218 protein-coding genes, 2 tRNA genes and 9 pseudogenes (1 of these 229 cut by a window edge) are annotated in these 229921 nt (G+C 61.0%); 128 read left to right on the top strand and 101 right to left on the bottom strand.

Annotation, left to right across the window (positions count from 1 at the left end; all coding sequences use genetic code 11):
• The first annotated feature begins 179 nt into the window (after positions 1–179).
• Together ACERI1_RS07625 and ACERI1_RS07630 are read left to right on the top strand one after the other, a co-directional pair.
• A complete protein-coding gene (locus tag ACERI1_RS07625; RefSeq protein WP_373617505.1) occupies positions 180–404 on the top strand; it encodes a hypothetical protein in 225 nt (74 codons plus the stop codon).
• Positions 401–589 (top strand): hypothetical protein, encoded by a 189-nt coding sequence (locus ACERI1_RS07630; RefSeq protein ID WP_373617506.1) that lies wholly within the window; start codon positions 401–403, stop codon positions 587–589. Before ACERI1_RS07625 ends, ACERI1_RS07630 begins: the two co-directional genes overlap by 4 nt.
• A gap of 86 nt (positions 590–675) precedes the next feature.
• On the opposite strand, the gene ACERI1_RS07635 is transcribed toward ACERI1_RS07630, so the two are convergent.
• The 3 genes from ACERI1_RS07635 to ACERI1_RS07645 all read right to left on the bottom strand — a co-directional run bounded on the left by ACERI1_RS07635 (position 676) and on the right by ACERI1_RS07645 (position 1710).
• Positions 676–1164 (bottom strand): GDP-mannose 4,6-dehydratase, encoded by a 489-nt coding sequence (locus ACERI1_RS07635; protein ID WP_373617507.1) that lies wholly within the window; start codon positions 1162–1164, stop codon positions 676–678.
• Between the two features lie 5 nt (positions 1165–1169).
• Complete coding sequence (locus tag ACERI1_RS07640; protein ID WP_373618147.1) at positions 1170–1316, bottom strand: GDP-mannose 4,6-dehydratase; 147 nt, start codon at positions 1314–1316, stop codon at positions 1170–1172.
• Between the two features lie 169 nt (positions 1317–1485).
• Positions 1486–1710, bottom strand: a complete 225-nt coding sequence (locus ACERI1_RS07645) for an NAD-dependent epimerase/dehydratase family protein (protein ID WP_373618148.1) — start codon at positions 1708–1710, stop codon at positions 1486–1488.
• Between the two features lie 150 nt (positions 1711–1860).
• Between ACERI1_RS07645 and ACERI1_RS07650 the strand changes: the two genes are divergently transcribed.
• Complete coding sequence (locus tag ACERI1_RS07650; protein WP_373617508.1) at positions 1861–3345, top strand: sugar transferase; 1485 nt, start codon at positions 1861–1863, stop codon at positions 3343–3345.
• 386 nt (positions 3346–3731) lie between these two features.
• On the opposite strand, the pseudogene ACERI1_RS07655 reads toward ACERI1_RS07650, so the two are convergent.
• Both ACERI1_RS07655 and ACERI1_RS07660 read right to left on the bottom strand, forming a co-directional pair.
• Positions 3732–4103: pseudogene (locus ACERI1_RS07655) on the bottom strand (ISH6 family transposase); the annotation flags it as partial.
• A gap of 343 nt (positions 4104–4446) precedes the next feature.
• Positions 4447–5931, bottom strand: coding sequence for an IS66 family transposase (locus ACERI1_RS07660; RefSeq protein WP_373617509.1), 1485 nt, complete (start codon positions 5929–5931; stop codon positions 4447–4449).
• A gap of 315 nt (positions 5932–6246) precedes the next feature.
• Between ACERI1_RS07660 and ACERI1_RS07665 the strand changes: the two genes are divergently transcribed.
• A complete protein-coding gene (locus tag ACERI1_RS07665; protein WP_373617510.1) occupies positions 6247–6759 on the top strand; it encodes an acyltransferase in 513 nt (170 codons plus the stop codon).
• 85 nt (positions 6760–6844) lie between these two features.
• On the opposite strand, the gene ACERI1_RS07670 is transcribed toward ACERI1_RS07665, so the two are convergent.
• Both ACERI1_RS07670 and ACERI1_RS07675 read right to left on the bottom strand, forming a co-directional pair.
• On the bottom strand, positions 6845–7831 hold the full coding sequence (locus ACERI1_RS07670) for a Gfo/Idh/MocA family protein (protein ID WP_373617511.1): 987 nt from the start codon (positions 7829–7831) through the stop codon (positions 6845–6847).
• On the bottom strand, positions 7828–8937 hold the full coding sequence (locus ACERI1_RS07675; protein WP_373617513.1) for a DegT/DnrJ/EryC1/StrS family aminotransferase: 1110 nt from the start codon (positions 8935–8937) through the stop codon (positions 7828–7830). The genes ACERI1_RS07670 and ACERI1_RS07675 overlap by 4 nt, the downstream gene beginning before the upstream one ends.
• A 221-nt stretch (positions 8938–9158) precedes the next feature.
• On the opposite strand from ACERI1_RS07675, the gene ACERI1_RS07680 reads away from it, so the two are divergent.
• Entirely contained in the window at positions 9159–10547 is a 1389-nt protein-coding gene (locus tag ACERI1_RS07680) for a sulfatase-like hydrolase/transferase (protein ID WP_373617514.1), read from the top strand.
• On the opposite strand, the gene ACERI1_RS07685 is transcribed toward ACERI1_RS07680, so the two are convergent.
• Positions 10522–11910 (bottom strand): hypothetical protein, encoded by a 1389-nt coding sequence (locus ACERI1_RS07685; protein ID WP_373617515.1) that lies wholly within the window; start codon positions 11908–11910, stop codon positions 10522–10524. The two genes, ACERI1_RS07680 and ACERI1_RS07685, sit on opposite strands and share 26 nt — an antisense overlap.
• A gap of 92 nt (positions 11911–12002) precedes the next feature.
• Between ACERI1_RS07685 and ACERI1_RS07690 the strand changes: the two genes are divergently transcribed.
• The 9 genes and pseudogenes from ACERI1_RS07690 to ACERI1_RS07730 all read left to right on the top strand — a co-directional run bounded on the left by ACERI1_RS07690 (position 12003) and on the right by ACERI1_RS07730 (position 19952).
• A complete protein-coding gene (locus ACERI1_RS07690; protein ID WP_373617516.1) occupies positions 12003–13124 on the top strand; it encodes a glycosyltransferase family 4 protein in 1122 nt (373 codons plus the stop codon).
• A 261-nt stretch (positions 13125–13385) separates the two neighbouring features.
• Positions 13386–13643, top strand: coding sequence for a hypothetical protein (locus ACERI1_RS07695; RefSeq protein ID WP_373617517.1), 258 nt, complete (start codon positions 13386–13388; stop codon positions 13641–13643).
• A gap of 15 nt (positions 13644–13658) precedes the next feature.
• A pseudogene (locus ACERI1_RS07700) lies at positions 13659–13787 on the top strand (winged helix-turn-helix domain-containing protein); the annotation flags it as partial.
• Between the two features lie 9 nt (positions 13788–13796).
• Positions 13797–13919: a hypothetical protein gene (locus tag ACERI1_RS07705; protein ID WP_373617518.1), complete on the top strand. Its 123-nt coding sequence runs from the start codon at positions 13797–13799 to the stop codon at positions 13917–13919.
• A gap of 55 nt (positions 13920–13974) precedes the next feature.
• Positions 13975–14148: a hypothetical protein gene (locus tag ACERI1_RS07710; protein WP_373618162.1), complete on the top strand. Its 174-nt coding sequence runs from the start codon at positions 13975–13977 to the stop codon at positions 14146–14148.
• Positions 14087–14416, top strand: a complete 330-nt coding sequence (locus ACERI1_RS07715; protein ID WP_373617519.1) for a transposase — start codon at positions 14087–14089, stop codon at positions 14414–14416. The genes ACERI1_RS07710 and ACERI1_RS07715 overlap by 62 nt, the downstream gene beginning before the upstream one ends.
• 764 nt (positions 14417–15180) lie before the next feature.
• Positions 15181–16713 carry a hypothetical protein gene (locus ACERI1_RS07720; RefSeq protein WP_373617520.1) on the top strand — a complete coding sequence of 511 codons (1533 nt, stop codon included), beginning with the start codon at positions 15181–15183 and terminating at the stop codon, positions 16711–16713.
• 435 nt (positions 16714–17148) lie between these two features.
• The gene (locus ACERI1_RS07725; RefSeq protein ID WP_373617521.1) at positions 17149–18471 is read left to right on the top strand and encodes a CapA family protein; all 1323 of its coding nucleotides are present in this window, start codon (positions 17149–17151) and stop codon (positions 18469–18471) included.
• Between the two features lie 11 nt (positions 18472–18482).
• On the top strand, positions 18483–19952 hold the full coding sequence (locus ACERI1_RS07730) for an oligosaccharide flippase family protein (protein ID WP_373617522.1): 1470 nt from the start codon (positions 18483–18485) through the stop codon (positions 19950–19952).
• Positions 19953–20216: 264 nt separating this feature from the next.
• On the opposite strand, the pseudogene ACERI1_RS07735 reads toward ACERI1_RS07730, so the two are convergent.
• Both ACERI1_RS07735 and ACERI1_RS07740 read right to left on the bottom strand, forming a co-directional pair.
• Positions 20217–20600: pseudogene (locus ACERI1_RS07735) on the bottom strand (ISH3 family transposase); the annotation flags it as partial.
• A 106-nt stretch (positions 20601–20706) separates the two neighbouring features.
• Positions 20707–22203 (bottom strand): sulfatase-like hydrolase/transferase, encoded by a 1497-nt coding sequence (locus ACERI1_RS07740; RefSeq protein WP_373617523.1) that lies wholly within the window; start codon positions 22201–22203, stop codon positions 20707–20709.
• Positions 22204–22348: 145 nt separating this feature from the next.
• On the opposite strand from ACERI1_RS07740, the gene ACERI1_RS07745 reads away from it, so the two are divergent.
• On the top strand, positions 22349–23029 hold the full coding sequence (locus tag ACERI1_RS07745; protein ID WP_373618149.1) for an IS6 family transposase: 681 nt from the start codon (positions 22349–22351) through the stop codon (positions 23027–23029).
• Between the two features lie 210 nt (positions 23030–23239).
• Here ACERI1_RS07745 and ACERI1_RS07750 read toward each other — a convergent pair whose 3' ends face one another.
• Entirely contained in the window at positions 23240–24247 is a 1008-nt protein-coding gene (locus tag ACERI1_RS07750; RefSeq protein WP_373617524.1) for an IS110 family transposase, read from the bottom strand.
• A gap of 437 nt (positions 24248–24684) precedes the next feature.
• On the opposite strand from ACERI1_RS07750, the gene ACERI1_RS07755 reads away from it, so the two are divergent.
• Complete coding sequence (locus tag ACERI1_RS07755) at positions 24685–25500, top strand: glycosyltransferase (protein WP_373617525.1); 816 nt, start codon at positions 24685–24687, stop codon at positions 25498–25500.
• A gap of 220 nt (positions 25501–25720) precedes the next feature.
• Here the strand turns inward: ACERI1_RS07755 and ACERI1_RS07760 are convergent, their stop codons facing one another.
• Positions 25721–28165, bottom strand: coding sequence for an MFS transporter (locus tag ACERI1_RS07760; protein ID WP_373617526.1), 2445 nt, complete (start codon positions 28163–28165; stop codon positions 25721–25723).
• Positions 28166–28364: 199 nt separating this feature from the next.
• A complete protein-coding gene (locus ACERI1_RS07765) occupies positions 28365–28580 on the bottom strand; it encodes a helix-turn-helix transcriptional regulator (RefSeq protein WP_373617527.1) in 216 nt (71 codons plus the stop codon).
• Positions 28581–28783: 203 nt separating this feature from the next.
• Here ACERI1_RS07765 and ACERI1_RS07770 point away from each other — a divergent pair, with 203 nt between their 5' ends.
• The 6 genes from ACERI1_RS07770 to ACERI1_RS07795 all read left to right on the top strand — a co-directional run bounded on the left by ACERI1_RS07770 (position 28784) and on the right by ACERI1_RS07795 (position 37374).
• The gene (locus ACERI1_RS07770; protein WP_373617528.1) at positions 28784–29158 is read left to right on the top strand and encodes a hypothetical protein; all 375 of its coding nucleotides are present in this window, start codon (positions 28784–28786) and stop codon (positions 29156–29158) included.
• Positions 29159–29264: 106 nt separating this feature from the next.
• A complete protein-coding gene (locus tag ACERI1_RS07775) occupies positions 29265–29507 on the top strand; it encodes a hypothetical protein (RefSeq protein WP_373617529.1) in 243 nt (80 codons plus the stop codon).
• Entirely contained in the window at positions 29500–30417 is a 918-nt protein-coding gene (locus tag ACERI1_RS07780; RefSeq protein ID WP_373617530.1) for a hypothetical protein, read from the top strand. The genes ACERI1_RS07775 and ACERI1_RS07780 overlap by 8 nt, the downstream gene beginning before the upstream one ends.
• A 953-nt stretch (positions 30418–31370) precedes the next feature.
• Positions 31371–34604: a tubulin-like doman-containing protein gene (locus ACERI1_RS07785; protein WP_373617531.1), complete on the top strand. Its 3234-nt coding sequence runs from the start codon at positions 31371–31373 to the stop codon at positions 34602–34604.
• Positions 34601–36055 (top strand): hypothetical protein, encoded by a 1455-nt coding sequence (locus ACERI1_RS07790; protein ID WP_373617532.1) that lies wholly within the window; start codon positions 34601–34603, stop codon positions 36053–36055. The genes ACERI1_RS07785 and ACERI1_RS07790 overlap by 4 nt, the downstream gene beginning before the upstream one ends.
• Positions 36056–36060: 5 nt before the next feature.
• Positions 36061–37374 carry a hypothetical protein gene (locus ACERI1_RS07795; protein WP_373617533.1) on the top strand — a complete coding sequence of 438 codons (1314 nt, stop codon included), beginning with the start codon at positions 36061–36063 and terminating at the stop codon, positions 37372–37374.
• 32 nt (positions 37375–37406) lie between these two features.
• On the opposite strand, the pseudogene ACERI1_RS07800 reads toward ACERI1_RS07795, so the two are convergent.
• Both ACERI1_RS07800 and ACERI1_RS07805 read right to left on the bottom strand, forming a co-directional pair.
• Positions 37407–37622, bottom strand: a pseudogene (locus ACERI1_RS07800) (PemK-like protein); the annotation flags it as partial.
• Positions 37619–37978 carry a MarR family transcriptional regulator gene (locus ACERI1_RS07805; protein WP_373617534.1) on the bottom strand — a complete coding sequence of 120 codons (360 nt, stop codon included), beginning with the start codon at positions 37976–37978 and terminating at the stop codon, positions 37619–37621. The gene ACERI1_RS07805 and the pseudogene ACERI1_RS07800, both read right to left, overlap by 4 nt.
• A 167-nt stretch (positions 37979–38145) precedes the next feature.
• Between ACERI1_RS07805 and ACERI1_RS07810 the strand changes: the two genes are divergently transcribed.
• The 3 genes from ACERI1_RS07810 to ACERI1_RS07820 all read left to right on the top strand — a co-directional run bounded on the left by ACERI1_RS07810 (position 38146) and on the right by ACERI1_RS07820 (position 41017).
• Entirely contained in the window at positions 38146–38358 is a 213-nt protein-coding gene (locus ACERI1_RS07810; RefSeq protein ID WP_373617535.1) for a hypothetical protein, read from the top strand.
• A gap of 1403 nt (positions 38359–39761) precedes the next feature.
• The gene (locus ACERI1_RS07815) at positions 39762–40196 is read left to right on the top strand and encodes a hypothetical protein (RefSeq protein WP_373617536.1); all 435 of its coding nucleotides are present in this window, start codon (positions 39762–39764) and stop codon (positions 40194–40196) included.
• Positions 40197–40237: 41 nt separating this feature from the next.
• On the top strand, positions 40238–41017 hold the full coding sequence (locus tag ACERI1_RS07820) for a hypothetical protein (protein WP_373617537.1): 780 nt from the start codon (positions 40238–40240) through the stop codon (positions 41015–41017).
• Positions 41018–41156: 139 nt separating this feature from the next.
• On the opposite strand, the gene ACERI1_RS07825 is transcribed toward ACERI1_RS07820, so the two are convergent.
• The 9 genes from ACERI1_RS07825 to ACERI1_RS07865 all read right to left on the bottom strand — a co-directional run bounded on the left by ACERI1_RS07825 (position 41157) and on the right by ACERI1_RS07865 (position 49695).
• On the bottom strand, positions 41157–41441 hold the full coding sequence (locus ACERI1_RS07825; RefSeq protein ID WP_373617538.1) for a hypothetical protein: 285 nt from the start codon (positions 41439–41441) through the stop codon (positions 41157–41159).
• A 137-nt stretch (positions 41442–41578) separates the two neighbouring features.
• Positions 41579–41761, bottom strand: a complete 183-nt coding sequence (locus ACERI1_RS07830) for an HVO_0649 family zinc finger protein (RefSeq protein WP_373617539.1) — start codon at positions 41759–41761, stop codon at positions 41579–41581.
• Positions 41762–41824: 63 nt separating this feature from the next.
• Positions 41825–42961, bottom strand: coding sequence for a hypothetical protein (locus tag ACERI1_RS07835; protein ID WP_373617540.1), 1137 nt, complete (start codon positions 42959–42961; stop codon positions 41825–41827).
• Between the two features lie 17 nt (positions 42962–42978).
• Complete coding sequence (locus ACERI1_RS07840) at positions 42979–45063, bottom strand: VirB4 family type IV secretion system protein (protein WP_373618150.1); 2085 nt, start codon at positions 45061–45063, stop codon at positions 42979–42981.
• A 29-nt stretch (positions 45064–45092) separates the two neighbouring features.
• Positions 45093–46148, bottom strand: a complete 1056-nt coding sequence (locus tag ACERI1_RS07845; protein WP_373617541.1) for a hypothetical protein — start codon at positions 46146–46148, stop codon at positions 45093–45095.
• 32 nt (positions 46149–46180) lie between these two features.
• Positions 46181–47323, bottom strand: coding sequence for a hypothetical protein (locus tag ACERI1_RS07850; RefSeq protein ID WP_373617542.1), 1143 nt, complete (start codon positions 47321–47323; stop codon positions 46181–46183).
• Entirely contained in the window at positions 47323–47541 is a 219-nt protein-coding gene (locus tag ACERI1_RS07855) for a hypothetical protein (RefSeq protein ID WP_373617543.1), read from the bottom strand. Before ACERI1_RS07855 ends, ACERI1_RS07850 begins: the two co-directional genes overlap by 1 nt.
• Positions 47538–49238: a hypothetical protein gene (locus ACERI1_RS07860; RefSeq protein ID WP_373617544.1), complete on the bottom strand. Its 1701-nt coding sequence runs from the start codon at positions 49236–49238 to the stop codon at positions 47538–47540. Before ACERI1_RS07860 ends, ACERI1_RS07855 begins: the two co-directional genes overlap by 4 nt.
• A gap of 37 nt (positions 49239–49275) precedes the next feature.
• Complete coding sequence (locus ACERI1_RS07865) at positions 49276–49695, bottom strand: hypothetical protein (RefSeq protein ID WP_373617545.1); 420 nt, start codon at positions 49693–49695, stop codon at positions 49276–49278.
• A gap of 202 nt (positions 49696–49897) precedes the next feature.
• Between ACERI1_RS07865 and ACERI1_RS07870 the strand changes: the two genes are divergently transcribed.
• The gene (locus tag ACERI1_RS07870; RefSeq protein WP_373617546.1) at positions 49898–50179 is read left to right on the top strand and encodes a class I SAM-dependent methyltransferase; all 282 of its coding nucleotides are present in this window, start codon (positions 49898–49900) and stop codon (positions 50177–50179) included.
• A 506-nt stretch (positions 50180–50685) separates the two neighbouring features.
• Here ACERI1_RS07870 and ACERI1_RS07875 read toward each other — a convergent pair.
• The gene (locus tag ACERI1_RS07875) at positions 50686–51306 is read right to left on the bottom strand and encodes a hypothetical protein (protein ID WP_373617547.1); all 621 of its coding nucleotides are present in this window, start codon (positions 51304–51306) and stop codon (positions 50686–50688) included.
• Between the two features lie 98 nt (positions 51307–51404).
• Between ACERI1_RS07875 and ACERI1_RS07880 the strand changes: the two genes are divergently transcribed.
• The 3 genes from ACERI1_RS07880 to ACERI1_RS07890 all read left to right on the top strand — a co-directional run bounded on the left by ACERI1_RS07880 (position 51405) and on the right by ACERI1_RS07890 (position 56806).
• On the top strand, positions 51405–51818 hold the full coding sequence (locus ACERI1_RS07880) for a winged helix-turn-helix domain-containing protein (protein WP_138781119.1): 414 nt from the start codon (positions 51405–51407) through the stop codon (positions 51816–51818).
• A gap of 206 nt (positions 51819–52024) precedes the next feature.
• Positions 52025–52705, top strand: coding sequence for an IS6 family transposase (locus tag ACERI1_RS07885; RefSeq protein WP_373617548.1), 681 nt, complete (start codon positions 52025–52027; stop codon positions 52703–52705).
• 1509 nt (positions 52706–54214) lie between these two features.
• Positions 54215–56806 (top strand): ATP-binding protein, encoded by a 2592-nt coding sequence (locus ACERI1_RS07890; protein WP_373617549.1) that lies wholly within the window; start codon positions 54215–54217, stop codon positions 56804–56806.
• Positions 56807–57518: 712 nt separating this feature from the next.
• Here ACERI1_RS07890 and ACERI1_RS07895 read toward each other — a convergent pair.
• The 3 genes from ACERI1_RS07895 to ACERI1_RS07905 form a co-directional block, all read right to left on the bottom strand.
• Positions 57519–58346, bottom strand: a complete 828-nt coding sequence (locus tag ACERI1_RS07895; RefSeq protein ID WP_373617550.1) for an undecaprenyl-diphosphate phosphatase — start codon at positions 58344–58346, stop codon at positions 57519–57521.
• An 82-nt stretch (positions 58347–58428) separates the two neighbouring features.
• Positions 58429–60231: a glutamine--fructose-6-phosphate transaminase (isomerizing) gene (gene glmS / locus ACERI1_RS07900; protein ID WP_373617551.1), complete on the bottom strand. Its 1803-nt coding sequence runs from the start codon at positions 60229–60231 to the stop codon at positions 58429–58431.
• A 2-nt stretch (positions 60232–60233) separates the two neighbouring features.
• Positions 60234–61409, bottom strand: a complete 1176-nt coding sequence (locus ACERI1_RS07905) for a sugar phosphate nucleotidyltransferase (RefSeq protein WP_373617552.1) — start codon at positions 61407–61409, stop codon at positions 60234–60236.
• 360 nt (positions 61410–61769) lie between these two features.
• Here ACERI1_RS07905 and ACERI1_RS07910 point away from each other — a divergent pair, with 360 nt between their 5' ends.
• Genes ACERI1_RS07910 through ACERI1_RS07940 form a run of 7 tightly spaced genes read left to right on the top strand, consistent with a single transcriptional unit; the run spans position 61770 to position 69554 of the window.
• On the top strand, positions 61770–62912 hold the full coding sequence (locus ACERI1_RS07910; protein ID WP_373617553.1) for a glycosyltransferase: 1143 nt from the start codon (positions 61770–61772) through the stop codon (positions 62910–62912).
• 46 nt (positions 62913–62958) lie between these two features.
• Positions 62959–64110, top strand: coding sequence for a glycosyltransferase (locus ACERI1_RS07915; RefSeq protein ID WP_373617554.1), 1152 nt, complete (start codon positions 62959–62961; stop codon positions 64108–64110).
• Complete coding sequence (locus tag ACERI1_RS07920) at positions 64107–65066, top strand: hypothetical protein (RefSeq protein WP_373617555.1); 960 nt, start codon at positions 64107–64109, stop codon at positions 65064–65066. Before ACERI1_RS07915 ends, ACERI1_RS07920 begins: the two co-directional genes overlap by 4 nt.
• A gap of 3 nt (positions 65067–65069) precedes the next feature.
• The gene (locus ACERI1_RS07925) at positions 65070–66029 is read left to right on the top strand and encodes a hypothetical protein (protein ID WP_373617556.1); all 960 of its coding nucleotides are present in this window, start codon (positions 65070–65072) and stop codon (positions 66027–66029) included.
• 1 nt (position 66030) lies between these two features.
• Positions 66031–66981 carry a hypothetical protein gene (locus ACERI1_RS07930; protein ID WP_373617557.1) on the top strand — a complete coding sequence of 317 codons (951 nt, stop codon included), beginning with the start codon at positions 66031–66033 and terminating at the stop codon, positions 66979–66981.
• A 5-nt stretch (positions 66982–66986) separates the two neighbouring features.
• Positions 66987–68105 carry a sulfatase-like hydrolase/transferase gene (locus tag ACERI1_RS07935; RefSeq protein ID WP_373617558.1) on the top strand — a complete coding sequence of 373 codons (1119 nt, stop codon included), beginning with the start codon at positions 66987–66989 and terminating at the stop codon, positions 68103–68105.
• Positions 68106–69554: a lipopolysaccharide biosynthesis protein gene (locus ACERI1_RS07940; protein ID WP_373617559.1), complete on the top strand. Its 1449-nt coding sequence runs from the start codon at positions 68106–68108 to the stop codon at positions 69552–69554.
• A 510-nt stretch (positions 69555–70064) separates the two neighbouring features.
• Here the strand turns inward: ACERI1_RS07940 and ACERI1_RS07945 are convergent.
• Positions 70065–70412: pseudogene (locus ACERI1_RS07945) on the bottom strand (ISH3 family transposase); the annotation flags it as partial.
• A gap of 266 nt (positions 70413–70678) precedes the next feature.
• Here ACERI1_RS07945 and ACERI1_RS07950 point away from each other — a divergent pair.
• A complete protein-coding gene (locus tag ACERI1_RS07950; protein ID WP_373617560.1) occupies positions 70679–73585 on the top strand; it encodes an oligosaccharyl transferase, archaeosortase A system-associated in 2907 nt (968 codons plus the stop codon).
• A gap of 592 nt (positions 73586–74177) precedes the next feature.
• Here ACERI1_RS07950 and ACERI1_RS07955 read toward each other — a convergent pair.
• From ACERI1_RS07955 to glpA, 5 genes are all read right to left on the bottom strand, one after another.
• Positions 74178–76259, bottom strand: a complete 2082-nt coding sequence (locus ACERI1_RS07955) for a hypothetical protein (protein WP_373617561.1) — start codon at positions 76257–76259, stop codon at positions 74178–74180.
• Positions 76260–76325: 66 nt separating this feature from the next.
• Complete coding sequence (locus ACERI1_RS07960; protein ID WP_373617562.1) at positions 76326–77516, bottom strand: Cdc6/Cdc18 family protein; 1191 nt, start codon at positions 77514–77516, stop codon at positions 76326–76328.
• Positions 77507–78850, bottom strand: coding sequence for an anaerobic glycerol-3-phosphate dehydrogenase subunit C (locus tag ACERI1_RS07965; protein WP_373617563.1), 1344 nt, complete (start codon positions 78848–78850; stop codon positions 77507–77509). Before ACERI1_RS07965 ends, ACERI1_RS07960 begins: the two co-directional genes overlap by 10 nt.
• Before the next feature lie 88 nt (positions 78851–78938).
• Positions 78939–80222 (bottom strand): glycerol-3-phosphate dehydrogenase subunit GlpB, encoded by a 1284-nt coding sequence (glpB, locus tag ACERI1_RS07970; RefSeq protein ID WP_373617564.1) that lies wholly within the window; start codon positions 80220–80222, stop codon positions 78939–78941.
• On the bottom strand, positions 80223–81932 hold the full coding sequence (glpA, locus tag ACERI1_RS07975) for an anaerobic glycerol-3-phosphate dehydrogenase subunit GlpA (protein ID WP_373617565.1): 1710 nt from the start codon (positions 81930–81932) through the stop codon (positions 80223–80225).
• Positions 81933–82229: 297 nt separating this feature from the next.
• Between glpA and glpK the strand changes: the two genes are divergently transcribed.
• The 4 genes from glpK to ACERI1_RS07995 all read left to right on the top strand — a co-directional run bounded on the left by glpK (position 82230) and on the right by ACERI1_RS07995 (position 86252).
• Entirely contained in the window at positions 82230–83771 is a 1542-nt protein-coding gene (gene glpK / locus ACERI1_RS07980) for a glycerol kinase GlpK (protein WP_373617566.1), read from the top strand.
• A 3-nt stretch (positions 83772–83774) separates the two neighbouring features.
• On the top strand, positions 83775–84848 hold the full coding sequence (locus tag ACERI1_RS07985) for a hypothetical protein (protein ID WP_373617567.1): 1074 nt from the start codon (positions 83775–83777) through the stop codon (positions 84846–84848).
• 177 nt (positions 84849–85025) lie between these two features.
• Positions 85026–85529: a cupin domain-containing protein gene (locus tag ACERI1_RS07990; RefSeq protein ID WP_373617568.1), complete on the top strand. Its 504-nt coding sequence runs from the start codon at positions 85026–85028 to the stop codon at positions 85527–85529.
• A 39-nt stretch (positions 85530–85568) separates the two neighbouring features.
• Entirely contained in the window at positions 85569–86252 is a 684-nt protein-coding gene (locus ACERI1_RS07995; protein WP_373617569.1) for an HAD-IIB family hydrolase, read from the top strand.
• Between the two features lie 320 nt (positions 86253–86572).
• Here the strand turns inward: ACERI1_RS07995 and ACERI1_RS08000 are convergent, their stop codons facing one another.
• Positions 86573–86767, bottom strand: coding sequence for a cold-shock protein (locus ACERI1_RS08000; protein ID WP_255167031.1), 195 nt, complete (start codon positions 86765–86767; stop codon positions 86573–86575).
• A gap of 223 nt (positions 86768–86990) precedes the next feature.
• Positions 86991–87344, bottom strand: a complete 354-nt coding sequence (locus tag ACERI1_RS08005) for a hypothetical protein (protein ID WP_373617570.1) — start codon at positions 87342–87344, stop codon at positions 86991–86993.
• Between the two features lie 238 nt (positions 87345–87582).
• On the opposite strand from ACERI1_RS08005, the gene ACERI1_RS08010 reads away from it, so the two are divergent.
• The 4 genes from ACERI1_RS08010 to ACERI1_RS08025 all read left to right on the top strand — a co-directional run bounded on the left by ACERI1_RS08010 (position 87583) and on the right by ACERI1_RS08025 (position 92452).
• The gene (locus tag ACERI1_RS08010; RefSeq protein ID WP_373617571.1) at positions 87583–88578 is read left to right on the top strand and encodes a PhoU domain-containing protein; all 996 of its coding nucleotides are present in this window, start codon (positions 87583–87585) and stop codon (positions 88576–88578) included.
• A gap of 80 nt (positions 88579–88658) precedes the next feature.
• The gene (locus ACERI1_RS08015; RefSeq protein ID WP_373617572.1) at positions 88659–89933 is read left to right on the top strand and encodes a Single-stranded DNA binding protein; all 1275 of its coding nucleotides are present in this window, start codon (positions 88659–88661) and stop codon (positions 89931–89933) included.
• On the top strand, positions 89930–91603 hold the full coding sequence (locus ACERI1_RS08020) for a hypothetical protein (protein WP_373617574.1): 1674 nt from the start codon (positions 89930–89932) through the stop codon (positions 91601–91603). The genes ACERI1_RS08015 and ACERI1_RS08020 overlap by 4 nt, the downstream gene beginning before the upstream one ends.
• Before the next feature lie 9 nt (positions 91604–91612).
• A complete protein-coding gene (locus ACERI1_RS08025) occupies positions 91613–92452 on the top strand; it encodes a metallophosphoesterase (RefSeq protein ID WP_373617575.1) in 840 nt (279 codons plus the stop codon).
• Between the two features lie 24 nt (positions 92453–92476).
• On the opposite strand, the gene ACERI1_RS08030 is transcribed toward ACERI1_RS08025, so the two are convergent.
• Complete coding sequence (locus ACERI1_RS08030) at positions 92477–92785, bottom strand: hypothetical protein (protein ID WP_373617576.1); 309 nt, start codon at positions 92783–92785, stop codon at positions 92477–92479.
• Between the two features lie 168 nt (positions 92786–92953).
• Here ACERI1_RS08030 and ACERI1_RS08035 point away from each other — a divergent pair, with 168 nt between their 5' ends.
• Positions 92954–93187: a helix-turn-helix domain-containing protein gene (locus tag ACERI1_RS08035; protein ID WP_373617577.1), complete on the top strand. Its 234-nt coding sequence runs from the start codon at positions 92954–92956 to the stop codon at positions 93185–93187.
• A gap of 103 nt (positions 93188–93290) precedes the next feature.
• Here ACERI1_RS08035 and glnA read toward each other — a convergent pair whose 3' ends face one another.
• Together glnA and ACERI1_RS08045 are read right to left on the bottom strand one after the other, a co-directional pair.
• Positions 93291–94646 carry a type I glutamate--ammonia ligase gene (glnA, locus tag ACERI1_RS08040; RefSeq protein WP_373617578.1) on the bottom strand — a complete coding sequence of 452 codons (1356 nt, stop codon included), beginning with the start codon at positions 94644–94646 and terminating at the stop codon, positions 93291–93293.
• A gap of 251 nt (positions 94647–94897) precedes the next feature.
• Positions 94898–95251, bottom strand: coding sequence for a hypothetical protein (locus tag ACERI1_RS08045; RefSeq protein WP_373617580.1), 354 nt, complete (start codon positions 95249–95251; stop codon positions 94898–94900).
• 204 nt (positions 95252–95455) lie between these two features.
• On the opposite strand from ACERI1_RS08045, the gene ACERI1_RS08050 reads away from it, so the two are divergent.
• Positions 95456–95806 (top strand): thioredoxin family protein, encoded by a 351-nt coding sequence (locus ACERI1_RS08050; RefSeq protein WP_373617582.1) that lies wholly within the window; start codon positions 95456–95458, stop codon positions 95804–95806.
• Between the two features lie 108 nt (positions 95807–95914).
• Here ACERI1_RS08050 and ACERI1_RS08055 read toward each other — a convergent pair whose 3' ends face one another.
• From ACERI1_RS08055 to ACERI1_RS08065, 3 genes are all read right to left on the bottom strand, one after another.
• On the bottom strand, positions 95915–96253 hold the full coding sequence (locus ACERI1_RS08055) for a hypothetical protein (RefSeq protein ID WP_373617584.1): 339 nt from the start codon (positions 96251–96253) through the stop codon (positions 95915–95917).
• A 440-nt stretch (positions 96254–96693) separates the two neighbouring features.
• A complete protein-coding gene (locus tag ACERI1_RS08060) occupies positions 96694–96921 on the bottom strand; it encodes a hypothetical protein (RefSeq protein WP_373617585.1) in 228 nt (75 codons plus the stop codon).
• 464 nt (positions 96922–97385) lie between these two features.
• Positions 97386–98300, bottom strand: a complete 915-nt coding sequence (locus ACERI1_RS08065) for a PGF-CTERM sorting domain-containing protein (RefSeq protein WP_373617587.1) — start codon at positions 98298–98300, stop codon at positions 97386–97388.
• A 324-nt stretch (positions 98301–98624) separates the two neighbouring features.
• Here ACERI1_RS08065 and ACERI1_RS08070 point away from each other — a divergent pair, with 324 nt between their 5' ends.
• The 11 genes from ACERI1_RS08070 to ACERI1_RS08120 all read left to right on the top strand — a co-directional run bounded on the left by ACERI1_RS08070 (position 98625) and on the right by ACERI1_RS08120 (position 106933).
• Positions 98625–99011 carry a hypothetical protein gene (locus ACERI1_RS08070; RefSeq protein WP_373617588.1) on the top strand — a complete coding sequence of 129 codons (387 nt, stop codon included), beginning with the start codon at positions 98625–98627 and terminating at the stop codon, positions 99009–99011.
• A 105-nt stretch (positions 99012–99116) separates the two neighbouring features.
• Positions 99117–99728: a translation initiation factor IF-2 subunit beta gene (locus ACERI1_RS08075; RefSeq protein WP_373617589.1), complete on the top strand. Its 612-nt coding sequence runs from the start codon at positions 99117–99119 to the stop codon at positions 99726–99728.
• Positions 99729–99811: 83 nt separating this feature from the next.
• On the top strand, positions 99812–100444 hold the full coding sequence (locus ACERI1_RS08080) for an HAD family hydrolase (RefSeq protein WP_373617591.1): 633 nt from the start codon (positions 99812–99814) through the stop codon (positions 100442–100444).
• A gap of 40 nt (positions 100445–100484) precedes the next feature.
• Complete coding sequence (cbiB, locus tag ACERI1_RS08085; RefSeq protein ID WP_373617592.1) at positions 100485–101465, top strand: adenosylcobinamide-phosphate synthase CbiB; 981 nt, start codon at positions 100485–100487, stop codon at positions 101463–101465.
• A complete protein-coding gene (cobS, locus tag ACERI1_RS08090; RefSeq protein WP_373617593.1) occupies positions 101456–102220 on the top strand; it encodes an adenosylcobinamide-GDP ribazoletransferase in 765 nt (254 codons plus the stop codon). Before cbiB ends, cobS begins: the two co-directional genes overlap by 10 nt.
• Positions 102220–102804, top strand: a complete 585-nt coding sequence (locus ACERI1_RS08095) for an NTP transferase domain-containing protein (RefSeq protein WP_373618151.1) — start codon at positions 102220–102222, stop codon at positions 102802–102804. The genes cobS and ACERI1_RS08095 overlap by 1 nt, the downstream gene beginning before the upstream one ends.
• Positions 102805–103827, top strand: coding sequence for a nicotinate mononucleotide-dependent phosphoribosyltransferase CobT (gene cobT / locus ACERI1_RS08100; RefSeq protein WP_373617594.1), 1023 nt, complete (start codon positions 102805–102807; stop codon positions 103825–103827).
• The gene (locus tag ACERI1_RS08105; protein ID WP_373617596.1) at positions 103817–104869 is read left to right on the top strand and encodes a histidinol-phosphate transaminase; all 1053 of its coding nucleotides are present in this window, start codon (positions 103817–103819) and stop codon (positions 104867–104869) included. Before cobT ends, ACERI1_RS08105 begins: the two co-directional genes overlap by 11 nt.
• 4 nt (positions 104870–104873) lie before the next feature.
• Positions 104874–105668, top strand: a complete 795-nt coding sequence (locus ACERI1_RS08110) for an adenosylcobinamide amidohydrolase (RefSeq protein WP_373617597.1) — start codon at positions 104874–104876, stop codon at positions 105666–105668.
• 26 nt (positions 105669–105694) lie between these two features.
• Entirely contained in the window at positions 105695–106114 is a 420-nt protein-coding gene (locus ACERI1_RS08115; protein WP_373617599.1) for a hypothetical protein, read from the top strand.
• Between the two features lie 57 nt (positions 106115–106171).
• Positions 106172–106933: a fumarylacetoacetate hydrolase family protein gene (locus ACERI1_RS08120; RefSeq protein WP_373617600.1), complete on the top strand. Its 762-nt coding sequence runs from the start codon at positions 106172–106174 to the stop codon at positions 106931–106933.
• A gap of 125 nt (positions 106934–107058) precedes the next feature.
• Here ACERI1_RS08120 and ACERI1_RS08125 read toward each other — a convergent pair whose 3' ends face one another.
• Both ACERI1_RS08125 and ACERI1_RS08130 read right to left on the bottom strand, forming a co-directional pair.
• Positions 107059–107907 (bottom strand): arsenite methyltransferase, encoded by an 849-nt coding sequence (locus ACERI1_RS08125; protein ID WP_373617602.1) that lies wholly within the window; start codon positions 107905–107907, stop codon positions 107059–107061.
• Entirely contained in the window at positions 107900–108274 is a 375-nt protein-coding gene (locus ACERI1_RS08130; protein WP_373617604.1) for an ArsR/SmtB family transcription factor, read from the bottom strand. The genes ACERI1_RS08125 and ACERI1_RS08130 overlap by 8 nt, the downstream gene beginning before the upstream one ends.
• A gap of 267 nt (positions 108275–108541) precedes the next feature.
• Between ACERI1_RS08130 and ACERI1_RS08135 the strand changes: the two genes are divergently transcribed.
• The 3 genes from ACERI1_RS08135 (at position 108542) to ACERI1_RS08145 (ending at position 111621) form a co-directional block, all read left to right on the top strand.
• Positions 108542–109054: a YkgJ family cysteine cluster protein gene (locus ACERI1_RS08135; RefSeq protein WP_373617606.1), complete on the top strand. Its 513-nt coding sequence runs from the start codon at positions 108542–108544 to the stop codon at positions 109052–109054.
• Positions 109055–109178: 124 nt separating this feature from the next.
• On the top strand, positions 109179–111266 hold the full coding sequence (locus ACERI1_RS08140; RefSeq protein ID WP_373617607.1) for a hypothetical protein: 2088 nt from the start codon (positions 109179–109181) through the stop codon (positions 111264–111266).
• Between the two features lie 70 nt (positions 111267–111336).
• Positions 111337–111621, top strand: coding sequence for a translation initiation factor eIF-1A (locus ACERI1_RS08145; protein ID WP_074854731.1), 285 nt, complete (start codon positions 111337–111339; stop codon positions 111619–111621).
• Positions 111622–112114: 493 nt separating this feature from the next.
• Here ACERI1_RS08145 and ACERI1_RS08150 read toward each other — a convergent pair whose 3' ends face one another.
• Positions 112115–112306 (bottom strand): hypothetical protein, encoded by a 192-nt coding sequence (locus tag ACERI1_RS08150; protein ID WP_130500489.1) that lies wholly within the window; start codon positions 112304–112306, stop codon positions 112115–112117.
• Positions 112307–112501: 195 nt separating this feature from the next.
• Here ACERI1_RS08150 and ACERI1_RS08155 point away from each other — a divergent pair, with 195 nt between their 5' ends.
• Positions 112502–113593, top strand: a complete 1092-nt coding sequence (locus ACERI1_RS08155; protein WP_373617609.1) for a TSUP family transporter — start codon at positions 112502–112504, stop codon at positions 113591–113593.
• 44 nt (positions 113594–113637) lie between these two features.
• On the opposite strand, the gene ACERI1_RS08160 is transcribed toward ACERI1_RS08155, so the two are convergent.
• Positions 113638–114336 carry an SDR family NAD(P)-dependent oxidoreductase gene (locus ACERI1_RS08160; protein WP_373617610.1) on the bottom strand — a complete coding sequence of 233 codons (699 nt, stop codon included), beginning with the start codon at positions 114334–114336 and terminating at the stop codon, positions 113638–113640.
• A gap of 246 nt (positions 114337–114582) precedes the next feature.
• Between ACERI1_RS08160 and ACERI1_RS08165 the strand changes: the two genes are divergently transcribed.
• The 4 genes from ACERI1_RS08165 (at position 114583) to ACERI1_RS08180 (ending at position 118186) form a co-directional block, all read left to right on the top strand.
• The gene (locus ACERI1_RS08165; RefSeq protein ID WP_373617612.1) at positions 114583–116079 is read left to right on the top strand and encodes a phytoene desaturase family protein; all 1497 of its coding nucleotides are present in this window, start codon (positions 114583–114585) and stop codon (positions 116077–116079) included.
• 82 nt (positions 116080–116161) lie between these two features.
• Positions 116162–117031, top strand: coding sequence for a prenyltransferase (locus tag ACERI1_RS08170; protein ID WP_373617614.1), 870 nt, complete (start codon positions 116162–116164; stop codon positions 117029–117031).
• The gene (gene cruF / locus ACERI1_RS08175; RefSeq protein ID WP_373617616.1) at positions 117024–117956 is read left to right on the top strand and encodes a bisanhydrobacterioruberin hydratase; all 933 of its coding nucleotides are present in this window, start codon (positions 117024–117026) and stop codon (positions 117954–117956) included. The genes ACERI1_RS08170 and cruF overlap by 8 nt, the downstream gene beginning before the upstream one ends.
• 71 nt (positions 117957–118027) lie before the next feature.
• Positions 118028–118186: a hypothetical protein gene (locus ACERI1_RS08180; protein WP_373617618.1), complete on the top strand. Its 159-nt coding sequence runs from the start codon at positions 118028–118030 to the stop codon at positions 118184–118186.
• Positions 118187–118204: 18 nt separating this feature from the next.
• Here ACERI1_RS08180 and ACERI1_RS08185 read toward each other — a convergent pair whose 3' ends face one another.
• The 3 genes from ACERI1_RS08185 to ACERI1_RS08195 form a co-directional block, all read right to left on the bottom strand.
• Positions 118205–118357: a hypothetical protein gene (locus tag ACERI1_RS08185; RefSeq protein WP_373617619.1), complete on the bottom strand. Its 153-nt coding sequence runs from the start codon at positions 118355–118357 to the stop codon at positions 118205–118207.
• A gap of 67 nt (positions 118358–118424) precedes the next feature.
• Entirely contained in the window at positions 118425–119375 is a 951-nt protein-coding gene (locus ACERI1_RS08190) for a phytoene/squalene synthase family protein (RefSeq protein WP_373617620.1), read from the bottom strand.
• A gap of 228 nt (positions 119376–119603) precedes the next feature.
• The gene (locus ACERI1_RS08195; protein WP_373617621.1) at positions 119604–121202 is read right to left on the bottom strand and encodes a bacterio-opsin activator domain-containing protein; all 1599 of its coding nucleotides are present in this window, start codon (positions 121200–121202) and stop codon (positions 119604–119606) included.
• Between the two features lie 846 nt (positions 121203–122048).
• Between ACERI1_RS08195 and msrB the strand changes: the two genes are divergently transcribed.
• The 5 genes from msrB to ACERI1_RS08220 all read left to right on the top strand — a co-directional run bounded on the left by msrB (position 122049) and on the right by ACERI1_RS08220 (position 126498).
• Positions 122049–122447 carry a peptide-methionine (R)-S-oxide reductase MsrB gene (msrB, locus tag ACERI1_RS08200; protein ID WP_373617622.1) on the top strand — a complete coding sequence of 133 codons (399 nt, stop codon included), beginning with the start codon at positions 122049–122051 and terminating at the stop codon, positions 122445–122447.
• A gap of 141 nt (positions 122448–122588) precedes the next feature.
• Complete coding sequence (locus ACERI1_RS08205; protein WP_373617623.1) at positions 122589–122810, top strand: DUF2196 domain-containing protein; 222 nt, start codon at positions 122589–122591, stop codon at positions 122808–122810.
• A 133-nt stretch (positions 122811–122943) separates the two neighbouring features.
• Entirely contained in the window at positions 122944–123117 is a 174-nt protein-coding gene (locus ACERI1_RS08210) for a hypothetical protein (RefSeq protein WP_373617624.1), read from the top strand.
• 162 nt (positions 123118–123279) lie between these two features.
• Entirely contained in the window at positions 123280–126240 is a 2961-nt protein-coding gene (locus tag ACERI1_RS08215) for a bacterio-opsin activator domain-containing protein (RefSeq protein WP_373617625.1), read from the top strand.
• Between the two features lie 117 nt (positions 126241–126357).
• The gene (locus tag ACERI1_RS08220) at positions 126358–126498 is read left to right on the top strand and encodes a rubrerythrin-like domain-containing protein (protein WP_373618152.1); all 141 of its coding nucleotides are present in this window, start codon (positions 126358–126360) and stop codon (positions 126496–126498) included.
• 23 nt (positions 126499–126521) lie between these two features.
• Here ACERI1_RS08220 and ACERI1_RS08225 read toward each other — a convergent pair whose 3' ends face one another.
• The 3 genes from ACERI1_RS08225 to ACERI1_RS08235 form a co-directional block, all read right to left on the bottom strand.
• Positions 126522–127151 carry a phosphoribosyltransferase gene (locus ACERI1_RS08225; RefSeq protein WP_373617626.1) on the bottom strand — a complete coding sequence of 210 codons (630 nt, stop codon included), beginning with the start codon at positions 127149–127151 and terminating at the stop codon, positions 126522–126524.
• A 68-nt stretch (positions 127152–127219) separates the two neighbouring features.
• Entirely contained in the window at positions 127220–127651 is a 432-nt protein-coding gene (locus tag ACERI1_RS08230; protein ID WP_373617627.1) for a universal stress protein, read from the bottom strand.
• A gap of 54 nt (positions 127652–127705) precedes the next feature.
• Positions 127706–128386 carry a class I SAM-dependent methyltransferase gene (locus ACERI1_RS08235; RefSeq protein WP_373617628.1) on the bottom strand — a complete coding sequence of 227 codons (681 nt, stop codon included), beginning with the start codon at positions 128384–128386 and terminating at the stop codon, positions 127706–127708.
• Positions 128387–128453: 67 nt separating this feature from the next.
• Here ACERI1_RS08235 and ACERI1_RS08240 point away from each other — a divergent pair.
• Positions 128454–128731, top strand: a pseudogene (locus ACERI1_RS08240) (zinc ribbon domain-containing protein); the annotation flags it as partial.
• Between the two features lie 69 nt (positions 128732–128800).
• On the opposite strand, the gene ACERI1_RS08245 reads toward ACERI1_RS08240, so the two are convergent.
• The 3 genes from ACERI1_RS08245 to ACERI1_RS08255 all read right to left on the bottom strand — a co-directional run bounded on the left by ACERI1_RS08245 (position 128801) and on the right by ACERI1_RS08255 (position 130787).
• Positions 128801–129052 (bottom strand): hypothetical protein, encoded by a 252-nt coding sequence (locus ACERI1_RS08245; RefSeq protein WP_373617629.1) that lies wholly within the window; start codon positions 129050–129052, stop codon positions 128801–128803.
• Positions 129053–129202: 150 nt separating this feature from the next.
• Positions 129203–129862: a helix-turn-helix domain-containing protein gene (locus tag ACERI1_RS08250; protein ID WP_373617630.1), complete on the bottom strand. Its 660-nt coding sequence runs from the start codon at positions 129860–129862 to the stop codon at positions 129203–129205.
• Positions 129863–130043: 181 nt separating this feature from the next.
• Positions 130044–130787, bottom strand: a complete 744-nt coding sequence (locus ACERI1_RS08255; RefSeq protein WP_373617631.1) for an SDR family NAD(P)-dependent oxidoreductase — start codon at positions 130785–130787, stop codon at positions 130044–130046.
• Between the two features lie 148 nt (positions 130788–130935).
• On the opposite strand from ACERI1_RS08255, the gene ACERI1_RS08260 reads away from it, so the two are divergent.
• The 3 genes from ACERI1_RS08260 to ACERI1_RS08270 all read left to right on the top strand — a co-directional run bounded on the left by ACERI1_RS08260 (position 130936) and on the right by ACERI1_RS08270 (position 135395).
• Positions 130936–132003 (top strand): alanine--glyoxylate aminotransferase family protein, encoded by a 1068-nt coding sequence (locus ACERI1_RS08260; protein ID WP_373617632.1) that lies wholly within the window; start codon positions 130936–130938, stop codon positions 132001–132003.
• Positions 132004–132210: 207 nt separating this feature from the next.
• Positions 132211–133338 carry a DUF1214 domain-containing protein gene (locus tag ACERI1_RS08265; protein ID WP_373617633.1) on the top strand — a complete coding sequence of 376 codons (1128 nt, stop codon included), beginning with the start codon at positions 132211–132213 and terminating at the stop codon, positions 133336–133338.
• A 218-nt stretch (positions 133339–133556) separates the two neighbouring features.
• Positions 133557–135395: a carbon starvation protein A gene (locus tag ACERI1_RS08270; RefSeq protein ID WP_373617634.1), complete on the top strand. Its 1839-nt coding sequence runs from the start codon at positions 133557–133559 to the stop codon at positions 135393–135395.
• An 83-nt stretch (positions 135396–135478) separates the two neighbouring features.
• On the opposite strand, the gene ACERI1_RS08275 is transcribed toward ACERI1_RS08270, so the two are convergent.
• A complete protein-coding gene (locus ACERI1_RS08275; RefSeq protein WP_373617635.1) occupies positions 135479–136087 on the bottom strand; it encodes a hypothetical protein in 609 nt (202 codons plus the stop codon).
• 383 nt (positions 136088–136470) lie between these two features.
• Here ACERI1_RS08275 and ACERI1_RS08280 point away from each other — a divergent pair, with 383 nt between their 5' ends.
• A complete protein-coding gene (locus tag ACERI1_RS08280) occupies positions 136471–136668 on the top strand; it encodes a hypothetical protein (RefSeq protein ID WP_373617636.1) in 198 nt (65 codons plus the stop codon).
• 91 nt (positions 136669–136759) lie between these two features.
• Here ACERI1_RS08280 and ACERI1_RS08285 read toward each other — a convergent pair whose 3' ends face one another.
• Positions 136760–136984 carry a hypothetical protein gene (locus tag ACERI1_RS08285; RefSeq protein ID WP_373617637.1) on the bottom strand — a complete coding sequence of 75 codons (225 nt, stop codon included), beginning with the start codon at positions 136982–136984 and terminating at the stop codon, positions 136760–136762.
• A 134-nt stretch (positions 136985–137118) separates the two neighbouring features.
• On the opposite strand from ACERI1_RS08285, the gene ACERI1_RS08290 reads away from it, so the two are divergent.
• Together ACERI1_RS08290 and ACERI1_RS08295 are read left to right on the top strand one after the other, a co-directional pair.
• Complete coding sequence (locus ACERI1_RS08290; protein WP_373617639.1) at positions 137119–137439, top strand: hypothetical protein; 321 nt, start codon at positions 137119–137121, stop codon at positions 137437–137439.
• A gap of 103 nt (positions 137440–137542) precedes the next feature.
• On the top strand, positions 137543–137746 hold the full coding sequence (locus ACERI1_RS08295) for a hypothetical protein (protein WP_373617640.1): 204 nt from the start codon (positions 137543–137545) through the stop codon (positions 137744–137746).
• Here ACERI1_RS08295 and ACERI1_RS08300 read toward each other — a convergent pair whose 3' ends face one another.
• Positions 137747–138979, bottom strand: coding sequence for a GTP-binding protein (locus ACERI1_RS08300; protein WP_373617641.1), 1233 nt, complete (start codon positions 138977–138979; stop codon positions 137747–137749).
• A 74-nt stretch (positions 138980–139053) separates the two neighbouring features.
• On the opposite strand from ACERI1_RS08300, the gene ACERI1_RS08305 reads away from it, so the two are divergent.
• From ACERI1_RS08305 to ACERI1_RS08320, 4 genes are all read left to right on the top strand, one after another.
• On the top strand, positions 139054–139350 hold the full coding sequence (locus ACERI1_RS08305; protein ID WP_006179832.1) for a hypothetical protein: 297 nt from the start codon (positions 139054–139056) through the stop codon (positions 139348–139350).
• Positions 139350–140324, top strand: a complete 975-nt coding sequence (locus ACERI1_RS08310) for an ArsA family ATPase (protein ID WP_373617642.1) — start codon at positions 139350–139352, stop codon at positions 140322–140324. The genes ACERI1_RS08305 and ACERI1_RS08310 overlap by 1 nt, the downstream gene beginning before the upstream one ends.
• Positions 140325–140414: 90 nt before the next feature.
• The gene (locus ACERI1_RS08315; protein WP_373617643.1) at positions 140415–141614 is read left to right on the top strand and encodes a redox-regulated ATPase YchF; all 1200 of its coding nucleotides are present in this window, start codon (positions 140415–140417) and stop codon (positions 141612–141614) included.
• 118 nt (positions 141615–141732) lie between these two features.
• On the top strand, positions 141733–143370 hold the full coding sequence (locus ACERI1_RS08320; RefSeq protein WP_373617644.1) for a spermidine synthase: 1638 nt from the start codon (positions 141733–141735) through the stop codon (positions 143368–143370).
• A 37-nt stretch (positions 143371–143407) separates the two neighbouring features.
• Here ACERI1_RS08320 and ACERI1_RS08325 read toward each other — a convergent pair whose 3' ends face one another.
• Positions 143408–144202 carry a helix-turn-helix transcriptional regulator gene (locus ACERI1_RS08325; RefSeq protein WP_373617645.1) on the bottom strand — a complete coding sequence of 265 codons (795 nt, stop codon included), beginning with the start codon at positions 144200–144202 and terminating at the stop codon, positions 143408–143410.
• A 237-nt stretch (positions 144203–144439) separates the two neighbouring features.
• On the opposite strand from ACERI1_RS08325, the gene ACERI1_RS08330 reads away from it, so the two are divergent.
• Positions 144440–145426: a DMT family transporter gene (locus ACERI1_RS08330; protein ID WP_373618153.1), complete on the top strand. Its 987-nt coding sequence runs from the start codon at positions 144440–144442 to the stop codon at positions 145424–145426.
• 48 nt (positions 145427–145474) lie between these two features.
• Here ACERI1_RS08330 and pth2 read toward each other — a convergent pair whose 3' ends face one another.
• Entirely contained in the window at positions 145475–145813 is a 339-nt protein-coding gene (pth2, locus tag ACERI1_RS08335) for a peptidyl-tRNA hydrolase Pth2 (protein ID WP_138781601.1), read from the bottom strand.
• A gap of 110 nt (positions 145814–145923) precedes the next feature.
• On the opposite strand from pth2, the gene ACERI1_RS08340 reads away from it, so the two are divergent.
• A complete protein-coding gene (locus ACERI1_RS08340) occupies positions 145924–147096 on the top strand; it encodes an MFS transporter (RefSeq protein WP_373617646.1) in 1173 nt (390 codons plus the stop codon).
• Positions 147097–147162: 66 nt separating this feature from the next.
• Here the strand turns inward: ACERI1_RS08340 and ACERI1_RS08345 are convergent, their stop codons facing one another.
• Positions 147163–147978, bottom strand: coding sequence for a hypothetical protein (locus ACERI1_RS08345; RefSeq protein ID WP_373617647.1), 816 nt, complete (start codon positions 147976–147978; stop codon positions 147163–147165).
• A gap of 165 nt (positions 147979–148143) precedes the next feature.
• Between ACERI1_RS08345 and dcd the strand changes: the two genes are divergently transcribed.
• The 4 genes and pseudogenes from dcd to ACERI1_RS08365 all read left to right on the top strand — a co-directional run bounded on the left by dcd (position 148144) and on the right by ACERI1_RS08365 (position 151570).
• Positions 148144–148746, top strand: a complete 603-nt coding sequence (gene dcd / locus ACERI1_RS08350; RefSeq protein WP_373617649.1) for a dCTP deaminase — start codon at positions 148144–148146, stop codon at positions 148744–148746.
• Between the two features lie 116 nt (positions 148747–148862).
• Positions 148863–149159: a hypothetical protein gene (locus ACERI1_RS08355; protein ID WP_373617650.1), complete on the top strand. Its 297-nt coding sequence runs from the start codon at positions 148863–148865 to the stop codon at positions 149157–149159.
• 391 nt (positions 149160–149550) lie between these two features.
• Positions 149551–150821: pseudogene (locus tag ACERI1_RS08360) on the top strand (RNA-guided endonuclease InsQ/TnpB family protein).
• A gap of 44 nt (positions 150822–150865) precedes the next feature.
• Positions 150866–151570: an alpha/beta fold hydrolase gene (locus ACERI1_RS08365; RefSeq protein ID WP_373617651.1), complete on the top strand. Its 705-nt coding sequence runs from the start codon at positions 150866–150868 to the stop codon at positions 151568–151570.
• Positions 151571–151660: 90 nt separating this feature from the next.
• Here ACERI1_RS08365 and ACERI1_RS08370 read toward each other — a convergent pair whose 3' ends face one another.
• Entirely contained in the window at positions 151661–152944 is a 1284-nt protein-coding gene (locus ACERI1_RS08370) for a YhjD/YihY/BrkB family envelope integrity protein (RefSeq protein ID WP_373618154.1), read from the bottom strand.
• Between the two features lie 217 nt (positions 152945–153161).
• Between ACERI1_RS08370 and ACERI1_RS08375 the strand changes: the two genes are divergently transcribed.
• Positions 153162–153362 carry a hypothetical protein gene (locus ACERI1_RS08375; protein ID WP_373617652.1) on the top strand — a complete coding sequence of 67 codons (201 nt, stop codon included), beginning with the start codon at positions 153162–153164 and terminating at the stop codon, positions 153360–153362.
• Position 153363: 1 nt separating this feature from the next.
• Here ACERI1_RS08375 and ACERI1_RS08380 read toward each other — a convergent pair whose 3' ends face one another.
• Positions 153364–154479 carry a tRNA (guanine(26)-N(2))-dimethyltransferase gene (locus tag ACERI1_RS08380; protein ID WP_373617653.1) on the bottom strand — a complete coding sequence of 372 codons (1116 nt, stop codon included), beginning with the start codon at positions 154477–154479 and terminating at the stop codon, positions 153364–153366.
• A gap of 101 nt (positions 154480–154580) precedes the next feature.
• On the opposite strand from ACERI1_RS08380, the gene ACERI1_RS08385 reads away from it, so the two are divergent.
• Complete coding sequence (locus tag ACERI1_RS08385) at positions 154581–154937, top strand: hypothetical protein (RefSeq protein WP_373617654.1); 357 nt, start codon at positions 154581–154583, stop codon at positions 154935–154937.
• Between the two features lie 115 nt (positions 154938–155052).
• Here the strand turns inward: ACERI1_RS08385 and hisH are convergent, their stop codons facing one another.
• On the bottom strand, positions 155053–155715 hold the full coding sequence (hisH, locus tag ACERI1_RS08390) for an imidazole glycerol phosphate synthase subunit HisH (RefSeq protein WP_373617655.1): 663 nt from the start codon (positions 155713–155715) through the stop codon (positions 155053–155055).
• A 421-nt stretch (positions 155716–156136) separates the two neighbouring features.
• Here hisH and ACERI1_RS08395 point away from each other — a divergent pair, with 421 nt between their 5' ends.
• The 5 genes from ACERI1_RS08395 (at position 156137) to ACERI1_RS08415 (ending at position 160373) form a co-directional block, all read left to right on the top strand.
• The gene (locus ACERI1_RS08395) at positions 156137–157387 is read left to right on the top strand and encodes an MFS transporter (protein ID WP_373617657.1); all 1251 of its coding nucleotides are present in this window, start codon (positions 156137–156139) and stop codon (positions 157385–157387) included.
• A 30-nt stretch (positions 157388–157417) separates the two neighbouring features.
• Positions 157418–157849, top strand: a complete 432-nt coding sequence (gene tsaA / locus ACERI1_RS08400; RefSeq protein WP_373617658.1) for a tRNA (N6-threonylcarbamoyladenosine(37)-N6)-methyltransferase TrmO — start codon at positions 157418–157420, stop codon at positions 157847–157849.
• Between the two features lie 396 nt (positions 157850–158245).
• A complete protein-coding gene (locus ACERI1_RS08405) occupies positions 158246–159241 on the top strand; it encodes an ABC transporter ATP-binding protein (protein ID WP_373618155.1) in 996 nt (331 codons plus the stop codon).
• Positions 159241–160050, top strand: coding sequence for an ABC transporter permease (locus ACERI1_RS08410; protein ID WP_373617659.1), 810 nt, complete (start codon positions 159241–159243; stop codon positions 160048–160050). The genes ACERI1_RS08405 and ACERI1_RS08410 overlap by 1 nt, the downstream gene beginning before the upstream one ends.
• Positions 160051–160127: 77 nt before the next feature.
• Entirely contained in the window at positions 160128–160373 is a 246-nt protein-coding gene (locus tag ACERI1_RS08415; RefSeq protein WP_373617660.1) for a hypothetical protein, read from the top strand.
• Positions 160374–160382: 9 nt separating this feature from the next.
• Here ACERI1_RS08415 and ACERI1_RS08420 read toward each other — a convergent pair whose 3' ends face one another.
• Positions 160383–161504 carry a C4-dicarboxylate transporter gene (locus tag ACERI1_RS08420; RefSeq protein WP_373617661.1) on the bottom strand — a complete coding sequence of 374 codons (1122 nt, stop codon included), beginning with the start codon at positions 161502–161504 and terminating at the stop codon, positions 160383–160385.
• Between the two features lie 178 nt (positions 161505–161682).
• Here ACERI1_RS08420 and ACERI1_RS08425 point away from each other — a divergent pair, with 178 nt between their 5' ends.
• Positions 161683–162075 (top strand): OsmC family protein, encoded by a 393-nt coding sequence (locus tag ACERI1_RS08425; RefSeq protein ID WP_373617662.1) that lies wholly within the window; start codon positions 161683–161685, stop codon positions 162073–162075.
• A gap of 49 nt (positions 162076–162124) precedes the next feature.
• Here ACERI1_RS08425 and ACERI1_RS08430 read toward each other — a convergent pair whose 3' ends face one another.
• The 3 genes from ACERI1_RS08430 to ACERI1_RS08440 all read right to left on the bottom strand — a co-directional run bounded on the left by ACERI1_RS08430 (position 162125) and on the right by ACERI1_RS08440 (position 163536).
• Positions 162125–162721 carry a uracil-DNA glycosylase family protein gene (locus ACERI1_RS08430; RefSeq protein WP_373617663.1) on the bottom strand — a complete coding sequence of 199 codons (597 nt, stop codon included), beginning with the start codon at positions 162719–162721 and terminating at the stop codon, positions 162125–162127.
• Between the two features lie 69 nt (positions 162722–162790).
• Entirely contained in the window at positions 162791–163357 is a 567-nt protein-coding gene (locus ACERI1_RS08435; RefSeq protein WP_373617664.1) for a DUF99 family protein, read from the bottom strand.
• The gene (locus ACERI1_RS08440) at positions 163357–163536 is read right to left on the bottom strand and encodes a DUF5786 family protein (RefSeq protein WP_373617665.1); all 180 of its coding nucleotides are present in this window, start codon (positions 163534–163536) and stop codon (positions 163357–163359) included. Before ACERI1_RS08440 ends, ACERI1_RS08435 begins: the two co-directional genes overlap by 1 nt.
• 219 nt (positions 163537–163755) lie before the next feature.
• Here ACERI1_RS08440 and ACERI1_RS08445 point away from each other — a divergent pair, with 219 nt between their 5' ends.
• A complete protein-coding gene (locus ACERI1_RS08445) occupies positions 163756–164367 on the top strand; it encodes an MBL fold metallo-hydrolase (RefSeq protein ID WP_373617666.1) in 612 nt (203 codons plus the stop codon).
• A 224-nt stretch (positions 164368–164591) separates the two neighbouring features.
• On the opposite strand, the gene ACERI1_RS08450 is transcribed toward ACERI1_RS08445, so the two are convergent.
• Positions 164592–164741 (bottom strand): 50S ribosomal protein L40e, encoded by a 150-nt coding sequence (locus ACERI1_RS08450; protein ID WP_138781559.1) that lies wholly within the window; start codon positions 164739–164741, stop codon positions 164592–164594.
• 115 nt (positions 164742–164856) lie between these two features.
• On the opposite strand from ACERI1_RS08450, the gene ACERI1_RS08455 reads away from it, so the two are divergent.
• Positions 164857–165762, top strand: coding sequence for a hypothetical protein (locus tag ACERI1_RS08455; RefSeq protein WP_373617667.1), 906 nt, complete (start codon positions 164857–164859; stop codon positions 165760–165762).
• Between the two features lie 46 nt (positions 165763–165808).
• On the opposite strand, the gene ACERI1_RS08460 is transcribed toward ACERI1_RS08455, so the two are convergent.
• Positions 165809–166312: a DUF367 family protein gene (locus tag ACERI1_RS08460; RefSeq protein WP_373617669.1), complete on the bottom strand. Its 504-nt coding sequence runs from the start codon at positions 166310–166312 to the stop codon at positions 165809–165811.
• A gap of 86 nt (positions 166313–166398) precedes the next feature.
• Here ACERI1_RS08460 and ACERI1_RS08465 point away from each other — a divergent pair, with 86 nt between their 5' ends.
• Positions 166399–166758, top strand: a complete 360-nt coding sequence (locus ACERI1_RS08465) for a nuclear transport factor 2 family protein (protein ID WP_373617671.1) — start codon at positions 166399–166401, stop codon at positions 166756–166758.
• 22 nt (positions 166759–166780) lie between these two features.
• Here the strand turns inward: ACERI1_RS08465 and ACERI1_RS08470 are convergent, their stop codons facing one another.
• On the bottom strand, positions 166781–167923 hold the full coding sequence (locus tag ACERI1_RS08470) for a rhodanese-like domain-containing protein (RefSeq protein WP_373617672.1): 1143 nt from the start codon (positions 167921–167923) through the stop codon (positions 166781–166783).
• Positions 167924–168039: 116 nt separating this feature from the next.
• On the opposite strand from ACERI1_RS08470, the gene ACERI1_RS08475 reads away from it, so the two are divergent.
• A complete protein-coding gene (locus tag ACERI1_RS08475) occupies positions 168040–169566 on the top strand; it encodes a stage II sporulation protein M (protein WP_373617675.1) in 1527 nt (508 codons plus the stop codon).
• 6 nt (positions 169567–169572) lie between these two features.
• Here the strand turns inward: ACERI1_RS08475 and ACERI1_RS08480 are convergent, their stop codons facing one another.
• Positions 169573–170949, bottom strand: coding sequence for an MFS transporter (locus ACERI1_RS08480; RefSeq protein ID WP_373617676.1), 1377 nt, complete (start codon positions 170947–170949; stop codon positions 169573–169575).
• Positions 170950–171070: 121 nt separating this feature from the next.
• Between ACERI1_RS08480 and ACERI1_RS08485 the strand changes: the two genes are divergently transcribed.
• Complete coding sequence (locus ACERI1_RS08485) at positions 171071–171760, top strand: DUF502 domain-containing protein (protein ID WP_373617678.1); 690 nt, start codon at positions 171071–171073, stop codon at positions 171758–171760.
• Positions 171761–172242: 482 nt separating this feature from the next.
• Here ACERI1_RS08485 and ACERI1_RS08490 read toward each other — a convergent pair whose 3' ends face one another.
• From ACERI1_RS08490 to ACERI1_RS08500, 3 genes are all read right to left on the bottom strand, one after another.
• Positions 172243–173181: a branched-chain amino acid transaminase gene (locus tag ACERI1_RS08490; protein ID WP_373617679.1), complete on the bottom strand. Its 939-nt coding sequence runs from the start codon at positions 173179–173181 to the stop codon at positions 172243–172245.
• Positions 173182–173288: 107 nt separating this feature from the next.
• Positions 173289–174017, bottom strand: a complete 729-nt coding sequence (ribB, locus tag ACERI1_RS08495; protein ID WP_373617680.1) for a 3,4-dihydroxy-2-butanone-4-phosphate synthase — start codon at positions 174015–174017, stop codon at positions 173289–173291.
• Positions 174014–174721, bottom strand: coding sequence for a DUF120 domain-containing protein (locus ACERI1_RS08500; RefSeq protein ID WP_373617681.1), 708 nt, complete (start codon positions 174719–174721; stop codon positions 174014–174016). Before ACERI1_RS08500 ends, ribB begins: the two co-directional genes overlap by 4 nt.
• A 238-nt stretch (positions 174722–174959) precedes the next feature.
• On the opposite strand from ACERI1_RS08500, the gene ACERI1_RS08505 reads away from it, so the two are divergent.
• Both ACERI1_RS08505 and ACERI1_RS08510 read left to right on the top strand, forming a co-directional pair.
• The gene (locus ACERI1_RS08505; protein WP_373617682.1) at positions 174960–176123 is read left to right on the top strand and encodes a glycosyltransferase; all 1164 of its coding nucleotides are present in this window, start codon (positions 174960–174962) and stop codon (positions 176121–176123) included.
• A pseudogene (locus ACERI1_RS08510) lies at positions 176120–176263 on the top strand (glycosyl transferase family 1); the annotation flags it as partial. The gene ACERI1_RS08505 and the pseudogene ACERI1_RS08510, both read left to right, overlap by 4 nt.
• A 144-nt stretch (positions 176264–176407) precedes the next feature.
• Here the strand turns inward: ACERI1_RS08510 and ACERI1_RS08515 are convergent.
• Positions 176408–177358: an alkaline phosphatase family protein gene (locus tag ACERI1_RS08515; protein ID WP_373617683.1), complete on the bottom strand. Its 951-nt coding sequence runs from the start codon at positions 177356–177358 to the stop codon at positions 176408–176410.
• Positions 177359–177663: 305 nt separating this feature from the next.
• Between ACERI1_RS08515 and ACERI1_RS08520 the strand changes: the two genes are divergently transcribed.
• Positions 177664–179118, top strand: coding sequence for a lipopolysaccharide biosynthesis protein (locus ACERI1_RS08520; protein ID WP_373617684.1), 1455 nt, complete (start codon positions 177664–177666; stop codon positions 179116–179118).
• Positions 179119–179249: 131 nt separating this feature from the next.
• On the opposite strand, the gene ACERI1_RS08525 is transcribed toward ACERI1_RS08520, so the two are convergent.
• The 3 genes from ACERI1_RS08525 to ACERI1_RS08535 all read right to left on the bottom strand — a co-directional run bounded on the left by ACERI1_RS08525 (position 179250) and on the right by ACERI1_RS08535 (position 181747).
• Complete coding sequence (locus ACERI1_RS08525) at positions 179250–180065, bottom strand: histidine kinase (protein WP_373617685.1); 816 nt, start codon at positions 180063–180065, stop codon at positions 179250–179252.
• 198 nt (positions 180066–180263) lie between these two features.
• Positions 180264–181268 (bottom strand): 4-demethylwyosine synthase TYW1, encoded by a 1005-nt coding sequence (gene twy1 / locus ACERI1_RS08530; protein ID WP_373617686.1) that lies wholly within the window; start codon positions 181266–181268, stop codon positions 180264–180266.
• Between the two features lie 143 nt (positions 181269–181411).
• Positions 181412–181747: a hypothetical protein gene (locus tag ACERI1_RS08535; protein ID WP_373617688.1), complete on the bottom strand. Its 336-nt coding sequence runs from the start codon at positions 181745–181747 to the stop codon at positions 181412–181414.
• A 277-nt stretch (positions 181748–182024) separates the two neighbouring features.
• Between ACERI1_RS08535 and ACERI1_RS08540 the strand changes: the two genes are divergently transcribed.
• The 12 genes and pseudogenes from ACERI1_RS08540 to phoU (ACERI1_RS08595) all read left to right on the top strand — a co-directional run bounded on the left by ACERI1_RS08540 (position 182025) and on the right by phoU (ACERI1_RS08595) (position 195545).
• Positions 182025–183089 carry a PstS family phosphate ABC transporter substrate-binding protein gene (locus ACERI1_RS08540; RefSeq protein ID WP_373617689.1) on the top strand — a complete coding sequence of 355 codons (1065 nt, stop codon included), beginning with the start codon at positions 182025–182027 and terminating at the stop codon, positions 183087–183089.
• A gap of 102 nt (positions 183090–183191) precedes the next feature.
• Positions 183192–184280 carry a phosphate ABC transporter permease subunit PstC gene (gene pstC / locus ACERI1_RS08545; RefSeq protein WP_373617690.1) on the top strand — a complete coding sequence of 363 codons (1089 nt, stop codon included), beginning with the start codon at positions 183192–183194 and terminating at the stop codon, positions 184278–184280.
• On the top strand, positions 184277–186433 hold the full coding sequence (pstA, locus tag ACERI1_RS08550) for a phosphate ABC transporter permease PstA (protein WP_373617691.1): 2157 nt from the start codon (positions 184277–184279) through the stop codon (positions 186431–186433). The genes pstC (ACERI1_RS08545) and pstA (ACERI1_RS08550) overlap by 4 nt, the downstream gene beginning before the upstream one ends.
• The gene (gene pstB / locus ACERI1_RS08555) at positions 186430–187353 is read left to right on the top strand and encodes a phosphate ABC transporter ATP-binding protein PstB (protein WP_373617692.1); all 924 of its coding nucleotides are present in this window, start codon (positions 186430–186432) and stop codon (positions 187351–187353) included. Before pstA (ACERI1_RS08550) ends, pstB (ACERI1_RS08555) begins: the two co-directional genes overlap by 4 nt.
• Positions 187353–188072, top strand: a complete 720-nt coding sequence (gene phoU / locus ACERI1_RS08560) for a phosphate signaling complex protein PhoU (RefSeq protein WP_373617693.1) — start codon at positions 187353–187355, stop codon at positions 188070–188072. The genes pstB (ACERI1_RS08555) and phoU (ACERI1_RS08560) overlap by 1 nt, the downstream gene beginning before the upstream one ends.
• Positions 188073–188183: 111 nt before the next feature.
• Positions 188184–189209, top strand: coding sequence for a phosphate ABC transporter substrate-binding protein PstS family protein (locus ACERI1_RS08565; protein WP_373617694.1), 1026 nt, complete (start codon positions 188184–188186; stop codon positions 189207–189209).
• 357 nt (positions 189210–189566) lie between these two features.
• On the top strand, positions 189567–190532 hold the full coding sequence (locus ACERI1_RS08570; RefSeq protein WP_373617695.1) for a phosphate ABC transporter substrate-binding protein PstS family protein: 966 nt from the start codon (positions 189567–189569) through the stop codon (positions 190530–190532).
• Positions 190533–190580: 48 nt separating this feature from the next.
• Positions 190581–191528 (top strand): phosphate ABC transporter permease subunit PstC, encoded by a 948-nt coding sequence (gene pstC / locus ACERI1_RS08575; protein ID WP_373617696.1) that lies wholly within the window; start codon positions 190581–190583, stop codon positions 191526–191528.
• Positions 191529–191562: 34 nt separating this feature from the next.
• Positions 191563–193176: a phosphate ABC transporter permease PstA gene (gene pstA, locus ACERI1_RS08580; RefSeq protein WP_373617697.1), complete on the top strand. Its 1614-nt coding sequence runs from the start codon at positions 191563–191565 to the stop codon at positions 193174–193176.
• Positions 193177–193179: 3 nt separating this feature from the next.
• Positions 193180–194070, top strand: coding sequence for a phosphate ABC transporter ATP-binding protein PstB (pstB, locus tag ACERI1_RS08585; RefSeq protein ID WP_373617698.1), 891 nt, complete (start codon positions 193180–193182; stop codon positions 194068–194070).
• 175 nt (positions 194071–194245) lie between these two features.
• Positions 194246–194736: pseudogene (locus ACERI1_RS08590) on the top strand (metal-dependent hydrolase).
• Between the two features lie 137 nt (positions 194737–194873).
• Positions 194874–195545 carry a phosphate signaling complex protein PhoU gene (gene phoU, locus ACERI1_RS08595; RefSeq protein WP_373617699.1) on the top strand — a complete coding sequence of 224 codons (672 nt, stop codon included), beginning with the start codon at positions 194874–194876 and terminating at the stop codon, positions 195543–195545.
• 117 nt (positions 195546–195662) lie between these two features.
• On the opposite strand, the gene ACERI1_RS08600 is transcribed toward phoU (ACERI1_RS08595), so the two are convergent.
• From ACERI1_RS08600 to ACERI1_RS08625, 6 genes are all read right to left on the bottom strand, one after another.
• On the bottom strand, positions 195663–196199 hold the full coding sequence (locus ACERI1_RS08600; protein WP_373617700.1) for a hypothetical protein: 537 nt from the start codon (positions 196197–196199) through the stop codon (positions 195663–195665).
• A 158-nt stretch (positions 196200–196357) separates the two neighbouring features.
• Positions 196358–196771 carry a hypothetical protein gene (locus ACERI1_RS08605; protein WP_373617701.1) on the bottom strand — a complete coding sequence of 138 codons (414 nt, stop codon included), beginning with the start codon at positions 196769–196771 and terminating at the stop codon, positions 196358–196360.
• Between the two features lies 1 nt (position 196772).
• The gene (locus tag ACERI1_RS08610; RefSeq protein WP_373617702.1) at positions 196773–198455 is read right to left on the bottom strand and encodes an FAD-dependent monooxygenase; all 1683 of its coding nucleotides are present in this window, start codon (positions 198453–198455) and stop codon (positions 196773–196775) included.
• Positions 198455–199936: an electron transfer flavoprotein subunit alpha/FixB family protein gene (locus tag ACERI1_RS08615; protein WP_373617703.1), complete on the bottom strand. Its 1482-nt coding sequence runs from the start codon at positions 199934–199936 to the stop codon at positions 198455–198457. Before ACERI1_RS08615 ends, ACERI1_RS08610 begins: the two co-directional genes overlap by 1 nt.
• 1 nt (position 199937) lies before the next feature.
• Positions 199938–200804, bottom strand: a complete 867-nt coding sequence (locus ACERI1_RS08620) for an electron transfer flavoprotein subunit beta/FixA family protein (RefSeq protein WP_373617704.1) — start codon at positions 200802–200804, stop codon at positions 199938–199940.
• A 191-nt stretch (positions 200805–200995) separates the two neighbouring features.
• A complete protein-coding gene (locus ACERI1_RS08625) occupies positions 200996–201853 on the bottom strand; it encodes an acyltransferase (RefSeq protein ID WP_373617705.1) in 858 nt (285 codons plus the stop codon).
• Between the two features lie 145 nt (positions 201854–201998).
• Here ACERI1_RS08625 and ACERI1_RS08630 point away from each other — a divergent pair, with 145 nt between their 5' ends.
• A complete protein-coding gene (locus ACERI1_RS08630; RefSeq protein WP_373617706.1) occupies positions 201999–202196 on the top strand; it encodes a DUF5800 family protein in 198 nt (65 codons plus the stop codon).
• A 27-nt stretch (positions 202197–202223) separates the two neighbouring features.
• Here the strand turns inward: ACERI1_RS08630 and ACERI1_RS08635 are convergent, their stop codons facing one another.
• Together ACERI1_RS08635 and ACERI1_RS08640 are read right to left on the bottom strand one after the other, a co-directional pair.
• Entirely contained in the window at positions 202224–202787 is a 564-nt protein-coding gene (locus ACERI1_RS08635; protein ID WP_373617707.1) for a DUF420 domain-containing protein, read from the bottom strand.
• A 193-nt stretch (positions 202788–202980) separates the two neighbouring features.
• Positions 202981–203065 (bottom strand) — tRNA-Leu (locus ACERI1_RS08640).
• 233 nt (positions 203066–203298) lie between these two features.
• Here ACERI1_RS08640 and ACERI1_RS08645 point away from each other — a divergent pair.
• On the top strand, positions 203299–204018 hold the full coding sequence (locus tag ACERI1_RS08645; protein ID WP_373617709.1) for a TVP38/TMEM64 family protein: 720 nt from the start codon (positions 203299–203301) through the stop codon (positions 204016–204018).
• Positions 204019–204044: 26 nt separating this feature from the next.
• Here the strand turns inward: ACERI1_RS08645 and ACERI1_RS08650 are convergent, their stop codons facing one another.
• The gene (locus ACERI1_RS08650) at positions 204045–204221 is read right to left on the bottom strand and encodes an HVO_2523 family zinc finger protein (RefSeq protein WP_373617710.1); all 177 of its coding nucleotides are present in this window, start codon (positions 204219–204221) and stop codon (positions 204045–204047) included.
• 108 nt (positions 204222–204329) lie between these two features.
• Positions 204330–207452 carry an adenosylcobalamin-dependent ribonucleoside-diphosphate reductase gene (locus ACERI1_RS08655; RefSeq protein WP_373617711.1) on the bottom strand — a complete coding sequence of 1041 codons (3123 nt, stop codon included), beginning with the start codon at positions 207450–207452 and terminating at the stop codon, positions 204330–204332.
• A gap of 447 nt (positions 207453–207899) precedes the next feature.
• Here ACERI1_RS08655 and ACERI1_RS08660 point away from each other — a divergent pair, with 447 nt between their 5' ends.
• Positions 207900–208091 carry a hypothetical protein gene (locus ACERI1_RS08660; protein WP_373617712.1) on the top strand — a complete coding sequence of 64 codons (192 nt, stop codon included), beginning with the start codon at positions 207900–207902 and terminating at the stop codon, positions 208089–208091.
• Positions 208092–208138: 47 nt separating this feature from the next.
• Here ACERI1_RS08660 and trpG read toward each other — a convergent pair whose 3' ends face one another.
• From trpG to trpD, 4 genes are read right to left on the bottom strand one after another with little or no spacing between them, the layout of a single operon-like run.
• On the bottom strand, positions 208139–208720 hold the full coding sequence (trpG, locus tag ACERI1_RS08665; protein ID WP_373618156.1) for an anthranilate synthase component II: 582 nt from the start codon (positions 208718–208720) through the stop codon (positions 208139–208141).
• A gap of 53 nt (positions 208721–208773) precedes the next feature.
• Positions 208774–210453 (bottom strand): anthranilate synthase component I, encoded by a 1680-nt coding sequence (trpE, locus tag ACERI1_RS08670; protein ID WP_373617713.1) that lies wholly within the window; start codon positions 210451–210453, stop codon positions 208774–208776.
• A gap of 5 nt (positions 210454–210458) precedes the next feature.
• A complete protein-coding gene (locus ACERI1_RS08675) occupies positions 210459–211115 on the bottom strand; it encodes a phosphoribosylanthranilate isomerase (protein ID WP_373617714.1) in 657 nt (218 codons plus the stop codon).
• Complete coding sequence (gene trpD / locus ACERI1_RS08680) at positions 211112–212128, bottom strand: anthranilate phosphoribosyltransferase (RefSeq protein ID WP_373617715.1); 1017 nt, start codon at positions 212126–212128, stop codon at positions 211112–211114. The genes ACERI1_RS08675 and trpD overlap by 4 nt, the downstream gene beginning before the upstream one ends.
• Before the next feature lie 187 nt (positions 212129–212315).
• Between trpD and ACERI1_RS08685 the strand changes: the two genes are divergently transcribed.
• The 4 genes from ACERI1_RS08685 to ACERI1_RS08700 all read left to right on the top strand — a co-directional run bounded on the left by ACERI1_RS08685 (position 212316) and on the right by ACERI1_RS08700 (position 215941).
• A tRNA-Val gene (locus tag ACERI1_RS08685) sits at positions 212316–212390 on the top strand.
• A gap of 291 nt (positions 212391–212681) precedes the next feature.
• Positions 212682–214070 carry a selenium-binding protein SBP56-related protein gene (locus tag ACERI1_RS08690; protein ID WP_373617716.1) on the top strand — a complete coding sequence of 463 codons (1389 nt, stop codon included), beginning with the start codon at positions 212682–212684 and terminating at the stop codon, positions 214068–214070.
• A gap of 136 nt (positions 214071–214206) precedes the next feature.
• Entirely contained in the window at positions 214207–214965 is a 759-nt protein-coding gene (locus tag ACERI1_RS08695) for a hypothetical protein (protein WP_373617717.1), read from the top strand.
• 67 nt (positions 214966–215032) lie between these two features.
• Positions 215033–215941: an AEC family transporter gene (locus ACERI1_RS08700; protein WP_373617718.1), complete on the top strand. Its 909-nt coding sequence runs from the start codon at positions 215033–215035 to the stop codon at positions 215939–215941.
• 59 nt (positions 215942–216000) lie between these two features.
• On the opposite strand, the gene ACERI1_RS08705 is transcribed toward ACERI1_RS08700, so the two are convergent.
• The 3 genes from ACERI1_RS08705 to ACERI1_RS08715 form a co-directional block, all read right to left on the bottom strand.
• Complete coding sequence (locus ACERI1_RS08705; RefSeq protein ID WP_373617719.1) at positions 216001–216765, bottom strand: hypothetical protein; 765 nt, start codon at positions 216763–216765, stop codon at positions 216001–216003.
• 83 nt (positions 216766–216848) lie between these two features.
• On the bottom strand, positions 216849–217631 hold the full coding sequence (locus tag ACERI1_RS08710; RefSeq protein WP_373617720.1) for a YihY/virulence factor BrkB family protein: 783 nt from the start codon (positions 217629–217631) through the stop codon (positions 216849–216851).
• A 171-nt stretch (positions 217632–217802) separates the two neighbouring features.
• On the bottom strand, positions 217803–218546 hold the full coding sequence (locus tag ACERI1_RS08715; RefSeq protein WP_373617721.1) for a CAP domain-containing protein: 744 nt from the start codon (positions 218544–218546) through the stop codon (positions 217803–217805).
• 161 nt (positions 218547–218707) lie between these two features.
• Here ACERI1_RS08715 and ACERI1_RS08720 point away from each other — a divergent pair, with 161 nt between their 5' ends.
• Entirely contained in the window at positions 218708–219433 is a 726-nt protein-coding gene (locus ACERI1_RS08720; RefSeq protein ID WP_373617722.1) for an SCO family protein, read from the top strand.
• Positions 219434–219485: 52 nt separating this feature from the next.
• Here ACERI1_RS08720 and ACERI1_RS08725 read toward each other — a convergent pair whose 3' ends face one another.
• Positions 219486–219806 carry a lycopene cyclase domain-containing protein gene (locus ACERI1_RS08725; protein ID WP_373617723.1) on the bottom strand — a complete coding sequence of 107 codons (321 nt, stop codon included), beginning with the start codon at positions 219804–219806 and terminating at the stop codon, positions 219486–219488.
• A gap of 104 nt (positions 219807–219910) precedes the next feature.
• Here ACERI1_RS08725 and ACERI1_RS08730 point away from each other — a divergent pair, with 104 nt between their 5' ends.
• On the top strand, positions 219911–221068 hold the full coding sequence (locus ACERI1_RS08730) for a CBS domain-containing protein (protein ID WP_373617724.1): 1158 nt from the start codon (positions 219911–219913) through the stop codon (positions 221066–221068).
• Between the two features lie 106 nt (positions 221069–221174).
• Here the strand turns inward: ACERI1_RS08730 and radB are convergent, their stop codons facing one another.
• Positions 221175–221912, bottom strand: coding sequence for a DNA repair and recombination protein RadB (gene radB / locus ACERI1_RS08735; protein ID WP_373617725.1), 738 nt, complete (start codon positions 221910–221912; stop codon positions 221175–221177).
• Positions 221913–222092: 180 nt separating this feature from the next.
• Complete coding sequence (locus ACERI1_RS08740; RefSeq protein WP_373617726.1) at positions 222093–223274, bottom strand: CAP domain-containing protein; 1182 nt, start codon at positions 223272–223274, stop codon at positions 222093–222095.
• Between the two features lie 277 nt (positions 223275–223551).
• Between ACERI1_RS08740 and ACERI1_RS08745 the strand changes: the two genes are divergently transcribed.
• Positions 223552–224316: a hypothetical protein gene (locus ACERI1_RS08745; protein WP_373617727.1), complete on the top strand. Its 765-nt coding sequence runs from the start codon at positions 223552–223554 to the stop codon at positions 224314–224316.
• Between the two features lie 129 nt (positions 224317–224445).
• On the opposite strand, the gene ACERI1_RS08750 is transcribed toward ACERI1_RS08745, so the two are convergent.
• Positions 224446–225945: a hypothetical protein gene (locus tag ACERI1_RS08750; RefSeq protein ID WP_373617728.1), complete on the bottom strand. Its 1500-nt coding sequence runs from the start codon at positions 225943–225945 to the stop codon at positions 224446–224448.
• Positions 225946–226618: 673 nt separating this feature from the next.
• On the opposite strand from ACERI1_RS08750, the gene ACERI1_RS08755 reads away from it, so the two are divergent.
• Positions 226619–227152 (top strand): hypothetical protein, encoded by a 534-nt coding sequence (locus tag ACERI1_RS08755; RefSeq protein WP_373617729.1) that lies wholly within the window; start codon positions 226619–226621, stop codon positions 227150–227152.
• Between the two features lie 1149 nt (positions 227153–228301).
• Positions 228302–229231, top strand: a complete 930-nt coding sequence (locus ACERI1_RS08760; RefSeq protein WP_373617730.1) for a twin-arginine translocation signal domain-containing protein — start codon at positions 228302–228304, stop codon at positions 229229–229231.
• Between the two features lie 101 nt (positions 229232–229332).
• On the opposite strand, the gene larC is transcribed toward ACERI1_RS08760, so the two are convergent.
• Positions 229333–229921, bottom strand: partial view of a nickel pincer cofactor biosynthesis protein LarC gene (gene larC, locus ACERI1_RS08765; protein WP_373617731.1) — the final stretch only. Its footprint extends 851 nt past the window's final position; only the last 589 of its 1440 coding nucleotides appear in the window; its start codon lies off the right edge, out of view — the gene reads right to left on this strand; the stop codon is at positions 229333–229335.

The following is a 229921-nucleotide window of genomic DNA, read 5'->3' on the forward strand; positions in this document are numbered from 1 at the left end:
CCTCAATCTCGACGAAGGAACGGAAAGAGAGTTCATCCTCACCGACGACGAACAACTCGAACTGCGCCCAAAGAAACCAGTAATAGAATTACTTCGTGATATCCAGCGAACGCTCTCGGGACGATACGAAAGGAATCAAAGCATGTCTGGCCGTCACACGACCGTGACAAGAAGACGGCGTGATATTTCTCGACTCATGGGTGTGGCTAGAGTTCGTGTTTGGCGGAGACAAGGCCGACGACGCTGAGGCCATCATCGAGCACCCCGATTCTGCCGACGAAGGCGGACTGATCATACCGACCGTGATCACGGCGGTCTCGTATCGGATCCGGACCGTCGAAAACGCGGTGACAACAGACGACGGATCCGAACGATCCACGACTACATCGAGAGTGTTCCAGTGATCGACGAGAACAGACGATACGCGATCGAGCTATGGGTCAAATACTACGAATCCGGTGAACAGGAGTTATCCGCCACCGACACGATTCACCTCGCGACTGCAGCCGTTCACGACGACTGTCACACGCTCTACTCGGGAGACCCTGTTTTCGAAAATATCGACGAAGTCGAACCGGTCGTCCTGTGAATCGTCGGCACTGCCCGTTCGCGGTACTTCGAGACCGAAATGAGTAGGTGGTAGGCTTCGTTCCGCAACCGGAGCGTGAGTCGATACTACGACGACCGGACGAGCGGATCATACCACTCCCGGTTCTCTCGATACCAGCCGATGAACTTCGAGACGCCTGCACGAATGTCGACCGTGGGCTCGTAGCCGAGGATTTCGTTTGCCTTTGAGATATCGGCGTGGGTGTGTTCGGCGTCACCCTCGCGGGCCTCGTCGAACTCGAACTTGAGGCTCGGCTCGATCTCGCCGCAAACGACTTCTGTGAGGGTGTGGATGTTGATGTTGTCCGTTGAGCCCACGTTGAGGATCTCACCGTCAGCGCTGTCGTCCTCGAGCAGCTGTTCATTGACCCGGACGATATCGTCAATGTAAATGAAGTAGCGGGTCTGCGTGCCGTCGCCGTAGATCACCGGCGGCTCCCCACGAAGACATCTGGAAACGAAGTTCGTCATCGCCATATTCGGCCGCATCCGCGGGCCGTAGACGGTGAAGCAGCGCAACGCGACGTTTGGAGGTTCATAGATCTCGTTGTACACGCGCGCTACTGCTCACTCGCGAGCTTCGAGACGCCATCGGGCGAGACTAGATTCGTTGGGTGATCTTCGTCGTAGGGGAGATCTTCCGGCTTGCCGTACACTGACGAGGAGGAGGCGAGGACGATGTGCTCAAGGCCATGGTCTCGCGCGATCTCGAGGAGGTTATCCTCCCATCGACGTTGTACGCGTTGACTTTCTGTGGCTGTTCGACGATAGTGCGGACCCCCGCCTGGGCTGCCTGGTGGTAGACGACGTTGGAATCCGTGACAAGGTCGTCGGCGAACAGATTGTCGGTGATTGACCCCTCGACGAGATCATATCTCACACTGGATTCGTCCGCCGCGGCTCGGGCGGTGTCGACGTTGCGATCCTGGATACCGAGGTCTTAGTAAGGTTCGAAACGCCGAGGACGGTCACGTTGTAACCGCATCCCGCGATTGCTTCGGCGATGTAGCCGCCGATAAAGCCCGCACTGCCCGTAACGAGAATGTCATAAAGTTGATGAATATCGAAAATCCCACAAAAAGATGTATATTCGTATTGAATGGGTCGTCGACGTAGCGTCGAATTCGGTGGGCATCCGACGTAGCATTAGGTCCGCGATGCGGCGAGCGGCCACAAACAATATATGCCAGCATATCTACAAACCATTAATTTCAAAGACTATATATGAGTGTAGTTCCCTGCCATTAGCAGATGTTTACCGGATGGCGATATCGAGTCGTGAGTGCTGTCGGTACGGCGTCGTTCGTCGCCCTCGCGGTTCTCGCGGCTAACCATCCAAATGCTCAGTCCGTGTTTACGACCGTTGTCCCGCTGTTCGACCGGCTCGAGCCGATCATTCTCGACCGTCAATCACTCCGGTGGGCGCTGATGCTGTGCGTCTTCGCGATTGGAGGTGCGGTCTGGCCGCTGTACAAACCACGACCCCGGCGTATTCTCGATACGGTGTTCCTAGTTCAGAAGCGCATCCTCGTCGGCGGGCTGGCGCTGGCGACGCTCGGGTACTTCAAGTGGAGCCACCGGCTGCCGCGAGCGACGCTCGTGATGACGATCGGGATTCTGGCGGTCGTGCTTCCCAGCTGGTTTCTCCTGATTCGGGCTCAGCCAAACGGAACTGCCGGCCGGACACTGATCGTTGGCGACGATCCTGCACAGATCGACCATGTTGTACCTGCCGTCGAGACGCCTGTGATCGGGTATCTCTGTCCGACGATTACTGCGGTTCGAGACACGCTGCGGGAAATACCGGAGACAGACGCTGATGCGGTTGCCGACGGTGGGATCGAACTGCGCCACGATGGGATCGCCGACCGCGGAGATAGCGGACCGCCACAGACGCTCAGCTCGCTGCCTCGACTCGGCGGACTCTCGCGGCTTGAGGACGTGCTCGTCGAATACGATGTCGATACCGTCGTGCTCGCGTTCGGGCAAGCCGATCGCGCTGAGTTCTTCGGAGCGCTCGGCGCTTGTCATAACTATGGCGTGGATGCGAAGGTCCATCGGAAGTACGCCGACAGCGTACTAATCTCGGAGGGCGATGTCGGCGAACTCGTGGCCGTCGACCTCGAACCGTGGGACCCACTAGATCACCTTCTCAAGCGGATATTCGACGTATGTTTCGCAGCGGTAGGGCTGCTCGCATTCGCGCCACTCGTAGCCATAATTGCGATCGCGATTAAACTCGACAGTTCTGGTCCGGTTCTCTACAGCCAGAATCGGACTGCCGGGTTTGGGGATATCTTCCCTGTCTACAAGTTCCGGTCGATGGTCCCCAAGGGCGAGGACGCGACCCCGACGGAAGACGAGGAGAACGACCGGATCACGCGTGTAGGACGAATCCTGCGGAAAACCCACCTGGATGAGCTACCACAGCTATGGTCGATCCTCGTCGGTGACATGAGCGTCGTCGGCCCACGTGCGGTCTGGACCGAAGAGGAGGCGCTACTCGAGAAGGATACCCCCTCTTGGCGCAAACGGTGGTTTGTCAAACCCGGATTGACTGGGCTAGCACAGATTCACGACGCGAAGAGCACCGATCCGAACCTGAAACTTCGGTATGACCTCGAGTACATCCGCAAGCAGTCGTTCTGGTTCGACGTAAAGATCGTGATCCGGCAGATCTGGAAGGTGCTGGTGGGCGTTCGCGAGACGATCAGGGGATCGTTACTCATCATCTAGTCGACACAGCAGGTTCAAGCCAGGAAACACCGCACGGTTGTCAACGACGGCCTCCAGGCGGACGTACTCAAGATCACGATCGGAGGTAGACTACGAACGACTCGAGTTGCTCTGTTGTAGCGTCAAATAGCACCAGTTTCAGCCTTGTTCTCGTCTGATTTCCGTGAGGTTTGTGTAGAATTGGACGCCGTCTGGCGATATGAGGTCGAAACGACCAATCATACGGCAGTGTAAGAATATGACAGTGTCTGTGTTCGTCCTAGGAAGCCGATCACGAACGAAATCACGCCGAGTTTGCTGCCGTACTCACGGACTCGGCGGTTGATCGTCGTTCTCGAAGGCATCACGATAGCTGAGCAAGGTAGCGAGTTCGGCAACCTGGAGAGAGAGAGATCCTCTTGGTGGATGCGCTGGCCGTCGAAGTTGATAAGATTCTCGAGCGGACGGAAATAGGTCGGATCGCCGTCGGTAGCAGCAGTGTCTTTGATGTGGTGAAGGGTGAATTCGTGTTCTCCTGCGGTTGTCACAGCGGTTCGTGTGGAGGTTCCAGCGCGCTAGAAACGGCGACTGCCGTTTCCGCGCGCGTGTTTCTCTCCACAATACGCCTTGATGAGTGTCTCGTCGAGGCTTCTGACGAACTCCTCGAGGATAGTGGCCTCGAGCTGGATCTCTTACCGAGATTCAGCGAGCATGGCGGGCGGTAGCGTTTTGTCTTGGGCGATGCTAACTGCGGACCGCACGTTGATTTCAGCGTGCATGGGTTACTTCGGGCTGGATACCAGAGGTGACCCTGTTTCCACAGGAGTCAGTTACGACTCTATATGAGTTTGAGACACGACCCAGAAATGTGGCGTAACGTGCTTCCAGGCAGGAATCTGTTGCTAGCCGGGTCACTCACTGCCGTTGGGCTGGCGGCACAGCGTTTTTGAGCCAGCAACACCGCTTGTTTAACGAAACGGAAGAGTTCTAGACACACTCGTCTTCCGCTTCGCATCTCCCTTCACAGCGACGCTATCCGCTCGCCATCTGCAGATTCAACAGACCAAAACAACCGAAACTTAGCTTCGAGTTTGGTGCGTTGGCAGTAGTTGGATAGCGTGACTATAATTCACTACTCGGTGATGCCTCTCTCCCTGAGCTGAGTTCTTCTCCACCGAGGATAGACTGGAGTTGTTCGGGCGGATCTAGTCCTCGCCGTTTCCACGTGGCCAACATGGTCGTGATCGTCTCGTGAATCTGGACCCCTTCAGCTGAGCGGAGAGTCCGGAACATCTTCCGCAGCACAACTTGCTCGCGCAGAGCGCGCTCTGCGCGATTATTCGTCGAATCGACGTCTGGCTCTGTAACGAACGTCAGCCAGTTCCCTAACCCGTTCCTGATCTTCTCGATCAGCTTTTTGACCTCCTGTGCCTCGTAGTCTTCCCTGATCAGGCCTTCCAGATGTAACGACGCCTCCGCCCGCTTTTGCTCGCGGGCGGAGGCGGACGGATCCTCCTCGTCGAACGCCGTTAAATCGTCGTGGAGAGCGTGTAACTCCTCAGACAACCTCTCTGCTTCCTCGTACCGTTCAGCAACGTACTCCGCCTCCCGCAACAGATGTGCCCAGCACCGCTGGAGCTTCGTGTGATAGCTCGGATACGCTGACCACCCGTCACAGCTGAGCGTCGAGTCCTCGGCGAATTCCTCGCCGAGGACGTCCTCTAACACCTGGCTTCCACGACTCTCATCAACCCAGAACAACACTTCTTCGTCAGTAACGAACGTCCACGCCCAGTGTTGCTCTCCGTCAACAGGAAATCCCGTTTCATCGCAGTAGACGACGTCACTTTCCTGAATACGGGCTTTGACATCGTCATACGCGGGTCGCAGCCGGTCTGCGACCCGCTTGGTCAGGTTGTAGATCGTCCGATGAGAGATGGGTGTATCGAGCTCCCAGTCAAACAGCTCCGCCTGTTTACGGTTTGGAAGTCGCTGATGGAACCTACCGAGGGCGGTTTGGGCCATGATATTTGGCCCAAACCGCCCGGTTTCCGGGCAGTCTGGATGTTCAGCAACGACTTCGTTTCCACAGGAACAGCGGTGTTTGCCGAGTTCGTACTCGATGACAGTGGTTGGAATAGGGAGAGGTATGTCGATAATCGTCCGTGAGATGTAGCTGTCCGGGTTAGAGAGGATTTGCTCACAGTCTGGGCAATATCCCTGATCGACTCGAATAGTCTCCTCTGGTTCCGGAGGCGATCGAGTTGTTCCTTCGTGACCTTCGTCACGTCCTGGAGAGGAGTCGCTGGCGGCGTCAGCGTCGCCGCCAGCGTCGTCCCCTTGGTCTTCGTTTTCTTCCTCGTCGCTGTCATCGTTACCAGGTGATCCAGCCGCGCCACCCTGCTTACTGGGTGGTGTGTTTGGGTTTTCGTACCGCTTGAGGCGAGTCTCAAGTTCCTCTATCTGCTGTTGCTTTGCAGTGAGTTGGCGACGGAGAAGACGGTTCTCAAGCTTTTGGACGACGAGTTGCTGGCGGAGATACGTACTGTTCTCGGTGCGGATCGCGGAATCTATCGATTCCGGCGATCCGCCAATCCCCAGCGACACACTTAGTTCACCATTGAGAGACCATCCATGAGACTGCTACGAAATCGATCTGACGGCAAATCGCTATCCAACCACCGTTGGCATAATACTACGGGCGGAATATTACTAATTCAATATTATATAATATTATATTTATGATTAAATTTAAAATGCCCCATATTATTAGATGCGGTAATAGGATAGAAAGCTTAATTTCGTAGTTTATAGTCTATTCCGATAGTTGTAGCTCTACAACAGGAGTCGTGCTGATTCAATCCACCGTCGTGTCGTACGTGAAAGAACCATTAATGCGATGCACGAAAAATGGAGTCCACAATGGCTAATTGGCATGCTCAACAATCAGCGATAATCAGCGACTGTGATATCGATGACGGAACGGAGATATCTGATTTCACAGTAATAGATGGATGTAAAATAGGGAACGGCTGTAAAATATGGCGATTCGTGAATCTCTACGGGTGCGAACTCGGCGACGAATGCATGGTGGGTTCGAACGTAGAGATTCAAGAAGGTGTGACGGTTGGAGATCGGTGCCGAATTCAGTCCCACGCGTTCGTGTGCTCTCGTGTAACGATCGAAGACGATGTCTTCGTGAGCCACGGGGCGAAGTTCGTAAACGACAGGTATCCCCCGAGCGGAGATTCAGACGATTGGGAAGAAACTATCGTGCGAGAAGGCGCGTCTGTTGGTACGAATGTGACTCTACTGCCGGTCGAAGTTGGAGAAAACGCGATCGTCGGTGCCGGTGCTGTGGTCGTCGATGACGTCCCGCCGAATGCTATCGTGGCCGGAAATCCAGCAGAAGTAATCAGCTATCAGGACGCGTGAGTGGCGTCTCGTCGATCGCTCTGTTCCCCGTAATTCGATAAATTCCGCTCTGTGCCGGCAAATGATTTGCCCGAGCCGATGATCGTTACAGTTCGATCGTCTCGTTCCGTTCTGCTGACTCCTCAGCACGCTCGAGCAGTTCGACGGTCTTCGCGCCGATCTCGCCGTCGGCAAGCGGATCACGTCCTTCGCAAGATGCCGTCAGGAAGTCCTCGATTTCCTGCCTGAGGGGCTCGTACCCCTCGACTTCGTAGGTCGTCGATCCCTCGTCCTGTGCCCGCAGGGCGTCACCCTCTCGGACGACGCTGGCGTCGTAGATCGTCAGTTCGGTGTCGGCCAGGTAATCGAGATGTGCAGTGCGCTCGGACCCGACAACGACGAGGTCGCGTCGCTTCCCGAAGACCGGGATCTGCCAGGATTCGTTGATGATGCCGGTGACGCCCCCGTACCCGAGAACGAGCGTAGCCGTTTCATCGATGTCGTCCCTGACGTGTCGATCGAGTCGGCAGAAGAGGTGATCGGGCGTCCTCTCGAGCAACATGTTGTAGATGTCGACGTCGTGGACGGCGAGCGAGTACAGCGCGCCGGTTGTCGCTCGCGGCGCGCGGAAGGTCGATCTGGTGGTCGTCAGGTATTTGATCTGGCCGAGCTCGCCGCGGTCGATCCGGCGTTCGAGCCCCCGGAGCGCCGGATGGTACCTGAAGATGTGCCCGACGCCGAGGGTCCGACCGTTCTCTGACGCAGTATCGACAATGTCCCACGCGTCGTCGCTTGACAGGGCAAGAGGCTTCTCGACGAGGCAATCGATGCCGGACTCCAAGAGAGTGGTAGCGATCTCCCTGTGGGTCGTCGACGGCGTCGCGATCACGGCCGTATCGACGCCGATGTCACTGAGCTGACTATGGTCAGTGACGTACTCCAGCCCGTAATCGGACGCGAGGTCCCGCACTCGCGTCTTGTCGATGTCGCACAGGACGACGTCATCGAGGACGCCGGCCTCCTCGAGTTCCGACGCCACGCGGACGTGGTTCGATCCCCAGTAGCCCGTCCCGATAACTGCGTGTGTCGTCATGCGTCCACCTCAAACGATCGGATCGCGTCGACCACGTGATCGATCTCTTCCGTCGAGAGCTGCGGATGCATCGGCAACGAGACGGTTCGGCGACAGTACTCTTCGGCAACGGGCGCGTCGACCGAACCGACGCGGTCGCGGACAGCAGGCTGCTCGTGGACTGCCCGGTCGTAGTGGATCCCGGTGTCGACGACGTGGTCGTCCAGATGGGCGCGGAACGCCGACCGCTCGTCAGCGGGCACCTGAACGGGATAGTGATGATAGACGTGCTCAGCGTTGTCGTACGAAGCGGGGGTGACCAGCCAGTCGACATTCGCGAGTCGCTCGTCGTAGGCACCAGCGGCTCGCTGACGCCCCTCTGACCAGTCCGGCAGCGCGTCGAGCTGGTGGCGCCCGACTGCGGCCTTGATCTCGTCGAGTCGGTAGTTGAGCCCAAGGACTACGTGCTTGCCCTCCTCGTTTCGACCGTGGTTTCGGAGCGCACGCGCCTCGTCCGCGATCGCCGGGTCGTCAGTCGTAATCATACCGCCGTCGCCGCCGACGGTCATGTTCTTCGTTGGATAGAACGAGAAGCACCCGACGTCACCGATGCTGCCAACCACCTGCCCGTCGTACTCAGCGAGGTGGGCCTGTGCAGCGTCCTCTACGACGGGGAGGTCGTACTCCGCCGCGATGTCGGTGATGGGATCCATATCGGCCGGCTGCCCGTGCATATGCGTGACAACGATGGCAGCAGGATCCTCTGCGGCCCGGATCTTCTCCCGCAACTGGGCCGGGTCCATCGTGTACCGGTCCGGATCGACGTCGACGAATCGCGGCGCCGCATCGAGTTCGAGAACAGGCGAGACGGTAGCGAAGTACGTGTGCGCCGGCGCGAACACTTCGTCACCCGGTCCAATCCCGATCGCTTTCATCGCAAGCAAAAGCGCGGCGGTTCCGTTCGAGACGCCGACTGCGTGGTCGACCTCAGAGGCCGTCGCAAACTCGCTCTCGAACTGCTCCAGAACGGGCCCTTTCACGTAGCGGCCGCTGTCCAAGACGTCGGCCACGTCGTCGACGGTCTCTTGATCCATGTAGATGTCTGTAAACGATATATTATCTACCATTCTCTCTGAGTGGGCTTCGTCGTTCGGATGTAAAGTAACCTTCCATCGATTAGCGAACCGTCCGAACGGGGCGAGATTACGGCCTCTGATCAGCTAATTATAGATGTTGAATGTCCAGACCGTCGGTCGGCATACGGGACCGCCGGTCGGCGGTTAGCTCACCGTGCCGAGCCAGACTGAGAAATCACGGTCCTTTTGTGGACGCCCGCTCGTCCACGGGTATGGACGGGAAACCGAATGTTATCGTTCTCTCGGCGGATTCACTGTCGCAGGCGTACTTCTCTGACCGCGCAACTCGTCTGGGGGAGACGGTCGACGGAACGGTCTTCACGGACGCGGTGGCGACGGCCTCCGACACGAACTCGGCGATGCCGGGCCTGGCGGCCGGCGTGTACTCCGATACCGTCTCCGGTTGGGGGCTCCCGGAGGGCGACGATCGCCCAGTGACCCTCGCCGAGCAACTGCAGGCCGTGGGCTACGACTGCGGGCTCTGGACTGACAACTTCCTGTTCGGCGAAGAGTACAACTACACCGACGGGTTCGACTACGGGAACGCCGGGAAGCCGACGTGGAAGAAGTCGCTGGTGAACGTCATCAAGGACTACTTCCCCGACGCAGCCCTGCGGGCATCCGAAGCGGCGTACTTCCGCCTGTTCAAGCCCGCAGTCAACGCGGTGCAGTCGGACGAGTCGTTCTACCTGAGCGCCGAGGAACTCAATCGAGAGGCGACTGAGTGGCTCCAACAACGGTCCGACGGGAACTACTTCCTGCGGATCCACTACATGGACCCACACCACCCCTACGAGCCGCCACAGGAATACGTCGCCGAGATCGAGGCGGAGACGGGCTTTTCACGGTCGGAACTCGGGAACCTCAGCAGGCGCCACATCAAGTCAGGCGGCGAGGACGTTACCGAGGAGGAATTGGCCGCGATCAGGGCAGTGTACGACGCCAGTTGCGAGTACCTGTTCGACGAGGTTGACGCGTTCGTCCGGGATCTGGTTGAGCGCGGCGCGTTCGATCCGGACGAGGACGTGTTCGTATTCACGGCGGATCACGGCGAGGCGCTCAATCCGGAGAAACACGGTATGATGGGACACGTCCCCCCGGCTTTCTGGGAGGAGATCGTCAACGTCCCGCTGGTCGTCAGCCATCCCGACTGGAGCCCCGGGCACGTCGATGAACAGGTCAGCCTCATCGATCTAGTCCCGACAGTACTGGACGCGGCGGGCGTCGACGTCCCGGAGACGACTGAGGGAGAAGCCGCTGTCGACCCTCTTGAGTTGCGCCGCGAAACCGCACTGTTCGTCTCCGAATGGCGAAGTGACGAGGGCACGGCGTGGAACGCCTACCGCGGCGCACGCTCCGAGTCGGCGAAACTGTTCGGCGCGCGTCTCCGGGCGGGCGACAGGTGCGTCGCGACGTCGCTCACTGACGGCACCGAGACAGTCGACAGCGACGTCGCTTCGGAATCGGATCTGGTGCTATCCGACGAACACGAACCGCTCCTCGCAGCGGTCCGAGAGCGAGGGGGCGCCGTGAGCGGTTCTGGCGATGAAGTGGACGCCGGCGTGGAAGATCACCTCAGGAACCTGGGATACGTGGACTGAGGTCGGGCCGAGGGAGCAACACGGCGACGACTAGCAGAAACGCGAACCCGTTCGTCAGGATCGCAACGATAGGGTCACTGTTCTCGAAGGTAATGACGTACCCAGTCAGCATCGCACCGGTGATTCGCAGATCCACGCCGCGCGACGCCGAGTCGTACAGCCAGAGGAGGCCGACGAACAGGAGAGTGAAGAGTGCAATGCCAGCGAGGTCGAAGGCGGCGAAGCCGCGCGCCCAGAGGTTCGCGTTCACGCTCCGTGTCGGGTCGCCGAAGTAGTGGCGGCCGATCAGGTACGGGACTGACAGATCGAATGGGTACTCGAAAAAGGGGCGGCCGAAGATGCGATCCGACACCAGCACGAGGGGCTTGTCGCGGAAGTACTCGAAATAGTAGCTCAGGTGGATGCCAGGGGTGAGCACGAATCGCCGCACCAGGACGAGCGGCCGTACGAGGCCCGCAACCGCGTACGCGGCGACAGCCCCGGCCACGAACGAGCAGATGCCGGCGAGGGTGTAGACGGGGAACAGGCGCTGATCGCCCTCAAGGCAGAACCACACGAACCCGAGGCCAGCGGGCAGGAACAGCGCAGACTTGTACCCGGTCAGTGAATAAACTAGTAACAGGCCAGTGACACCGAAGACCACGCTCCGAGCGTCCCGGTAGACGATTCCGACCGCCAGGAACGTGGGCATCAAAACGAGGTAGAACCATCTGATCGAGTACGTCACGAGACGCGTCTCGAGTCCGGACAGCGACGCGATCTGTGCGGAGAACCAGTCCCGGGCGACGTAAATTTCTGATAAACCGTGGATCTCGAAGCGCAGGCCGACGTACGAGTGAATGACGAACAACACCCCGAGCGAGGCGAGGAGAACGACCAGCCAGAGGACGGTTCGTCTCGCCGCTCCGAGTCGCTCTCCGATATCTCCGATACCTGGGGAGACAGTGACATACGGCCACCTGTCGTGGAGCGAGAGGAGAATCATCGACCCAAAGACGACCAGAATCGGCGGGATCTGGTTCGCCGCATAACCGAACGGGAGGAACATCATCGCGACGCACGGGACGTAGACGACGAAGTAGACGTACCAGATGACGACGTAACTCGGGCGAGGAACGCCCCATCGCATGGGAACAAGCGGAAGGAGCGAGAACACGTAGATGAACACGAGCACTGGGACGCCGGGGGGCTCGATCGGGAACGCCTCCGCGGGGAACGAAACGGCGTCCATGTACACCGCGGTGCCCACGACGAGGGTCGTGTACAGGACCGCCAGCGCCGGCAGCAGGCCCGGTATCTCGGAGACGTACGTGTCTGCCGTTCGCTTAGTCGATCGCACGAGGCGGACGCCGCGCTTGAACATCTACTAGTAGAGGATCCGTTCTATCGTATAGACCTTGTGAAGCAAATCAGAACTGATACCAGCGCGCGGTTCTACCCTGGTACCAACCGAGCATGAAGGAAGTCTGTGTAATCTCGACTGCGCACTACACGTTCGATCCGCGGATCTTCTATCGGGAATCGGCCGCCCTCGTCGAAGCGGGTTACGACGTCACCTTCGTAACTCATCACGATCGAGACACTGTCCAGGAGGGAATCCAGATCCGATCGCTTGGGACCGCAGAGAGCAGGACCGACCGCTGGAGGGACATCCTGTCCGCTTACCGGACCGCGAGAGACGTCGACGCCGACGTCTATCACTTCCACGACCCAGAACTCATACCCGTCGGTCGTCGCCTGGCCCGAACCACGGACGCCAGAGTGATCTACGACGTCCACGAGGACTATGACACCGTCATCAGGCGCCGCGATTGGATCCCAGATCCCGTGTCGCTGCCGCTGTCGAAGCTCTTCCCCGCAGTCCAGTCAGCCGCTTCCAGCCCATTCGACGCGATCATCGCGGCCACGGACTGGATCGAAGACGACTTCGTCGAACGCGGCCACGAACCGGTCCAGCTTGTTCGGAACTTCCCGCGGATCGAGGACATCGACCTCAACGGCGAAGCGAAGACTCCGGAAGCCGACCTGACGCTCGTGTACGTCGGCTCGTTCGGCGGGAACCACGGGCTACTCCGGATGATCGACCTCGTCGAAGCGCTCCGGGACCGGGACGTGGACGCGGAGCTGTGGGTGATCGGTGAATTCTCGAAACCGTCGTTCGAAGCCACCGTGCGTCGACGGATCGAGACATCACCGCACGGCGAATGGATCAAACTCTTCGGATACATCAACTATACGGATATGTTCGCGTATCTCAACCGGGCGGACATGGGACTGGCCCTCGTCGACAGCGAGCTCTACGAGTACTGCGTTCCCAACAAGGTGTTCGAGTATATGGCGGCGAAACTGCCGGTGATGGTCCCCGACGTCGAGGGGATGCGACGGTACCTGGACGACGCCTGCGGGTTCAGGGTCGACGTCGACGACACGACCGGACAGGCTGGCATCCTGGAGCGGGCCGCCGGCGACGAGATCGACCTCGAAGAGATGGGCGAACGTGGCCGTGAGCGGGTCGAAGAGGCCTACTCCTGGGAGAAAGAGAAAGAGCACCTGCTATCCCTGTACGAGCAGCTATGATTGCGACTATCGGTACTTCCCAACTGGTGTGAGAGCTGAAGCTAAAGCGTTGGTCTCGTGAGGAAGATATCTGTCTGAGTGAATGTGTTCAGCGTCCCTCAACCAGACGGTGTTCTTTCAGACTCAGACGTGAAAGATCTAGCGGAAGACGTCATTTGCCAGCTCCCTTTGCCAGGGATCGAGGGCTGAGTGGTCTGCGAAAGCGTTGACCCCTTTGGAAGCGTATCCTTCTCGATGAATAACAGTCAGTGTGGTTTGTTAGTGCGGCACCTGTCCGAGAAAGAACTCGACCAAGCAATTGAAGCGGCACAGAAAGCGGACGAGACGCGTCTCGTCCGGCGGCTGTGTTTCATCAAGAACCTGTATCAGGGAGATACGCGCGAGCAAGCAGGCCGACGCGTCGTGGATCGAGAGATCCCGACGCGTCGCTGGGAATCGGCGTGGAATGATGGTGGTGTCGAGGGGCTCCGTCCACGCTTCGGCGGCGGTCGGCCGCCGAAGCTCACCCCTCAACAGTAGGACGAACTCCGTACCATTCTCGAAGAAAGCCAGCCGTGGACGCCTAAACAGATTCACGCGCTTATCGAAGACCGCTACAACGTCACGTACCATCCCGCCCATCTAAGCCGGAAACTCCGGGAAGCAGGGATGAACTACGCCAAACCGCGGCCAATGGATCCACGACGACCCAACGATGCTGAAGAGGTTCTCGCCGAGCGCCTGGATGAGGCGCTCGGCGAGGACGATCACGAGGAGAAAGAAGACGAGCCGGTCGTGTTCGGGTTTTTTCGATGAAGCGTGGCCCCAGCCGTTCGACAGTTCTCAGCGAATGTGGTCGTTTGACCGGACAGTGACAATCGAGAAACCGCTTGTAACATTTCCCTGGCGATCGGTCGGCTTCTATGCGTTGACTGGCCAGAGTGTAATTACGTTCAAAGAACGCTTGGTCAAGGAGACGATCGTTGAGGCGCTCGAAGAGATCCGCGAGCAGAACGTCCGACCGGATTCTGCTCGTGGCCGATAACTACGGCTCTCATCACGCGAAGCTCACCCAACAACGGGCCGACGAACTCGGCATCGAGTTCGTCTTCATACCTCCGTATTCGCCGACGCTAAACGCCATTGAACCGCTGTGGAAAGACGTGAAGCGCGAGATCTCGCCAGAGATCTTCGCGGACCAAGACCACTTCAGAGCATTTCTCACCGAGACATTTCTCCGCTTGAGTCACCGACTGAGCTTCGCTACTGACTGGATCGAGACATTCCTTCCAGATGTTCAAAAGTTACGCTGATCACTCGCCAGCCCGCAGCCTTGGGCAAGTAACCAATGAGCAACAGCATTCGCCTAGAACGGTGTAGGTCAGCCTTCTTACTCCGGATCTCTTCACCTGTGAACCCTATTTCGCCCTTCACTTAGCTACCACACCAGCGTTTGCTCCAGCTGCCTGTGACTCAGCACAACTCACGAAGCGACGTTCGGGAAGTACCGATTATCGTTTCACTCGGAAGGGGACCGGGTACACTTTACACGCGATACAATTGGGTGGAAATACACTACCAGAGACCTGCTATCTGAATTTCACCGCCGAGTCCGTATCGGGTTCGGCAATTATCAGCTCGTCCTGAAGTTCCTGCACCACCTGTCCCCCTGCTACGGCGTCGTCTCCGCACCGTTTCTCTCCCATAAACTCCCCCGATGGTTCGGGTCCTTCTTGCTTATTACGATCGGTGCTTCGGTCATAGGACTAGCGGTGCTCAGAAGCGCTGTTGGCGAAGTTCTCACGGGCAGTACACTGATAACGCTGGTGTTCGCTGGGATCGGAGTTTCGAACGAGAGTATCAGACAATTCACCCTGATTCGGTTCTCGTTGTTCTATCTTCTCATGAACCTAGACCTCCTGTCCGGATTCGTGAAGTCCATCGTCGAAAACCGGACGCAACTGTGGCAATCAACTTGGGAAGGCTACGAGCGAGTCTCTCTGGAGAAGATATTCATTATCACTACCGGATATAGCGCTATGAATAGCTTTTTAAGATTGTCAACGTTAGAGAGACCGTGAATTGGGCTGAAGTGAATCTTTCTGACAGTTGGGTCGAGAAAGACGGTCGGTACGTGCTCTCTCACCAGCCATCTAGTATCCACTTCAATGCTACCGAAGATGTCACGGAATCGATTGCGAGAAATCGGGGCTTTTACGCGGTCGTGGACATCAATGATGACCGGATCGTCGCTTCGGTGGACCACGTTCGTAGCATTCCGCTTTTCTACGCGGTGACTAGCAATGGCGTTTACATCAGTGATTCAGCCGAGTGGATCGAGGGGAAAGTCGGTACGCGCCGATCAGAAATCACAGAGGTAGAGTTCGAGTTAGCTGGATTCGTATCTGGGCCCGATACCCGAAATCCAGACGTCAAACAGCTGCTACCGGGCGAGTTAATCGAAATCCGAGAAGACGGCGCTAGGACACAGAAGCACTTCACTTTCGAGTACAGCACGTCGGACGCTCAATCGGGGACGTCGCTCCGTGACGTCACGCAGCAGTCCATTAGAAGGCTGACACGGTACGCGGACTCACGGCAGATCGTCATTCCTCTCAGTGCGGGGCTGGATTCTCGGCTGATCGCAACAGAATTGGTCGACGCGGGATACGAAAACGTTCTTTGTTTCACATACGGTCGAGAGGGAGCAACGCACGTGACGGTCGCTCAGGAAGTAGCGTCCGCTCTCGACCTTGACTGGATCCACGTCCCGTACACGGGCGAACGATGGCGTGAATGGTATACATCCGACCGTAAGCAGGACTTCTTCAACTACGAAAACACACTGGCATCGATACCACATGTCGAGGCTGGTCCCGCTCTATCGTACTTACAGCAGAACGGACTCATCGACGACAACTGTGTCATCTGTCCTGGCCACTCTGGCGACATGGTCGCGGGAAGTCACATCCCAGACTCGCTCTTCGCGAACAGATACGGGTCTCTCGCGCAAGTTGTCGACGAAGTGATCGACCATCACTATGGGTTTGCCACGATGTCAGACGAGTACAAGAATCGCCTTCGAACGCGAGTTTCGACTAACCTAGGTATCGCCGGTCAACTAGATTGTAAAACTGCTATCGAGGCATACGAGTCGTGGGATTTCAGAAATCGCCAGGCGAAGTTTATCATCAACTCTATCCGGTCGTTTGAATCTGAGGGATACGACTGGTATCTCCCGCTGTGGGACAGAGAATTCGCCGAGTTCTGGCTCACAGTTCCTCTGAAGCAGCGATACGATAAAACAAAGTATAGATCGTACGTCTACGACCGGTGCTCGGAAGTTGGTGATTTCTCGAATATAACGGAGAACACGACGGAACGAACGACCATCTGGAATCGTATGAAAGAGGTGGCGAAAGAGACGCCAGTTTCTACTGCCATCCTCCCACTCTACAACAAAGCTAAGCAACAGATCATATATGGGCGACATCCACTTGCCTGGTACGAGATGCTACCTCGAAATGAGTTCGATAGATACTACGTTCCCTGGGGCGGGATAAATCCGTTTGTAATAAATGATATCCAAGATGAATTTAGGATACAATAATCTAAATTAATCTCTTGATGGGTCCAATTACTGTTGGCCACTACATCACGCCTGAACGGAACAAGCATCTCTATCTCGCCGGCTGTGGCAGCGCAGTAACTTTACCAACCCGAAACATAACATAAATAAAATAGTGATTTGATACACTATGTGCGATATTAGAGATTTTAATGAAATATAAGGGATCAAAACTGGAAAATCTTCGCCATTCAATATGCTGAAGCGGACTGTCCGACCTTCTCCGTTAGGTAGTGTCATTCAAATATCATACAATGTTGCTAAAAAGAAAGAGATATACAAACGTCAGTCGCTTGTTTCTTATGAGATGGTCTCAAAAGAGTGTTATAAAAAGCACCACATTCCGAGGGGTGGCATTAATTCCTTTGTAATAAAGAAAATAATCGAGGATTTAACCTACCCATTTATGCACTAACCATGGGGGAAAAAGTCAAAACAAGAATGCGAAATTATAAAAATGACATCGATACAAATTCAGATATTATCGTTGCGGGAGATACAACATTCAAAACAAATCAAACAAAAGAAATAATAAGTAAAAATATAAAGAAAACCATACAGGGAGGTGGATTTTCTATAGTAAATTTAGAAGCTCCACTTCAGATTGGAAGTAGCGTTCCAAAGCCAGGACCCGTGATCTCCACTCGTGATGGAACAGCCGAAATCATATCATCTATTGGGTTCAATGGAGTCAACTTAGCAAACAACCATTCGATGGACTACGGCTACGAAGCGCTACAAGAAACGGTTTCAGAGTGTCATTCTGCTGGTTTAGAAACAGTGGGAGTTGGTGATAATGAAGAGGCGGCCACCACTCCGTTAGTGGTTGAGATCGATGGCAAGAGTATTGCATTGTTTGGAGGCACACAACGAGAACTTGAGGTCGCACAACCGGAACATCCCGGTCCAGCTTGGATTCAAAGTCGCCGTTTGTTAGCTCGAATTACCGAAGCAGCATCCGCTCATGATTTCGTTTTCGTAATTGCTCATGGGGGAATCGAATACGTTCCAATTCCACCACCGTGCTGGCAACAACGCCTGCATTCATTCGCTGAGGCAGGTGCAGATGTCGTGGTTGGGCATCACCCCCATGTTACCCAGGGCTGGGAACAATCCGATGGAAAATTGATTATTTACAGTCTCGGTAACTTTGTCTTCGATTCTTCTGGGGGACCAGGGTCAGAATGTGGTGCGATTGCACATTTTGACCTGTGTGCTGACGGTACAGTAGATTGGAATCTCACATTGACACGCCAACTTGATGACCAAGTCATCATTGATACTGAGGAGAAAGCTGAAGAACATACAAATTACTTAGCAAAGAGTGGTGATTTAATTAAACACCTCCCTCAGCAACCGGGCTATTGGCAGATAATAGCAGATCAATTATACAGAGAAAAGTATTCATCATCAATCATGGACTTTGGAACAGGACGTATATGTGGACTAATTGAAAATCCGGTTACTGAACTTGACAGAATAACGCGTGGAGTTGTAGGTGATAGAGAACGTCGTGTTGAACAAGAACGGCAGTTAGCTGTCTATATGCAGGGAGAACCACACAAAGAGATTATTCGTATTGGTTCCGGATTAAACAGTGGGACAATCCCGGATTATCGAGACAGGGTGAACACTACTGAGGTAGAAGAATTGCTTGCTTGGACTGGCGGAGGAGATAATGAATCCAGAATTGATCGAACTAGTAGGTACATTAGAATAGCGCTGAATCGACTGTTATGAGCCGATCATTCATGTCTGCAGTAGGTGCAGTGTTCACTGGTAGACTACTCATATTTATTTTAGGGGGACTAATAACACCTCTATTGACACGATTATTAGGTCCGTCGGCCTACGGCCAGTATGCGACTGCTTTAGCTATTTTTGGAATGGTTAAAATTCTTATGGTGTCCGGGATTGATGTTGGAGCAAAAAAGTACTTCTCCGAAGATCGTTCACTCCAGAACTGGAAAGAGTATGTCTGGGCCAGTTATGTCCAACTTTCACTCCTGCTTGGCGGAGGATTCGCCTTAGGATTGGTAGTTTTATCACTAAGTGGGGCTATAAGTTTTTTGCTTGGCAAGTCCTATAGACCGCTATTTTATTTGCTCGCAGTTCTTGCTCTTTTCACTCAATTCCGAACACTGTCGCTTAGTACGTTAATGGGCCTTCATTTAGAAAAGTATTCAGAACCTATTAAGACATTAGAAAAAATTATTTTTGGGGTCATTGCAGTCGGTTTGGCGGCACTCGGATATGACGTTTCTGGTGTGATATTTGGCCATATTTTTTCAGTCGTGGTTACGCTATTAATTTGTTTACTTATTGTTCAAAACCACTTTGATTTAACACAATTCACTAAACGTATCCCGAAGAAGTTTCCCAAAAAAGAACTCTGGTGGTTCAGCCACACGTCCGTTATTTATGTATTTTTATTATCTTCATTATATCATGTAGACGTGATCTTATTACAGATTTTCACAACTGAAGAAGCTGTTGGATATTATAAAGCAGCACTTGTTATTGTGGGTTTACTCTGGTTGTTCCCACAGTCTGTTCAGCAGTCCTTGATTCAGTCCGTTGCAGAACTCTGGCAATCTGAGTCAGTTTCGAAGATAAATAAGCTATCTGCTAAAACAACACGGTATGTCTTTCTACTGACTAGCCTCTTGGCAGTCGGAGTTGCCGTCCTTGCTGATTCATTTGTCCCACTCTATTTCGGTGAAAGCTACTCTCCAGCCGTCACACCCCTTCTACTGCTCCTCCCTGGGACTATCTGCTTTGCGATCGCCAGACCGTCACTTGCCATTACAAACGCGAAAGGGAATATGCGACCACTTATTATTGCAACGGGAACGGGAGCGGCGATCAATTTATTGTTGAATTTATTACTAATACCAGAGTACAAATTGATGGGTGCTGCGGTTGCAACAACTTTAGGATATACCTCGTTATTACTAACGCAAATACTCTGTGCCTGGTACGTTGGATACAACCCAATTTCCGGGACTCGGCCGATTCGTGTACTCGTTACGGGACTTGCGACAGGATTAATACTATACGGTGTTGCAGAGTATTTGTCTAACTCTCTATACAAATTGATCGTAATACCACCACTAGGCGGTATCCTATTTGCGCTGATTGCTCTGGGATCAGGTGCGGTATCGATTGATGAACTCCGTACAACTTGGACTAAATTTTCGCAAGATACATATTTGAAATAGGAGCTGACATTTTCTAGCGCCAAGCGGATGGTAAAATATAATTATCTTATAGATATATGGATTTAATAATTGTGTCTTTATATCGATTCTTCAACTCATATAGTAGAGCTTGAATTTGCGTTTTCAATGTGTGGCTAGTTCTCGAAATGACATGAATGGTGAGTTTCCGCGGTGAGGAGTCGCTATCGGAGGCGGGCTGCTGCCGACGCGACAGCGTCGCCACTCACGACTGCTGTCCCGATCGATGGACAGCTACCGGAAGAATCAGTCGTCGGGTGGTTGGTTCGCTGGAACAGATCTGCGCACATCAAGCGCTGTCCAGACTGCCCGTAGCACCATCTCACAGAACTCCGTGAACGGCCACCTCCGGAGGCGGCACCCTCCGTGGCGGGACGCCGCCACGTACCTCCAGTGGAGATACCGCCAGCTGTTCTGGAGCAGCAGGCTCACTAGAAACATCACCAGTCGAAGACCAGCGTCTTGAGAACTGGTGAACGCAAGGCTCTGCTTGGCTAATCGGTAGCTCGATTCGATGCCAAAGCGTTTGTTGTAGTGGTATCGTGCATCTCGTAGTGTGTCGGTGAACGGCGCGTCAGCAGCGGAGGCGTGACGCGCCACTCCGTGTTCGTCGTATCGTCCCTGCTGATAGACGCCTTCTCATCACTCGCGACTAGTGCGTTGTCGCTGCGAGAACTGCTAACAATCCGGGTATTATTTTAAATACCAGAGCAAAATGGACTGAGAACACCGTTCTTCACATATAACCGAGATCTTCGAGTTGCTCTACCACCGAATCAGAGAGTTCTTCGCTCTTGTCACCTGTCGTCTCGAGTTTGTTCAGTGCGCTTCGACAGCAAGAGACCACAGTAGAAGGCGCACCCTCCACCGACGCTTCTTCTCCGTCTTGCCAGGCCCACTCTTCGCCGGTAGAATCGAGCACCACCCGCCAGTCATCTCGGTACGCGACGACGCTGTGCGTAGACAGCCTGTCAGCGAGGATGCAATCAGGAATGTCCGGATACTTTTCCGCCATTTCCTCACCACCGACCGCAGGGTATTCACACAGGATTACGTCTTCAGTCCCCAGAGCATCGGAGACTGCTCCGTTTTCCAGAGACTGGTTTGTCGTCCCGGAAATGAATAGATCGTATAGCCCGGTTAGGGAGACGTGTCGGTCGAACGTCTTTCCTTCCAGTGCAGGGTGAGCGATGACCAGCGGGACGCGGACCAAGTTCTCGCTGACCGACGCTTCGTGGCCCATTCTCTGGCGGCCCATGGCGTCGATTTCTCCCAAGTTCTCTCCGTGATCTGCAGTGATAACTATCAGTGTGTCCTCACGGAGACCGGTTTCTTCGAGTTTCGAGAGGATGCGTTTCAGATGCTCGTCGACAGACTCGACCTCTGCTGCATAGAGATCTCGGACGGTATCCAGATCCTCTTCCCGTACACCATCACCACACTCCACCTGCTGGATGAAGTCCCACGGTGCGGTAAGTGAGTTGAGCCGATCGATTTCCGACTGGTTGAGGGCGGTAGAAACGTGTTTGTCTCGAAATTCTTCGGGGGGATCGTATGGCCAATGACAGTCCATGTAGTTAGCAAAGGCAAAAAACGGACGTGATCCGCTACTGTGCTGCTCAAGTATCTCAAATAGTGCTTCCGTGTTGTCGGCCGGGTCGTAATCCGGCTCAGAATCGAAGAGACCAGTCGGACATTGCTGTAGCAGTTCGTATTTTATCCCGAGTTGCGTTCCAGCTACGTTGATAAAATTCGCTGCACTTGCGAGTGGATGCTCATGTCGCAGCACCCGCCTGAGCAGTGTTCGGACGATTTCTGGCTTCGAGTATCCCTCCTTGTTGAGGTGATTTGCGGCGGATCGAACCGGAAGACCACGCTTGAATGCCGGCTGGCGTCGTGTATAAACAAACTCATCGAACGACACATCGAAGCCTATGCGAGGACTCGCGAAACCATTTCCTGATACCCCATAGCAGGTGTAGTCTTCTTGATGTAGTTCGTCCAATAAGGGTAGACCGTTGATTTGGTGATCAACTCTGTGGACGCCATGTTCGTGCGGATACTGCCCAGCAAAGAGAGAAACGTGGGAAGGGAGTGACCACGTGGCCGGCGCGATCGCGTTTTCGAACCAGAGGTTATCAGTGGCGAGAGACTCCAGCGTCGGTGCGTGCTGGCGAACGTAATCGAGTCGCGCGGAGTCCCACACCAGAAACAGGATATTAGGGAAATTCATATCAGCGCACACTCGCTTGACCAAGTTAATATTCACGAAAACGCAACCGAGAGCGAATGAAATATAACTCGACAGATAACTCTCGCCCGCGGGCACTGTCTAGATGAGAGTTTGAGGAACGAGCAGATGGTGGCAAGAAGTGTCCATACAACTCGCCAACCTGCTCAGAGAGAGCGTAGACGTGGATTGTGATGAGGCTTGGGAGAACGAACGCACCCCGACACCCGTTAGGGTGTTCGGGATGCGCCTGCATTCGATGGGGTTGTCGGTATGGGAAGTCGTCGCTGTGTTGGACGTACTTGGCGTCGATCGGTCTCACGGAGCGGTCTGGAACTGGACGCATGATCTCGTGGAGAGCCAGGCAGACCCGCCGACGGCAGCGCCGTCGCGGGTCGCCGTTGATGAGAAACAGATCGAGGTCGATGGCGAAACGAAATGGCTGTACGCGGCGATCGATACGGAGTCGAAGCTCTTGCTCGAAATCGACGTATACAGCCGCCGCGGGATCGGTCCCGCGGCGACATTTTTGCATCGGCTAACCGAGAAACACGACGTGTCAGACACGGAGTTTCTGGTTGATGGCGGTGGCTATCTGACCGCCCTCTTTCGACACGGTCTGAACGGTCAACTCAACTACACAGACCGGAACCACATCAAAAAATGGTTCCAGACTGTGTCAATGCGAATCGACCGCTTTCACTCGTTTTGGCGGGACAGTCCAGCCAGTGCACGTCGCTGGCTCAGACGGTTTAGACACCACTACAACCACGATCGGCCGAATCAAGCATTCGATGGCCGAACGCCAGCTCAGGAGGTGCTGAACTAGACACCTATGAAAGCCTGCTACCCAACCAAACCACGTCTTCGTTCGTATAGTTTTGGGATAGGCTGTAGCATTTCCACTAAGAGTAGTCACAATCACTGGCCGGCGCTCTCATAACCTGTGTAACAATCACTCAGGCGGGGGACTTCTTGGAAGAGAGCAGTTGCTAACGCTAGCAGTAGCCGGCTGCCGAGGACCGCCGATCGGCGGTCCTCAGGCACTCACCCTAGGTGGATCGTAGGCTTCCTTCCGAGTGAGCATATGATGGATAGAGACCAGCAGTTTGCGAGCTGTTGCAACGATCGCTATCTGATGGTTCTTCCGGCGTTTGAGCCGAGCATAGAACCGTCCAAGATACAGATCATTACACCGATTTACAGCAACGTTCGCACACTGGACGAGGATCCATCGTAAGTCACCGCTTCCGTGCTTCGAGATGTTCCCTTCAGTCCGCGAGTCACCTGACTCGCGGACGACTGGATCTAGTCCAGCATAACTCACAACCTGTTTTGCAGCGTCGAACCGGTCAATTTCACCAATCTCGGCTGTGATCAACAAGGATGAATAGAAACTCACTCCAGGAATTGTCATCAGTAGCTGCGTCTCCTCCAGAGACGCAGCGCAGCCTTTGATAACATCTTCAAGTCTCTTGATTTGCTCAGTGAGTTTATCAATCACTGCGAGGTACGACTCAATCAAGCTCTCTCCGACAACACCCAGCGAGAGATCCTCGCCGGCGAGGAGCTCTCGACCTTCCCTACTGAACGGGCTCCACGAATACTCGATTCCATGGTGATCAAGTACAGCGTGAACTTCGTTTTTGAAGTCTGTCCGCTTCTCGACTAGCCGCTTGCGCCCGCGCACAAGTGCGCGGCGCTCGCGGATCTCATCTGGCGGGACGTAGCTCTCCGCGATCATTCCGGCTCGGCAAAGTTGCGCGAGCAACTTCACATCGAGCCGATCATTTTTGACCTCGGCACTGCCTATCGCTTTGGTTTGATATGGATCGGCAACTACGACATCAAGATGGTAGCTGAGATTGTCATAGATCGTGTAGTAGTTGATAGTTGCTTCGATCGCTGCTTCTGATCCAGCGTATTGCTGAGCAAAGTCGTCGAGGTTCGCGTTTTCGACGCGAACCTCTTCGACCACATCACCGTCGTCGTCCAACACAGCGATGTACGAGTCACGTTTATGAACGTCGATTCCGAGGTAGTACATGGCTTCCTCTGAGATGGTAATGCATGGAGGGAGCTACACCTATTCGAGGTCGTCGCCCGACTGCCTTCGAGTGGTCTGCGTCACTTCTGAATCTTGGCCACGCCGTACGCTGTTCGAATCTGGCGACTCGAGCGAATGCTTCCGAAACGAGTATTCAAACCAAACCCCGATCACTCCCGGGCAGTCGGGCTTGGCCTCATGATGGTGCTTCCTTGGCATTTCGGCTAATCAGTGCCACGCGCTTTTCGCGCTGTCTAGTGTCAGCCTTTGCCACCCCATTCCTTCATCCATGCGTGGGGACTTAGCAGGCTTTCATCCCATCAGTGCTTTCGTAAACCGAGTCGAAAAGCCCTCAAACAAATCGTTCGAGCAGTTCTCTGATTCAACAACAACGTGCTTCACAAGAGCGAAATATGTAATGGTCTCAAACAGGAGATATGGATACAACCGTTTCAGTCGTAATGACGACATATGCAGGAGATAACCAATCCGAATTACGAGACTGCTTTACTAGTTTATTAGAACAAGAACGAAAACCCGATGAGGCCATTATTGTACGGGGATATAATCTCCCATCTGAACTGGTCGAAGTGATTACTGTGTTCGAAATGAACGCCCCCTTTTCCGTACACGATATTGCTATTGATGAGCAGGGGCGAGGACATGCTCGAAGGATTGGTGTGGAAAGAGCAACCTCAGAGTTTATTGCTATTATTGATGCTGATGATATAGCGTGTCCAAATCGGTTAAGTCGACAGTTAGAATATTTCGACGCAAACCCATCCACCGACGTTGTTGGGGGATATATTGGGGAATTTGAAACGGAACCTACCGACATTACATCTGTTCGTGAAGTGCCGACAAAATCAGATGATATTAAGAGAAGGGCATATTATCGGTGTCCAATTAATCATCCAACAGTTATGTTTCGGCGCGATGCCGTACTTGATGTGGGAAATTATCGAGAGATGGAATACGGAGAGGATTATGAGCTTTGGTGTCGGCTATTGGCGAATGGTAAGAAGCTCGCTAATATACCTGAAACACTTGTGAACGTCCGAGCTACGGAGCTGATAACACGACGTCAAGGGCGCGAAGTTGCCCGTCGTGAAGTCCAATTACAACGTGCTATCGTTCAATCAGGGTTCTATGGATGGGGAATCGCATTTGCGAATCTTAGCATTAGAATACCGATTCGCCTCCTTCCGAAACCGTTCTTAAAACGCATCTACCGAAAGTTTCTACGCTCATAATTCGGTCGTGTCTCAAACTCGTCTAGAGTAGTAACTGACTCCTGTGGAAGCAGGGTCTCCTCTGGTACCTACCCCGAAGTGACCCATGCACGCCGAAATCAACGTGCGGTTGAGTAATCGGTATTTGGTTTGAATACTCGTTTCGGAAGCGTTCGCTCGAGGCTCTGCTCACTGATGGCTGCCAAACGCACCGACCGTCCGCCCATACTGACCGGAACGCTCACTCTTCAAGCGTGACCGTCGTTCCGTTGAGCACGTCGTCCTCAGAAACGGTCACTGTCCGATTCCCGATCGAATACTCGCCGGCATACGGCACCGTCACCGTTGCACGGCCATCGTTCCCAACGGTCGCTGTCTGCTCGTAGGTGATTGATTTGCCCGAAACAGCCACCTCCGTCGCGACAGTTACGTTTGCCCCCGACTCCTCGGGCACTTTGAGCATCGCCCCAGGCACCACTGCGAACGCCGCGACTTCGTCATCAATGTAGATCGCCTGATAGTGGGTGAGGCCACCGGCCCCGTTGTCACCGGCGCCGCGGTCCTCGAGCAGTTTCGCCTGTGCACTGTCGGCCGGTACGTCGGCGTCGACCTCCTCGACGACGACATATCCGACGCGCCCCTCGAACTGGTCGTACCAGCCGTCGGGATCCCTATCAGATTGGAAGTTTCCGTAAGTATTCTGAGCATATCTGTAGCTTTCCGATTCACCGCTCACCAGATGATTGTACAACCGGTTGTCACCCCACGCGCTCAACACGTAGTTCCCCGGGTAGGTTCGGTTGGTCGCTTCAGCGTGCTCATCGATCGCACTCGCTGCTGCGACCTGCGCCTCGCTGTGCGTTACGTCCGCTGTCAGGCCGGGCACGTAGATGAGACTCAATCCGAACACGAGCAGGCCGACACCGACCAGATAGCCGATCGCGCGCCCATCCGGCAGCGTAACCGACGGCTCGAGCCGTCGACCGCCGTCGGCGGCGACCGCCCCACGGTCTCGCGTGCCACTCCCCACAGTGGGGGCCGACTCACGGAACGGCACCGGGGTTCGCGCCAAGTCGACGACAGAGAGTAGGTGGACGAGTCCAAGCCCGGTGAGAACGGCCAGCGGAATCGCCAACTGCCCGGCGAACCGCACCTGGACCCCTGCCAGAACGAGCAGGTATCCGGCGTAGGTACCAATGAGCAACCACCCGGGCTCGTACCGGCGGGCGACCAGCCACGTGACCCAGCCCAGCACAGCGAGTGCGACGTAAAACCCCATCCCGAGCTGATAGAGCGGGCCGAAGATCACGACGTACTCCGTCGCAAAGAGCGATCCTGTTTCGGTTGGTCCCGCTCGAGCGAACAAATCATTGACTCGAGTCGTCATCTCGGCCCAGTCCTCGGGCCTGAGCCGACGAAACGCATAGAGGCCGCCGACCGCAACGAGACCCTCAAGCGCGAACAGCCCCCCGAGATGGCTCTCGAGCCGCCGCCACACCTCGCCGAGCACGACAACAGCGACCGCGCCGCCGAGGATTAGCAACGGCGTCGCCGCGACGAACGTGGCATGCCAGCCCCACCGAGAGTGCACCCCGAGCGACAGCGCGCTCCCGACGGCCAGCCCAGCGAGCAGCGGCAGGTTCGCGAGCACTGGCGACACGCCGGCTCGAGCGTCCAGCGCGACCCGTAGCCCGATGTACGCTGCCAGTGGAAGCAGCAACAGCGGTGAGCCACCCCAGGCGTGCGTCCCAGCCGCGATCGAGGCGCCGAAGACCGCAGCGATCAGCCATGTCGTGGGCGAGCGGAGATGATCGACAGTCCTCTCATGTCGATCAACATCGCCCTCGAGTCGCCGCTGGAGGTCGACGGCAAGCCACGCGAGCGTCACCAGTGTCACGCCGAGCCAGAGATACTGATGGGCGTTGTGATCGATGAACCCCAGCCCAGTGTAGACCGCGTGGATCGGCGTCACGGCGAAGACGAGCACGGACGCTACCCCGACGCGAACATCGCGCGTGAGCAGGACGGCAAGCTTGTAGATCACCACCCCGAGCACGACGGAGGCGACGACAGGCAGCCACGCCGCAACCGTCTCGGCTACCGCCTGGCTACCACCAAGCAGCTCGGCAATAAACCAGTTTGTCGCATGGGTGAACGGTCGCCGGGCGGCAACACCAGCCGGTGGATCCACCAGCACGTCGTAGTCCGTTGGCCCCGACGACTTTGCTACGAGTTGTTCCATCCAGTAGCGGAAGTAGTACGGATCGTTCCCCGGCGACACGACGTAGCCCTGCTGGAACACCGACCGGTAGGCCGTCATCCGGGCCGCAGCCACGACCAGCAGAGCCCCAAACAGTGCCGTCCATTCCCGGGGATCGACGGCGTCCCGGAGCCGCTCGAAATCGACTTCGAACCCACCGCCGTCCGGCGCCGTCGCCGCCTCGAGGTCCTTGTCCGTCACCACCGCTTCGACGACCGCCGGCTCCGCGACGCGATACGCACCGTCGGTCTTCGTGACGATACCACGTGAGACAAGTTCGCCAAAGGTCCCCGAGTCCAGGGCCACATCGTCGAACGTCCACGGCTCATCGTCGGCGTCGGCCTCCAGGACTGCCTCGAGCGCGCGCTCGCCGTCGGGGCGGTCATCCAAGAACGTCTGTATCGTCTCGCGGGCGTCGACCGTCATTCACAGAGTGTGTGACAGTCACCGCACATGGACCTTTCGTTCCGCATACTCGAGTGACGAAGAGAGTACTTATCTTAAATGTGTGTAGGTCGGACTACCTGTGAGAAGATTTAGACATAATGGATGACACTGAAAAAAACTTTCAATTATCTGTATCAGACAACGCTCTCTACAGAGGTATTAATCCTCGGTACTGGTGTCAGTCGCTTTTCCGAGGGTCATCAATAAGTTCGAACAGCCGAGTACCATCATGAACACACTCGACGTAGCCAGCAGCTTCAAGAACCTCAAGGCGGTTGTAGACGGTATTTCTCGAATAACCGGTCCAATCTACTAATGCACCCTTCGTTACTCGACCACCTTTTAATTCGTCGAGGATCGCCTCGTCGGCGGGTCTGAGATCATCAGGATCCATCGATTTGTTTTCTTATGTAGCCGCCATGTGCATATATTCCACTAGTACGCATTTAGACTTGTTGTTAAGAATTGTATATAAGCATGTGCAGATTGCACAAGAGCTAAGGTAGAACCTTTCCTATTAGATAGCAAGTACGGGATGCCTCAGTAGAATATGAGGCCGGTGTTTCAGGCACCGACCCCGTGCTGGAGCAACCAGCAATGGCAACTACAACATCGACTGCAGTAGACGTTTCGGATGGACAGCAAGACGACATCGTCCTCGAGCAATCGGGAAGCTACTACGGCTACCTCGGAGAAGACGGAGAAGGCTTCCACCACCACGTCGATGAGGCCACGAACACCGTCTACGTGACGCCAGATCGCGCGGAACGATTCCTGCCCGACAATGCAGGACTGTACTGGTTCCGCGTCCGTGGCGAACTAGACCACACAGAAAAACTCGAGCAAGAAGAGGACCGCGACAGATGGATCGCGTACGTTGACTCGATTAGAGGCTGGACAGACCGTCCGGTTCACATTGACGTCACGGAGATCTTCGCCGCGATGCACGCAGCGCGAGGTGATCGGCGATGACTGACGAACGCCGAGTCACAATCACGCTCGAACTCGAGTATCCAATCACCCCCGGAGATCTCGAACGCGCCTACTGCGAACTTCTCGAGCGAGTGGAGGTGGACCAATGAGAGACGGATTCTCTCTTCAGTGGACGCCCGTCCATGGCCCGATGCGAAAGGTCGTCTTCGAACCACAACTCGAGGGCGAATACGCGTGGGCGCGCATCGAGTTCGAACTCTGCGAGTCGCAGTGGCGAGAAGTCGGGATCGAGTACCTCGAGGAACTTTCGATCGTCAGTGACGACGGAAATGAAACCGCGCCATCCCACACTCAACCCCGCCTGAACGGAGGCGACACCGATGAGTAGTCTCCCCAAATACGGTGAGGTCGACATTGACACCCTCGCAGAAATGATCGAGCACCTCCAAGAACAAAACAGACACCTCATCGAGCGCGTCGACACGCTCGAGGCCGACCTCGAACAAACCAAAGACCAACTCGAGGGCCTCGAAACTGAGAAAGCAGACCTCCAGGAGACGAACGAACGCCTTCGCGACCGTCTCAATGACTGCGAACAGGAGACTACTCGGCTTGACGCGCTCACAGATGCCGCGCGCAAGCGATCGGGAGTGAACAAACAGCGGATCGAGGAACTCCAAGCCCGCGAACTCGAGAAAGGTGCGCACCTCCTCACAGAGACCGTCGATCATCACGAGATCGATATCGACGGCGATCACCTCGAGCGGATCACCAAAGACGACAGCCACACCTACTATCGGCTCCCCGAGTCGGACGACCCACTCGACCACGGTGGGAACGTCGCACTTGCTCATGGTGACCTGCTTCCGATTCAGCAACTCTCCCGCATGGACGAGGAGATGCTTCGCTCGACGGCGAATGCGGTGCCAACACGGCTCGCTGCAAGGCTGTGGAAAGCACGTGCTGATTCGAACGTCGGTGACAACCCCTGGGAATCCGGGTGCAAGGGAACCAAGGAGTACGTCAAAGCGAGCGACCTGAAACACTGGATCCGCCGACAGGAGCCCGGCACAAGCGAGACGTATGCAAAGAAACTCGTCTCCCGGACGATCGACGCCGCACTTGATCTTTCGAATCATCGTGTTGCGGTTCGCAAACGGACTGAGCGAAAGAACGGTCTCGAGTACACCGAACGCCGGCTCGTACTCCCCACCGATGCAGAGATCCCCGGTGAGACACCGAACGCGAGCGAACCAGACCAGTCCCCGGAGACAGCTGGCGTCCACGGTTCACCGTAGACACCGAGAAAAACACAGCCTCGAGAGAGGCTACATCTCTCAGCACACAGCACCCACACATCACGCAGGCGGTTGGTTAGGAGGTTGGGTAGCTATAGGTGGGGCTCTCGAGCGGTCCTCGGCGGTCACTTCCGAATACGGTCTCGAGCATCCTACCGGAGACGACAGTTGTCCATAGACGTCTTGACTGTATCCTTCTATTTGTGGACGGAGTGACAACCGTACTTGCTTATCACGCAAGTATGAGGATGAACGGCACCGCTCGTCGCGGTCGCGAGCGTTGCAGCCGCGGCCACGCAGGCCGCCATGGAGGGATGAGGCGACGGCGGTACGAATTGGCAGGTCGCGGCGGCCACGCTTCCTCACTGGTGTCAGTCGCGACGCTGGCTCACGCTGGCGTGCGCTCGTCGATCAGCCACACTTGATCCGCAGTGATCGCGCCGTCGTCGTGGTCGGCGAAAAACGACGCCGTGGCGTCCGATGAGTGTACGGCGGCATCATGTTTTTGTTCCAAAAGAGTATCGTCCGACTCGCACTGTCACCACACTTGCACGCCCAGCATTCCATAAGCGTCACAGATCACCGCGTCGTTTCCCTTGAGGCGACCCCGCCGCAATCTCCTCTCACAAAACATACACGTTCGTTCCTCAAGGGCTGCAAGCACAGGGTGGCTGCCTACAGCGCCGTCCGGTAATTGCATCTCGTTGGCACCATGTCATGATCTGCTATAGTCTTTTTTTTTTGATGACTTGATATTTATCTGTTATTTCTCTCTTGACACCAATCACAATCACCTCAGACTGGTGCTTCTGTCTACCAATCATGTTACCAGTCAGCACGCCACATCGTTCGATCCCGGAATTTAACGGTTGGCTGGTGCGCCTTCGTCGTTCGGTTCTGCCAAAAAATATAAGTATTACTGAAATAACGTTCCAGTGAAAACATAGAATCAAATGAATTTACCAGGAAGAATATTTTCAGTCGGTGGTGCCGGAAAAGAGATCGCTCTTGAGTTGCTCGAGTCGGAATGGGTACTCCGGGAGATCCTCCAGCCACGACCGAATCCACAAACGGTACGAGTGACGGTTCTCGATACGGCCGAAGAGGAAGAAAACAGCGACCGCGAGCGGATCGCAGAGATCCGCGAGCAGGTTGCAACCCTGAAATCGGAACTTCGAGAGACGGGAACCGGTCGACCCGGTGATGTCACGATCGAGTATAAGATGATCACGCGAAACATCCAGCTCAACGATCAGAACGATCTGATCGGAGAGGCCGCTGTACCCCGCATCACGGCCGGGAACGGCATGGATGAAGACGACTGGTGGGTCGACGAACAACACATCAACGAGAACCTCGATTTTGCGACCGGCGTCGTCCGGAAACGCGGACTGGGGAAGGCGATGTACTACAAAGCCTACGCCGAGGACGACGAGCTATCGACGTACATCGACCTCCCCGACAAAGGGAAAGTCGCCGTCCTCGCCGGTCTCGGTGGTGGGACCGGGTCCGGAATCGTGATCGACCTCGCGCGTCACTTACAGCAGAAACAGCGGACGGCGGAGATCACACTGTTTGGCATTCTCCCGAACCACACTGAGGGGATCCGCGAAAACGCGAACGCCTACGCCGCCCTCTCAGAACTCGAGTATCTCAACCTCATTAATGAACCCGCGTTCAAGGATCGGATCCTGCTTCCGATCGACCCGACCGGGTTCGACGGGAAAGGGGGGAACAAAATACAGAACAGCCAACTCCTTCAGGAGTTTGACGAGGCGATCGTCTACCTGATGGCCGCCTACTACAACACCGTCGGGACTGAGGACCCGTTCGCGGACTCGCCGACGTACGCACCGTTTACCATCGGAATTCCGCAGATCCTCCGATACAACGTCGAGGCGATCAACGAGGGGCGGACCGCGCTCCGTGACATCCTCACCGCCAAGGAAGAAGCCGTCCAAGCCGAACGCGACATCTACGCACAGATCGAGCGGTTCCTCGACGATCAGTACGGAGGCCCGAGCGGCGGTGGACTCCGAGATCTCGACCGTGCAGACCTGAACGGGCGACTCGACGACTTCCGATCGCTTCTCGATTTCGAGCTGTTCAACGAACTCGAGTACGAGTCTGTCTCGATCTTCTCGGAGATCGTCTCCGACGCCGAGGCGGAAAGCGAGGATGTCTCGGAAAAGATCGACATCATCTCAGGCTCGCTTCGCGCGGTCGATACGGCCGGCCAGCAGGCCGGGCGGTTCGTCGACAACATCGACGAGACCCTCGCCGAAGTACTTGAGGCGGACCTGAAGGCCATCGTCCAGCGCCACCGGCTGCTCGTCCAGAAACAATCGATCGACGACAGCCGCGTCAGGGACGCCGTCGAGTACCTGATCAACAGCGACGACGGCAGCGGCAACGCCGGCGTGAAGCTCAATCGGCTCGAGACGCAGCTCAGCGACATCGACGACCAGCGTCGCCGCCTCGAGGACGAACTCGAAGAGACCGTCGACGAACTGGAGACGCTCCAGCAACAGCAGGCCGACGAGGTCGACCGGAAGGTCCGCGACTGGGAACGCGATGTCAAGCCGGTACTCGACCAGTACCAGCAGATCGATATCGACGCCATCGAGAGCGAGCTCGCCGCGCTCACGCGGGAACTCGAGCAATTCCGCTCGGAGATCGTCAACGCCAGAAACGAGGACGATGTCGATCAGCTCACCAGTCAGGCGATCAGCCAGCAGCTCGACGACCTCGAGACCGTGCTCGACCGCGTCGGAATCGACTTCCACGAGCAACGCACAGACATCCAAACGTCGTTGACCGCACTGAAGGAAACGCGGAAGGCGTTCCTGACGCTGAACACCGAAGAGGGAACGCTCGAGAAACTCACGCCGTGGTCGGGCAAGACTGAGCAGGCAAAAGAGGAAGCGAACCGGAACTACCGGGTCCAAAAGAACAAACTCGACGATCGCGGCGTCTTCAGCGTCGGTCCGGCGGGCGGGTCGTTCTCCGCCGACGTCGAGTACGACCCCGAGTCGGTCATCACGGAGCTTCGCGATCGCGAACGCGACCTTGAGGGCGACATTGTCGAGGAACTGAGTCATCGACTCGACGAGTTCGAGTCGGATCTCCGCCGCGAGTTCGAGTCGGAACTCGACCATGGCGGGGAGATCGAACGCCTCCGCGCGATCGCCCAGTCGGCGTTCGAGGCCGAGATCGAGGGGACTGACGAACTGCAGGACCGGAAGGCCGAACTCGAGGCGGAACTCGAGGACCTGGAAGCGCAGTACGAGACCTACGAGCGGACGGTCGACCTGTTCGAGGAACTCAACCAGCGGCGCGAGGCGTACGCGAACCGGATCGCCGAGTTCAACCGCCAGCGGAGCGAGTACGACGACTCCGACTCGTCGACTCGAACGGTCGCGACCGAGCGCGACGAGTCGGTCTACGTCAAGAACATCAAGCCCAACGATGTCTTCCGGGCGACCGGCGATACGGCGATCGGCAACAGCGACCTGTTCGCCAGCCGGGAGGAGAACCAGCGCGTCCACAGCGCGCTCGATGACCTCATCGAGAACGTGTTCAACGAGCAGTACTCCGGGATCAAAAAGCGAAGCTTCAGCAAGGGCCGACAGCGGTACAACGACATCAAAGTCCGCGTCGGCGTGTTGAGTCAGGCGGTTCATCAGATCGAACCGAACGCGCTGGACTTTGAGAACCGGTTCAACAGCGCGTTCGATCTCGGTGCGAGCGGGAACCGGGTTGAGAACCCGTACACGAGCTGGCAACACGATATCGGCGACAGCTGGGACATCGGGGTCAGCGCGTTCATCGACGGGATCTTCCTGGACAACCTGCGGAAAATGGTCCAGGCCGACGGCTACCGCTCGGGCTACGAAAAACGGCGGTCCGAGCTGGACGACGACATCCTCATTCACCACAACCACGGCCTCGAGGACGGCTTCTACGTCCGTCGCAGTGAGATGCTCAACATGGAAAGCGACGAAGACGTCGGTTTCTACCTGCAGGACGAGCCCGATATCGTACAGGGGCTGTTGGACGAGTACGTCGAGCGCATCCCCGTCTTCGACGACGACGATGACGGCGACGACGGCGGGGACGACAGGGCGCCCGCCAACGAACGAGCGGGCGCGGGCGAGTCGTACGAATACAGCGGAGGTGTAAAATGATCGGCGCCACGATCGCCTCGCTGCGGCAGCATCAGGAGAAGTTGTCGCTGTTCGGCTACTTCGTCGTGATGCTCTTGCTGACGCTTCCGCTGGCAACGATGCTCGGGTCGGCCTACGAGGGCGGGAAGCTCACACGGGAGCTCATCAACGTCCATCTCCTCGTCGACGTGATCGACCTCGAGGGCGTGAGCGTGTTCTTCCTCGGTATCTTCGTGGGACTGCTCGTCCTCCTGACGATCGATCCGAAGAAACGCTGGCAGGGGTATCTCCTCTGGATCGGACTCGTGATTTCGCTGCTCGGGCTCCAGTCGATGGGGCTTTTCATTCCGAACATCGAGTTCACCGCGTCGACGAACCTCACATGGCTCGGCGTCGGGGTCTTGCTCGGGCTCTTTCTCGGCGGCGGCCGAAAGCTGCTCCGGACCCGGACCGCCGAAGCGCTCGAGTTCCGCCGAGCGGCCAAAGGGATCTACTACATCGTCACCCTGCTGATACTCGGCTCGCTGATCGAGACGCATCTGATCTATCCGCAGCTGCTCGAGGTCTCGTCTAGCGGCGTCGAGGTGGTGGGGACGAACGGTGACTTCGCCGTCGAAAGCGATGGGCTCGTCCGGAACGCGGTCCTCAGCGGGATCTTCGTGTTTACCGTTAGACGGTTCATCCAGTACGACGCCGAGGAGGACTTCTTTGTCCTCGGGCCGCGTGCGTCCGGCAAAAGCCTGTTTCTCATCGGCGCGTATCTCGAGGCCCTGAACCGCGGCCAGGAGGACGAGGCGACACAACAGACGCCGCTCCAGCCGAGCCAGGACCTGATGGAAATGGTCGAAAACCTAGACCAGCGCGCCGAGGGATGGCTCATCGAGGCAACCGGTCGCGGCGAGATCAAGGACCTCAAGTTCCAGTACGTCCACGGCTCGACGTTCCCGAAGAACGTGAATGTCTCGAGCATCGACTACGCGGGGGAATATCTGGGTCGGTTACCGGATGCCCTCTCAGGCGCGGTCACCGACGACGAGGCCGACAACACGCTGCTACGGCTGGCGGAGGAGGTCGAAGAGGCAGACACCCTCATTCTGCTGGTCGACCTCGAACGGCTCGTCAGCAATGAACCGCTCGAGATCTCAGAATACTTCAGCATCCTACAGGCCGCCAACGATATGGGCGTGTTCATCGTCGCGACGAAAGCTGACGTCTTCGTCGAGGATTTCCGAGCGGAGCACGGGATCGAACCACACCTCGCGTACGACGACTTCAAGGACTACGTCGGGCAGCGGCTTCGACAGAGCAAGGAGGTCGATAGCCTCATTCGGCAGACTGCGGGTGCGGAGATCCATCCAGTCTACTACCAGACGACCGTCAACGACAATGGCGACCGCGTGCCGATGCGTGACGAGACGGGATCGGTGATGACGATCGGCTTCGATCGACTGCTGGACGAACTTGGACGGTGAGACTAATGACGGAGTTAACAATATACGATTCACACGGCAATCCGTACGGCGAGTCAGGACGGGGACGACCGGACGAGCGGATAGAGAACTTCTTTTTCGGAGGAGTCAAGCTGTATCTTAAGAGAGGTTCCCAGACCGAACTCGTTGTGTTCTTCCGTGCCCGCGAGTCGAACGTCGGTCGAGCTGAACAATTCTACGCCGTCTACAGGACTCGCCAAACGAGCAACCTGTTCGAGCAGTTCAAATCCGATCTCCGCCATCGGGTCGAGACTGAACACGGTATGTCTCTCGAGACCTCGTCCGACGACGTCGCGGTGTACTCCGCGCTCGGGGAGGGACACTCGTCCGTTCCAGGTTCGGAGTTCAACCACGAACTTATCTCGAGCCTGCTGCGGTCGGGGAACCGGTTGCGGTTCGGCGTCTCCTCCCCGAGGAAAGCACTCGCGCTGTGTTCGAAGTTCCTTCAGGGATCGGCACAGCGGGTCGCGATCGCCGACAACACTGACATCGATGAACTCGCAAATTGCGACCTCGCTGTCGAGGTCGGCAGCCATCGGGGACTCGAACCGCTGGGCGATACCCAGCGCCTGATGGACGAACAGCGCCGCAGGATGGAGGGAAAACTTGTCAACGAGAAGGTCTCGACGATCAAAGGGGAGATCCAGGATCTGCGGAGCAAAACGAGCAAGAGTGATACACAGATCAGGAATCGGATCAAACGCGAGCTCTCTATCTTCGAGACACCGCCACCACCGTCGAACAACGACAGTCCGTTCGACGCACTTTCGAAAGTGAGTCGCACCCAGAAGATCGCCGTGGGTGCCATCGGTGTCGTCGTCCTGATATCCCTGATTGCGGTTGTCGCCGCGGGCGTACTCGGGGCCCCGCTCCCGTTCGTCGGACCGCTCGGCTTCCTCGGCGACGGCTCCGAGTCGGGTGCAGACGGCTCAGACACCGAACTCGAGATCACTACCGTTGGCGGTGTCGCGGTCGATAATCTCACAGAAGAGAATGGAACAAAACAGGTCCAACTGTTGAACGGTACTCTGAACGTCTCCGGGACGACGAACCAGGACGTAGTTCGGGCGACATTCAACCCGACTGGAAGGAACGATACCATCACAGCTCGCGAGACCGTACAAAACGAGTCGTTCGATGTGACGCTGTCCGACCTCGAGCCTGAGGAAGGTGAGCTGAAAATAGAAGCCGGAACCGACAACGACTCCACATTCGAATCGGAGGCCAACGAGTCGAAGACAATTAATCTCATCGCCGGAGGCCAAGACGGAGACGGAACACAAGACGAGGATACCACGTGAACTACCCCACTCTACTCACTCACGGCTAACGCCGTTCGCTCCTCGAGTGGCTCGCCTTCGTAGTCTTTGTCGCGGAGCGTGAGCGATTCTTCGTGGTAAGCCTTCGTGGAGATTAGGACGGTGATCAGCTGTATGCCGTGGTTCGGGAACCGAGGTGTTCCCAGAACGAGCATCGGACGACCTTTGTCCGAGAGTGGATCAGTCCCCCAGATAATGTCGCTGCGTTCCAGTTCCTCGAACGCGGTCACCGCACTTCCTCCATCTCGTCAGTTTTCAACTCCTCGAGATGTTCCTCGCCGTACTGCTCGTCTGCAGTCTGGTGGTGCTGGTGAAGCCGGTAGGCGGCCCGAAGGCGGTCCTTGTTGTCTGTGATCGCCCAGTACGGGCGCTTGTGTCGCACAAGACCTCGTTCCTTCAGTCGCGAGAGAATCGCACTGACGGCGTCCGTATCTAGATCGAGTTGTTCAGCAATCGTCGCCGCCTTCCACGCCCGGTCGTCGTTCTCGTCGAGGAACAGCACGATCCGCTCAGTGTCGTTTCGCTCCTCGAATTCGTCGTCGTCGGCGTTCTCGAACTCGTCGATATCGATGGTGCCGCTCGACATAAACCACTGTTGGTACCATGGGAGGATAGCTGTTTGGGTGTTTGTTACAGGAAGAGTACACTCACATCTGATTCAATCAAACGTCTCCCCTCTGCCACTCACAGCCGTTGGTCACAAGCCGGTTCCTTACCGATACATTCAAAAGATAAATGGTGGAATACTAACCAGTGGCCAATATCGAACTCGACCTTGATGATGAGATAATTTTGGTTGAGGACCACGACCAGCAACAGCAACTCCTAGCCACAAAGAGCGGCAATACATGGCGTGTGCTCGAGGGGCCAATCAACGAATCGAACCAACTCGCAAATCGCACAACCGTGAATACGCCCACACAGGCTCTCGTCGAAACGTTGCGGTGGCTTGCTGAAGACGACTGAAGAGAATCATGTCCGAACAGCCATCCAAGTGAAGAAAATCCAGCAGTGGATGGTGTCCTCCGACGAATCAACTAGTGCGAACCAAGCTTCTCAGAGAGATACAGATACCGCCGTCTGGTGCAGGTTCTTTGGCCCAGGCGTGAGCTCTCACTCAAGGTTTGTGTATGCTCTCGAGTTGCACCAACCAAGTCAGACGTGACGATACACGACTTACTGGCCGTTCGTTCGGCTCTGCGACCGTATCGTACATCTCGATCGGCTAGCGAGCAAGTGTTCGGGTCGACCGTCGCTCCACATCGCACACCGGCACGGTGTCACACAGAAGTCTGACTGACATTTTTAGACGATAGTATGGTTACGACTTCTATGGCGACATCAGACTCAGCACCCACCCGAACGGAAACTGGCCCACGGTCTGTCAGTGAGACTCTCCGATCGACACGACCCGCAATGACCATGGTTCGCCTCGTTTCGTACCTGAAACGGTGGCTGGTGTATCTCCTAGCCGTGTGCTGGCCAGGTACCGGCCACCTCTACCGGCGCCACTGGACGCGCGGCTGCAGTTGGGCAGCGCTATACGGAGCGGCCCTCTTGTTTCTCAGCTCCGGTACAATCCTCGCCGCGGGTTCGGTTACTGAACCGCTTCTTGTCACCGCACTCCGCCTCGAGACGGTCGCCTTCGGCGATGTGGCTATGCCGCTCACTGTGCTCGTTTGTAGTGTACTTGACCTCACCACGCTCGACAAATCGAACTAGCGAACTGGGAGCACGATAGTATCGGGGACTTCGGAGCCGCTCTCTCCCAATAGACACGCTCAACTACGGAAGTGCCCCGACTTGTACTCGGGTACGCGCGAGTCGGAAACCAATGCTGCTCTGCGTCGATGGCGGCCTCTCACTCGATCTCATATTCGGAAATCGTGTCGGCCTCACACCGAGGACAGCGGGTAGCTGACGCTGAGACCTCGGTACCACACCGGCGACACTCACGGATGATTGACTCCGTAGTCCCGAAAAACAGTGATTTGGCCAGTTCTTTCATTCCACACACTGTGTGATAGCAGCGTCAGACATACATAAAGAACCATACTATATTATCAAGATTAGATAACCAAGTGTGTAGCGATTGTCGTTTCATTCTCGTCTTAAACAGTCGTTGTTGGATCAAATAACTCGCAGCTATGTTCGGCAACTACTGCAAAGGACGGATTCCTTGCTTAGCTTTCGGTAGACGGCAGGGACTCCCGCTATTTGGGATAGGAACCGACACACATCGTCCGGCAGCATTTCTAGACTGTATCGAACTCTCCCTCGAGACTACTCTCCATCATTCAACCCTGGCAGTTACACGCCACTTACTGAAGCCAACAGCTGTCGACCGGCCACACGACCGGCACAAACCGATGGCACCCGCAATCGCTCACTTCCTCGTCGGCGCATCGCTGCTGTTGTTGCTCACGATACCGATCGCGCTTCGATACCGACTGGCGCCGTGGATACCGCTATGGCTCGTCGCACTCGGTGGCCTCTGGGGCCTGATACCCGATATCCATCATATCGCACCCGTCTACGAGATTGAGTTGCGCGCATTCCACGACTCGCCCTTGGTGGACCTCTTCGCGTTCCACTATACGCTCGATCGGCCAGCTGTCCGCGCACAGTATACTGCGAGCGTCTTCGGATCAATCCTGGGCTTTCTCGGTGCCGTTACGACATTTATGATAGCCACAGTGCTGCGTACCCGGACCAACCTTACTGATACAGCCTCCCCACACCTCGTCGCGCTGAGCGAGGCATTGCTTCTCCTCTTGTTGTTTGTCGCCGCTACGAGCAGCTGACCTCCCGAAAGCACTTACCAGTCGTGTTAAAAGACATGTTAATGAAACGACGAACACTTCTCGCTGCGGTCTCCACGGGCACGGCTACAGTCGCTGGCTGTACTGGGAAATTGGATGGGAGTACAAATGACACAGAGGGATCGGGTCGCCCGGATGGTGATGAGAACGCCGAAAGGGAGTATGAGGAGTGTGGTACAGGAGAACTAGCAGATGAGGATGAAGATGTCGGAAGGCAATATGAGGAGTGTAATCACAGGATCCTTCATTATAGGATTTTGCCGGAGGATGTCAAGACCGAGGTTGATACGGCATTTAATCAAGGCCATTACGAGAGCGATGGGGAGTTGCTATGGGAGCAGGTTGCTGGACCGGGAGTTGAGGCGCTTGAGCGGGATGGTTTGCACTATGCTCCACAAGTGAACGTTGACAACGGTGTTCACGTCCTCCATTTTCAGGAGATAACGCCACAGTATAATTCAACAAAATATCTTACTGTTCATAGCGTGCCGGAAGCGCCACTGGAACTCTCAATAACCGTCACGGATACCGAAGGGATAGTTCTTGAAGAGACAGATCTCACTATCCAAGAGAGAGACAGTGACCAGAAGGTGCCGGTCGCCAGTGAATTTGGGACATATCTGGTTGAGGTTACGGTCGAAGACTGGGGGAGTGTGACTGAGGAGTTGACGCTTGGTTCTTCTCCTGAGGAGATGCTTTTAGCGATTAGGGAAGGTGACAAAGAAGACTCATCTTTTTCTATATCAATACAGACAAGCGCAGACGATGGTTACGCTGCCTGTCCCTGGGAACAATCAATCTAGTAAGGTTGGATAGGGTAGCCATTGAGTGACTCAGGGTTGATCAGATGAACCCTCTTCGTCAGATGTGAGGCGAGTGCTGAACATGCGATTTTTACACTGTTTCTGAAATATAATGGCTATTTTATCAGGACATCAAAGACTATTGTTGCTCATTTTGAAACCAAGTAGCAATAGATTTGAGTTCATCCTTCCGGAAGGGGGTCTCTGCCTTGTCTGAGTCATCTTCATCTAACATACCGATTTTCCAAAGAATCCCAGCTCGCATCTGTGACTTAGGAGGTAGACGGTTCGAGTCAATCTCGTAGTCCACAGCCCCACAAATTGCAGCAAGGGCTTCTTTCGTGAAGGCAGTAGATTCCTGACGTTCGTATCGCCCCACAGCCAGTCGGATCTCGTTCCGCAGGTCGTCAACAGTTTGTGACACAATGACAATAATGTGCGGCCTCGTCGTGTATATTTCGGCTGTGCGTCGAACGCTTTGCTACTCAGCCTAACGAAAACGCTACTCGAGAAGCAACACCGTCTGGGTGCGTATTCTTCATCTCAACCTGCGATCCATCCTCACTTGAGATTGAACGTGTGCTCTCGAGTCGCACCACAACTGGGGCAGACGTGACGATACACGACTTGCTGGCCATTCGTTCGACTCTCCCAGTTGCCCTCTTCGTCCACATACCCACAATCGGGACATTTCTTCTCCGTCGTTTCGTACCGTCGTCGAACACGCTCGAGCACTGTTGTCATATAGCGCGCTACGGCTGTTATAAAGAAAAAACGAGTTGGTGACTTTGACCACCGCCTCGTTTGCTATCGCCTAAGAATTCCTCGCAGCCGACGAACGAAAGACTTCGACTGCGTCTCTCTCGAGGATTCGGTCTCCTCTTCGCTAGTCACTGGCCTCCCCTCATACGTCTCGAGTCGCCGCTCAAGCCGTTCGATCCGCGCAGTCTTTGCCTCCAGTTCTTTCTCGAGAGACGTCGTCTGCTTTCGAAGCAGGGAGACCCTCTCTTTGAGGTACACATGCTCACGATCTCGCGACGACCCGACTCTCTGAGCCTCTACCTCACTCTCAGACGGCTCGTAGAACTCAGAGGTGTGTGCAATTGCTCGAGCAATCGTCTTCTCACCATACGTCGAACCATCCGCGTAGTGTTCCTCTCCCCACTTCGGACGGTCCAACTTAGACCGCCGAAACAATCGATCCATCTGTCCGGCGTGACCACCAGTCCAGAACGCAAGCAAACAACACAGCGCCATATCCGCTTCCGACTGGCTCGTATACCCGACAGTCGACCCGTTCCAGAGACGTTCGAACTTATCCCCATTCGCCGCATTTCGAGCCTTCTCGAGTAACTCGTTGTCCGAGAGCCGAGCTTTCGAACCCGGCTCCGACGCAGGACCCTCACAAGCATCATCACCCTCCTCCCGAACGTACGCTGAATGAATCTCATCGAGTTCGCGTTGCCGAGATTCGATTTGCGTTGGCGTACCCGAGACGTGCTCGCCAGTGACGGTGAAGTATCGGGCGTGGTCGTACATCTCGATGTGGCCACGTCGATTGCGACCTGCAGGAAGTTCACCACGTATCAAGACGTGATAGCCAGTCCCCGATGGCGAGACTTCCGTATACGAATCCAGCCGACCAACGATTGCCTTCGCTTGCTCAGTTGGTTGCCCAGTATCTGGGTCACGACAGTCGTCCAGATCAATCCCAACAAATGGATCTGACTTCGTGAACACGAACCCCAGCCCATCGACCGCAGTGGAGCCCGATTCCACACACTCGAGAGCAGTCTCGAAGTCACACCATGTCCCCTCGTCTGTTGTCGACGCGAATCCTGTCGTCTGCGGATCAACCGGAACCTTCGTCGTCTCCCCGTTTCGCTCTGCTCGCCTCCAGCAGATCCACTGATCTCGAGTACACAGCGCCTCCGGGATAGTCATCTCATCACCCATATCTCTCAATCCGAAAGCCCAAGCGAGCTCTGACCACCATTCGTCACAGAGCCAGAAACACTACCAGACTGGCCCGGTAACTCAGATCGAGACTGTTCCTTCGGGTCGAAATCGATCACGGTCGTCTCGTCGTCCATCGCACGGACTTCGATGCCACGCCATTCACCGTCGACACCGACGAGCGCCTCAGAATACCCTGTCCGATCGTTCCCAGGAACAGCCTCCTGGACGAAGCGCATCTGTGCCGAATTGAGTCCGAACTCGTTGGCCCATTCACGATCCATTCCATCGAGATGGTGGAACTGCTTGATCGCACATTGGTCGATGATTGCCTCCGACTCTGGATGCTGGAAAAACTCATCAACAGTCTGCGTGACAAGCCGAATCGAGAGGTTGTGATGGCGATGATGTCGGAAGACGATCTCGAGATACTCGAGACTCGCCGCATCCTGCATGATATACCGTGCTTCGTCGATGACGAAGACGACCTCCTTGTCCGTCTCCTTTGCGCGCTCGTAGACCAGCGAGATCAGCAACTGCATGATCAAGCTCGTACTCCCGCCGAGACTCCCCTCCTGTTGGGCGAGATCTAGATAGATCACCTTCTCGTCGCGGATATCGAACGCCGTCTCCCGACCTAAGTTCTCGTAGCGACCACCCACGGCAAACGGACGCAACTGATCAATGAGCCACGTTGCGTCCTCTCGAATCTTCGTCGTCTCTTTGTCCGTCCGGACAACGTACTCCGTGGGCGTCTCCACCATCTTCTCGAGGATGTCGAGTACGTCCTGCATCGTCGGACTCTCATTGTGATGAGTTGCGATATCGTCGGTGATTCCGTTCCTCGCATACGCCTTCTCGATCGCCGTCTCCAGCGTAGTCCGTCGATCCCCGAGTGAAATCCCACGGGTCGCAAAGTAGTTCGACAAGAAACTCATCACGCTATCGAGCTTCTCCCGATACGGACTCGCATCCTCGCCCATCGCCTGCTGGACACGCTCGGGCGTGGGCTTGATCTCGAGGGGATTCAATCCCATATCACCGCCAATCGTGATTCGCTCGCCACCGACCGCCTCAGCGACACCAGCCCAGTTGTTCAATGGCTCGAGGATGATTCCAATACGATCCTCGCTCTGCTCGATCGACCGAACGAAATTCTGCTTTGAGCCGAAGGATTTGCCAGAGCCAGGATCGCCGATCGTGAACATCGCATAGCCATTCTCTCGAGCAAAGGGATCGATCACGACCGGACTCTGATTCTTCCAGTGAGCGCCGAATTCGACACCACCGTCCTCGAGAATCGTCGCATTGTGCGGCGACGCAAGCAACGCACCGATAGCACCACCTAACGCCGTCGCCTCTCGACCAAACGGATTCGGTCCCACCGGTGCTGCAGCCTGAATTGCCAGATCCTGCTTACAGATCGCTGTTTTCGGCGAGAGACCCGCTGGCTGTTCACGAAGCCGACTGCGAACCGTCCGAACATCCTCACGCAACTCATCACGGGAATCCGCACGCACCGTGATGAACATCCCCTGGTCGAAGACACGACTTCCGTTCTCGACGCTTTTGTACGTCGAGAGCGCCTCGTTCGCGCGTTCCTGTAGATAGCTCCCACGGACAGTTCGCTCGAGGTCTGCATCAGCCTGGAGATCGTCGGCAGCATGCTGGAGTTCGTCGCGAGCCTTCTGCTGGCTCTTCGGTGTGATATGCACCGTCAGATCGAACTCGATATCCGTGAGCTCGAAGAGTTCCGTCAGATAGCCGTCTTTCGGATAATCGGGATAATCAGCAATGTAGAGCGTCGATGTCCAGTGATCACCAACACGGGCAGTCCGTGTATCCCACTCGATCGCTGCCGGTGCGATGACGTGCTGGTGATTCTCTGCGATATCGTCGAGGATCTCTCCTTCATCGATGCCGTTATCCACGGTTGTCTCCTCGAGGAGATCAGCTAACTCGACCTCTTCAATCTCTTCAGTTCGCCAGTAGTCCCACGCAATCTTCACGAGAAGCGTGAGCAACGCTGTCACCCCAACGTAGAAAGCAAGCCCTGCTCGAGTTCCCGTATCAGGAAGCAAACTTTGCACCTGACCCGCAACCAAAATAACCGAATCGATCACTGGTCGGCCCTCCGTTGGTGATCCACCGCTGGATGGTCGCGAATCGCGTCTGCGCCATCGTCGTACTCGTGTTCCTCTCCGTTCCAGAAGTCCATCGAGAGAACGAACAACTCGACCGTCGTAAGCCGACGAGCAGACCATCCGGACACCTTCTGGATGAACTCCGTCTGGAGGCTGTGACATCGGTTTTCAAGCTTCTCGAACATGGCCGCTCGAATCTCTGCGTCAGTCATATCATTGCGCCGGGTCACGAACGGGTTGAACAGAAACCCAACTACAGGAAATGAGGTGAGTTTCTCTGCAGGGGAACGCTCGTCCTGATAGCGATCATAGACCTCGAACGGGTCGACTTCGACACCGATGAAATAGCGGATCTGCTGGGCACCCTCGAGATCCCGCGGTCGTTGCTCGCGATACTCCTCAAGTAACCCTCGAAAAATCGGGTTCTCCTCAACATCACTATCAGAGAGTCGCCCATCGATTCGTTCGATCAGTCTCTCCACCGGGAACGAACGAGTCGTCGCGTGGAACTTGAGTGAAAAATCGAGCTCCTTATTCGCGAACTCCTCACCGAGTTGCTGGATCTGTGCCCAATCACCAGACATCGCGAAGTCCATGTTCCCAGGATCGATCTCGAGGTAGGCCTCCATCACTCCGTCCGAACGTTCAATCGCACCAATACCGGGCCATGCACGCTTGATGTTCGTGAGATCCTGCGTTCGCTCGTCCGGTTTGAACGGCGTGTAACTTACGAGCCCACCATCAACACCCGACTCACCAGACTCGACTGCACTGTACGTGACTCGAGGCCGTTTGCAGTAGTAGCGATACACATCACCCAACCACGTCGACGCGGGAAGATGACTCGGTGATGCATAGACGACTGCACCACCTGCGACAATCCCCAGGAGCACGAACGGCAAGATCGCTCCCTCGAGCCCAATCAACCCGCCAACGAGAAGCCCCGCGATCGGGAAGCCAAGGAGAACGTATACGTCCCCCTCCTCGATATTCAGGATCGGGATTCGACTCTCTTCGCCCAGTTCATCCATGATTCGCCGGCCAGCTGCACCGCTTTCTTGTGTCACTTGAAGTACCCCGGATCGTTCTCAGTACGACGGTACGCCGGGACACCGTCCTGGCCATACGCGTCTCCCACAACATTGTCGTGGGCCGCTCGCTCCCCAGTATCACCGCTCGAATCCCCAGCTCGAGAGCCACCACTGTGGCGCATCTTCGACGCAGCAGAATAACCAACAGCCGCCTTCGGTCCCCACATCGCAGTCGTCGTTGCAGCAGCGGGACCAGCAACCACACCAGCACCGACTACTGCCCCCGCAGTGACCCCTGCCTTTGTCGTTGCACCCACGATCTTCGTCGTCATCGGACTGGCGTACTTGAACAGCTTCCAGACGATAACGATCGAAAGCAGTGGCAGCGTGACTGCAATGAGGTAACTCAAAAACGCACTCTCTGGAATCAGTGTCGACTCTGTCCCCTCACTGAAGAGCAACTCATAGCCTTTGAACAGCAACGCCACTGGAATCGGCATGATCGCAAGCGGCACAAATTTCAAAGAAACTGTTCTCGCGATATGCGAGACGACGGGAAGATTCCCGTAGGTCAATGCAATCCCGATCGGCATTGCGTAGATCAAGATGTACAACATGATTTCGCGAAGGAAGAATAGCGCCTGCAGGGCCCACATGGCTACGGCACCAACGCCTGTGAGAAAGAGTGCAAGAATCGGGTTCGAGATACTCAACGCGAGTAACCCCACCATCGCACTCGTCACAGTCGCAATGTCCGGAATCAGCGCAATCGTGAAGCCATCGACGAGATAGAGCGCCAAGACCGCGACCCAGTACCAGGTTACGATCAAGAAGCCGCCAGTCCACGCACTCCGCTTCGCCTTTCGCGTCTCGTATGCACTGCCGATATTGAAAATCCGAATCGCATGCCTGCCTTGAACACACATCACCAGCAACAACAGGGAAACGAGCATAATCTCGCCGCTGACGAGGCTGCTGTGGATGCCATCCCACGGCGTGTTCGACGGCTGGCCGAATACAAACGCACCGTCCGTTTCCGGTGTTGGTGTTCCAAACACCTGAGCAGTGATCGCAGCATACCCATCCGCTAAGCCCTCCTGGAACCATTCAATGAGCTTGTCAATTGCGTCTTCGAACCACTTAATCCCGACATCGGAAAGCGACCACGAGGGCATTATGCAACCCTCTCAAGTTCGATCACACAGCCAGCATCCTCGAGCTCAACGACGCCATCACCACTCTCGAAATCCACACTCGAGGCGGGTACAACACACTCGAGTCTCCAATCTCTCTCGAGAGCAGTACAACTCAAACCAATCAACTCAGCAGCACCCCTCCATCGAAGTGTTCGAAGAACAATACCTCTCCACACCATTCCTACCTCATCAATCATAGCTCATCTCTCATTTTCAAGAAGCTCCCCAGCCGCTTCGCCGCATACAGCGCAATCGCAAACGGAATCGCATACCGAACAACATCCACCAGAAGTGTGAACCACCCCGTCGGCGTCGCCAGCGGGTGCCACGTTTCGGTCGCCGTATCGCCGAGATACGCCGGACTATGTGATCGCCACGAGCCTGGACGATACTCTGCTGTATAGATCCCTGGCTGGGATACGGTGACTTCAGCAAGACCCTCAGAATTCGTCCGTACGCGCTGATCACCGACCGTAATATAGCCCTCACGAATATCGTGACCGATCAGCCAAAATCGTGGATCATCGTACGGATTCTCGAGCATAATCGGCTCGCCAGTCTCTCCATCGCGAAGTTCAATCCCTAGGGTCACCGCCGTCGCGTTTGAATCAATGATCTCGAGCGATAGATCGCTCTCGCGAATCTCTCGTTCTGTCCCACCGTCGGGTTCGACGATATCTGCAGAGACGCCTCGCACGATTCCGTCAACAGCAACAGCATCTCGATCGACACCGTCGTGACGAAGCGCAAGTCCATACGATCGCGTATAGGGCGCAGAAACCACGTCAACCTCGACGGTTTCATGAAGTGAGGGCTCCGGCGAGGAACTCTCCGTTCCCCACACCTCGAGGATCTCCGGCCCATCCCGGATAGGCTCTGCACGCGGCCCTAACTCGGATGGATATGCATGGACGTACACCGGCATTGCATCGGATGCAACGGTCACCCTCCCCCTTCGAGTTGCATGCATGAGTTCGTCCCAGCCGGTCTCTCGAGCGGTATAATAACGCCACACCCCACGGACCTTTGCCTCACCATCATCCAACAGCGTGTATCCATGCCACGGCTGGGCCTGATAGATCGCAACGCCACTGTCACCGTTCGGGTACGATGCGTAGTAGATCGATGCCCGAAGATCGTAGACCTCAACCTCGAGATCTTGGGAGACGGTCACTTGGTCGGTGATGATCTCCGTCTCGTTGGCACCCTCCCGCTCGACTCGAGCACTGATGTCCGCCTCGAGCGTCAGCGTCGCCGACCCACCTCGATCAAACGCATACTCGAAGATCGGTGTGTGCGTCCCACTCGTAGCGTCAACCAACTCCCCATCACGTAGCAGCCTGATGTCTTCGATCCCGTGATTTCGAATTGATGAATTCCCATCAATCCGGATGCGATAATCGACGAACCCACGGAGTTCACCCTCCGGTGCGATGTAATGGACCGTCTCGTTCGCATCCAGATGCGTCCTCGTCGACGGATGGATCGCAAACGTTGTCGCATGTGCATCAGCGATAACCACGGAATCCGTACGCGACGCATGCGTGGGATAGATCGAGGTCTCTGCATTGCCTCCCTCGAGTGATTCGTAGTCGGCTGCTGTCCAGCGCTCGGCCGTATCGGGAGGCGCTTTGAACGTGATATCGGTGCAGTTACCGAGTTCTTCCATCCCAGTTCGCGTTTCGCCATATCGTCGCTCGTACTCGGCAGTGCTAATGCACTCATCCGGCGTTTTCGACCACAGCGTCGCCGTCTCGTTTTCGTCCAGCCCATGTTCGTCTCCCCTCTCGAGCGAACCGCCAGCACTGCCAATCTCGGTTCCACCGAGAACAACAGCGATACTGACGGCTGTGAGTATGACCGCAACGTTGAGTTTCGACCTCTCGAGTCCCATTAGGGCCTCTGACTCAAGGACTGTTCACCGATCGACATTACCACGGCACGAAATCCACACAGCCAGCTAACGGAAGACCCATCGTTGAGCCAACAACCGTATACAGCGGTCCAAGGACCACCAGAATAACTGTCGACCGCAGCGCCGTTCGCTTGTGTGCTTTCAGGTCTTTCTTCTGCTCGGTGGTCGTCGTGAATACCTCAGCGAGCGAATCGGCTTGCCAGACGACAATTAAGCCGATAAGGCCGATCCCGGTGGTGATCTGGAAGAACCCGGAAATCATCTCGGGTAGTCCTTCGGCCTCACAGATAACACTCTCCTGTGCCAAGGCCGGCTCAACAGCAAGAACGGATAGCAATATGAGTGATCCAATACCAGAGCGTGCTATTCGGCGTCGTACGTTTGAAGATTCGTCTGTCTCGAGTATTCGGCTCGAAACTGGAGTTTTTAGATTCATTTGGTGAATTTCAGACCTACTGAGAAATCTCGTGAGAACCAACGGATTGGTTCAGAAATTTATTCATTAGATCGTCAAATTCACTCGCTGATGACTGAGTATATATCTTGTGTATTATATTGGATCGGAATTATAGTGCATGGATGAAGAACTGTTTTTGTATCGGCCATGAAAATATCCGTCTGAAACTGAGTCTACTACGTTGTCATCGGTTGCTGGCTGTAGGTCATTATCAGCGGGAACAGCTGGCCCTCGCCATCCTCAACGGCCGGCTGCCGGTCTCGATGTCACTACCGTCGCCGGCGACGCCACGCGACTTCCCATTCTGACCGATACCCAAAACGTGGTAACCGCGCGCCGGGTGCTCCATGATCTGCCCGTCACAGACCAGCCGAAAGCGCTCGAGGAACTGCACCGCATCTATCTTTCTTCAAGGAGAGAATCCCCGGCGTTTACGCCGTCATCAGAAATCTTCGATTTCTGATTGCCCGTCAGACGTAGTCTGACGACCGGGCGTGAATCCGACAACGCTTACACAGTCCCCGTTCGGTAGCAATACGGGTATTTAAGTTCAGTCGAGGTGTAGTATGACATACACCGAGGCGGCACGTCCGCCCACCTAATCGGACAATATCGGGACTCCGAGACCCAGAACGTTCGAGACACCCATCTCGAACCGCTGTGGTGTCTCGGTCACCAAGATAACTCCGAGTCCCCGTGCCGGGGATAGGAGTAACGGCGGTGTGGCCCCGCCATCGGCCCGTCATACCGACGGGTCGTAAACCAGCAAATATCCCAACCCAGCGGTGCGGTGCCGTGGGAAGCCTCGTCGTTTACCGCGAGGAGGAGGTCACGCGCCCGACGGGCACTCGGAGTCCTCGAGCTCCCACTGACGCCAGCAGATACCTCTTCTTTCAGGCAGAGATGAAAATGAGGCCGAGAAAATCGACCGTTCAGACTTGTCTTCGAGTTTTCAACGCCAGCGTTCACTCAATCCAAACATCTAAGATCGCCACGACGTTCGCGCTGCATGACTCCACCTGCGAACCGTCGAAGTTTACTAACGAGTTCCTCTTCCGTTTCATACGTCTCGACTCGTAGATCCCATCGCACCTTGGATGATCGAATCATCGCACTTGTCACGTCATCTTCATGGGCAAAGAGTAGCCGATCACCGTGTGTTTCCGCGAGACTCTCAAGAACACTTCCAGCCTCTTCTCCAACGCCAAAATTGTGCCCAAGAAACGGAACCACGAATGCGGTCGCGTTGCTGCATCTTGCGTACTCGATGCTTTGTGTCACTGCATCCACCTCATCAGTATCTACCTCCGCATCGAGGGCCAGAAATGCGTTCACTCCTGGATCCGTCCGAAGCTCTCCTTGTATCCGCCGTAAGAGCGCTTGCGCCGAATTGATATCGTCCTTGTGTCGAAAGAGTCGGCGTAACGGCCCGGGGAGTTCTCCGATATCGATCTCGCGGCGTTCTTCCTCACTGAGTACATAGTTGAGATTGAACGACTTGTACGGACCCATCAAATAGAAAAGGAAACGGTCGTATTTCACGCTCCCCAGCCGCTCAGCGATCAAATCACGTGTGATTTCAGTGGTCATAGGGGTTCTTGCTCACTCGGCCTTTATAAAAGAGAGTGTTTTCGAGATATCTTGGCTTGATAAAGGCTAAAAGTTTGCCGCCAGTACTCTAGACCAAGATGGCGACAAATCAACCGAGTGCGATTGGTGGGAAGAATCCGGAAGATCCGGAAGACCTGCTACCAGAGGATAGTATTCTCAGTCTCGACGAATATCTTGAGATGCATGCTGCCGTCGGACACCGTACTCGATATGAAATCCTCTACCGGCTTGTCCACAGTGGAGAGATGAGTCCGAAAGAGCTCGAGGAGGTGATTAATGTCGACGATAGTACACTTCACTATCACCTCAACAAACTTGTTGATGTCGGCCTCATTGAGAAGCGCCAGCGTACGGAACGAGGACAAGACGGACTATACACGTATTATCGGGCAACTGTGTTCGGAGAAGTCACACTCTCTGAAGGTGTCGACGAGCTGATCCGCGGCGAGCAGGAGTTCGAAGAAATGTATGACAGCACGATAAATAGTTGATGAGTGCTGTCAGAAAACCAGTTTCGATGTGTGAACCGCCTCGGGGTCAAGCCCTGGGGCACTCGACCTGCTTTTTCTGTAGAGGTCAATCTTCCTGCTCCTGTGAACTATTTTCGGCGTCTTTCTGCACCTCGCGAGAGATTTGCTTGCGGGGCACTGTCTAGATGAGAGTTTGAGGAACGAGCAGGTAGTGGCAAGAAGTGTCCATGCAACTTGCCAACCTGCTCAGAGAGAGCTTAGACGTGGATTGTGATGAGGTTTGGGAGAACGAGCGCACACCGACACCCGTCAGGGTGTTCGGGGTGCGCCTGCATTCGATGGGGTTGTCGGTGCGGGAAGTCGTCGCTGTGCTGGACTTACTTGGCGTCGATCGGTCTCATGGAGCAGTCTGGAACTGGACGCACGATCTTGCGGAGAGCCAGGCGGACCCGCCGGCGGCAGCGCCGTCGCGGGTCGCCGTCGATGAGAAACAGATCGAGGTCGATGGCAAAAAGAAATGGCTGTACGCGGCGATCGATACGGAGTCGAAGCTCTTGCTCGAAATCGACGTATACAGCCGCCGCGGGACCGATCCCGCGGCGGCATTTTTGCGTCGGCTAACCGAGAAACACGACGTGTCAGACACTGAGTTTCTGGTTGATGGCGGTGGCTATCTGACTGCTCTCTTTCGCCACGATCTGAGCGGTCAGCTCAACTACACAGACCGGAACCACATCGAAAAATGGTTCCAGACTGTGTCGATGCGAATCGACCGCTTTCACTCGTTTTGGCGGGGCAGTCCAGCCAGTGCACGTCGCTGGCTCAGACGGTTTAGACACCACTACAACCACGATCGGCCGAATCAAGCACTCGATGGCCGAACGCCAGCCCAGGAGGTGCTGAACTAGACAGTGCCGAAGCACACGAAATGTACTCTCTAGCACCTAACCTACTAGTCTCCTTCCCTGTCTGAAAGCACACGAAATGTACTCTCTCACTGCAGCGTGAAGCAATATTCAGTGATACACTCTAGCACCTCGAGCGTCAACCTGCTTCTTTCCCTCCTTTAGACTATCGACTACAAAGACAGTTCACTCACCCCTAACACGCGTTTATATAGGTCGAAGTTATTCTCCGGGTATTGAGAGTCACAGTATCAGAAGCGTTCTCGAATACAGTATCTGAGCGCTGGCTGCATCTAACTCTCTTTCTAACCAATGGCGACAGAGAAAGACACCACGCCGACTACTGGAGAGACGACTGCACCATCCCAAAACTCGAGTCCGATTCCTGACGGAGACGATCCCAGCGACGCGAGTACCCAGTCACACATCACAGACGTAGATCCCACGACGCCTACACCCACATCCCTCGAGTCACGAACGTATATCGAAATCCGGCCATCGACAAAGCCACTCAACAGTGCAGCTGTCTCACAGGCAACGACAATTCTCTACGAGGGCCTCTACAACCTCTCAAACTCGAACACTTGGCCGTCCCTTCGAAAGAGAACCCAGCAACCGCTCATAGAGTGGCTGCTCGTTGCTGACGGCCAACCGGATACAAGCATCCGGTACCTTGTCGGGACGACACACGACGAATTCATCGACGAACTCGAGGCGATCCTTCGGACGGCGTTTCCAAATACGTACGAACTGACGCAAGTCGACTGGCATCCACGACAACTCCAACCGTCTCACACTCCCCCCACAGACAACGACGGTTCAACACCAGCCGCCGCTGACACGCCAAGTCAGCCATACGCCGCTGGCATCGAGTATCGCGGTGTAGCGAAAATCCGCCAGGATTGGCAAACCTCGCTCGCATCGTTCGAGGAACTCACCGACCGCTCTCGAAAGACACAACCAGAGAAACAGAAATCGAATTCCCGTCGTATCCCACTGGCGACGCTCGTCGAAACACTCTGTGACTCAGCAATCCCCGTCGTGTACCAAGTGACCTGCAGTCCGCTTGGCGATCAACGGGTAGACGCAGAAGGGTACCAATACGATCTCGAGCGCGCCCTCGTCACACCAGCCGATCGTCTCCTCAATTTCGTCTTCCCTCGATCGGAAGAGAAACTCGAGCCAGAAAACCTTGCTCGTCCATATCGTGATCGTCTCACCGAACTCGAAACGCGTGACCTTCGACGGACATTCTGTCTTTCGGCTCGAGCAGTGGCGCTCACAGATGACACGAACTCACAACAAGCCGAGACAGTCGCTCGAAGACTCACAAACGTGTTCGGCCATCTCAGTGGTTCTTTTCATTCGATCCGCGGACACCTCCTCACGGATGCTGACCTCCACGTAGGCTCACGTCCACCTGCAAGTCAACTCTTCGAGGACATCTGTCAACGACCCTATCCCGAACCAACATACGAAACGCTCGAAAGCCGTCTCCCATGGAAGCCACACGTGAGCGCGGGGATCGTCGTCGCACCAGACGAACTCCCAGGGTTCTGTCTGATCGACGGCGTTGGCCTCACATCATCCGGCCAACGAGCACTCGGGGCTCGACAATCCGAACGAACCGGCCTTTCTCTGCCATCTCCGGATCACCTCGCACAGTACACGGGAACCGGACAGACGCTCTGCATGCCGCTGACTGATGACCGCCAACCCTACCAAAACCCGTTCGTTCTTCCACCAACACTTCAGGATAGACATCTCTTCGTCATCGGCGATACAGGCTCCGGAAAATCCGTCCTCACGACTGGTGCAATGCTGTCGAACGTCGAGGCCACAGACGGCCCTGAGATCCTCTTCGATTACAAGGGAGGGGGAACCGCCGAGGAGTACCTCCAAGCCCACTATACAGCACACGATGGCCTCGAGGACGTCAGCTACTTCGACCTCACCGAAATACTTCCTGCGCTGTCGATTTTCGACATCAAGCCGCTACTCGATGCCGGGCTTTCACGAGAAGAAGCACGCTCGAGAATCGCAGGCCATTACGAAGAGATCCTCGCGGGGCTAATGGGCGAAGAACAGTACTATGGAGCGACGGAATCGACAAAGGCGATTCGCAATCACCTTCGAGCGTTGTACGATCCGATTCACGGTTCGGATGCGATTTCACACAAAGATCTCTACCGGGCGCTCCAGCGTACACTGAGCGATCAAACACCGCCACCGACTTCGGATGAACGACTCACCGAGTATTTCGCTGGATTGCTCGAGCGCGATCGAGACGTCTTCAACATGGTTCTCGGCGGCGCCGTGGCTCGAGTCGAACTCATCGCGACCGATGATCGACTTGCACCACTGTTCGATCACGTCCATCGTGCTCCTACAGATGAAGACGACACTGAGAGTGACGAAACAGAACCCCACTTCGATTTCACAGACGTCATCGACGACGATACGGTCGTCATCTTCGATTTCGGCGGGATGGAAGAGCGGATTAAACATGCACTTACGCTCGTCTTGCTCTCGAATCTGTGGATCGCGCTGAAAGCCCGTTCAGGAACCTCTCAAACGCAACAACAGCCACCTCGAGTCAATTTGTACCTCGAGGAGGCGAAAGACATCGCCGCGACGCAACTGGTCGATACCCTCCTCTCACAAGGGAGATCGTTTGGCCTCTCCCTCATGCTCGGTGTTCAATTCCCCGGCCAACTCGACTCTCCAGATCCGTCGAATCACACCTACGAAGAAGCGCTCAACGAGATCGGAACGTTCGTCGTCGGCAACGTCAGCATCGAAGACGACCTGGCGAAGGCGCTCGCGACCGACGACGTTCCACCAACGAAGGTTGCCAGGCGGCTTGCAGCAATTCGTCATGGCGAGTGGCTTGTCCGCCCTGCAGCCACATTTGGCACACCAGCTCCACGACCGTTTCTCGGACGGTCACTGCCCGCTCCCGATGGACACCCCGCAAGTGAGACACCACTTGGCGACGAGCAGTATCAGGCCTTCAACACAGCATTCGAACTCACCGCACTCGAGACATGGAACGAAGCCGGACTCAAATATGAAAGCAACCATCCAAGCACCGAGAGCGGATCGAGTGACGAGGACACAGCGGAAGAAGCGTCACTCCGGGTTGACTCACTACTGCCACACACGAAGCGACTCCCCGAGTACGTGAGCTACGACGAATCGATACATGCTCTCTGTTGTGGATCATGTGAGAACCGCTACGATCCGACTATCGAAGGAATGAAGCGGTCGATTGAATGCTGTCGTTCACTCACAGACGTCGAGCCTGCTGACATCCCTGTCTGTGATATCAATCTCAAGCTCACAGCCGAAGAGCGAGATCTTTCTGAATGGAGTGACCGACAACTGCTCTTCTTACAAACGGTGTACAACGCACAGCAACTCCGGTATGATACGCTCGAGTATGATCTGCTCCATGACTCGATGATCAGACTGCAGGAGTACGTCGGGATCGAAACCGACGAGATCGCCCCACTGCTCGAGGCCGACCTCCTTAGACACGATACGGATCACCCACACCGTCTCTACACCGTCTCGTCAGAAGGCCGGTCTACAATTGGTGAAAGCTATCGCAAAGGCGTCGATTATGGCCATGGAGTCGGTGATCTTGATGAATCCAGTGAACACGTCCTTGGAGTCGAAGTCACCCGGCAGCATCTCGAGGAGGCGTACGCGGAGGATCCCGAATCGGACGTCACCGAAGTCATTCCGTATTACGAACTCGACGACCAGCATCGACTCGACCTTGCAGGTGTGGATGCCGATGGCGAGATTATCGTCACAGCCGAGGTTGAACGTATCAACCACGACACCCGACGCGCGGTGCCCGCCGATTTCGACAAGATGGCTGCTTGTGAACCCGAGGCCGCACTCTGGGTCGTCATGAAACAGGCCGATGGCCACAAAATACTCTCTGCGCTCAACGACCCGCTCGAGGGGCCTCCTCGAGTCGAGAAGACGTATGCAAAGACCACGCCACCCCAACAATTCCGGATCGACACACCTGGGATGACGGCTGTCTATCCTGCAGAGTGGCTCCGGGATCGCTCGCCGGATCTCCCGTAGCTTACTGGGCAGGGAGAGGAGCTCTCCTTCTGTGGCGTCTCTCTCCGAGTGCGGATTGTATTCTCGTTTCTTACAGAATTCCGTGTCTGTTCTGCTCTCGACCCGCTCTGTTCATGTCACAGGAAAACGATCCAATCGTCATAATCGTCTCTGCCCTCCGCAAGTGTTGCTGTGGGGGTTTCTCGAGTGAGAACCTAGGACGGGGGATTGCTCGAGCAGTGGATTGGCTGTTGAGATAGTAGCTCGCACAAATCGGGCTCTCTTGCTCGGGTCAGGATTGGAATCGGCTAATGGCGGTACAGACTCACACTCCAATCGCATGAAAATCGGTCGAATAGGCCACCTCCTCGGGATTCCTTGTCTGGTTTTTCTCGAGACGCTGTACGTATTGGGGACTGCAGTCGCTTGATGAGTGAGGGCACTCCCACTGACTTCTCGAGTGGATGGTGGACATCGGCAGTTCAAACCGATAGACGGGAGCCGGTTATGAGGCTTCAGCCATTCCGTATCGGTCACATTTGCTAGCGCGAATATGCTTCTGGGATGCCCGCTTTGCTTCACGACACCTGTTTCAGGGAGTCTACTCGAGTTGGGAAGTCTCTCGAGTCCGTTTTTCTTTCTTCCTAGGATTCCGTTCTATTGCCGCACAACACCACCTTGCGGTGGCTAGAGCTGATTATGATGATCGGTGGGTGGCGTGCTCAACAATCAGTCACACGACGATAGAGATGACCCCACCGCCGACGATCGCCAGTCCACCGAGGCCGAAACAGACGACCCAGAACGGTATGCGATCGACGATCCGCATGAGAGCATCGATGGTGAGATAGCCGACGAAGGAACTGACTCCAAGTGCCGCCAGCGCAGGCACTGGCTCGATACCGGGAAGACCACCGGCACCCGTAATAGTGAGAGCAGCAGCACCGAGACTGGCAGGAATCGACAACAGAAAGGAGAGACGAAACGCTGCTGGCGGATCGTAGCTCCGGAACAACAGTGCGCTCGTCGTGATACCGGACCGTGATATTCCTGGAAGAATTGCGACGCCCTGGACAGCCCCGACCAGAACCGAGTCTGGCAGCGTCGGCGCATCGCGGATCCCCATCGATATCGACTCCGAGGCGAGTTGAAGCCCCCCTGTGAGCACCAGGAGGACACCGATAGCCGTGATGAAGACGCCTCCAGTGAGTTGGCCGACAAAGTCGACTGCGTATACGTACAGTGGGATCCCCACGACGCCGGTCATCAGCGTGGCAACGACGACGTACGACGCGATGGCGTTCTCCCCAGTGTACGCGCTGTCAGGCCGCCAGCCGGGCACTGCGAGGATAGCCGTCGCAATATCATCGCGATAGTAGACCGCCGCCGAGAGCGTCGTACCGACCTGCAAGAACAGCGCCAGTTGCACCGCAACTGCAGGGTCGGTTCCCGCGATCGTCAGGAACAGCGCAAGGTTGCCCTGACTCGAGACGGGCAACCACTCGACGATTCCCTGGACGATCCCAGCGAGGATTGCGACAATAAGGTCGACTCTGCTCACTGATGAGGATGTGACAGTACGACTACTTAAAGGAATCCGATTCCAGTCAGTGATCGAGCGGGGAAGACGAATCGTGCCTGGGTCATTCGACCGTCACGCTCTTGGCCAGGTTACGCGGTTTATCGATTGATCGACCGAGTAAGTTCGCAACCCAGTAGGCGACCAATTGTAACTGAACGTTCGCGAGTACGGACCCACTGAGATTGCTGACTGCGGGAATCTCGAGAACGTGGTCGGCGTACCGTGTCACGTCAGACTCGCCGTCGGTGATCGCCACGACGGGCGCATCGCGAGCCTCGACTTCTTTGACGTTCCCGATGGTCTTTCGGGCAGTCTCATCGTCTCCAGTGACAACCGCGAACACTGGCGTATCCTTGGTCACGAGCGCGAGTGGCCCGTGTTTCAACTCGCCGGCTGCAAACCCTTCCGCATGCCGATAGGTTATTTCTTTCATCTTCAGCGCCCCCTCAAGTGCGACCGGGTAGTGGTACCCACGACCGATGAAGAAGTAGGCGTCAGCGCCGACGTACTCCTCAGCAATTGCCTGTGCGTCTGTCGTCTCGAGGACGGTCCTAACCTGACCAGGAATATCTCGGAGTGCTTCGAGTTCCTCGCGAGTTGGTCCATCGCCGAGTGTGAATGCCAAGAGGGCAAGCGCGAGCTGCTGGCTTGCGAAGGTCTTCGTTGCGGCGACGCCGATCTCGGGACCGGCCCTGATATAGAGGGCGTGATCACACTCCCGTGCAGCCGAACTGGCGACCGTATTGGTCACCGCAAGCGTCGTCGCCCCGGCGCGGGCTGCCTCTCGAAGCGCACGGAGTGTATCTGCTGTTTCACCACTCTGAGTGACACCGACGACGAGGGTCTCATCGTCGATAGGGACGCGATCGCTCGCGTACTCGCTGGCGAGAAACGCCTGCGCCCGAACCCCAGCTTCCCGGAGTCGCTCAGCGCCGAACAGCGCCGCGTGATACGACGTCCCGCAGGCGACGAACTGAATGGGACCCTCGTGGTCGAGGTCAGCAAGATCCTCGAGGTCGACCGTGCCGTCGAGGTCGTCGATTCGGCCCCGTAGGCATTGCCGCAGAGCTTTCGGCTGCTCGTGGATCTCTTTGAGCATGTAGTGGTCGTAGCCGCTCTTTTCTGCATCTTCGGGATCCCATGCGACTGTTTCCGTTGGACGGTCGACGGGGTGGCCTTCCGCATCGGAGACGACAGCACCGTCGGCGGTCAGCCGAACGAAATCACCGTCCTCGAGATAGCAGACGCGGTCCGTGTGTTCGACGAACGCAGGGACATCACTCGCGAGATACGTACCAGCTTCGCCGAGGCCGACGACGAGTGGGGAGTCCTGTCGGGTCGCATACACCGTCTCGGATCCGTCGAAGACAGCAGCGATTGCGTAACTGCCCTCGAGTTGGTCGATCGCCAGCCGGAATGCCTCCTCGGGGGCCGCACCGCGGTCGAGATAGTGACCGATCAGCTGCGGGACGACTTCGGTGTCGGTCTCACTTTGGAACGTGACGCCGGAATCAGCGAGATCGTCACGCAGTCGCTGGTAGTTCTCGATGATGCCGTTGTGGACGACGGCAACGCGGCCTTCCTCGTCGCGGTGTGGGTGTGCGTTCACATCGGATGGTGGGCCATGCGTGCTCCAGCGCGTGTGCCCGATCCCAGTCAGTGCACCCTCGAGTTCGTCTCTCGGAACCGCACTCTCGAGTGCTGATAGTTCGCCCTCTGTCTTGTGAACTGTTATCGACGGCGTCGGCACGGCAAGGCCAGCGGAGTCGTAGCCACGGTACTCGAGACTTGACAGGCCATCAAGGACGACATCGACGGCATCGACACTGTCGGACGCCCCAGCGTACCCGACGATTCCACACATCGTCACTGCACCTCTGTTTCGCCGTCGATCGTCCCTTGAACAGCCGTACCGGCAGTGATGACGGCATCGGAGCCGACGATCGTTCCCGGTGCATAGGTCACGCCGCCTCTGTCGTGAACGCGATCCGCCAGCAGTGCGCCCAGTCGTTCGTTCTCGTGGACACGATCGCCGATTCGGACATCGCCAGGGCCACCGACGACCGTTGATCCAGCGCCGATTCGGACGCTACGACCAGAGACACAATCGACAAGCGTCGCGTTTGCACCAACGCGCGTGTCTGAATCGGCGACACTGTTCTCGACAACTGCGTTCGCTCCCACCGTTACGTTCTCGCCGAGCGCGACGTTAGGGCCGACGACGCTTCCCGGGCCGACGACGCAGTCTGCTGAAATCACGACCGGTTCGACGATCGTCGCAGAGTTATGAATCTGGGCATCAGCTGAGACCGTGCTTTCGACGCCGTCTGTACTCTCGAGGAGCGTCTCAGTCACCTCGAGTAAGTCCCATGGATACGTCGCGTCGTACCAGAACCCGTCGGAGACGACACCACGGACGGTTTCACCAGCGTCGATCGCATTTGCGATACCATCGACGAGCGAGTACTCATTGAACTGCGGTTCTGGGCCGCGGAGATACTCGAAAATCTCGGGTTCGAACGCGTAGACACCCGCGTTGAGATGATAACTACGATCGTCGTGCGGTCGTTCGACGATTTCGGTGACGTGCTCGTCGTCCTCGAGGATCACACCACCGTAGTTAGTAATGTCACCGTCTCGAACGAGTCCAAGCGTTGCGATGGTGTCGCTATTGTGGACCTCACAAACATCCTCGATGATCCCACGTTCAACGATTTGGTCGCCGTTGAGAACGAGCTGAGGCCCCGAAACCTCGGGTTCGGCTTCCAGAAGTGCGTGGCCACTTCCAAGTTGCTTGTCTTGCACTACGTAGTCGATGGACGCACCACGGTACGTCGATCCGAAGTGTGACTGCACATGCGTCCGTCCATAGCCAACGACGACGGTAATTTCTGTGATATCAGCGTCGACAAGCGAATCGAAGACATGCTCGAGAATTGGCTTGGCCGCAGCAGGAAGCATCGGTTTCGGCCGGTGGTTTGTAAGCGGCCGAAGACGGGCCCCCTCCCCTGCCGCGAGGACCACCGCAGAACGGATTTCCATGTCGATATTGACAGTAACGAACGCTTATTGTTCTTGCGGCCTAGACTTTGTCCATCGCCAACTTCTTTCTATAGAACCCTCCCCTTTCAGGGGACTGGCTCTGGTGGATACAGTTTCCGCTCCTGTGTCTTCGCATGGAACGCTTTCTGTGAACTTCCTCGTGAACTCCCTCGGGGCTGAGTGATCAGCGAAGCAGTTGAACTCCTCGGGAGGAGAGCAAATCATGCCAAAGGACCGGGCTCTAAGCAAGCTCCCGTGCTGTTCAGAACTTATGCAGACCACTCTGACCTCGAGGCACTCGTCTTGCTCATCTGCGTAGACAAGGAAGTTTATTAGCCAATACTCACAACCCCTGCGCACATGAATCTGCTTGCCATAGCTGCCGTCTCGCTTCTCGCGGTGACGGCCACGCCTTATATCTGTTATCTCTTGCTGTACGCCTGGATTCGGCCACGCGGCTCGCCCGCCAATAAAACACCCGCCGAACCCGCTGTCAGTATCGTACTGCCGACGTACAACGAGGAACAGATCGTCGAGACAAAACTTGATGATGTACTCGCCCTCGACTATCCGATGGAGAAAGTCGAACTCGTTATCGTCGACTCCTCAACCGATGATACACGGGCGATTATACGGGAATACTTTGCCGATCTCGAAGCACCTGATCTAGTGCTGCTAGAGGAAGACGAACGACGTGGACTCGCGCCGGCTCTTAACGACGCCTACGCTGCCGCGTCGAACGAGATGGTCGTGAAGACCGATTGCGACTCGAAGCTTTCGCCGAATGTCCTCCGGGAAGCTGCCGCAAATCTCGCAGACGATGATATCGCGGCTGTAACTGGCCAGAACGTGGAGGTGTTAGGCGGAAGCGAGGTCGAGTCAGGCTACCGCGGCGTCCAGAGCCACATCCAGCAACTGGAGTCTCATCTGGACTCGACGCTGATTTTTCACGGGCCGTTCTCCGCGTTCGAAAATGATGCGTTGCTCCCGATTGATCCCAACTCGCTTGCCGACGATACAGAACTCGCGTTGAAGATTCGGCGACAGGGCGGACGTGTGATTTTTGATCCAGCTGTAGAATATATGGAAGCCTCGCACTCCGAGTTCGGCAAGCGTCGTCTCCAGAAGGACCGTAGGGGGATGGGGCTAATTCGACTACTCGTCCAGCACCGTGACGCTCTCGGAAAGTATGACAATTACGGACAGGTAGTCCTGCCGTTCAACTGGTGGTTCATGATAGTCTCACCGTGGCTGGTTGCATTCAATGTGCTGGCCGTTACTGCGGCAGTCGTGTCTGTCATTGGCTGGGCGGGACTCGGTGTTCCAGTCGCACTCACGGGATTTGTCTGGCTCGGTCAGAAAGACCTTCTCGGGCCTCTGCAGGCAGTCTACGCCATCTTCGACTCACAGGTGTCGCTTTTTCATGCCACAATAGAACTTCTGCGGGGCGAAGGCGACGGCACATGGGAGATCGACGAGGAGTTACGGGAGGCTTTCGAATGAGCAGCGTTAAAATAACGTCAGCAGAAGTGAAAGGGGATAGCATAGTATGATGGATCGCTCTATCGCCATTGCCCACGGTAACTACCTCGAGCGTGGCGGTGCGGAGTCGCTATCGGATGAACTCGCTCGGACGTTTGATGCACCGCTGTACTTCGGGTTCGGTGACGTCGAGAACGTCTCCGATGATGTGGACGCCCGAAGTCTCTACGAGAACTCACTGTTCTCGGGTGTCAAGCGGTCAGTATTCCTTCGTGACCTCTACTACGCGTGGAACGCTCAGCAAATCCCGGAACTGACCGAGTACGACGTAGTCATTCTGTCGAAGAATGAGTTGAGTTGGTATGTTCCAGAAGATGAGCAGGTGGTCATCCACTACACCCATAGCACGCCGCGAGTTCCTTATGACCTGTTCCAGCAGCGGGCAAATTCGCTTTCATCCCGTCTGTACGCGTTCGTCGCTCGGACAATGTTTTTGCCTAATACAAAATTTCCTGATACATTCGTGGCAAATAGCGAACTCGTCGCACGACGGCTCCGGCGGTACTGGGGCGTTCCTGAAGAGAAGGTCGAAGTCGTCTACCCGCCTGTGGATGTCGACCAGTACGAGTCCAAGAAGACACAGGACTACTATCTGACCTACTCTCGGCTGATTCCTGAGAAACGTATCGACACGATCATCCGAGCGTTCGACGGACTTGACGCCAGATTGGTCGTTGGCGGAGCGGGCGAACAGCGCGAGAAGCTCGAGCGGCTTGCGCCCGATAACGTCGAGTTCGTCGGCTATATGTCCGAATCAGAAAAGCGTCGACGCCTCGGCGAGGCTAGGGCTGTACTTTTCAACGCGATGAACGAGGACTTCGGCATCATCCCTATTGAGGCGTTCGCCAGCGGGACGCCCGTTCTCGGCGTCGAGGAGGGGTACACCAAGTATCAGATTCTCAATGGGGAAAACGGTCTGCTACACGAACCGGACCCTGCAAGCATCCGTACATCGATCGAGCGCTTTGAGAGAGAGGGCGTAAACTGGGACGCCGACGAAATCACATCGTTCGCCGAGCGATTCAGCGTAGATCGATTCCGTAAGGAGATGCAGGCGGTTGTTGAGAAGGCGGTTGAAGCGGCCGCAATCGAACCGTACGAGGAAATCGACACGCAGAAAACAGCTTTGACCTCGAATAGAGATAGATCTAAGCAATGAGTCTCCAAGACTGGGCCGAAAACGCCAGAGACCGTTTCGAACGCGACGGGGTGACGATTGGTGTCTACGGTGCTGCCCAAGAACTCTGGCAGGGTGGTCTCGGTGTCCTCGGACGCTACGTCTACAACTACGGCATGCACGTCTTTGAGCGCGACTGGGACGTGCTGCTAGTACTGGACACCTGTCGACCTGACGTGCTTGGGGAGGTTTCTGATAACTATGAGTTTCTCGACGGGTACGACCCGGACGCGGGGGTCCACCAGTCAGTCGGCTCTCGATCGGCAGAGTGGACAAGAAAGACGTTCGATCCTGATTCGACCCACGCCGACGAACTTGCCGAGACTGCTCTCGTAAGCGCGAACCCCTACACCCGAACGCTGCCGGACCCCGACGCGCTCGGCTATTTGGACGAAATCTGGAAGTACGCGTGGGACGATGATCACCGGACTGTCCGTCCCGAAATAGTCATGGACCGGGCGGTGGACGTATCTCGTACCCACGACTTCGACCGCATGGTTGTCCACTTCATGCAACCTCACACGCCCTACCGCTCGATGCTTGACCTATTCCCAGACGGCCGGGTCGGATTTGACAGCGAGGGCGCAGCGGGACTCACTATCTGGGAGCAGATACGTACAGGCCGTATCGACACCGAGACGGTGTGGGAGGGATACCGCGACAACTTACGGTGGGTGTTAGACGAGGGTGTCGAACCCCTTCTCCGGAACGTGGACGCAAATACGGTGGTCCTCACCAGCGACCACGGGGAAGGGTTCGGCGAGTACTGGTACTACGGCCACAGCAGTACTGCACCGCTTCCGATTCTGAAGCGTGTTCCGTGGGCAATAACCACTGCGAGCGACATGGGTGAGTACGAACCACGGGTTGAACCCGAAGACACACGCCTGAATACCGATGAAGTGAAAGATAGACTACAGGCACTTGGATATGCATAAACAATGACTCTCTCAGACTGGCTCAACGAGTCGCAAGATAGAATCGCCGAACACGGCGTCAGGATCGGCGGAATTGAGGCTGCCAAAGCGTTTTGGACCGGTATGCTCTGTCGCGTCGGTGAGCGCTGGAACTACGGCACGCCCATTTTCGAGGAGGACTGGGATGTGCTAGTCGTCCTCGACACCTGCCGGCCAGACGTCCTTGAAGAGGTCGCGACCGACTACGAGTACGTCCCCGCCGAGGTTCCCACGACCTCCTCCATCGCGTCGTGTTCTCCCGAGTGGATGGCGAAGAACTTCGCCGAAGAGTACCACGGCGAACTCGCCGAGACTGCCTATGTCACGGCCAATCCCTTCTCGGACGGCCACGACGAGGAGAAGTTTGGTTTGCTGGACGAGGTCTGGCGCTACGCGTGGGACGATGAGTACAAGTCGATTCCGCCAGAGCCAGTCACCGACCGGGCTATCGACGTGATGCGGACCCACGACCCCGAGAGGCTCATCGTTCACTATATGCAACCCCATGAACCGTATCGGCAACTGGTCGAGAAGTACCCTCACTGGTTCGAAGCCGACGAGAAGGCTGGGGGCGAGCGCCTCCGCTACTGTGCGACCGACTGGAGCCTCTGGGACAAACTCCGGCACGGAGAAATCACCCGCGAGGAGCTTTGGCCGATGTATCGCGACACGCTCCGATGGGTGTTGGACGACGGCATCGACACTCTCTTGCGGAATGTCGATGCCGACAACGTGGTTCTCACTGCCGACCACGCTGAAGCGTTCGGCGAGTGGGGCATCTACGCTCACCCCGAGAACCTCCCGCTGCCCATCGTCAAGGAGGTCCCGTGGGTGCAGGTTTCGGCGACCGACACCGGGGAGTACGAACCGCAGGTCGAAGCTGAATCGGAATCGCTGACCGACGAAGAGGTTTCGAGTCGCCTCGAAGCACTCGGGTACAAGTAGCATGACGTTCGCAGACTGGCTTCAGGAGTCGAAGCACAAGATCGACGACTACGGACTCGCCGGCGGTGCCCAGTCAGCTGTACTGGACTTCTGGGGAGGGTTCGCACGCCGGGCGTGCCACCACCTCGGCCTCGACCGCGATGGGATCGGCATCTATGAGCGTGACTGGGACGTGCTGGTCATCCTCGACACCTGCCGAACTGACGTGCTGACGGAGGTTGCGGACGATTACGACTTCCTGCCCGACCGAATCCCGACATTTACGTCGCTGGGTTCGACCTCGTGGGAGTGGATGGCGGACAACTTCAACACGGAGTACCGCGAGGAGATAGCCCGGACGGCTTACGTGACGGGCAACGCTCACACCAAGCGACTCGGCGACGAGTTCGAGGCCGACCCCGAGTGGTTCGGCCTGCTGGACGAGGTCTGGGAGTACGCCTGGGACGAGGAGTTCGACGGCATTCCTCCTCGACCGGTGACAGACCGGGCCATCGACGCGATGCGAGCCCACGATCATGAGCGCCTCGTTGTCCACTACATGCAACCCCACGCGCCCTATCGATCGCTTGATATCGATTGGCGGGTTGGAAACCAGCAAGACGCCGACGCTGGAAAGGTCTGGGACTTATTGCAAATCGGTGAACTCTCACGCGAGGAAGTCTGGTCGGCCTATCGCGACAACCTCCAGTGGGTGCTAGACGACGTGGGGCTACTCTTAGACAACATGGACGCCGAGAAGGTCGTTCTCACGGCCGACCACGGCGAGGCCTTCGGTGAGTGGGGCTTGTACGGCCACTACCGCCACGTGCCGATTTCGGTGCTAAAGAGGGTCCCCTGGGTTACGACCACCGCGACCGACTCAGGTACCTACGAACCCGAAACCGAAACGGCCGACGCCAACCTGACTGGCGACGACGTTGAACAGCGCCTACAAGCCCTCGGATACAGGTGATTTACATGATAGAAAATACGCTACTCGTAACCGTCGATTCTCTGCGCTACGACCACTACAAGTACATGGAGCGAACGCGGGAGTTCCTCGGCGACGCCCACCCCGCAGCGTTCGCCACCATCACCGCGACACCGGGGAGTTTCCAGTCGATCATCGGTGGCATCTACCCCGGCGAGGTCGGCATCGACGCCGACACGACGGTCATCCCGTCGCTCGACCACGAGTACAAACACGGCATCTCGACAAACCGGTTTCTCTCCGAGCGGTATGGCTACACCATCGGTTTCGACGAGTTTACCGAACCGAGCCGCGAAGAGGAAGGGATCAAGGACAAGGTCGCACGCCACATGAATCCCAAGAGTACACTCTACGGCGTGGCCTCCCGCGTCTGGAACGTCGTCCAGAGCGTGCAGGGTACCGTCGGCGAAGTCGGTCGGGAGTATCGACCGGCAGATGACGTAATCAACGAGTTCCTTACCAAGACCGACGGCCGAGACGATTGGTTCGGGTGGCTTCACTTCATGGAGCCACACCACCCGTACAACCCGGACGACGCGCCCGTCTCGCGGAGCGAGGCCCAACAAATCAGTCGGCGCGTGCTGGACGGCCGGGGGAGCGAGCGCGACAACCGGATCGCCCAGAAGCTATACCGCGGTGAGGTCGAGGAACTCGACCGCGAACTCGGCGAACTCTGGGAGACCATCCCCGACGATACCCGCGTCGTTTTCTGCGCTGACCATGGCGAACTCATCGGCGAGGACGGCCAGTGGGGCCACCACAAACACCTCCTGCCAGGCATCCTGCGAGTTCCGTTCGCCACCCGAAACGTCCCTGTCGAGAGCGACGTGGTGAGCCTCGTGGACGTACCCTCCTACCTCGCGGGCGAGGACTTCGGACAGGGCCGGCTCGAACGCGAGGTCGCCTTCGCGGCCCAGAGCGGTCAGCAGGCCGCGATGAACCGATACCACATTGCCACCGAGGACGGCGTCCGGACCCTTGACGGCGACCCAGCAGACGACCCCCAACTCACTCGCGCTCAGCAGGAGTTCACCGGGTCGGGCGAGCGCCCCGTCTCGAAAGAGGATCTTCCGCATGACGATCTCGAAGCACTCGGATACCTATAAATGAGCACGGCTGAATTGGACATCGGCAGGGAGGCGTTGCTTTCGCTGGTTGCGAAGCTGACGATGTCCGTGTTCGGGTTCATCGGCGTCATCATTTTCGCGCGAGTGCTGGGGTCCGCTGGTGTAGGTCGCTACTACTTTGCTTTGGCGGTCGCCATCTCGCTCGTCAGGGTTCCGGCAGGCATCGCCAAGGCCATTCAAAAGCGCGTCAGCGAGGTCGATAAGAGTCCGGAAGAGTTCCTCGCGGTCGGACTGATCGCCCACATCGTGTATCTGGGCGTCGTCGGCATCCTCGCTTTCTTGCTCGCGCCCTATCTCCCACTCGAAGAGGTCGCTACCGAGGAGATACTCGGCATCCTGCTCGTGCTGGGGAGCGTCGGTCTATTCCAGATACTTAATAAACTCTATGCGGGCATTGGCAACCCCGGTGCGTCGCTGTGGTTCGACACCCTCCGGAGCGTCTTCACACTCGGCTTCCAATTGGCCCTGCTCTGGATCGGGATGGAAGCGTTCGGTCTACTCGTTGGCCTTGCGGCCGCGACAGTCCTGACTGCGGGCATGGTCGCGTTCACCAGCGGCGTCCGACCGTCAGTCCCCACGCGAGAGACGATTCGGTCCACGGGCGAGTTCGCGCGCTGGAGTGTTCCGACCGCGATGGTTGGTGACCTCTATAAGCGCGCTGACCCGATTCTAATTGGCATCTTTGCGGGGGCCAGCGCGGTTGGGTTCTACGAGACGGCGATCCGCCTTGTGCTTCCGGCCTCCCAACTCGCGGCATCCATCAGCAACCCCCTCCACGTGAAATCAAGCGGCCGCTCGTCGCTCGGCGAGGACGTGTACAACGACGTAGCGAACGCGATGTCCTATGCGGGACTGTTTGCTATCCCAATTTTTTTCGGTGCGCTGGCAATTCCAGATGTGCTGATGCGGACTTTCTACGGAAAGGAATTCGGAAATGCGGGCATCGCTCTAGTTGGCATTGCACTGTTCTATATCTTTTATACCTATCAGATCCCATTGGAAGCAGCCATCAGCGGGACCGACAAGCCTGAACTAGTGTTTCGAGTGAAGCTCGTCGGGTTGGTAGGTTTCGTACCGCTGGGAATAGGTCTGGCAAAGTTCTACGGCTTCCCCGGCGTTATCGCTGCGACACTGGTAAGTGAATTGTTAATGTTCCTAGTGTATCAGTATATCTGCCACGATGTGTTTGATCAGGTTGTCCTACCAAAGCCGATCGGAGCTCAAATAGTTAGTGGTGTAATAATGTTCACTCTATTGACTTATGTTGAAAAGTTACTTTTGCTTGATACTTGGGTTCCGGTCATCTCCCTAGTGGGGATCGGGGCAATAGTGTACTTCACGGTGCTGTCGATTATGAGCTCTCACTTCCGACTAACTGCTCGCAGCGTTTTCTCGCCCCTTGTTCGTCAAGTCGAACAAATCACGTAGACCAGTTCGGTATGCTGTACGGTCACCTTTCACCACAAACGGCGCCCGACGGCATTGCTAGATTGAACCCTTCAGTGTGAGTGCTTCAACTGGCGGTTGATCGTCGAGTGCTTGATGACTGCGGTGGTGGTTGTAGTCGGCGGTATAGGCAGTCAGCCAGCGCTCGAGTGGTCTGCGTCACTTCTGAATCGTGGCTACGCCGGTACGCTGTTCGAATCCGGCGACTCGAGCGAACGCTTCCGAAACGAGTATTCAAACCAAACCCCAATCACTCCGGCGCTGGCCTGACTGCGATTCCATGTTTCGTGGAACCGCTCGATTCGCATCGTATAGGTCTGAAAGAGCTTTTCAACGATGTTGCGGTCAGTGTAGTTGAGATCGCCGCTGAGAGTAGTTCGGGCAAGGGCAGTCAGGTAGCCCATGCCATCAACGAGAAACTCCGCGTCTGCGAGCGGTATTTCTCTTTCAGTTCCTCTAAGAACTGTTCAGCGGGATCTCGGCCCCTGTGCTTCGAAAGTCGTACTCAGTATAGACCTCCACCTGCTTGGGGAGCAGTTCGACGATGTCTCGTCGAAGAAGCGTGTTAGCGACTCGTTCGAGCCGTTCTGGCTCGAGCTTCGTCCGCAGGTGGTAGAGGATCGTGTTCGCCGATGGCGAGTCTTCACTGGAGTTGCATAGCGTCGAGATCGAAGTCCCGTCGGCGGTTGCGCCGACGAGGACCTCGTAGAGGTCCTCTGCATCGATTTCAGCGTTGTTGGCGAGGTTCAGAGAAACTTCCTCGTCAAGTCGGTTGACGAGGAAGTTAAGGAACTGGTCTTCGTGGATTTCACTGTCTGCTTGCTGCTGGTGCTTGGACACATCTTCAGCAAGCAGACGTTCTAACTAACCGGCTTTGTGAGGTACTGAATCTAGCAGTGCCCTCAGCAGTTTGGTTAACATCGCTTTTCAGCTCCCGCTTTGGCATCTTTTTGAAATGTATGATTGATATCTTATGTAAATAAAACACCTATAGAGTTAGAATATTTCTAATCAACAGCACGGGATTGGCCACATTTCAAAATTGGTTATCGACTGTTGCGGGTATATGACAAGACTTATTCTTGGCTTCGGTCTGGTGCAACCTAATGAGTACAGACACCGAACACGTCGAGGAAGGGACCAAAACTACCCTCCTCGAGTCGTGGCGGAACTGGTATCACCTCCCTGTACTCGGGGCTGTGATACTGTTCATGCTCTGGGTTCGGACCCAGTCGTACGACAGGTTCGTCACCGACAACGGGACGCCTGCGCTCGCGGGAATCGACTCGTGGTATCACTGGCGGACGATCAACTGGACGGCCGAGAACTATCCGCACACGATGCCCTACGAGGTCTGGACAGGGTTCCCGACCGGGAACTACGTCGGCCAGTTCGGGACGCTGTACGACCAGCTCATCGTCACTGCGGCGATGATCGTCGGCCTCGGCGATCCGTCCCAGCAAACCCTGTATACGGTCTCACTGCTCGCAGTTCCAGTCATGGCCTCGCTCGTCGCGATCCCTATCTTCTATGCGGGACGGCGACTCGGCGGCACGCTCGGCGGCCTCGTTTCCGTCCTCGTTATCGCGCTCTCGACTGGACAGTTCCTCTCCCGCTCGACTGTCGGCCAACTCGACCACCAGGCTGTCGAACCGCTCTTCATGGCCATTGCGGTCGTCTCGATGATGGTCGCCGTCACCGCAGGTGAACGCGAGAAACCGATCTACGAACTGGTCGTCGACCGGGACTGGACCGCGCTTCGGACGCCCGCGGTCTATAGCGCCCTCGCTGGAGTCGCACTGACGCTGTACATCTGGGTCTGGCCGTCGGGGGTTCTGCTCGTCGGCATCTTCGGCGTTTTCTTTGCCGTTCAACTTACTCTCGACTACGTCCGTGGTAGCTCGCCGGATCACATCGCCTTCGTCGGTGCAGTCAGTCTCGGTGTAACTGCTATCCTAACGGTACTATTAATTGAACAACCCGGTAGTACGAGTCCGACGACTCTGGGACTTCTACAGCCGCTGGCAGCTCTCCTCGTCGCCGCCGGCTGTATTTTCATGGCCTGGCTCGCCAGAGAGTGGAACAATCGTGACCTCGAGCGCCGCTACTACCCTGCTGCGATCGCAGGCATCATCGTCGCCGCAATGGCCGTCATGTGGCTTGTACTTCCCGGACTCTATAGCACGCTTATCGGGAACCTCACGAGCCGGATGATCCCGCTCAATCCCGGGACGGGGACGCTCACTATCGTCGAGGCCCAGCCGCCGGACGACTTCTTCGGTCGCGTCTTCACCGAATTCGGCAGCGCGTTCTACACGATGCTCGCCGGCCTCGCCTTCCTCCTGATTCGACCGTTGTTCGGTCGCAAATTCCGCGCCGAACACACGCTCGTGGTCGTCTGGTCGCTGTTCCTGATCAGCATGGCCGCAACACAGGTGCGGTTCATGTACTACCTCGTGCTCGCGGTCGCGATCGTCAACGCGGCGTTCGTCGCGGAATTCGTCCAACTGTTCAATCTCGATCTCGAGAGCAGCCTCGAGTCCATCAGATCCCTCGAGACCTATCAGGTGATCGCCATCGTCCTCGTGGTCTTGCTCCTCTTTGCCCCACTCTTGCCGCCACTCGCTCAGGGTGCAACTGCCTGGGAAACTGGCAAAGCGACTGGCCCCAGCACGGACGCCATGACGTGGGAGGGCTCGAACGAATGGCTCCAAGAGAATACGCCCGCGCCGGGGAACTACGGCGGGGCGAACAACGCCGACCAACTCGACTACTACGGCACGTACAACCCGGGTGATGGCGACTACGAGTATCCCGAGGGGGCCTATGGGGTCATGTCGTGGTGGGACTACGGCCACCTGATAACGACCCAGGCCGAGCGGATTCCTCACTCGAACCCGTTCCAGCAGAACGCCCGCTCGTCGGCGGCGTTCCTAACCGCTGAGTCCGAAGAACGCGGCGAGGCAGTCCTCGACGGAATCGCCGCGGGCGAACCCGTCGCCGATCGCTCGACCGACGACCTCCGACAGGCGGTCTCGGACGCTGAGACGATCGAGGAGATCCGGTACGTGATGATCGACTACGCGATGGCCGGCGGGAAGTTCGGTGCGATCACGCAGTGGACCGGACCCGAATATAGCTACTACGTGACGCCGGAGGACTACAACGGTCAGCCGATCAGTTCGGATGAGGTCGGCCAGGTCTTCGGTGACCTGCCGTACGACGACACGATGGTGTCACAGCTGTACTTCGACGACGCAGCGGACATGGAACACTACCGGCTCGTCCACGAGAATGCAGAGGCCGGAACGGCGTACTACGTCAGTTACGCGTACGTCAGTGACGGGCAGGTCGTCACCGTCGACGAAAACGGCCAGCCGGTCTCACCTGGACAGGGCCAGCCTGCAGTCGTCGTGAATCAGCGGGTCTCTCAGAGTCAGCTGCTGCAGCTTCAGAACGACCCGAGCCGACAGGTCTTCGATGCGAAAAGCGCAGCTGCCGTGAAGACGTTCGAACGCGTGCCGGGTGCGACGATCACCGGCACCGCTGACGGCGTCACTGACGCCGAGAACGCCACCGCCGTGGCCACGGTCGAACTCGAGACGAATTCCGGTCGGACGTTCAATTACACGCAGCGCGCCGACCTCGCGGCTGATGGCAGCTTCGAACTGACCGTGCCGTACGCGACGAACGACGAACTCAGCGTCGAAGACGGCTACACCAACAGCAGCGTCGAGGCGACCGGCAACTACACCGTCACCGTGGTTGAAACCGTCGGGGCGGAGCCGAGCTACTACAGTGGCGAGACGACCGTCCCCGAGCCCGCCGTGGTCAAGGGTGACAGCGTCGACGTCACGCTCGAGTCGGTTGCAACGCCGCCGAGTAACGTGACGGACGGAAACGAAACAGACGACGGAACGACCGACGCGGAAAGCGACACCTCGTCGGGTAACGGAACGGAGACCAACACGACCAACGCACTCGCGCCGGTCGCGGCTGAACCGGCACCCTAAGCGAATTCGGTCGATTCCGATTCGAATCGCGGTTCTGTTTTCGGTGGCGTGCCGCAGCGAGAACGCGTTCGATTGCGTTTCGGCTCGACTGTCTAACAGGAATATCCAGAGCGACTGCTGCTGCTGATCTACAGTAGCTACTGAACGTCACTGCATACCCGATCGCACGACGGGCGTGCGGGTCGGAGCGAGTACCGCGAGCGAGAAGATGATGCGATCGGTGTGTGAATCGTTTCAGTTGATACTATCATCTCACTTTCGCAACCCCAACACGACTGCCGTACCTGTCTTGCTGGCCATTCGTTTATAAGAAACCATATATGTAAGTATAAGATAATTTTATTTCGATTGGTGACAACCATTGGAATGTGATGTCCGCGAAAGACCGCATGAAAGACTACCTTGCACAGCACCCCCGAATGATTGGCGCCCTGTTTACCCTGTTCGTCCTGCTCAGTCAGGCAGGGTCAGCAGCGGCTGGCGGTATGTCTCAAGTTGGACCCTAATATCGACACACGCTAGTACCGGAGCGGTTGCCTGCGACCCGGATTAGAACCAGCGACGATCAGCAGTGACACAGCGTCGGCTATTCTCACTCGAGCAGTGACGTTCCAATTCCATCGTTCCAGTGTAACGCTGCCTCGGAGACGATGGGGAAGTCAATCCAGGTCAGATACTCCCGGAGTGGCGCCTCTTCGACCGGCGCGGTCGGCGTGTGTCCCGGCGTGAGATGGCAGTCGGAGACCGACTCGAGTGACGATGCCGTGACGGTTCCCAGCGTAAACTCCTTGGTCGAGTACGATGTGACCGAGAAATCGAACGCGTCGTCGTCACGGGGGTCGACCTCGACGAGCATCGGTGCACAGCCGTCCGACTGGGCGATGTCGGTCGACCCGTCGCCGACGATGAGATACTGGTCGCCGAGCATCGAGTTCTCACGGGCGATCTCGAGTGCACCCCGGAGCGGAAAGCCGCGGTTGAGCAGTCTGGCCATGGTTTCGCCGGCTGTCACCGCCTGTTCGTTGATCACGTCGGCGTACGTGCTGACGCCGCCGAACGCACCCCGACGGGTGAGCGCGAGCCCCTGTTCGTAGGAGCGACAGGCGTTCAAAAAGAAGACGCCCACGTCGACCGACTCGAGGGTGCGGACGTCGAGTTCGCCGTCGGGACAGCGCAGACCGTCTTCGGTCGCGTGGCCGATGAAGTGGAAGAAGTCGTAGCCGCCGTCGGTCAGCAGGGTCGCCAGCCGGTCGGTGTCGACGCCGAACTCCGAATCGATCTCGAAGGGGAGATCCGATCGGTTGCCGTAGCTGCCGTCGAGCAAGTCGTGTTCGTCCATCATCCGGGCGTCGTTACAGACGAGCAAGAGTTCGATCGACTCGACTGGCTCTCTGTGCTGGAGTTGGTTGCGGTAGGCCTCGATCGTCGCTTTCGAGGCTTGCTGGGGAACACCGTCGCCAAACCAGGCGTGTTCGACGGATTCACCGGTCACAGCGGGAACGACGAACTGTGGCTCGTCGTTCTCCGACGGGGCCGAGCGAGCCCGCGTCGCCGAGCGGACGAGTTGTGAGCTCGTCGGCTCCGTGTTCGTGGTCGGGACCGACGCGAGCGTCTGATGGCGCGTGTCACGAACGATACCGAGTTCGTTGACGACGAACGGGAGCAGCGGGGCGCTTTCCGGCGTCGACGGAACGTGAGCGGTCAGCGGCCATCGGGGGAGATACGGGTCGATCACGTCGAATGGAACCTCGAGATAGCGCTCGAGGCGATCTGCAAGCGACAGTTCATACGTCTCTGCAACGTTGAAGGGAAGATCGGCTTCGAGCGCCGATCGTTCGAGGAGATCGTACTGGAAGAACCCCTCAGTTCGAACGAGACAATCGAGGAAGAAAAACCGCTTCAGGAGGTCGGCGACCTCGTCTTCGAACGCGTGCCCGGTCGAGAGTGGATACTCGAATCCCGGCGTCTCGAGTGTCGGCTCATCTCCGGGGTGTATCGTGGCACCCAGGAAAAACGCGAGCGGCGCGACCTGGAACAGCGACGAGTACTCCCGCGGCACGGTAACCGAGATGTCGCCGTCCGGTCGGTCGACGACATCGGGGATCTCGAGTCGGTCGCCGAGTTCGATCAGCGGCGGATGCCCACGCAGCGTCGGCCACGTCCGTTCGGGCGAGGTGGTCTTCAGCGCGGACGGGAGCGCGGAGACAGCAGCCATCATCGAGTCGATATCCGGTGGGGTGGTAATCGTTCCCCGCGGCTGGTCGTGCAGCGATCGGGCACCGAGTTCGATCGTCGTCTCGCGATCGGTCGTGATCGTGATCGACGTCAGTCCGATGTCGATCGTGCCGGGTGCGTCGATGCGACAGTACAGTTTGATCGGGCCGCTCAACCCGACGAACTGGGGCCGATCTTCGAGCCGGCTCGTTTCGCTGGCGTCGAAGCTCGCTTCCGTCCGACCGGTCGCGTCGTGAACGGTGACGGAGTAGAGTTGGTTGAACCCGAGTTCGTCGGTCTCGAGTCGACAGGTCCGATCGACCGGGAAGCAAAACTGCGCCGGCTCGCTGGCGTCGAACGCCACGGTGCCTGGAGTTTCGATCTGGAGGCGGCGTTGCTCGATCGAGTCGGACACCTCGAGCCCGGTCGGGGCGGTCGTTTCCGCAAACGAGATCGTCATAGCTCAGCCGTTGGTGACTGTATCCACTCACCCCATGATCAAAAAGAATTGTATCGGTCGGTCGGGCTACGCGCTGTCGCTGTCGGTCCCATCGGCGGATGGGATCGCCGTCGCTGCGAGCGACCGGAACGCAATCGTCGGGAACAATGGTCTGACCGTACTCGGCTGGCGCCCACTGCCGCGGTTGGACGTCGACAGCGGCACCCGTTCGATGACGCCGCGATCCGAGAGTTCGTACAGGAACCGTTTGACCGTGCCGGCAGTCAGCGACGATCGGTCCGCGATCGCGGTCGCGATTTCGCGAATCGGGCGGTCGGTCGCATCGAGGTCAGTGAGCGTCAGCAGCACCTGCTGGCGGGTCTCCGACAGCGCCAGCGCACGACCGACGTGGACGCCGGCTTCGGGCACGTCGGCCCGTGCGGTCTCGAGATGGCTGTGTTCGATTCGATCCGCATCCGCCTCGCTCGCGAGGACGGCAGCCCCGAACAGCGCCGCGAGCGCGTCGTGGGCGTTTCCGTCCGCCCAGCCAGCCAGCTCACGCACAGCGCCGTGGTCAAGCGCGCCCGCCGCGAGCCCCGTCGAGGCGCGGTCGGTGATCACGTCGACGAGTTCGTGGTCGCGATAGGCCGGCACGGTGACGGTTTCACCCTCCCAGTCGTCGGGCTCGTGTTGGCCGACCGGGACGATCGTGACGTGTGCGTCGACCGGGGCCAGGAGGTCGCGAGCGCGCCCGACATCGAGCGTTTCGGGTTCATCGTGATGATCGATCGCGACGATCACGCGCCGATCGGGGCGGTCGAGCCTGTCGCGCAGCCGCGTGCGCAACTCGTCGGTCCCGATGCCGCTCTCGGGGACCGGTTCACTCGAGATCAGCGACAGGACGGCCCGGTAAAACGAGAAGGGGCTCTCGATACGGCGACCGTCGACGGTCCCGAACCACGTGATCGGGCCGGCAGCTCCGGCCCGCGTCGTCGTGCCGATCGAGCGCGTCGAGCCGCTGAACTGGTCGTTGAGCGCATCGAACAGGGCAGTCACGATCGCGGACGTGCCTGAGCCCTGCGGACCGACAACCGCAACCGGCGGCGGCAACTCGCTGTCGAAGACCGGCTCGAGCGCGTCGAGCAGTTGTTCCAGGACGGGACCGCGGCCCACCGGCTCCGGTCGGTGGAAGACAGGACTGAGGTGATCGCGGTCGACGATGACGCGTCCGCCCTGTCGTGCCGACCGCCGGCGAGCGATTCGCTCCGCTAACTCCATTCCTGAGCGTCTGTCTCCGCTGCCGATCCGACGAGCGCTGCCTCGAGCACCTCGAGCGTGTGGGTGATTTCGTAGCCGGTGCCGTGTTCCATCTGCATCGAGCAGGTCGGACACTCCGTGAGCCCAGTGGTCGCCTCGGCGTCTTCCATATGCTCGAACATTTCTGCCCCGATTTTCATGGAGGTTTCGTAATTCTCCTCCTTCCAGCCGTACGTCCCGGAGATCCCCGAACAGGAGTCACCGACGTCGTGGGCGTCGACCCCGTCGATGGCGTCGAGCACCTCGACTGTCTGGCCATCGAGCCCCTGATTCCGGGCGTGACACGGCGCGTGGTATGCGAAGTCGTCGAACTCGTCGCCGACCGAGGTGCCATCGAGTTCGCCCTCGAGATCTTCATTGACCCGGAGGTACTCGACGGCGTCCCAGGTGTTCGCGGCGACCTCTTCGGTCCCCTCGAAGTCGAACAGTTCGGGGTACTCCTGGCGGATCGACATCGAACACGAACTGCAGGAGGCGATGATGTCCGCGCCGTCTTCGAGGGCCGCGGCGAGTTCGCGGACGTTCGTCTCGGCCGATCGGCGTGCGTCCTCGAGCATGCCGTTTGCGAACATCGGCGTGCCCGAGCAGTGCTGGTCGGGGACCATGATCTCGTAGCCGAAGTGTTCGTAGACCCGAACCAGCGCCTTGGCCACCTCGGGGGTGTTGTAGTTCGCATAGCAGCCGTGGAAGTAGGCGATGCGCTTCTCGTCGTTTTCGACTTTTGCGCCGCCTCTTGCCGTCCACCACTCCCGGAAGGTCTCGGTCGCGAACTCGGGGAACTCCCGTTCGCCGGTGATCCCGAGGACCTTTTCGCCGAGCCACTGCGTCGCCGAGAGCCCCATCACGAAGTTCGTCGTCCGCGGGAACATCGAGCCCAGCGGCGCCAAACGCCGGTAGTTCGCGAGCATGCGATTGCGCCAGTACTCCCGCGAGAACTTGCTCATGTTCTCCTCGACGTACTCGGCGCGGGCGGTGTTGTGCATCTGCGAGAGTGGCACTTCGGAGGGACAGGCGCTGTCACAGCGCATGCAGTTCGAACACTTCATCACCGAGTCGTCGATGTCGTGATCGTCCTGGCGCTTGAGCCGCCACTGTTCGGGCCCCTGGAACTTCGGGCCGGGGAACTCGTCGTCGACCTCGGCGACGGGACAGTTGGTGTCGCAGGTCGAACATTTGTAGCAGTTGTCCGCCCCCGGTCGGAGGTCCATCTCCTCGGCCTCTGGAAAGACCTGAATGGGCTCGAAGTCGTCGTCTCCCTGTACGCCATTGTCGGTCGGCTGGTGTGCATCGCTCATCGAATCACCTGGGTCGGTCGATCGCTATCGGTCGCATCGATCGTCCGTGATCGCTCCGTTCCGTTGCTCGAGACGGCCACGGTCACTCTCATTGTCGTCCCTCCGCGGCGCGCTGGCCCGCGACGTAGCCCGTCGCGAGCGAGACGCCGCTGCCGGATTTCTCGGCGGCGAAGTCGTAGCCGCCAAGGACTGCACCCACCGCCCGGAGGTTCGAGAACTCGGGCTCGTCCCCGGCGTTGAGCGGCCGGAGTTCACGGTCGACGGGCAGGCCGAATCTCGCGTAGGGCTGGTCGCCGAAGACGTCGTCGACGAACCAGTCGTAGCGGTCAGCCGGATGAGGAACGTGACAGTCGAAGATCGGTTCGAACACCCGCTCGCGCTCCGATCGCACGCCCTTGCCGACCAGCCCACCCGTCGCGAGCACGTACTCGGCGGCGCGGTGGGGAATCTCGGTCCCGTTGCGGTCGACGACGACGTGATCGATTCGCCCGTCAGCTGCGGTCTCGTACTCGACCACTGGTACGCCTGTCGTCACCCGGACGCCGGCCTCGGCGAGCGCCTCGTAGAGCAGGTCCTCGAGTCGCAGCCCGGGCAGGCTCGGCGGCCCCATCGGAACCTCGAAGACGTCGACGCCGAGTCGCTCCGCGAGGTCGGCCCTGACCGCGTCGGCGTGGTCGTCTCCGAGGATCGCGGGGAACCCGACGCGGGTCTCGTCCTCGAGCTGGGACCGAACGATATCCGCGAGGGCTTCGCGGGCGGTCGTCTCACCTACTGCCGTCTCCACGGCTTCGTCGTGGTCGAGCAGGTGTGCGTATCGCGTGACCTTCGCGTCGTCCCGGACGATACCGGGGAACCGAATCGTCACGCCACGGGCCGCGAAGGGTGCGCCGGCGGCCTCGAGATGCGCGGCCGCCAGCGGAGCCTCGAAGTCCGGCAGCGTCTCGAAGCCGACGAGTAGGGTATCGCGACTGTCGCTCGCGAGGCCGGCGGCGGTCGAAACGGGGTATCTGGCGGTCGGCTTGACCGTCCCGCCGTGGGTCGGGACGAGCGCGTTCGCGTCCGTATGGTCGCCGTCGTAGGCGTCACCTGCGATCTCGTCGAAAAACGAGAGTCCCTCGCGGACCGCCTCGAGCCCCACGCGCTCGTAGGGGTGGCCCTCAGGGAGGTCGGCGAGCGCGGCGAAGGGATCCACGAGCGGACCCTCACCCGACGGCGTGTAGCCGAGGACATCGATCAACCCGCTGGCGTTACGCAGCGTGCTCTGTTTGTGCGAAACGAGTCGAACCTGCGCGCCTTCGTCTGCCGCGGCGAGTGCAGCGGTCGCACCTGCAAGTCCGCCACCGATGACGAGGACGTCGTCTTCGATCGCCATCTAGCGGCCCCCCTGGAGCCCGTCGATCCGGTCTCCTTCGGCGCGACCGTCGTCGAAGGCCGCGAAATCGACCCTCGACGTCGCTCTCGCGGGATCGTGATCTCGGTTCATCGTCGTCGCGTGCAGCGCGTAGTTGAGCATCGCTTGCGAGAGCTGTTCGCCCCACAGCGCGTGGCGCTCGCCTTTCCAGCGTTCCTGAAAGAGTTCGTCCAGTGCCTCGCGGACCGTCTCCTCGTCATACTCGGGATGGAGTTCGTTCGCCATGTTCTGACAGCAAAAGCCACCCTGGCAGTTCCCCATCGAGGCCCGCGTCCGAATGCGAACCGCGTTCAGGTCCGTTCCCGACTGAGCGATGGCATCGTTGATCTCCGCGCGCGTGACGCCCTCACACTGGCAGATCACCGGGTTCGGCTCGTCGGTCTCGAGCACCTCGCGCGCCCGACTACCGAGTCGCTGCCTGCTCCGGCGGGCTACCGGTGAGCGCAGGCCGAAGTCGTCCATTCCGGCCTCGAGGGTCGCGATGTTTTCGCTGCCGGGCAGTGGCTCGTCGGCGGTCGCACAGGTAGCACTCACGCCCAGTTTCTCGCAGACGTGATCTGCGATATCTTCGGCCATCATCCGATAGGTGGTGAACTTGCCGCCGACGATACTGGACATCCCGGCGACGCCGTCGCGGTCGGCGTGATCGAGCAGGAAGAAGTCACGGGTGATGTCCGTCGGGTCCTGCGTGCCGGTCCCCGGCGGCTCGTAGAGCGGGCGGACGCCCCAGAACGAACGGATGGTTCTGGCTTCCTCGAGGATCGGCACCAGTTCCGAGAGAGTGTCGATCATCTGGTCGACTTCCCACCGCTCCTCGGGATAGTCGTCCGGGTCGTCGACTTCCTCGTCGGTCGTGCCCAAGATTGCGGTCGTCTCGTGGGGAACGATGATGTCGGCGTCGCCTTTCGGATGGCAACGGTTGATGACGGTGTCGACCTGCCGGACGTTCATGATCGTCATCACACCCTTGGAGGGGCGGACCGCGATCTCGAGGTCGGCCATCGCACCGATCTGGCCGGCCCACGCGCCGGTCGCGTTGACGACGTACTCGGCGGTGATCTCCTCGGTGGTCCCGGGCGTGGCGTGCGTGCGCTTGCCGGGGCCCGAGTCGTGGCGCACCTCGACACCGTAGATGTCGTCGCCGTCGCGCAGGAGGTCGATCACCTCGGCGTGGGTCTCGACGCGCGCGCCGTGGTTCTCGGCGTCGATCGCGTTCGCGACACAGAGCCGGAACGGGTCGACCGCGCCGTCGGGGACCTCTATTGCCCGTTTGACGTCGTCTGCGAGGTAGGGTTCGACTTCGCGGGCTTCCGACCCCGAGAGCACGCGCGCGGGGATCCCACACTCCCGACAGCCCTCGAGTTTCTCCCGGAAGTAGTCGTCCGAATCCTCGGGTCGCTGGACGAACAGCCCGCCGGTCTCCTCGACGCAGTGGCCGGCGATCTCCCGAAGGACCTCGTTTTCTTCGATACACTCCGTCGCGCTGGCCTGGTCGGAGACGGCGTAGCGCCCGCCGCTGTGGAGGAGGCCGTGCATCCGACCAGTCGTTCCGTCTGTGAGGTTGCCTCGCTCGACGAGCGTGACCTCGAGGCCCCGCATCGCCAGGTCGCGGGCGATGCCACAGCCGGTCGAGCCGCCGCCGAGGACGAGAACCTCCGTGTCACGGGCCATTCTTTCAGAAGCCAATACGGACAGCCACACCTTTATTTTATCGGCGGCTTGGGAACAGCCATAACAATTGGCGAATGTTGGTGTCTGCCGTCAGTTGATCGGAATATTATTTGATGTCTGGCTGCCAATTTCAACTCTGAAAGTACCGGTTCTAGCGTTCACACTGTCCAAATTCTCATGCTACCTTATTATAGCTGTATTATAGGTGCGGTAACATTTATAATGATTGTCGGAATTGTTTACCAGTAGCACGCGTCCATCGGTAAAGACGTCGCGTGAGAGTGTGGGAGATCACCTATGACAGCCAACACATACGTCGGTGCGGTAGACCAAGGGACGACCGGCACCCGCTTCATCGTCTTCGATCACGAGGGGCAGGTCGTCGCGAACGCCTACGAGAAGCACGAACAGATTTACCCAGAACCCGGCTGGGTCGAACACGACCCGATGGAGATCTGGGAGAACACCAAAGCCGTCATCAGTCAGGCTCTCGAGCAGGCGGGCATCGGCCCCGATCAGCTCGAGGCCATCGGTGTGACCAACCAGCGAGAGACGACGCTGCTGTGGGATGCAGACACTGGCAACCCCGTCCACAACGCCATCGTCTGGCAGGACCGTCGGACGACCGATCGCGTCGAGGCTCTCGAGGACGAGGGCATGGTCGAGACCATTCGTGACAAGACCGGCCTCGAGGCCGACGCCTACTTCTCGGCGACGAAAGCCGAGTGGCTGCTCGACAACGCCGACCCGATCAAGCTCGAGCGCACGCGCCCCGCGGACATCCGCGACCGCGCAGAGCAGGGCGAGGTCCTGTTCGGGACCATCGATACGTGGTTGATCTACAACCTCACGGGCAACCACATCACCGAAGTCACGAACGCCTCGCGGACGATGCTCTACAACATCCACGACCTCGAGTGGGACGACGACTTGCTGGCGGAGTTTTCAGTTCCCGAGGCGATGTTACCCGAGGTCCGCCCCTCGAGCGACGAGGATACCTACGGGACGACCGATCCCGACGGCTTCCTCGAGGCCGAGGTGCCGGTCGCGGGTGCACTGGGCGACCAGCAGGCGGCCCTGTTCGGCCAGACCTGTTTCGACGCCGGCGACGCGAAGAACACCTACGGCACCGGGTCGTTCTTCCTGATGAACACCGGCAACGAGGCCGTCGAATCCGACCACGGCCTGCTGACGACGATCGGCTTCCAGCGCGCGGGCGAAGACGTCCAGTACGCACTCGAGGGAGCGATCTTCGTCACCGGCGCGGCGATCGAGTGGCTCGAGGACATGACGCTGATCGACGATCCCGCCGAGACGGCAGAACTGGCCCGCAGCGTCGACACGACCGATGGTGTCTACGTCGTCCCCGCGTTTACGGGACTGGGCGCGCCCCACTGGGATCAGCGCGCACGCGGCACCATCCTCGGGATGACACGTGGCACCCGCAAGGAACACGTCGTCCGCGCGACCCTCGAGTCGATCGCCTACCAGACCCGTGACGTTGCCGAAGCGATGGAGGCTGACTCGGGCATCGAGATGACGAGCCTGAAAGTCGACGGCGGCGCGGTCAAGAACAACTTCCTCTGTCAACTCCAGTCGGACATCATTGGGTCGGATATCGTCCGCCCAGTAGTCGACGAGACGACGGCGCTGGGGTCGGCCTACGCGGCCGGCCTCGCCGTTGGCTACTGGAGCGATCCCGACGAGTTGCGAAGCAACTGGCAGGTCGACGCCGAGTTCGAACCCGAGATGGACCCGGCCACCGCCGATCAGCGATACGACCGCTGGGGGGACGCCGTCGACCGAGCGCGCGACTGGGCGCGGGATAGTGAGGAGTAAGCGATGGTCCAGACGCTCCTTCAGATTCCCGTCATCGGGATGGAGACCGACGCGTTCGTCCTCCTGCTCATCACCGCCCTCGCTGGCGGTGCGTTCGGTGCAGCACTCGGTGCACTGCCGTCGTTCGTCTTTACGGGCTTCGTCGTCTTCCTCGGTGAAGGCGTCGCGATCCTTCAGCGTGAAGTCGGTGCAGTCGAGGGTATCCCGGCAGCCGAACTCGGCGCTGGCATCACCGGAACGATCGGCTTCGGCGCAGTGACTGGTCCCCATATCGCCTTCGCCGGCGGCGTCGCTGCGACGGCCTACGCCGGGCGGCGCTATCCCGAGATGGAACCCGCCGGTTGGGACTACCACTTCGGGAAGAACATTCTGTACGCGTTCGGGACGAAACCCGACATCCTCGCCGTCGGGGCGGTCTTCGGCGCAGTCGGGATGCTCATCACCCAAGTGATGAACGGGATCGGTTTCCCGACGGATAACATCGCACTCTCAGTCGTGGTGACGGCCTTCCTGGCTCGCCTCGCCTTCGGCTACCCGATCGTCGGCAAGGTGGCCGGCTCGGGCATTCTCGACATGTCGCCGTTCGAGCGCGAAGAAAAACGTATGGCGACCGACGGCGGCACTGAGACCGACCGATTAGCGACCGAACCCTGGCTCCCGCACCAGTACGAGTGGTCCGGCGTGACCGTCATCGGGCTCGTGGGTGGGATCCTCGGTGGCTACATCTGGCTCGTGACTGAGAGCATCTTCCTGGGCTATGCGATCTCCGCGATGAGCCTGCTGTTTCTCAACCTCGGGGTCGAGAAGATTCCAGTCACCCACCACATCACGCTGTTGGGTGCGGTGGGTGCAATCATCGCGATGCCGGCTATCGGGAGCGAACCGGTTGCACTGCTCGTCGCCGGTGTCTTCGGTGCGATCTCCGGCCTTCTCGGTGAGGTGAGCCAGCGAATCTTCTACTCCCACTCTGGGACCCACGTCGACCCGCCGGCGATGGCGATCGCGGAGTTCATGTTCGTTCTCGGGGTGCTCTATCTGCTCGGGCTGCTGCCCAACGCGGGTTACCTCGCGCTCTGAATGCGAGACGTTTCATCCGAGGGCCCCGTTCTACTACCTATCTGACAACTACCATCCGGCGCTGTTGTCGCCCGCAGCAAGTGATCGATGCGGTCGGCAGTCCGACCGCCGTGTCGTTGGACTTCCCTAACCACTCTCACTACTATTTTATCGCACTGTGTGACGTCGTCTCTAGGTATGGGCACAGAAGCAAGTTCAGAAGCGGTGCCGACAGTGATGGGCGCGACCGATGGGAAGGCGCTGTGGTCCGTCGGTGTGCTGATGCTCTTCAAGGCCGATTCCGAGCGGACAGACGGCGCGTTTACGCTGCTCGAGCACACTGCCCCTGCCGGGTACGAAACGCCATACCACGTCCACCACGCCGAGGACGAACTGTTCTACGTCCTCGACGGTGCGATCGACTGCTACTACGGCGATGACGGCGAGAACGTGCGCCGAGCCGGGCCGGGAGAGACCGTTTGGCTCCCTCGAGACGTCCCCCACGGCTTCCGTGTCGTGAGCGACGATGCCTGTCACATGCTCGTACAGGTGACGCCGGCAGGCCTCGAGGAGTTATTCAGGGAGGTCGGGACGCCGGCGAAGCGACTGGACCCGCCGCCACAAGCCGAACTGGACACCGCGGCGCTGGCTGAAGCCGCAGCAGCGTATCAACTCGAGATCCTCGGGCCGCTCCCGGATTGAACCGACCGCTTTAGGTCACCCAGCCCTCGAGTCACGGGTATGACCGCCGACCCGCCGCTCGTCCTCGACGTCGACGGCACCCTGACCCGGCCCGACGGCTGGGGTATCGATCCCCGCGTCTTCGATCCACTTCGCGAATGGGACGCACCCGTCGTGATCGCCACCGGGAAGGCCTTCCCCTACCCCGTTGCGCTCTGTCACTTCATCGGGATTCCCGAGATCGTCGTCGCCGAAAACGGCGGCGTCGTCTACACCGGCGACGACGTCTTCTTCACCGCCGACCGCGAAGCCGCCCAGGCCGTCACCGAGGAGTACCGCGCTGCCGGCTACGAACTCGGCTGGGGCGAGGAAGACACCGTCAACCGCTGGCGCGAAACCGAAATCGCCGTTAACTTAGAACAGCCACTCGAGCCGCTACGTGAGATCGCCGCCGAGCACGGCCTCGAGGTGATCGACACCGGCTACGCCTACCACGTCAAAGATGCGACTCCGAACAAGGGTGCGGGGCTCGAGACGATCGCCGAGCACATCACTATCGACCTCGAGGAGTGTGTCGCCATCGGCGACTCGGTCAACGACGTTTCGACGTTCGAGGCCGTCGGTCGCGGGTTCGCTGTCAAAAACGCCGACGAGGCGGCGAAAGCGGCTGCCGACGAGGTTCTTGCAGACGTTCACGCGGATGGGACGCTTGCGGTGCTCGAGCGAGTTGGCGGGACGCGCTGATAAGTTCTCTCCTCTCACCCTGCGCCAGTAGTGTTCGGTAGGGGCGGCGTACTCGAGACCGAAGATGCGTTGGCTTCGATCAGAAACGGGTTGGCATCATACGGACGCCTGTCAATGAGCGTCGGTAGGCCCGCGGTGCTACGGGTACACCATAGTAGCCACTGACCGTCACTGCACACCCGATCGCACAGTTGCCGTGCGATCAGCGTGTCAATCGGTTCAGTGGCTACTATAGGACGTCGTGACAGTTGACCGTCTCAGTCGTACGAGTCGAAGAATGAAACCGTTTCACGGTCGCCGAAGCGACAATGAAATCGGACTTAGTTGCGGACGACGTTCGTCGCGCGGGGACCCTTGGGGGCCTGTTCGATATCGAATTCGATGTCTGTGCCTTCTTCGAGGTCCGGGCCGCCAACGTCTTCCATGTGGAAGAAAACGTCATCGTCCGCGTCGTCCGTCGAAATGAAACCGTAGCCGCCTGTGTCGTTGAAGAAATCAACCGTACCGTTTGCCATTACACTAACTCAAAATTCGACTATACGGTTAAGTATTCCGCATTTGTTTTCTGATTGCGCTAACACCGATTATGACATCCAGAAATATAGTATACTGGTAGGCATTCACCCATCATTTGGCAGGAAGTGGGACAATCGTGTCCGGTACAGAACAATGGCGGAAGACTTCCGATGTATCCACAGTTCTCTTAGTCGCGAAAAGCCAATTATCGAGTATTCGAGCCTAGCTCTTGCCAGCGCTCGAGTCGCTGTCGCTAGCCGTGTCGGTTTCCTCGTCGACCGACGACTGGACATCGTCGATGTCGACAGGAGTGTCGAGTTCGTCCGTGTCGATCGCCTGCTCGAGGGTTTCTGTATCGGCCACCGCTTGCAGCCCCTGCTCGTCGACCGCAGACTGGATCTCTCCGGCGTCGATCGCCGAATCGACTGTTCCGTCGTTCGTCGACGATTTCAGCGCCCGCCGGACGACGATGTAGCCAGCCAGCGCCGCCCCGCCGGAGGCGATCGCCCCCGGAACCCCGTATCGTCTGTAGCCGAACGTGACCGCTTTCTTGCCGATTGTATAGGCTCCGATCATGTCCAACGATTGCACTGGGACGCGCAAGAGAGCGGGGCTTTCGTACGGAAGCGAGGAGGGGAGTCACCACCCTGCACACGTTCTATATAGTTATCAGATAACGTGGGGACGTAATTGTGTGTCGCAGACGAGCGTTCGAAAGCGCATCGAGCAATCCATATAGTCGAATTGAGGGCACATCTCGGAAACACTCTATAGATTTGCCCATATTTATATTCTATCGGTCGAACCACGTCATATGGAGACGCGAAAGGTCCAGGTGACGGGTGGATCGACCTACACCGTCTCGCTGCCGAAAACGTGGGCGACTGAGAACAACGTCAGCGCCGGGACGACAGTCGAGTTCTATCCAGAAGACGACGCGCTGTTGCTGACGCCCCAGAGCGAAACGGAACGGCAGGAGGGAACCCTCGATATCTCGCAGCTCGAGGGCGAACGACTCACCCGGGCCGTGATGACGATGTACGTCAGCGGCTTCGACATCATCAGACTCGAGGCGGGCCGCATCACGACCGACCAGCGTCGGGCGATTCGCAGTGCAACACAGGGGCTGGTCGGCGTCGAAGTCTTAGAGGAGACGACCGACAGCGTGGTTATTCAGGACCTGCTCGATTCCTCGGAGCTGTCGATCGTTAACGCCGTCACGCGGATGCGCCTGATCGCACAGTCGATGCTCGAAGATGCCGTCCGAGCACTGATCGAGAACGACGACGACATCGCACACGACGTGATCGAGCGCGACGACGACGTCGACCGACTCTGGCTCGTCGTCTCGCGGATCTTTCGCGCGACGCTTCGCTCTCCGCGGGCGGCCGAGGAACTCGGCGTGCCCCGCGAGGACTGTTTCGACCTGCACTCGAGTGCCCGTCAACTCGAGCGCGTCGCCGACCACGCTGCCAAGATCAGCAACCTCGCGCTCAAACTCGACGAGATTCCCGCGGACGTCGCCGAAGCGCTCGAGGAACTCCAAACGGACGCGTCGACGATTCTGGAGAAATCGATGGACGCGCTGTTCGCTGAAGAGACTGACGAGGCGAACCGACTCGGCCACGCTGCCCGTGAGGAAGTCCTCGGGATCGATCAGCACACGCGCCAGATCGACGATATGCTCCGCGAGCTCGATCCGGTGCAGGCCCAGTCACTGGGGCTGATCGTCGACTCGCTGTCCAGAAGCGCCGACTACGGCGGTAACATCGCCGAAACGGCACTCCAGAAGGCCGCACCGCGCCCCTGACGGTCGCTTGACTGCTCGTCGCTGTTCACTTTCACCCTTCTGCGGGAACGCTTTTTAAGCCCCACTCCGAAAGGAAAACGATGGAACTCGACGATCATGCCGAGGATCTCGCCTCCGACCTCGGTGTCGACAAAGAGGAGGTCAAAGCTGACCTGCAGAATTTGGTAGAGTACAGCGTCCCGATAGACGAGGCCGTCCAGAGCCTCCGGCGGAAGTACGGCGATGGGTCCAGCGGCGGGAGCGGGACACCATCGTCGAAAGACGTTGCGGAGATCACGCCAGAGGATAGCTCAGTCACCGTCACCGGCGTCGTCCTGACGGCCGGCAAACGGTCGATCCGCTATCAGGGCTCCGATCACGTCATCGTCGAAGGCCGACTGGCCGACGAGACCGGCGTCATCGACTACACTGCGTGGGAAGACTTCGGCCTCTCGCCGGGCGAGACGATCACCGCGGGCAACGCGGGCGTCCGCGAGTGGGACGGCGAACCCGAACTCAACCTCGGCGAGAGCACCTCGCTTTCCTTCCTCGAGGAATCGCTCGAGGTCCCCGCCGAGATCGGCGGCGACGCCCAGTTGGCCGACCTGCAGACGGGCGATCGTGCCGTCACGATCGAAGTAAGCGTTCTCGAGTGCGAGCGCAAGACGATCGACGGTCGCGACGGTGAAACGGACATTCTGAGCGGTGTCCTCGGCGACGAAAGCGGGCGGCTTCCGTTTACGAACTGGGATCCCGCGCCCGAAATCGAAGAGGGCGGCTCGGTTCGAATCGAGAACGCCTACGTCCAGGAGTTCCGTGGCGTCCCCGAGGTCAACGTCTCCGAGTTCTCGACGGTCACCGCACTCGAGCGCGAGATCGACGTCGGCAGCGACACCGCGACGATGGATATCGGCGACGCCGTCGCGACCGGCGGGGTCTACGACGTCGAAGTCGTGGGCAATCTGCTTGCGGTTCGTGACGGCTCCGGCCTGATCCAGCGCTGTCCGGAGTGTTACCGAGTCATCCAGAAAGGGCAGTGTCGAACCCACGGCGATGTCGACGGCATCGACGACATGCGCGTCAAGGCGATCCTCGACGACGGCACCGGTGCCGTCACGGTCGTCCTCGACGACGAGTTGACCGAGCGGGTTTACGGTGGTACCTTGGAGGACGCCTTAGAGCAGGCCCGTGAAGCCATGGATCAGGAGGTCGTCGCCGATACGATCCGCGAGCGCATCGTTGGCCGCGAGTACCGCGTGCGCGGGCATCTCTCGGTCGACGAGTATGGTGCAAACCTCGACGCCGAGACGTTCGAAGAGAGCGACGACGATCCGACCGCGCGTGCGGCGGCCTTCCTGACGGAGGTGGACGCATGAGCGCGAACGGAAACGGGAACGGTGACGAGATTCCGGGCCGAGAGGTCGCTTACCGCCTGTTTGCCGCCGAGTACGACGACGCCTCGCTTTCGTATGCCGAAAGCGACGAAGAACGTGCGCCGAACTACGTCATCTCGCCGACCGGTGCGCGGCTCAACCGCGTGTTCGTCGTCGGGACGCTTACCGAGGTCACGTCGGTCAACGACGAGATGGTCCGAGCCCGTGTCGTCGATCCCACCGGCGCGTTCGTCGTCTACGCCGGCCAGTACCAGCCCGACGAACTGGCCTTCCTCGAGCAAGCATCGCCCCCTGCCTTCGTTGCGGTGACGGGCAAAGCCCGGACCTTCCAGCCCGACGATTCGGACCAGGTCTACACCTCGATCCGGCCCGAGAGCATTGCGGCGGTCGACGCCGACACCCGGGACCGCTGGGTCGTCAGCGCGGCTGAACGAACGCTCGAGCGCGTCGGCACTTACGCTGGGGCGACCGAGCTGGATTCCGGTGGCGAGGCCCTGACCGACGCTCTCCGTGAAGCCGGTATCGAATCCGGCCTCGCAGCCGGGATTCCCCTCGCACAGGAACACTACGGCACCACGCCGTCGTACCTCGCGGCGCTGCGTGACTGTGCGCTCGAGGCGGTCGAGGTCGTCGCGGACGAGCGCGACCAGGTGAGCGGTCTCGACCTCGCCCCCGACGCGACGAGCCCCGAATACGACGTGACGGCTGCGTCGCTGGCCAATCTTACCGGCTTCGAGGCCGACGCGCTCGAGGGCAGTGGCGATTCAGAGCCGGAGTTTGACGCCGAGTCGACGGAACCGGTTGCGGCGACTACCGGCAGCGGTTCCACGGCGGTCGATTCCGACGCACACGCTGGCGATGCAGCCGGGACGGCGACGACCAGTGACGATCCCGACACCGCAGTGATCGACGCCGACCTCGAGACCGAGACAGCCGAAGACGACCTCGAGTCGGATGCGGGCGAGGCCGCCGAATCGAGTCTCGAATCCGAGACGGTCGCGAGCGACGATGCGACTGCCGATACCGACACGCCTGCGGTAGAACGCGATGACACTGCAGCCGACGCCAGCGACGAGCAGACCGACGATGTCGCGTCCGCAGCCGACGACGACCTCGGAGACTTCGATGCTGGCGACGTCGACGACGGCATGTACGAGATGGACGAGGCGGAACGCGAACAGCTCGAGGAAGAGTTCGGCGCGGAGTTTACGACCGGCAGCGAGGTCGACGACCCCGGAAAAGCCGATATCGATGTTCCCGACCCGGAGGACGCCGTCGCCGACGAGGACGCAGCGACCGAGGACGTGACAGGAGCATCCGAAGCTGACGTACGTGGCGTCTCCGACGACCTCGGTGCACCACCTGAATCCGGACTCGAGGCCGCGGAAACCGACGAAGCGGACGATACGGATGCTGACGCCGACGACACTGCGAGCGACGACGACCCAGCCGACGACGTCGACCTGGATACGTACGTCATCGAGACCATGGAAGCGCTCGATGACGGCGACGGTGCCGATCGGACGGAACTGATCGAAACGGTCGTCGACGACACCGGCGCCTCGGCTGCCGAGGTCGAAGACGCGATTCAGGACGCGCTGATGGGCGGGCAGTGTTACGAACCCAACGACGAGACGCTGAAAGCGATCTGATCGGTCGCAATGTGTGGTGAGCCCCACCGTTCCGATGCCGGCGGTGCGTCGCCGCCCGCACGCGTCGAGCCCGTTCCCGACGAACCCGCTGCGACCGCCACGATCGGGGGCGAGCGCGCGCTACTCGTCGCCGACTATCACGCCGGGTACGAGGCCGGCTTGCGATACGACCGCGGTGTCGACGTCCCGAGTCACGCGCCCGACCGCCGGGAGCGACTGCTGGCACTGTGCGAGCGTACCCGTCCCGACCGACTGGTGATCCTCGGCGACCTCATGCACTCGATCGGCGAGCCAGGCGGGGCCGAACGCGGCGAACTCGAGGTGCTGTTCGAATCGCTTCCAGCCACGCTCGCGGTCACGGTCGTCAAGGGCAACCACGACGGTCGCATCGAAACCTGGCTCGACGAGAGCGACGACATCGACGCGACGGTCGACATCGTTTCCGGCAAGGGGGTCGCCCTCGGTGCGGTCGGTGTCTGTCACGGCCACACGTGGCCCGATCCGGCGGTCCTCGAAAGCGAAGTTGTCTGTCTGGGCCACGAACACCCCTGCGTGCGGCTCACGGACGCGGTCGGTGGGAGCCGCGTCGAGCGCGCGTGGCTGCGTGGCAAACTCGAGCCTGCACCGTTTCACGAGCGGCCAGAGTACGAGGGGATCGCGTGGCTCGAGCAGCCGGACGAATCGCCGCCACGCGTGGTCGTCATGCCTGCGTTCAACGACCTCGTCGGTGGGACGTGGACCAACGTGGCCGGGCAGTCGTTTCTCTCGCCGTTTCTGCCCGCGGGGCTGGCCGACGGTGAGGCGTATCTGCTCGATGGGACGCGACTTGGTGCGTACGAGTCAGTTTGACGGCGCGATCGGCAACCAGAGAAATTACGGTCGTACCGTTTTCGACCGAATCTCGTCGTCCTCGCGCCACTGGTAATAGTAGTACTCGGTCCCGGCGATTTCCGTCACCGAAACCGTCGCTCGTTCCGGAACGCCGTCGGGGTACGTTTCCGGCTCAGTCCCGTCTGACGACGCGCCCTCACCGTCGTGCTGGTCTTTCCATGCAGCCAACTCCTCGAGGTAGGAACTTACGGCACGAAGCGTCGCTCCGTCTTGCGCGGTGAGTTCGTCGCGCGTCTCGTCGCTTACGCTGTCCAGTTCCGGCGGCGGAGTCGGTCGCTCGTCCGGAGGCATGTCTCCTGCTGGGAACGGGAGACCCGTAAAACGTCGTTTTTGCGTCGCGACCAGTCTGCTCGACGCCTCCTGTTACTCGGTGACGTGACCCATATTAGGTCCCAATATTCACTAGTACCCCAACTACGTACAAATTTATATACAAGAACGTGGCCCGTTCTGTCGACAATGACGTCACAAACGCACCGTCCTGCGACGCAGATCGGTCCGGTTCCGGAAGAACTCGAATCAGCGCGAGCGAAACTCGTGTACATTTATCTCGAGGCAAGCGGGGGTGCCACAGCCGATGAGCTCGGTGAGTTCCTGTCGATGAAGCAGATCAACATCCTGAGCGTGCTGAACTCGCTGTCGAGTAGCGGCTACGTCGAGCGGTCGGGATCGGAGTACGCCGTCGCGAACTAACGAGAGGGCGTCGCATCAGGGGACGAAGGGGTATCGACCGTTCTATCGCTGCCGCACGTCTCGTGAGACGTATCGCCGCGCCGTGAAAACAAGCGCAGGGCAGTTAGAAGGTCTCGAGGTAGCGGTCGAGTTCCCACTGGGAGACGTCGATGAGGTAGTCTTCGAACTCCTGGCGCTTTGCCTCGACGAATTTGGAGGCAACGTGATCGCCGAGTGCGCTGTAGATCGCCTCGTCTTCCTCTAAGGCATCGACGGCCTCGCCGAGGTTGCTCGGGAGCGTGTCGATACCGTACTCCTCGCGTTTCTGTTCGTCGAACTCGTAGATGTTCTCGCGAACCGGGTCCGGACACTCGAGGTCGCGCTCGATCCCGTCGAGGCCGGCATGAATCATGACCGCGAGCGCGAGGTACGGGTTACACGACGGATCGGGCGAACGCAGTTCGACGCGTGAAGCGGCGGGGACGCGGGCTGCAGGCTTGCGGATCAGTGCCGAGCGGTTGCGGTCGGACCACGCGACGTAGACGGGTGCTTCGTAGCCGGGCACCAGCCGCTTGTAGCTGTTCACGGTGGGGTTTGCGACCGCCGTAATCGCGGGTGCGTGCTCTAAGATACCGGCGATGAAGGCGTGGGCGGTCTCCGAGAGGTCGAACTCGTCGTCCCCGTCGTGGAAGGCGTTCTCGCCGTCGTCGGTGAACAGCGAGAGGTGGGTGTGCATGCCTGAACCGTTGATCTTCGGGATCGGTTTGGGCATGAAGGTCGCGTGCTGGTCGTGTTGGGCGGCGATCGCGCGGACGACCGTACGGAAGGTGCCGACGTTGTCCGCGGTCGTCAGCGCGTCGTCGTACTCGAAGTTGATCTCGTGTTGGCCGCGGGCGACCTCGTGGTGGCTGGCTTCGATCTCGAAGCCCATCTCTTCTAAGCCATAGATGATGTCACGCCGGACATCGCTCGCGAGGTCTTTCGGCGCGAGGTCGAAGTAGCCGCCGTAGTCACCGGTTTCGGTCGTTGCACGCCCCTCCTCGTCTTCTTCGAAGAGGAAGAACTCCGGCTCTGGCGCGGCGTTGACGGTATAGCCCATCTCGTCGGCGCGCTCTAAGGCGTTTTTGAGGACGCGACGCGGGTCGCCCTCGAAGGGCTCGCCCGTCGAGGTGTTGATGACGTCACAGATCATGCGGGCCGATGCACCGTCCTCGCGGTTTTGCCACGGGAGGATCGCGAACGTGTCGGGATCGGGCTTAAGCCGCATGTCCGACTCCTGAATGCGGACGAAGCCTTCGATCGAGGAACCGTCGAAGTAAATCCCCTCGGTAAACGCCTTCTCGGCCTGTCGTGCCGGCACGGAGACGTTCTTGACAGTTCCCAGAATGTCGGTGAACTGCAACCGAAGGAAGTCGATGTCTTTCTCCTCGATTTCGCCTAGCACGTCCGTTTCCGCAGCAGTGAGGTTTCCATTCGTCATCTTATGCTCGAGTCAGACAACGGATTCTACTATTAAAGCTCTGCTGTTGTGGGCGAATATACGCAAATGGCTAAAAAATAGCCCATTCGTAGCTTATAATATGGTAGTGGTCGGGGTATAGTTGATACCGGCTGAAAACAATCGGAAAAACTGGATAAGCGTGTAGTGTTCAGTCACCAGGGCGGTGTATCTGGCATTCCTTTTCGTCCGAGGTCGTGGTTCGATCGGCGGTCGCCGGGCTCCGGTCTCGGTCACTGGATCTCGGAGCGGGGCTGTGAGCCAGTGGCTGCAAACTCGGTCAGTGCCGTCAGACTTGAGAGGCTGGCAGCGATCGACGCCCGCCAGACGGTCGCCGAGGCACGGAGTGTGCGTTGCCACGCGACGAGCGGGCCCGACAACTCGCGGGGCGGTGTGGTCTCGTTCGACCGTGGACGCTTGGCGAGCGTGGTCTCACAGTCGGGACAGACGTACGCGAGAGCCGTCCGTTGTGGTTGCAACTGCCAGTCGCCGTCGATGGGGCTCGTGTGATCACACTCCCAGCAGAACAGCGTCGCTTTCCGCCGGGTCGGCGTCCCGTCATGGTGGTCAGTTGCGGATTGGATCATCGAACGTGGATACTGTCCCCAGACATAAAGCCACAGCCCCTTCGAAGTCCACATAATCACACCATTCAGTAACTATTCTTCCTGACACCGTCATCCGACCCGAGATATGGGCCGTGTCAACGCGTACTAATCAGTGGGTGGCGTTTGGGCCTGACAGTCGGACACAGCGTCAGTGGTTTTTATGATGGAACCCTACTCGTTCCCATGACCGCACCCAACAAGCCGCGTCAACTCGAGACCGGCGACGAACTCGATGACTTCGTCGCGACACACGACGTTTCGCTCGTCGAATTTTATACCAACGGGTGTGCGATGTGTCAGGCGATGGAACCGGTACTGGGGAACGTCGCGCGCGCGACGGATATCGCGATCGGGATGGTCAATCCTCGTGACGATGCCGACCTCGTTGGCCGCTTTAACGTCCAGTCGGTGCCGCTGTTGGTCCTCTTCGAAGACGGGACAGAAACCGCCCGACTGGCAGACGGATTCCAGGGCGGCGACGCCGTCACTGAGTTTCTGGCAACGAACGTCCCGGACGCCGTTGACGCGAACTGACGTACCAATCGTTTGGCCACGCAGCCGCTTACGTTTGCCTCGAGCCACGCGACACTGGCGCAACACCAAGCGTCGCCGCCACACGTCGAGTCGAACGGCGCTATAGTCTCACTCGTCTGGCTCGAGTTCGCTCGGATCGAGTTCACCGTCGAGATACTGCTCGCCCAGCTCGGACACCTCGTAGACGCCAGTCATGGGATTGTTCAGGAGGCCGTACTTGGCCAGTTCCCGACATCGGTAGGCGCCGAAATTGCCCGGACAGAGTCCTGCCTCGTCGAGTTGGGCGGGTTGGTAGGCGTCCTCGGACTGCAGAAACTCGAGGATCGGTTTGTCTGCGGGCTCCATCCACTCGGCGTCCGTTTCCTGCTCGGCTTCGGTCTCGGATTCAGCCTCGGTTTCGGTCTCTGCCGCCGATTCGTCCGACGCGTTGGTCGTCGACTCGTCCATAGAGTACCCATTCATCTCCTCGGAGGAATGTGTTTCTGAAACACCGCGAGGCGGGTGTCACCACTGACGGTCACTGCACACCCGATCGGTAGACAGCCAATCGATCGATGTGGCCCTCGGTTCGGGTGGACCGGGGGAACGGCCACGACCGGTCCGTTCACGCCGCATGGTGATGGCGAGTTTCCTCGTGGCTGACACCTACTGTGTCGGTGCAGCATAATCGACGTGCACGTTCGGCGTCGTCGCCGGCTCTTGCCCCGTGATGCCGCGGTCGACGAACGTGACATCGGTCAGGTCGCTGGTCGGGTAGTTCACTCAGTGAGAATCCCGGCGTCTACTGTTTACGGCGAGGAAGATGTCACCAAACGACCGGCTGAGTTACCGTGTGTGTTTGTCTCGGATATCGACACAGTCCGGAACAGGTTCCGGTGACTGCGTCCCTAATCAGCGTCCTCGAGCAGGCCGAGGTCGCTGGCGGCGAGATCCGCGATCTGATCGGCAATGTCGGGATCGACTGCGGCGACGTCGTCGCCGTCGTGGAGCTGTTCGTTGTGCCGGTCGACCGCGTCAGCCACATCGGAGAGTGGGATACGGGAAGTCGTCTCGCAGACAGGACAGACGATCGGGACGTGTGGGCCGTCCTCGTCCGCTTCGTTCGTGTTCGCCATTTGCCGGGTGTCTCGCGCCGACCGTCAAAACATAATTGATTCGACGCTCGTGTGTCGACCGCGGTCTCGAGACGGTGTCTCCCGACTAGTCATAGCAGTGTCATAATGTATCTCATGTCAGTGCTGGTCGATTTTCCGTCCGTTTTCATCCCTCTCTGCCGATTTCGGCCAGCAGTATTATAGTGATCCGATCGAATCATCAGGTAGACGGGGGTACGACAGTCTGTCGGCAGGATATCCTGCCTGATCCGTTCGCCCCGTCACCGCATTCGAGGAGCTCCATGGTTCCTGGCTACACCTGTAGCCATTCCCTGTCTTTCGGCCCGATACAACACTCGTGAGCCACCGCAGCGCCTCGAGTGGGAAACGCAGACGGCTGCTATCACTGATTCTGTCGCCTCCCGGTGTACCGCAGAGCGGGTTGTGGGCCCGTGAAACCCACTGACGGGGGTTCGTAGTACGCGCTAGCTACGATATCGCGCGAGGACGGCAACCGAGAGTGCAACGATGGCCGTGAGTATGCCAAATCCAGGCATCATATCATCCGCATTGGACGGGTCATCATTGGACGACTGTGACTCAGTCGGCTCGGTCGAACTCGACTCGTTGGGATCGAATCGTTCGTCAGCCGGCGCATCGAGTTGCAAGACGACGACGGCCTGTCCGTGAGACGAATTGCTGGTGTACGTCCAGCCACCGCCCGCTTCGTCGTACGGTTCCGCGGCCTCGATCGGATCGATGTCCGTATCCCAGCCGTCGCCTTTGGGGACCTGCTGGATGTATCCGACGACGTCGATCCGGTCGGCGTACTCGCCGCTGATCTGGGCCTCACCGTACGTGAGCGTCGCCTCTTCGTCGTTCCCATGGAACTCGAGACAGTGCGAGTCCATGTAGCCGTCACCCTGTGCGACGTCCGGACTCGTCCCGAACTGGTCCCCGTCGAGCGGGAACTCGTGATGCTCGTTCATCGGGAATTCGACGGTCATTGGGTCGGCCTCGGAGTGCCACGTCGTCGCGCCGCCGGTCGGGACCGTCACCGTCGTGTTCGGTACCGACTCACCGATGACCGGATCGCCGTTCTCGTTGAGCAACGTGACGCAGATCTTTCCGGACCCGTCACCGAGGTACGGACTGCGATACTCGTCGCGCGGGTTCTCGTAGCTGACCCAACTCCCGTCGTCGGCCGCCGCCTCGAAGTACGGATCACCCCGATCCGGCGCGGGTTGGCGGTACGCTTCTTCCGACACCGTTTCGTTTCCGTCGGGCGGGGCACCCACAGCCCCAGTCGCCGCGAGCCCGACGATTACGGCCAGCGCGAGCCCGAACGTGAGCAGTTTTCGTCCAGCGAGCGCCGCTCGAGGCCCATCTACGCCAGCCATGGGTATGCCTCCTCACCGACGAGAGCTGTCGGGGAATTACTCATACGACCGTTCGGCTGCATTGACTGTCTTGCTAACACACGAGTCATCGCGCTGACGTACCGGATACCCCATCCTATATATGAGCGGCCTACTCTCGGGGTAGACGGTTCATACCGTCAGTAAACACGTCCTACGTGGGCTCACGGCGCCGTCGACCGTCCACGCGGGCGCTCCTCGCAACACCGTCTTTTCGGCGGCGTCAGCGATGAAACGAGCCGGTGTGGCCGGTCCCACGCGAACGCCGGCAGGCCGCTTTTCCGATGGGTTGCGATACCACCACTGATGAGCAACGAGCACCCGGACCGTGACCGTGTCCAGGACCGCGCCGAACAGCGCCAATCCGAGCGAGCCGACCACACCGAATCGATCTTCGAGGCCGTCGAACGTGACCTCGACGACCTCGAGTATCCGGTCACCAGCGAGGAACTCGCCACGGAGTACGCCACCGAGCCGATCGACATGCCAAACGAGACGGAATCGATCGGCAGCGTCTTCGACCGACTGGTAGACGAGCAGTACGACTCATCCGAGGAGGTTCGCGAAGCCGCCTACGGCGAACTCACTGGCGAAGCTGGCAGCCCCAACGAGGCGAACCTCGAGCGCGACCTCGACGAACTGGACGACGAGAATGTGGGACCGGTTAGCGAGCCCGGGGACGGAACGGACTAGTCTGGCGGACTCTCGGCCCGGTCTCCGCAGTGCGATCGATCGCCACTCCCAGAGACTGATCGTGATAGCAGAACGGATTTACGTCCCCGTCACCACCTCTCGTGTATGGATTACGAATCGAGTCTCGACCGAGCGATGGAGGACGTCCCCGACATCGGGGGCGACGAAGAGCGACTCCAGATCCCCGATCCGGAGACACAGAAAGACGGCGCGTTCACGCGCGTGAAGAATCTCGACGAGATCGCCGACGTGCTCTCGCGGGAGACCGAACATCTCCACCGGTTCATCCAGCGCGAGATGGGGACCAGCGGCAAACTCGAGAACGGTCGGGGCCGGTACAACGGCACCTTCTCCCAGAAGGATTTCGACGCGGCGATCGACGCCTACGTCGACGAGTACGTCCTCTGTTCGGAGTGTGGCCTGCCGGACACCCGCCTCGTACGCGAAGACCGCACGCCGATGTTGCGCTGTGACGCCTGTGGGGCGTTCCGCCCGGTCACCAAACGGTCGACCAGCAGCCAGCAGCAACAACAGCAAGACGCCGTCGAGGAGGGGCAGACCTACACGGTCGAAATCACCGGCACCGGTCGCAAGGGCGACGGTGTCGCCGAGAAGGGTAACTACACGATCTTCGTCCCCGGTGCCGACGAGGGCGACGTCGTCGACATCTACATCAAGAACATCTCGGGCAATCTGGCGTTCGCCCGACTCGACTGAGACGCGAGTCGCTGAGATTTTTCGTTCAGTGCTGTCGCCCGCGGATCGCGACGTTAAAGTCAGCTTGTGCTAGCCACAATATTGTGGCAGTATCGTTCGACCTCTTCGGGACGCTCGTGACCGCCGACCGGCCAGCGGACCCTGCCGCAGCCGTCGCGACTGAACTCGAGAACCGCGACGTCACGGTACCAGACGACTGGGCCGACGCCTACGCCGAGGCACATGTCGACGCACCGTCCGGCGCGGAAGTGCCGCTGCCGGCACACGTCTCGCGTGCACTCGCGAGCCGCGGCGTCGACTACGAACACAACGCAGCCAGACGCGCTGTCGTGGCGGCGTTCGATCCGACCGTCGAGACCAGACCGGGCGCGCTCGAGGCGGTCGCGGCAGCTCGAGAACACGGGCCGGTCGCGATCTGTTCGAACTGTAGCGTCCCCGAACTTGTCGGTCGGACGCTCGTCCGCTCGGACTTCGAGCGCGACGATTTCGACGCGATCGTCACGAGCGTCGGCTGTGGCTGGCGCAAGCCCGCCTCCGAGATCTTCGAACTGACGGCCGACGAACTCGGCGTCGTCCCCGACGAGCTAATTCACGTGGGTGACGATCCCCACGCCGACGGCGGGATCGAAGCCATCGGCGGAACGGCACTGCTCCTCGAGGACGAGTCGCTCGCGGATGTGCCGGCGCGGCTAGCGGCACGTGCAGAGTCGTCATGAGAACACGAGCACTGCCAGCTGGCAGTCAGGAGGTGACGACGTGGCGCTGACGTCGCTTGCGGTCATCGGGCTGGCGGTCAGTCTCGATCTGCTGTTTGGCGAGCCGCCAACTGCGTTCCATCCAGTGGCGTGGTTCGGTCGGCTCGTCGACGCCCTCGACCGGAAGTGGCACGAGACCGATCGCGGGCAGCGACTGGCCGGCGTCGGAATCGCCGCCCTTGCCCCACTCGTCCCTGCCGCCATCGCCGGTGGAGCCGTCTTCGCGGCGTCGTCGTTCCATCCGATGGCCGGCGGAATTGCCGCCGCAGTTGTCCTCTTTCTGACGACCAGCCTTCGAGCACTGCTCGAGTTGACCCGGGATATCGTCGCGGCCACCGACGGCGACATAGCCGACGTTCGCACGCGGATCCGCGGGCTGGTCGGTCGGGACGCATCGGCGCTGTCAGCCGCCGAGCTTCGCAGCGCTGCCGTCGAGAGCGCGGCTGAAAACCTCGCTGACGGGCTGGTCGCCACGTTGCTGCCGTTTGCAGTCCTCGCGCCGGTTTCGCTGCCAGCCGCTGCGGCGGTCGCCGCGTGGGTCAAAGGTGTCAACACGCTCGATTCGATGCTCGGCTACCCTTCCAAGCCCGTCGGGACCGCGAGCGCGCGCCTGGACGACGCCGTGATGTATCTTCCCGCCCGGCTCTCGGCGGTCACGATCGCCGTCGCCGCGGCGAACCCGCTCGCGCTCGCACGCGCCAGCCAGTGGGCGCGAATGCCGCCGTCGCCGAATTCCGGCTGGCCGATGGCGACGCTGGCCTGTGCGTTGGCGATCCGCCTCGAGAAGCCGGATGTCTACGTCCTCAATCCCGATGCTGCTCTCCCAACGCTGACCGATGGCGAACGTGCCGTCTCACTCGTTGGACGGGCAGCGATCGTCTCGCTGGTCGTTGCCGTCGCGCTCGCGGTGCTCGTTGCAGAGGGGGCAGCGCTCGAGGCGAGTCGCCACGTGGCCACGGGGGTGGGCATCGCGTGGCAGTGATCGGTCGCTGGGTCGGTGCCGTCCGCGGGGCACTGGGATTTCTTACGCGACTCCCGATCGGCACCCGCGATGGCGACTGGCACGCGTTCCGGGCGACGCCGGCGGCGTTTCCGATCGCTGGGCTCATTGCGGGCGCGCTGGCGGCGGTCCCGTTGCTCGCCGGAGAGACGCTCGCAGCACCGACCGTGGCGCTTGGCTACCTGCTGGCGGTGTACGCCGTGATGGGAATCCACCATCTCGACGGCGTCGCGGATCTGGGCGATGCGCTGGTCGTCCACGGCGATCAGGAACGTCGCCGCGAGGTACTCAAGGATACGACGACCGGTGTCGGCGCGCTGCTGTCGGTGTCGGTCACCGTCGCCGCGCTGGCACTCGGCGGGCTCGGACTGGCCGGCCTTCCCGTCCGCGCGGCCATCGGCGTCGCGGTCTGTGCCGAAGTCGGGACCAAACTCGGGATGGCCGCGCTCGCCTGTTTCGGTAACGCAGTCACCGAGGGTATGGGCAAGCAGTTCACCGATGGCGCCGCTGCCGGGTCGTTTCTCGCACCCGCAGTCATCGCCCTCACCGTGGTCGCCATCGGCCAGTCGGCACTCGGTGCGGTCGCGTTCTGTGGGGCCGTCGCCGGTGTCGGCCTCCCCTGGTACTGGGCAACCCGCCAGCTCGGGGGCATCAACGGCGACATCTTCGGCGCGGCAAACGAGATCGGTCGCATCGCTGGCATCCATCTGGGGGTGATCGCGTGGACGCTCTCGTGATGTGTGGCGGGAAAGGCACGCGCCTCGAGAGCGCCCACGAAAAGCCGCTGCACCCGATCGCCGGGACGCCGATGGTCGACCGCGTCCTGTCTGGGCTCGCGGCCAGCCGGCTCGAGACGATCTATACCGCCGTCTCGCCGAACGCGCCGGAGACGCGGGCGCATCTCGAGGCAACCGACGGCGTGACGACGATCGAGACGGCTGGCGAGGGTTACGTGGCCGATTTGATGAGCCTACTCGAGCGACCCGACCTCTCTCCGCCGCTTCTGACGGTCGCAGCAGATCTCCCGCTGCTCGAGGCCCCGGTCGTCGACCGCGTGCTCGAAGCACACGGCGACAGCGACGCCTCGCGGACCGTCTGCGTCCCCGTGGCACTCAAACGACGGCTCGGCGTTAGCATCGATACCCGATTCGAGTCAGCTGACCACCTCGCGCCGACCGGGGTCAACGTCGTCGGCACCGCATCCGATTCCACATCCATGATCGACGTACACTACGACACACGACTTGCAGTGAACGTGAACCGGCTCGAAGACGCACGGATCGCAGCCGATCGACTGGCCCGGTCGGCGGAGGGCCGCTAAATGCGGGTCCTGCTCGCCGCCGGAACGACCGAGACGGCGCTGATCGACGGCATCAGCGCTGCCGGCGCCGCCCCCGAGCTGATGGCACACACCCCCTCGGCTGACGTCGAGATCCTCACCTACGGCGAGCCGACTGCGGCGCCGGTGACGCCGGTGAGCCCGACCGGCTGTCCGACGCCTGCAGCCGTAACCCGCGCGGTGCGGGAGGTCGTCGACTTCGACCTCGCGGTGATCGACGCGGGACTTGCCAAGTCGACGGCCGCGCCGACGGTCGATCTCGACGTCCAGCCGGGCGTCGATGTCCGCGAATCAGCGGCCGTCCCCGATGCAAACGCCACATTCGACCGGGCCTACGACTATGGCGCGAGCCTGCCCGACGACGAGGTCATGATCGGCGAGACCGTCCCCGGCGGGACGACCACCGCACTCGGCGTCCTTACCGCACTCGGCGAGCCGGCTGGCGTCTCCTCGTCGCTACCCGAGAACCCGATCGAGCGCAAGCGACGGGTCGTCGACGAGGCGCTGGCCGAAAGCGACCTCGAGGCCGGCGACTGCGAGGGCGCACCGCTCGAGGCCATCGAAGCTGTCGGCGACCCCGTCCAGCCGACGGTGGCCGGTATCGCTGCAGGTGCGCTCGAGGCAGGCACTGACGTGACGCTGGCCGGCGGCACGCAGATGGTCGCCGTCGCGGCCCTGTTGCGCCACGCCGGGATCGACGCGGACCTGTCGATCGCGACCACCTCGTTCGTCGCCGACGAGCAGGGCGACCGGCTCGCCGAGACCTGCGACCACCTCGGCTGCGAGCTGACTGTCACCGACCCCGGCTTCGACGAGGGCAACCACGTCGCGATGGAACGCTACTGTGCCGGCGAGGCCAAAGAGGGCGTCGCGATGGGCGGCGCGCTCTCGCTGGTCCCCAACGATCGGATGAGCGAGGTCAGAGACCGACTCGAGGCGGTCTGTGACCGGCTCGGCATCGAAAACGACGCCAGTGCTCCTTCGGAGGAGTCCAGTGGATCCTGAAGCGATCCGAACCGGCTCGCGGGTCCCCCACGGTGGCGAGACAGATCGCGAGCTGCTGGACTTCTCGGCCAACACCAACCCCCGAGTGCCCGCGGGCGTCGACGACGTGTACGCGGCCGCACTCGAGGCGTCGCGGCGTTATCCGGACGACGACTACCCGGCATACCGAGATGCGGCAGCGTCGTTCGTCGGCTGCGACCCCGAGCAGGTGATCCCGACCCCCGGCGGACTCGCCGCGATCCGGCTGGCGATGGAGAGTACCCTCGAGCCCGGCGACGAGGCGCTAGTTCCCTACCCGAGTTTCGGCGAGTACGCCCGTGAGGTCCGCCTACAGGGGGCGACACCACGATTCGTGCGCTACGACGACCTACACGAACTCGGCCCCTCCGTACTCGAGCCGTGTTCGCTGGCAGTGGTCTGTACGCCGAACAATCCGACCGGCGATGCGATCTCGCCGGACGCACTCGAGACGCTCGTCGATCGGTGTGGGGACGCCGACATGACCCTGTTGGTCGACGAGGCGTTTCTCGGCTTCACCGACCGGTCGTCTGCAGCCGAACTGGGGCGCAACCACGTTATCGTCGCGCGCTCGCTCACCAAACTGTTCGGCCTGCCGGGGCTTCGCGCTGGCTTTGCCGTCGCACGCGGCACACGGCGAGACGCGCTTGCGACCGCCCGCCGCGCGTGGTCGCTCGGCACGCCGGCGGCTCGCGTCGGCACACACTGTCTCCGACAGGACGAGTTCGTCCGCGAGACCCGCGAGCGCGTCGCAAGCGAACGCGAGCGGATGCGCGAAGCGCTCGAACAGCGATTCGACGTTCATCCGTCGGACGCGCCTTATCTCCTCTGTGATGTCGGCGACCGCGACGTGGGAACGGTGATCGCCGACGCGCGAGCCGCCGGCGTGGCGATTCGGGACGCGACGACCTTCCGCGCGCTCGACTCGCATATCCGCGTCGCCATCAAGGATCGTGCGGCCAACGACCGCCTACTGGGCGCACTGGGCGTTGGCGACGCTGACGACAGCCCAGCCGACCGCTGAGACGATGACTGACACCGAGCAAGCCTACAGTGCGATCCGACGGGATGGCGTCCTGCAGGTCAGCCGACCGGAGACGGAGTGGCTGTCGACCGGCTGGAACGGCGGTCGCTGTACGGCAGACTGTGTGTACAATGTCTCGGTCCCCGAGGACTGGGAACGAACCGATCTCGGCGCGTACGTCGACGAACGCCTCGAGCGCGCGGGGTTCGACCCGACCGCCGCTGACGCGACCGGGCCGGCACTGCTGACCGGCGTCGACATCGGCGATGCTTGCGGTGCGCGCTGTGGCCCCGTCACGGCCTACGCGACAGCCGGGGTGTCGAACCCTGCCGCGTTGCCGATAGAGCCCGAGACCAGTCTCGATGCGGACGGGACCATGGGTGAGGCAGTCGAGACCGACCTCGAGCCGGGCCGCGGCACCGTCAACGTCATCGTCGGAACGACGCGGGCGCTGGCACCCGGTGCGCTGGCGAACCTGATCGCGGTCGCGGCGGAGGCGAAAGCGACGACGTTGCTCGCCGAAACCGGGTTTCCGGGGACGACCACGGACGCGGTCGTCGTCGGTCATGACCCGTCCGGCCCGCCGGCGGAGTTTTCGGGCAGCGGGACCGAGGTCGGCGCGGCAACCCGTGCCTGCGTCCGGGACGCGCTTCGGGAAGCGCTGCGTGTCCATTATACGGACAGCGACGTCACCTGTCCTGACTCGGTTTCGGACGCAGTCTACGGCGTGTCGACTGATACTCGAGCCGAGGTCTTCCACCCACCAGCCGCGGACGAAGCTATCGAACCGGAATCTTAACCCACCGCAACACCTATCCGTATCCGATGGCAGGAGACGACGATCCGACAGCGATCCGCTCGCTCGCGTTGTCGCCGGCAGACGCCGCTGACGCCTACGTTTACAGTCAGGAAAACCCCGGCGAGGCCGTCCTCCGAGCGACGCCGCCGTTTCACGGTCGGATGCGCGCCCGCATCCACGTCTACCACGTCGACGACACCGAACTGACCGGCGCGGTCCACGTCTCACCCGCCGACCTCATCGCAGACGACGTCGTCGCCGACTATCCCGACCTCGAGTCGGCACTTCCCGAGGCAGACGACCCGGACGTCGCCGACGAACTCCGCGAGCGCCACGCCGAGGCCGTCGACGAGTGGCAAGAGCAGGCTCGCGAGTCGATCGTCGACAACGTCACGCTCGAGACGCCCGACGGCCCCCACCGCGTCGCGGTCAAATCGCTTGGGTAGGGATCGAGCCAAAGCCAAACCGATATCACTAATTTTCCGGACTCGAGAGCGCCGACAATGAAACTCGCGCGGATCGCGACGGACGATGGACCGGTCGCCGGACGATACGAGGACGGTGTCGTGCACACGGACGATGGCGTCTACGAGGTCGGAACGGACGCTGACTTCCTGCCACCTTGCGAGCCGTCGGCGTTGTACTGTGTCGGACGAAACTTCGCGGCGACGATCGACCAGATGGAGTACGAACGGCCCGACGAACCCGACTTCTTCATCAAGCCGCCGGCGTCGCTCGTCGGCCACGAGGACCCGATTCCCTATCCTGCGTTCAGCGACGAGGTGACCTACGCCGGCGAGCTCGCGGCCGTGATCGACGAACCCTGTCGGAATCTCTCCGAAGACGAGGTGCCGGAGGTCGTCCGCGGCTACACGATCATGAACGATATGGACGCGCTCGACCAGGGTGGGCGAACGCCCCGCAAGGCCTTCGATGCCTCCGGCCCACTCGGCCCGTGGATCGAGACCGCCGTCGATCCGACCGCGATCGACATGTACACCGACGTCGCCGGCGAGCGCCGCCAGGAAGCCAACACCGAACTAATGTTGTTCGACCCCTACGAGATCATCTCGCACCTCTCGCGGCGCGTCACCTTCCGCCCCGGCGACGTGGTTTCGTTCGGCAGTCCAGCGAATCCCGGCCTCGTCGAACCCGGCGACACCGTCGAGATCACCTACGAGGGCGTCGGCACGCTCCGGAATACCGTCGTCGACTCGAGCGATCGGGAGAAATTGGCGCTCGAGGGCGAGACGGTTCGTTCGTAGCGTCTCGATCAGACGACAGTTGGGTACGTTCTGGCTGATTTGCTATTCGCTGTGGATAATACCTGCCCGCTCGTTCGCTTTGCATCGCCTTGCAGCCACCGGGTCTACGACCTGGCTCACGGAGCTCAGTGGTTCGGTTTCTTTCCTTCGATGGTCGCAGAGACGATGTAGTCACTGACATCCCGTTCATCGTCCCAGTCGCGGATGAACGCCTCACTCTCTTCTTGTGGGTCGATCGAGATTGCAGTGAAGCCCACCTCGTCCAGTATCGATTCGACCTCGGAGATCGGTGACGCGCCTGCGACACACCCGGCTACGGAAGCTGGATCCTGCTGGACCGCTTCCGGGAACTGTGTGGTTTGCACGACGTCAGAGATAGCGAGCCGTCCCCCTGGTCGAAGCACACGAAACGCTTCGCTGAACACTTGTGACTTGTCCGGCGAGAGGTTCACGACACAGTTCGACAGAATCACGTCAACGGATTCATCAGCGACTGGGAGGTGTTCGATCTCACCGAGTCGAAACTCCACGTTCGTCGCGTCGTTCTTTGTGATGTTCTCACGGGCCTTCTCGATCATCTCCGGCGTCATATCGACCCCGATGACTTGACCGTCCAGACCGACTTCTCGAGCGGCGAGGAAACAATCGAACCCCGCTCCGGAGCCGAGATCGAGAACGGTCGCGCCGTCTTCGAGACTCGTAATCGCGGTCGGGTTGCCACAGTCGAGGCCCAAGTTTGCACCGGATTCGACGGCATCGAGTTCCTCGTCGGCGTAGCCGAGCAGGCGTGACTGATCATCGTACTCTGCTCTGTCAGAGCTGCGATCGCTACAGCAGGAACTCGCTCCCGTATCGCCACAACAGGACGATGAACTGGTGGCGATCTCGCCGTATCGGTCTCGCACGATACGCCGCTGTTCCGCTGCGCTCAGCTCGTCGGTGTCGACTTCTGTCGACGATGTCTCATTAGTCATTGGTAATCGTTCTCGTTTCATCGAGCACATCTAGCAGTCGTTCGGCGCGTGCTGTCGCACTGTAGTATCGCCATCGACCGTCCTTGCGCCGCGTGACGAGTCCTGCGGCATACAACCGTGAGAGGGCCTGACTGACCGCTCCCTGACTGACACCAAGGGCGGGCTCCAATTCACAGCCGCAGGCACCGTTATCAGCCGCCGCGATAATCTGAAGTGCCTCGTATCTGGTCTCGTTCCCGATCGCAGCGAGCGTCTGGATGTCAGCCGCCAGTTCCTGTTCGGACAGGGAGTGGCCAGCGTCACCACAGCAGGACGGCTGCTGAGACGAAGATTGAGTCGAGTCACCGTTCGATCTCTGCCCCACCATTTTAGCAACTACTAATATTAGCTCGAGCTAATATACCTGTTGCGGTCACGCGCTGTTGTATCGATTGCTTGCCTGTCTCGAGCGTGACCGCGGAATCGGTGACTCTCGGCTGTGAGTCCATACTCGCGATCCCCCGTTGATTCGTGCTGAGCGATCCGCCGGAGAGCAGAGCGAGCGTAGAGTTTCGTTCGATGACAGGCTGGTCGAGAGCACAACCCGAAACGACGGGTAGAAAGGCACTTGACGCCGACTGCCCATCCACGACACGTGAGCGCTGACGCCCCGCGACGCGTCGAAGTCTACCCCGACCGCGAAGTCGTCGTCGAGTTCGATCCGGACCTCACCTTCGAGTGCGTCGACGACTGCACGTGGTGTTGTCACCACGGCGTGTTGCTGTACGATCGGGACCTCCTCGAGTTAGCCCAGCGAGCAAATCTCGCCGAGACCACGACGGAGTTCCGCGGCGAGAAGTTCGTCACCCGCGAAGGCAAAGACCGCGACGCCCACGTCGCCGAAGACGGCTCAGCCTGTGCGTTCCTGCGGAAGGATGGCCTCTGTTCGCTGCATCTCGAGGAAGACTGGAAACCAACCCGGTGTTCGGTCTTTCCGCTCGGCGTCTGGCTCGAGGACGGCGACCTCCACGTCGACATCCGGGATTCGGCCCACGACCACTGTGAGGGCTTGAACGTCAGCGAGCGGCGGGTTATCGACAATCTCGAGGCCTTTTTGCCGGAGTTGCTGTGGGACCTCGAGAACCCCGATTCGGATCGCGAACTGTAGGTGCGTCGGGAGCGATCAGACTACAGAAGCTTATTGAGAAAATAGTTCCACACAGCGGTATGGTTAGCACAGGTGTCGTCGTGTGCATCTCGACGGTTGGATTACAGAAGGAGGATGACAACTCGTGACCGACGACATCGAGTTCGACGTGGATCGTCGGACTGTCCTCGGCACACTCGCCGGCATCGGTGGGACCGCGCTGGCCGGTTGTTCGGCACTCGAACGCGAGCGAGACGGCCAGACGAGCCAAGTCGACGGTGAACGGGCTCGAGAGCTGGCGACGAAATTTGCCCCGACGCTGTACTTCGACGCGAACGAACCGTGGTTTCCGACGGACCCACGGCCCTACACCAGCGAGCGCGACGGTGAGACAGCCGTCACCGGGTTCGATGCCCTCAACGGGTACCACGAGCGATACAGCGACGGCGACCCACCGAAGCCGACGGTGTTCTACAACGCCGTCGAATACGAGGACTCGCCACTCGCCGTGGTCCAGTTCTGGTTCTATTCGGTGTTCGACCAATTCACGACCAACTTCCACTGGCACGACTGGGAAGTGCTGCACGTCTTCGTCGACACGGAGACCGGTGAGCCACAACTGTACGTCGCCAGCTCTCATTCCCGGTCGGTGCCGAACAACGAGTTCCTGGATCCGGACCCGACGATGGTGCCGCGCATCCTCTCGGAGCTCGGCTCACACTCGAGTACGCTCTCGGTCAACGACGTCCCGGATCGCTTCCAGCGGGTTGCCATCGAGGACTTGCTGGCGGACATCACGAACACGGCGATCGAGGGTATCGCGGACCTCGCGGACCTCGAGATCCCGCTCGCGTACGGACTGCCGCGAGACGAGGGGTCACGGCTCCCCTACCTCGTCCCGGAGTACGAGGGCGTCCCGATATACGAGCACAAACGCCTGCCTGCTGTCTCCCGTGAGTCGCTGATCGACGACGACCTGACGGTCCGATCGTACGACGCGCTGACGTCGCCGCCGACGGATCTGCCGACGCGCGAGACGGGGCTCGTCTTCCGACACCGCGAGCGCGAGGCCGACGCCGACGTCGAGTACGACCTCGTGCCGAGCAGCGAAATCGAACATATCGCGGCCTTCACCGGGCCGCAGTTGAGCTTCGAGTTCACCGTCCCCGACGTGGTCGAGGACGCCGTCGCCGGCCACATCACGACGACAGGGACGCCGTGGACCCAGCCCCGCTACGGCAATCCGGCGGCTGACATCTCCGTTCCCAACCACCGGACGGAACTGGCCGACCGCTACGATGCGATCGGCGAGGCGGCACCGATAAACAGCGTGATCGCTCGCGTCACGGAGGCGGTCACAACTGACGACGCGCCGGAGAACGAGGGACTGACCACCACGGAAACGACAGTCGAGTCGGTCATCCTACTGGAGAGCGATCCCGAGGCCGTCCCGACGTTCGGTGGCGTCGCGGTCGTACAAGACGTTCCGGCCGGCGAGCACCGACTGACAGTCAATGGTGCGGGCCGCGCGCCACACAGCGAACACGTCGCTGTTTCGGACGACAGAACACCGACGGCAGCCGGCGTCGGCGGCGAGATTCCGCTGGTCGCCCGCGATCGCGCGACGAAGCTCGAGATCGGCGGCGAAAAGACTGCGACCGATCTCTCGACGGTCGCCGTCGAAGACGATTTCGCCGGTCGGCTGTACGAGTCGTCGGTAGACGGGAACGACGCCGTCTACGTCCACTCTGGCGGGGCCTACACGACAGAGGTTCGAGACAGCGACGACGCCATCGGCGCCTACCGGATCAACCCGACTCCTGGGGCCGAGTCAGCGGTCCGTATCGAACGCCCAGAGACGGGCAAAGCACAGCTCGCGACGTTCGTGGCGGACATCGCCGACGAGACGCGGGAAGAGATTGCGGCGCTGAGCAATGACCGTGACCGAGACGGTGGTTCGTCGAACGCCGTCGAGGGACTCGAGCGCGCCCTCGCAGCCGTTGTCGAGGCCGCACGAAGGGCTGCCGAGCGGGCACGCAATAGCGAGCGAGACACTGCCAACAAGCAGCTTACCACCGTTTCTGAGCGCCTCCAGCGGGTCGAGCAGCGTCTCACTGAGGCACGTAGTGACTTGTCGGAGCCCCTCTCGAACGCGACGCAAAACCGGATGGCGCAAGCTGATCGACGCACTGAACAGGCCCGCAACGCCGAAAAGCTCTCTTCCGACAAGTGAACGACCGCAGTGCGAGTCACGATACCATGACTCTCCAATCCTTTAAACGTCTGCCCCACGTAGATAAGCTGTGACAGAAGACTCCGGGCGACGGAACCTCCGTATGCCCAACAACGATGAAGTATTCGCCGTCGTCACCGAACACCTCGGTGGCAATCACGTCCAGCTCCGCTGTGAGGACGGCAAGGAGCGACTCGGCCGCATTCCCGGGCGCATGAAATACCGCACCTGGATCGAGCAAGACGACATCGTCGTCGCCGAGCCCTGGGACTGGCAAGACGAAAAGGCCACCATCGAGTGGCGCTACACCGGCCAGGACGCAGATCAACTGCGTCGTGAAGGCCATATCGATTGAACCTCGGTAGCGGATCCGCTTCCTACTAGATTTCTGCGTCGTGATCGATTACCCGGAGCGACTGCGTTCGCTCACACAGTCTGATCACTAACTGATACAGTCTGCTATCACTGCTTACCGGCGCACGGCGCACCCGCAGGACGGGTCGCGGGTGCGCCGGAAGTGACTGATAGGAGTCCGTATGAGAGGACTGCAAAATGGCCGCTCGACGCGCTCGAGGACTAACAGAAGTATACCCAGTAGGTATGGCCGTTCGAGCACGTGACCGTGGTATATTCGCCGAACGCTGCGACTGAGTGCCGTACTTTCAGTTCCGTCTCCTCACTGGGGAGTGAAACGCTCGTTTCGTCCCCGCAGTGCGGGCAGGTGACTGCTTCCGTTGCGACTGTTTGCATCTTCGACAACCATGGTACCATACGGCATAGCGAAGCATAACCGTTGGTAGCGATCGAGCAGACAGTCACAAACGCGGTCCGAAAACCGTGCGCGGTCGTTACTCCCGACTGCCGAGGCGCGCGTCGAGGCGCATCTCGACGTAGCGGTCTGCCCACGTCTCGCTGTGTGTCCGAAGCGCCTCGAGTACGGTCGCGATGAGTCCGTCCGTCGGGGCGTGGTCGACTGCGTCAGCGCCGTCATCTATCGCAGACTGCTCACCCGGTTTGCGGGGCCCTTCTGGAAAACTCATTGTGATAGTAAATACCATAGCCGACCCTATAAATATTGAGGATACGCCGACTGCGCCGGCAGACCTGCACGCGCCGGCCAGGAGCGTTACTGTCCGCCAGTAGTCACCCCATATACACCATACGAACGGTTCACAGGGCGGAAAGAGACGAAAATACTCTTATTTCACCCCTCCAAAGGCAGCGCTCACGGCTCAATGACAGCCTCATCATCGGCTTCGCGGATTCAGAAGGCGTTCCTGAAGTATCAGCACGTGTTCGTGTTCCTCGCGCCACTGGCGTTCGTCGTCGGCGTTTACTTCTTCGCGCCCACGCCAGCGGACGCCGGAACCGGCTACTGGCTCGAGTACTGGTGGCTGTTCATCGCGTTCGTCACCGGCGCGACGATCGTCAACACCGTTGGGATCAGCGGCTCCGCGCTGTTCGTCCCCTTCCTCATCTTCATCTTCCCACTGGTTGCGTATCCCTTAGAGCCGAACACGCTGGTGAAAATCGGGCTCATCAGCGAGTCCTTTGGGCTCTCGAGTTCCGCGCTCGCGTTCATCCAGTACGGCCTGGTCGACCGGCGACTCGGCGCGACGCTCGTTCTCGGCGGGGTTCCGTTCGTCGTCGGCGGTGCGTTGCTCTCGTTCGTTATCCCCGAGCCGTTGTTCCACGCGCTGCTCGGGATCGCACTCCTCGCGGCGTCGTATCTCCTGTTCCGGGCGAACCTCGGCCACGAGGAACCCGGCGGCGGCTCCGGCGGCGAGACGGTCGCGGCCGACGGCGGCACCGCAAGCGAACTCCCCAACGACGCGAACAAACTCGGCCCGGCGGGCGTCGAAACGGACGACGCCGGGACGGTGACCCGTGTCGACCGTGACGGCAACGACTACACGTACTCACGGTCGGGATATCTCGAGCGCTTCGCTAACTACAGCGTCGGCGGCGTCTTTCAGGGGCTGGCCGGCTTCGGGATCGGCGAACTCGGCATCATCTCGATGCTCCGGACGGAGGTGCCCGTCCGCGTCGCCATCGGGACCAATCACATCGTCGTCGCAACGACGGCCGTGCTGGCCTCGGTCGTCCACGTCTTCGGCGGCGGGCTGGTTCCCGGCGGCCACACGATGGACCTCGCGTCGACGCCCTGGAACATGGTCGTCTGGACGGTTCCCGCCACGACGCTGGGCGGTCAGATCGCACCTTACGTCTCGACCGCGCTGGATACGGGGACGATCAAGAAAGGCGTCGGCACCCTGTTCGCGATCATCGCCGTCGCGCTGTTCTTGATGGCCTTCGGCGGGTTCTGAGACGGCCGTATCAACGTCCAAGTCGTCGACCATTGCGATAACCCTTACCGGGTCGCCTTTTTCCACTCACCCAGTCCGACGACAGTGCCGTCTACCGCTTCGGGGTCGGCCTCGGTCGCCGCCCAGACGAACATCGTCGCGACGGACTCCGGATCGCGACCGTGCCCGCCGGTGAGCTCCGTCGCAACGACGCCGGGATCCAGACAGCCCACGACGTACTCGGTATCGGCGGCGAACCCGCGAACGACTGCCTCTGCCGTCGCCTTCGAGATAGCGTAGGAGCCGTAGCCCGCTGCCCCCTTTCTGGCGACCGAGCCCGTCGGAACGAGGACCCGTGCCCCGTCGTTTAAGTGCGGAACCGACTCGCTGATCGCCGCGTACACGCCGCGACCGTTCGTCCGCCAGTGATCGTCGAACGCGCCGTACGATTCGTCGTCGGTCGGCGTGTGACCGGCCTCGCCGTGATAGACGCCCGCTGCAGGCACGACAATGTCGATACCAGTCGTCTCACCTGCCCGCGAGGCGAGCTCGGCCAGCCGTTCCACGTCGTATTCATCGCGAACGTCGGTTCGACAGCCGTCTGCAGTCGCGCCCGTCGCCTCGAGTGCGTCGATAGTCGCCGCGACGTCGTCGGCGTCTCGAGCGCCGATGACGACGGTTGCCCCGTCGGCTGCAAATGCGTCGGCGACGGCGCGACCGATGCCACGCGTTCCGCCGGTTATGAGAGCTGTCATCCCGTCCATAGAGAGTCTACGTGTCCTACCTACAGGAACTCACCGGCCCAGTCATACAGACTCTGTCAGTCAGTGCCGTGGGACCACGACCGTCCTGCGGTCGGGCCGGGGACATCGGTACAGCAGGCCGTATCAGGTTCGATGGTCACGAACGACGCGGTTCAGGGTCATCGCTTCGACGCTCATCGATAACGGATCGGATTCCCTACTTATGTATGACACACGTTTAACACTGTTCGTATACTCCCTTCGGGCATGGAATCGCTGGCCGGCGTGTCGGTCGTCGTGATCGGAGGCGGAATCGGTGGGCTCTCGACGGCCTGTTATCTCGCCGATGCAGGGGCGGACGTGCGCGTCATCGAAAAGAACGAACAGGTGGGTGGCCGGGCGAGTCGCCTCGAGCGAGACGGGTTTCGGTTCGATATGGGTCCCTCGTGGTACCTGATGCCCGATGTCTTCGAGCGGTTTTTCGCCGACTTCGACCGGACGCCGAGTGACTACTACACCCTTACGCATCTCGATCCCCACTACCGGATCTTCTTCAAGGACGGGGATCAGGTCGATATCACGCCCGACCTCGAGCGGACGAAAACCGTCTTCGAGGAGTACGAGACGGGTGCAGGCGACGCGCTAGGGCGATATCTCGACAAATCCAGGGAAAATTACGAGGTCGGGATGAAACACTTCGTCTACAAGGATCGCGAACGTCTGCGGGACTACATCGACCTCGACGTGGCCCGACAGGCCCGTGGCCTCTCCCTGCTCGGGTCGATGCAGGGCCACGTCGAGGGCTACTTCGACCATCCGAAGCTTCAGCAGATCATGCAGTATACGCTGGTGTTTCTGGGTGGCTCGCCGACGAACACGCCGGCGCTCTACAATCTGATGAGTCACGTCGATTTCAACCTCGGCGTCTGGTACCCCGACGGCGGGATCGGCGCAGTCGTCGACGGGATCACCGACCTCGGTCGTGAGCTGGGTGTCGAGTATGAGACTGAGCGGCCAGCAACCGAGATCAAGGGCCGTACGGGCGGGTTCGAGGTCGAAACGCCAGTGGGACCAGTCCGAGCAGATCTGGTCGTGAGCAACACCGATTACGCCCACACCGAGCAGGAGCTGCTCACGCCCGAACGCCGCGGCTACGACGACGACTACTGGGACGAGCGGACCTACGCCCCATCCGCTTTCTTGCTCTATCTCGGCGTCGAGGGTGACGTCGACGAGTTGGCCCACCACACGCTCGTGTTGCCGACCGACTGGGATCAGCACTTCGAGCACATCTTCGATGACCCACGCTGGCCCGACGATCCCGCCTACTACCTGTGTGTCACGTCCGAGACCGACGACACCGTCGCACCAGACGGCCACAGCGCCCTGTTCGTCCTCGTGCCGATCGCGCCTGGCCTCGAGGACACGCCCGAGCTCCGCGAGCAGTACCGCGACATGATTCTCGAGGATATCGCCACGAACACCGGCACCGACCTGCGCGACCGGATCGTCCTCGAGGAGCGGTTCTGCATCGAGGACTTCGCAAACCGGTACAACAGCCACCAGGGGACGGCACTGGGACTGGCCCACACGCTCCGGCAGACGTCGCTGTTCAGACCGCCTCACCGCTCGAAGGAAGTCGACGGACTCTACTTCGTGGGTGGTGATACCACACCTGGGATCGGCGTTCCGATGTGTCTCATCAGCGGCGACCTGACCGCCGAGAAAGTGCTCGCAGATCACGGCGGCGGACTCGAGCCGTGATGGGGCCGGCGATCGGCGACTCGAGCACGCGGTCACGCGCTCGCGACGGACACACCGCGGACGCGAGACGGAGAGGCCACTGATGAGTTCGAACTCGAGGGCGGCCCGCGGCGGTATCGGTGCACACCTCTCGTACCTGCTGGTCCTCTCGCGACCGCGGTTCTGGCTGTATCTGGCGGGGCCAGTACTGGTGGGCGTGGCCTACGCCGCAACCACTGTCAGTGACCTGTTCGCCCCCGCACCGATCGTGTTGTTCGGCTACTTCCTCCTGCCGGCAAACGTCTTTCTCTACGGGATCAACGACGTCTACGACCGGGAGATCGACGCGGCGAATCCGAAAAAAGACGACCGGGAGGCACGCTATCGCGGCCAGCGATACGTGCCAGCCGTCGTCGGGCTCTGTGCGGCCCTTCCCTTGCTGTTCGTCCCGCTGTTGCCGACGGCGGCGATCCTCTGGCTGATCGCCTTTCTCGTCCTCGGGGCAGCCTACAGCGCCCCGCCAGCGCGATTCAAGACGACTCCGTTCGTGGACTCGCTCTCGAACGGACTCTACATTACACCGGGTGCGGCTGCCTACGCCGCCATTGCCGGGACCCAGCCACCCGCTCTTGCCGTCGGCGGCGGCTGGCTGTGGGCGATGGGGATGCACACGTTCTCGGCGATCCCCGACATCGAACCGGACCGCGAGACCGGCATTCGGACGACTGCGACGGTGCTAGGCGAGCGCCGGACGTACGCCTACTGTGGTGTGTGCTGGCTCGCAAGCGCAGCCGCCTTCGGCGCGCTCGACGTGCGACTTGGCGTGCTCATGCTCGGCTATCCAGCCCTCGTCGTCGCGATCGCCACGGCGAGCGTCGCTGTCGACCGGGCCTACTGGTGGTTTCCCGCGATCAACACCGTCGTCGGCGCAGCGCTGACGATGGGCGGCCTCTGGAGGGTGTTCTATGGATAGCGGCGAGTCGACCGGGTCGACCTCGAGTGCCAGAACGGATACGAGCACCAGCCGAACACCGTCGGTCCCCGACGGGAGCGCCGACGAGACGACGAGAACGGTTGCACAGCGGCGACTCGAGGCCCTCATCCGCGAAAACCGGTTTACGATCGCGGTCGTCTTCCCGGTCATCGGCGCGGTAACGCTGGTCGCGAGTGCAGAAGGGCTCTTGCCGCCGCTGCTGTCGTACAACCCGCTGTTGATCCTGTTCGGGACACTGGTGATGCGCTCGCCGCTGGTGGTGGCTCTGCTCCCCGAACTCGACCGCCGGGCGCTCGTCCCGCTTGTGGTCTTGACGGCGTATACGTACGCGATCGAACTCGTCGGCGTGCGGACGGGCTGGCCCTACGGGACCTTCGAGTACGGGATCAGCCTCGGGCCGATGGTCGGCGGGGAAGTGCCGCTTGCCCTGCCGCTGTTTTTTGTCCCGCTGGTTCTCAACGCCTATCTGCTCACCCTGTTGGCCCTCGACGAGTGGGCTGGCCGACTCGTCCCGCGTGCCTTCTCGGCGATCACTGCCGTCCTCGCCATCGATCTGGTGCTCGACCCCGCGGCCGTCGCCATCGGCTTCTGGTCGTATCTCCCGCCCGGCGGCTACTACGGCGTGCCGGCGTCGAACTACTGGGGCTGGCTCCTCTCGGGGGCCATCGCCGTCGTCCTCGTCGACCTCGCGTTCGACCGCGTGGCCGTTCGGGAGCGCGTCCGGACCTGCGAGTTCGCGTTGGACGATCTGGTGAGTTTCGTGCTGCTCTGGGGAACGATCAACGCACTCTACGGGCAGTGGCTGGCCGCCGGCGTCGCCGGGCTGTTCTGTCTCGTCCTCCTCCGGACCGATCGCTACGACATCTCGATACGGACGGCTGTGCGTCCGGGTGATCGAAACTGATGGAGCGGGGCCGAGCCCGAAACTGAGAGTGCCAGCAGGTGTCTTTTGCTCACGGATAGCTAACTGAGAGTATGGCGAGGAAGGCACCGGTCGAATGTCCGGTCTGTCGCGAACCGACAGACGCAAACGAACAACTCGAGGACCACCTCCTCGCGGCCCACACGAAACGAAAGTTAGCGACGTTTATTGTCGCTGAGGCTGCGCTGCTGGTCGACGGCGACGCCAAGTAGCGGTTGGTTGATCCGCCGTCAGAGAATCAGGTTCGAGAGGGGTTCGCCGAATAAGAGCAACAGGACGACAGCTACAGCCGTCACGGCGAGCCACGCGCCAAGACTGATCGCAACCGTTCGGGCCATCTGTCGTTCCTCGTCCATGAACTCGGAATTCTGTGTAACGGACATATGAGGACAGACCATCGGCAGAGATAACAAAACGAGTACCACCATACCGGGGGGTTTGATATTCCTGCTAGCGGGTCGGAACGCCGTCCCCGTGTTCAGGGCCGCGGTGGTCAGGCTCGCGCGAGGGGATCGCCGACACCCGCTGGAACACGGCCTCTGGATCACGGTTCCAGTGCCAGTGCCAGCGCGTCTTCGCGAGACACCACAGCTTTCGCGCCGTCGACAGCGACGGCTCCTGGGTGAGCACGTCGTACCCCTGAGCGCGGATGACCGTGTGATGCTCGGCGTAGAGGACGGCAGCCAACAGGACCGGCAGCTGGCAATCCTCGGGGAGATAGCGGATGCCGGCTACCCCTTCCCGGTAGAGCTCTTCGGTTCGCTGGAGTTCGGCAGCCATCGCCGATGCGAACGACTCGTCGAACTCGAGGCGTTCGATCTGTGCCGGCTCGACGTCGTGTTCCTGAAGCGTCTCCTGTGGGATGTAGATACGGTCCCGGTCGAGGACGTCCTCGCGGACGTCTCGCAGGAAGTTCGTCAGCTGGAAGGCCTCACCGAGTTTGATCGCGTGTGGCAGCGCGGTCGCCTCGTCGTCGGGCTCCATGATCGCGGTCATCATCACGCCGACAGCCGCAGCCGACCCTCGCATGTAGGACTCGAGGTCGGCGTAGGTCTCGTAGCGCGCCGTCTCGATGTCGGTGGCCATCGCGTCGATGAACTCGTTGATCTCCTCGTCGGTGATGCCGTACTCCGTCCGCAGCTCTTGGAAGGCCTCGAGAACCGGATCGTCGGGCGCGCGTTCGCCCAGCGCCTGGGCGCGAAGGGCCTCGAGCTTGGCGCGTTGCTCCTCGGGGGGGACGCCGTTGGCGTCGTCGACGACCTCATCAGCGATCCGGAAGAACGCGTAGAGGACGTGCGTAGCGTGTCGCACGCGCTCGGGGAGAAACCGCGTCGCGAGATAGAACGTCCTCCCGGTTCGTTTCTGTATCGCCTTGCCTGCGTTGATGTGTTCCTGTTGCATCCTCTGCCTCGTTGACCCTGACCGAGAGCGCCCGGATGTATCCGCTACGACATGTACATATAAAGTATCACTCCCTCACTATGTATACAGACACGAGAACCAACAGGAAGTCGGGTGGGGTACGGTCTGTTGGCAGTGGGTCCGTCTCATACGGTCTGCTGTCCCGATGTCCCGGTGTAACCGCAGGGCGGTCGCGGTCCCACCGGCACTGACTGACAGCAAACCGTATCAGTCGAACAGTTCTGCGAGCACTTTCCGCTGGGCGGCCCGCAGATGCTGGTGGAACGTCGACCGGGAGATGTCCATCGACGCTGCCAGTTCTTTTCCCGAGATGTCGCGGGGCCACTCGAAGTAGTTCGCGTAGTAAGCCTTGCGCAGCGCCATCAGTTGGCGGTCGGTCAGCGACGACTCGAGGCGTGCCGTCACGTCGTGTGGCGTCTGGGTGGGCTCGTCCCGTTCGTAGTAACTGAGGAGCTCGACCCGATCGTACCGGTGCTCGAGCAGGTCGTAGGCCGACCGAGCGGATCTCCCATCCGGAAGATCGACCGCAAGATCGGCGACGCCGTCGGTTGCGACCAGTTCACGAATCACCGCGCCGTGCTCGCTCAGCGCCGTCACGAGCCCATCCGTGGTGGCAACCTCGAGGAGCGTCCCGTCGTCGGTCGTCGAGAGGATCGTCACGTCGTGTGCGATCCCGGTCGCGTCGACCGCGTCGTCTTCGAGTGTGCGATCGACGTGGAGGACGACCAGCGGTGTGCCGTCGTCGGTTTCGGTCAGGCCGCGGTAGCTGACCGTGGCGTCGAACGTCGCCGACAGCGCCGTGACGAACAGCGAGGGGTCCTCGATCGCGACCTCGACGGAGATTACGGCCTCGGTCGTCAGCATTCGTCTGACCTCGAGTGCGTTCATCGCGGTCGCGACCGTTCCGGACAGCGACTCGAGGACGAGCAGTTCCCGCTCGTCGAAGGCGTCGGGTTCGTCAGCGAACACGACCAGCACGCCGTAGGTAACGTCGCCGTAGGTAAGCGGCAAGGCGGCGACCGACTGGAACTGGTCGCCAGCCCCCATCGGCCACAGTCGGTCGGCGGCGTCGTGGTCCGTGACGTCCGCGATCACCTGCGCCTCCTCGCGTTCGAGCGCCTGGACGGCGGGATGTACGCCGTCGGCGTCGAGGACGAGTTCGTCGTCCTCGAGCGGAACGTCGTCGTCGCTTGCCCACTCGCGGGGAGAAAGCCGGCGTTTCGTCACGTCGACGCGACCGATCCAGGCGAGCACGTAGGGGTCGGTTCCGGCGAGTCGGTGACAGACCTCGCGTTCGATCTCGGTTCGCGTCTCCGCACTGACGGCAGCGTCGGTGACCGTCCGGACGAGGCCATCGACGCGCTCGAGGACGTACTCGAGGGCCTGCCGTTCGTCACGTACCTGCTTGGCGTTTGCTTCGGCGGCGAGTTCGGCCAGCTTTCGCTCGGTGATCTCGAGGTGGACGAGCGAGGCCAGTCGCTGGTCGTCGTGGGAAAACCGGGTGACTCGCATCAGGAACCAGCGCTTTTCCTCGGGGGTATGACAGGGATACTCCATCGAAAACGAGTCTCGGTCGCCAGCGAGCACGGACTCGATCCCGTCGACTGCCTGCTGGGCGTAGTCGTCGTCTGCCGTCACGGCAGCCGCGAGATAGTTCGTGCCGACGTGTTCGTCGTTGCGCTCCGCGGTTTCGAACTCGCTCCATGACTCGTTCGTAAACTGAATCTCTCCTTCGTCGTCGATGATCGCGACGGTAATCGGGAGCGTGTCGAGCGCCGTTGTGGCGAGTTCGTGTCCGGGACCCATCACCACTCGATTCGACTGGAGTACCCTTAATCCAACTGGTATCTGCAGCGACGAGTCAGCCCGGCTGACGGTCCGTCGCGATCGAATTCGAGGGGCTAGCGGAAACATCGAGCAGTCACATCGTGATTGATAACTGAAATATTAAACAACCCTTTTATAATTGTTTGTGGACACTTCGCACGGAGATCGGGTACGGTGGGCGATAGCTCCCGGAGACGATGCGAGCGCTGGACCCGGATGCGGTCGGAAACCCGACAACACATCCGACAACGGGCGCTCGGTGGCGGTGGCCGATTCGACGAGGCGATCTCCGATCGATCCACGCGACCGGCCGGGCGCTTCGGTGGCGAGTGTCGTCGAAGTCGCCCCGACCCAGTAGTGCCGTCCACGCTCCACTCCCCTGTCATACTGTCGGCTGACACGGGACGGCTCACACCGATCGACCGCGAGACGCGATCGGGTGTGCACGGACCGCGATCCGACAGTCGCTTCGTGGCCGACATCGACTGCCGTCGATCACACGACCAATCGGAATCGGTGAGAGTCGTCGTTCAGTGAACCAACAACTATGACAGCCTCCGACATATGTCGGAACATGGCAAGCGAACTCTCAGCGCACGAACGGTCACGGTGCCGAAACTGTGGTTTCGAAGCGCCCGGCGGGGACGACGCATGGCGTCGAATCGAGGTCCCCAAACTGGGCCGCATGACACAGTGTCCTAACTGCGGGAGTACGGACATCATCACCAGTCGGTGACGACGCCATCGTGACTCGAGCGTGCCGTGACGGCACCCAGCGATCGGCTCGGAGACAGACTCTTGAGCCTCTCGGCCCTATCACTGACCATGAGTAACGAGGGCGACCACGCGACGAGCGACGAGGAGTGGCACAGCCGGCTGAGCGACGAGGAGTATCGGATCCTCCGCGAGGCGGGCACCGAGCCGCCGTTCAGCGGCGAGTACGTCGAGCATACCGACGACGGGACGTACGTCTGTGCCGGCTGTGGGGCCGAACTGTTCGACTCCGAAACGAAGTTCGAGTCGGGCTGTGGCTGGCCCAGCTTCTACGACACCGACGACGACCGGATCGAAACGCGACTCGACACCAGCCACGGGATGCGCCGCACCGAGGTCCTGTGTGCCTCCTGTGGCGGCCATCTCGGTCACGTCTTCGACGACGGCCCCGACCCGACCGGCAAGCGCTACTGTATCAACTCCGTCGCCCTCGAGTTCGACGAGGAGTGAGGCGGACGACTGCCAGTCAGTGCCGGTGTAACCGCGACCCGCACTGCGGACCCACCGGGACATCGGAACAGCAGACCGTATGAGACGATCGTCGCCATTGCAGGCAGTGTGCTTTTTTGCTGTCTCGCTGCAGGCCCGACTATGGCTACCGATCGTCCACGCGCCGACGAACTGCGACAGGGACTCACCGTCGAACTCGTACAGGACGACGAGGACCCACACGCCGAGGATACCGAACCGCTCACCGGCGAGATCGCGGTGGTCTACGGTGGAGATCCCGACGGACCACACGTCAAACTGAAAAGCGGTGTGGTCGGGCACGTCCAGTCGGTCGTCGCAGACGAGACCCCTCCGGGTACATAACGGTTCCGACTGTTACTTGATGCTGGTTATAACATCTCGATTTATACGAAATGAAGGTAATTTCTCCGGTGTTCAACCATCGATCGAGTGAGTTCCGGAACGTTCATCAGTGCCGTGGATATACGACCGAATAATGACGCCCGAAGCGACGTCGGCTGGACGGCAGGTGGATGCGTCGAGCGACATCGTAGCAGCGATCGACGAGATCGATGGTCGATCACACCTCGTCATCGCTGATATCGCTCGAGACGACGCCTGGGTTGCGATGTCCACGGACGGGACCGTGACCCTGGACGACTGTCGGTGATCCGCTTCGGTCGCAGTGAGAAGCCACGCGGTCGGCCCCCGATCGTACTCCGACTCCGGCGTCACCGGGGCCGGACTCGCTTTTTCGAATCGAGTGTCGAGTCGCAGCAATCGATTGCCTCGAGCGATGGGTTGTAGCCACAGGAGTCCCTATCGGTGACGAATGGCATCCGTACGGACGCTCGACGATGCCCGGCTCCTCGTCGCCGAGCCACCCGATTCGAACGTTCTCTCGCGTGCGCTCGCAGATGAGACACGCACAGTGACTGCCGTCTCGACCGTCGACGAAGCACTCGAGCGACTCGAGACCGAGTCTCTCGACTGTCTGCTGACTGCACAGTCGCTCGAGAACGAGGAGACCGGGCTCGAGCTCTGTGAGCGGGTTCGAAAGCGTACTCGTGACCTGCCGATCGTGTTCGCACCAGCCGACGGTGACGAAACGCTGGCCAGCGCGGCAGTCGCAGCAGATATCTCGGCGTACGTGCCTCGCTCGAGTGCGACCGATTCGGCGGTCGCGGACTGCCGAGTGGCGGTCGAGCAAACGCTCGCGGACGGACGCGAGCGCCGCCGGCTGCGAGACCGCACCCGCCAGTTCGACGCGATCTTCGCGGATCCGGAGACGTACGCGTGGGTGCTCGAGCCGGATGGCACCGTTCGGCGGGCCAACGAAGCCGCGCTTGCGGCGATCGATGCGACCGCGAGTGACGTTCGCGGCCAGCCGTTGTCGGCTCTTCAGTGGTGGCAGTCGATCGCAGACGGTGGGGCTGCGATCGACGACGCGGTCGAACAGGCGGCGACCGGAACGGTTGCCCACCGCGAACTGACACGGCATCGTGCTGACGGGACGGGGACCACTGGCCACGGTGAGGCCGATGCGATCGACGACCCGACCACGTTCGAAGTGACCGTCCGCCCGGTTCACGACGAGTCTGACAGCGTCGTCTCGCTGCTCGCGCGGGCGACCGACGTCACCGATCGCGCCCGCCTCGAGCACGAACTCCGCGAGTCCGAGAACCTCCATCGGGTGACGCTCAACAACATGACCGACACCGTCCTCATCACCGACGACGACGGGGCGTTTACCTACGTCTGTCCGAACGTCCACTTCATCTTCGGCTACACCGACGACGAGATCCACGAGATGGGGACGATCGACGACTTGCTGGGGCCGGACCTCTTCGACCGCGAGGAACTCAAGGCCGACGGCGTGCTGACGAACATCGAGTGTACGGCCACCGACAGGGCAGGCCGTGAGCACACGCTGCTGGTCAACGTCCGCAAGGTCTCGATTCAGGACGGGACGATCCTCTATAGCTGTCGCGACATCACGACGCGCAAGCGCCGCGAGGAGGCACTGACGGCGTTACACCGAACCACGCGAAAGCTGCTGTACGCCGAAACCGATCGCGAGATCGCCGAGGTCGTCGTCGACGACGCGATGGACGTGCTCGATCTCGAGGCCAGCGCCGCCTACCTGTTCGACACCGACGAAAACGTGTTACGGCCGGCTGCGTCCTTGCCAGGGATGGAGCGGATACACGGGCCGGTTCGCGACCACCGGGCGTCCGACGACAGCCTTCCCGGCCGCGTCTTCGTCAACGGGGAAACGCGGTTCTTCGCGGACGTTCACGATTCCTCGTTGCTCTCGAATCCCGAGACGGATCTGCGAAGCGCCGCGTACGTTCCCCTCGGCGACCACGGCGTCTTCGTGGCGGGATCGACCGAGCAGGGGACGTTCGACGACGTCTCCCGGGAGCTCACCGACCTGCTGGCGGCGACCGCGGAAGCGGCACTCGACCGGCTCGAGCGCGAACGAACGCTGCGCGAGCGTGATCGCGAACTCAAGCGGCAGAACCGACAGCTCACACGCTTCAACCGAATCAACGAGATCATCAGAGAACTCGATCAGGCACTGGTCCGGGCAGAAACCCGCGAGGAGATCGAACACGCCGTCTGCGATCGACTCACGACCGCCGACCGGTTCTCGTTCGCCTGGATCGGAACCGTCGAAGCCGGCGACCGCCTTGAGTCGCGGGCTCAAAGCGGCACGCTCGACGGACGCGAGTACGTAGACAGCATCTCGCTTGCACTTTCGGATGCGAGCGAACCAGCCGTCACCACGGCAACCGACCGTGAGACGACCGTCGTCTCGAACGTCGCCGATGGGCTCCGTGATGAACCGTGGCGGTCGACTGCCCTCACTTGCGGATACCAGTCCGTTATGAGTGTCCCGCTGGCCTACGACGAGTTCTCGTATGGCGTGTTGACCGTCTATGCGGATCAACCTGAAGCGTTCGACGACATGATCCAGGCCGTCCTCTCGGAACTCGGCGAGACGATCGCCGCCGCGATCGCGGCGGTCGAGCGCAAACACGCACTGCTGTCGGATGCGAGCACACGACTCGAGTTCGACGTGACTGACGAGACGTTTCTGTTCGCCCGGCTCGCCCAGCAGGCCGACTGTACCGTCTCGTTCGACGGCGGCGTTCGCCGGTACGACGACGGCGCGTCGGTGTTCGCGACGGTCGACGGTGCCTCGCCCGAGGCCGTCGCGGCTGTGGCCACAGAGCTCGTCGGCGTCGAGCGCGCACAGGTCATCAGCAGGGTGGGACGCGCGGGCGGCGACAGCGAGGCAGACACCCCCGACACTGATCGGGACGAAACTGGCGGGACGATCCGGCTGCAGCTCTCACGGCCCGTGTTCGCCCTCCAGCTCGCGGATCACGGCATCGTGTTTCGAGGGGTCGAGGCGACCCCCTCGAGCGTGCGGGTCGTCGTCGACGTGCCGAGCTCTGCTGACGTTCGGGAAAGTGTCGACATCGTCTCGAAGACGTTCGCGGACGCCGACCTCCGATCGAAGCGGACCGTCGAGCGGACGTCGCCGCGGGATTTCCGGTCGGCGCTACGCGACCGCCTCACCGACCGCCAGCTCGAGGTCGTCCAGGTCGCCTACTACGGCGGCTACTTCGAGTCACCACGTGACCAGTCGGGTAAAGACATCGCTGCGACCCTCGATATTTCTCCAGCAGCGTTCTACCGACATGTTCGGACCGCCCAGCGGAAGCTCTTCGATGTCGTTTTCAGCGAACTCGGCGTTCCGGCGGTGCCAGCCGATGGTGGTTGAATACTGAACCCCTAGTTCCCACCGACGCTAGATAGTTGACGGACAGGTTCATCCTAATATGCCTATTATTCCTAAATGCGACGACCACCAGAATCCGACTCATCCATCGTCTCTGCCATGAAAGACATCAAACTCGACCCCAAGACGGAATCGACCTACGAGTGTTTCGACTGCGGGACCGTCGTCCACGCAACTGCGCCCGATTCCTGTCCGAACTGCGGTGCGGAGATGCGGAATCGCCGAATGCCGGTCGAATAACCAGACTCGTTGTGAACGGTCCGTTAGCCGTCCCGATCGAGATACGCGATCGCTTCTTCGTCGGTTACCTGCCCGAAGTTCCGGTAGTACTGGCCGACAGCACGGAAATCCGCTGGCGTCTGCAAAGCGATCACCTCGTCGGTCTCCCGCTCGAGTTCGTCGACCGAGCGGGGTGAGCCGACGGGGACTGCCAGCCCGACCCAGTCTGCGCCGCTTTCCTGGACTTGCCGGAGGCAGGCCGTTGCGGTCGCCCCCGTCGCGACGCCGTCGTCGACGACTGCGACCCGCTTTCCCTCGAGATCCGGTAACCCCTCCGTCTCACGGTACCGGTCCGCCTTTTGGCGCGCGTTCTCCGCTTCTTCGGCCCGGACCTCCTCGAGATACTCCTCGGGGACGTCGACTCGGGCGATCAGATCGTCGTTGTACCAGACGCTGCCGTCGCTTGCGACCGCACCCAGAGCGAGTTCGGGGTTCGCTGGGGCACCCAGCTTGCGCGCGACGACGACGTCTAAGTCGGCGTCGAGTGCGTCTGCAACCGGGCGCGCGACGGGTAAGGCCCCGCGGGGAATCCCGAGGACGATGTCGATCTCGAGATCGCGGGCCTCGAGTTCCGCGGCGAGTCGTTCGCCAGCGTCAGTTCTGTCGTCGAACATGGTCTAGCAGCAACCTACGATCGCAACCCACTATGGGTTTGTGTCGCACACGTCGAGTGGTCGTGTGATTACTCCTCGTGAACGACGATCACCGTCATCGGTGCACGGCGGACGACCGTCTCGGAGACGCTGCCGAGCATCACCCGATCGACGCCGTGGCGACCGTGGCTGCCGATGACGATCTGTTCGAACGCCTCGTCGATGGCATAGTCGACGAGTTCCCGGGACGGCTTGCCAGTTTTGAGGACCGTCTCGAGCGCATGCCCTTCATCAGCCGCCGTTTCCGCGACCGATTCCAGTAGCGCTTCGCCGTGTGCCACTGCATCCTCGTAACCCGGCACTTTCGTCGTCGAATCGGAAAACGCCGTCCAATATCCCTCCGGCACCTGCACGACGTGAACTGCCGTGATTGCCGATTCGGGAAACTCCTCGAGTGCGTACGCAAGCGCTGCCTCGGCCTGCGGGGAGCCGTCGATCGCGACCAGCGTCTTCCGTCCCATGTCGAAACCTACCACTGGCGTAGACTTAACGACGATTCCCCGATTCCGTGTCAGTCAGTTCGACGTGAGACTCGAGAGGAGCGACCGGTCCGTCGGCTGTCGCCGTCGAAGCCGCCCGCGGACGATCGGCGTCGCCGGAAAGACCCCGACGTTCGCCCGCTCGACCTCGAGGACCTCGAACGCATCGTCGGCGACGAACCGTGCGATCGTCTCGCGGTTCAACTGACAGCCACCGGCTGCACGCGACCACAGCGGCGTCAACGCATCCTGTGCTCGTGCGCGCCAGCCGTCGTTGCGGACGTGCTCGAGAAAGCGCAGTTCCCCGCCCGGTCGCAGGACGCGGGCGACCTCCGCGAGCGCCGCGTCGAAGTCGGGGATGGTACAGAAGACCAGACTCGAGAGCACGACGTCGAAGCTGTCGTCGGCGTAGGGTAGCGACTCGCCGCGCGCGTCACGGAGGTGCACCTGCAGGTCGGCTGTGTCTGCCTTGCGGGCGGCCCGGCGCCGCATCTTCGGGTCCGGCTCGATCGCGTGATACTCGAGGTCGCCGTCGGCGACGTCGTCGATGTAGGGTACCATCGCGCCGGTGCCGGCCCCGAGATCGAGGACGTTCCCGGCGAGGTCGGCTGCGAGGTACTCGCGGTGGGGGCCAACCAGGAAGCGGTCGGGCAGCCGATCGTACAGCGCCGCGAACAGGTCGCTCTCGGTCGCGTGCCGTGGATCGCAGTCAGCCATGTCAGTACTCGGTTCACCTACGGCGGCTCGAGTGATATACTGTTGGACGATATTGGGTGTCCGATAGCCGTTGTGGGTCCGCAAACACTCCTGTCCGTCGTGCGGGTTCACGGCGGCAGGGATTGGAATGCAGCATGGAACATCCTTTCTCGCGGTATCAAGCACGTAGGAGCGGGACGCTCCGAATCAACGTCCTCAGAATCGCTCTGCGATTCTGATGGGCTGCGAAAATCGTTCGCCGATTTTCGAACGCCTGTGGAGACTGCGCTCCCTACGGGTGCCCATTCGGTTCCTGCAAAGCGCGTTTGTCGGGGGAACCTTGACAGGCTGTCAGGCGGAGTCTGACAACGTCGTGGAAGCAGGAAACCCGACCCGCAAGGAGCGAGCGGAAGCGAGCGAGTAGGGTGGGTCAGTTCACGTCCTCATCGTCGTGTCGGCACTCCGGCAGAGTTCCCGTTCCAGCACTGGTAACTCACGATACCGAACAGTCTGGCTCCTGTCGTCGTACTCGATGAATCCCTGTGCCGCCAGCTGTGGCAATACAACGTGATGCAGTTTGATGGTGATGTGTCTTCGGTCGTCGCTGATTTCGTCGTGCTCGAGGAGATTCTCTGTCAGTTCCTCTACCGTAGCAACGTCTTCTTCGGCGGCTACCAGACATCTCATGATCTGGCGACGATACACGCAGGCCAGCGTGTCGTGGACGGCACTCAGCGTATCGCTATCGATCGATGGGATGTTCACAGCAGTATTTACTCCCCCACTCTACTTGGGAGATGTTATTGAGGGTTCAACTCATATTTATGGTAGAGGGCGTTATCCGAGATCGTGCGCGGACGTGAGCAACACCTGTTCGAGAATTTTTTCGTTACCGCGGCGAATCCGGTTCGAGACGGCCTGTTCGCTAATGTCTAATTCCTCGGTCAGATCCTCGAGGCTCGTCTCTCGTGGCGTAGCGAAGTAGCCCCGCCGGGTGGCGAGGACCAGTGCCTCGCGCTGTTCCTGCGAGAGGTCGAATCGGTGGCCACGCTCGGTCGTTTCGGTCAGTGTGTATGTCTTATCGATGTGAATCGGGAGATCGTGTTCGATAATGAAGTTGTGAAATGACGAGAGTTTGTCGTGATCGAGAAAGCGCAGTCGGAAGGTCCACTCTTTGCGGCCACGGGCTTCGAGCACGACCGCATCGCTCGCTGCGATGGCCTCGATGAGGTCGGTCGGGTCGTCTTTCCATGCGATCCGATACAGGGCACTGTCTCCCACTTTGTCCAACGCTAGGAACTCTTTGACGGCTGAGTGAGCCTGGACGGTCTCCCCGAATACGTCGTGGCTCTTGCCGGTCGCCCACACGAACGGCATGGTCATGTCTCCAGTCGGGACAATGCGTTCGAGTTCCAAATGCATGGTATTCTGAGCCGAGAGAACCTCCCCGAGCTGGAAGTCCTTACTGTTGATAGTGAACTCCAGGATAACACTCATCCCTTATATCTCCGGGTGCCAACGATGTAGAGGTTTCTCGGCGCACTACGATGTCTCCCTTTGATGATCTTTAACACACCTCTGCAAGTATAAACGTAAAATGGTGAAAATATCGACGTACTTATCGAATCAATACTCCAATTTTGTTTCCCTGCTTAACCTCCTAACGAGACGAGACCCGTTACGCCAGTCGTCGTTCCCACTCCTCGGCTGGCAGCGATTCGCCGGTGACGCCGTCTGTTCCCTGTGCGAGCAAGCGCGTGGCCGCGTCGTTCATCACGTCTGGCTCGAGAATCTCCTCTCGTTCCGACTCCGGCAGATGCTCCCAGAAGCCGGTTTCGACACGGCCACCGGGATCGAGCGCATTGACCGTGATACCGTACTCCTCGAGTTCGGCGGCCTGTGTCCGGGTCAGTCCCTCGAGGGCCCACTTCGAGGCGACGTACGGCCCCCATTTCGCCGCACCGCGACGGCCCAGGCCCGACGAAATGTTGACGATGGCTCCGCGACCGTTGTCGATCAGTTCGGGGACGACGTACTTCGAGAACAGGAACACGCCGGTCACGTTCACGTCCAGAATCTGCCGGAAGTCCGCGGTGTCGACCTCGTGGAGCACGCGCTGTTCACCGTACATGTTCAACAGTCCGATACCGGCGTTGTTCACGAGGCCAGTCACCGTGCCGTACTCCTCGATCGTCGCGTCGACGACCGCGCGTACCGCAGCCTCGTCGGTAACGTCCGCTGGCGCGACGAGTATCTCGCCAGCCGCGTCGGCTACGTCGGCGGCGACCGCCTCGAGATCGGCCTCGTTGCGAGCGGTCACCACGACGTTCGCCCCCTCGCGGGCGAACCGTTTCGCCATCGATGCGCCGAGTCCCCGGCTCGCACCGGTGACGATGACCGTCTCTCCGTCGAGTGTCGTCATAACCGCGGCTACCGTCGCAGAGAACTTAAAAAGGCCCGTCTATCACGGCCAGTTCGGCCCCCAATCCGACGGCGGCGGTCCGAGTGCCCACGCGAGACACGGCACCGTCTCGAGTGGTTTTATGCCCGAACGCAGCGGTAGCCACCGTATGACCGACGATCGACTCCGGATGACCCCGGGTCCGACCGAGGTGCCAGCAGCCGTCCGCGAGCGGATGAGCGAGCCGACGCCAAACCCCGACGTCGAACCCGAGTTCTTCGCGTTCTACCGCGACCTGCTCGAGAAGCTCGAAGCGATCTACGGCGACGACGATATCGCGACTCTGGGTGGCGAGGGAATCCTCGGGCTCGAGGCCGCCATCGCGTCGCTGGTCGAGCCGGGCGACCGGGTGCTGTGTATCGCAAACGGCCTCTACGGCGAGGGTTTCGCCGACTTCGTCGAGATGGCTGGCGGCGAGGCGGTCGTCTGTGACGCGCCGTGGCGCGAACCGCTGGATCTCGAGGCGGTCGAAGACCACCTCGCAGCCGACTCGTTCGACATCGCGACGATGGTTCACTGCGAGACGCCGACGGGTGTGCTCAACGACATCGAGCCGGTTCTCGAACTCCTCGACGACCACGACGTCATCAGCGTCGTCGACGCCGTCTCCTCGCTGGGCGGGACGCCGGTCCCAACCGACCGGATCGATGTCTGTCTCGGTGCCTCTCAGAAGTGTTTCAGCGCGCCCCCGGGCCTGACCGTCTGCTCGATCAGCGACCGCGCGTGGGACAAAATCGAATCCTTCGAGACGCCGAGTCTCTACACCGACCTCGAGCCCTGGCGAAACGCCGTCGACGAGGAGTGGTTCCCTTACACGCACCTCGTGGCGAACCTCTATGGGTTCGATACCGCAATCGACCTGCTGCTCGAGGAAGGGCTCGAAGCCGTCTTCGAGCGCCACGAGACGGTCGCAGCGCACTGTCGCGACCGGGCTGCCGACCTCGGGCTGTCGCTGTACCCCGACGGGGCGCAACCGTCGCCGACCGTGACCGCCCTCGAACTTCCGGGACGAGCGGAAGCGATTCAGTCAGCGATGGCCGACGACCACGACATCGTCCTCGCGACCGGCCTTGGCGACCTCGCCGATGACGTGCTCCGGATCGGCCACATGGGTCACAACGCGCGGCTCGATCGCGTCGATCGAACGATGGACGCGCTTGCTGCTGTCCTCGAGTAGGTGTGCAGTCTCGAGTCGCGAGGATCGTCTTCGCTCGACAGGAGAGACACGGCAGCGCCCGGAAGTCGTGTTCGTCCGTCGGGCGATACTGTCTTCATGTCACTACAGTATCGTCTGCCATCGCCCCCGTTTTATATATTATTCTGGTGTGCGAGCGTGTGGGTCGACTCGACAACGCTGCGACGGAGCGCTCGAGTGACATGAGTCATGAGCAAGAAGCACCACAATTCGACGGGTGAATCGGGCCGACTGTGGGCAACGCGTCGAGCCGCGCTTTGCGGTGCGGGGCTCGCCGGTGGACTCGCGCTGGGCGTCGGCAGTACGAGTGCACAACAGGGTTCTCCGGGGGCGAACGCCCAGCAGGGCCAGCAACAGTCGCCTGACAATAGCGAGACAGTCCCGGTAACGTGGGAGAATTACACGCGCGCAGAGTCGGACACGTACTTCGCGCGCTACGCCGAGCTGGGCGGGTTCGGGGAGTTCTATCACATCCGAGAGCCAGTCCCCATCGACCAGCAGGACGTCATCCAGATGAATCGTGATACGCTCTACTCGGCTGGCGTCTTCGACCTGACCGAGCCGGTCACCGTCACCCAACCGGAGACTGGTGACCGCTACCAGTTGCTGATCGTCATCAATCAAGATCACTACGTGAAGGGGTCGTCCACGACTGCCGGCGAATACACGCTGACACAGGACGAAGTCGGGACGCGGTACTGTCTGGTCCTGGTCCGCACGTTGGTCGACCCGACCGATCCGGACGACATAGAGGCCGTTCACGCCATCCAAGACGAGCTCGCGGCGAGTCAACGATCGCCCGGAACGTTCGAGATCCCCAACTGGGATCAGGACTCGCTCGAGCAAATCCGCAATGCGCTCATCACGGTCGGAGAGACGATGGAGGATTCCCGGGGTGTGTGGGGCGACGCCGACGAGGTTGACCCCGTCAAGCACTTCCTCGGCACCGCGGTCGGTTGGGGCGGCAGTCCGGAAACGGACGAGTTCGTCCTCTGGCGAACGCCCGAACGGAACGACGGCGACACGCCGTACACGCTCACCGTCGAGGACGTCCCCGTCGACGGGTACTGGTCGGTCACCGTCTACAACAGCGATTGGTACCTCGAGGAAAACGAGTACGACGCGTACGCGATCAACGACGTGACCGCGGAGCGAGCCGACGACGGCAGCGTCACGATCCACTTCGGCGGTGATCCCGACCAGCCGAACTTCCTCTATACGCCGGCGGGCTGGAACTATACGGTCCGGCTCTACGAGCCGCGCGAGGAGGTCCTCGACGGGAGCTATCAGTTCCCCGAGGCCGAGCCGGTCGAGTGACAGGCATACGGCCCGCAGTCGTGGTGTTCGCTGGTGACTGTGTCACCGCGATGTCGACCGTCGGTTCGTCTCGCTTTGCTGTCGTCGCTTTTCAGCGTTATAGAGCAGGATTCTGACAATAAATGACTGCGAGAATGAAATACATGTTGGCAGAACGGTTCAAAAGACACTAAATAATAACTAAGGATATCGACACCCTGGTTTTGTGTGGGACTAGCATGACACAAGTCATTTGGATCATTGCGGCAGTACTGGTGACGTTTACCGCTGGGTACGTGGGGTACTCGCGGTATCTCACGCAGTTCGTCGAACTCGACGAGGAGGCGGAAACACCGGCACACAAATACGAGGACGGACAGGAGTACGTCCCCTCGAAAAAACCGGTGTTGTTGGGGCATCACTACTCGAGTATCGCCGGTGGGGCGCCGATCGTCGGCCCGATCACGGCCGGTGCCATCTGGGGATGGGTGCCCGCGTTGCTGTGGATCGCCATCGGCAACCCGCTGATGGGTGCGGTTCACGACTTCGTCTCGCTGTCGGGCAGTCTCCGTCACGAGGGGAAGTCGATCGGCTACATGATCGGCGAGTACGTCGGGGAGAGCGGCAAGAACATGTTGCTGTGGTTCGCGTTCCTGACGATCGTGCTCGTCGTCGCGGTGTTCGCACTGGTCGTCGGGATCGTCTTCAACGCGTACCCGCAGGTCGTTACGGCATCGTTGCTCTACATCGGGCTGGCGCTGGTATTCGGCGTCTACCTCTACCAGTTCAACGGCCCGTTCATTCCGGGGACGATCCTGTTCGTCGCAGGCGTCTTCGCCGCCGTCTGGGTCGGCCTCCAGTACCCGCTGGCGCTGTTCGCCGGCGACTACCCGGCCGGGACGATCGTGTTATTCGGTGGGGCCGGCGAGTGGGTGCCCGGCGCGGGTGCCCTCGGTGGAAACACCGCGGCGTGGATTCCCTTCGTCATGGTCTACGCCGCGATCGCGAGCGCGCTACCCGTGTGGGTGTTGCTCCAGCCACGTGACTACCTGTCGTCATTCCTGCTCTATACCGGGGTCGGCGGCGCGACAGTCGCGATCATCGTCGGGACGTTCCTCGGCACGTCGGCCCAGCCGCTCGTCATCGACGAGACGATCGGCGCGTTCGAGGGCTTCTGGGGCGTCGAGGCCGCAGGGTTAGCACCGCTGTTCCCGCTGCTGTTCATTACGATCGCCTGTGGGACGATCAGCGGGTTCCACTCGCTGGTCTCCTCGGGGACGACCGCCAAACAGCTCGACAAAGAAACCGACGCCCGGCTGATCGGCTACGGTGGCATGCTGGGAGAGGGCCTGCTCGCTGCGGTCGCGCTCTCGACGCTCGCCGTGTGGGGCTTTGCCGATCCGGCTGGCGGCATCGGTGCTGCGCTACCGAACTTCGCGTCCGGCGGAGGGCTCATCCTCACCAGTCTCGGCGTTCCGGAGACCGTCGGTGCCGTGTTCATGGCACTGGTGCTCTGTAGCTTCCTGCTGACCTCGACGGACACAGCCGTCAGGCTCGGTCGGTACATGATGGAAGAGATCGTCGGCACGCCCGCGGGACGAACCGACACCGGGCTGAACGCCGATCCCGCGTCGCTCGCGCGTGGCCGGTACACGAACCCGATCCTTCAGGTCGTTCCCGCGTACCTGCTAGTCGTCTCCGGGCAGTGGGTCGTCCTCTGGCAGCTCTTCGGTGGGGCAAACCAGCTGCTTGCGGCGCTGGCGCTGCTGACCGCGACCGTGTGGCTGGCCAACTGGGACGACAGCAAACAGCTCGTCTCCACCGGTGTCCCGATGGCGATCATGGTGACGATCACCATCCTCGGGCTGTCGATCCTGGTGTTCTACGAGAACCTGTACCTGAACCTGCTGCAGGGTGGCGCTGGCTCGACCGAGGCGATGCTCTCTTCGGCCGTCCAGATGGTCATCGGGCTCGTGCTCATCGTCCTGGCGCTTGCACTCGTCAGGCTCGGGTACAGAAACATTAGCAACGTCCGTCGTGGCCCCGAGACGCCCGCCGCCGAACCGGGCGACGACTAACGACTCGCCTGCCGTCCGTTTTTCGCAACCAGTACTGGTCCGCTCGAGAGAATCGTCTCGACGACGATCGATCAGCAATCGTCTTACCGCCAGAAGCGTCTCGCGAACCGCGAGAGGATACCCTCCTCGGGCGTGGTTACGTCGTCCCAGAGCGTAAACGCCTCCGCGACGTCGGCGACCTCACTGGCGACGTGCACGTCGGCCTCGGGGACGACGACGACGAGATTGACATCGTAGTGGCCGTGATAGCCGAACTTCAGTAACGTCCGGTCGCGAAAGCCATCGACGAACTCGCGGACATCGTCGGGCAACTCGTCGGCGACGAGAACGAACGTGATGTCCGTCCCGAAGTGTTCCTCGTCGGCGACGACGTGTTCGTCCGCCAGCTCGTGGCCGAGCTCGACGAGGCGCTCGAGTTGTGCCACCGTCGGTCGTGACTCATGTCGGGCGAAGAGGTGCTCTTCGGCCTCGTGGTCGGCGTAACTCAGCGCCGGGTGGAAGAACTGTTTCTGGCTACGCACGCGCATCTCACCATAGAGATCCCACCGCTGGCCGCCAACACGGCGATCTTTCTCGAGGTCGTAGTTGTACATCAGCCGGTCGGAGACCCGATCAAGATACTCGTTGTCCCAGTCGGGAACCGCATTCCGGATCTCCGCTGGCAGTTCGTCCGGCGTCGCTCGCTCGCTCATCGTGTCTCGAGACAGTGTAACGGTAGCCGTTCGTCACTCGGCGCTCGGTTCATGGCCCATGACCTCATACCACAGCTATCGGTTGCGGCATCAAATAGCCGTCGGTGGTGCGTATCGAGACGCCGGACGACTGGTAGGTCAACTGAGACCGGCTGCTGTCACGGTGACCCAGCGCACCAACGTGACGGGTCGCGGACCCACGGCACCCACTGATACGGTCCGCTGTACCGAGTGACCGGTGGGACCGCAGTTCGGGTCGCGGGTGCATCGGCACTGACTGACTGGATCCGTCTGAGGCGGCAGCTTTTAGCCGTCGACGTCGTACTACCGTGTACGTAACCCACATGGTCGAAAAGCAAACAGAAGCCTGCGGCCGGTGTTCCATGTCGACGGTCGTCGACGTCGCATCCGCCGACGAGGCGGACGGCGACGGCAAGGAAGCCAGCGCTCGAGATCCGTTCGGCGACGCTGCGATCGAGGTCGACGACGAGACGCTCCGGCGCGTCTCACCGGGTGCGTGGGCCGGACGCGTAACCGATCGGCTCGACGACCTCGGGCGGCGGCTCATCTACGGTCGCTAGGTCACGACCTCATACGGTCTACTGTCAGTCAGTGCCGGTCCAACTGCAGGACGGTCGCGGTTGCACCGGTAAACCGTTACAGCAGACCGTATCACGACATCGTCACGAAGTACGTCATCGCAAACAGCAGTATCGCAGCCGTGGCGACGTTGATGAATCCGAACTCGAGAAACCCCAGATACGACAGCCCCCAGACGACAGTCCAGCCAAAGAGCGTCGACAGGACGGCGTTCATCACGAGCAAGACTCGAGGGTCCCCCTCCGAGGACGCCACGCCAGCCTCGAATCCGTCCGCGTCGGCATCGCCATCACTCATACAGGGAGACGATGGCACCGCTACTTAACTGTTCGCCGGCAGCAGTTCCCAGTTCGCCGCCTCGTTCGGCCACGCCGTTCGAGCCCTGAGCGACCACGGTATAGCTCTTTGTCTCTCGAGCGCGAACAGCGCGTATGCACCTTCGCAACCGTCACGGAACACCCGTCGATCCCGTGCCGTTCGTCGTGGTCGTCGGGCTTACGTTCATGGTGCTGCTGTCGTTCGGCCCACTGTACGGGCGGGAGCTTGGGCTGGCCCTCGAGACGGCGGTCGTGCTTTCGGCAGCGCTGTTCGCGCTCGCCGTTATCGTCGCGTTTTATCGACAGGTCTGGACGTTTCGCCCGGAGGCGACCGATAACGTCCCGTCGTCGGTCCGCGCCGAGCGACTGTTCTATCTGATCCCGATTCTCACGGCACTCATCATCGCGCTTGCAATTCCGCTACTGCTCAGCTAATCGGTCGCCAACGTGACGATGGGATTCTGTCACAGCCTCGCGATCGTGCATCAGTGACACACAGTCGCACAGCGTTATTATGACTCCCGGTGAATACCCATCTATGGGGTTTATCGAGTCGATGAAAGCGGCTTTCGCGTCGTCAGCGCCGAACGACCGTCCCGACGACGGCTCCAACGGCGCGTACTGGTGTGACGACTGCGATGTCCGGATCAGAGACGTCGACCTCGAGGGGGAGCCGGTCTGTCCGGACTGTGAAGCCGAGATGCGCTTCGAGCGCTCAACCGGCCGCAACTGTGCGTGCTGATCACGGCTCGCGGACGACAACCTCCTCGCCCTGCTCGTCGGGGAAGGGGCCCTCGAGCGACACGTCCCACTCCTCGTCGGTGACGAGCGCGTCCTCGAGGGCTGCCCGCAGCGCCGATTCGTCGTAGCTGGTGCCGATAAAGACGAGTTCGGTCTGACGATCCCCGTGCTCGTCATGCCATGCAAGATCGGGCCGGTTCGATCGGTACATGTCGCGCTCGATTTCGGGCAGGCTCGCGATCCAGGGTCCCTGTGCGGTGGCTCTGATCGATGGCCCGGCCTGGGCGACCGACACCCGCATCTCGTTGTCTGCGAGCCAGGCGACGCCTTTCGCGCGGATGATTGCCGAGGGGAGATCCTCGAGGAACGCGGCGAATCGGTCGGGATGGAACGGTCGGCAGCGTCGGTAGACAAAGGAGGTGACGCCGTACACTTCGTCCGGATGGCGGTGGTCGTGGTGGCCGCCATCGTCGTGATCGTCGCCATGGTCCTCGTGTTCGTAGTCGTCATCTGCCGACTCGAGCGCCCGTTTCCAGCCCGGAAGGCCGTTCACGCGACCGGGATCGAACCGTTCTGCACCGAGCAGCCGGTCGGGATCGACCGCGGCGAACTCGGTGCGGATCGTCTCGGCGTCCGGTTGAAGTGCGGCGACGAGTTCTTCGGCCTCGGCGAACTGTTCGTCGGTACACAGATCGGTCTTGTTGAGCAAGACGACGTTCGACACCTCGACTTGCTCGACGAGCAGATCCGAGAGCGGGCGGTCGGCCTCGCTGCCCCGCCGTTCCGGTGTTCCCTCGCCCGCGAAGGCCTCGAGAAAGGCAGGCGTATCGAGGACGGTCACCAGCGTGTCGACGTCGTACAGCGCCGCGACGCGGGATTCGGTCGTGAACAGCCGCGCGACGGGGGCAGGCTCGGAGATACCCGACGACTCGACGACGAGGTGGTCGAACGAGCGGTCGCGGGCCAGCCGGACCACGGCGGTCTCGAGGTCGTCCTGGAGTTCACAACAGATACAGCCGTTCGAGAGTTCGGCGACGCCGTCGTCGAGTTCGAGTTCCGATCCCTCGGCGACGAGGTCGGCGTCGACGTTGACCGCGCCCATGTCGTTGACGAGGACCGCCAGTGTTCGGTCGCCGGCGTTCGAGAGCAGGTGATTGAGTAGCGTCGTCTTTCCGGCACCCAGACTGCCCGAGAGGATCGTCACCGGAATCCTCTCGTCCGCGTTCGTCTCCATGTCCGGCCACAGGGACCGCAGCGTCTTGAAACCGAGCCACGAGGGTTTTTAGCGTGCAGCACGGATGGACGGACATGGATCTGGCCGACCGGATCGACGCGTTTCGTGAGACGCTCGAGGAGTGGCTGCGGGGGCTCTATCACGGCATGATCTCGCATCCGGCCTACGAGAAGATCGAGAAGGAAGCCGAGGACGCCGAGGACGCCTTCATTCTGGCGTGTTTTCCGGACGCCTTCGGCATTCCATCGCCGGTTTCCTACTACACCGCCGAACTGCTCCCGTATCTCGAAGACGAGTTCGAGGCGTGGGAGCGGCGGCTGTGGGATCGTGGCACGTACCTCGAGCGCAAGGGCCAGCAGTATCACTTCTAATGGAGCCGTTCGTCTTCTTCGGTGGGAAAGGCGGCGTCGGGAAAACGACCGTCTCGTGTGCCTACGCGTTGCGCTGTGCGCGCGACGGCCAGCGGACGCTCGTCGTCTCGACCGACCCTGCTCACTCCGTCACCGACGTGTTCGACCAGCCGTTCGACGACTCCCCGCAGTCCGTCGATGGCGTCGAGGGACTCGACGCGATGCAGATCGATCCCGAGGACGAAGTCACCCGTCACCTAGACGAGATCCGTCAGGATCTCTCCGAACAGGTATCGGCGTCGATGGTCAACGAAATCAACCGGCAACTCGAGATGGCCCACGGCACGCCGGGGGCCTACGAATCGGCCCTGTTCGACCGGTTCGTCGACGTAATGCGCAACGCCGAGGCGTACGACCGCGTCGTCTTCGACACCTCGCCGACCGGCAGTACGCTGCGACTGCTCGGCTTGCCGGAACTGCTCGAGGGGTGGATCGACCGGCTGATGTACAAGCGCCGGACGAGCATCGATCTCTTCGAGAAGGCCGCAGTCGGAAACAACGAACCACGCCGTGTGATGGAGGGTGACCCCGTCCTCGCGCGCCTCCAGGAGCGCAAGGAGTTCTTCGAGTTCGCCGGCGCAGCGCTACACGACGACGCTGCCTTTTTCCTCGTCCTGAACCCGGACGAACTCTCGCTCAACGAGACCGAGCGTGCAATCGACGACTTGCGGGAGAAGGACCTCGAGGTTCGCGGCCTCGTCGCCAACAAACTCACGCCGTCGCCCGACCCCGACGAAAACGGTCGCGGTGCACGCTACCTCCGCGAACGCGTTGCGACGGAGGACGAACGCCTCGAGACGATCCGATCCGAGTTCGAGCCGCCGCTGGTCGCTGAAATCGGCTGGCGGAGCTCGGAGGTCAAAGGAGGCCTGCTCGACGACGTCGCCGCGGAACTCGACATCGAGACGGCAGTCGAACCGCCGACGCACGTCTGATTTGGTGGTCATTTGGACTTGCCACGTTTACTCATAGCACACTGAGAGCGGAACAAAACCCGTTTAGCCCGGCCGCTCCAGGGACGAACAATGAGTACGAGTTACCGGATCGGACTCGTCGGCAAACCCTCCGTCGGCAAGTCCTCTTTCTTCAACGCGGCGACGATGAACGACGTGCCCGAGGGGGCCTACCCGTTCACGACGATCGACCCCAGCGTCGGCGAGGCCTACGTCCGCGTCGACTGTGCGGCACCGGAGTTCGACGAGGAGTGTACGCCCAACGTCGGCTACTGCGACCACGGGACACGGTTCGTCCCGACGAAACTCGTCGACGTCGCCGGACTGATCCCCGGCGCACACGAGGGCAACGGGCTCGGCAACCAGTTCCTCTCCGATCTCAACGAAACCGACGTGCTCGTTCACGTCGTCGACTTCTCCGGGAAAACGGACGCCGAGGGCGAACCCACCGAGGGCCACGATCCGCGAGACGACATCGCCTTTCTCGAGGAGGAACTCGACCAGTGGTACTTGGGCGTCCTGAAGAAAGGCATCGAACGCTACGAGACGGGCTACACCACCGAAGACGACGCCATCGAAGAAGAGCTGGCCGAACAGATGAGCGCGTTCAAGACCAACGAAGACGAGATCAAGCGCCTCATCCGACGCGTCGACATCGGCTTCGAGCCCGACGAGTGGGGGGCAGATGACAAACTCGCACTCGCCCGCGAGATCCGCAAGGAGACCAAGCCAATGGTGATCGCGGCGAACAAGATGGACACGCCCGAAGCACAGGATAACTACGAGGAGATCACGAACGATCCCGACTACGATCACCTGACGATCGTCCCCTGCAGCGCCCACGCCGAGAAGGCGCTGAAATCGGCCGATAAGGCCGGCGTCGTCGACTACCGACCCGGTGATGCTGACTTCGACATTACCGGCGACATCTCCGGCGATCAGGAACAAGGGCTCGAGCAGATCCGGGAGTTCCTCACCGAGTTCGGCGCGACGGGTGTGCAGGCAGCCCTCGAGACGGCCCTCTTCGATGTCCTCGGTGTGACGCCGGTGTTCCCCGGCGGTGCAAACGGGCTGGGCAACGAACGCGGCGAGGTGCTGCCCGACTGTTATCTGATCCCGCCGAACTCGACTGCGGAGGACTTCGCCTACAGCCTGCATTCAGATATCGGCGACGGCTTCCTGCACGCGATCGACTGCCGGACGAACCGGCAGCTGGGCAAAGACTACGAAGTCGAGTCGCGTGATGTAATCGAAGTCATCACGACGAACTGACAGCCGATCGTCATCTCATTTCGATCCGTTCGACCGCCGACTCGAGTCGAAGTCTCGAGAGCCGGCGAGTCCGTACTGCGCCGACAAGTTCTCGTCGCGGGCCCACGTTAGGCCGACAATGAGTATGGGGCAGCCCTCCGCTTACCGGCCGACGAAACCCGACGTCGCGGTGTTCGTCTCCGGCGTCACCAGTATGGGCTTAGAGATCCTCGCCGGTCGGATCATTGCCCCCCAGTTCGGCAGCAGTATCTACACCTGGGGGAGCATCATCACCGTCTTTCTGGCCGCGTTGAGTCTGGGGTACTGGCAAGGTGGGAAGCAGGCGTCGACGGCGTCGAACCAGCGCATGAGCTGGCTGCTGTTGGGGACGGCAGGCTACGTCGCAGTCGTGATCTACGCGAGCGACCAACTGCTGCTCTCGGCGTCGGCGATGCCGCTGCCGACCCGATATGCGTCGCTGCCGGCCGTCCTCATCCTCTTTGGACCGCCGACGTACCTGCTTGGCTTCATCAGTCCGTACGCGGCCGAACTCTCCCAGAAGGAGGGAACCGGCGAAGCGTCGGGCCACGTCTACGCGCTCGGTACCATCGGCAGCATCGTCGGCGCGGGCGCGACGACGTACGTCCTCGTTCCCGCCCTCGGCATCGACATGATCGGCCTCCTGTTCGGGTTCATCCTCGTCGGGACCGCGTTCGCGCTGACGCTGCCCAGACTCACCCCGAAGCCAGCCTCAGCCAGCGTTGCAATCGCACTCCTTCTCGTCGTCGCGGCTGGCCTCGGTCCCGTCGCATTTGACCACCGCGGTGACGTCGTCTACCAGACCCAGACGGCCTACCAGGAACTCGAGGTCATCGACGACGGTGACGTCCGGACGCTGTATCTCGATGGTGCACGCCACAGCGCAATGGATCTCGAGGATCCCGACCGGCACGTCTTCGAGTACACGCGGTATTTCCATCTTCCAATGCTGATGGTCGACGATCCCGACGAGGTCGAGAACGTGTTGTTCATCGGCGGGGGCGGCTACACCGGGCCAAAGGACTTCGAACGGAAGTACGATGTCGATGTCGACGTCGCCGAACTCGACCCCGAAGTGACGCGGACGGCCAAGGAGTACTTCCGCCTCGAGGAAAGCGAGAACCTGTCCGCCCACACGGAAGACGGGCGGATCTTCCTCCAGGAGACCGACAAGGAATACGACGTGATCGTTCTCGACGCCTACCAGAAGGATCAGGTTCCCATCCACCTGACCCAACTCGAGTTCATGGAGTTGGCCGAGAGCCACCTGGACGAGGACGGCGTCTTGCTCGCGAACGTCATCGCCGCACCCAGTGGCGCTGGCTCGGCGTTCTACCGGGCACAGTACAAGACGATCGACGAGGCCTTCGCGTCGACCTACAGCTTCCGCACTTCGAGCGGTCGGTCGGTCCAGAACATCGAAGTCGTCGCGACGAAAGCCGACACCGACTTCACTGAGGCCGACCTCGAGGCGCGAAACGACCGGCGCAACCTGGGAATCGACCTGAGTAGCGAGGTCGACGCCTACATGGACGCGCCGAACACCGACGGCGTACCGCTCCTAACCGAGGACCACGCACCTGTCGACAACCTCCAGGCGTCGACGGTGGGCCAGGAGTACGTCATCGAGCAAACCGGAGACGACGAGACACAGCCCGAACCCGCATCGATTGCGGTCGGACCAGAACTGCCCGCACACGCACGACCGACGGCGGGACTCGAGTCGATCCCGTCCTGACGAGTGGTGTCGTCCCGAGTCCGCTGCTGGTTGCTCCTTACTCCGAGAGTGTGTCAGCCTCGAGTGGCGTCGCCGTCCGCCAGTAGTGATCGAGCGAGTCCTCGGCCCACGCGCGGACGACGTCGTCGTCGGTGTCGACGGCGGCCCGCAGGATGCCGGTTTCGTCACGCAAGAGCAGACAGACATCCGCGTCGACGATCATGATCGCAATCGGCACGCCCTCTTCGCGGACTCTGATCTCGGCGTTGTCGGCGTCGAGCAGTGCCTCGAGCTGGCGGCGAAGTCCCGAGTCGTCGGCTAGCGCGTCGATCGCGTTCTGCCCGAAGACGCCCCTGAATCGCTGGTCACCGTCGGTGACGCGCTCTCGAACGACACCCAGTGTCTGCTCGTTGAACGTGTGCGAAAACGTCCGGACTTCCTCGCCCGTCCGGAGAAACTCGAGTAGCCGGCTCAGCGGCGCGTTGGGTCGTGTCGCGCTGGGGGTCGTGATCGTCGCATCCGAGAGCCGTCGGAGATCGAAGTCCATCGCGTGGGTCGGCAGGTAGTCGACGATCTCGCGGAGTTTGGCTTCCGTCTCGAGGATTTCCTGCAGATCGGTAAACCCTGCCGCGACGAGCCGGCCCGTCGCGGTGGCGACGTACGCGTTGCCGTCGTGTCTGATCCACGACCGATCCTCGAAGTCGCGCAGAATCCGTCCCAGCGTCGCCTGCGAGGCGCCGGTCGCCTCCGCCAGTTCCGTTCGCGTGTGACGTCCCTCCGAGAGCAATCGGAGGACCTCGACACGGTTCGACGAGAGTGCGAGAAACTCGATTTCCTCGAGTGCCGCTTCCATACGGACTCTCGTGTCCGCTCTAATAAACAGCTTTCGCACCGTGAAACTGTTTCACGATCTGCAACGCCGGCGCGCCGCCCACGCCTTTCCCGGCCCGCTTGCCTTTCTTGCTGTGAAATATTTTCTGAATCAAACTATAAGCCCGGAGTTCGTACGGTGGAGTATGATGATCTTCGCGATTCACGCGTCGACCGCTCTCGAGTCGGCGCAGCCGGTCTCTACGGCGGTGACGGGAGAATGATGTCCCGTCGCAGTGCCGTCTTCTTCGCCCTCTCGAGTCTGCTCTTCGGCGGGACCTTCGTTGCCGCGAAGGCCGGACTCGCGTACTTCCCGCCGCTGTTGTTCGTGGCGCTGCGCTACGACGTCGCGGCGGTGGTCATGCTGGCGTACGTCGGCCTGACCAGTTCGCGGTCGGAGTTGGTCCCGCGGACCAGCGGCGACGTCGCCAGTATCCTCGCGACCGGCGTCCTCGCGATCGGGCTGACCAACGCCTTGCTGTTCGTCGGCCAGCAGTACGTCTCGAGTGCCGTCTCCTCGATCATCTACAGTCTCAACCCGATCATGACGCCGGTGTTCGCCGCGGCGTTGCTCTCGGACGAACGGCTCTCTCGACGCGGCGCAGCCGGGATGGGACTCGGTCTCGTCGGCGTCAGCCTCGTAGTCAGCCCCGATCCCGCAAATCTGCTGGCAGGGGCCGTCGGGAAAGGTATCCTCTTCGTCGCCGCGATCAGCGCTGCCCTCGGTGCCGTGTTGATCCGCCGAGCCGACAGCGGCCTCTCGAGTCCGGTCCGCGTCGCCTGGGGGCTGCCCCTTGCCGCGGCGCTGAGTCACCTGCTGGCCTGGGCCAGCGGCGAGTCGGCGACTGCGATCACGTGGACGACCGAGGCGCTGCTGGCGCTTGGCTACGTCAGTGTCTTCGCCGGCGCCGTCGCCTACGTCGCCTACTTCGGGCTCATCGATTCCGCCGGCGCGATCCGTGCAAATCTGATCTTCTACGTCGTGCCTGTCGTCTCGACGCTCGGCGGCTGGGCGCTGCTGGGCGAGACGATCGACGCGCTCGCGGTCGCCGGCTTCCTGACGATCTTCGCCGGCTTCGCGGTGCTCGGCAGCAAGTCCATCGATATCGGCTCGCTGCTCCCGGACGTCGGCTCCGACGGTCCGTCCTCGTCTGCCGACGGCGAGTCGGTCGTCAGGGAGGAACCGCGGGGTTACCGCTCTGACTAATTAACTGGCGCTCGAGTCGGTCTCGAGGCGCTCACTGCGGATCGGCGATCAGAACAGCGAGAGTTCGCCGGTCACGCTGTCGACGCGGTCGTCAGCCGCCGGGCCGACGGCCAGCGCGGTGACGGTGCCGGGCTCGAGTTGGGTGTGTCCGGCGTCGCGGATGAGCGCGTTGGGAATCCCGTTGCTATCGGCGATCTCTGAGAGTTCGTGCAGTTGGCGTTCGCTCTCACCTTTGAGGACGACCTTCTTCTGGCCGCCCTGTTTCCACTGGGATTGCAACTGGCTGTCCGCCTTTTCGTAGGCCGACAGCGACGCGTGGGCGACCTGTGCGGCGAGTTTGCCTGTCCCCATGCCGATGTCGGTCCGGGCGACGATGGCCTGCTTCATGGCCGATTCGAGGGCGGGGATCCCTTTACTTGTACCTATCCCGCCGGCGGAACTGGCAACCGGTCCGGATGGTGACATCATTGATATGTGTGACCATCACATAATCTGTCATGCAGGAGCGCCGGCGGGTCCTCGTCGTGACGTCGATCGCACTCTTCTTCTCGGTGCTGGTCTGGTTCAACTACTCGGCGGTGCTCCCGCTGATCGTCGCGGAGTGGGGACTTTCGGGGACCGAAGCGGGGGTCGTCTTCGGCGCGCTTCAGGCGGGCTATCTCGTCGCGATCGTCCCCGCGGGCTGGCTTGCGGACCGCTACTCGCCGCGGTGGGTGATCGCCGTGGGCGCGACCGGGACCGCGCTCCCGAGCCTCGCGTTCGCTGCGGTCGCCGACGGGCTCCTCATCGGCACCGGTTTGCGATTCCTGTCGGGGCTCTTTGTCGCCGGCGTCTACGTTCCGGGGATGCGCTTTGTCAGCGATTGGTTCCCCGAGGCCACGCGTGGCCGGGCGCTGGGGCTCTATATCGCCACCTACGAACTCGGCAGCGGCTTCTCGTTCGTCTTCGCGACGGTGGCCGCGGAGGCGGTCGACTGGCGGCTCGCGATCGCCGTCACGAGCGTCGGCGCGCTGTTCGTCGCGCCGGCAATGCTCGGCTTGACCCGCGACAGCCCCGAGCGGACGACATCGTCCGCCGGTGGCTTCGATCGCTCGATCTTCCGAAACCGGGAGTACCTCGCTGCGGTCAGCATTTACTCGTGGCACAACTGGGAGTTGTTCGGCGTCCGCAACTGGTTGCTTGCCTTTCTCGTGGCGACGCCGGCGTTCGTGGCGACGGACTCGGCGGTCCTGCCAGGGCTGGTCGTCGGTGCGATGATCGCCATGAGCGGCGTCGGCAACGCCGCCGGCGGTTGGCTCAGCGACCGCGTCGGTCGGCCACAGACGATCGCCGCCGGTCTCGGCGCCAGTACCGTCCTGAGTGCGACGTTCGGACTCCTCGGCGGGCTCCCACTGGCCGCGCTCGTCACTGTCACGCTCGTCTACGGCGTCGTCCTCGCGCTCGATAGCGCGCCCACGTCGACGCTCGTGACCGAAGTCGTCGCCGACGAACACGTCGGCACCGCGCTGTCGGTCCAATCGCTGGCCGGCTTCTCGACGACAGTCGTCTCGCCCATCGTCTTCGGGCTGGCACTCGACCGTGGCGGCTACGCCATAGCGTTTCCGACACTCGCCGCCGGTGCGTTCCTCGGCGTGCTGTCGGTCGGGGCGCTCGTCTGGACCCGACGATAACGGACACGAAAAACCTGCAACCGATCGCTGGCGGCGCTTTTCGCTATGCTGGTTCGGACCGTTACATCACAGAACGATGGCTTCGTTGCGAAGGAGTTCCCGTTCCGTCCGTTTCGCTTCCGGCCCCGCTTCGACGAGCGTCGGCTTGTCGATCGGCTCCGAAAACCGGTTCGGATCCGGCTCGAGCGGCTCGAGCATCGCCGAGAAGACCGAGCCGCGCCGGCCCCCGGCAGAGACGATGCCGCCGTATTTGCGCTCCTCGAAGGAAGCCTCGTCCGGGCTGGGAAACTCCTCGCGGATGATCTGTGCGGTCTCCCTGAGATACGTTGCCGCCTGCTGCTGTGAGTAGCAACTGTCCTCGTAGTACGCCTCGGCGTATTTGTCGGCCAGTTCCTCGGTGGAGTGCGCTGGTGATTCGTAGCAGATCGACTTCGTCGTCGTATACCCATCCGTAAAGCGGATGTTCATCGTAAAGCTATCCGGATATCGGAGGATGACCGGTGAAAACATCATCTCCGTGATCGTGGTTCGCTGTTGGATCCGCCACAGTCCCTCGAAGTAGTAGGCCGCCAGTGCCCCGATCCGGTCGTCGCGATCGCCACGGGCATACGCCATCGCGACCTCCTCGTAGTCATCGCCTGCAATCTGCCTGAGCCGCCGCTCGAAACTCTCGGCGATACGCTCGAGTTCCGCCTCGTAGGCAGCCAGCAGCGGAACGTCGGGGTCGGCGAGTAACTCCGCTTTCCGCTCTCGAGCGTCCGCCACGGTCATCATGTTCTCGTGGAAGGCTCGCTCGGCCGCAGTGTCGGGAAGCGGAACCCTCACCGCTCGCTGATGCAAGACTTTCGTATCGCCGTTGAAGCAATCCCGTTCCCCATCCATGCAGCAGCGTTCGTCGTGTATCATTATAATTTATTAGGCCGCCCAGACTATAATTTCATGTAGGTAATAATAGATAGATATTGCCATACATGATCGAACGCGGCGACCGCCGGTCGCTCGACGCGGACCGAGGAATTTAGGGCCCCGTACTCGCTCCTACTCGGTATGATCCTCTCCGATGCGGACATCTTAGCGCGTCTCGAGGCCGGCGATCTCGTCGTCGAGCCACTGGACGATCCGGAACTGCAGATCCAACCAGCGAGCGTCGACCTTCGGCTGGGACGAGAATTCCTCGAGTTCCAGCGGACGAACATCCCCTGTATCCACCCGAACTCCGAACAGGAAGTCGACGAATACGTTACGGAAACGGTCGTCGAGGACGGCGACGACTTCATCCTCCACCCCGGCGACTTCGTGCTGGGGACGACCCACGAGCGCGTCGAGATCCCGCCGGACCTGATCGCCCACGTCGAGGGCCGTTCCTCGCTGGGTCGACTCGCCGTCGTCGTCCACGCGACCGCCGGCCTCTGTGATCCCGGCTATCGCGGCCAGATCACCCTCGAGCTATCAAACCTCGGGACGGCACCGGTCGCGCTCACGCCGGGCATGCGGATCTCCCAGCTCACCTTCACCGAACTCACGACGGAAGCCGAGCGCCCCTATGGCAGCGAGCGTGGCTCCAAGTATCAGGACCAGGACGGCCCACAGGCCTCCCGCATCCAGAGCGACGACGAGTTCGGCGGCGACCAGCTCGAGCGCGACCGGTAAGCACGTCGGCAGAAAGTTCAGTTCGGGGTCGCTCGTAACTGCGGGCATCCCCTGCCTGTGGCGTGACGGCCAAACAACGACTGGCTGTTGCAGGCATCACCGACTTTCATCGAGTCATGATAGCTGACAGTATGCGTGCGACGTTTACGGATGTCGATGTCGACAAACCCGTCGAGAACGACAACGGGGAGTCGGTCGGAGTCGTCACGGCCGTCGAGGATGATGTCGCCTACGTCAGGCCAGACCCGACGGTCGTCGACTCGATCAAGTCGTCGCTCGGCTGGGAAAAAGGCGCCGAGGCAACGGTCACTCTCGAGCGGGAATCGGTACACGAGATCACCGACGATGTGATCCGGCTCGAGGGCGATCTGCCGATCCGGGACGATTCGACGGCCAAGATGAGGTCCGAGTGACGTGAGCCGCCGTAGCAAGCGCTGGAGACGGAGTCAGCTGGTGCGGAGATTCTCAACGAGAGTGAGACCGGTAACGTCGTAACCGAATGGCAGCCCACGTCACGCGGTTCGCGGGCTACCTACTAAGTCTCTCCTTGTGAGATGTCGGCCATGGTCCGGACAGGCGACAGAGACAGTCTCGAGGGTGTCGGCGTCGCCGGCCCCGTGGACGCACAGTCGATCGTATTCGTACACGGGTCGATGTTCACAGGCGGTACGAGGCGGATGCCCCGACCCTTGAGGTCGAGGAGGAAGCCGACACTCGATGAAACTCACCACGCTCGATGGCAAGGCCGACTCCCCACCTATACGTAAACCATTATTATGTAACAGCCGTAAATGTGAACCACGGATGGACGACGCGCCACGACGCACCGTCCCCATCAAACTCGATGTGCCCGAAGAGCGTCGTGGCGACCTCCATCGAACCAAAACCCAATTTCTGCACTGTGCCAACCGCACTAGCGAGTGGGCATGGCGGTACGACGACTACTGCATCACCGTAAGTCAAAGGCTGAAAACGCCCTGTACGGTGAGCTGCGTGAGGAAACCGACCTCACCGCCAACCTCGTCCAGAAGGGCATTCGACGCGCCATCGAAGCCGTCACAGGTGGCGTCGAGAAACTGAAACAGGGCGAGAAGACGAGTCAGCCCGAGTTCGACTCGTGGAGCGTGGTGTACGACAAGCGGAGTGCGACGTTCAACGACGACCACGCCACGCTCTCCACGCCGAACGGCAGAGTCACCTGCGAATACGTCCTTCCACCCGAGGACGAACGTGAGAGTACGCCGTTTGGTCGATACTACGAGAGAGACGACTGGGATGCCTCCAGCGCCACGCTTCAGTACGACGAGCAAGGCGACACGTTCTACCTGCACGTCACGCTGAAAAACCCGGACTACGTGGTTGACGAAACGGAACGCCAAGAAGCCAGTCACGATGATGAAACCCCCAAGAACGGAGTGGTTCTCGGCGTGGACTTGAACGTGACTGGCGCGTTCGCCGTCACCAGTACCGGAGCATTCCTCGGGAGCGCAGACCACCTCAACCACAAGCGCGACCAGTACGAACAACGGCGTGGACGCCTCCAACAGGTGGGCACTCGGTCGGCTCACCGCACGATTCAGTCTCTCGGCAGTCGGTTCTCGAACTGGTCGCTTGACTGGCTCCACAACCGTGCGAACGACCTTATCAAAGAAGCCCAAGACGCGGACGTGGACGGCATCATCTTCGAGAACCTCAACCATATCCGCGAGAATATCGCCAATGGCTCGAAGTTCCAGCAGTGGGCGTATGCGAAGTTCATGGAACTCGTGGAGTACAAGGTCGAGTCCACGGAGTTGTTCGTGGACACGGTGAATCCCGCGTACACGAGCCAGCGGTGTTCGCACTGTGGGTTTACCCACGAGGACAATCGTGACGACAAGCAGTTCGCGTGTCAATCGTGTGGGTACGAGGTGAACGCGGATTACAACGCAGCGAAGAACATTGCGAATCGGTATTGCGGGTATATCCATCGCGGGCAGAAGTCTCGCGGTGGATGGGCTACCAGTCAGCTAGCCCTCAAGTCAGGGACGTTGAACGTGAACGGCGACTACACGCCTACCGAGTTACTCGGGTAGAACGGGAGTTCACTGACAAGCCTCGGGGCTTGACCCCGAGGCGGTTGACGCGAAAGATATGGCTACCCCAGCAGCAGGAACTCTCCGGGGAGTTCCACACCGTCGCCCTCGACTTACCGGGACACGGATCTCGTGCCGGCAAACCGTTCCGGATGGAGCCAGCGCTCGACGTTCTGGAGGAGATCCTCGAGACGCACACCGACGGATCGGCGGTGCTCGTCGGGCTCTCATTGGGCGGCTACACGATCACGGAGTACGCCTACCGCCATCCTGACCAGGTCGACGCGCTGGTGCTGTCGGGGTGTAGTGCGAACCCAGTCGGGAAGTTGGAACTCAGCACCCGATTGACTGGCGGGCTTGCGCGGCTTCTGACCAAACCCGATCTCGGGAAGCGAGCCGCCGAGAAGTTGGCCGCACGCTGGGTTCGAAATCGGAACCTTCCACCGGATATCGAACGGGAAATCATCGAGGCCGGCTTCTATCCGAAGGGATTCGGCGACGCGGGGCCGGACATCGCGGGCGAGGACTTCCGGGCGAAACTCTCGACCTATCCCGGCTCGACGCTCATCCTCAACGGAATAAACGACACGCTGATGCGTCGGGGTGAGCAGGCCCACGCCGGGGCCGCACAGGATGGCCGCGTGGAAGTACTTACGGACGCCGGTCACATCTGTAACCTCCACCGCCCAACGGCGTACGCAGACCGGGTTCGTCGGTTCGTCAACCGGACCGTCCTGACGCAACACTAGGTCGGCACGGCGAAGCGGTCGGCCAGCTACAAGTCGAAAACGGCCGGGAGAACGACGCTGGTTTCGGGAACGGGATCAGTCGACGACCGCTTAGGAGCGTCGCTCGCCGATCGCATCGCGCAGACGGCCAGGCACGTCGAGCATGGAGATGCCGAATCCGAACAGGACCATCAGCACGTAGACACCGAGCGTCGAGGTCCAGACGACCAGCATCGAGAGGATCGCCCACGGCCCTTCGAGGAAGTAAAACGCCGCGATCGACATCGCGGTCCCGTAGAGCAAGACGATATACGGCCCCCAGTCGCGGGCGTGGCCACGTCGAACGCGTCTCCGGACGTAGCGTTTGAGCTCACCCTCGAGGGACTCTTTCCTGACGGTGCGGTCTTCGACGTCGTCCTCGAAGGTCTCGACGCGATCGCGCAGCCGCTCGATCTCCTCGCGCAGTACTTCGGGATCGTCCGCGCGGTCGTGTGTCCGGGCGCTCGCGCGGTCGCTGGCGCGGTCCTCGGTCGCCCCCTCGTCGGCACCCGTGGCGTCGTCGGTCATCGCTTCTGTCGAGACCTGTCGTCCGCGGGGACTTTGTAGCTGCCGATCCACTTCACGGTCGGCGATGGTCGCGTTGATGACTGCCCCGCCGATCAGGATGATCGCGCCGACGTACAGCCAGATGAGCACGAGGAACACGGCACCGAGCGCGCCGTAGACCGTGTAGCCGGTTGCGAAGTCAGCATAGAGGAAGAACGTCTGACTGAGCGCGACCCAGCCGACGGCTGCGACGACCGTCCCCGGGAACGCCTCACGAATCCCGACACCGGCGTCCGGGAAGACGACGTACAGCGGCAGGAACGTCACGAGCAACCCCACGACGACGAAGAACTGGCCGACGATCGCCATCTCAACTCCTGGCACGACCAGGATCAGAAACTCGAGAATTCCGACCCCAACGAGGCCCAGCGTGATACTGATCGCAACGATCGTCGCGTCCCAGAACGTCTCGAGCAGCGATTTCGACCCCACAGTCCCGTACACCCGGGAGAACGCGCGATCGAGCCCGCGCAGGACTCGACTCGAACCCCACAGCAAGCCGAGGATGCCGGCGACGGTCGCACTCTGCCGGCCAGTCTCGTCGATGATCGTCTCGGCGAGCACCTCTCGGGCCGCCGGTGTGAGGACGTCGGTGGCCGCCGCGGAGAGTTGCATTGCGAGCGCCTCGCCGCCGAGCGACGCTGCGATCCCGATCGCCAGCAACGTAAGCGGCACGAGCGAGAGAAAGCCGTAGAACGCAACGCCGGCGGCGAGCAGCGTCAACTGCTCGTCTCTCGCGAGCCGAACGGATCGTCCCACGAGTTCGAATCCCCATCCGTGGTCGGTCACGCTCCCCGTTTCGGGTTCCCCCACAATATGTAATCGCACGCCACAGCCACCGAACAGACCGTTATGTGAACCCATACACGCTGCAGTAGCGGACGAGTTGGATGGCTGTGCTGTAGCCGGTCGCTTTACCAGACGCCACACCTCGATTTGGCGGTACTCAGAAACTGCTGCTCCGCAAAAAACCAAATTTTATTGATATGATGCTATATCTGCAGCCATGGACGACTACCGCTGTCCCGACTGTGGCGTCACCATGGAATCGACACCGCTCCAGACGAGCGGTGGTCACACGCTCCGGATCGAGACCGGCACCCGTGACGGAGTCCTCGGGACGATCGGGCTCAGTGAAACGACCGGCGTCGATTCGGTTTGCTGTCCCGAATGCGGCTTAGTGCGGCTGTACGCCGATCTCGAGTGACTTACTCGAGGCTGTCTTCAGTCGCCGCGCGGATCTCTCCCACGTCGGCGTCCGTCTTGAACGTCGTCCCCCCGTAGTGGGCTCTCGAGGCCTCGTAGCCGGCCTCGCGGAGGTCGGTGAGGAAGTCGTCCATCGCGTTAGCGGGTAGCCCCCAGTTCCGACAGAGTTTGTGCTGGTCGTAGTGGGTTGGCTCGTCGAGTTCCGCCGCGAGCGTGTCACAGAGTTCGCGCGCCTGTGGTGCGGTGTCGAACGTATAGGGGATTTCGTCCCGGACGGCGGCGATGAAGTCCGAGTCCTGGACGGGGCCGAGCCAGACCGGTCCGGCAGTCAGCATGCGATTCCCGTCGCAGTGGGGACACGTCTCGAGTGGATCGGCGATCAAGCCAGGGTCGGCCTCGCGGTAGAGACAGTCTTCGCAGTGGTAGAGGTAGCCTAACTCGTCGATTGCCGCGTCGGCGGACGTGGCCTTGTGCTCGAGTTCGAGGTACGTCCGGACGTAGTGGCTGGTCGCGTGGGTTAGGATCGGCTCGACGCCGACGTCGAAGCGGGCGGCGCTGCGCGCGAGCGCGGAGATGAGCACGCGGACGCCCATCTCGGCGTGGTAGTCCGTGTTTCTCGGCACCGCCGAGTACGAACGGACGCCGCTATTGAAGTGGGCTCCACACAGCGGCGCGGTATCGGTCGCGGTGACACAGACCAGATCCCGGCAGTTAGCGAACGCGGCGTCGGCGAAAGGCATCGGCGTCCCGTAAGGGTCCAGATCGATCACGTCGAACGGCTCCTCGTGCATGAGGGCGGTGACGTTGCGGTGTTCGACTCTCGCCTCGTAGTCGTTTCGCTCGAGGTTCTCACGTGCGAGGTCGACCGCTTCCTCGTTGACATCACAGCAGGTGACATCCCAGCCGTCGGCGGCGGCCCGCACGCCACGGGCGCCGCTTGCTGTCATCGCGTCTAAATACGACGTGGCACGCTCCTCGCGCTCGCGATAGGCTCGCAGCGTCGCGATCGTCAGATCCCGGTTCAACTCCTGTCGCGGGTTGTAGAAGACCGCCTCCTCGATGCCCTCGGTCTGTTCGCCGGGCACCTCGAGTTCGACCCCGCCCTCGGTGACGCGCATACCACGTCTCGTCGGTAGCGAGCGAAAAACGGTGTGGTCTCGAGCGGCCACGCTGGCTGGACAACCAAACCGATTTTACAGTTGGGCGCACAGTCTCGGACGTGTCGAAGGCAGATCCCGTCGAGCGATGGCAAGCCGCTCTCGAGGAAGCTGGCGAACTCACGCCTGAGATCGTCAGCGAGATCACGCGGATTCACGGCGACCGGGGGGCGCAGGCGATCGAGGCCGTCGGCGAGAATCGGGTGAAAGCCTACCGCGATTTCACGATCGTCGTCGGCTACGACGACGAATATATCGTCGAGGACGGGAACTGTACCTGCAAGGACAGCGAGTACAATCTGGACGACGACGACCCGACCGAGCGCTGTTGGCACTCGCTGGCCGTCGCGATCGCACGGCGGGTGGGCCACGTCGACTACCACGACATGTGGTACTCGGACGTGCGCGAATTCCTGTAACTGAGGGAGAACAGAGTCTCGCTGAAGTGCAGTCGTCCGTACCGGAGTGCCGCTGTATCATCGAATGAAAATCGAATATCACGAGACGGTACACCGACCGTCTCGAGCACGTCCGTTATTCCTCGGCGCAGATTTCGACGAAGTTCTGCAGAATCCGTAGCCCGGTCTCCCCGCTCTTTTCAGGGTGGAACTGCGTGCCGAAGACGTTGCCAGCCTCGTTCGCGACGATCGCGGGGAACTCCCGTTCGTAGTCCGTTGTCGCGACGACTGCATTCTCGTCGTCAGGGGCCGCGTAGTACGAGTGGACGAAATAGGCGTAGTCACCGTCGACACCCTCGACGAGCGGGTGCTCGCGTTCGACCTCGAGTTCGTTCCAGCCCATGTGGGGGACTTTCTGGCCCTCCGCGAACCGGACGTTCGTCCCGGGGATCAGATCGAGACCCTGAACAGCAGACTCACCGTCGGTTTCGCCCTCCTCGCTCGTCGTGAGCAGCATCTGCATACCGAGACAGATACCAAAGAGCGGCGTGCCGCTGTCGGCGACCTCGAGGAGATCTTCGCGAAGCGGATCGGCGTTCTCGACGCCCTCGCGGAACGCGCCGACACCCGGCAGGACGACGCCGTCAGCTGCGGCAAAGGCGGCAGGATCGTCGGTGATCTTGACGTCGGCACCCGCACGCTCTAAGCCACGAGTGACGCTACGGAGGTTTCCCAGCCCGTAGTCGACGATGACGACGGAGGCCAGCGTTTCCTCCAGTGGGGACGAAACAGTGTTCATACATCTACTCGGTGTGGCCCGTTGAAGTGAATTACCATTCGGGCAATCGTCCTCGCGGGGCGGTCACGGATGCCTGCAATCAGGACTGTCTCGCTGGTGCCCGCGATCGGGATTGTCGGTCGACTGCCATCCCGTCGGCTGCCATCGACGGTGTGTCGCTCTCGACTCAGTGAGATATTGTTCATTATTGTAAATACTACAGACAAAATAGGTACGAGATGGTCGGCAGTCCCGTTGTCTCACAGTAGCTGTGTGTTTGCTCATACGAGGTTAGCTATTTCACTGTGGGGCAGATAACCGCCAGAAGAGGCCATTTCAATGCAGGTAGTGTCGCCTCTTGAGGGGTGCAGCTGTCTCCGGTATCGAAGGCACTATTAACGATCGAGTGCCGAATAATAATTGCGTGTCGAATACAAGACTAATGCGACTCAGACACACGATACGAGATCTCTTCGATGCGCGTGGCGTCCCGGCAGCGGACCAGCGGCTCATCGGCTATACGACGGGGGCACACGCACTCGATCACCTCGTTATCCTCTCGATTCCGCTGTTTATCCCCATCTGGATCGCCGAGTTCCAGGTGACGACGTACGAACTGGGACTGCTCGTCACGCTCATGACCGGGTTGTACGGAGCCATGGCGCTTCCGTCCGGCATTCTCAGCGATCGGTTTGGTGCGGACACGGTGATCACCGGCTTCTTGCTGTTGACCGGTGGGGTGTTCCTGGCCGTTCCCTTCATCGATTCGTTCGCGGCGTTGGCAGTCGTGGTCGCGCTGGCAGGCGTCGGTGCCGGGTTCTACCATCCGCCGGCGCTTGCCTTCATCAGCCGTGAGGCGGAGGCACCGAGCAAGGGCTTTGCCTACCACGGCATCGGTGCGAATCTCGGAATCGGTATCGGGCCATTGCTCATCACCGCCGGACTCGCGGTCAGCGACTGGCGAACCGTCCTCGGACTGCTCGCGGTCCCACTGCTGGGATTCGGCGTGCTCTTTGCGCTCCGTGGCCCCTCGGACTCGAACGACCACACGGCGTCGGCGCACTCGCTCGGTGACGTCCTCACCCAGCTCCGTGCGCTCGTCACTCCCGTCTTCCTCGGGATCATCGCCGTCTATGTGTTCGCGGGGATCTACTACCGCGGTACACTGACCTTCCTCCCGCAGTTCATCGACACGCTGTCGTCGCTGCCGAGTCTGGATCTCGCCGGCGCGTCCGTCGGTGCTGGCCAGTGGCTCTACTCGCTAATCCTGCTGACCGGGTCAGTCGGTCAGATCGTTGGCGGCCACCTCGGCGAACGCTTCGAGATCGAACGCGTCCTGCTTGGCGTCTTCGCCGCGACGAGTCTTGCGTTGCTCGCCCTGGGTGGCCTCTCCGGCACTGTCGTCATCGGGGTCGGGCTCGTCTTCGGTGCCCTCCTCTTTACGCTCGCGCCGCTCCAATCGTCACTCGTCGCGAAACACACGCCTGACGCGGGACAGGGCATCGGCTTCGGGCTCGTCTTTACCGTCAATTTCGGGATCGGCGCGCTCGGTGCCTCACTGGCCGGCTGGCTCCTCTCGAGCAGCTCCTACTCGCTGCTCTTTGGCGTGCTTGCCGTGTTCCCGCTCGTCGCAGCCGCCGCGGTGCTTTCGGTCTCGAAGACAGGCCGCCCTACTGAATCGCACGCACACTAACCCACTTCGGATCACAGACACACGACATCCATGACCATCACGTTCACCCCAATCGGACACGTTCGCTCACCGTACGACACGCCTGCAGCCGTCGACCATGACGCGGTCGACGAGACGACCGGCGAAATCGTCCTCGAGGACGACTACGAGGACGGCCTCGAGGGCATCGACGACTTCTCACACATCGTCGTCTTCGCCCATTTGGACGAAATCGACGAGTACCGCTCGACCGCGCGACCGCCACACGCAGACGATCTCGAGGTCGGCACCTTCTCGACGCGGAGTCCCCACCGACCGAATCCGCTTGCCCAGACGACCGTCGAGTTGCTCGAGCGCGACGGGACGACGCTGCACGTCAAGGGACTCGACCTCGTCGATGGAACGCCCGTCATCGACGTGAAACCCTATGTCAGCTCGATCGACGACGAAGACGTGTCCTTCGGGTGGCTCGAGGATCTCTGAGACCGACTGAGACATCACGCCCACGCCATCGATCGCGATCGCTTCACCGTCGTCTCTCGACTGAAACGCGATCGCTGATCCTCTTCGGTGGACCCACCACCACCGAACGGGGCTCCACGCCAGCTTCAGATCGATGATATCCGTTGGCTCTCGGTAGTGGTTCTCAACGAGGCCGTTCGTACAGCAGCCATCCCAAAACCGTAGCGACTGCTGTCGAAGGCGTTGGCCTCGCACTTTTGTAACGTGGGTACTTAAGTAGCGCTCGTGACCGCGCGAGAAAACGAGAGGCAGCCGAACGGTGAGCCCGTCGATCACCTTCTCGGTGACCGATCGGCCGTGAACGCCGCCGATCGGCTGTCGCTCGACGAAGGGACCCGCAGCGAGGGAAACGATCCGCTGCCGGACCGCTCTTTCCGTGTTGACACACCGTCGACGGAGGACAGCGGCATCGCTGTTTCAGTTACTGGTCTGCGAAAGCGCTTCGGCGACGGAACGGAGTCCGTTATCGCCGTCGACGACGTTTCCTTCGACATCGAAACCGGCTCGATCGTCGGTCTGTTGGGACCGAACGGCGCCGGAAAAACGACGCTCATCAAGTCGATTCTGGGCATGGTGCTTCCAGACGAGGGGTCCGTTCGGATCGGCGGCGTCGATGTCTATGAACGCCCTCGAGACGCGTACGCGCACGTTGATGCGATGCTCGAGGGAGCCCGGAACGACTACTGGCGGTTGACCGTCAGGGAGAACCTGCGGTACTTCGCGACGATCAGCGGCGTCGACCCGGATTCGGTTCGCGAGCGCCACGAGCGGCTTCTGACACAGTTGGGACTTGCGGAGAAAGCGGACGTTCCCGTTCGTGAGTTGTCGCGAGGGATGAAACAAAAAGTCTCGTTGGCCAGCGTCCTCGCTGGCGGTGCCGAGGTTGTGTTCCTCGACGAGCCGACCCTTGGACTGGATATCGAGAGTTCGCGAACGCTCCAGCAGGAACTGCGACGCCTCGTCGAGGAAGAAGCTCTTACCGTCGTGCTCAGCAGCCACGACATGGATGTCGTCGAGACGGTGTGTGACCGCGTCCTCATTATGTCCAACGGCGGGATCATCGCGGACGACACCGTCGACGCGCTGCTGTCAGGCACTGATTTGCACTCCATCGAGATTACGAGTCGCGATCTCGATTCGGCCATCGTCTCGACCCTAGAGGAGCGCTTCGAGACGATCAGCGTCGAACCGCGCGAGCGAGGGCACCGGATCACCGTGATGACGGACAGCGATGGGCTGTACGCGCTGTTTGCCCATCTCCGCGGCGAAGACGTCTCCCTCGAACGCGTCCGGACGATCGAACCGGATCTCGAGGACGCCTTCGTCGACTTGACGGCTGGGAGGGACCGATAATGGCCAGCCAGCAGGGAACGGACGAAACGCCGCGGCCGGCCGGTTACTATCACCTCGCGCGGGCAGTGCTCTACCGCGAGTTCCTGATCTTCGTCCGCTATCCCGCCAACGCGATCGGCGGCATCATCATCTCGGTGTTCTTCTTTGGCGTCCTCTTCTATGGCGGACAGATGATCGCCGGACAGGCGCTGACCGACTCGATCGAGGGGATCATCGTCGGCTACTTCCTGTGGACGCTGTCGGTGGGCGCGTACTCCTCGATCTCGAACGACATCGCGAGCGAGGTCCAGTGGGGAACCCTCGAGCGCCACGTGATGACGCCGTTCGGGTTCGCACCCGTGGCGCTGTTGAAAGGCGTCGCGAAGATCGTCCGGACGTTCATTACCTCGACGGTCATTCTGGTCGTGATGATCCTCATCACCGGGACGACGCTCCAACTGAACCTGCTCACGATCGTCGTCGTCGCGACGCTCAGCATCGTCTCGGTGCTCGGACTCGGGCTCGCAGCCGGTGGGATGACGGTGCTCTACAAACAGATCGGCAACTGGCTGAACCTCCTCCAGTTCGGGTTCATCGTTCTCGTCTCTGCTCCCGCGTTCGACCTCGGGTGGATGCAGGTGCTCCCGCTTGCCCACGGCAGCGCCCTCCTTCAGCGAACGATGGTCGACGGTATCCGTCTCTGGGAGTTCACAGCGTTCGACCTCGCGCTGTTGTTCGTCACTGCGGCCGGCTATCTGGCGCTTGGATATGTCGTCTTCCAGTATGCGACCCGCCGGGCGCGACGCCTCGGTGTGCTTGGCGACTACTGATCGACACGGATCGGTCACCACACTCCGCGCTCGAGTCGACCACGACGCTCAACCGATCGCCACCCGTCCGTACGACCATGACTCACGACCGAATCCACGCCCGGAAACCGACACACGACCTCGAGCGCTGGTCCGTCGGCACGATCGAGTCGATTACCGACCGGGACGGCCACTGCGTCTTCGAGGTCCGAACCGCCACCGGCGAGACGATCGAACTCGTCGTCACGACTGCGATCCGGGAGCTTGTGTTGCGACGGCTCGACCTTGCGGACGACGAGTCACCGATCGGGTCCCGCGTCTGGTATCGACAACACGGCGGCTGACTGGTGGTGTTAATCGGCTGTGAACGCGCGGCCACGGGCGACGAACCGCCAGGTCTGTCCTGCGGTAATCGTCCAGATGATCAGTAGCAGCGCCGTCACCCCGATCAGAATGTGGCCGAAGACGGCGACGCCGAGGAAGGTCGCGAGCACGTCGGTCGAGACGGCGAACGCACCGATCGGGAAGGTGTAGGCCCACCACGTGAAGAAGAACGGATGGGTCCGACGCGTGACGTAGTAGGCGACGAGTGCGCCGGTCAGAACGAACCACCAGGCCGAAAAGCCCCACAGCAACAGCGCCAGCAGCTTCAGGAGTGGCACCAGCGGTGCGACCGCGATGTCGAAGCCGACGCCAGCCTGTAACGCGTGGGTGAGTCGCGCGAGATCGATGACGAGGACGGACGTCGGGGCGAGTCCGATGGCGAACGTCGGGGCGAGTTTCTCGTGGGGCAGTGTCTCGTAGGCATACCGGTAGAGGACGATCGAGCCGAAAAACAGGAACAGGAAGGTCCCCACGCCGAGGGCGACCACCGAGACGGTAAAGATCGTCTGTCCGGCGAGCGTGCCGGCGTAGTACTCACTGGCGAGCAGAAAGCCGAGCAGCGGAATCACGAGGTGGGACACCGGTGGGATATACCACGCGAAGACGCCGTCATCGGGACCGATCCGATCGTTGGTGAACATAAGCGTGACCAACAGCAAGCCGAACCCGAAGATCCCGACGCTTCCGGCAACGAACAGGGCCGTCAGCAGCGGTCGCAGCGTCGCCGCTGGTAAGATGTCGCCCATCGTCTGAGCGATGCCGACGCCGAGTACGATCAGCGTGATCGGCATCGTCGGGAAGAACTGGCTCCGGATCGGGTGGGTCAGATCGGCCCACACCCGGTCGGGATAGAAAACGAGTCGCAAGCACCACGGGATCAGGTACGCGACCGTCGCGACCACCGTCAGGCTGACAAACGCGACGGCGAGCGCCGCGACGGGGGCGAGATCGGTCCGTGTTGCGACCAGCGCGAGTGCGATGCCGAGCACGCCCGTCCCCATCGTCGATCCGAACCACTGTGGTCCGAAGAATTCGATCGTGGTTGCGATCCGCGACCACGTGTCGTCTGTGGTCCGTTCTACATTACTCATACACTGCCAATATAGTAGAAAGTAGGCACAACTACATTTGAAGGTATCGACTGCACTCTGTGACAGGGACCCAATTCCAGTCAGCTTTCTTTCCTCAAACGCGATATATTCTCGTTCACTCTTCGGCAGCCGATTCACAAAGTATTTGGCTGTATAGTATATATCGCACAATACAACGATGGACGACGTTTCCCTGACGACGATCAGCGACGACGGATTCGACACGCAGAGTCTCATCGGCGATTTCGAACTCGAGATCGATCCGATGGAAAAGACGGGACCGAACCCGAACGCAGTACTCGTCGCCGACTACGCGTCGTGTTTCCTGCCTGCCGTTCGCCTCGGCGCACGGAAGGCCGGCGAGGACGATCTCGGCCGCATGGAGATCGACGCGACGGCGACGCTCGACGACGACGATCACCTCGAGTCGATCGCGTTCACCCTGTCCGTCGAAGCAGATATCGACGATCCCGACGAATTAGTTGCCCGCGGTGAAGAACTCTGTCACGTTCATGCGGCACTTCGTGAGGAGTTACACGCCGACGTTACCGTCGAAACCGACGCGTTCTAACGACCCGGTCGTCGCGCTGTCATCGCTTCCCGAGTGAGAACAGCGCGGTTCAAAAGCCGTCGAGCCGCGTTTGTCCACTCTCGCTATCTGTGACACCCGCGAGGTCTGCTGCCCGCTGGAGTGCGTTCTCGAACGTCTCCTCCTGGCTGCGATCGTATAGCGTCGCCGCCGGGTGGACACAGATCAGCAGTCGCCGCGGCGTGTCGCCGATCCGGACCTCCTCGAGCGAGCCGGCCTCCTTGGTGACCGCGACCGACCGCTCCAGCAGGTGCTCGCTCGGAACTTTCCCCAGCGTGACGATCACCTCCGGATCGAGCTGGTCGATCTCCTGTTCGAGATAGCCGCGACAATGCTCGAGTTCCTCAGTCGTTGGATCCCGGTTTTCGGGTGGCCGACAGCGCACGCAGTTAGTGATCCGAACATCAGCACGTGCGAGGCCGACAGTTCGGAGGCCGTCGTCGAGGACCGAGCCGCTCCGCCCGACGAACGGCTCGCCCTGGTCGTCTTCGTTGGCTCCAGGTCCCTCGCCGACGAACAGGAGGTCGGCGTCCTCGGGCCCGACGCCGTTGACGATCTGGCTCCGCGAGTCGACCAGCGCCGGACAGCGCGTACACTCCGTGACATGGAGATCTTCCATTTCTCCCATACTGGTGGCTCACGCGGTCACCTTCTACCTCTTTCGGGATGCAGGTGCCGGTCACCGTCACAATCGCTGTCACTCGAGCGACCGGGCGTACGAATCTGCCGCGCGAGCCGCCAGCCGGGCGACGCGAATCGGCTCCGGACGGCCACCTGCGGGCGTAAACGCCCGGACGATTTCGTCCGCGTCGCCGGACTCAAGGCCGACGGCTCTGACGTAGACGGTATCGCCGTCGAGTGACAGTTCGCGTCGCTCTGGCAGTGCCCGATAGGTTTCGAGGCGCGCCTCGAGTTCTGGGCCGGAAAACGCGTCGCGGAGGCCGGTCGTGAGCCCGTCGCTCGCCTCGAAGGTGACGGCGATTACCGGTCGCTCGGCGGCCTCGTAAATCCGTGACAGGTCGAGAATGTTGTACCACGCAGGGGCGACAGCGCCGAGCATGACGTACCGGATGTCCGGTCGCTCGAGGTCGTCGAGCAATCCGAGAACGGCATCGGTCGCATCGGTGCCACCGATACGACAGGAGCTGTACGCGAGTCCGTCACAGACTCGGTCGGCGCGAACGACGGCACCGGCGAGCGTGCTGCGACCTCGATCGCCGCGGTACGATTCGGCGATGCCCAGCGCCCGTACCCCGGACTTCATCAGGTGTCGTCTTCGTCTTTGATCTCCTTGAGTCGATCGAGTAATTCGTCGCTCGATGCGCCGTTTTCGAACTCGATGGTTCCGTCGTGGCTATTCGATCCCGACTTGACTGCGTCATCGTCGTCAAAATCAGCGTCTACCTCCTGCTGCTCGGATTCGTCGTAGCTCCCGAATCCCATACACGTTCTTCTATGCGATTCGGATTGAAAAAGTCAGTGGTCACTGGTTTATTAGGGGTCTCCAAGTCCCCAGGATGTTCCGGAGGTGGCCCAACACGACCAGTCCCGACACCGAATATAAGGACCTCGTCATATGGTGGGCGAATCGGACAGCCGCCTGCCGACGGGGAACGATCATCGATACGACCGTTTTTGTCCCCGGCTGCCGACGACTTGCGTATGGAGGTCCATCACGTCACCGAGGACGCGGAGACGTTCACCTGCAACGCCTATCTGGCCGTCGGCGACCGCCCCACGCTGGTCGACGCCGGTGCCATGGACGGCATCGTCGACGCGATCCGTGCACACACCGACGACCTCGAGGCAGTCGTCATGACCCACCAGCACGGCGACCACGTCGCCCAGCTCGAGGCGGTCGTCGAGGCCTTCGATCCCGACGTGTATGCCTACGCCGACCATCCGACGCGCACCCACGCGATCGACGACGGCGACACGGTCGCGATCGGCGACGAGGAGTTCGAGGTCGTCTACACGCCCGGCCACGCCGACGACCACGTCTCGCTCGTCTCCGCGTCGTCGCTGTTCTCCGGCGACGTGGTCGTCCACGACGACGGCGCGTTCGACTACGGCAGCTTCGGTCGCACCGACATGGCCGGCCAGTCGCGCGAACGGCTCATCGAGAGCATTCGGGACCTCCTCGAGCGCATGCCCGATACTGTCGAACACATGTACGCGGGCCACGGTGGCGTCTTCCACGGCGATGTGCGCAATGTGGTCGAGACGGCGCTCGAGCGGGCCGAAAAGCGAGCGCCGAAGTATCCCGACGAGTAGCACCGCGAGCGAAGCGAGCGGCTTTTTGATCCAGATTTTTGCAAGTGGTTCGAGCGAGCGCAGCGAGCGAGGACCCGCAGCAAAAAGGTGGGTGTGAGACGGCACTCGAACGGGCCGAAAAGCGAGAGCCGAAGTATTCCGACGAGTAGCACCGCGAGCGCTGCGCGTACCGGGTGCTGTAGCTCTGCTCGAGTGGAACTGGTGTGAGAAAACTGCTCGCTCGATTATGCCGCGCGCGCTTCCTTCGCCTTGGGGCGAAGCTTCTTGTAGCCGCACTTGCGGCAGCGCTTGGCGTCTTTGGAGTTGCGAGCGTTACAGCGCATGCAGATCATCTTCTCGAGCATCCGTTTCTCGGCGGCGTCGAAACTGGCCATACCCGGCCTTTGACTGTGGCGCATTTAATCTCTGTGATCCGACTGGGGCGTTCGCATCTCGAGCGACTAGTTCGAGAACCAACAGTTAGGTGCAGGCGATACGTAGCAGCCGATAATGGCGACCGACCCGGTCAGATGGACGTTCGACCCGCGTGAAAGCTGGCTTGCGCGGCTCGTGACGTACGCGCCGTACGGTCTCCTCGGCGGGGTCGCCCTCCTGGCCCTGATCGGCGGCGTGGCGCTCATCGCCTTTGGGGCGGTCGACGCATCGGTGCTGGCGGTGCTCGTGGTTCTCGCACTCATCGGCGGGCCGATGTCGCTGCTGTATCTGTGGCTCCTCGTGAACTACGGCTCGAACGGGTCGAAGTGGCTGGGACAGCACACAGGGGCCCAGATCACGAACCGTGGCGTCGTCCTCTCGGCGGTCGTCGGTGGGCTCCTCATCGTAGCCGCGATAACCGCCGCAGCCGAGTTACTGGCCGTCTTCGTCGCCGCCGTGCTGATCGCGGTCGTGGTCAGTAGTTCGTTCACGACACCGGTCGAACTCGAGCCACGGGAACGACGACTGACCCTCGGCGACGACGAGGGGTTCGGCAGCCCGACCGTCGTGGGCCTCGAGAACGTCACCGGCGTCTGGCGGGTTCCACTGGGACCACTGTCGCGCTGGCGGTTCGTCGTGCTCCGGCGAGTGCGGGGGAGCCCGGTGGTCGTTCCAGTTCCGGATCGACACGTCGAGACGGTCGAGCGCACGCTCGAGGCAGGCCTCGCCGCAACCCCAACTGCAGAGCCGAAGACGACCGGAACGACGCGCCCGATGCGAATCGTGCTGGCCGCGATCGGGGTCGGATTCCTCGCGACAGCGATTGGCTTCGTCGCGCTAGCCAAGCAAGCCGAAACAGCGGCCAGCAGACGAGCGTTCGTTGCCGTCGGCTACCTCGTTCTCTTCGCTGCGATCGCACTCGGCTACGCCGGTTACGAGTCGTGGCTCGCACGCCGTGCGACGCCGTCGTCGGACGAGTAAGACGACCGCGACGATCAGTTCCGGCGGAACTCTGCTCCGTCTTCCGTCACTCCTCGTCGGCCAGATAATCGTCCTGCACCGCGACGACCTCGCTCGAGTCCGCACACTCGCTGTACCGGCGTAGCGGTTCCTCGTTGAGCGTCAAGAAGGTCTCGCCCCAGCGAAACGGCTCGAGGATGTCCTCGGCTAACTCCCACTCGTCGAGGATGCAGGCCGCACCGGCGAGCGCTTCGACGGTCGTCAACTGGAACGGACGACCGTAGTTGATCGGATTCGCGGCGACGAGAAAGGGAAGTGCCCGGTGGACGCCGCGCATTTTGAACGACGCGGCTTCGGCGGACTCCCACGAACAGTCGAGGGCGACCAGCGTCCCCAGCCCGTCGTCGGCATCAGCTGGTGACAGTGCCTGCTCGGCGTGGGGGTTGAGTACGATCCCGTAGGGCACCTGCCCCATCGACCGATAGAGGGTCGCCTTGTCGAACTTCTCGAGGCGACGCGCGGTGCACTTGTCGGGATCGTCGTCGCCCTCGTAGTAGACGTGACACTCCACGCGAGGTGATACGGCGGGCCGCGAGAAAAGCACACGGTTCGGGACCGGAGTCGTACGCTTTTGGCGGTGGCGACGAATGCGGTGGTATGGATACGGAGTCGGACGGGACGGATACCGCGCCAGACGACGGTCGCGCTCTCGTCCGTCGGTATTACGACGCGCTCGACGAGCACGACTACGACGCGCTCGAGGAGTTGCTCTCGCCCGCGTTCTTACAGCGCCGTCCCGACCGTACGTTCGAGGACCGCGAGACGTTCGTCGCCTTCATGCGCGAGAAGCGACCGAACCCGGACACCAGCCACGACCTCGCGTCGATCGTCGTCGGTGACGACCGCGTCGCAGTACGCGGTCGCGTAATCGATGACGGGACGACGCTGTTCGAGTTCGCGGACTTCTTCGAACTCGAGAGCGGACAGATTGATCGGCTCGAGACCTACTCGCGATGATACTGTCGGACGACCAGTCCGATCAGGCCGAACAGTTGTTCGGCCCCAACTCGAGTTCGACCCGGTCTTCCGGCGGAATCTCGGTGACACCGCGGTTGAACTCGATGATCTCCTCGTAGTTCGACGGCTTCTCACCGGCGTCGGCCATGTGATCGACGAACGCGTCTTCGTCGAGTCCGAGCAGGTCGATGCCTGTCCGCGCGTCGCGGATCGTCGTCTGAATCGGCTCACCGGGTGTGCCGTGTTCGAACTCACCGTCCGCGGTGACCGTCACGTGTCCCGGGAGGACGACGAGACCCTCGGGTTCGGACAGAATCGTCCGGCGGAGGGTCTCATAGAGCATCCTGGCTCCTCTCTCGCCTTCGTCTTCGCTGAATTCGAGCTCCGTTCGCCCCGTCGAGTCGACATGGAGCGTGTCGGCGGTCAGCAGTGCCGCATCGTCGACCAGCAGGGAGATCATCTCGCTTGTGTGGCCCGGCGTATGGAGGGCTTTGAGCTCGCGCTCGCCAACGGAGAGCACCTCGTTATGCTCGAGCGGGGTATACTCGCGTTCGACGTCGCGCTCGCTAGCGTGTTCGCCGAGGTAGTAGGGAACTCCGAGGTCGTCGGCCAACTGGTGACCGCCGGAGATGTGGTCGGCGTGAACGTGCGTATCGATCACGCCCGTAATCGAGAGATTAGCCTCCTCGGCGGCGGCTTCGTACTCGTCGGTGTCGTCGGTCGGATCGACGACGACGGCCTCGCCCGTCTCTGCACAGCCGACGAGATAGCCCAGACAGCCCTTCGCGCGCCGCTGAAGCTGGATGATCGCCATCCCCTCGTCGACGTCGATCTCGGCACGATCGTAGACGCCACTCCACCCCTTCATACCGCCGTCGACAGCCATGACGTCGAACTCGTCGGTCGCCGACTCCAGCCGCGTCGCCAGATTGCTCGAGGAGATCCCCTTCGCACAGATAGCGATCACGCGGTCGGTGTCACCGACGACGTCTCGCAGGTCCTCGAGTTTGCCGTCGAGTTCCTCCTCGGGACCGAACGGGACATTGACCGCACCCGAGACGTGCCAGGCTTCGTAGCTGTCTTCCGGGCGAGTATCGACGAGGACGTACTCCGCGTCCTCGTCCTGAAGTTCCGCGAGCCGGTCGGGCGAAATTGTGGTAACCATACACGATTGTATCGCCTCGAGCGACGTAAACGACGAGGCGTCAACTGCCGGGGTCACCACTGGCTGGTAAGTCGACGAGACCAGTCGTTTAACTGATATGCGATCCAAGGGCCGGTATGGCCCTGTCAGATTTCGTCGCCGCGGTTGTCGCCGTCCTCCGCCGTCGACCGGGCGATCTCCTGCCGTTGTACCTCCTCGGCATTGCTATCCCGGCGATCGTCCGTGTCGTCCCGTTTCTCGCGCTTGGCGTCGCCTACCTCCATCTCTCGACGAGTGGCCGACTCAAGCCGATACGCGCCCGGCTGGCCGACCTCGGGCCGCCACCGGACCCCAACGCCGATCCCGAAGCGTTCGAGACGTGGGCTAGCGGTCTCGAACCGCTCGTCGATCAGCTCGTGACGCCGCCAGTGCTCGCGCTTGCCGCCGTCTCTGTCGTCGTGAGCGTGCTGTTGTTCGCAGTGCTGTCCGCTGTCGTCGCCGCAGGCCAGTTGTCGGCCTGTTACGGTCGGCTCCGTGATACGAGAGGGATCCTCGCTGGAATCGACGGCGCGGCCCGCTTCTGGCTCCGGTTTCTCGGATTGTTCGTCCTCGAGGTAGTGTGCTGGGCGGTCGTCCTCGGGACCATCGGTATTGCCACGGCACTGGTCGCCGGCGGCGTCTCGCTCGCGACCGGTTCGGGGGCCGTCGCGATCCCCGTCGTTCTACTGGGTGCGTTCGTTGCGTTCCTCGTTCTACTCGTCGTTCGTGCCCTGTTCGCGCTCGCGCCGGTCGCGATCGTCGTCGACGACGCGGGCGTGGTCGCCTCGCTGCGGAACGTTCTCGGATTCGTTCGCTCGCAGCCGGTCGCGGCGGCCTTTTATTACGTGATCGCGATCGGTGTGCTCGTCGGGCTCTCGACGATCACGGGTCTGTTCTCGGTGGCTGACATCGTCACCGTCGGCTCGCTGCTCTCCGCGCTGGTCGCCATGCCAGCGCTGGATCTGTTGAAGACCGCCATCTACTGTGGCTACCGGGACCGACTGCGGCCACCGGAGCCGCCGGCGCGGTCGCTTCGGGACGAGGCTCGGGCCGGCCTCCGTCGCGGCTGGCAAGAACTGATCGCGTTCGTCCGGACACACCCAGGAGCCCACGTGTTCGCCGCCGGCCTCGGCCTCCTCGGGTTCTGGATGGGGTGGGTTGCCGCCGATCCCTTCGTCGGCACGTTCGAGGCGTCGATCACGGCCCGTCTCGAGGGGGAGTTCCCGCCGACGATGGCGGCGAACCTGTTCGGCAACAACTGGCTGGTTGCGCTCACGACGGCCTATGCAGGCGTCGCGTTCGCGATTCCGGCGATCGTCTCGCTGCTGTTCAACGGTGTCAGTATCGGCGTCGTCGCCCGGCTCGAGGCCGATCCGCTGGAACTCGCCGCGTTCGTCGTGCCCCACGGCCTCCTCGAGATTCCGGCGATCCTGATCGCCAGTGCACTGGGGATTTCTGTCGGCGTCACCACCTGGCAGACGTGGCGGGGGCGTGTCGAGCAGTCCGAACTCGCAGACGCGCTCGAGCGGGCGTTCTGGGTGCTGGTCGGCGTCGGCATCGTGCTCGCGATCGCCGCTGTCATCGAAGGGTTCGTCAGCCCGTACTACTACCGGCTGTTCCTCTAGTGGTGGCTACCGATAGGCTTCGAACTCCTCGCCGAACAGCAGGAAGTACGCGGTGCCGACGAGGCCGATTCCCGTCGCGATGGAGAAGGCGACGACCGGATCGCCGGCGAACACCTGCGTACCGGTCAGCGGGTTCGAGACGCCGTCCCAGAGCAGGCCGCCGAGTGCGGCGCTCGGGATGACGACCACGTTCCGCAGGAGATAGTACGCACCAGTCACCCGACCGCCAGCACCCTGTTCGGCGGGGCCGACGATCAACGCCTTGTGGGCCGGCAAGCCCGCGAACCGAAGCCCCGAGAACGCAAAGAGGACCGCGAGGACGGCCGGATCGGCGGGTGCGTTGATCAACAGGATCGGAAAGACTGCATAGACCACGAACCCGAGCGCGACGACCGGCTTCAGTCCGACGCGTTCGGCGGCCTTCGCGACCGGAATCATCGTCAACAGAGCGACGACCATCTCGAGCCCGAGCAGCAGCCCGAAGTACGACTGCGGCGAGAGCGCGATCGCGCCGACGATCGGCAGGGAGACGGCCAAGCCGACCTCGAGAAACCGGGTGACGACGATGACGAAGAAGACGTAGACCATCCCGTTGGCGAAGCGGACCAGCGTATCACCGATCAGCAGGGGCCGAAGTTCGGCAGGCATCGCACGAAGGTCGGCCAGCAACTGGGTGGCCCCCTCGAACTCCGTGCCGATGTCGTCCGCGTCGGGCCTGTAGCGGACGTGCTGGACGACCGTCCCGACGACGCCGAAGCCGACAGCGACGAGCAAGAGCAGCTGAAAGGCGGTGACGACCGAATCGTCGCTCGAGCCGAACGGGAAAAAGAGTGTGGCGGCGACCAGCGGGCCGACGAGGAAGGCGCTCCGGCGGAACGTCTCGGTGCTTGCGAAGCCGGCGGCCAGTTGCGAGGGTGACACCGCCTGCTTGACGATGGCGAAGGTCGCTCCGAGTCCGAACGATTTCCACGCCTGTGCGAGCAGTAACCCGAGAAAGATCGCAACGATCGCAAGCGATGTCGGACCGACGGCTACGTCCGCGAGTGCGGGCGCAACGAGCCAGACCGCGAAGCCGAGCGTCGAGCAGAACCCAAAGGCTGTCAGGGCGTACCGCGAGCCGATCAAATCCGAGATCGCGCCGCCCGGATAGGGGTAGACGGCGCTGATGACGTTCCCGAACGTGCCAAAGAGTCCGATGACGAACACGGAGGCTCCAAGCGCCGACATGTACTCGGCCATATACCGGCTCGTCATCTGAAAGCCGAGGCTAAAGGCGAACATCGCCAGCGAGAGGACGAGCACGTCCCGTTCGAGCGCGAAAAACTGCCGGAACGCGTCCAGTGGATCAGCCCGCCCGTCTGCGGGTTCCTGTTCGAGAACCATATCCGCTGGTTTGCAGTCCAGCGGCTTGAAACGTCTCCGTTGAACGGAACCGATCGTCGATGCCGGCGACGAAATACGAGAAAGGGAAGGGCTCATTAGCCAGTAGTGTGAGGTTCAGGACATGGCATCGTGGAAACGGGACTTCGCCAGTGGGCTCGTCGTCCTGGGTCCCATTCTCGTCACGCTCTACGCTATCTATTGGCTTTATGGACTGGTTGCCGGTCTGACACCGGGACTGATTCTTAACCCCGACGCGCTCGAGCCGCTCATTTCCGGCTCGAGCGCGCAGGCCGCACAGACGCGCGAGCAGGTGGCCCAGTTCCTCCGCGTGATCGTCGCGCTGACCGTCTTCGTCATCCTGACGTTTTCTGTCGGCTATCTCATGCGGACGACGATCGGCGGGCTGGTCGAACGGCTCGTCGACAACGTTGCGAATCGAGTGCCCGTGATCCGGGTCGTCTACAACGCCTCGAAGATGGCCGCCGAGACGGCCTTCGGGGAACAGGAATCGCTCCAGAAGCCGGTCAAGATCGAGACCTGGGAGGGACTTCGGATGACTGCGTTCAAGACCGGCAAAATGACCACCGACGGTCGCGAAGTCCTGTTTCTGCCGACCTCGCCGAATATCACGACGGGCTACGTCATCGAAGTCGAACCGAGCGAGATTACGGAACTCGACGAGGACGTCGAGGACGCGCTGACACGTGTGCTCAGTGCCGGCTTCGGTGACGCGAACCATCGCGGCATGGACGCCGGCATCTCGATCGACGTCATCGACGAAGCGAAGACAGGCAGGTCCGACGACGACTAACGACCTTTTGCGCTGTCGTTCGAAAGACACTTTGTGTCTTTCGTGACTGAGCGGATCTGAGATCCGCGATGTCCGCGAAACCTTCGGTTTCGCTTGATGACGAAACGCCTCCGGCGTTTCGAACCACAGTCTGTCGCGCTGACGGCAGCAGAGCTGCCGCACAGCGCGACATCCCTCGGCAAAATCTCGAGAGAGCGAAGCTCTCTCGGACCTCGCGGGAGCTTCGCTCCCGCTTAGGGTCGATCAAAAGCCTCCTCCCTCCCTTACAGATCGGTCGTCGGCCCGCTCGCTCAGCCTTCGGCTTCGCTCGCGGTCGAAACGGTTGCTCGCCTGCCCTCCCCCGAGTCGCGCGGCTCTCGCAAGTGCTCGAGCCGCGCTCCCGGCCACAGCAATTACAATTTCGAAGACGGGAACAGAACACACCTCGGGCAGTCGTGCGGCTCGTCTCGAGCCCGATACCCAGTTCTATCGCGGGAAATCGGTTATTCGATGTCGACGAATTCGAACCACTCGGCGTACTCGTCGGGGGCTTCCTCGACGATTTCGAAGAACTTCTGCTGGATCTCTTCGGTCACGGGGCCGCGCGAGCCGTCGCCGATGACGACGTTGTCGACCTTCCGGATGGGCGTGACTTCGGCTGCAGAGCCAGTAAAGAACAGTTCGTCAGCGGTGTTGAGTTCGCCACGCGAGATGGAGACGTTGTCGTGGACGGTGTAGCCCAGTTCCTCGGCGATCGTGATCACGGAGTCACGGGTGATGCCGTCGAGGATCGACTCCGAGAGCCCGGGCGTGTAGATCTCGTCATCGCGCACGAGGAAGACGTTCTCGCCGGGGCCTTCGGCGACGTTGCCCTCCTTGTTCAGGACGATGGCTTCCGCGTAGCCGTTGCGGCGGGCCTCCTCGCCGGCGAGCATGCTGTTGACGTAGAGCCCGCTCGTCTTGGCGTTGGTCGGAATCTGACTCGAGGCGTGTTTCCGCCACGAGGAGATCATCACGTCGATGCCGTTCTCGAGGGCGTCCTCGCCGAGGTAGGCTCCCCACGGCCAGACTGCGATAGCAGTGCGAGTGGGGCAGTCCTTGGGGCTCACACCGAGAGAATTGTAGCCGTAGTAAGCGATCGGGCGAACGTAACAGGAGGGAAGCTCCTGGCGCTGAATGAGTTCTTTCGTCGCCTCGGTGAGTTCCTCCTTCGTGAAGTCGATATCCATCTCGTAGGGCTTTGCAGACTGGAATAGTCGCTCTAAGTGTTCCTCCCAGCGGAACAGCGCGGGGCCCTTTTCGGTTTCATAACAGCGTGCGCCCTCGAAGACACCCGACCCGTAGTGGAGGCCGTGTGTGAGAACGTGGACCTGCGCCTCGTCCCAGTCGACGAATTCGCCGTCCATCCAGATCGTATCGACGTCCATCTCGTCGAATCCCATACTCAGAACTGTTGAAATCCCCCGTACTAAGTGTTCGCGGTTTGTGGCTGTAGGCCGGCTAACGGGTCGATTCGGTCCGCACGAACGACACAGCCGATCGGCTTACCTTACGCTTGCCCGGCAGCGTCCCCGAGTCGCTCGAGGACCTCTCGGCCCTCGAGGTAGGCAAAGCCGTGGCGCTCGGCATAGGCGCGGGCGTCAGCGGGAGAGAGTGCTGCGCCGGTGTCGTCGTCGAGCATCTCACAGACGACGACAGCGGGCGAGCGGTCGGCGGCGTCGGCCAGTGCGAGGCCGAGTTCGGTGTGACCCTCGCGCTGGGCGAGCAGGTCGGGGGCACCTTTCAGCAGATGGACGTGGCCGGGGACCCGGAACTCGTTGGCGAAGTCAGTCGTCGCGGGCGTGGCGGCGGCCTCGCCGAGTGCCTGAATGGTTGTCGAGCGGTCCTCGTCGGTGATCCCGGTGTAGGTATCGCGGTGGTTGACCGTCAGCGAGAACGACGAGCGATCGTCGTAGCCGAGTTCGTGGTCAGCCGTCGCGGGGTGGTCGATCGCCTCCGAGTAGAAGGGGAGATCGAACGCCTCCGCGATGTCGTGGCCCAGTGCAACGCAGACCAGCCCACCGGCGTCATTGCGAAGCCGGGCGACAGCCTCGGGCGTGACAGCGTCGGCGTGGTAGATCAGGTCCGTCTCGCCCTCGCGGTCGGCTGCGTCATGGACGAGGATCGGCTCGCCAGCCCGCAGCGCCTCGAGCGCGTCGTCGAACGCACTCGAGGACACGTCCCTCCCCGCGTTCGCGACCCCATCGGCGTTCGACCGCGGACCGGCCTGGCCGGTCATTCGCGATCACCCACCGAGACGGTGACGTGATCGCCGTCCTCGAGTCCGAGTTCCTCGCGGAGCTTGTCGGGGGCGATCACCTCGAGTTGGTCGTCGTCGTGGTGGGTGCGTTCGGGTGCGATGGTGTGGGCGTTGTCGTAGACCTCGCCGTCGGCGGTTTCGATCGTTGCGGGATAACAGACGGCAGGGCCGTAGGTTCGCTCTTCGGACTCCCAGCCGTCGATGGGGACGGGCTCGAGCGAGGCCATGGCGCTGCGTCGGCGGACGCTGTCCTCGCGGAGGTCGACGTTCAACGTGCCGGGGAACGGCTCGTAGCCCAGGCGCTGCTCGAACTGGCGCTGATAGCCCGACAGCGAGATGTAGTGGCGGCCCTCGCCCATGCCGCTGGTGACGGTGCCCTCGAGTGCGACCTGGGCGTCCGTCTCGAAGATCCGCCGGTAGTCCTCGTACTCGGCGTGCAGCGTCCGTTCGCCGGTCTCCGTAACCGCGACCCACTGGCCGTCGCTGACGGTATCACGCTCGAGCAAGTCGGCACTCTCGAGGCGCTGGAGCCGACGGGAGGCGGTCTGACTCGACGCGTCGAGGCGGTCGGCGAGATGCGAACAGGAGATTTTGACGTCGCCCTCGAGTCCGCCCTCGAGTGCGAGGAGTTTGAGCACGGCGAGTTCGTCGTGCCCGACGGCGGACTCAGCTAGTACAGACATACACGTCTCTATACCGTAGTTCCCTAAAAGCATACCGGAAATGGAACGCGTAACGGAATTGTGATGGTGTCCGGGCAGGGAGCGCGTACGTGGATGTCTCGAGGCGAGGAGAAAAAAGCCACCGGTCGGTGTGTCTCGTTCACAGCTGGGCTGTCCACACCACGTGCCAGTCACTCACCGTGCACAATGCAAGCCGTCGTGCTTTGCCGCGACCCGTTGAGCGTTCAGGCGTACTCGCATGAAGCGGTTCCTCGAGGCGCTGTTCGGACTGCTCGCACTGACAGGCCTGCCGTATCTGATATATCTCGGCGTCTACTACCTCCGACGGCCATCGGGCACGCCGGCCAATACGTGGCCCCGAGAACCGTCGGTGAGCATCGTCCTGCCGACGTACAACGAGGCCGCCATCGTCGAGTCGAAACTCGAGGAACTGGTCGATCTCGACTATCCCATGGCAAAGGTCGAGATCGTCGTCGTCGACTCGAGCGACGACGGAACAGCCGAGTTGGTCGAGTCCTTCTTCACCGACCGAGCCGAACCGCAGTTGACGCTCATTCGTGAGGACGAACGTCGGGGGCTCGCAGTCGCGCTGAACGAGGCCTACGCGGCTGCAGCCAACGAGGTCGTCGTCAAGACCGACTGTGACTCCCGGATCGCACCCGATGCCGTCCGGCGGGCCGTGGCGAACCTCGCCGATCCCGCCGTCGCGGCGGTAACCGGTCGCAACGCCGAGGTCCTCGGCGACAGCGAAGTCGAACGGGGCTACCGCGATATCCAGACGATGATTCAGGTGCTCGAGTCACACATCGACTCGACGCTGATCTTCCACGGGCCGTTCTCGGCGTTCGAACGAGACGCGATCGTCCCGGTCGACGAGGATTCGCTCGCCGACGACACCGAACTCGCGCTGAAGATTCGGCGCAATGGCGGTCGGGTCGTCTTCGATCCAGCCATCCATTACAGGGAAGCCGCTCACTCGTCGTTCGGCAAGCGCCGCGAGCAGAAAGACCGGCGCGCGATGGGGCTGTTGCGGCTGCTGTGGCGACACCGAGACGCGCTCGGCCGCCACGGGGCCTACGGCCGGGTCGTCCTCCCGTTTAACTGGTGGTTCATGGTCGTCTCGCCGTGGCTCGTCGCGACCGGACTCGCGCTGGCGACGATCGGGTCGCTGGCGATGTTGGGTCCGCTCGGGCTGGCGACGCCAGCCGGCATCCTCGTGTTCACCGCACTCGGCTCGCGCGACGCGCTCGGACCGCTCCAGCCGCTCTACTCGCTGCTCGACACCCAGATCTCGCTGTTTCGGGCGAGTGTTGCCCTGCTTCGTGCTCGAGCCGACGGCGACGACGAGACTCACGACGGCACGTGGACACCCGACGAGGAACTCCGGGAGGTGTTACAGTGACCGACGTCGCCATCCTCCACGATCGGTTCCCCGGCATCGGCGGTGGCGAGGAGTTCGCCATCGAGGCCGCACGCGTCCTCGACGCGCCGATCTACAGCGAGAACGACGAGGGCGGGGAGGCCATCGACGTCCCCGAGGACCATCTGCGCGAACTCGGCTACCTCGATTGAAAGGTGACGGGACACGGGTCATTGCTCGTCATACGGACTACTGTCAGTCAGTGCCGGTGCACCCGCGACCGTCTTGCGGTTGCACCGGGACATCGTGACAGCAGACCGTATCAGTCACTCGAGGTAGCCCAGATCCCGAAGCTGTTCTTCCGTCGTGTCCATCACTGCCGGCTGTCGCTCGGCTCGCCTGTCGTCACTGTCGGCGGCGTGTGTGTCGACCCAGTCGCGAACGTCGAACACGCTTTTTGGCGGGTCGTCGGCGAGCGTCGTCGATGCGAGCGCCCGCCAGCTGTGAAAGCCGGGTTCGGAATCGTCGTCGATCCACGCGACTTGCATGCCGTGATCCGACAGCACCAGCAGGTCGTCGACGTGCTCGCGGACGGACCCGAGCAGGCGATCGATCCGTTCGTACACCTCACGCAGGCGGTCCGGATGCGTCGCAAAAGCGTGGCCGGCGGCGTCGAGGGCGTGCATGTGGACCCCGGCGACGGCGACATCCGTCTGTCCCATTCCCTGGAGCCAGCCGGCCTCGAGTCCGGCGTTCCCGTACAGCCGCCGCCAGAGGTCGTCGTCCGTGAGTTCGCCGGTCGAGGCGAGGTTAAGCCAGTGCCACGTCTCGCTCAGGTGTTCGCCGGGAGTGACGCCGGGCCACCAGCGGACGACGCGATTTGCAGGCTCGAAGAGATGTGGGTGGTCGGTCTGACGGAGCGTCATCCCGACGCCGTCGTTGCCACCGCCGTCTTCGGTCGCGCCGCCGTCCCCGCGCAGCCACGTGCCGATCCTGACGCGTGCCTCCTTTGGCAGGAGGTAGGGGGCCACCGCGCTCGCGTACGCGAGGATCGGATTACGCCACTGCTGTTGCTCGCCGGTCGAAGCGAGGCCGTGGGATGGCGGCTCGACGCCCGTCGCGACCGACGTCCAGACCTCGAGTGTGTTCGGGTTCTCGCCTGAATGAGCGAACGTCTCGAGTTTCCCGTGGGTCTCGAGGAGCATGTTCTCACACCCCCACTCGCGGGCGAGGTCGTAGTCGGCAGCGTCGAGGGCGATGATCCCCAGCGTCGTCATGCAGGCACACACCACGACTGGCACCTTCAACGTCCGGGCAGTGTCTCCCACGGTATCGCTGACAGAGGGTCGCAGATCGACCCCTGCCGTCGATTCGATGGTCAGAGCAGGCGGTACACTGATACGCCCGGATAATGAGTGTGACCGCACGCAACTGCGCCACTGCTAGCCATGGTGACGAGTCCCCTCCCGTGTCGGTCACGTCGATCGAACGCGCTCGCTCGAGCGACAGCCGACATAGCCGGCCCCGTGGGCCACACGAGTCGCGCTAGAATCGTCGGTCTGTCGCCGTCGGCTCGAGACGAATGACGGACGCGACGTCGGTCAGCCTTGGCGGCGAGACGGTGAAGGCAACGGTCGCAAAGTTCACGATGGCTGCGATCGGCTTCGCTGGCACCGTCGTCTTCGCGCGGGTGCTCGGGCCGACCGGGTTCGGCGGGTTCTACCTGCTCTTCTCGCTGGTCAAACTCGGCGACCGGGCGGTCAACGGCTGGGGGACGGCGATCATGAAACGGTTCTCGGAAGTCGGGGCTCCCGAGCGGGAGCTAATCGGCGGCCAACTGGTGTTTACGCTCGGCTGGCTGGGACTCATGGGCGCGGTCAGCGTCCTCGCGTCGCAGTGGCTCGTGTCCTATACGGGACTCGCCGCGGCACCGGTGTTGTTCGTCGTCCTGATGGGTGCCGTCACGCTCTACGAGCCGACCGACCGCGTCGTCCAGGCGCGGGGACTCGTCGGCGCTTCGATGTGGGTCGACACCTTCCGGTCGCTGTTGACGTTCCCGCTCCAGCTTGCACTCGTTCTCCTCGGACTCGGTGCCGCCGGCATGGCCTACGGGCTGGCTGCGGCGACGCTTCTCTCGCTGCCGGTTCTCTGGCGGTTCGTGCGGACGAAACCGGCGATACCCTCCCGCGACACGCTCGAGAGCCTCTGGTCGTACGCGAAATACAGCATTCCGAACTCGTTTCTGGGACAGACCTACGATCGGTTCGACATCCTCCTGCTCGGCTATCTCCTCGCGCCGGCGGCAGCCGGCCAGTACGAAGTCGCGCTGAAGCTCACCGTCCCGGCAACGTTCGTGATGATGGCCGCCCAGAGCGTGCTGATGGCCCGTGTCAGCCGACTTCACAGCCAGGGCGAAGACGTCAGCGACGACGTCTCGAACACGCTCGCGTTCGCGAGCATCGTCGCTGTTCCCCTGTTCTTCGGTGCGGCTGCGATGCCCGAACAGCTCGTCGTGACGGCGTTTGGCTCCGAATACGCCGACGCCGCCACGCTGTTGGTTGGGCTCGCGCTGTTCCAGATCGTGAGCACACAAAGCGGCCCACTCACGAGCGCGATCGGCGGGATCGACCGACCGGAAGCCAACACGTGGATTTCGTCGACGACGCTTGCGCTGAACATCGTCCTCGGCGTCGCGCTGACGCTTGCCTACGGGGCGATCGGGGTCGTCATCGCGACGATCGTCGCCGAGACGCTCCGCTACGGCCTCTCTGCAGTCGTCGTCAAACGGGAGCTGCCGGCAGTCGAACTCTTTCCCCGGACGCTGCTCGAGCAAGTTGCCGCGGCGGTGTTGATGTTCGTGCTGGTCCGACCGCTCGTCGACATCGTCACTGTCGATCGGTGGTATCACCTCCTCGGCGTCGTCGCGTTCGGTGCAGCGGTGTACTCGGTGGCGCTGTTCGCCATCAGCCACAAACTTCGCGTGACGGTCGAAGGCGTCGTCCGGGAGTCGCGACTCGATGTCACCGGGAACAACTGATACGGTTTGCTGTACCGATGTCCCGGTGCAACCGCAGGGCGGTCGCGGGTGCACCGGTACTGACTGACAGTAGACCGTATGAGCTAGGTCGCCGGGCGGCTGTGACCGCGTGTCCCTCGCGTGGTCGACCGCTACAGTTCGCGTGCGATGTAGTCGTCTATCGCGGCGACGCGATCGGGATCGTACGTCCAGAAGCCATCCCAGACACGCGGTTCGACCTCGAGACAGACCAGTGCCGCTGGCTCGAGAGCCGACGCGTCCGAACGATCGACGTGCTCGTCGGGGTTGTAGACGACGAACCAGCCATCTCGGTACTCGGCGGCTGTTCCGGTGTGGACCGTCACATCGAGGTCGATTGTCGCCGGGCTATCGGCACCGTAGACGTGGATGTCGACATCGGTTGCTTCGAGGCTTGCGTAGACGTCGTGGGTGCCGATCTCGTCGTCGAGACGCGAGAGGTGTTGAAACGCTGATCGTAGCGTTCCGGCTCCGCCCGCCCAAGCCCGCTGTTCGATATATCGGGAAACGATGATCAACAGGAGCTTCTCTTTGTGTGCGAGCGGATAGCCGCGTAGTCGGAGCCGGGTTTCTGCAAGCCCCGAGAGCACGTCGGGAAACTCGATCTCGCCGACACCGCGTGCGCCAGTGACGAACAGATCGGAGTTGATCGCAAGGAGCGCGTCGTACAACTCGTCCATTGGGGAGGCTGCGACCGGCGTCCCGTCCTCGAGGAGGACGGCGGTATCCGCGCCCGTCTCGAGCGTCGTGGCGATCTCGGGCGCGAGTTGCCTCTCGGACGGGACGGTCGCATCCGGGTCGACGCTGATCGACTGGCCGTCGAACGCGTCGGTGAGCATCGCCTCGAGTGGTCCCGCTGCATCCTCGTTGACGACTGCGATCGTCCGGTCGGGTGAACCGATGTCCTCGATAAACGATCGAAGAGTCACTGTCGGGTGTTTTGTCGTTGGGCACCTATAGTAACAACTGAAACGATTTACACACCGATCGAACAGTCCTCGTGCGATCGGGTGTACATTGACTTTCAGTGGCTACTATAACTGTTCTTGCCACCGGCTGGCTCGAGCTGCCGACCGGGGGTGGGGTACACTGCACGGGTCGGCGTGGCTGGGCTGCTGCCGGTGCGGTTACTCGCCGGTCACAGGGTCTCGATTCCAGAACTCGCTGCCCTTTTTCAGTTTCGGCACCCACGTGTCCGTGGTCTTCGAGAGCAACGCGACGCGCGATGCCGGGACGCCCATGACCTCGTCGAACTCGGGCATGTGCTCCGTGACTTTCTCAGCGAACTCGATGACGTCCTCGTGGTCGGGCATCGACGAGCGGTCGAGGCGGCCCCGTGAGTGCCCGACGTGCATGTAGGCTTTCAGTTCGATGAAGTCGGGATCGGCCTGCTGGTAGAAGCCGGCGTACCAGTCGGGGTGGTGCATGTTTTCGCCGTCGACGAGCGTCGTCCGGATAACGGTGCGGGTCTCGTCTTTTTCGGCGAGGACGGCCATCGTCTCGAGCAGCTTCTCCCAGGCGTCGTCTTCCATCGCGCCGACGACCTGATCGAAGGTGTGGCGTTCGGGGGCGTCGACGCTGACGTACAGCTGGGTGGGGTCGCATTCACGGAGCACCTCGGGACGGGTGCCATTCGAGACGAGGAAGGTGGTGATGTCGCGGTCGTGGAAGGCCTCAATGAGTTCGGGCAGGTAGGGATACAGCGTCGGCTCGCCGTCGAGGCTGATGGCGACGTGGCGCGGTTCCATCGCCTGCTCGAAGACCTCGCGGGGAACCTCCTCGTTGCCGCCGAAGCCCGAGAGCAGTTTCTTCTGGAGTTTGATCGAGGCGTCGACCACCGCTTCGGGGTCGTCCCACTCGACGTCGTCCAGTTCGTAGGCGTGGCCGTTGTGATCGCGCCAGCAGAAGACACACCGCTCGTTGCACCGGACGACTGGCGTCATCTGGATACAGCGGTGGGACTCGATGCCGTAGAAAATGTTCTTGTAACACTTGCCCTCGCCGCGCAGGGCGTTTGCCGTCCAGCCGCAGGTCTGGGCTGCCGTGTGGTTCTCACTGTGGTAGTCCGGGCTCGAGACCTGTGCCGCTCCGCCATCGTCGGCGTCGGCCCCGGAGGGTGCGGAATCGCTCATGTTAGCGGCTGTTGGATCGGGTCGGGCAAAAGGCGTGTGGTGTGCCGAGCGGGTGCCCGGTCAGACAGACTCCTGTCAGTGGGTGCTGGCGCACCCACGACACCGCCCGTGGGTTTGCCGGGATCCAGTGACAGCAGCCCGTCTCAGTCGTCGCGGCGCCTGTCGCTCGAGGAGTCGCTGTCGGAGCCATCCGGCAGCGAGAACGGATCGGCAGGCTCGTCGCCATGTGTCGTGTCGTCGCGCTCAAACAGGTACAGCGCCGGCCCACCGACGACCATCACGAGCAAGCCGGGAATCGGAACGGCAAGCGGGGCGAGATAGAGTCCCAACGCACTCCCCCAGGCGACGATTACGATACCTGCCCAGAGCGGCGGCCTCGAGACCTCGTTTCGGGCCGCGTCCCGGTAGACGACACCGGCACAGCCGAGAATGGCTGCGACTCCCACCAGCGCGACTGCCATCCCCTGCAGCGAAACCATATCGCTCGTTAGACCGCCGGCTGTAAGTGAGTGTCGCGATCCGCCGATCGAGCCACGGCTCGCGCATGCGCGAGTGTGTGCCAACTTCTGTCAGTCAGTTCCAGTACACCTGCACGACGATCACAGTTGCACCGGTACACAGTGACAGCAGATCAGACGAGCCAATCACCGGTAGTGCTCTATAGCACTATGTAGGTATGAGAGAACTATGTGGCAACTGATCCATATATATGGCTCATAGCATCGTATTTTTATAGCCTCCCGAATTGCACACGTGATGGCAGACAACCAGTTCGGGCCCTCTGCTGACGGGGTATCGCGACGGAAGTTCATCGCTGCGACCGGCGCTCTTGGATCGATGGCAGCCGCCGGCTGTCTCGGGAACGCAAGCGAGGGGAGCAGCGACACTGAACCGCTGACGGCTGACGGCTCGTCGACCGTTTACCCGATCACCAATGACGCTGATTCGCTCTGGAACGGGAACCCGCCGGCAGACGACCAGGAGTACTGGGGGCCGGGCCAGTACGATATCGACACGGATCAAAACCTCGCAGACTACTGGGCTGGCCTCTACGGGTTCGAACCAACCGAAGAGCGCAGCGTCCCGCCGTTCCCGACGCAGGTCGCGTTGAGCCACTCCGGGACGGGTGTCGAGGGAGTCATCAACGAACGCGTCGATATCGGTGACGCGAGTTCGACGGCCGAATCCATCCTCGGATCCGACCACGAGGAACTGGACAACATCGTTGACCACGTCGTTGCTGTCGACGGCCAGCCGATCGTCGTGAGCCGCGAGATCTACGACGCAGGCGTCACGCAGGTCACTGGCGACGAACTCCGCGCGATTTACAAAGGAGAGCTCACGAACTGGAGCGAACTCGGCGGCCCGGACAAGGAGATCTACGCGATCGGTCGTGCGGAAGACTCCGGGACCGACACCGCGTTCCGCAGCAATCTCTACGGTGACCCCGAGGAACCGATCGATCCCGACACCCGAAAGGGGCAAAACCAGCAGGTCGCGACCCTCGTCGAGCAAAACGACAACGCGATCGCGTACATCGCACTCGCGTTCGTCGAACCCGACGGTGCGACCCCGCCGATCGGCCTCGAGCTGGACGGCACCCTCTACGAGTACGGCACGAACCTCGGTGCAAAGGAATATCCGCTCAGCCGGGACCTTCACTGCTATACTTACGATGGAACTGACAAACGCGAGAGCGCCTTTATCAACATGATCCTCTCGGAGTTCGGGCAGACGAACTTCGTCGAACCGAACAACTACTTCAAACTCCCACCGGAGCGTCGCGAGGAGGAACGAGGAAAGCTGGCAGACCAGGCCTGATCGGTTCTCTCGGCTCGCGCCGCCCGGCTATCGTCCGGTCTGACTATCTTCCAGTCGAGAATCACACACTATAACACTATTATGTTAGGCATACGCACGACGATGTCACAAGCGGCATCACAGACATCGCGCCGGACGCTGTCGCTGGTTCGAACAGCGATGGACTTAGACCGGCCGAGTCTGCTCCTTGTGACGGCACAGATACTGTTGATCATCGGGACGTTCGCCGGATTCGTCATCCAATCGACGTGGACGATGCTACTCCTGTACGGCTTCCTGTTGGCCGCCGGCATCGGCTGGGTGACTCGGCAGGCACTCACTGCGAAGGTGGTGACGTTTCTGATGACTGCCGCAACGCTCTCGACGCTCGGCCTCATCGGGGTGTTTCTGATCCTCGAGGCGATTCCGGTGGTTCGCCACGCTGGGCTCGACCTCATCTGGCCGTTCGGCTCGAACGAATGGAGTTCGACGCAGGGGCAGTTCTCGCTCGTTCCGATGATCTGGGGGACGCTGCTCACGACGGTCGTCGCGATCGTAATCGCGGCCCCGTTTGGCGTCGCTGGGGCGCTCTTCATCAGCGAGATCGCACCCGATTGGCTGCGTGAAATCGTCAAGCCAGCCGTCGAGTTGTTGGCAGGTGTGCCGTCGATCGTGTACGGCTTCATCGGGTTTACGGTCATCAACCCCTACGTCGGCAATCTGTTGTCGATCAATCCGGGCGCGCTGTTCGCCATCGGACTCGTGATCGGCTTTATGGCGCTTCCGACGGTCATCTCCGTGGCCGAAGACGCCCTCTCGGCGGTCCCGGAGTCGATGAAAGACGGCTCGATGGCGATGGGTGCGACGGACTGGCAGACGATGAAAAGCGTCTCCATTCCGACCGCGTTCTCCGGTATCTCCGCGGCTGTTCTGCTGGGGGTTGGCCGAGCCATCGGTGAGACCATGGCCGCGACGGTGATGATCTCACACAGCCGTCGATTGCCTAAACCGGAGCTGTACAACGCCTTCGACAGCACGGAAACGCTGACGACGCTGATCGCTGCCAGTTACGGACACGTCACGCCGGGTGAGTTGTTCTGGAGTGCGCTGTTCGCCGCTGGCGTTCTCCTGATGGTCATCGTCACTGGACTCGGTATCGTCTCGGAACTCGTCGAACAGCGAATGCATCGGAAACTGCGGGGTGGACAATGAGCGACGCATACGAGGTACAACTCGTCGACAGCGGTGACACGACTTACGAACGAAGTGCGATCGGTGTCGTCGTCGGTTCGTTCGGGGCCTTCGTGCTCAGTATCGCAGCACTGTTCGGGTGGGTCTCGACGGCGACGTACTTCGGCGGGGTGCTCCTCGCACTCGGCATCGCGACCGGGATGCTCGGTGCCGTCTCGCGGTGGGGCGGGGTTCAGACGACGCCCGACCGATCGCCCGGTCTCAGCGCCGGCCTCGTTCAGGCGTTCCTCTGGACGGCCACCACCGGCTTCGTCGCCAGTAACACGCTCGGGCTCGGTGGACTCGGATGGATCGTCGCCGTGGTCGTGGGGCCACTCGTCGGCGCGCTCACGCTCATGACGCGCGAGGATCTCGGTGCGACGATTCCGACCGCGGCGTTCGTCGCCTTCGTCGGTGTCACCATCACGACCGGCGTGATCTCCCCGTCGTGGACGTGGGAACCCGCGGCGTTCGACGCCGTTATTCCTGGGCAACTCGCGATTCCGCTCTTGACGATGGTCGGCGGTCTCCTCGCAGGCCAATCGAGCGCGATCGCCTACGATGGCTTCGGCACGCGTGGCAGACAGAACGGAGCGTTCCTGCTGATCTCACTGGTCGTGTTGCTCACGCTCTCGGTGCTTGCGTTCCTCCTCGTGTTCGTGTTCGAGCGCGGCATCATGGTCGTCCTCGAGAACCTCACGATCGGTGCCGGGACGGCCCTGCTCCTCGCCGCGGCGGCGCTCGTCGTGTCGGTTCGGGGTGGACACATCAACCCGGCGACCGCGGACGGGACCGACAAGATCGGTTCGTTCGTTCAACTCGCCGTTGTAACCGTACTCGGACTCGTCACCCTGGCCTTCACATATGCAATCGTCGCGAACCACACCATCTCGGGGGACACGGTGACGATCGAACCGACGAGCACCGTCGGTGCGCTGCCGGGACTGCTCGTCGGCCTCGTCTTCCTGAACGTACTCCGGCGCTCGAGTTCGCCGTGGTCGCCGGACACCGAGGCTGGTCGTACCGTTGCCCGTCTCATCGCCGTCGCAGTCGGCGCGATGATCGTGCTCGTCTTCCTCGAGTTCCTCGTCGGAGTCGAGCTCGCGGTCGGCGGACTCGCGATCGTCCCGATACTCGCGCTCGTCGTCGGTGGCGTTTCGGCGATTACGGCCGTCGCGACCGGGAGCGCACGCGTTAGTGGTCAGTCGCTCCCGACGTGGATTCCGCCGCTGACACGGACTGGCGGCGTCACGGTGGGCGCGTTCGTTATCTGCTGTCTGCACGCTGTGTTCACGGGCAGCGCTGTCGGCGGTGCAGTCGGGATCGCAGCCAACGGTGCCATCGACTGGCCGTTCGTGATGAACCCGTCACAGGGGCTCGGCATCCAGAAAGGCGTGATGCCGGCGATGGTCGGGACGATTTGGGTCGTCCTCGGAGCCGTCCTCTTCGCCGTTCCCCTGGCCGTCGGGGCTGCCGTCTTCCTCACCGAGTACGCCGAAGACAGTCTCTTCACCCGCGCGGTCGACATCGCCACGAACGGTCTCTGGAGCACGCCCAGTATCGTCTTCGGGCTGTTCGGACTCGCGTTCCTTGTCCCGCGATTCGGCGGCAACCCATCGATCTTTGCTGCCCAGTTGGTGCTCGGATTCATGCTCCTCCCGCTCGTGCTCATCACGAGTCGAGAGGCGATGAAGAGTGTCCCCGACGAGTATCGGGACGCAAGCGCCGCACTCGGCGTCTCGAAGTGGCAGACGATCAGAAGCGTCGTCGTCCCCGCCTCGATGCCGGGGGTCATCACCGGGGTCATCCTCGGTGTCGGTCGTATCGCCGGCGAAACCGCGCCCCTGTTGCTCGTCCTCAACGGGCCGAACTTCCCGACGCGGTCGCCCGGTATCCTCTCGAGTTTCATGATCCGGGTCAGCCCGCAGCCGCCGTTCATCCACGTCTCGAACCCGGCATTGCTCGAGCGGGCGAGTGCACTCCCCTATCAACTGTACGCAGTCATCACCGCCGGAGTCGGTGCCGAAGAGTCCTTCGGCTGGGGAACAGCACTCGTCTTGCTGTGTGTCGTCCTCGCGTTCTTCGCGATGGGTGTCGCGAGCCGACGGTACTTCAGAAGTAAGCTCCACCAATGACAGAATCAAGCGTTACTACCACGACGGAACGAACAGACGCCGACGCAGTGACGTCGAGCAACAAAACGACGACCGGTGAAAGCGACGAGCACACGAAAGCGGAGTGGCGCGAGTACACGTTCGACGGCGAGCCGGTCCTGTCGGTCGAGGACTTAAACGTCTGGTACGGCGACGACCACGCGCTCAAAGACATCTCGATCGACATTCCAGAAAAGAGCGTGACGGCGCTCATCGGTCCCTCGGGGTGTGGCAAGTCCACGTTCCTCCGGTGTCTCAACCGGATGAACGATCGGATCAAAGGTGCCAGCGTCGAGGGCGAAGTCACGTTCAACGGCCAGAACATCTACGCTGACGGCACCAATCTCGTCGAACTGCGGAAACGCATCGGCATGGTGTTCCAGCACCCGAATCCGTTCCCGAAGTCGATCCGAGAGAACGTCGCCTACGGCCCGCGAAAACACGGCGACCTCGAGCGTGGGCTGGTTCCCCGGTTGCTCGGACGCGATGACAAAGACAGAGAAGACGAACTGGTCGAGCGATGTCTTCGGGACGCAGCCCTCTGGGACGAGGTCGAAGACCGCCTCGACGACAACGCCCTCGGTCTCTCCGGCGGGCAACAACAGCGGCTGTGTATCGCGCGTTGTCTCGCTGTCGACCCCGAAGTTATCCTGATGGACGAGCCGGCCTCCGCGCTGGACCCGATCGCGACCGCGAAGATCGAGGACCTGATCGAAGAACTCGCCAAGGAGTACACGGTCATCGTCGTCACCCACAACATGCAACAGGCCGCACGGATCTCCGATCAGACGGCCGTCTTCCTGACCGGCGGCGAACTCGTTGAGTTCGACGATACCGACAAGATCTTCGAAAACCCCGAGAGCCAGCGCGTCGAGGACTACGTCACCGGCAAGTTCGGGTGATGACGCGCGAGGACTATCAGGACCGCCTCGAGCGCCTTCGTGAGACGGTCATCGCACTGGGCGATCTCGTCCGCGACCAGCTCGCTGACGGGTTCAGCGCGCTGTTCGCCGGCGATCGTGCGCTCGCACGCGAAGTAATCGCGGACGATCAGGCCGTCAATCGCCGCTCGCTCGAGATCGAGAGCGAATGTCTCGACCTCCTGGCGCTGTACCAGCCGGTCGCCAGTGACCTCCGGAGGGTCATCGCGACGTTCAAGATTGTCACCGATCTCGAGCGGGTGGGCGATCTCGCGACCAACATAGCGGCGTATACGCTGGCATCGACCGGATCCGCACCGACACTTCCCGACGTCGATTTCGAGCGGATCGCCGCGCTCGCACTCGAGTTGGTCGAGGACGCGGTCGAGGCGTTCGTCACCGAGGACGTGACAGCCTGTTTTGCGGTCGCCGACCGTGACGACGAACTCGACGCCCGCTGTGGGGCCGTAACCGAGCGCATCGTCCGCACGCTCATCGACCTCCGCGTCGACGGCGATGCAGTCAACAGTGCGCAGGCGTCTCTGGGCAAGTCGGACGAGTGGCCGCTCGAGGACGTTCTCACGGACGCCTCTCGGACGCTTGTAATCGTCCGCGACATAGAGCGCGTGGGTGACCACGCGGTAAACGTGGCTGCGCGGACGCTTTATGCACTCGAGAACAGCGAGGAGTTGCTCGCCTGAGTGATCTGGGCTACGACGCGGCAAACGGATCTATATCCGAACTGGATACTATTGATAGATATACAGTCCTCATAGCATCGTATTTTTATAGGCTTCCGCGTCGTTCACATGATGAGACGCGAACAGTTCGGGCGGTCTTTCGAGGAGGTGTCGCGGCGGAACTTCTTAACAGCGACCGGCGGGGTAACGGCGGCTGCGTTCGCCGGCTGTCTCGGAAGCGAGACTAGCAGTGATGACGAACCCGCTGGCAACGGCCAGGATGAAACCGAGGGCAGCGACAGCCTCTCCGGCGAGGTCACGATTACGGGCTCGAGTACGGTGTATCCGATCTCCGAGGAGATGAAAAACCGATTTATGGAGAAGCACCCGGACGTCACCGTCACGGTCGATTCGACTGGCAGCGGCGGCGGGTTCGAGAACCACTTCTGTCCCGGCGATTCGGACATCAACGCAGCGTCGCGCCCGGTCAAGGATACGGAGAAAACCCACTGTGGGAAAAACGACGTGACGCCGGTCGAACTGCAGATCGCGGGTGATGCACTCACGATGGCCGTCAGCACAGAGAACACGTGGGCCAACTGCCTCTCTTTTGACCAACTCGCCCAAATCTGGCACGAGGGCGGCGCAGAAACGTGGGCCGACCTGAACGCCGACTGGCCGGACGAGCCGTTCGAACGTTACGGCCCCGACACGACATCGGGAACCTACGACTGGTTCTCTCAGCACGTCGTCAGCCGTGCCGGCACCCACCGATCCGACTACGTCAGCACCGAGGACGACGAGACCATCGTCCAGGGACTCGAGAGTAGTCCGTACGCGATCGGCTACTTCGGGTATTCCTACTACGCACAGAACAAAGACCGTATCAAAGCGCTCGCGGTCAAAGCGAACAAGGGTGACGCGTGTGGGGACCCGAGCCTGCAGGCAGCCAAAACGGGCTCCTATCCGATGGCTCGACCACTGTTTATTTACCCGTCCGAGGAAGCACTGCAGCGCGAGGCAGTCGCCGAATTCGTGCGCTTTTACCTCGAGAACTCGACGGCAGACTGGATCGCAGAGGAGGTCAATTATGTCCCCTCGAGCAACGAACAGGCCGCGACGAATCTCCAGACGCTCGAGGAGATCGCCGGGGAGTAACGGGATTGCGGTCGGTTTCGATCCGAACAGGGACCGAATCGACCGGTGTTTTTATTGCGGAGCTCGAGTCTACAGTGCCGCCATACCGGAACGGTTTTTTGAGAGTGGCGACGATATCTCGTCTGGCAGGATCCCCACTATAGTTTTTCGAAATCTATAGTCTCACTCGTCTATAGTCGGCTATGTAATATGTGATGAACGTGCTCATAGCACCCAGCGCCGCCAGTCACGCGTTAAACCGTTCAATGTCGCGGAATTGGTCTTCGCCGAGTGAGCTATTCGGAGCTATGGCTATCTATATAGCAATACATAGCTAACATAGCATCGTATTTCTATATACAGTCGAACGTTCACCTGATGACCGATACCCAGATGGATCGTTCGGGCCGCTCGTTTTCTCGACGAAAGTTCCTGGCCGCGACGGGCGCAGTGGGTGCCGCTGCGATCGCCGGCTGTACCGAAAACACGGATAATGGTGGGAACGAGCGTGTCGTCGTCACGGGAAGTAGTACAGTATTCCCGGTTTCCGACAGGCTCGCCGAAGAGTTCATGGATCAAACCGACGGCATAAGCGTCACCACCGACTCGACTGGGACCGGTGGCGGCTTCAACAACAATTTCTGTCCAGGCGACTCCGATATCAACGGTGCTTCGCGACCGATCAAGGACGCCGAGGTCCAAGAATGCAGCGACAGCGGCGTCGACCCCATCGAGTTCCAGATCGGCAAAGACGCGGTCACGATGGCCGTCCACAACGATTCGCCGATCGACTGTGTGACCTACGACGAACTCGCCCAGCTCTGGAGCGAGGGCGGCGCAGAAACGTGGTCCGACGTCAACTCCGACTGGCCCGATGAGGAAATCGTACGTTTCGGCCCGCCATCGACGTCTGGAACCTTCGACTGGTTCAATACCAACGTCATCGGCGATGCCGGGGGCCACGTCACGCAGTACGAGAAGACCGAAAACGACAACGAGCTCGTCCAGGGCATCTCGTCGACTCAAAACGCGATCGGCTACTTCGGCTACGCGTACTATCGGGAGAATCAGGACGCACTCAAAGCACTCGAGATCCGCGAGACCGAGGACGACGAGTGCACCGCACCGAGCATCAACGCGGCCCAGTCGGGCGCATATCCGATGGCGCGACCGCTGTACATCTACGTTAACAAGGAAGCGCTCCAGCAGGATGCTGTCTACGACTTCGTCGAGTTCTACATCAAGCAGTCTTCGACCGACGTCATCTCCGATGTCGGCTACGTCCCCGTCAGCGAAGAGCAGGCCCAGTCGAATCTCGACAAACTCGAGAACGAAGCGAACTGACGCAGCGAATCGAACGATTCACGATGGTAAGTCAACTACGCCCCAGAAATGAGTGAACGATCGATAGATGTCGACTTGACACGCGCATCGTCAGGTCGAGTCGTCAAAGAGCGCATCTACAAGTGGCTGCTGTTCGCTTGTGCCGCGCTGACCGTGTTCGTTACAGCGGCGATCATCTACACGCTGGCTACCGACGCGATTTCGTTCTTCATGACGGAAGACGCCACGGTAGCTGGGTTCTTTACCGGAACGGAGTGGATCGCCCGCTCCGACGGCGGGACCTTCGGCGTCTGGCCGCTCGTGACTGCGACGCTGATCATCACGGTCGTTTCGGCGCTGGTCGCGGTGCCGACCGGCGTCGCAGCTGCCGTCTACCTCAGTGAGTACGCCAGCGACCGGATGCGGTCGATCCTGAAACCGTCGCTCGAGATCCTCGCCGGGATTCCGACGGTCGTTTACGGCTATCTGGCGCTCGTCTACCTGACGCCTGCACTCCAGTGGATCGGCATCCCCGTCAGCACGTTCAATCTGCTGTCCGCGTCGGTCATGGTCGGGATCATGATCATCCCGATGGTCTCGTCGCTGTCGGAAGACGCGATGAGCTCTGTGCCGGACTCGCTCCGGCAGGCGGGCTACGGGATGGGGGCGACGAAATACGAAGTGTCGACCGGAGTCGTGATTCCGGCGGCTATTTCGGGGATCTTCTCGTCGTTTATCCTCGCACTCTCGCGGGCGATCGGTGAGACGATGATAGTCGTCATGGCCGCCGGCTTGCGACCGCGGATGTTCAACTTCGCGAACCCACTCGACAACCTGCTCAGTTCGGGACAGCCGATGACCGCGGGTATGGTTAGCGCCGTCACCAGTGACGCGACCGGCGGCTCGGCAACGTATTTGAGTATGTTCGCACTCGGACTGACGCTGTTCGTCATCACGTTCGTGATGAACCTCGCGAGCGATTACGTCGCATCACGCTATCAGGAGGAGTACCAATGAGTGACACCGACGAAACGATGGAGGTGGATAGATAATGGCGACCGACCAGCAGACCGGAACATGGTACGGAACGGGCGAGGCAGTCAGTCGCGTCCGTGGCCAGGCGTTCAAGACGCTCTGTCTCAGTGCGACCCTTCTGGCCCTGCTGTCCGTGTTCGTGCTCCTCCTGTACGTCGCGAACGACGCTTTCCAGCCCCTTTCGGCGGACATGGGGTGGCTCCTCGTAACCATTGGAACGGTCGTTGTCCCCTCCCTCGCGGCGGTCGGTTACTACTATACGCGCGATACGAGAGCGGGCGAGACGGCGACCATCGCGCTCGGTTTACCGGTCGTCTCGCTGCTGCTCACCGGCGGGGTGTTCATCACGTTCGAACACGTCGTCAGCGTCTATCAGTGGCTCTCGATCCTCGTCTCGCTCGTCGTCGCCGGCGGGATCGTGTACGCCCACAGCCGCGTTCGGACGGAGGCCGACCTCGAGCGACTCGTTGTCGTCGTGGCTGTGCCAGCGCTCGCGCTCTGGTTCATTCCGGGGCTCATCCTCTCGCTGCCGATGTTGCCGACGCAGTCGCTTGCGCTGCTGGGATCGTTCGTCGTGCCGGTCGCAGTCGTTGTCGGCCTGTTCGTCCGCAGACAACGCGAAAACGACCGTGACGGTGCGATCGCTGCAGTACTGACGCTCGTCGGGGCGGCAGCAGGATTCGGCGTTGCACCCGTCGTTGGCATCACCCCGTTCGTCTGGATGCTGCTCGTTACGGTCACCGCCGTCCCCGTCGCTCTCTACGTCGAGAGCATCGTCCGTCGGGGTGCCGGCGTATCGGGGCTCGCGTTCCCGCTGATCGTCGTCGGTGGGATCGTCGCAAGCGTCGTCCTTACGGACGCCCTCGGGGTCGCCGGCCCGACGCCGTGGCTCGACTGGGGTTTCCTGACGAACGTCCCCTCGCGGACGCCCGAAGACGCTGGCTTCTATCCGCCGCTGGTCGGCTCGGTGATGATGTTGCTCATCATCGTCGTCTCCGCGTTCCCGGTCGGCGTCGGCGCCGCACTCTATCTCGAGGAGTATGCTCCGCAACGAGGTCGCTGGGGCCGGTTCGTCGACCTGATCGAGGTCAACATCGGGAACCTTGCCGGCGTGCCATCGGTCGTCTACGGGGTTCTCGGGCTCGCACTGTTCATCCGAGCGGGCGGACTCGGTTCGGGAACCGCCCTCGTCGGCGGGTTCACCGTCGGACTGTTGATCCTTCCGATCGTCATCATCTCTTCACAAGAGGCGATCAGTGCCGTTCCTGACTCGATGCGCCAAGCATCTTACGGCATGGGCGCGACCAAGTGGCAGACGACTCGTAATGTCGTCCTTCCGGAAGCACTACCGGGCATCATGACCGGCAACATCCTCGCGATGGGACGAGCGATCGGCGAGACGGCACCGCTGCTCATCATCGGCGCACCGGCGGTCGTCCGAATCGCACCGAATTCGTTCACGAACAAGTTCAGCGCAATGCCGCGCCAGATCTACACCTGGTCGGGCGAGATCGACGCCGCGTTCCGACACGGCGTGCTGGCAGCTGGCGTTGTCACGCTACTGGTCGTTCTCCTGCTCATGAACGGCGCTGCCATCCTGATTCGTAACAAGTATCAACGCCGAGAGTAACCTATGACACAAGATTCAATGACTGACCCGGACAGCCGTACTGGTAGCCAATCGACCGACTTCGAGGGATCGAATCAAACGAGCGATCCGCTCGTCGACTCGTCGATCGACACCGGCCAGTCGGGCGGCTCCGGGGGAGAAACGAGGACAGTAATCGAATCCCGGGACCTCGACGTGTTCTACGACGAGACGCAGGCGCTGCAGAGCGTCGACATCGAGATCCCGGCCGAAAAGGTCACCGCGATCATCGGTCCGTCCGGTTGTGGGAAATCGACGTTCCTCCGGTGTATCAACCGGATGAACGACCTCGTCGACGCTGCACGAATCGAGGGCGAGTTGAACTTCGAAGGGAAAAACGTCTACGACGATAACGTCGATCCAGTCGTCCTTCGGCGCAAGATCGGGATGGTCTTCCAGTCGCCGAATCCATTCCCCAAGAGCATCTACGACAACGTCGCCTACGGCCTGAACGTCCAGGGAATCGAAGGCGATTACGACGCGATCGTCGAGAAGGCACTCCGCCGCGCTGCGCTCTGGGACGAAGTCAAAGACCAACTCGACTCGAGCGGACTGGACCTCTCGGGCGGGCAACAACAGCGCCTCTGTATCGCCCGTGCGATCGCACCCGACCCGGACGTGCTCCTGATGGACGAGCCGGCGTCGGCGCTGGACCCGGTCGCGACCTCGAAGATCGAGGACCTGATCGAAGAGCTGTCCGAGGAATATACGGTCGTCATCGTCACGCACAACATGCAACAGGCTGCCCGAATCTCGGATAAGACGGCGGTCTTCCTGACCGGTGGCGAACTCGCCGAGTTCGACGACACCGACAAGATCTTCGAGAACCCCGAGAGTCAACGCGTCGAGGACTACATCACCGGTAAGTTCGGGTAATCAAACCGTCGCGCTATTGCCGTGCGGTTCGCGGTTTCAGTCGAGCCGTCGGTTGCGATCGGCTGCGTTTTTCTCAGAGTCGAACGTCATCTATGCGGAGACAGTCGAGCGACCGATTATGTGTTGAATTCTAACTGTGCGCTTTATTAGCTGATATCGCATCCGTCAGAAACGGATGGTCGCCACTGGGGTTCACATCCTGGTCGGGCTGGCACTGGTCATGCTGATGGGTCGGTCCAGACGGCCCGAGCCGTACCTCGTTGCGGCGCTCGCCGCTACCGTTCCCGACAGCCATACGTTCGTCTTTCGGCCGCTGGTCGAACTTGGATACGTCGCCGGTACCCTGTGGAGTCATCGGGGACTCACACACTCGCTTCTCGGCGGTATCATCGTGGTCGCCCTCTTCTCGTATTTCGGCCCCGGCAGGCTGCTGCGATCGGGTTCGGGTCACAGATCGTCCTTGATTCCCTGTCGGGTGGTGTCCGGCTGTTCGCGCCCGTCGACCAGACGCTGTACGGACTGTCGGTCGATTGGTTGCTGCTCAACTCGCTCACATCAGCCGTTGCAGTCCCCATGATTCTCGGCGGGTTGCTCGCACTGAAACACGATGTCGAGTACCGGCCACCCTCGTTTAGGTCGAAACCGGTTCTCGAGTGGTTCCGGTAGTACGTCCTCCACAATCGCTCGAGGTCCCGGAATGGGCTTAGGGGTCGACGAGCGAGAGGGGAGGTCTCACGTCGGAGTCGTCGCTAGAATTGGTACTGCACGCAGCCTTTATCAGGAACGGACACCGTGAAAACGGTATGGCCAGACAATCGTATCAGGACAAACTCACGGAACTCCGTGAGGACGTCCTCTACATGAGCGAAGTCGTCATGGAACGGCTTCGCATGGGACTTGACGCCTTGGAACAGAAAGACGAGGACCTCGCCCGCGAAGTGATCGAAGGCGACGGCGAGATCAACCGGATGTATCTCGATCTCGAGCAGGACTGTATCGACCTGCTCGCGCTCCAACAGCCGGTGGCGAGCGATCTGCGCTTTATCGCCGCCTCGTTCAAGATCATCACCGACTTAGAACGGATCGGCGATCTCGCGACCAACCTCGGCGAGTACACGCTCGACGCCGAGCGCGATCTGTTCCCCGACGTCGACGTCCAGGAGATGGGCGAACTGACCCTCGATATGCTCGAAGACGCGATGGTCGCCTACGACGACGAGGATACCGAGGCCTGTCGGGAACTGGCGGGCCGCGACGACGAACTCGACCACTTCGCCGAACGGGCCAGCGAGATCGTCGTCCGCGACCTCATCGAGCGCGAACTCGAGTCACCCGGCGAGGTCGAACAGCTGCTCCAGGACGTGTCGCGGCTCCTGTTGACGATTCGGGACCTCGAGCGCGTTGGCGACCACACGGTTAATATCGCCGCACGCACGCTGTACATGGTCGAAAACGACGACGATCTTATCTACTGAGGGCGTCGGATAAAACGGGTCACACACCGATCGCACGCGAAACGCGATCGGGTGTTCACGGACTGTCGTTCGACAGTCTACTGATTGGTCTCGATCGCAAAACGGGTGCCGGTGCAACTAGCTGCTTTCGTTGTCGGTTTCGTTGCCAGTCTCGTTGCCAGTTTCGTTCCCGGTTTCGTTGCCAGTTTCGTTCCCACCACCATCGCCGCCACCGCCGCCACCGCCGACTTGCAGATCGCCGATCATCGTCGTCGGATGGATCCGACAGATGTACGTAACCATATCGCTGCTGGCAGTGAACTCGAGCCACTGGTCTTGGGGTTCGGTGACGACCTCCGTCGCGAGATCGTCGACAACCTCGTCGCTTTCATTACGGAGTTCGATATTGTGCCGGGCGCCGTCACCGGTCGTCCAGCCGATCTCGTACGTTTCTCCTTCTTCGAGGACCAGCGTCGGGTTCACCTCGCCCTCGATCGCCGAGGGTGCGAGCCCTTCCCAGCCGGACGTCTGCCCGTCGAACTCGATCTGCGTGCCGGGATCGATCTCGATGCCACCACCGCCACCGCCGTTTCCGTTCCCGTTCCCGTTTCCGTTGCCACCACCACAGCCTGCGACAACTGCCGTCGACGCGGCAACGCCTGTCAACTGAAGCATTCGTCGTCGGGATAACCGATCGTCTCGTGCCATCACGCTGACTTTGTGCCCAACCGGAATAGTCGAATACCCGTCTCCTGCGTGGGAGTCAAGTGCGGACTGGCACAGGACAGTGACGACTCCGTTTTCCGATCCGAAAGTGTCTGAACCGCTTTACGTCACCGCGTCGGTCGCTGGCTGACACGTCGCTCCGGAACACAGGTCAACAACTGTGCCGTGTCGACGATGTTTCGCGTTTCGAGCAACAGTTCTGCCGCCTCGCGGATCGTGAACTCGGCCTCGAGCGCGACGCCGTGACAGCGCGTGTAACACTCGAGCCAGCAATTCATCGCGGTCTCGAGGGCGGCAAATTCGGCGTCCGAGAACGGAACGAGTCGCCCGCCGGTCCGGGCCTCGACGTAGAGCCAGATGGCCTGCCCTGCACCCGTCCGGAGGTAGTCGACGGCGTCGGGACTCGTCGGGGCGTCCGGAATCGGATCGCCGTCCGATCCCGTCTCGACGCCGTCGAACGCTGCCCGCTCGCGTTCGGCACGGCGTGCAAGCGCGGCGATACGGGGCCCGTACCGACTCATCTTATCCCTCGCGGAACTCGACGCCCTTGCCGCCGCGTGGGTGTTCCCACGCCGTGTCGGCGACGATCGCACAGGTTCCACACTCGACACAGGGCTGTGTGTCGAGACTGACCAGTGTCTCGGCGGTGCCGTTTGTCTTGACCGTCTCCGACCGGTAACAGCCGCCGCCGAAGTCCTCGGCGCTGACCGGGCAGGCAGTGACGGCTGCGCCGCTTGCCTCGGCGGACTCGTCGAGCAGTTCGATGTGCGGATTGCCCACGTCGGTATCGTAGGTTAACTCGCCGATGCGCTCCTCGAGGGTCGGCGGCTCGACCTCACTGTCCCAGTAGATCGTCTTGCCGTGTTCCTCGGCAATCAGCGTCGGCAGAGAGACGTAGCCGGTCTTCGTGTCGGGCAACATCGAGACCAAAAACGGCGAGTTGTACGCCCGCTCGAGCAGGCGGTCGGCGATCGGATTCCCGACCGCGAGCGAGCCGATCGGCGAGTCAAGCACTCGCTCGACCGCGTTCGTCACGGCGTCGCGTTCGCTGACGGTTTGACTGAGCTCGTACCGCCGAGGCCGAAGCTTGTCCATCGTTCCGGAGTCCTCGAGCAGCTTCGTGTAGCGCCGACCAGCGGCTTCCGGATCGCGGTTGCCGCGGGTGATGGCGAAGGCGTCGGCCGCGAGCGCGCCCGCGGTGACAGCGTGGTTCATCCCCTTGATGATCGGCCCCTGGGCCTGCATCTGGCCGGCGGCGTCGCCGACGAGGACGAGTCGGTCGCGGTAGGGCTCTCTGTGGGCGACTTTTTTCGAGTCGGGAACGAGTTTCGCCGCGTACTCGCGCTCGTGGTACTCGTTTTGGAACCAGCCCGCCAGTATCGGGTGGGTCAGCAGCGCGTCGAGCAGTTCGTGGGGTTCGGCCTCCTGCTCGACGAGGCTATCGAGGTGGAAGACGGTCCCGATCGACAGCGAGTCCTCGTTCGTATAGAGGAAGCCACCGCCACGGACGTCGCTGAAGAGATCACCCGAGAATAGGTGGGCGGCACCCTCGTCGGGCCCTATGTCGAACCGGTCGTCGATCGCGTCGGGGTCCATGTCGACGACGGCCTTGACGCCCTGGTACCACTCGTCGGGTTCCTCCCAGTCCATCAATCCCGCCTCGCGGGCGAGTTCGGAGTTGACGCCGTCAGCCGCGACGATCAGGTCCGCCTTGATCGGATCGAGTTCGTCGCAGGTGACGCCGACGATCTCCCCGTCTTCACGCAGGAGGCCGTCGACTCGGACGTTCGTCAGGACGCCGCCGCCGGTCTGGCTGGTCTTCTCGTGGACCCGTTGCTCGAGCCAGGAGTCCATCTCCCGACGCAACACGGCATCACACCAGTCGGTGTCGTGCTCGTGGAGATCGGTTAGGTCGTAGGTCTTGACCGCGTTGCCGGCGATGTTGTGGATGTAGTAGTCGGTGACCGGTCGCTCGGACGCGCGCTCGCGGAAGCCGTCGAAGAGGTCGTCGATCGTGTAGGGAGCCGAGTCCTCGGCGTAGATCAGCCCGCCGGAGACGTTCTTCGCGCCCGCTTCCGTGCCGCGCTCTAAGACGAGCGTCTCGACGCCGTGATCTGCCAGCCGCGCAGCCGCCGCGGCTCCGCCGGGCCCACAGCCCACGACGACGGCCTCGTAGTGCTCGTAGACGTCCGTTTTAGCCGCCATCACTCGTCACCTCCGTCGGCGACGGCCTCGGGCTCGAGCCCCGGCTCACCCGATTCGACGGTCGCGGTGAGTCGCGGCAGGACCTCGAAGAGGTCGGCCTCGATGAAGTAGTCGCTGAAGTCCCGAATCCGGGCGTCGGGGTCGGTGTTGATCGCGACGATCGTGTCGGATTCGTCCATACCGACTTTGTGCTGGACCGCTCCGGAGACGCCCGCCGCGATGTAGACATCGGGCGCGACGACCTGGCCGGTCTCGCCGATCTGGCGTTCCTCGTTCGAGTACGCCTCGACGTGACCCTCGAACTGATAGGAGGACGTGACGATCCCCCGCGTGATGCCGAGTTCAGCGTTCTCGAAGGCGTCGACCAGCTCGAGGCCGAGTTCCATCCCTTCGGTGGGATCGTCGGCGATCCCGCGCCCGAGACAGACGATCACGTCGTGGCCGGTGAGATCGATCCCGGCCTCGAGACGGTCGTGGTCGGTGATCTCGACGCGGAACCAGTCATCCTCGAGGTCCATGTCGTGTTCGACGACCAGTCCCTCGCGGTCGGGGTCGCGCTCGATGGGCTCGAAACTCCCCGGAATGACTGAACAGCCCTGCGGGTGGAACTCCCGGCCCGGATTGTCGAGACAGAGGATCGTCGAGTACTCGAAGCCCGAGAAGTCCGGACGTTTCATGTGCAAGACCTTCTCGAAGGTCTTCTTGACGCCGGGTTCGCCAGTCTTGACCGGATTCGATACCTCCTCTTCTTCGATAAAGAGGTCCGAACAGTCCGAGGCCAGCCCGGAATCGAGTTCGGCCTGGACCTTCGCCGAGAGGTCCCGCCCGTTGTTCGTCGCCGGGAACAGGATATATCGCGGCTCGTCGTAGTCGCGCCAGTCGGTGCTCTCGACGGTTCCCTTCCCGCGTGCCATGTGGGCCGCGATCTCGGTGTAGGGTTTGTGCAGGAACCGCTCGAGGCGGTCGTCGTCGTGGTAGACCGCGACATCTGCCCCGTAGGCGATACACTCCTCGGCCAGCCCCTCACAGTCGTCGCCCATCAGGAAGGCAACGACGGCTTCGTCGTCCCCGTAGTCCTCCTCGAAGCCGTCCATGAGTTCGCGAGCCTTGCCGAGCATCTCCTTCGAGACGTCGAGCAACTCGCCACCCTGGATCTCACAGAAGACCCACATGTCCGCGTATGCGCCGTCCTCGAGCGCCCGGACGTGTTTCTTGTCGCGGGTTGGATGTGAGAGGTCGTCGTCCCCTTCCTGGTCGGCGTCTTCCGCGTCCGACTCGTCGTGTTCCTCGTCGCTGTCGTCGCCCTCGTGATCGACGCCGAGTTCCGCGAGCCGGTCTTGGATCGCCTCGCGAGCCGTCGTCCGATCCTCCCCGGCCTGCTCGGCCTCGAGAATCGCCTGGAGGTCGTCTGCGTCGTCGATCGTCTCGAGTTCGTCGGTCAGTTCGTCGACGGTGTAGTCGTCCGGATCAATTACAGTCATTTCAATCACCTGCCTCCGCAGCGTGGGGCTGCAGTTCCTCGAGAACCGGTTCCATCTCGTCTTCGGCGGGGTCGATCATCGTGGCCTCCCGCTCGGAGGGCGCTTTGGGGATCGGATCGACCGACGAGACGATCGTCGGCGAGCCGTCGAGCCCGATGTAGTCGGGATCCAGATTGAGGTCGGTGTGATCCCACGTCGTCAGATAGTCGTCGTGGTTCGTGGCTCGCCGTTCGGTCTCGGCTCGCAACTCCTTGTGTGTCAGTCGATGTGAGGCTTTCCGGTAGGTCGGCTCGAACTCGGGGTCGGTGACGACGAAACAGGGTAGGGGTGCTTCCACGGTTTCGACCTCGTCGATATCGCCCTCGACCAGCCGTTTCGCACGCAGCGTCCGCTCGTCGGGGTCGATATCGAGTGCGATGACGTGGGTGACGATCGGCCAGTCCATTGCCCAGCAGGTCTGCGGGCCGGTCTGGCCGGTCTCCCCGTCCGCCGTCTTGAACCCGGCAAAGACCAGATCGATATCCGCGATTTCGTCCTGGTATTTCTCGAGGCCAGCGCTCAACGTGATCGCCGTTGCCCACGTGTCGGAGGCGGCCAGCTCCCGGTCGGAAAGCAAGTAGCTATCGTCAGTGTAGACCGTCTCCATCGCCCCCTGCAAGACCTCGGCGTATCCCGGCGGCCCCATGCTCATTCCAGTGACGTGGCCGCCGTGGCGGACTTTCGTCTGCAATGCGGCCTGCAGCGCGAACTCGTCGTTGGGATTCATCACGGTCGGCGTCTTCCCCCGCTCTAAGTGACCGTCCTCGTCGAACGAGACGGCACCCTCCGAGAAGTCCGGGACGCCTTTCGTGAGTACGATCGATCTCATCGATCCCTCCGCGACTGTGTGGTTACTGTTCGCATGTCTGTGGCCCCCTATCATAGTATCAGTATTAAGAATAGGGGAGGAAATCGCTGATAGGAAATGGTCACGGAGCGGGCTGTTCTCGAGGGATAGTAGGAAAATCGCGGCGACAGGGGCCGACGTGACCCGCGTGCGATCGGGACGACGAACCAGTCTTACTCTTGCTCGCGTTCGGTCGTCCCCATCGTGATCTCGCCGTTGGCCCGGATCGTGCCGTCGACTTCGGCGTCGGGACCGAGCTTGAGGTCGCCACAGGAGACATCTCCGAGGACACGCGTCCCAGCGCCGAGTTCGACGTCGCCGTTGCGGGTGGTGACGTCGCCGTGAATGCGCGTGCCGTCGCCGACGGTGATATCGCCGCGTGCCCGGAGGCTTCCGAAGATATTGCAGGTCGTTCCGACATCGATTGTCTCCGCGCGGACGTTCCCGTGAAGGCGGCAGTCGTCGCCGATCGTCGCGGGCGTCGAGACGCGCCAGGCGTCGTCACCGACGGTCGCGTTCTGTGGGATCACCAGCGGGTCGGCGTCGGACGCGTTCGCATCGTCCTCGAGGAGTTCGGAGACGAGCTGCTGGGCCGTGTCGTCCTCGCCGATCAACAGGAGGTGTTTGAGGTAGACGAACAGGAAGACGATCGTCGGCATCGGATTACGGATGACGATCCAGCCGTTCGCTTCGAATCCCTCCTCGATCTCGACGTCATCACCGATGTCGAGATCGCCCGCGACTTTCAGCCTGCCACCGACGTGGACGCGTTCGCCGATGTAGGCGTCCTGGCCGACCAGGACGTTGTCGGCGACGTCACACCACATGTCGAGTCGGCAGTCGCCGTCGGCTTCGATCGCACCGCCGAACTCGGCCCCTTCGCCGGCTAAGACGTTCCGGCCACGGACGCCGAACTCGACGGTCGAGCGCCCGCCGACGAGGACGTTCCCGTCGGTAACGATGTCGCGCTCTTGCGTTTCCGTTCCGTCCGGAACGACGAGTTCGTCGAGCGGGTCCGTGCTGAAGGCCACATTCACGTTACAACGACATATCACCTAATAAATGTCGCGCGTCGTCGGTCGTTCGTCTGACGCGTGTCTGCCGGTTCGGTCGCCAGACGGACGGTCATCGCGGACAGTCGCCCCGTTTTTACACTCCCGCTGCATACGACCAGTCATGACTACGCTTGCGTTCGACGACGACGGCGTCGACGTCGTCTACGAAGGAACCGAGTTCCGCCTCAAGCGGGACTTAGTCGAGGAAGCCACCGAGAAATCCTACTACGACGTGACCGACCACGAAGTGTTGAAGATCGTCGCCGAACAGCCGAACCTGCAGGGCGAGCCGCGCCGCATCGGCGATATTTTGGACTGAGACGGATTTCGATCCCGTCTCGGGCCGCTAGTAGACGACGTGGAGGATCACGAACACCACGATCCCGAGTGCAAACGAAATCAGCCACAGCGTCGCCGCGATCCGGCCCACGCGGGCGTGGCTCGTCCGAGGAAGTTCCGCGACCGGACGGGAGAACGCGAGCATGAGGACGTAATAGAGCAGCGGAATACAGACGATCGCGAGCAGGATGTGGATCGCCAGCAGCGGCAGATAGACGAACTGGTAGACTGTCTCAGGGCCGGGAAACGGCTCCGGGCCGCCGGTCACGGTCAATCGGTACAGATAGAGGACCAGAAAGCCCACGAACAGGCCAAACGACGCCATCATCGCGACCCGGTGGCGCTCGATCTTGCCGCGTCGGATCGCCCGCCAGCCCACCGTGATCGTCCCGATCGCCGCCGCGCTCAACAGCGCGTTGACGAGCGGGATCGTCTCGATGACCCACTCCGGAGCCGCTGGCACGCTCGAGGACGGAATCCGACCGCCGGCAGCCGCAAAGACGACCGCCAGCGATACCACGCTCAACACGCCGGTGAGAAGCCGCACGCGCTCTCTGGGGACGTATTCCATGTGTGGGCGTTCGAGCGCAGCGGGAAAGTGGTTACTCTCTGGGGTGCTGTTGCCACCGCTGCTCGAGTCAGCGCACCATCTTGGAGATGGCCGGCACTCGTCGGAAGTAGTGTCGGAAAGGATTATGCGTGGGTGATGTCCACGAAGGGAAATCACCTGCATCGATTGTGGTGGATGTTCTCCACCGGTGCGATGCGTGGGACCGGATTCGAACCGGCGGACCCCTACGGGACAGCGCCCTCAACGCTGCGCCGTTGGCCTGGCTTGGCTACCCACGCTCGCTGTCTTTGTCTGCACTCAATCGTATCCAGTGTGATTATAAAAGCCCTTTCCTTTGCGTCCGCGACTGCGGTCGAATCACACACGCCTAGTTATACCTGAATGATGAGTTCCGACCGATTTGCGCCGCTGCCGGTCGATCGCTCCCCTGGGTGTCGCGATACTTGCCGCTATCTTCACTGTGACCGGGAAAGTCACAAAGGTTTCAACGCTCGAGCAAGAGGTTCGAGTGATGTCAGTGCCGTCTGGTCGGTCGCGCGCGCTCGCTGGGGCGCTCATTGTCGCCGGAATGATCGCTGCCGGCGTCTTCGTCTCGCCGACGACAGTGCTCGAGACCGTCGACGCGGTGGCCGCGGACCCACTTTCGTTCGGACTCGTCGTCGTGGGGCTCTATCTGGTGCGGCCGGCGTTGGCTTGGCCGACCACGCCGCTTGCAGCCGTCGTCGGCTACGGCTTCGGCGTCACAGCCGGCGTTCCCATCGCACTCGCCGGCGTCGTCACGACGGTGCTCCCGATTTTCGTTGCGGTCCGGTGGCTTACCGGCGACGACACAGCCGCCGCGGCTGACAGCAGCGGTGGCCTGCTCGAGCGAACCGGCGAAACCGTCGCGCGGTATTACGACACGGCGGGGCCGCTGCGGGGCGTCACCGCCTCGCGGCTGGCACCGATCCCTTCGGACGTCGCGACGTGTGCGGCTGCCGTCAGCGGCGTCGAACTCCGGCATCTGGTCGTCGGCACTGCGATCGGCGAACTACCCTGGACGGTCGCCGCGGTCGTCGTCGGTGCCTCCGCAGCAACGGTCTCGACGAACGGGCTCGGCGATCTCGGGCTCACACTCTCGCTTGGTTGTGCGTTCGCTGCCGCGCTCTTGCTCGCTGGCCCGCTCTATCGTGCACTGCGTGCGCGGACCCAGCGGCGAGCCGACGGCTCGAGACGATCGACGGACGGGTAGCTGGGTGCTTCAGTTTCGAGAAGTGCTCAGCGGAAGGGATCGCTGCAATCGATAATGACGCCGTGGTGTGGACAGACGTACTTGCAGTGGCGTTTGTACATCGGTGCCTCACAGTGTGGACAGCGCGGGCCGCCACGGGCTCGATCGCTCGAGTCGTCCACTGGAGCGCCACCAGCGGTGCCATCTCCACTGTCGGCAGTCATAGGACACTGTTCTCGCTGGTCAGTGCTAAGTGTGGTGTTTCCGGTGGTTCAGCGACGGAAAATGAGAGATAAAACGAAGATACCGCCCGAAACGGCTTCAGTTAGCGCTTAGCACTCGCTCCAGCCACAGGACTCGCAGGTCTTGCAGCCTTCGGAGAAGTACAGCGACATCGAGCCACAGTCGGGACACTCCGGCGACTCGCCGGCGTCGATAAGGTCTTGGGTCGTATCGTCGTCTGCATCTGCAGCCGCGCCGCCCTGTGCGGCGGCTGCACCGCCATCGGTTTTGTGACCGGCGGTTTCGACGCGGTCGGCGTCAGCCGACTCCTCGAGCGTCTGCTGTTTCGGATACGGCTTGTCGATCTCGCCCTCGAGATAGCGACGCATCGCGGTGCCGATCGCGTCGGGGATCGACTGGATCTGCTCGCCTTTGTCCCAGGCGACCTTGGGACTGCGGGTCCCACAGAGTTCGTCGACGATCTCGTCGGGGTCGACGCCCGAACGCAGCGAGGTCGAGATGACCTTCGCCAGCGCCTCGGTAAAGGAGTTGGTGAAGCCACCGGAGTGGCCGATGTTCGCGAACAGCTCGAACGGCTGGCCGGTCTCGGGGTCTTCGTTGATCGTGACGTAGATCTTCCCGTAACCGGTGTCGATGCGCTGGCTGACGCCCTGGAGGGCGTCGGGCCGTTCGCGCTTTTCGGTGAAGTCGACCTGCATCGGCTCGGCGTCGCCCAGCAGCGCGTCGACGTCGTCCTCGAGGATATCCTGAACCTCCTGACTCTCGAGGAACTGTTCGAGTCCGCCGAAGATCTCGTCGATCTGCTCGACGAGGGCCTGTGCGGCTTCGGTCTCGTCAGCGAAGTCGGCGTTGTCCGCCCGCGTCGTCAGGACCTGTTTGCTGCGGGTGCCGTCACGGTAGTAGGTGACGCCTTTCCCGCCGTGGTCGTAGATGTACTCGAACACGTCCTTGGCGTCTTCGAGCGTGGAGTCGTTGGGCGCGTTGACGGTCTTCGAGATCGCGGAGTCGACGCCTTCCTGACAGGCGACCTGCACGCCGGCGTGCTCTTTCGCCGAGAGATCACCGGTCGTGACGAACAGTTCGCCGATGGCGTCGGGCACCGTCGAGAGTCCCTCGACGCCGTTGAACTGGTTGGTCGCCATCTGCTCTTTGGCCTCTTCTTTGACCGCGTCGACGTCGATGTCGTTGTCCTCTAAGACGCGAAGGAAGTAGTCATCGAACTCGACGAGCATCTCGTCGCCCTGCACGTCGTCGGAGACGTTCTTGTAGTAGGCAACGTTGTAGATGGGTTCACAGCCGCCGGTGGTGTTGCCGACCATGCTCGTGGTGCCTGTGGGGGCGATGGTCGTCGTGTTGTGGTTCCGGACTGGGAACCCGTCTTCCCACTCGCCGGCGTCGAGGCCGGTCTGCTTCTCGAACCACTCGCGGTACTCGGTCGGGTTCGCGTACTTGGACTTGTCCCACTCGTCGAAGCTCCCGCGCTCCTCGGCAAGTTCGTGGGATGTCCACTTCGAGGTGTGGTCGATGTGGGTCATCAGCTGGCGCGCGACCTCGTTGGAGGCTTCGCTGCCGTACTCCATGCCGAGCTGGATGTACAGCTGTGCCAGCCCCATGATGCCCAGGCCGATCTTGCGCATCTCCCGGACCTTCTGTTCGATCTTCTCGACCGGGAAATCCGACATCGTGACGACGTTCTCGAGGAATCGGGTGCCCATCTCGATGCGGCGGTCGAGGTCCTCGAAGTCGACGGCGTTGTCGAGGAAGGCGTCCACGGCGTCCGCGAGCGTGTCGTACTCATCGCCGTGCTCGTCGTACCAGACGCGCCAGTCAGGGGCCTCGAGGTCCGCAAGCGTCGAGAGGTTGATGTGGCCGAGGTTACAGGCCTCGTACTCCTCGAGGGGCTGCTCGCCACAGGGGTTCGTCGCGAGGATGCGGTGGTCGGGGTGTTTCTCGATGTCGAAGGAGTGTTGCTTGTTCACCCGCTCGAGGTAAATAACGCCGGGTTCGCCGTTCTCGTGAGCGCCCTCGACGATGTCGTCCCAGAGTTCCTCGGCTGGGATCGACAGTTCCTCGCCGACCTCGACGTATTCGCCGAGGCCGAACATGTCGTAGAGCTCCTTCGTCTCTTCCGTTGCGATGTGTGCCTCGCCCGTTCGGGGGTTGGTGAACGTAAACTCCTCGCCGTTCTGGACGGCCTCCATGAAGTCGTCGGTGATGCCGACAGAGATATTGAAGTTCGAGAGGTGGCCCTCGACGGCGTTCCGGAGATGCTTGGGGACCCGTCCCTCGTCGTCGATGAGTTCGCGGGCTTCGTCCAAGGCCTCCTGGAAGGAGGTGTGGGTGTAGTCGTCGGGGTCGTTCAGGCGCAGCGTCTCGGCCAGCGAGACGTCCTTGTTCTTGGCGTGGATGAACTGGATGACGTCGGGGTGGGAGACGCGCATGACGCCCATCTGCGCGCCGCGGCGAGCGCCGCCCTGGGCGATCGTCTCGCACATCTGGTCGTACGTGCGCATGAACGTGATCGGTCCCGACGCGATGCCGCCGGTCGAGCCGACCGCGTCGCCGTAGGGACGGAGTCGCCAGAAGGCATAGCCCATGCCGCCGCCGCTCTGGAAGACCTGCGCGGCCTCCTTGGCAGTCTGGTGGATGTCGTCAATGTCGTCGTCGGGGGAGTCGACGAAACACGCAGAAAGCTGTTGGAGTTCGTCGCCCGCGTTCATCAGGGTCGGCGAGTTCGGCATGAAGTCGAGGTTCGCCATCATCTCCTGGAACTCGTCGGCGACGTCCTCGACGTGCTCGCGGATCTCGTCGGGGAGTTCGGGGACGACGGTATCGTAGGCGAACTTGTTAATATTGTAGATAGAGAGTGCGGTTTCAGTCTCGTCGTCCGTAGTGGTACCGGCGCCGAAGACCTCCGCAGCGAGTTCGTCCCGCCGTGGGTGGTCGGGCTTGAGCTGGTCGGGCGTGACCGTGATCTCGAGGTCCTGTTTCTCGGCCTCGTAGACGGCCTCTGCGAGCGCGATGTTCTTGCCGACGCGGTCGAAGAGATCTTCCTGTTCTTCGATGAGGTCGCCGTCGGCGTTCTTGCGCAGATAGCGCGCCGGCAGGATGTTGTGGTAGGCGTTGTCGGTCAGTCGCTCCTCGAGCGTGTCACCTTTGGTGCGCTTGATCGGGAGCGTCAACTCCGCCGCGGAGAGGTCGGCGTCGCTCATGCGCGAGCCACCTCGTCGCTACACCGCTGCAACGCGTCGATTCTGGCGTGGGTCCGGGTCCTGACTCTAATCATTCGTGACGAAGGTTCAGTATTCACGTATTCATCTTAAGCGTGGTGTTTTCTCCTACTCTCCTTGTAGTAGTACAAATATAGTTGTATAGATGTCTCTGTAGCCTATCGTGTCTAGGTCTCCCGCGGCCGCCGAAACGGCCGCCTGTGCGGTCACTACGACCTACGCCGTCAACCGTCTTAACGATTTTCAGACCGAACTGAAAGTGACTGTAAGCGACGGAATCTCGTCGCTTTCGCGTGGTTTTCTCTTTCACAAACCAGTGGCCGAGTGGGACAGCCTCGCTCGAGTCACCGACACCAGATGATCACTCACTGTCGATGATCAATCACGATATCCAGAAAGATTACGTCGTTGCAGTGTGGTGAATTGCATATGATCGATGCACTCACGTCGGTACCGCCAATCTTGCTGGTGCTGACCGCGCTCGCCGCCTTCGCCGTCGCCGTCGTCGCGATCAAGATCGCGATCAAACTGGCCGTCAGAATCGGAATCGTCGCTGCCGTCGTCCTCGCGGGACTCTATGCCGCTGGGTTCACTGACCTCTCGTTTCTCCCCTTCTTCTAATCACAGCGATCCATTTCGCTGTCACGATAGCCGTCGTCTCGTCGGACTCAGACCTGTGCGAGGAAGTTTTCGATCACGTCGTGGCCAGCCGCCGTGAGCACGCTTTCGGGATGGAACTGCACACACTCGAGGGGATACTCGCGGTGGCGAACGCCCATAACGAGCGTCTCCTCGTCGTGGTCTGCGGTCGCCGACACCCCAAAACAATCGGGGACCTCGGTTGCAACCAGGGAGTGGTATCGGCCCGCGCGAAAGCCCTGCTCGAGCCCAGCGAAGACACCCTCGCCGTCGTGGTCGACCGCGGAGGCCTTGCCGTGGATCGGTTCGGGAGCCCGACCGACGGTGCCACCGTACTCGTAGACGGCGGCCTCGAGGCCCAGACAGACCCCGAGCGTCGGCACTTCGGGGGAGAGTTCACGGAGCACGGCCATGGAGACACCGACGTCGCGGTCGTGTTTCGGATGACCGGGGCCGGGGCTAATGACGATCGCATCGGGGTCGACGGCGCGCACGTCCGCGAGCGAGGCCGTGTTCTTCAGCACCTCGGTTTCGGTACCGGGCAGTTGGCTCACGTACTCGACGAGGTTGTACGTAAACGAGTCGTAGTTGTCGATAAACAGGACCATCATCGGCTCCGCCGACCCATCGGCCCCGTTCGCGTCCGCCTCGTCCGTCGTCGCGCTCATCGGCTCACCTCCGGCGTCGCTTCGGCGTCGCCCGCGTCCGACTCTATAGCCGGTCGTTCGATCTCCTCGAGCGCCGCTAAAACGCCACCCATCTTCTTTTCCGTCTCCTCGTACTCGGCGGTCGGATCGCTGTCTGCGACCAGTCCCGCGCCGGCCTGCACCGTAACGCGGTCCTGGTCTCCCTCGTTTTCGACTGTCGCGGTTCGGATCACGATCGCGAAATCCGCATCGCCAGTCCACGAGTAGTAGCCGACGCCGCCGCCGTAGAGGCCACGGGGCTTGGACTCGAGGTCGTCGATGATCTCCATCGCGCGGATCTTCGGCGCGCCCGAGAGCGTCCCGGCGGGGAACGAGGCTCGCGTCGCGTCGAACGCATCCGAGTCGTCGGCCAACTGGCCGGTTACAGTCGATTCGATATGCTGGACGTGGCTGTACTTGAGGACGTTCATAAACTCGTCGACGCGGACTGAGCCCGGCTCTGAGACGCGGCGAACGTCGTTGCGCGCCAAATCGACCAGCATCGTGTGTTCGGCCCGCTCCTTGCCGTCGGCGAGCATCTCGCCCGCGAGTCGGCGGTCCTCGACGGGACTCGAGCCCCGGTCACAGGTGCCCGCTATCGGGTTCGACATGACCTCGCGCCCGCGCACCGAGATGAGCGTCTCGGGGCTGGCCCCGACGACCGTCAGATCGTCGTGGTCGAGCAGGTACATGTACGGCGACGGGTTCACCTCGCGCATCGCCTCGTAGAAGCCAAGCGGATCGATGTCGCCGTACAGTTCCCGCGTGCGCGAGATAACGCCCTGGTAGATGTCGCCGTCGAGGACGTGTTCTTTGGCCTGCCGGACGCTGTCTTCGTACTCGTCTTTGGGGCCCGCGACCTCGTCCTCGCGGACGAACCCGCCCGTGTCGGGCCGGTCGGCTTCGCGCAGCGTCGCCCCAACAGCAGCCGCCTCGTCGACGAGCGTATCGTACACCGCCTCGGGATCGTCGTCGGCCTCGAGCACCGGCGTAAAGACCAGCGAGACCGTCCCGTCACACTCGTCGAAGGTCAGCGTCTTCGTCGTCAGGAGGAACTGCGCGTCGGGAAACCGCGAATCGGGCCGTTCGAGTCCGACCTCCTCGAGCCAGAGGTCGTAGACGGCGTCGTAGGCCAAGAAGCCGACCAACCCGCCCTCGAGATGCTGGCGGTCGTGGTCGGGGACGTTCTCGAGGCGAACGTCCGGCATCGCCGCCCGGAGCGCGTCGACGGTGTCGCCCGCTGCACCCGTCTCGATCGCCGACAGCGGCGCATCGTCGGTCAGCGCCTCGACGGTCGCATCGCCAGATTCGACCGTCACGACGGCCTCGGGATCGTAGCCCACGTAGGAGTAGCGCGCGTGGCGCGCGGCACCCGTAGTACTCGGCCGGAACGCGCCGTCCGGATCGCTCGAGGCGGTCTTTTCGGCGCTCTCGAGCAGGAACGCATACGGCGCGCGGTCGCGGTCGCCCGCGTCGGATCGACCGGTCAGCGCGGCGTAGGCTGCAAGCGGCGTCGTGTCGACCTCGAGGGTCGCGACGGTGCGGACGACCGCCGGCTGGTCTGACCGCTCGTCGCTCGTGCCCGCGTGGGCACGGAACGTTTCGCGGTCGATGTCGAACGTCGGCGGCTCGTCAGTGGCGGTGTCGGACTCGGTCATAGTGGTCACGGCTCCAGCTCCGCCGGTCGACGGGCGGTCTTCGCTCGAGTGACGAACGACTGGACGGCGTCGACGTCCTTGACGCCGCCGCGTTTCTCGACGCCGCTTGCCACGTCGACGGCGAAGGGCTCGACGGTCCGGACTGCATCGGCGACGTTTGCGGGCGTGAGCCCACCTGCAAGGATCACCGGCGACTCGAGGGCCGCCGCGGCCTCTCGGGTCCGGTCCCAATCGTGGGTCCGGCCGGTCCCGCCACCGCCGTCCTCGCCCGCGGTGTCGACGATGAGCCCGTCGACGACGCCGTCGTAGGCCTCGGCGCTCGTCACGTCGTCGGCATCGATCGCGAGCAAGAGCTCTATGTCAACGTCTGTACGCAGGGACGCGAGTTCGTCAGGGCTGGCGCCACCGTGGAGTTGGAGCGCGTCGGGCTCGACCGCCTCGACCAGTTCGACCGCGTCGGCGGGGTCGTCAGCCATCGTCACGAGCACGCTCGTCACGAACGGCGGCGTGGCAGCCGCCAGTTTCGTGGCCTGCTCGAGCGACACTTCACGCGGCGTCTCGACCGGCACGTCACAGATGATGCCGACCGCGTCCGCGCCCGCGTCGACCGCCGCCGCGAGATCGGCTTCGTTGGTGAGTCCACAGACCTTGACGCGTGTCATCGTCCCTCCGGCTGTGGCGCCGCGCCACAGAGTTGCTCGAGTTTCTGGGCTGCCGCACCGGATTCGATCGCCTCGTGGGCGGCGTCGGCACCAGCCTCGAGCGAGTTGGCCTCGCCTGCGATGTAGATCGCCGCGCCCGCGTTGGCCAGGATGACGTCGCGTTTGGCACCGGTCACGTCGCCCTCGAGGATGCCACGCATGTCCGCAGCGTTTTCCTCCGGAGCGCCGCCAGCGATATCGTCGATCGCGTGTTCGTCGAGTCCCAGATCAGCGGGCTCGAGCGTATACTCCTCGACGGAACTGCCGTCGACTTCGGCGGCGACGGTCTCGCCGTGAATGCCGATCTCGTCGGTGCCTGCGCCGTGGACGACCAGCGCGCGCTCGATGTCCATCCGCGAGAGCGCGTCCGCGAGCGTCGAAACGAGATCAGCGTCGTAGACGCCGACGACCTGTGCATCCGCGCCGGCGGGGTTGGTCAGCGGCCCGAGCACGTTGAAGATCGTCCGCATTCCGAGTTCCTTTCGCGGCCCGATGACGGCTTTCATCGCCGGGTGGAACACCGGTGCGAGCATGAAACCGATGCCGTCGTCCTCGATCGCTTCCTCGACGGCGGGCGGTTCGGCCTCGACATCGACGCCGACTTGCTCCAAGACGTCTGCGCTGCCCGACGACGAGGAGACCGAGTAGTTGCCGTGTTTGGCGATCGGGACGTCGGCGCCCGCAGCGACGATCGCGCTCGTCGTCGAGACGTTGATCGTGTTGTAGTCGTCTCCGCCCGTACCACAGGTGTCGACCAGCGGCTCCCGGTCCGGCGAGATCGTTCTGGCCGCATCGCGCATCCCTTCGGCGAAGCCCGCGATCTCGGCTTCCGTCTCCCCTTTTGCGCGCAGCGCCGTCAGCAGTGCGCCGATCTGAGCCTCCGTTGCGCCCTCGAAAACCGCTGTCGACGCCGCTCGAGCCTCTTCCTGTGTCAGATCCTGTCCCTCGGTCACTCGTTCGACGTACTCCTGCATAGTGAACACCAATGTACGTTGTTGTCTTGTAATGCTCAAATCCGTACATCAACTTAAGCGTATCGACCGGGTGCGTGAGGGCGACTCCCGTACGGCGTCCGATTCGAAACCTTCAATTACGGTGGCGAGCAACGATTGAATGCAGTCAGGAAGCGTGGCAGTGAGGTCACGCAGACCGAAACCAGGCGGGTTGGTGGTCTAGTCTGGTTATGACACCTCCTTGACATGGAGGAGGCCGGCAGTTCAAATCTGCCCCAACCCATTTCTAACGACGCAACGACGAAAAGCGGAGCGCAGCGACAGGTCCGTTTCGTCGGAAATCATCACGATTGCTATAGCTCAGTTCTAACGGATCAACGACCGACGAGCGAGGGTGTCGCTGGTGCTAACGCGTACAAGCCGATCGTCTGAACCATCTCGAGCCAGTCACAGACGTCTCGAGTCAACTGTGTCTTTCCCCAGCAGAATACCGGTCCATCGAAACACCTGACCGAAAAATTGTCACTGTTTTCCACGATATTAGTTTATGCTACCGGTCGATGTAATATAGAACATGAGTTCGCACTCAAAGCACGGCAGTGAAAGTCACGTCCACGAACACCATCCTGGGGCGGTGGGCTACGAGACGCCACAGGCCGCGATCGAGGAGGCGACTCGAGAGACTGTCGCCTACGTCCCAGCCCTCTACGTCGGGACGGGGATCGACGCGCCCGACATGCTGACTGTCGTCGACATCGACCCCGACTCGTCGACCTATTGTGACATCATCGATCGGATCGAGATGCCGACCGTCGGTGACGAGTTACACCACTTCGGCTGGAACGCCTGTTCGTCGTCCTGCCACGTCGAGGGGGCAGAACGACGATATCTCGTCGTTCCTGGCAACCGCTCGTCTCGCATCCATATTATCGACACGAAAGATCGGGAAAACCCCGAACTGGTCGACGTGATCGAACCCGAGGCAGTCTTCGAACACGACCTCTCGGCCCCGCACACGGTCCACTGCATCCCCGAGGGACAGATCATGATCAGTATGCTGGGCAACGCCGACGGCGACCTCCCGGGCGGGTTCCTCCTCCTCAACGAGGACTTCGAGATCGAAGGGCGCTGGGACACGCCCGGCGACATCGAAATGAACTACGACTACTGGTACCAGCCACGCCGGAACGTGATGGTCTCGAGCGAGTGGGCCGCGCCGAAAACCTACTATCCGGGGTTCGACCTCGAGGACGTCGAAGCCGGGAAATACGGCCAGAAGCTGCACTTCTGGAACTGGGAGGACCGGACTGTCGAACAGACGATCGACCTCGGCGAAGCGGGGATGATCCCGCTCGAGGTGCGCTTCCTACACACCCCCGAATCGGACCACGCCTACGTTGGGGCCGCGCTCTCCTCGAACATGTTCCACCTGTACCGGGAGGACGGTGAGTGGCACGCGGACAACGTCATCGACGTGGAGGCCCGCGAACACGAGGACTGGGACATGCCCGTCCCCGGCCTCATCACGGACCTCCTGGTCTCGATGGACGACCGCTACCTGTTCTTCGCGAACTGGCTCCACGGCGAGGTCCGCATGTACGACATCTCCGATCCGTCGAACCCACGGCTGGCCGACACGATCTCCGTGGGCGGACTCTTCAGTGACCGCCAAGAGGTCCAGGGACGGGCGATCAACGCCGGCCCGCAGATGCTCCAGCTCTCGCTCGATGGCGAGCGTCTGTACTTCACGACGTCGCTGTACTCGACGTGGGACGACCAGTTCTTCCCCGAGGAAGGCGAGCAGGGCTCGGTGATGCTGAAAGCCGATGTGAATCCGCGCAAGGGGACGATGACCCTCGACGAGGAGTTCCTCGTCGACTTCGGGACGCTGCCGGCGGGACCGGCCCGCGCCCACGAGATCAGGTGGCCCGACGGCGACTGCACGAGCGACGTCTGGCTGTAGAAACGACGATCGAAGGCGCTCCCTCGAGCCGACGACCGCTCGCGGGGGTGTGGACACGGCCCGCCGGCGGAACGCGGGCCGAGCGAAACGGTTCCAATACAATGACTGTCCATTCAACAAAAGCCGGTGAGCGACGATGCGGATGAGCCGAGCGGCTGCGGCTGCGTTCGTCGCGCTCGCGGTCTGGCCCGTAACCGTCAGCGCCCACGGGGCTGGCGCAGAGACAGCAGCGACAGGAGGGCACGAGCCGGCGGTTCCGTTTGCCATCGCAATCGGGCTTTCGGTGCTGCTCGGCGTCGCGGTCGGCCTCGGAACCGTCTCGCGTTACAGAATCGACCCTGCCGCCGCGGACATCCACGACGTGACGACGCGACGTGAGGTGACGGCGCTGGTGATCGTGCTGGGACTTGCAGCGTTGCTGTCGGGTCTCACCCAGCAGTGGCTGCTGGCGATCGGCGGCGGACTGCTCGGCGGGGCGGTCGCCTGGGTCGGACGCGGACACGGCGTGTCACCGCACGCCGGCTGTGCGGACGCGGCACTCGGCGCGATACTGACCCATCGCGTCGTCGAAGGAATCCTCATCGCGGGCATCTACGCGACGAGCGCCTCGTTCGGCCTGGTCGCGCTCGCCGTCCTGACGGTACACGCACTCGCCGAGACGGTTGCCGTCGGGGGGCTGTACGCACCGGTCAGTCGCAGCTGGGGCGTCGCGAGCGTCCTCGCAGTCCAGTTCGGCTTCCTCGCCGGCGCCGTCGGTGGCAGCGTCCTCGTCGCCGGCCTCACACCACCGGTCGCCACGCTTCTCCTCGCTGGTGTCGGGGGTGCCCTCCTCGTCACGGGCACGACCGAGTTCCGCGTGGCGGCGATGGGGCAACGGCATCGTCTCGAGGCGTAGCTGTGGGACGATACGGACGGCGGTCGAAATCGAACGGTACAAACCCGCGAGTCGACTGCGCCCTGTCATGGAAGTCGTCGGTCGGCTGCTGGCGCTGCTTGCGGTGTTGCTAGTCGGTGCCGGATTGCGGACGACTGGCATCCTCGACCGCCGTCGGACCGAACTACTGAACGCCTTCGCGTACTACGTCGCGCTGCCGGCGCTGATCTTCGTCTCCACCTACGACCGAGCGATCGGCGAGTTGCTCTCGCCGGCACTGGTCGGTGGGCTTCTCTTCGTCCTGTTTACGACCGTGGGACTCGCTGCACTCGTCCACCGCAACCGTGACTCGAGTGCGCGCCGCAGCGTCGCGATCGTCCAGTCGTATCACTCGAATCTGGGCTATCTCGGCTTGCCGCTGGTCGCGGCGACGTTCGACGCGTCGGTGACGGCGATCGCGAGCGTCGTCTTGGGTGTCGTGACGCTGACGCAGATGCCGCTGACGATTCTCGTCCTCTCGACGCTGAACGGGGCCGACGTCTCGCTCGCACGGGAACTCCGCGGGCTCGCGACCAATCCCGTGTTGGCGACGCTGGTCGGCGGGCTTGCCGTCGGCTCATTCGGAGTCACGATTCCGTCGGTCGCCGCGAGCGGACTCGACGCCGTCGGCTCGCTGGCGCTGCCCGTCGCGTTGCTCTGTGTGGGCGCATCGCTGCAGGTTGATCGCGCCGACGTCGATCTCGAGGCGACTGCCGCCGTCGTCGCGCTCAAAATCGGGTTGATGCCCGTGCTCGCGTGGCTCGTGTTCTCGACGCTGGCTGTCGACGCGGCGACGTTCACCGCCAGCGTGGTGATGTTCGGCACGCCGACGGCGGTCTCGACGTTCGTCTTCGCGAACGAACTCGGCGGTGACCGGGAGTTCGCATCGCTGAACGTCTTCGTCACGACGCTGCTCTCGATTGCGACGCTGTTCGTGCTCATCACACTGGTCGGCTAAGCACCACGTCGGCACCGGTCGATAAGCCTCGAGCGTGTGGGTCTCGAAACGAAGCCGTGCTACAGCGAGAAGAGGTTTTTGAGGCGACCGAGCAGTCCCGGACTGTCGTCGCTGTCGCCGTCGTCGCCATTGTCGTTCGCGTTTGGCTGTGAGTCCCGGTCGACCGAGCCGGCCAGCGGACCGGCATCGTTGGGTACGTCGGGACCGCTGCCCGTGTCACTGACGCCAGACGTCTCGAGGTCATCAAGCGAGAGATCGACCTCATCGATCTCGGGGGTCGACTCGCGACCGTCGCCGGCCTCGGCAGCCCGGACATCTGCGCCTGTGACGGTGCCGTCCTCGACGCGCGCGGCCAACTCCTCGAGCGAGGCGTCGTCGGGCAGGCTCGAGGCGGCAGCATCGACCGTCGTCGCGTCGTCCGCGGTCGTATCCGGCTCGGACGGAGTGTCGGTGTCGCCGGTGTCGTCGGTGTCGTCGCTGTCGTCGGCTGCGTCCGCGTCCGGCTCGCTGTCAGCAGCTGTGCGGGCGACCGTCGCAGTCTCGGTGGCCGCTCCTGTGTCTGGCTGGCTCGCGTCGCCAGTCGTCTCGTCGGCTGCCGGAACGTCGTCCTCGTCGAACGTGGTCGTGACGGCGTCGGACTCGTCCGTCGTGGCGGTCGTGTCGCTCGAGTCCGCTGACTCGGATTTCGTCTCATCGAGCGACGCGAGAATGTCGTCGACGCTCTCCTCGGAGACGACACGCTGGGGGCCACCACCTGGCTCGAGGCTGTCGCCCGACTCGGCGTCGTCGGCCCCGTCCGAATCGGCTGCATGCTCGTCGCTCATGGTGGCAGTCTGGCGCTGCCGAGGACATAACTGTTCCCCTGTTACGACAGTCAGGACTCCGAGACGATCGTGACTCGATCGAGTTACTCCGCGAGCGGGGGGTGTGCCCGGACGACGTTGAGGACGGCACCGACGAGGATGATGATGCCGGCGAAGTAGAGCCAGGTGACAAACAGGAGGACGACGCCAACGGCACCGTAGGCCTCGTACTGGGCCGCATTCGCGGCATAGAGCTGGAACCCTGCCTGCAGGAGCGTCCAGCCGACGGCGGCGAAGACCGCGCCGGGGAGCACCTCGCGCAGATCGACCGGAATCGGCGGCAGAACGTAGTAGATCGGCAGGAAGACGAAAATGAGCCCGATCAGCAACGAGAGCCAGCCTAGGGCACCGACGAACGGGATGGTATCAGCAACAATCGCAAGCAGTGTCCCGATCCCGATCATCAGGACGAGCGCGCCCGCGCCGGCGACGATAACCGTGAGCCCGTCTTTGATCTGGTCAACCATCGAGTCCTCGGCGACCTCGTCGTAGACCTTGTCGAACGCCAGGCTCAGTCCCCGGAAGACTTTGAGCGCACCCCATGCGGCGACGACGAGCGCGACGATGGTCGCCTCAGCGCGCCCGGATTCGGTCGTCAGGGCATCGGTCACGAGTTCCTCGCCTGCCGCCGGGAGGAAGTCGCCAGCAGCGGTGATCAACTGCTCGGCTGTCTGCTCGCCACCGACTATCGAGCCGGCGACAAGCGCGAGCAAGACCAGCGGGATGAGCGACACGAACGCGTAATACGCGAAGCCGGCCGCAAGAAAGGTCAGATCGCGGTCGCTCGCCGTCCGATAGATCGCAGTGAGCGTCTCGGGAACCTCCATAGGGACTGTACAGTAGTGCAGACCATGAACCTGTAAGTCGTTCGCACTCTCTGTGTCTCGGTCAGTGTCGATCTTTTCGCCGCGGCTGTCAGCAATCGTGACAGACCAGTTGTGTTGTCCCGACCGTCTCAGTCGGGAGTTCCACTCGAGGCGGGAACATCCACCGACCGATCACCACTCCTGACAGAAGTTCTGCCCCGCGTAGACCGCGCCGTCGTCGGTGATGTAGACGCCGACACCGGCGCGGTCCCAGCTTGGCGTACGTCCCTCCTCGAGAATGGCCTGCCGGTGGGACGTGGAGTTCATCCACTGGTTGACCAGTCCGGTGGCGAGCCCTTCGGCGGTTCGGTGGCGAACGATACCGTCGCCGTCTGCTTGGCTGACGCGTCGACCGAGCCACGTTTTAGCGATGTTCTCGCCGTATCCCCGACAGTAGTCACCGACGTCCTGAAAGCGATCGCCGGGTGCTTCTCCGTCCGGGTTCCGGTGGGCGAAGTAGTCACGGCGGGCCATATCGGTGCTGTGTGCGCGCGCGACGGACGCAACTGTCCCATCCCACTCGAGCGGCGGGAGGTCGTGGGCAGCCCGTCGGTCGTTAATTTTGGCGTGGACGAAGTCCTCGACGGTCGCGGAGCGAACGACCTCGACGTCGGTTTCGTAACTCGAGTTTCCCAGATCCCCAGGATCGACCACTGTGGGGTTTCGCTCGCCGGCTGGTGGCGGCTCGGGACTGGGAGAGGGCTGCTCGCCGATGTCGAGACCGTCGATGAGCTGCGGTGCAAAGAGGGCGGTTCCGAGCGCGAGCGAACAGACGAGGACGATGGCGACGAGGAGGTTCACCAGTCCCCGCACGAGTCCACGGTCGGTGCTCCCGCCGGCGTTCGTTTCTTCGGTCGCAGGCCGCCGCCGATCCATCGCGTCGACAGTTGGCCCGTGGCTACAAGAGGACCGCGACCGCTCACAATGGCTGAGACATCCACAGCGTTTGATACAACGGTCGTCCGCTCGCTCGAGGAGGGAGTTTCGAGGACTATACCAGATGATGCTTTACGCTGAGACTGCAACGGTCGATATTGATGCGCAAACGGACACTGCTTGCGTCAGTTGGCTCCGGTGTCGCACTGAGTCTGAGCGGGTGTATGGGTATGATCGGCAACGGGAGCGACGGCGAGTCGAACTCGAATACGTATCTCGACGCCAAAGAGTGGGAGGGAGTCGATGACCCGTCTAACCTCCCGTTCCCGACGCATGGCGAGGCGCTCCCGTCGGCGACCCTGCCGGCCCCGTTGCGGGACGGGACGGAGTTCTCGATGCCCGACGACTTCGAGACGGATCTGCTGGTGACGTTCATTTACACGACCTGTATGACGATGTGTCCGCGTCTGACCGCCCTCATGGCGCAGACGCAGGACTACGCACGCGAGGAAGGATACAGTGATCAGGTGTCGTTCGTCGAGACGACGTTCGACCCCGCCAGAGACGACGCCGACGCCTTCCGGGAGTGGGCAGACAAACACCGGGTCGAGATGGACGACGGGAACTGGTACTTCCTGCGGCCCGAGAACAAGGACCGCGCGAAGGAGGTCGTTCAGGAGAACTACGGCGTGTATTTCACCAAAACGGAGCCGGAGGACATGGACGCCTACATGTTCTCACACACGGGTGTGATCCTGCTCGCGAACAAGAAGGGGTACGTCGAACGCGCGTACAAACTCCAGGCCCAACAAAATCCCGAGTCGCCGCGGGTGTCCAGACAGGAGATCAACGACGATCTGGCGACGCTGCGCGAACGAGAAGGCTGATCCCTCGCTCACCGCAGCTCGCGGTTATGGCTCCCCGGCCCCACACGCACGCTCATCCAGAGTGACTGTTCTCCGCCCCGTCGCCAAAAATCGTCTCGTGAACCCCAACGACGAGTCCGGGGACGACCGCCATGAACAGGTGTTCCTCGAGCGGAATCCCGGCAATGTCGACACCGGTCCGAAGGTTGATGTCGAAGACGCCGACGGCGAGGGTATACCGGTCCCAGACGTAGGCGATCGGGTACAGTGCGAGGATCGTCACCGCTGCCTTTCGGAGCGCGTTCGCGCGACGTAACAGGATGGCGGCGACAGTTCCCCACACGAGCTCGGTGACGAGGTAGGTGTACCGACCGAAGACGCTGATGTCGGGCATCGGCTGCAATTCAACGGCTGCTATAAAAACACCTGGGCTGGCGCCACCCGGACAAAACGGGCAGTATCTTAAATACGTGGGGGGCAGTACATCAGGGCAGAAGGATGAATATCGCTGATATCGCCACTACGGAGTTTATCGAAGTCGATGCTGGCACGCGCATGGGGAAAGTCCGTTCGCAGTTCGAGAACGGCAACCCCAAGGGAATCATCGTCACCAACGACGGGGAGTACGAGGGCGTCATCAGCGAGCGAGAGGTCCTCCAGTCTCACGTCGAAGACGACGCCAAGGTGTCGGCACTCACCAAACCAAGCCGGAGCACGCCATCACCCAAGGTCGACCGGCAGGAAGACGTCCGCGAGACCGCACGCGTCCTCGTCGAGAGCAACGCGAAGGTCGCGCCGGTATTCGAACACGGCGACCTCTGGGGCGTCATCAGCAACGACGACATCCTCGAGGCGGTCCTGGATAACCTCGATGCCCTCACCGTCGAGGACATCTACACCGACGACCCAGTCACGCTCCGTGAGGACGACGGGATCGGCAAGGCGATCAATCTGCTCCGAGAACACGGCATCTCCCGGCTGCCGATTCTCAACGAGAACGGCTACCTCTCGGGCGTCGTGACGACTCACGACATCGCCGACTTCGTCATCCGAGAGGACGACACGACGACGACCGGCGACCGGGTCGGCGACAGCCAGCGGATGCTCGACGTGCCCGTCTACGACATCATGAACAGCCCCGTCCAGACGACGACGCTCGATGCCACCGCCAAGGAAGCCGCCGAGGCGATGCTCAAGGACGATTACGCGGGCCTAATGGTCACGCCGGCGGACGACGACCGCGTCGTCATCGGCATTATCACCAAGACGGACATCCTGCGCGCGCTGACGTTCACCGAAGAAGAGCACATGGACGTTCAGATCACCAACATCTCGATGCTCGACACCATCACCCGGGAGTCGATCGTCCAGAGTATCGAGGACGTCTCGGACAAGTACGCAGACATGCAGGTGATGCACGCCCACGTCCGCTTCCACGAACACAACGAGAAACTCCGTGGCACCCCGCTCGTGCAGTCGCAGATCCGCCTGCGAACTAACAAGGGCCAGGTCGCCGGCACCGGCGAAGGCTACGGTGCCGAGAACGCCTTCCGCGTCGCACTGGACAAACTCGAGCGCAACGTCTTAGAGCTCAAGGGCGTCACCAGTGACGAGGAGTACCGCGGCCAGCTCCTGCGGAAGCTCAACGAGATCTAGATCGGTCGCGCTCGGACGACGGCTGTCGCATTTTTTGCGCGTGGATGGGAGAGGACAGCGGATTCCACAGAATGAAAGCACTCGTAGGTAATCGAACGCCGACCTCTCAGGGACGGCCCATCTCGTCAGCACCCTCGAGCCCGGCTTCCGTAATCCGGAACTGGACCGATTCACCCGCGGGTTTCGAGCGGTGTTTCTCGAGCGTCGCCCGTCGATTGCCACCCCGGAATCGCTCGAGGCGGACGACGGCACCGGTCCAATGTTCCAAGGTATTGCCGCCAAGCCCGCGGGTGCGATCCGAGTCTGGATCAGAAAAGACCTGGTTCGTCAGGACGACCGCGAGATCGTGTTTTCGAGCCAGCGAGAGCAGGTGTGTCACCTGCCGGGTGACGCTGCGCAACGCCTCGCCCTCGTCGCCGTCGGCGGTGCGCTCGAGTCGGTAGAACCCGGTCGCGCTGTCCAAGACGATCAGATCCGCACGCTCGGCGAACTCCTCGGCGTCGCGGACGGCTTCGGCTTGTTCCTCGAAGTCCAAGACGTCCTCGATGACGATCCGTGAGGCGACCGCTTCGATAGCGTCGTCAGCGCCGGCGCGCGAACGAGCCGGTCCGTCGTCGACGGTGGCCTCGAGCAACTGCTGGAAGCGGTCGACGGAGATGCCTTCGGTGTCGATATAGACGACGGTCCCACCGTCGACGGCCGTTTCGACGGCCGCCGACAGCGCGAGGTTGGTCTTCCCGGCAGCCGGTGGACCGTACAACTGCGTGACAGTCCCGCGTTCGAACCCCCCACCAAGCAACTCGTCGACCGGGTCACAGCCGGTCGAAATCGCCTCATCAGTCACGGGTCGAGTTAGCTGGCTGTGAGGAAAAAGGCCCCGGAACTGTCCGACGGTCGGCGTCGGCTGTCGTGTGCGATCGGTATTCGACAGACTGTGATCGCGCTCGAGGAGCACTCCAGAAATCGATCACGGTCTGGTCCCAACTGTGATGCGTGCGCGAAAAATGAGGTGTGTGCGCAGCAGTTAGCAGAAGTTCTGTGTGGCGTACACTTTGCCGTCGTCAGTGACGTAGACGCCGATACCCTCGTTTTCCCACTGCGACGCGAGGATGTTCTCTCTGTGACCCGGCGAGTTCATCCACTGGGTGACGATCGCATTTGCGAGTTCGGTTTCGGTGGTGTATGTGTCGGTTCCACCATCGGTTCGAACGGGTGTGTCGTACCACGTCTGCGCGATGTTCTCGCCGCCAGTGTAGTACGTGTTGCCGCTGCCATCGACACGGCACGTGTATCCCGCGTCGGCGTACCGGTCGCCGAAGGTATCTCCTTCAGGGCTCGTGTGTGAGAAGTACCCTCTCTCGGCCATGTCCCGGCTGTGCTCGCGTGCGATGTCACGGAGTTCCGTGTCGAACGCCAGTTCGTTCAGACCACGCGCGGCGCGTTCGTCATTGACGGCCTCGTGGATGCTGCGTTCGACGGCGGCGCGGTCGAAGCCGTCGGTTGTCTCGTCAGTCGAGGATTCAGTCTGACCGCTGTCCTGGTCGTCCGTCGTGGTGTCTCCGTCGGTTTCCTCGCCAGTCGAGGATTCAGTCTGACCGCTGTCCTGGTCGTCCGTCGCGGTGTCTCCGTCGGTTTCCTCGCCAGTCGAGGGTTCGGTCTGATCGCTGTCCTGATTGTCCGTCGTGGTGTCTTCGTCGGTTCCGTCGTCGGTCTCGGACCCATCAGTCTCACTCGAGTCGGTTGTGTCACCAGCATCGGAACCAGAATCGGTGTCAGCCGAATCGGTCGTGTCAGTTGTCTCTGACTCGTCACTGTCGGACGACCCATCGGTCGTGTCGCTCGTCTCTTCAGTCTGCTCGACAGTATCGTCGGTACCGCTGTCGTCCGTCGTCGTCTCGGTGTCAGAGTCACCGTCCCAGACAGACCCATCCGATCCCGTTTCCGATGGCTCGTCAGTATCGTCAGCGCCCTGGTCGTGGCCAGGACAGTCGGAGAGGCTGTCGGGGACCGACAGGCCATATGTCGTGAAAATATCGGCCAGCCACGTCTCGAGCGGGGAACAGGAGTCGGCCTGGTTCTGCTGGAACAGCGCAGGTATCGTATTGCTACTCGTCGTCGTGGCATCGGTTACAGTCGCGATCTCGGTCTCTGTCGTGTCTGTTGCCGTGGCGGGTGGTGCAGTCGCTGCAACCCCCGTCCCGGCCATACTCACCACGAGCACCGCAACGATGGTGAGGGTAATACCCAGTCTTGCTAATCTACTCATCAGCACGTAAAACGAGAAAATAAGTTGTAATGAACTGTCTCCTGTACCTGTTCAGTCTTTAGGTCTGAACAAAGAGTACGGTATAGAGACACACGGAATCCTGTCAGTAATTGTTCGGTCGTGTCTCGCCGTTGCCGGCGATGATCGTGTGATCGGTCTTCGTGACCGACACGGGCGTTCGTATACGTTTATTCGGTGCGGAACCGAAGCCACTCCTGTGATCGTCGTCGCCACGTCAGACTTCGAGGTATACCACGGCGTCGTCAACGAACTCCGCGAGCGCGGGACGACGTTTACGACCGTCGAACCGGACGCGGAGCTGCCCGACCACACTGACGTCGTCGTCACTGGAGACGCTCACGCCGACGACTTCGCAAGCGTGCCGACGATCGTCGCCGACCCCGACGACCCCCGGCGGGCCGTCGACCAGGCGCTGGCCGCGGTTCGCGGTGATGGCGGTCGGACGGTCATCGGCGTCGATCCCGGCCGCAAACCCGGGATCGCCGTCCTCACCGGCGAGACCGTCGTCGCCGCCTTCCAGGTGCCACTCGGCGACGCCGTCGACGTCATCCAGCGCGAGGCCGCCGAAGCACCCGCCCCGATCGTCCGGATCGGCGACGGCTCCCGGCTCGAGGGCGCGAAACTCATCACCGACCTTGAGGACGTGCAGGTCGAACTCGTCGACGAGACGGGGACGACCCCCTATCTCGGCACGGGCACGCGAGGGATGGGTGACGTGCTGGCGGCGGTGAATATCGCACGGCTCGAAGGAGAGGTCGTCGACGCGCGCGATATCGAGCCGACGGAGGGCGAGTTACAGGTGATCAAGGACCGCTCGCGCGAGCAAAGCGAGGAGAATCGAGCGATCGACGAGGTGCTGGCCCGTCGGGTCGCTGCCGGCGAGTTGACGATCGACGAAGCGCTCGCCGAGCACCGGGACGACGGGGATGGGAACACAGCCGAATCTGGAACAGAAGATTAGTCCACCGAACGTTAGAACGACCGTCTGCGTACACTGAGCTCTATCCGATCGATAACACGGGGCCGAAGTCCAAAAGAAGCGGAAACTAGCAGTCACGTCGGTCGAAAACCGACCGTGTGACCAAATTGGTTACGCGCCGGCCCAGACGTTCGTCGAGGAGACGGACGTGAACTGGACGTTCTCGTTCTCTTGCATAGTGAGCTGCGAGCTGCCGGCACTTCCACCGTTCTCGGCGACTGCGACGGAGGTGTGCTGCTCGTTCAGATTCTCCTGCGTAATGAACTGGTACTGTGCAATCGCCGCGGTCGCATCCTGATCGATGTCGTTCGTCTGCGTGGCGTTAGCGGCGTAATCGTACGACATGCCGGGGGTAGCAGTACCCGAGTTGCCGTCGAGCGTGACTGTCGTACTCGAGGTTCGAGAGATGTCTTCAGAGGTGTAGCCTGGACTCGCGTAGACGTTCAGCGCGTTCGCGTAGCCGATCTGGACGTTGTAGTTCTGCTGGTACGCCAGCTGGACGGCGGTCGCCTCACTTCCGTTCTGTGCGATGGCCATCGCGCTGTTTTGCAGATTGATGTTCCGCTGTTCGACGCTCTGTTCTTGAGCAACGCCGGCGGTCGCGGTCTGCTCGCCGCCGTCCTTGCTCTTCTTGTCGGGCTTGGCCAGATCGGTTTCAGTCGAGAGGACGCCCTCGCTGACGCCGCCCGCAGTTGCGACGTTCATTCCGGCGGTGGACGCCAGCACGTTCGATGCGCTGGCCTCGCCGATCTGCTGGTTGAGGTTGCTCTGGTCAGTGAACTGGACTGCTGTCGCAGTACTGTTCTCGCCAACCGCGATAGCGACGGCGCCACGCTGTTCGTTGAGGTTCGCCTGGTCGACATCCTGTTGTTGCGTGACGAGTGCCTCAGCGCTCTGTCCCGTGGATAGACCGCTATCGCCAGACTTGTCCTTCTTGTGACCGAATTGACCGTCACCGAGGTAGACGTTGGACGCGTTGGCGACCCCTTGCTGCAGGTTCTCGTTGCGCTGGTACGACTGCTGGACTGCGGTCGCGTCGCTGTCGTTGACGGCCATGGCGAACGCAGTGCTCTGGTTGTTGTAGTTCACCTGCCCGACGTCCTGTGACTGATCTACAGCTGCGAGGGCCTCCTGAGTGATCGTCTCGTCATCACCCTTCTTGTCTTTGACGCCCCAGCCGTCGAATTGCTGGTCACCACTGTTGCCAATGATTATATTGACGCTACCGACGTTGTCGAACTGCGTTTTTTCGCTCCCCAGGATATTCTCGGCAGTGGCTGAACCGCGCTGCTCGTTGTCGTTGTACTGGTTCGCCTCTTGGATGGCGGTCGCTTCGCCACCATCGATCGAAACGGACACGGCAGAGCCCTGCTCGTTGATATTGACCTGATCGACATCCTGGTACTGGATGACGTCAGCCGCGGACTCGGCTGAATCGCCCGCGTGCGTATCAACGTATTCTTCGAGCGATTGGTTACTGAGATCAGCACCGAAGACCAGATACAGCTCCTCGCCGTTCTCGAGCGTGTATACTGGTCTGTCAGTGGAGTCGTTGTTGCTGCCTGCGGTGGCTGCCGGGACACCAGCTCCCATCATCGCCAAGGCTACCATACAGGCCATAAGGACTGTCGTAGCTCGTGACCGTCTTGTCGTATTGCTTGTCATGGTTCGTTTGATCTATGCCGTGAGAGTCCTTTGTTTCCGCATCTCCACGGCGCAAACCACCCTTCCCGGATGATAGACATTGTTATTGATCAGTTGTCGATGGGATGAAGGAGTCTACTCAACCGAAGACAGGTGCTAAAGACCGAAACCAAGACCTTCGGACCCGAATAGATACTGAGTCATGTTTCCACATTACAAGATCCAATAATGGCGCTCAGACCGTTTCAGCAGGAAATTCTGACTGTTTCAATAATAGAGCTCAGTTAGGAAGGATGAAAGGCGGTATTTCGGTACAAAACGGGGGCGGGACGACAAGAGAAAACAGTGAGGAAATATCAAAATAGATCCCAAATATCAACGACAAGTGCTCTCCCGCAGGTGATGTATGCCTATCCTCCTCAGCGTAGTCCCGATTTCGTATCTAGCAATCCCATGATTCGGCTTGAAACCGTTTCTGGGGTTGAAATAGGTCTCCGTACTGTCCACCGACTGGGCAACGCGCCGCGAACGGGAGGCTAATAGGAGCTGGCGTGGCTCATCTGTGCAGAGCCGTGGCTCTGCGATGGCGGCCAGCCCTGTTCCACAGGCTCCCGCTTCGCTGACGCGTGCCTAATAAACTATGAAACGAACAATCACAATCGCACTGGCGGTAGCGATGATCGCGAGCATCGCTCTCGCTGGAACGGCAGCAGCTGGTGGCGCAGATCACGGTGACCATGGCGGTGCCGGAGATATCTCGCTTCAGGATGCAGACACACGCGTTGTCCAGGACAGTCAAGGACGACAGGTCAACATAAATGACCAAGACGCAGCGGTCTACCAGAACGGCACTGCGTCCGTCGAAGGTGGTGACGGTGGTGCCGTCACTGTCTCCGTCAGCGAGAATGCGACGGGAGACGTTTTCGCACCTGGCAGTGGATCTCGCAACGCCGAGACTCAGGGTCAGAGTGTGCCCGGCATGCCCTTCGATGGTCAGGCCACAGAGAACGGTACGACGATTACCGTTGATAGCAGCGGCGGCTCGGTTGACAACGCCTCGGCCACCGTGAACAACGACGCTCAAGTGATCCAGCGTGCCGACCAGAGTAACAACAAGGAGCAGGTCGCTAACGCTGCAGCAGCTAACCTCCGCAACCTGGCCATCTTCGGCTAAGTTCGTACAATTAAATCTTTTTTGGCGTAGACGTAGAGCCTAGCTGCAAAGCTCCGCGTAATGGCTGATCCGGCTGCACTCGGTAGTTTCATGAATTTTTATGTTCTGGCTTACAAGGTCGGCTCACTGTGGACAAAAGGACGGTTATATTTCTGTGGGTCGCAGACCGCAGGGAGCATACCCTCGCTCAGACGGTTATGGCTGCGACTCGGCAGACATAGTACACGCCTGCTCCCGCTCACCCAGCGTCAGTCTCCCAGCAGTAGCCGCTGAGCCGCTGGAGGATGTGCTTGAACGCTCCCGATTATGTCGGTACTAGGCTGATCGACAAACGAAATGATCCAAGAGCACTCAGTGGAACTCTAGCAGATTTCCATGGCCGCGTCCACGACATACGATCTAGTGATCGACAATGGAGACAAGGAAGGCCTTGCTGGGGTAACCTCTCCGAGGCTGTTCTTGGCTACTATAAGCCGATGTCTCTCTGGTGATTTACGTGTAGAGAAGATCCGATAGAAAGTTTCCTAGTATATCTGAATTTTTACTCTTGTCCTCTATTCTTGCCGAGAGTGGTATGCGTACATTTTAAACACAGGTAGCGCTACCACGGCTCCGCATCACCGTGATATCTATCGTCTCATGAGGAGTTCAGCTGTTGCGCTGATCAAAGGCAAGGAGGACACGGCCATGTTTCGACCGGACACCGCCACGACCGATGTGGAGAGTGCAACCACGAACGAGGCAGGCTTTGGTTCAGTCATCTCTCTTGTACACGGTCCCTCCTGTGTACAGCGGAGGAGAGGGTACTATCAGGACGGCAAGCTAATCTGAACACCATACCTTCCACCGAGTTTCTTACCCCCGCGGTGGTGGGCATGGAACTGCCTGTCGTGACAGGAAACAGCCTGGGTTCTCCTGATGAAACCCCTTACACGATTAGCGTACTTGAGCGCTACAAGCTGGAATCCTTGTAGAGGGTGGCTGTAGAGTTATCGTCTCGCGTATCCCTGCCCTGTGGGATGCGGTTTTCACTTAAAGCTACGGAACTTTTCTATTGAACCTGAAATCGGGAGAAACGATGATTTCTGTTTAATAACCTCTCTGTAAGTCTGTAACTCACCCGCCATCAGGACGGGTGGTTTACGAACAATGCGAAAGGACGCTAAACAAGAGGACGAGAAGAGAATTGATATCAATCGTCGCGACGTGATGAAGGCGGCTGGTGGGGCTGTCGTCGCAGGAGGAACACTTGGGGCAGTAAGTGGAACAGCAGTAGCGCAAACTTCGTGTTTGACCGACTGTCAAACTATAAATATCGAAACGTTCAACAGCGCAAATTACAGAACGTACAATCTTGATTGTGGTGGGTCGTTCACGGTCAACGACGCCGGAAAAGGATGCATCTCGATATCGACGGGCAGCAACACGTGCATGAAGAGGGTACGGCTAAAGGGTGGGCAGGAAGAGGTAACGTTTACTTGCCCGGAGGTAAATACCCAGAGTGAGTTTTGCCTGCCTGTACGCGAACAGGGCGGCCGCCCCGACATCAGCAACGCGACGTTCGAGGCCTGTTGTCTGAGTTCGACATTCGTAAACAGCTTCGACCTGTCTTGCTCGGGCGTCTCGTTCTCGGCGTGTGCGTGTCCGGGGTCGACCGCCAGTCTGACCGTGGCGGACGCAACTGGAACGCTTGTGAACCAGACCTACACGGCGGACTGTGAAGGGGTCGTCAGCGGGAGTGAATCGTTCGACGCAACCGGAGCGACGACCGCGACACTCACGCTCCGCGGAGAGGCGTTTACCGAAGGGCCGATAAATTGTGGTGACGGCGGTGACGGCGGTGGCGATGGTAAACCTGGTGAGATCGGCGAGAACGTCGAAGTGAACGTCGATGCAAGCGGTGGCTCGGCTGCGGAGTCCACTGCCTCTGCGGAGAACGACGTAACAGTCAACCAGGCGGCTAATCAGAGAAATGACGGGCGTCAAGCCACTACTACTGAAGCGAAGGCTACTGAGACGACCTCGACCGCTGGCTCGCGGACGCTCAAAGACTACCTCAACGGCCTCCTCTTCGACTGACACCTACAGGAGACGCACATCTACTGGATAGCGTCACCCCCCGCAGTCTCTTCCCCTTCTCAAATTAAACGCGGTAGTAGTAATACAGCTTAGTTACTTCCTCATCCGCGATAAATAGCCGTTTCAGCCTGCCGGATCACCTCGCGAACTGTCAGACCGCTCTCTCGAGCCACCTCCTTCGCGTCGTCGTACTCCGCACTCACGTCGTACATCTCTCCTGCCGAATCACTCGCGATTTTCACGGTCACGTCGTACTCGTTGCCGTCGAGCTCGAGCGTCACCGTCTCGAACTCCCGATTCGCGATCCATCGGTGGGTCGCCCCTGCATCACGCACACCCAATGTCCCGGTCTCCTCGGCCAGCGCTCGAGCAACCCGCTTTCGGTCTTCGGGTTTGCAGATGACCTTCACGAGGTGGCCGGGGCGAGACTTCTTCATGGTCGCAGGCATGATCGACACGTCTCGCGCGCCCGCGTCTGCGAGCGTCTCCTGGAGGCCGCCCAGCACTTCGGGCGTCGCGTCGTCGAGGTTGGTCTCGAGAACCGCGATATCGTCTTTGACGAGCCCGCCGCGGTCCTCGCCCGTGCCGACCAGCACTCGAAGCACGTTCGGGTGTGGATCGAGGTCATAGCCACCCGCGCCGTAGCCGGATTCCTCGAGCGAGAGCGTCGGCAGCGTTTCGATACCGTCG

Origin of the sequence: Natrinema sp. HArc-T2 (assembly GCF_041821085.1) — an archaeon.
In the GTDB taxonomy this organism is placed as follows: Archaea; Halobacteriota; Halobacteria; order Halobacteriales; family Natrialbaceae; genus Natrinema.

Bases quoted from the DNA above. Each gene is read 5' to 3' on its own strand.
- ACERI1_RS07650 (WP_373617508.1), top strand. From the start codon at position 1,861: ATGTTTACCGGATGGCGATATCGAGTCGTGAGTGCTGTCGGTACGGCG.
- ACERI1_RS07665 (WP_373617510.1), top strand. From the start codon at position 6,247: ATGGCTAATTGGCATGCTCAACAATCAGCGATAATCAGCGACTGTGAT.
- ACERI1_RS07670 (WP_373617511.1), bottom strand. From the start codon at position 7,831: ATGACGACACACGCAGTTATCGGGACGGGCTACTGGGGATCGAACCAC.
- ACERI1_RS07675 (WP_373617513.1), bottom strand. From the start codon at position 8,937: ATGGTAGATAATATATCGTTTACAGACATCTACATGGATCAAGAGACC.
- ACERI1_RS07680 (WP_373617514.1), top strand. From the start codon at position 9,159: ATGGACGGGAAACCGAATGTTATCGTTCTCTCGGCGGATTCACTGTCG.
- ACERI1_RS07685 (WP_373617515.1), bottom strand. From the start codon at position 11,910: ATGTTCAAGCGCGGCGTCCGCCTCGTGCGATCGACTAAGCGAACGGCA.
- ACERI1_RS07690 (WP_373617516.1), top strand. From the start codon at position 12,003: ATGAAGGAAGTCTGTGTAATCTCGACTGCGCACTACACGTTCGATCCG.
- ACERI1_RS07705 (WP_373617518.1), top strand. From the start codon at position 13,797: ATGGATCCACGACGACCCAACGATGCTGAAGAGGTTCTCGCCGAGCGC.
- ACERI1_RS07725 (WP_373617521.1), top strand. From the start codon at position 17,149: ATGGGGGAAAAAGTCAAAACAAGAATGCGAAATTATAAAAATGACATC.
- ACERI1_RS07730 (WP_373617522.1), top strand. From the start codon at position 18,483: ATGTCTGCAGTAGGTGCAGTGTTCACTGGTAGACTACTCATATTTATT.
- ACERI1_RS07740 (WP_373617523.1), bottom strand. From the start codon at position 22,203: ATGAATTTCCCTAATATCCTGTTTCTGGTGTGGGACTCCGCGCGACTC.
- ACERI1_RS07750 (WP_373617524.1), bottom strand. From the start codon at position 24,247: ATGTACTACCTCGGAATCGACGTTCATAAACGTGACTCGTACATCGCT.
- ACERI1_RS07755 (WP_373617525.1), top strand. From the start codon at position 24,685: ATGGATACAACCGTTTCAGTCGTAATGACGACATATGCAGGAGATAAC.
- ACERI1_RS07760 (WP_373617526.1), bottom strand. From the start codon at position 28,165: ATGACGGTCGACGCCCGCGAGACGATACAGACGTTCTTGGATGACCGC.
- ACERI1_RS07765 (WP_373617527.1), bottom strand. From the start codon at position 28,580: ATGGATCCTGATGATCTCAGACCCGCCGACGAGGCGATCCTCGACGAA.
- ACERI1_RS07770 (WP_373617528.1), top strand. From the start codon at position 28,784: ATGGCAACTACAACATCGACTGCAGTAGACGTTTCGGATGGACAGCAA.
- ACERI1_RS07775 (WP_373617529.1), top strand. From the start codon at position 29,265: ATGAGAGACGGATTCTCTCTTCAGTGGACGCCCGTCCATGGCCCGATG.
- ACERI1_RS07780 (WP_373617530.1), top strand. From the start codon at position 29,500: ATGAGTAGTCTCCCCAAATACGGTGAGGTCGACATTGACACCCTCGCA.
- ACERI1_RS07785 (WP_373617531.1), top strand. From the start codon at position 31,371: ATGAATTTACCAGGAAGAATATTTTCAGTCGGTGGTGCCGGAAAAGAG.
- ACERI1_RS07790 (WP_373617532.1), top strand. From the start codon at position 34,601: ATGATCGGCGCCACGATCGCCTCGCTGCGGCAGCATCAGGAGAAGTTG.
- ACERI1_RS07795 (WP_373617533.1), top strand. From the start codon at position 36,061: ATGACGGAGTTAACAATATACGATTCACACGGCAATCCGTACGGCGAG.
- ACERI1_RS07805 (WP_373617534.1), bottom strand. From the start codon at position 37,978: ATGTCGAGCGGCACCATCGATATCGACGAGTTCGAGAACGCCGACGAC.
- ACERI1_RS07815 (WP_373617536.1), top strand. From the start codon at position 39,762: ATGGCACCCGCAATCGCTCACTTCCTCGTCGGCGCATCGCTGCTGTTG.
- ACERI1_RS07820 (WP_373617537.1), top strand. From the start codon at position 40,238: ATGAAACGACGAACACTTCTCGCTGCGGTCTCCACGGGCACGGCTACA.
- ACERI1_RS07830 (WP_373617539.1), bottom strand. From the start codon at position 41,761: ATGACAACAGTGCTCGAGCGTGTTCGACGACGGTACGAAACGACGGAG.
- ACERI1_RS07835 (WP_373617540.1), bottom strand. From the start codon at position 42,961: ATGACTATCCCGGAGGCGCTGTGTACTCGAGATCAGTGGATCTGCTGG.
- ACERI1_RS07845 (WP_373617541.1), bottom strand. From the start codon at position 46,148: ATGGATGAACTGGGCGAAGAGAGTCGAATCCCGATCCTGAATATCGAG.
- ACERI1_RS07850 (WP_373617542.1), bottom strand. From the start codon at position 47,323: ATGCCCTCGTGGTCGCTTTCCGATGTCGGGATTAAGTGGTTCGAAGAC.
- ACERI1_RS07855 (WP_373617543.1), bottom strand. From the start codon at position 47,541: ATGATTGATGAGGTAGGAATGGTGTGGAGAGGTATTGTTCTTCGAACA.
- ACERI1_RS07860 (WP_373617544.1), bottom strand. From the start codon at position 49,238: ATGGGACTCGAGAGGTCGAAACTCAACGTTGCGGTCATACTCACAGCC.
- ACERI1_RS07865 (WP_373617545.1), bottom strand. From the start codon at position 49,695: ATGAATCTAAAAACTCCAGTTTCGAGCCGAATACTCGAGACAGACGAA.
- ACERI1_RS07875 (WP_373617547.1), bottom strand. From the start codon at position 51,306: ATGACCACTGAAATCACACGTGATTTGATCGCTGAGCGGCTGGGGAGC.
- ACERI1_RS07880 (WP_138781119.1), top strand. From the start codon at position 51,405: ATGGCGACAAATCAACCGAGTGCGATTGGTGGGAAGAATCCGGAAGAT.
- ACERI1_RS07885 (WP_373617548.1), top strand. From the start codon at position 52,025: ATGCAACTTGCCAACCTGCTCAGAGAGAGCTTAGACGTGGATTGTGAT.
- glmS (WP_373617551.1), bottom strand. From the start codon at position 60,231: ATGTGTGGAATCGTCGGGTACGCTGGGGCGTCCGACAGTGTCGATGCC.
- ACERI1_RS07905 (WP_373617552.1), bottom strand. From the start codon at position 61,409: ATGGAAATCCGTTCTGCGGTGGTCCTCGCGGCAGGGGAGGGGGCCCGT.
- ACERI1_RS07910 (WP_373617553.1), top strand. From the start codon at position 61,770: ATGAATCTGCTTGCCATAGCTGCCGTCTCGCTTCTCGCGGTGACGGCC.
- ACERI1_RS07915 (WP_373617554.1), top strand. From the start codon at position 62,959: ATGATGGATCGCTCTATCGCCATTGCCCACGGTAACTACCTCGAGCGT.
- ACERI1_RS07920 (WP_373617555.1), top strand. From the start codon at position 64,107: ATGAGTCTCCAAGACTGGGCCGAAAACGCCAGAGACCGTTTCGAACGC.
- ACERI1_RS07925 (WP_373617556.1), top strand. From the start codon at position 65,070: ATGACTCTCTCAGACTGGCTCAACGAGTCGCAAGATAGAATCGCCGAA.
- ACERI1_RS07930 (WP_373617557.1), top strand. From the start codon at position 66,031: ATGACGTTCGCAGACTGGCTTCAGGAGTCGAAGCACAAGATCGACGAC.
- ACERI1_RS07935 (WP_373617558.1), top strand. From the start codon at position 66,987: ATGATAGAAAATACGCTACTCGTAACCGTCGATTCTCTGCGCTACGAC.
- ACERI1_RS07940 (WP_373617559.1), top strand. From the start codon at position 68,106: ATGAGCACGGCTGAATTGGACATCGGCAGGGAGGCGTTGCTTTCGCTG.
- ACERI1_RS07950 (WP_373617560.1), top strand. From the start codon at position 70,679: ATGAGTACAGACACCGAACACGTCGAGGAAGGGACCAAAACTACCCTC.
- ACERI1_RS07955 (WP_373617561.1), bottom strand. From the start codon at position 76,259: ATGACGATCTCGTTTGCGGAAACGACCGCCCCGACCGGGCTCGAGGTG.
- ACERI1_RS07960 (WP_373617562.1), bottom strand. From the start codon at position 77,516: ATGGAGTTAGCGGAGCGAATCGCTCGCCGGCGGTCGGCACGACAGGGC.
- ACERI1_RS07965 (WP_373617563.1), bottom strand. From the start codon at position 78,850: ATGAGCGATGCACACCAGCCGACCGACAATGGCGTACAGGGAGACGAC.
- glpB (WP_373617564.1), bottom strand. From the start codon at position 80,222: ATGGCGATCGAAGACGACGTCCTCGTCATCGGTGGCGGACTTGCAGGT.
- glpA (WP_373617565.1), bottom strand. From the start codon at position 81,932: ATGGCCCGTGACACGGAGGTTCTCGTCCTCGGCGGCGGCTCGACCGGC.
- glpK (WP_373617566.1), top strand. From the start codon at position 82,230: ATGACAGCCAACACATACGTCGGTGCGGTAGACCAAGGGACGACCGGC.
- ACERI1_RS07985 (WP_373617567.1), top strand. From the start codon at position 83,775: ATGGTCCAGACGCTCCTTCAGATTCCCGTCATCGGGATGGAGACCGAC.
- ACERI1_RS07990 (WP_373617568.1), top strand. From the start codon at position 85,026: ATGGGCACAGAAGCAAGTTCAGAAGCGGTGCCGACAGTGATGGGCGCG.
- ACERI1_RS07995 (WP_373617569.1), top strand. From the start codon at position 85,569: ATGACCGCCGACCCGCCGCTCGTCCTCGACGTCGACGGCACCCTGACC.
- ACERI1_RS08000 (WP_255167031.1), bottom strand. From the start codon at position 86,767: ATGGCAAACGGTACGGTTGATTTCTTCAACGACACAGGCGGCTACGGT.
- ACERI1_RS08005 (WP_373617570.1), bottom strand. From the start codon at position 87,344: ATGATCGGAGCCTATACAATCGGCAAGAAAGCGGTCACGTTCGGCTAC.
- ACERI1_RS08010 (WP_373617571.1), top strand. From the start codon at position 87,583: ATGGAGACGCGAAAGGTCCAGGTGACGGGTGGATCGACCTACACCGTC.
- ACERI1_RS08015 (WP_373617572.1), top strand. From the start codon at position 88,659: ATGGAACTCGACGATCATGCCGAGGATCTCGCCTCCGACCTCGGTGTC.
- ACERI1_RS08020 (WP_373617574.1), top strand. From the start codon at position 89,930: ATGAGCGCGAACGGAAACGGGAACGGTGACGAGATTCCGGGCCGAGAG.
- ACERI1_RS08025 (WP_373617575.1), top strand. From the start codon at position 91,613: ATGTGTGGTGAGCCCCACCGTTCCGATGCCGGCGGTGCGTCGCCGCCC.
- ACERI1_RS08030 (WP_373617576.1), bottom strand. From the start codon at position 92,785: ATGCCTCCGGACGAGCGACCGACTCCGCCGCCGGAACTGGACAGCGTA.
- ACERI1_RS08035 (WP_373617577.1), top strand. From the start codon at position 92,954: ATGACGTCACAAACGCACCGTCCTGCGACGCAGATCGGTCCGGTTCCG.
- glnA (WP_373617578.1), bottom strand. From the start codon at position 94,646: ATGACGAATGGAAACCTCACTGCTGCGGAAACGGACGTGCTAGGCGAA.
- ACERI1_RS08045 (WP_373617580.1), bottom strand. From the start codon at position 95,251: ATGATCCAATCCGCAACTGACCACCATGACGGGACGCCGACCCGGCGG.
- ACERI1_RS08050 (WP_373617582.1), top strand. From the start codon at position 95,456: ATGACCGCACCCAACAAGCCGCGTCAACTCGAGACCGGCGACGAACTC.
- ACERI1_RS08055 (WP_373617584.1), bottom strand. From the start codon at position 96,253: ATGGACGAGTCGACGACCAACGCGTCGGACGAATCGGCGGCAGAGACC.
- ACERI1_RS08060 (WP_373617585.1), bottom strand. From the start codon at position 96,921: ATGGCGAACACGAACGAAGCGGACGAGGACGGCCCACACGTCCCGATC.
- ACERI1_RS08065 (WP_373617587.1), bottom strand. From the start codon at position 98,300: ATGGCTGGCGTAGATGGGCCTCGAGCGGCGCTCGCTGGACGAAAACTG.
- ACERI1_RS08070 (WP_373617588.1), top strand. From the start codon at position 98,625: ATGAGCAACGAGCACCCGGACCGTGACCGTGTCCAGGACCGCGCCGAA.
- ACERI1_RS08075 (WP_373617589.1), top strand. From the start codon at position 99,117: ATGGATTACGAATCGAGTCTCGACCGAGCGATGGAGGACGTCCCCGAC.
- ACERI1_RS08095 (WP_373618151.1), top strand. From the start codon at position 102,220: ATGTGTGGCGGGAAAGGCACGCGCCTCGAGAGCGCCCACGAAAAGCCG.
- cobT (WP_373617594.1), top strand. From the start codon at position 102,805: ATGCGGGTCCTGCTCGCCGCCGGAACGACCGAGACGGCGCTGATCGAC.
- ACERI1_RS08110 (WP_373617597.1), top strand. From the start codon at position 104,874: ATGACTGACACCGAGCAAGCCTACAGTGCGATCCGACGGGATGGCGTC.
- ACERI1_RS08115 (WP_373617599.1), top strand. From the start codon at position 105,695: ATGGCAGGAGACGACGATCCGACAGCGATCCGCTCGCTCGCGTTGTCG.
- ACERI1_RS08120 (WP_373617600.1), top strand. From the start codon at position 106,172: ATGAAACTCGCGCGGATCGCGACGGACGATGGACCGGTCGCCGGACGA.
- ACERI1_RS08125 (WP_373617602.1), bottom strand. From the start codon at position 107,907: ATGACTAATGAGACATCGTCGACAGAAGTCGACACCGACGAGCTGAGC.
- ACERI1_RS08130 (WP_373617604.1), bottom strand. From the start codon at position 108,274: ATGGTGGGGCAGAGATCGAACGGTGACTCGACTCAATCTTCGTCTCAG.
- ACERI1_RS08150 (WP_130500489.1), bottom strand. From the start codon at position 112,306: ATGAGTTTTCCAGAAGGGCCCCGCAAACCGGGTGAGCAGTCTGCGATA.
- ACERI1_RS08155 (WP_373617609.1), top strand. From the start codon at position 112,502: ATGACAGCCTCATCATCGGCTTCGCGGATTCAGAAGGCGTTCCTGAAG.
- ACERI1_RS08160 (WP_373617610.1), bottom strand. From the start codon at position 114,336: ATGGACGGGATGACAGCTCTCATAACCGGCGGAACGCGTGGCATCGGT.
- ACERI1_RS08165 (WP_373617612.1), top strand. From the start codon at position 114,583: ATGGAATCGCTGGCCGGCGTGTCGGTCGTCGTGATCGGAGGCGGAATC.
- ACERI1_RS08170 (WP_373617614.1), top strand. From the start codon at position 116,162: ATGAGTTCGAACTCGAGGGCGGCCCGCGGCGGTATCGGTGCACACCTC.
- cruF (WP_373617616.1), top strand. From the start codon at position 117,024: ATGGATAGCGGCGAGTCGACCGGGTCGACCTCGAGTGCCAGAACGGAT.
- ACERI1_RS08180 (WP_373617618.1), top strand. From the start codon at position 118,028: ATGGCGAGGAAGGCACCGGTCGAATGTCCGGTCTGTCGCGAACCGACA.
- ACERI1_RS08185 (WP_373617619.1), bottom strand. From the start codon at position 118,357: ATGTCCGTTACACAGAATTCCGAGTTCATGGACGAGGAACGACAGATG.
- ACERI1_RS08190 (WP_373617620.1), bottom strand. From the start codon at position 119,375: ATGCAACAGGAACACATCAACGCAGGCAAGGCGATACAGAAACGAACC.
- ACERI1_RS08195 (WP_373617621.1), bottom strand. From the start codon at position 121,202: ATGGGTCCCGGACACGAACTCGCCACAACGGCGCTCGACACGCTCCCG.
- msrB (WP_373617622.1), top strand. From the start codon at position 122,049: ATGAGTAACGAGGGCGACCACGCGACGAGCGACGAGGAGTGGCACAGC.
- ACERI1_RS08205 (WP_373617623.1), top strand. From the start codon at position 122,589: ATGGCTACCGATCGTCCACGCGCCGACGAACTGCGACAGGGACTCACC.
- ACERI1_RS08210 (WP_373617624.1), top strand. From the start codon at position 122,944: ATGACGCCCGAAGCGACGTCGGCTGGACGGCAGGTGGATGCGTCGAGC.
- ACERI1_RS08215 (WP_373617625.1), top strand. From the start codon at position 123,280: ATGGCATCCGTACGGACGCTCGACGATGCCCGGCTCCTCGTCGCCGAG.
- ACERI1_RS08220 (WP_373618152.1), top strand. From the start codon at position 126,358: ATGAAAGACATCAAACTCGACCCCAAGACGGAATCGACCTACGAGTGT.
- ACERI1_RS08225 (WP_373617626.1), bottom strand. From the start codon at position 127,151: ATGTTCGACGACAGAACTGACGCTGGCGAACGACTCGCCGCGGAACTC.
- ACERI1_RS08230 (WP_373617627.1), bottom strand. From the start codon at position 127,651: ATGGGACGGAAGACGCTGGTCGCGATCGACGGCTCCCCGCAGGCCGAG.
- ACERI1_RS08235 (WP_373617628.1), bottom strand. From the start codon at position 128,386: ATGGCTGACTGCGATCCACGGCACGCGACCGAGAGCGACCTGTTCGCG.
- ACERI1_RS08245 (WP_373617629.1), bottom strand. From the start codon at position 129,052: ATGAGATGTCTGGTAGCCGCCGAAGAAGACGTTGCTACGGTAGAGGAA.
- ACERI1_RS08250 (WP_373617630.1), bottom strand. From the start codon at position 129,862: ATGAGTGTTATCCTGGAGTTCACTATCAACAGTAAGGACTTCCAGCTC.
- ACERI1_RS08255 (WP_373617631.1), bottom strand. From the start codon at position 130,787: ATGACGACACTCGACGGAGAGACGGTCATCGTCACCGGTGCGAGCCGG.
- ACERI1_RS08260 (WP_373617632.1), top strand. From the start codon at position 130,936: ATGACCGACGATCGACTCCGGATGACCCCGGGTCCGACCGAGGTGCCA.
- ACERI1_RS08265 (WP_373617633.1), top strand. From the start codon at position 132,211: ATGAGCAAGAAGCACCACAATTCGACGGGTGAATCGGGCCGACTGTGG.
- ACERI1_RS08270 (WP_373617634.1), top strand. From the start codon at position 133,557: ATGACACAAGTCATTTGGATCATTGCGGCAGTACTGGTGACGTTTACC.
- ACERI1_RS08275 (WP_373617635.1), bottom strand. From the start codon at position 136,087: ATGAGCGAGCGAGCGACGCCGGACGAACTGCCAGCGGAGATCCGGAAT.
- ACERI1_RS08280 (WP_373617636.1), top strand. From the start codon at position 136,471: ATGTCGACGGTCGTCGACGTCGCATCCGCCGACGAGGCGGACGGCGAC.
- ACERI1_RS08285 (WP_373617637.1), bottom strand. From the start codon at position 136,984: ATGAGTGATGGCGATGCCGACGCGGACGGATTCGAGGCTGGCGTGGCG.
- ACERI1_RS08290 (WP_373617639.1), top strand. From the start codon at position 137,119: ATGCACCTTCGCAACCGTCACGGAACACCCGTCGATCCCGTGCCGTTC.
- ACERI1_RS08295 (WP_373617640.1), top strand. From the start codon at position 137,543: ATGGGGTTTATCGAGTCGATGAAAGCGGCTTTCGCGTCGTCAGCGCCG.
- ACERI1_RS08300 (WP_373617641.1), bottom strand. From the start codon at position 138,979: ATGGAGACGAACGCGGACGAGAGGATTCCGGTGACGATCCTCTCGGGC.
- ACERI1_RS08305 (WP_006179832.1), top strand. From the start codon at position 139,054: ATGGATCTGGCCGACCGGATCGACGCGTTTCGTGAGACGCTCGAGGAG.
- ACERI1_RS08310 (WP_373617642.1), top strand. From the start codon at position 139,350: ATGGAGCCGTTCGTCTTCTTCGGTGGGAAAGGCGGCGTCGGGAAAACG.
- ACERI1_RS08315 (WP_373617643.1), top strand. From the start codon at position 140,415: ATGAGTACGAGTTACCGGATCGGACTCGTCGGCAAACCCTCCGTCGGC.
- ACERI1_RS08320 (WP_373617644.1), top strand. From the start codon at position 141,733: ATGAGTATGGGGCAGCCCTCCGCTTACCGGCCGACGAAACCCGACGTC.
- ACERI1_RS08325 (WP_373617645.1), bottom strand. From the start codon at position 144,202: ATGGAAGCGGCACTCGAGGAAATCGAGTTTCTCGCACTCTCGTCGAAC.
- ACERI1_RS08330 (WP_373618153.1), top strand. From the start codon at position 144,440: ATGATGTCCCGTCGCAGTGCCGTCTTCTTCGCCCTCTCGAGTCTGCTC.
- pth2 (WP_138781601.1), bottom strand. From the start codon at position 145,813: ATGAAGCAGGCCATCGTCGCCCGGACCGACATCGGCATGGGGACAGGC.
- ACERI1_RS08340 (WP_373617646.1), top strand. From the start codon at position 145,924: ATGCAGGAGCGCCGGCGGGTCCTCGTCGTGACGTCGATCGCACTCTTC.
- ACERI1_RS08345 (WP_373617647.1), bottom strand. From the start codon at position 147,978: ATGGATGGGGAACGGGATTGCTTCAACGGCGATACGAAAGTCTTGCAT.
- dcd (WP_373617649.1), top strand. From the start codon at position 148,144: ATGATCCTCTCCGATGCGGACATCTTAGCGCGTCTCGAGGCCGGCGAT.
- ACERI1_RS08355 (WP_373617650.1), top strand. From the start codon at position 148,863: ATGATAGCTGACAGTATGCGTGCGACGTTTACGGATGTCGATGTCGAC.
- ACERI1_RS08375 (WP_373617652.1), top strand. From the start codon at position 153,162: ATGGACGACTACCGCTGTCCCGACTGTGGCGTCACCATGGAATCGACA.
- ACERI1_RS08380 (WP_373617653.1), bottom strand. From the start codon at position 154,479: ATGCGCGTCACCGAGGGCGGGGTCGAACTCGAGGTGCCCGGCGAACAG.
- hisH (WP_373617655.1), bottom strand. From the start codon at position 155,715: ATGAACACTGTTTCGTCCCCACTGGAGGAAACGCTGGCCTCCGTCGTC.
- ACERI1_RS08395 (WP_373617657.1), top strand. From the start codon at position 156,137: ATGCGACTCAGACACACGATACGAGATCTCTTCGATGCGCGTGGCGTC.
- tsaA (WP_373617658.1), top strand. From the start codon at position 157,418: ATGACCATCACGTTCACCCCAATCGGACACGTTCGCTCACCGTACGAC.
- ACERI1_RS08410 (WP_373617659.1), top strand. From the start codon at position 159,241: ATGGCCAGCCAGCAGGGAACGGACGAAACGCCGCGGCCGGCCGGTTAC.
- ACERI1_RS08415 (WP_373617660.1), top strand. From the start codon at position 160,128: ATGACTCACGACCGAATCCACGCCCGGAAACCGACACACGACCTCGAG.
- ACERI1_RS08420 (WP_373617661.1), bottom strand. From the start codon at position 161,504: ATGAGTAATGTAGAACGGACCACAGACGACACGTGGTCGCGGATCGCA.
- ACERI1_RS08425 (WP_373617662.1), top strand. From the start codon at position 161,683: ATGGACGACGTTTCCCTGACGACGATCAGCGACGACGGATTCGACACG.
- ACERI1_RS08430 (WP_373617663.1), bottom strand. From the start codon at position 162,721: ATGGGAGAAATGGAAGATCTCCATGTCACGGAGTGTACGCGCTGTCCG.
- ACERI1_RS08435 (WP_373617664.1), bottom strand. From the start codon at position 163,357: ATGAAGTCCGGGGTACGGGCGCTGGGCATCGCCGAATCGTACCGCGGC.
- ACERI1_RS08440 (WP_373617665.1), bottom strand. From the start codon at position 163,536: ATGGGATTCGGGAGCTACGACGAATCCGAGCAGCAGGAGGTAGACGCT.
- ACERI1_RS08445 (WP_373617666.1), top strand. From the start codon at position 163,756: ATGGAGGTCCATCACGTCACCGAGGACGCGGAGACGTTCACCTGCAAC.
- ACERI1_RS08450 (WP_138781559.1), bottom strand. From the start codon at position 164,741: ATGGCCAGTTTCGACGCCGCCGAGAAACGGATGCTCGAGAAGATGATC.
- ACERI1_RS08455 (WP_373617667.1), top strand. From the start codon at position 164,857: ATGGCGACCGACCCGGTCAGATGGACGTTCGACCCGCGTGAAAGCTGG.
- ACERI1_RS08465 (WP_373617671.1), top strand. From the start codon at position 166,399: ATGGATACGGAGTCGGACGGGACGGATACCGCGCCAGACGACGGTCGC.
- ACERI1_RS08470 (WP_373617672.1), bottom strand. From the start codon at position 167,923: ATGGTTACCACAATTTCGCCCGACCGGCTCGCGGAACTTCAGGACGAG.
- ACERI1_RS08475 (WP_373617675.1), top strand. From the start codon at position 168,040: ATGGCCCTGTCAGATTTCGTCGCCGCGGTTGTCGCCGTCCTCCGCCGT.
- ACERI1_RS08480 (WP_373617676.1), bottom strand. From the start codon at position 170,949: ATGGTTCTCGAACAGGAACCCGCAGACGGGCGGGCTGATCCACTGGAC.
- ACERI1_RS08485 (WP_373617678.1), top strand. From the start codon at position 171,071: ATGGCATCGTGGAAACGGGACTTCGCCAGTGGGCTCGTCGTCCTGGGT.
- ACERI1_RS08490 (WP_373617679.1), bottom strand. From the start codon at position 173,181: ATGGGATTCGACGAGATGGACGTCGATACGATCTGGATGGACGGCGAA.
- ribB (WP_373617680.1), bottom strand. From the start codon at position 174,017: ATGACCGGCCAGGCCGGTCCGCGGTCGAACGCCGATGGGGTCGCGAAC.
- ACERI1_RS08500 (WP_373617681.1), bottom strand. From the start codon at position 174,721: ATGTCTGTACTAGCTGAGTCCGCCGTCGGGCACGACGAACTCGCCGTG.
- ACERI1_RS08505 (WP_373617682.1), top strand. From the start codon at position 174,960: ATGAAGCGGTTCCTCGAGGCGCTGTTCGGACTGCTCGCACTGACAGGC.
- ACERI1_RS08515 (WP_373617683.1), bottom strand. From the start codon at position 177,358: ATGACGACGCTGGGGATCATCGCCCTCGACGCTGCCGACTACGACCTC.
- ACERI1_RS08520 (WP_373617684.1), top strand. From the start codon at position 177,664: ATGACGGACGCGACGTCGGTCAGCCTTGGCGGCGAGACGGTGAAGGCA.
- twy1 (WP_373617686.1), bottom strand. From the start codon at position 181,268: ATGAGCGATTCCGCACCCTCCGGGGCCGACGCCGACGATGGCGGAGCG.
- ACERI1_RS08535 (WP_373617688.1), bottom strand. From the start codon at position 181,747: ATGGTTTCGCTGCAGGGGATGGCAGTCGCGCTGGTGGGAGTCGCAGCC.
- ACERI1_RS08540 (WP_373617689.1), top strand. From the start codon at position 182,025: ATGGCAGACAACCAGTTCGGGCCCTCTGCTGACGGGGTATCGCGACGG.
- pstC (WP_373617690.1), top strand. From the start codon at position 183,192: ATGTCACAAGCGGCATCACAGACATCGCGCCGGACGCTGTCGCTGGTT.
- pstA (WP_373617691.1), top strand. From the start codon at position 184,277: ATGAGCGACGCATACGAGGTACAACTCGTCGACAGCGGTGACACGACT.
- pstB (WP_373617692.1), top strand. From the start codon at position 186,430: ATGACAGAATCAAGCGTTACTACCACGACGGAACGAACAGACGCCGAC.
- phoU (WP_373617693.1), top strand. From the start codon at position 187,353: ATGACGCGCGAGGACTATCAGGACCGCCTCGAGCGCCTTCGTGAGACG.
- ACERI1_RS08565 (WP_373617694.1), top strand. From the start codon at position 188,184: ATGAGACGCGAACAGTTCGGGCGGTCTTTCGAGGAGGTGTCGCGGCGG.
- ACERI1_RS08570 (WP_373617695.1), top strand. From the start codon at position 189,567: ATGACCGATACCCAGATGGATCGTTCGGGCCGCTCGTTTTCTCGACGA.
- pstC (WP_373617696.1), top strand. From the start codon at position 190,581: ATGAGTGAACGATCGATAGATGTCGACTTGACACGCGCATCGTCAGGT.
- pstA (WP_373617697.1), top strand. From the start codon at position 191,563: ATGGCGACCGACCAGCAGACCGGAACATGGTACGGAACGGGCGAGGCA.
- pstB (WP_373617698.1), top strand. From the start codon at position 193,180: ATGACACAAGATTCAATGACTGACCCGGACAGCCGTACTGGTAGCCAA.
- phoU (WP_373617699.1), top strand. From the start codon at position 194,874: ATGGCCAGACAATCGTATCAGGACAAACTCACGGAACTCCGTGAGGAC.
- ACERI1_RS08600 (WP_373617700.1), bottom strand. From the start codon at position 196,199: ATGCTTCAGTTGACAGGCGTTGCCGCGTCGACGGCAGTTGTCGCAGGC.
- ACERI1_RS08605 (WP_373617701.1), bottom strand. From the start codon at position 196,771: ATGAGTCGGTACGGGCCCCGTATCGCCGCGCTTGCACGCCGTGCCGAA.
- ACERI1_RS08610 (WP_373617702.1), bottom strand. From the start codon at position 198,455: ATGGCGGCTAAAACGGACGTCTACGAGCACTACGAGGCCGTCGTCGTG.
- ACERI1_RS08615 (WP_373617703.1), bottom strand. From the start codon at position 199,936: ATGACTGTAATTGATCCGGACGACTACACCGTCGACGAACTGACCGAC.
- ACERI1_RS08620 (WP_373617704.1), bottom strand. From the start codon at position 200,804: ATGAGATCGATCGTACTCACGAAAGGCGTCCCGGACTTCTCGGAGGGT.
- ACERI1_RS08630 (WP_373617706.1), top strand. From the start codon at position 201,999: ATGACTACGCTTGCGTTCGACGACGACGGCGTCGACGTCGTCTACGAA.
- ACERI1_RS08635 (WP_373617707.1), bottom strand. From the start codon at position 202,787: ATGGAATACGTCCCCAGAGAGCGCGTGCGGCTTCTCACCGGCGTGTTG.
- ACERI1_RS08645 (WP_373617709.1), top strand. From the start codon at position 203,299: ATGTCAGTGCCGTCTGGTCGGTCGCGCGCGCTCGCTGGGGCGCTCATT.
- ACERI1_RS08650 (WP_373617710.1), bottom strand. From the start codon at position 204,221: ATGACTGCCGACAGTGGAGATGGCACCGCTGGTGGCGCTCCAGTGGAC.
- ACERI1_RS08655 (WP_373617711.1), bottom strand. From the start codon at position 207,452: ATGAGCGACGCCGACCTCTCCGCGGCGGAGTTGACGCTCCCGATCAAG.
- ACERI1_RS08660 (WP_373617712.1), top strand. From the start codon at position 207,900: ATGATCGATGCACTCACGTCGGTACCGCCAATCTTGCTGGTGCTGACC.
- trpG (WP_373618156.1), bottom strand. From the start codon at position 208,720: ATGATGGTCCTGTTTATCGACAACTACGACTCGTTTACGTACAACCTC.
- trpE (WP_373617713.1), bottom strand. From the start codon at position 210,453: ATGACCGAGTCCGACACCGCCACTGACGAGCCGCCGACGTTCGACATC.
- ACERI1_RS08675 (WP_373617714.1), bottom strand. From the start codon at position 211,115: ATGACACGCGTCAAGGTCTGTGGACTCACCAACGAAGCCGATCTCGCG.
- trpD (WP_373617715.1), bottom strand. From the start codon at position 212,128: ATGCAGGAGTACGTCGAACGAGTGACCGAGGGACAGGATCTGACACAG.
- ACERI1_RS08690 (WP_373617716.1), top strand. From the start codon at position 212,682: ATGAGTTCGCACTCAAAGCACGGCAGTGAAAGTCACGTCCACGAACAC.
- ACERI1_RS08695 (WP_373617717.1), top strand. From the start codon at position 214,207: ATGCGGATGAGCCGAGCGGCTGCGGCTGCGTTCGTCGCGCTCGCGGTC.
- ACERI1_RS08700 (WP_373617718.1), top strand. From the start codon at position 215,033: ATGGAAGTCGTCGGTCGGCTGCTGGCGCTGCTTGCGGTGTTGCTAGTC.
- ACERI1_RS08705 (WP_373617719.1), bottom strand. From the start codon at position 216,765: ATGAGCGACGAGCATGCAGCCGATTCGGACGGGGCCGACGACGCCGAG.
- ACERI1_RS08710 (WP_373617720.1), bottom strand. From the start codon at position 217,631: ATGGAGGTTCCCGAGACGCTCACTGCGATCTATCGGACGGCGAGCGAC.
- ACERI1_RS08715 (WP_373617721.1), bottom strand. From the start codon at position 218,546: ATGGATCGGCGGCGGCCTGCGACCGAAGAAACGAACGCCGGCGGGAGC.
- ACERI1_RS08720 (WP_373617722.1), top strand. From the start codon at position 218,708: ATGCGCAAACGGACACTGCTTGCGTCAGTTGGCTCCGGTGTCGCACTG.
- ACERI1_RS08725 (WP_373617723.1), bottom strand. From the start codon at position 219,806: ATGCCCGACATCAGCGTCTTCGGTCGGTACACCTACCTCGTCACCGAG.
- ACERI1_RS08730 (WP_373617724.1), top strand. From the start codon at position 219,911: ATGAATATCGCTGATATCGCCACTACGGAGTTTATCGAAGTCGATGCT.
- ACERI1_RS08740 (WP_373617726.1), bottom strand. From the start codon at position 223,274: ATGGCCGGGACGGGGGTTGCAGCGACTGCACCACCCGCCACGGCAACA.
- ACERI1_RS08750 (WP_373617728.1), bottom strand. From the start codon at position 225,945: ATGGTAGCCTTGGCGATGATGGGAGCTGGTGTCCCGGCAGCCACCGCA.
- ACERI1_RS08755 (WP_373617729.1), top strand. From the start codon at position 226,619: ATGAAACGAACAATCACAATCGCACTGGCGGTAGCGATGATCGCGAGC.
- ACERI1_RS08760 (WP_373617730.1), top strand. From the start codon at position 228,302: ATGCGAAAGGACGCTAAACAAGAGGACGAGAAGAGAATTGATATCAAT.